At 66.5% G+C, this 207,823-nt stretch carries 182 protein-coding genes and 4 pseudogenes (1 of these 186 running past the window's edge); 88 read left to right on the top strand and 98 right to left on the bottom strand.

Annotation, left to right across the window (positions count from 1 at the left end):
- Window positions 1-733 precede the first annotated feature (733 nt).
- Window positions 734-1,705, bottom strand: a complete 972-nt coding sequence (locus tag DIE04_RS08670) for a LysR substrate-binding domain-containing protein (protein WP_124485204.1) — start codon at window positions 1,703-1,705, stop codon at window positions 734-736.
- 136 nt (window positions 1,706-1,841) lie between these two features.
- Between DIE04_RS08670 and DIE04_RS08665 the strand changes: the two genes are divergently transcribed.
- The 3 genes from DIE04_RS08665 to DIE04_RS08655 all read left to right on the top strand — a co-directional run bounded on the left by DIE04_RS08665 (window position 1,842) and on the right by DIE04_RS08655 (window position 5,831).
- A complete protein-coding gene (locus DIE04_RS08665) occupies window positions 1,842-4,142 on the top strand; it encodes an NADP-dependent malic enzyme (RefSeq protein WP_124521810.1) in 2,301 nt (766 codons plus the stop codon).
- 124 nt (window positions 4,143-4,266) lie between these two features.
- Entirely contained in the window at window positions 4,267-4,995 is a 729-nt protein-coding gene (locus DIE04_RS08660; protein ID WP_124521556.1) for a transporter substrate-binding domain-containing protein, read from the top strand.
- Between the two features lie 278 nt (window positions 4,996-5,273).
- Window positions 5,274-5,831 carry a DUF6891 domain-containing protein gene (locus DIE04_RS08655; protein WP_124521554.1) on the top strand — a complete coding sequence of 186 codons (558 nt, stop codon included), beginning with the start codon at window positions 5,274-5,276 and terminating at the stop codon, window positions 5,829-5,831.
- Between the two features lie 1,423 nt (window positions 5,832-7,254).
- Here the strand turns inward: DIE04_RS08655 and DIE04_RS08650 are convergent.
- Window positions 7,255-7,488, bottom strand: coding sequence for a hypothetical protein (locus DIE04_RS08650; RefSeq protein WP_124521552.1), 234 nt, complete (start codon window positions 7,486-7,488; stop codon window positions 7,255-7,257).
- 634 nt (window positions 7,489-8,122) lie between these two features.
- The gene (locus DIE04_RS08645; protein ID WP_124521550.1) at window positions 8,123-8,431 is read right to left on the bottom strand and encodes a hypothetical protein; all 309 of its coding nucleotides are present in this window, start codon (window positions 8,429-8,431) and stop codon (window positions 8,123-8,125) included.
- Window positions 8,432-8,664: 233 nt separating this feature from the next.
- On the opposite strand from DIE04_RS08645, the gene DIE04_RS08640 reads away from it, so the two are divergent.
- Entirely contained in the window at window positions 8,665-9,330 is a 666-nt protein-coding gene (locus tag DIE04_RS08640; protein WP_124521548.1) for a HEAT repeat domain-containing protein, read from the top strand.
- A gap of 145 nt (window positions 9,331-9,475) precedes the next feature.
- The gene (locus tag DIE04_RS08635) at window positions 9,476-10,483 is read left to right on the top strand and encodes a HEAT repeat domain-containing protein (RefSeq protein ID WP_124521546.1); all 1,008 of its coding nucleotides are present in this window, start codon (window positions 9,476-9,478) and stop codon (window positions 10,481-10,483) included.
- 326 nt (window positions 10,484-10,809) lie between these two features.
- On the opposite strand, the gene DIE04_RS08630 is transcribed toward DIE04_RS08635, so the two are convergent.
- Genes DIE04_RS08630 through DIE04_RS08600 form a run of 7 tightly spaced genes read right to left on the bottom strand, consistent with a single transcriptional unit; the run spans window position 10,810 to window position 18,613 of the window.
- Window positions 10,810-11,688 (bottom strand): alpha/beta fold hydrolase, encoded by an 879-nt coding sequence (locus DIE04_RS08630; RefSeq protein ID WP_124521544.1) that lies wholly within the window; start codon window positions 11,686-11,688, stop codon window positions 10,810-10,812.
- A 14-nt stretch (window positions 11,689-11,702) separates the two neighbouring features.
- Window positions 11,703-12,956 (bottom strand): 3-(3-hydroxy-phenyl)propionate transporter MhpT, encoded by a 1,254-nt coding sequence (gene mhpT / locus DIE04_RS08625; protein WP_124521542.1) that lies wholly within the window; start codon window positions 12,954-12,956, stop codon window positions 11,703-11,705.
- Window positions 12,957-13,014: 58 nt separating this feature from the next.
- On the bottom strand, window positions 13,015-14,037 hold the full coding sequence (dmpG, locus tag DIE04_RS08620; protein ID WP_311766323.1) for a 4-hydroxy-2-oxovalerate aldolase: 1,023 nt from the start codon (window positions 14,035-14,037) through the stop codon (window positions 13,015-13,017).
- Window positions 14,038-14,052: 15 nt separating this feature from the next.
- Window positions 14,053-15,000 (bottom strand): acetaldehyde dehydrogenase (acetylating), encoded by a 948-nt coding sequence (locus DIE04_RS08615; RefSeq protein ID WP_124485186.1) that lies wholly within the window; start codon window positions 14,998-15,000, stop codon window positions 14,053-14,055.
- A 17-nt stretch (window positions 15,001-15,017) separates the two neighbouring features.
- The gene (gene mhpD / locus DIE04_RS08610; protein WP_124521538.1) at window positions 15,018-15,806 is read right to left on the bottom strand and encodes a 2-keto-4-pentenoate hydratase; all 789 of its coding nucleotides are present in this window, start codon (window positions 15,804-15,806) and stop codon (window positions 15,018-15,020) included.
- A gap of 4 nt (window positions 15,807-15,810) precedes the next feature.
- Window positions 15,811-16,764: a 3-carboxyethylcatechol 2,3-dioxygenase gene (locus DIE04_RS08605; RefSeq protein WP_124521537.1), complete on the bottom strand. Its 954-nt coding sequence runs from the start codon at window positions 16,762-16,764 to the stop codon at window positions 15,811-15,813.
- A 1-nt stretch (window position 16,765) separates the two neighbouring features.
- On the bottom strand, window positions 16,766-18,613 hold the full coding sequence (locus DIE04_RS08600; protein WP_124521535.1) for a bifunctional 3-(3-hydroxy-phenyl)propionate/3-hydroxycinnamic acid hydroxylase: 1,848 nt from the start codon (window positions 18,611-18,613) through the stop codon (window positions 16,766-16,768).
- A 163-nt stretch (window positions 18,614-18,776) separates the two neighbouring features.
- Here DIE04_RS08600 and DIE04_RS08595 point away from each other — a divergent pair, with 163 nt between their 5' ends.
- Window positions 18,777-19,589, top strand: a complete 813-nt coding sequence (locus tag DIE04_RS08595) for a DNA-binding transcriptional regulator (protein WP_124521533.1) — start codon at window positions 18,777-18,779, stop codon at window positions 19,587-19,589.
- A gap of 186 nt (window positions 19,590-19,775) precedes the next feature.
- Here DIE04_RS08595 and DIE04_RS08590 read toward each other — a convergent pair whose 3' ends face one another.
- The 5 genes from DIE04_RS08590 to DIE04_RS08570 form a co-directional block, all read right to left on the bottom strand.
- A complete protein-coding gene (locus DIE04_RS08590; protein WP_124521531.1) occupies window positions 19,776-20,903 on the bottom strand; it encodes an aminotransferase class V-fold PLP-dependent enzyme in 1,128 nt (375 codons plus the stop codon).
- Window positions 20,904-21,091: 188 nt separating this feature from the next.
- The gene (locus tag DIE04_RS08585; protein ID WP_124521529.1) at window positions 21,092-21,724 is read right to left on the bottom strand and encodes a LysE family translocator; all 633 of its coding nucleotides are present in this window, start codon (window positions 21,722-21,724) and stop codon (window positions 21,092-21,094) included.
- Window positions 21,725-21,900: 176 nt separating this feature from the next.
- Window positions 21,901-23,280 (bottom strand): epoxide hydrolase family protein, encoded by a 1,380-nt coding sequence (locus tag DIE04_RS08580; RefSeq protein ID WP_124521562.1) that lies wholly within the window; start codon window positions 23,278-23,280, stop codon window positions 21,901-21,903.
- 180 nt (window positions 23,281-23,460) lie between these two features.
- A complete protein-coding gene (locus DIE04_RS08575) occupies window positions 23,461-24,453 on the bottom strand; it encodes a carbon-nitrogen hydrolase family protein (protein WP_044847772.1) in 993 nt (330 codons plus the stop codon).
- Between the two features lie 201 nt (window positions 24,454-24,654).
- On the bottom strand, window positions 24,655-25,692 hold the full coding sequence (locus DIE04_RS08570) for a GlxA family transcriptional regulator (RefSeq protein WP_044847771.1): 1,038 nt from the start codon (window positions 25,690-25,692) through the stop codon (window positions 24,655-24,657).
- 104 nt (window positions 25,693-25,796) lie between these two features.
- Between DIE04_RS08570 and DIE04_RS08565 the strand changes: the two genes are divergently transcribed.
- The 6 genes from DIE04_RS08565 to DIE04_RS08540 all read left to right on the top strand — a co-directional run bounded on the left by DIE04_RS08565 (window position 25,797) and on the right by DIE04_RS08540 (window position 31,840).
- Window positions 25,797-26,342 carry a tautomerase family protein gene (locus DIE04_RS08565; RefSeq protein ID WP_124521806.1) on the top strand — a complete coding sequence of 182 codons (546 nt, stop codon included), beginning with the start codon at window positions 25,797-25,799 and terminating at the stop codon, window positions 26,340-26,342.
- A 5-nt stretch (window positions 26,343-26,347) separates the two neighbouring features.
- Window positions 26,348-26,824 (top strand): hypothetical protein, encoded by a 477-nt coding sequence (locus DIE04_RS08560; RefSeq protein WP_124521525.1) that lies wholly within the window; start codon window positions 26,348-26,350, stop codon window positions 26,822-26,824.
- A 43-nt stretch (window positions 26,825-26,867) separates the two neighbouring features.
- A complete protein-coding gene (locus DIE04_RS08555) occupies window positions 26,868-27,206 on the top strand; it encodes a muconolactone Delta-isomerase family protein (RefSeq protein ID WP_124521523.1) in 339 nt (112 codons plus the stop codon).
- 82 nt (window positions 27,207-27,288) lie between these two features.
- A complete protein-coding gene (locus tag DIE04_RS08550) occupies window positions 27,289-28,263 on the top strand; it encodes an alpha/beta fold hydrolase (protein WP_124521521.1) in 975 nt (324 codons plus the stop codon).
- A gap of 237 nt (window positions 28,264-28,500) precedes the next feature.
- A complete protein-coding gene (locus DIE04_RS08545; RefSeq protein ID WP_124521519.1) occupies window positions 28,501-30,288 on the top strand; it encodes a SulP family inorganic anion transporter in 1,788 nt (595 codons plus the stop codon).
- 25 nt (window positions 30,289-30,313) lie between these two features.
- Entirely contained in the window at window positions 30,314-31,840 is a 1,527-nt protein-coding gene (locus DIE04_RS08540) for a CYTH and CHAD domain-containing protein (RefSeq protein WP_124521517.1), read from the top strand.
- 37 nt (window positions 31,841-31,877) lie between these two features.
- Here DIE04_RS08540 and DIE04_RS08535 read toward each other — a convergent pair whose 3' ends face one another.
- From DIE04_RS08535 to DIE04_RS08505, 7 genes are all read right to left on the bottom strand, one after another.
- Window positions 31,878-32,255: a RidA family protein gene (locus DIE04_RS08535; RefSeq protein WP_044847766.1), complete on the bottom strand. Its 378-nt coding sequence runs from the start codon at window positions 32,253-32,255 to the stop codon at window positions 31,878-31,880.
- 133 nt (window positions 32,256-32,388) lie between these two features.
- Window positions 32,389-32,871, bottom strand: coding sequence for a cytochrome c (locus tag DIE04_RS08530; protein ID WP_185500327.1), 483 nt, complete (start codon window positions 32,869-32,871; stop codon window positions 32,389-32,391).
- 41 nt (window positions 32,872-32,912) lie between these two features.
- Window positions 32,913-33,416 (bottom strand): cytochrome c, encoded by a 504-nt coding sequence (locus DIE04_RS08525; protein WP_124521514.1) that lies wholly within the window; start codon window positions 33,414-33,416, stop codon window positions 32,913-32,915.
- Window positions 33,413-33,958, bottom strand: a complete 546-nt coding sequence (locus tag DIE04_RS08520) for a methylamine dehydrogenase light chain (protein ID WP_044847763.1) — start codon at window positions 33,956-33,958, stop codon at window positions 33,413-33,415. Before DIE04_RS08520 ends, DIE04_RS08525 begins: the two co-directional genes overlap by 4 nt.
- A gap of 39 nt (window positions 33,959-33,997) precedes the next feature.
- Window positions 33,998-34,633 carry a methylamine dehydrogenase accessory protein MauD gene (gene mauD / locus DIE04_RS08515; protein ID WP_124521512.1) on the bottom strand — a complete coding sequence of 212 codons (636 nt, stop codon included), beginning with the start codon at window positions 34,631-34,633 and terminating at the stop codon, window positions 33,998-34,000.
- Window positions 34,630-35,187, bottom strand: a complete 558-nt coding sequence (locus tag DIE04_RS08510; RefSeq protein WP_124521510.1) for a MauE/DoxX family redox-associated membrane protein — start codon at window positions 35,185-35,187, stop codon at window positions 34,630-34,632. The genes mauD and DIE04_RS08510 overlap by 4 nt, the downstream gene beginning before the upstream one ends.
- A 7-nt stretch (window positions 35,188-35,194) precedes the next feature.
- Window positions 35,195-36,352, bottom strand: coding sequence for an amine dehydrogenase large subunit (locus tag DIE04_RS08505; protein WP_124521508.1), 1,158 nt, complete (start codon window positions 36,350-36,352; stop codon window positions 35,195-35,197).
- Window positions 36,353-36,593: 241 nt separating this feature from the next.
- Here DIE04_RS08505 and DIE04_RS08500 point away from each other — a divergent pair, with 241 nt between their 5' ends.
- From DIE04_RS08500 to DIE04_RS08480, 5 genes are all read left to right on the top strand, one after another.
- Window positions 36,594-37,556 carry a helix-turn-helix domain-containing protein gene (locus tag DIE04_RS08500; RefSeq protein WP_124521506.1) on the top strand — a complete coding sequence of 321 codons (963 nt, stop codon included), beginning with the start codon at window positions 36,594-36,596 and terminating at the stop codon, window positions 37,554-37,556.
- A gap of 137 nt (window positions 37,557-37,693) precedes the next feature.
- Window positions 37,694-38,638, top strand: coding sequence for a GlxA family transcriptional regulator (locus tag DIE04_RS08495; protein ID WP_044847758.1), 945 nt, complete (start codon window positions 37,694-37,696; stop codon window positions 38,636-38,638).
- Window positions 38,639-39,112: 474 nt separating this feature from the next.
- Window positions 39,113-40,825, top strand: a complete 1,713-nt coding sequence (locus DIE04_RS08490) for a M36 family metallopeptidase (RefSeq protein WP_124521504.1) — start codon at window positions 39,113-39,115, stop codon at window positions 40,823-40,825.
- A 76-nt stretch (window positions 40,826-40,901) separates the two neighbouring features.
- Window positions 40,902-42,155 carry a M20/M25/M40 family metallo-hydrolase gene (locus DIE04_RS08485; protein ID WP_124521502.1) on the top strand — a complete coding sequence of 418 codons (1,254 nt, stop codon included), beginning with the start codon at window positions 40,902-40,904 and terminating at the stop codon, window positions 42,153-42,155.
- 119 nt (window positions 42,156-42,274) lie between these two features.
- Window positions 42,275-42,643, top strand: coding sequence for a YbjQ family protein (locus tag DIE04_RS08480; protein WP_124485163.1), 369 nt, complete (start codon window positions 42,275-42,277; stop codon window positions 42,641-42,643).
- 18 nt (window positions 42,644-42,661) lie between these two features.
- Here the strand turns inward: DIE04_RS08480 and DIE04_RS08475 are convergent, their stop codons facing one another.
- From DIE04_RS08475 to betC, 7 genes are all read right to left on the bottom strand, one after another.
- Complete coding sequence (locus DIE04_RS08475) at window positions 42,662-43,312, bottom strand: PepSY-associated TM helix domain-containing protein (RefSeq protein ID WP_409333441.1); 651 nt, start codon at window positions 43,310-43,312, stop codon at window positions 42,662-42,664.
- A 56-nt stretch (window positions 43,313-43,368) separates the two neighbouring features.
- Entirely contained in the window at window positions 43,369-44,052 is a 684-nt protein-coding gene (locus tag DIE04_RS08470; protein ID WP_124521498.1) for a Fe2+-dependent dioxygenase, read from the bottom strand.
- Between the two features lie 46 nt (window positions 44,053-44,098).
- Window positions 44,099-46,294, bottom strand: coding sequence for a TonB-dependent siderophore receptor (locus DIE04_RS08465; protein WP_124521496.1), 2,196 nt, complete (start codon window positions 46,292-46,294; stop codon window positions 44,099-44,101).
- Window positions 46,295-46,883: 589 nt separating this feature from the next.
- Entirely contained in the window at window positions 46,884-48,134 is a 1,251-nt protein-coding gene (locus tag DIE04_RS08460; RefSeq protein ID WP_124485159.1) for an MFS transporter, read from the bottom strand.
- Between the two features lie 225 nt (window positions 48,135-48,359).
- Window positions 48,360-49,499 carry a porin gene (locus DIE04_RS08455; protein ID WP_124485158.1) on the bottom strand — a complete coding sequence of 380 codons (1,140 nt, stop codon included), beginning with the start codon at window positions 49,497-49,499 and terminating at the stop codon, window positions 48,360-48,362.
- A gap of 256 nt (window positions 49,500-49,755) precedes the next feature.
- Entirely contained in the window at window positions 49,756-50,727 is a 972-nt protein-coding gene (choX, locus tag DIE04_RS08450) for a choline ABC transporter substrate-binding protein (RefSeq protein ID WP_124485157.1), read from the bottom strand.
- Window positions 50,728-50,770: 43 nt separating this feature from the next.
- Window positions 50,771-52,306 carry a choline-sulfatase gene (betC, locus tag DIE04_RS08445; protein ID WP_124485156.1) on the bottom strand — a complete coding sequence of 512 codons (1,536 nt, stop codon included), beginning with the start codon at window positions 52,304-52,306 and terminating at the stop codon, window positions 50,771-50,773.
- A 202-nt stretch (window positions 52,307-52,508) separates the two neighbouring features.
- Between betC and DIE04_RS08435 the strand changes: the two genes are divergently transcribed.
- Entirely contained in the window at window positions 52,509-53,435 is a 927-nt protein-coding gene (locus DIE04_RS08435) for a choline sulfate utilization transcriptional regulator (protein WP_124521494.1), read from the top strand.
- Window positions 53,436-53,895: 460 nt separating this feature from the next.
- Window positions 53,896-54,783, top strand: coding sequence for a formyltetrahydrofolate deformylase (gene purU / locus DIE04_RS08430; protein ID WP_124485154.1), 888 nt, complete (start codon window positions 53,896-53,898; stop codon window positions 54,781-54,783).
- A 150-nt stretch (window positions 54,784-54,933) separates the two neighbouring features.
- Here the strand turns inward: purU and DIE04_RS08425 are convergent, their stop codons facing one another.
- The 11 genes from DIE04_RS08425 to DIE04_RS08375 form a co-directional block, all read right to left on the bottom strand.
- On the bottom strand, window positions 54,934-56,589 hold the full coding sequence (locus DIE04_RS08425; RefSeq protein ID WP_124521492.1) for an APC family permease: 1,656 nt from the start codon (window positions 56,587-56,589) through the stop codon (window positions 54,934-54,936).
- A 176-nt stretch (window positions 56,590-56,765) separates the two neighbouring features.
- Window positions 56,766-57,629 carry a glycine betaine ABC transporter substrate-binding protein gene (locus DIE04_RS08420; protein ID WP_044844355.1) on the bottom strand — a complete coding sequence of 288 codons (864 nt, stop codon included), beginning with the start codon at window positions 57,627-57,629 and terminating at the stop codon, window positions 56,766-56,768.
- A gap of 149 nt (window positions 57,630-57,778) precedes the next feature.
- On the bottom strand, window positions 57,779-58,927 hold the full coding sequence (locus tag DIE04_RS08415; protein ID WP_124521490.1) for a hybrid-cluster NAD(P)-dependent oxidoreductase: 1,149 nt from the start codon (window positions 58,925-58,927) through the stop codon (window positions 57,779-57,781).
- 27 nt (window positions 58,928-58,954) lie between these two features.
- The gene (locus tag DIE04_RS08410) at window positions 58,955-60,196 is read right to left on the bottom strand and encodes an SRPBCC family protein (RefSeq protein WP_124521488.1); all 1,242 of its coding nucleotides are present in this window, start codon (window positions 60,194-60,196) and stop codon (window positions 58,955-58,957) included.
- Between the two features lie 52 nt (window positions 60,197-60,248).
- Complete coding sequence (locus DIE04_RS08405; RefSeq protein ID WP_044844358.1) at window positions 60,249-61,034, bottom strand: electron transfer flavoprotein subunit beta/FixA family protein; 786 nt, start codon at window positions 61,032-61,034, stop codon at window positions 60,249-60,251.
- A complete protein-coding gene (locus DIE04_RS08400; protein WP_124521487.1) occupies window positions 61,031-62,200 on the bottom strand; it encodes an electron transfer flavoprotein subunit alpha/FixB family protein in 1,170 nt (389 codons plus the stop codon). The genes DIE04_RS08405 and DIE04_RS08400 overlap by 4 nt, the downstream gene beginning before the upstream one ends.
- A 4-nt stretch (window positions 62,201-62,204) precedes the next feature.
- Window positions 62,205-64,130: a (Fe-S)-binding protein gene (locus DIE04_RS08395; protein ID WP_124521485.1), complete on the bottom strand. Its 1,926-nt coding sequence runs from the start codon at window positions 64,128-64,130 to the stop codon at window positions 62,205-62,207.
- Window positions 64,131-64,133: 3 nt separating this feature from the next.
- Complete coding sequence (locus DIE04_RS08390) at window positions 64,134-66,197, bottom strand: NADH:flavin oxidoreductase (protein ID WP_044844361.1); 2,064 nt, start codon at window positions 66,195-66,197, stop codon at window positions 64,134-64,136.
- 73 nt (window positions 66,198-66,270) lie between these two features.
- Window positions 66,271-66,804: a DUF5943 domain-containing protein gene (locus DIE04_RS08385; RefSeq protein ID WP_006488993.1), complete on the bottom strand. Its 534-nt coding sequence runs from the start codon at window positions 66,802-66,804 to the stop codon at window positions 66,271-66,273.
- 139 nt (window positions 66,805-66,943) lie between these two features.
- On the bottom strand, window positions 66,944-67,915 hold the full coding sequence (locus tag DIE04_RS08380) for a dipeptidase (RefSeq protein WP_124521483.1): 972 nt from the start codon (window positions 67,913-67,915) through the stop codon (window positions 66,944-66,946).
- A 43-nt stretch (window positions 67,916-67,958) separates the two neighbouring features.
- On the bottom strand, window positions 67,959-69,233 hold the full coding sequence (locus DIE04_RS08375) for a serine hydroxymethyltransferase (protein ID WP_044844363.1): 1,275 nt from the start codon (window positions 69,231-69,233) through the stop codon (window positions 67,959-67,961).
- Between the two features lie 9 nt (window positions 69,234-69,242).
- Between DIE04_RS08375 and DIE04_RS08370 the strand changes: the two genes are divergently transcribed.
- Window positions 69,243-69,467, top strand: a complete 225-nt coding sequence (locus DIE04_RS08370) for a hypothetical protein (protein WP_124485147.1) — start codon at window positions 69,243-69,245, stop codon at window positions 69,465-69,467.
- A 224-nt stretch (window positions 69,468-69,691) separates the two neighbouring features.
- The gene (locus DIE04_RS08365) at window positions 69,692-70,717 is read left to right on the top strand and encodes a GlxA family transcriptional regulator (protein WP_124521481.1); all 1,026 of its coding nucleotides are present in this window, start codon (window positions 69,692-69,694) and stop codon (window positions 70,715-70,717) included.
- A gap of 56 nt (window positions 70,718-70,773) precedes the next feature.
- Here DIE04_RS08365 and DIE04_RS08360 read toward each other — a convergent pair whose 3' ends face one another.
- A complete protein-coding gene (locus tag DIE04_RS08360; protein WP_044844365.1) occupies window positions 70,774-72,186 on the bottom strand; it encodes a discoidin domain-containing protein in 1,413 nt (470 codons plus the stop codon).
- A 283-nt stretch (window positions 72,187-72,469) separates the two neighbouring features.
- On the opposite strand from DIE04_RS08360, the gene DIE04_RS08355 reads away from it, so the two are divergent.
- From DIE04_RS08355 to DIE04_RS30070, 3 genes are read left to right on the top strand one after another with little or no spacing between them, the layout of a single operon-like run.
- Window positions 72,470-73,891 (top strand): PLP-dependent aminotransferase family protein, encoded by a 1,422-nt coding sequence (locus DIE04_RS08355; protein ID WP_124521479.1) that lies wholly within the window; start codon window positions 72,470-72,472, stop codon window positions 73,889-73,891.
- 8 nt (window positions 73,892-73,899) lie between these two features.
- The gene (locus DIE04_RS08350; protein WP_124521800.1) at window positions 73,900-74,754 is read left to right on the top strand and encodes an ATP-dependent serine protease; all 855 of its coding nucleotides are present in this window, start codon (window positions 73,900-73,902) and stop codon (window positions 74,752-74,754) included.
- Window positions 74,755-74,793: 39 nt separating this feature from the next.
- Entirely contained in the window at window positions 74,794-75,102 is a 309-nt protein-coding gene (locus DIE04_RS30070; protein ID WP_260426197.1) for a hypothetical protein, read from the top strand.
- Here the strand turns inward: DIE04_RS30070 and fdhA are convergent.
- The 8 genes from fdhA to DIE04_RS08305 all read right to left on the bottom strand — a co-directional run bounded on the left by fdhA (window position 75,033) and on the right by DIE04_RS08305 (window position 85,099).
- Window positions 75,033-76,229, bottom strand: a complete 1,197-nt coding sequence (fdhA, locus tag DIE04_RS08340) for a formaldehyde dehydrogenase, glutathione-independent (protein WP_044844368.1) — start codon at window positions 76,227-76,229, stop codon at window positions 75,033-75,035. The genes DIE04_RS30070 and fdhA overlap by 70 nt on opposite strands.
- A gap of 421 nt (window positions 76,230-76,650) precedes the next feature.
- Window positions 76,651-77,841: an efflux RND transporter periplasmic adaptor subunit gene (locus DIE04_RS08335; RefSeq protein WP_124521473.1), complete on the bottom strand. Its 1,191-nt coding sequence runs from the start codon at window positions 77,839-77,841 to the stop codon at window positions 76,651-76,653.
- Entirely contained in the window at window positions 77,841-79,718 is a 1,878-nt protein-coding gene (locus tag DIE04_RS08330; RefSeq protein WP_124521471.1) for an efflux transporter outer membrane subunit, read from the bottom strand. The genes DIE04_RS08335 and DIE04_RS08330 overlap by 1 nt, the downstream gene beginning before the upstream one ends.
- An 8-nt stretch (window positions 79,719-79,726) precedes the next feature.
- On the bottom strand, window positions 79,727-80,665 hold the full coding sequence (locus DIE04_RS08325) for a glycosyltransferase family 2 protein (RefSeq protein WP_124521469.1): 939 nt from the start codon (window positions 80,663-80,665) through the stop codon (window positions 79,727-79,729).
- A gap of 10 nt (window positions 80,666-80,675) precedes the next feature.
- Window positions 80,676-82,262 (bottom strand): DHA2 family efflux MFS transporter permease subunit, encoded by a 1,587-nt coding sequence (locus DIE04_RS08320; protein WP_124521467.1) that lies wholly within the window; start codon window positions 82,260-82,262, stop codon window positions 80,676-80,678.
- Complete coding sequence (locus DIE04_RS08315) at window positions 82,259-83,542, bottom strand: glycosyltransferase (RefSeq protein WP_124521465.1); 1,284 nt, start codon at window positions 83,540-83,542, stop codon at window positions 82,259-82,261. Before DIE04_RS08315 ends, DIE04_RS08320 begins: the two co-directional genes overlap by 4 nt.
- Window positions 83,543-83,559: 17 nt before the next feature.
- The gene (locus DIE04_RS08310; protein WP_124485138.1) at window positions 83,560-84,129 is read right to left on the bottom strand and encodes an isoprenylcysteine carboxylmethyltransferase family protein; all 570 of its coding nucleotides are present in this window, start codon (window positions 84,127-84,129) and stop codon (window positions 83,560-83,562) included.
- A gap of 67 nt (window positions 84,130-84,196) precedes the next feature.
- On the bottom strand, window positions 84,197-85,099 hold the full coding sequence (locus DIE04_RS08305) for an alpha/beta fold hydrolase (protein WP_124485137.1): 903 nt from the start codon (window positions 85,097-85,099) through the stop codon (window positions 84,197-84,199).
- 719 nt (window positions 85,100-85,818) lie between these two features.
- Here DIE04_RS08305 and betI point away from each other — a divergent pair.
- Genes betI through betA form a run of 3 tightly spaced genes read left to right on the top strand, consistent with a single transcriptional unit; the run spans window position 85,819 to window position 89,628 of the window.
- Entirely contained in the window at window positions 85,819-86,403 is a 585-nt protein-coding gene (gene betI / locus DIE04_RS08300) for a transcriptional regulator BetI (protein ID WP_044844376.1), read from the top strand.
- Between the two features lie 32 nt (window positions 86,404-86,435).
- On the top strand, window positions 86,436-87,905 hold the full coding sequence (gene betB / locus DIE04_RS08295) for a betaine-aldehyde dehydrogenase (RefSeq protein WP_044844377.1): 1,470 nt from the start codon (window positions 86,436-86,438) through the stop codon (window positions 87,903-87,905).
- A 22-nt stretch (window positions 87,906-87,927) separates the two neighbouring features.
- Window positions 87,928-89,628, top strand: coding sequence for a choline dehydrogenase (gene betA, locus DIE04_RS08290; RefSeq protein WP_044844378.1), 1,701 nt, complete (start codon window positions 87,928-87,930; stop codon window positions 89,626-89,628).
- 77 nt (window positions 89,629-89,705) lie between these two features.
- Here betA and DIE04_RS08285 read toward each other — a convergent pair whose 3' ends face one another.
- The 6 genes from DIE04_RS08285 to DIE04_RS08260 form a co-directional block, all read right to left on the bottom strand.
- Complete coding sequence (locus DIE04_RS08285; RefSeq protein WP_124521463.1) at window positions 89,706-90,836, bottom strand: hypothetical protein; 1,131 nt, start codon at window positions 90,834-90,836, stop codon at window positions 89,706-89,708.
- 223 nt (window positions 90,837-91,059) lie between these two features.
- Window positions 91,060-91,563 (bottom strand): hypothetical protein, encoded by a 504-nt coding sequence (locus DIE04_RS08280; protein WP_044844380.1) that lies wholly within the window; start codon window positions 91,561-91,563, stop codon window positions 91,060-91,062.
- A gap of 123 nt (window positions 91,564-91,686) precedes the next feature.
- Window positions 91,687-92,511 (bottom strand): OmpW family protein, encoded by an 825-nt coding sequence (locus DIE04_RS08275; protein WP_124485133.1) that lies wholly within the window; start codon window positions 92,509-92,511, stop codon window positions 91,687-91,689.
- Between the two features lie 72 nt (window positions 92,512-92,583).
- Complete coding sequence (locus DIE04_RS08270; RefSeq protein ID WP_124521461.1) at window positions 92,584-93,837, bottom strand: DUF2957 domain-containing protein; 1,254 nt, start codon at window positions 93,835-93,837, stop codon at window positions 92,584-92,586.
- 71 nt (window positions 93,838-93,908) lie between these two features.
- Entirely contained in the window at window positions 93,909-95,522 is a 1,614-nt protein-coding gene (locus tag DIE04_RS08265; RefSeq protein WP_124521459.1) for a DUF2957 domain-containing protein, read from the bottom strand.
- A gap of 622 nt (window positions 95,523-96,144) precedes the next feature.
- Window positions 96,145-96,441, bottom strand: coding sequence for a cupin domain-containing protein (locus DIE04_RS08260; RefSeq protein ID WP_044844384.1), 297 nt, complete (start codon window positions 96,439-96,441; stop codon window positions 96,145-96,147).
- A gap of 417 nt (window positions 96,442-96,858) precedes the next feature.
- Between DIE04_RS08260 and DIE04_RS08250 the strand changes: the two genes are divergently transcribed.
- The 3 genes from DIE04_RS08250 to DIE04_RS08240 all read left to right on the top strand — a co-directional run bounded on the left by DIE04_RS08250 (window position 96,859) and on the right by DIE04_RS08240 (window position 99,426).
- Window positions 96,859-97,803 (top strand): ABC transporter ATP-binding protein, encoded by a 945-nt coding sequence (locus DIE04_RS08250; protein WP_124521457.1) that lies wholly within the window; start codon window positions 96,859-96,861, stop codon window positions 97,801-97,803.
- A 5-nt stretch (window positions 97,804-97,808) separates the two neighbouring features.
- Complete coding sequence (locus DIE04_RS08245; RefSeq protein ID WP_124485129.1) at window positions 97,809-98,579, top strand: ABC transporter permease; 771 nt, start codon at window positions 97,809-97,811, stop codon at window positions 98,577-98,579.
- Between the two features lie 145 nt (window positions 98,580-98,724).
- The gene (locus DIE04_RS08240; RefSeq protein WP_124521455.1) at window positions 98,725-99,426 is read left to right on the top strand and encodes an MBL fold metallo-hydrolase; all 702 of its coding nucleotides are present in this window, start codon (window positions 98,725-98,727) and stop codon (window positions 99,424-99,426) included.
- A 42-nt stretch (window positions 99,427-99,468) separates the two neighbouring features.
- Here DIE04_RS08240 and DIE04_RS08235 read toward each other — a convergent pair whose 3' ends face one another.
- Window positions 99,469-99,699: a hypothetical protein gene (locus DIE04_RS08235; protein WP_044844388.1), complete on the bottom strand. Its 231-nt coding sequence runs from the start codon at window positions 99,697-99,699 to the stop codon at window positions 99,469-99,471.
- A gap of 256 nt (window positions 99,700-99,955) precedes the next feature.
- Between DIE04_RS08235 and DIE04_RS08230 the strand changes: the two genes are divergently transcribed.
- The gene (locus tag DIE04_RS08230; RefSeq protein WP_124485127.1) at window positions 99,956-100,402 is read left to right on the top strand and encodes a YciI family protein; all 447 of its coding nucleotides are present in this window, start codon (window positions 99,956-99,958) and stop codon (window positions 100,400-100,402) included.
- A 240-nt stretch (window positions 100,403-100,642) separates the two neighbouring features.
- Window positions 100,643-101,074 (top strand): YciI family protein, encoded by a 432-nt coding sequence (locus DIE04_RS08225; RefSeq protein WP_044844390.1) that lies wholly within the window; start codon window positions 100,643-100,645, stop codon window positions 101,072-101,074.
- A gap of 68 nt (window positions 101,075-101,142) precedes the next feature.
- Here the strand turns inward: DIE04_RS08225 and DIE04_RS08220 are convergent, their stop codons facing one another.
- Window positions 101,143-101,739: a TetR/AcrR family transcriptional regulator gene (locus DIE04_RS08220; protein ID WP_124521453.1), complete on the bottom strand. Its 597-nt coding sequence runs from the start codon at window positions 101,737-101,739 to the stop codon at window positions 101,143-101,145.
- 180 nt (window positions 101,740-101,919) lie between these two features.
- On the opposite strand from DIE04_RS08220, the gene DIE04_RS08215 reads away from it, so the two are divergent.
- The 7 genes from DIE04_RS08215 (at window position 101,920) to DIE04_RS08185 (ending at window position 107,860) form a co-directional block, all read left to right on the top strand.
- A complete protein-coding gene (locus DIE04_RS08215) occupies window positions 101,920-102,690 on the top strand; it encodes an alpha/beta hydrolase (RefSeq protein ID WP_124521451.1) in 771 nt (256 codons plus the stop codon).
- Window positions 102,691-102,782: 92 nt separating this feature from the next.
- Window positions 102,783-103,589, top strand: a complete 807-nt coding sequence (locus DIE04_RS08210) for a DinB family protein (protein ID WP_124521449.1) — start codon at window positions 102,783-102,785, stop codon at window positions 103,587-103,589.
- Window positions 103,586-104,317 carry an alpha/beta fold hydrolase gene (locus DIE04_RS08205; RefSeq protein WP_124521447.1) on the top strand — a complete coding sequence of 244 codons (732 nt, stop codon included), beginning with the start codon at window positions 103,586-103,588 and terminating at the stop codon, window positions 104,315-104,317. The genes DIE04_RS08210 and DIE04_RS08205 overlap by 4 nt, the downstream gene beginning before the upstream one ends.
- Before the next feature lie 146 nt (window positions 104,318-104,463).
- Window positions 104,464-105,312 (top strand): alpha/beta hydrolase family protein, encoded by an 849-nt coding sequence (locus tag DIE04_RS08200; RefSeq protein WP_185500329.1) that lies wholly within the window; start codon window positions 104,464-104,466, stop codon window positions 105,310-105,312.
- Window positions 105,313-105,456: 144 nt separating this feature from the next.
- Window positions 105,457-106,356, top strand: a complete 900-nt coding sequence (locus DIE04_RS08195; protein WP_124521445.1) for a LysR family transcriptional regulator — start codon at window positions 105,457-105,459, stop codon at window positions 106,354-106,356.
- 95 nt (window positions 106,357-106,451) lie between these two features.
- The gene (locus DIE04_RS08190; protein WP_059466882.1) at window positions 106,452-106,778 is read left to right on the top strand and encodes a carboxymuconolactone decarboxylase family protein; all 327 of its coding nucleotides are present in this window, start codon (window positions 106,452-106,454) and stop codon (window positions 106,776-106,778) included.
- A 74-nt stretch (window positions 106,779-106,852) separates the two neighbouring features.
- On the top strand, window positions 106,853-107,860 hold the full coding sequence (locus tag DIE04_RS08185; RefSeq protein WP_124521443.1) for an aldo/keto reductase: 1,008 nt from the start codon (window positions 106,853-106,855) through the stop codon (window positions 107,858-107,860).
- Between the two features lie 227 nt (window positions 107,861-108,087).
- Here DIE04_RS08185 and DIE04_RS08180 read toward each other — a convergent pair whose 3' ends face one another.
- Together DIE04_RS08180 and DIE04_RS08170 are read right to left on the bottom strand one after the other, a co-directional pair.
- Window positions 108,088-108,318, bottom strand: a complete 231-nt coding sequence (locus tag DIE04_RS08180) for a hypothetical protein (RefSeq protein ID WP_124485119.1) — start codon at window positions 108,316-108,318, stop codon at window positions 108,088-108,090.
- A 279-nt stretch (window positions 108,319-108,597) separates the two neighbouring features.
- Complete coding sequence (locus DIE04_RS08170; RefSeq protein ID WP_124521439.1) at window positions 108,598-109,503, bottom strand: hypothetical protein; 906 nt, start codon at window positions 109,501-109,503, stop codon at window positions 108,598-108,600.
- A 78-nt stretch (window positions 109,504-109,581) separates the two neighbouring features.
- Between DIE04_RS08170 and DIE04_RS08165 the strand changes: the two genes are divergently transcribed.
- Window positions 109,582-109,920, top strand: a complete 339-nt coding sequence (locus DIE04_RS08165; RefSeq protein ID WP_044844401.1) for a helix-turn-helix transcriptional regulator — start codon at window positions 109,582-109,584, stop codon at window positions 109,918-109,920.
- A 621-nt stretch (window positions 109,921-110,541) separates the two neighbouring features.
- Window positions 110,542-112,494 (top strand): Xaa-Pro dipeptidyl-peptidase, encoded by a 1,953-nt coding sequence (locus DIE04_RS08160; protein ID WP_124521437.1) that lies wholly within the window; start codon window positions 110,542-110,544, stop codon window positions 112,492-112,494.
- Window positions 112,495-112,645: 151 nt separating this feature from the next.
- Here the strand turns inward: DIE04_RS08160 and DIE04_RS29700 are convergent.
- A pseudogene (locus tag DIE04_RS29700) lies at window positions 112,646-112,777 on the bottom strand (Zn-dependent hydrolase); the annotation flags it as partial.
- Window positions 112,778-112,955: 178 nt separating this feature from the next.
- Window positions 112,956-113,885, bottom strand: coding sequence for a 2-hydroxyacid dehydrogenase (locus tag DIE04_RS08155; RefSeq protein WP_124521435.1), 930 nt, complete (start codon window positions 113,883-113,885; stop codon window positions 112,956-112,958).
- Window positions 113,886-114,051: 166 nt separating this feature from the next.
- Between DIE04_RS08155 and DIE04_RS08150 the strand changes: the two genes are divergently transcribed.
- The 5 genes from DIE04_RS08150 to DIE04_RS08130 all read left to right on the top strand — a co-directional run bounded on the left by DIE04_RS08150 (window position 114,052) and on the right by DIE04_RS08130 (window position 118,764).
- Entirely contained in the window at window positions 114,052-114,975 is a 924-nt protein-coding gene (locus DIE04_RS08150) for an ABC transporter substrate-binding protein (RefSeq protein ID WP_124521793.1), read from the top strand.
- A complete protein-coding gene (locus DIE04_RS08145; RefSeq protein ID WP_124521433.1) occupies window positions 114,972-116,150 on the top strand; it encodes an ABC transporter permease in 1,179 nt (392 codons plus the stop codon). Before DIE04_RS08150 ends, DIE04_RS08145 begins: the two co-directional genes overlap by 4 nt.
- A complete protein-coding gene (locus DIE04_RS08140; RefSeq protein WP_124521431.1) occupies window positions 116,147-117,085 on the top strand; it encodes an ABC transporter ATP-binding protein in 939 nt (312 codons plus the stop codon). Before DIE04_RS08145 ends, DIE04_RS08140 begins: the two co-directional genes overlap by 4 nt.
- Complete coding sequence (locus DIE04_RS08135) at window positions 117,082-117,855, top strand: ABC transporter permease (protein WP_124521429.1); 774 nt, start codon at window positions 117,082-117,084, stop codon at window positions 117,853-117,855. Before DIE04_RS08140 ends, DIE04_RS08135 begins: the two co-directional genes overlap by 4 nt.
- Before the next feature lie 240 nt (window positions 117,856-118,095).
- Window positions 118,096-118,764 (top strand): lytic transglycosylase domain-containing protein, encoded by a 669-nt coding sequence (locus DIE04_RS08130; protein ID WP_124521427.1) that lies wholly within the window; start codon window positions 118,096-118,098, stop codon window positions 118,762-118,764.
- Window positions 118,765-118,829: 65 nt separating this feature from the next.
- Here DIE04_RS08130 and DIE04_RS08125 read toward each other — a convergent pair whose 3' ends face one another.
- Window positions 118,830-119,705, bottom strand: a complete 876-nt coding sequence (locus DIE04_RS08125) for a LysR family transcriptional regulator (RefSeq protein ID WP_124521425.1) — start codon at window positions 119,703-119,705, stop codon at window positions 118,830-118,832.
- Window positions 119,706-119,874: 169 nt separating this feature from the next.
- On the opposite strand from DIE04_RS08125, the gene DIE04_RS08120 reads away from it, so the two are divergent.
- On the top strand, window positions 119,875-120,987 hold the full coding sequence (locus DIE04_RS08120) for an alkene reductase (protein ID WP_124521424.1): 1,113 nt from the start codon (window positions 119,875-119,877) through the stop codon (window positions 120,985-120,987).
- A 243-nt stretch (window positions 120,988-121,230) separates the two neighbouring features.
- On the opposite strand, the gene DIE04_RS08115 is transcribed toward DIE04_RS08120, so the two are convergent.
- The 6 genes from DIE04_RS08115 to DIE04_RS08090 are packed head-to-tail and all read right to left on the bottom strand — an operon-like array spanning window position 121,231 to window position 128,266.
- Window positions 121,231-121,671, bottom strand: coding sequence for a dihydroneopterin aldolase (locus DIE04_RS08115; protein WP_006749884.1), 441 nt, complete (start codon window positions 121,669-121,671; stop codon window positions 121,231-121,233).
- A complete protein-coding gene (locus tag DIE04_RS08110; RefSeq protein WP_044844412.1) occupies window positions 121,668-122,297 on the bottom strand; it encodes a sarcosine oxidase subunit gamma in 630 nt (209 codons plus the stop codon). Before DIE04_RS08110 ends, DIE04_RS08115 begins: the two co-directional genes overlap by 4 nt.
- Entirely contained in the window at window positions 122,287-125,298 is a 3,012-nt protein-coding gene (locus tag DIE04_RS08105; RefSeq protein WP_044844413.1) for a sarcosine oxidase subunit alpha family protein, read from the bottom strand. Before DIE04_RS08105 ends, DIE04_RS08110 begins: the two co-directional genes overlap by 11 nt.
- Window positions 125,295-125,594: a sarcosine oxidase subunit delta gene (locus DIE04_RS08100; RefSeq protein ID WP_124485108.1), complete on the bottom strand. Its 300-nt coding sequence runs from the start codon at window positions 125,592-125,594 to the stop codon at window positions 125,295-125,297. The genes DIE04_RS08105 and DIE04_RS08100 overlap by 4 nt, the downstream gene beginning before the upstream one ends.
- Before the next feature lie 26 nt (window positions 125,595-125,620).
- The gene (locus DIE04_RS08095; RefSeq protein WP_034180813.1) at window positions 125,621-126,865 is read right to left on the bottom strand and encodes a sarcosine oxidase subunit beta family protein; all 1,245 of its coding nucleotides are present in this window, start codon (window positions 126,863-126,865) and stop codon (window positions 125,621-125,623) included.
- Between the two features lie 15 nt (window positions 126,866-126,880).
- Entirely contained in the window at window positions 126,881-128,266 is a 1,386-nt protein-coding gene (locus DIE04_RS08090) for an L-serine ammonia-lyase (protein ID WP_124521422.1), read from the bottom strand.
- A 241-nt stretch (window positions 128,267-128,507) separates the two neighbouring features.
- Between DIE04_RS08090 and DIE04_RS08085 the strand changes: the two genes are divergently transcribed.
- From DIE04_RS08085 to denD, 8 genes are all read left to right on the top strand, one after another.
- Entirely contained in the window at window positions 128,508-129,581 is a 1,074-nt protein-coding gene (locus DIE04_RS08085; protein ID WP_124521420.1) for a GlxA family transcriptional regulator, read from the top strand.
- A gap of 303 nt (window positions 129,582-129,884) precedes the next feature.
- Window positions 129,885-130,589 carry a FadR/GntR family transcriptional regulator gene (locus DIE04_RS08080; protein ID WP_044844417.1) on the top strand — a complete coding sequence of 235 codons (705 nt, stop codon included), beginning with the start codon at window positions 129,885-129,887 and terminating at the stop codon, window positions 130,587-130,589.
- A gap of 76 nt (window positions 130,590-130,665) precedes the next feature.
- Complete coding sequence (gene ltnD, locus DIE04_RS08075; protein WP_124521418.1) at window positions 130,666-131,556, top strand: L-threonate dehydrogenase; 891 nt, start codon at window positions 130,666-130,668, stop codon at window positions 131,554-131,556.
- A gap of 19 nt (window positions 131,557-131,575) precedes the next feature.
- On the top strand, window positions 131,576-132,862 hold the full coding sequence (gene otnK, locus DIE04_RS08070) for a 3-oxo-tetronate kinase (protein WP_124521416.1): 1,287 nt from the start codon (window positions 131,576-131,578) through the stop codon (window positions 132,860-132,862).
- Window positions 132,862-133,500 carry an aldolase gene (locus tag DIE04_RS08065; protein WP_124485393.1) on the top strand — a complete coding sequence of 213 codons (639 nt, stop codon included), beginning with the start codon at window positions 132,862-132,864 and terminating at the stop codon, window positions 133,498-133,500. Before otnK ends, DIE04_RS08065 begins: the two co-directional genes overlap by 1 nt.
- A gap of 140 nt (window positions 133,501-133,640) precedes the next feature.
- Window positions 133,641-134,966 (top strand): MFS transporter, encoded by a 1,326-nt coding sequence (locus DIE04_RS08060; RefSeq protein ID WP_044844420.1) that lies wholly within the window; start codon window positions 133,641-133,643, stop codon window positions 134,964-134,966.
- Between the two features lie 59 nt (window positions 134,967-135,025).
- Window positions 135,026-135,802 carry a 2-oxo-tetronate isomerase gene (gene otnI / locus DIE04_RS08055; protein ID WP_124521414.1) on the top strand — a complete coding sequence of 259 codons (777 nt, stop codon included), beginning with the start codon at window positions 135,026-135,028 and terminating at the stop codon, window positions 135,800-135,802.
- Window positions 135,803-135,830: 28 nt separating this feature from the next.
- A complete protein-coding gene (gene denD / locus DIE04_RS08050; RefSeq protein WP_124521412.1) occupies window positions 135,831-136,802 on the top strand; it encodes a D-erythronate dehydrogenase in 972 nt (323 codons plus the stop codon).
- 79 nt (window positions 136,803-136,881) lie between these two features.
- Here denD and DIE04_RS08045 read toward each other — a convergent pair whose 3' ends face one another.
- Window positions 136,882-137,970 carry a lysylphosphatidylglycerol synthase domain-containing protein gene (locus tag DIE04_RS08045; protein ID WP_124521410.1) on the bottom strand — a complete coding sequence of 363 codons (1,089 nt, stop codon included), beginning with the start codon at window positions 137,968-137,970 and terminating at the stop codon, window positions 136,882-136,884.
- On the bottom strand, window positions 137,967-139,136 hold the full coding sequence (gene hpnI / locus DIE04_RS08040) for a bacteriohopanetetrol glucosamine biosynthesis glycosyltransferase HpnI (protein WP_124521408.1): 1,170 nt from the start codon (window positions 139,134-139,136) through the stop codon (window positions 137,967-137,969). The genes DIE04_RS08045 and hpnI overlap by 4 nt, the downstream gene beginning before the upstream one ends.
- 251 nt (window positions 139,137-139,387) lie before the next feature.
- Between hpnI and DIE04_RS08035 the strand changes: the two genes are divergently transcribed.
- Together DIE04_RS08035 and DIE04_RS08030 are read left to right on the top strand one after the other, a co-directional pair.
- Complete coding sequence (locus DIE04_RS08035; protein ID WP_124521406.1) at window positions 139,388-139,702, top strand: hypothetical protein; 315 nt, start codon at window positions 139,388-139,390, stop codon at window positions 139,700-139,702.
- 70 nt (window positions 139,703-139,772) lie between these two features.
- Complete coding sequence (locus tag DIE04_RS08030) at window positions 139,773-140,300, top strand: cytochrome b (protein ID WP_124521404.1); 528 nt, start codon at window positions 139,773-139,775, stop codon at window positions 140,298-140,300.
- A gap of 266 nt (window positions 140,301-140,566) precedes the next feature.
- Here DIE04_RS08030 and DIE04_RS08025 read toward each other — a convergent pair whose 3' ends face one another.
- Window positions 140,567-140,857, bottom strand: coding sequence for a DUF4148 domain-containing protein (locus DIE04_RS08025; RefSeq protein WP_124521560.1), 291 nt, complete (start codon window positions 140,855-140,857; stop codon window positions 140,567-140,569).
- A 71-nt stretch (window positions 140,858-140,928) separates the two neighbouring features.
- On the bottom strand, window positions 140,929-141,273 hold the full coding sequence (locus DIE04_RS08020) for a DUF4148 domain-containing protein (RefSeq protein WP_044844429.1): 345 nt from the start codon (window positions 141,271-141,273) through the stop codon (window positions 140,929-140,931).
- Window positions 141,274-141,477: 204 nt separating this feature from the next.
- On the opposite strand from DIE04_RS08020, the gene DIE04_RS08015 reads away from it, so the two are divergent.
- Complete coding sequence (locus DIE04_RS08015; protein ID WP_044844430.1) at window positions 141,478-142,167, top strand: aspartyl/asparaginyl beta-hydroxylase domain-containing protein; 690 nt, start codon at window positions 141,478-141,480, stop codon at window positions 142,165-142,167.
- Between the two features lie 28 nt (window positions 142,168-142,195).
- On the opposite strand, the gene DIE04_RS08010 is transcribed toward DIE04_RS08015, so the two are convergent.
- Window positions 142,196-143,137, bottom strand: coding sequence for a LysR substrate-binding domain-containing protein (locus tag DIE04_RS08010; RefSeq protein WP_124521402.1), 942 nt, complete (start codon window positions 143,135-143,137; stop codon window positions 142,196-142,198).
- A gap of 78 nt (window positions 143,138-143,215) precedes the next feature.
- On the opposite strand from DIE04_RS08010, the gene DIE04_RS08005 reads away from it, so the two are divergent.
- From DIE04_RS08005 to DIE04_RS07995, 3 genes are all read left to right on the top strand, one after another.
- Window positions 143,216-143,614, top strand: a complete 399-nt coding sequence (locus DIE04_RS08005) for a nuclear transport factor 2 family protein (RefSeq protein WP_124521558.1) — start codon at window positions 143,216-143,218, stop codon at window positions 143,612-143,614.
- A gap of 145 nt (window positions 143,615-143,759) precedes the next feature.
- Window positions 143,760-144,029, top strand: a complete 270-nt coding sequence (locus DIE04_RS08000; protein WP_044844433.1) for a MoaD/ThiS family protein — start codon at window positions 143,760-143,762, stop codon at window positions 144,027-144,029.
- A 56-nt stretch (window positions 144,030-144,085) separates the two neighbouring features.
- Window positions 144,086-145,234 carry an exo-alpha-sialidase gene (locus tag DIE04_RS07995; protein ID WP_124521400.1) on the top strand — a complete coding sequence of 383 codons (1,149 nt, stop codon included), beginning with the start codon at window positions 144,086-144,088 and terminating at the stop codon, window positions 145,232-145,234.
- A 50-nt stretch (window positions 145,235-145,284) separates the two neighbouring features.
- Here DIE04_RS07995 and DIE04_RS07990 read toward each other — a convergent pair whose 3' ends face one another.
- The gene (locus tag DIE04_RS07990) at window positions 145,285-146,208 is read right to left on the bottom strand and encodes a LysR substrate-binding domain-containing protein (protein WP_124521398.1); all 924 of its coding nucleotides are present in this window, start codon (window positions 146,206-146,208) and stop codon (window positions 145,285-145,287) included.
- Window positions 146,209-146,397: 189 nt separating this feature from the next.
- Here DIE04_RS07990 and DIE04_RS07985 point away from each other — a divergent pair, with 189 nt between their 5' ends.
- Complete coding sequence (locus tag DIE04_RS07985; RefSeq protein ID WP_124485095.1) at window positions 146,398-146,823, top strand: PACE efflux transporter; 426 nt, start codon at window positions 146,398-146,400, stop codon at window positions 146,821-146,823.
- A 137-nt stretch (window positions 146,824-146,960) separates the two neighbouring features.
- On the opposite strand, the gene DIE04_RS07980 is transcribed toward DIE04_RS07985, so the two are convergent.
- From DIE04_RS07980 to DIE04_RS07965, 4 genes and pseudogenes are all read right to left on the bottom strand, one after another.
- Window positions 146,961-147,908 carry a choline ABC transporter substrate-binding protein gene (locus DIE04_RS07980; RefSeq protein ID WP_124521396.1) on the bottom strand — a complete coding sequence of 316 codons (948 nt, stop codon included), beginning with the start codon at window positions 147,906-147,908 and terminating at the stop codon, window positions 146,961-146,963.
- A gap of 110 nt (window positions 147,909-148,018) precedes the next feature.
- Window positions 148,019-149,020: a GlxA family transcriptional regulator gene (locus DIE04_RS07975; protein ID WP_044844438.1), complete on the bottom strand. Its 1,002-nt coding sequence runs from the start codon at window positions 149,018-149,020 to the stop codon at window positions 148,019-148,021.
- Window positions 149,021-149,137: 117 nt separating this feature from the next.
- Window positions 149,138-150,034: a choline ABC transporter permease subunit gene (gene choW / locus DIE04_RS07970; protein ID WP_044844439.1), complete on the bottom strand. Its 897-nt coding sequence runs from the start codon at window positions 150,032-150,034 to the stop codon at window positions 149,138-149,140.
- Window positions 150,027-151,438 (bottom strand): annotated as a pseudogene (locus DIE04_RS07965) (glycine betaine/L-proline ABC transporter ATP-binding protein); the annotation flags it as partial. The gene choW and the pseudogene DIE04_RS07965, both read right to left, overlap by 8 nt.
- A 356-nt stretch (window positions 151,439-151,794) precedes the next feature.
- On the opposite strand from DIE04_RS07965, the gene DIE04_RS07955 reads away from it, so the two are divergent.
- Together DIE04_RS07955 and DIE04_RS07950 are read left to right on the top strand one after the other, a co-directional pair.
- On the top strand, window positions 151,795-155,202 hold the full coding sequence (locus DIE04_RS07955) for a DUF2339 domain-containing protein (RefSeq protein WP_124521394.1): 3,408 nt from the start codon (window positions 151,795-151,797) through the stop codon (window positions 155,200-155,202).
- A complete protein-coding gene (locus tag DIE04_RS07950; protein WP_124521392.1) occupies window positions 155,199-156,551 on the top strand; it encodes a DUF3999 domain-containing protein in 1,353 nt (450 codons plus the stop codon). The genes DIE04_RS07955 and DIE04_RS07950 overlap by 4 nt, the downstream gene beginning before the upstream one ends.
- 78 nt (window positions 156,552-156,629) lie before the next feature.
- Here DIE04_RS07950 and DIE04_RS07945 read toward each other — a convergent pair whose 3' ends face one another.
- Window positions 156,630-157,415, bottom strand: a complete 786-nt coding sequence (locus DIE04_RS07945) for a GNAT family N-acetyltransferase (protein WP_124521390.1) — start codon at window positions 157,413-157,415, stop codon at window positions 156,630-156,632.
- A 322-nt stretch (window positions 157,416-157,737) separates the two neighbouring features.
- On the opposite strand from DIE04_RS07945, the gene DIE04_RS07940 reads away from it, so the two are divergent.
- From DIE04_RS07940 to DIE04_RS07895, 10 genes are all read left to right on the top strand, one after another.
- A complete protein-coding gene (locus DIE04_RS07940) occupies window positions 157,738-158,043 on the top strand; it encodes an NIPSNAP family protein (protein ID WP_124485090.1) in 306 nt (101 codons plus the stop codon).
- Between the two features lie 301 nt (window positions 158,044-158,344).
- Entirely contained in the window at window positions 158,345-158,995 is a 651-nt protein-coding gene (locus tag DIE04_RS07935; protein ID WP_044844444.1) for an NADPH-dependent FMN reductase, read from the top strand.
- A 224-nt stretch (window positions 158,996-159,219) separates the two neighbouring features.
- The gene (locus DIE04_RS07930; protein WP_006749916.1) at window positions 159,220-159,438 is read left to right on the top strand and encodes a hypothetical protein; all 219 of its coding nucleotides are present in this window, start codon (window positions 159,220-159,222) and stop codon (window positions 159,436-159,438) included.
- Window positions 159,439-159,531: 93 nt separating this feature from the next.
- Window positions 159,532-160,434, top strand: a complete 903-nt coding sequence (locus tag DIE04_RS07925; RefSeq protein WP_124485089.1) for a ferritin-like domain-containing protein — start codon at window positions 159,532-159,534, stop codon at window positions 160,432-160,434.
- A gap of 1,139 nt (window positions 160,435-161,573) precedes the next feature.
- Window positions 161,574-167,120, top strand: a complete 5,547-nt coding sequence (locus tag DIE04_RS07920; RefSeq protein WP_124572978.1) for a YadA-like family protein — start codon at window positions 161,574-161,576, stop codon at window positions 167,118-167,120.
- Between the two features lie 122 nt (window positions 167,121-167,242).
- Window positions 167,243-167,911 carry an OmpA family protein gene (locus tag DIE04_RS07915; protein ID WP_124488636.1) on the top strand — a complete coding sequence of 223 codons (669 nt, stop codon included), beginning with the start codon at window positions 167,243-167,245 and terminating at the stop codon, window positions 167,909-167,911.
- Between the two features lie 398 nt (window positions 167,912-168,309).
- On the top strand, window positions 168,310-169,455 hold the full coding sequence (locus DIE04_RS07910) for a DUF2827 domain-containing protein (RefSeq protein WP_124488637.1): 1,146 nt from the start codon (window positions 168,310-168,312) through the stop codon (window positions 169,453-169,455).
- Between the two features lie 14 nt (window positions 169,456-169,469).
- Entirely contained in the window at window positions 169,470-170,624 is a 1,155-nt protein-coding gene (locus DIE04_RS07905) for a DUF2827 domain-containing protein (protein ID WP_124523286.1), read from the top strand.
- Between the two features lie 26 nt (window positions 170,625-170,650).
- A complete protein-coding gene (locus tag DIE04_RS07900) occupies window positions 170,651-171,787 on the top strand; it encodes a DUF2827 family protein (protein WP_044847402.1) in 1,137 nt (378 codons plus the stop codon).
- 23 nt (window positions 171,788-171,810) lie between these two features.
- Complete coding sequence (locus DIE04_RS07895) at window positions 171,811-173,784, top strand: FkbM family methyltransferase (RefSeq protein ID WP_124572976.1); 1,974 nt, start codon at window positions 171,811-171,813, stop codon at window positions 173,782-173,784.
- 87 nt (window positions 173,785-173,871) lie between these two features.
- Here DIE04_RS07895 and DIE04_RS07890 read toward each other — a convergent pair whose 3' ends face one another.
- The 3 genes from DIE04_RS07890 to DIE04_RS07880 form a co-directional block, all read right to left on the bottom strand.
- Complete coding sequence (locus DIE04_RS07890; protein WP_124523341.1) at window positions 173,872-174,300, bottom strand: hypothetical protein; 429 nt, start codon at window positions 174,298-174,300, stop codon at window positions 173,872-173,874.
- A 62-nt stretch (window positions 174,301-174,362) separates the two neighbouring features.
- On the bottom strand, window positions 174,363-175,166 hold the full coding sequence (locus tag DIE04_RS07885) for an EAL domain-containing protein (RefSeq protein ID WP_044847404.1): 804 nt from the start codon (window positions 175,164-175,166) through the stop codon (window positions 174,363-174,365).
- Between the two features lie 833 nt (window positions 175,167-175,999).
- Window positions 176,000-177,142, bottom strand: a complete 1,143-nt coding sequence (locus DIE04_RS07880; protein WP_124488642.1) for a DUF2827 domain-containing protein — start codon at window positions 177,140-177,142, stop codon at window positions 176,000-176,002.
- A gap of 199 nt (window positions 177,143-177,341) precedes the next feature.
- On the opposite strand from DIE04_RS07880, the gene DIE04_RS07875 reads away from it, so the two are divergent.
- Entirely contained in the window at window positions 177,342-177,653 is a 312-nt protein-coding gene (locus DIE04_RS07875) for a hypothetical protein (protein ID WP_124488643.1), read from the top strand.
- Window positions 177,654-177,794: 141 nt separating this feature from the next.
- Here the strand turns inward: DIE04_RS07875 and DIE04_RS07870 are convergent, their stop codons facing one another.
- The 6 genes from DIE04_RS07870 to DIE04_RS07845 form a co-directional block, all read right to left on the bottom strand.
- Window positions 177,795-178,133: a DUF1493 family protein gene (locus DIE04_RS07870; protein WP_124488644.1), complete on the bottom strand. Its 339-nt coding sequence runs from the start codon at window positions 178,131-178,133 to the stop codon at window positions 177,795-177,797.
- Window positions 178,133-178,564, bottom strand: coding sequence for an STM2901 family protein (locus DIE04_RS07865; protein WP_124488645.1), 432 nt, complete (start codon window positions 178,562-178,564; stop codon window positions 178,133-178,135). The genes DIE04_RS07870 and DIE04_RS07865 overlap by 1 nt, the downstream gene beginning before the upstream one ends.
- Window positions 178,565-179,144: 580 nt before the next feature.
- Window positions 179,145-181,145, bottom strand: coding sequence for an acetyl/propionyl/methylcrotonyl-CoA carboxylase subunit alpha (locus DIE04_RS07860; protein ID WP_124488646.1), 2,001 nt, complete (start codon window positions 181,143-181,145; stop codon window positions 179,145-179,147).
- Window positions 181,146-181,181: 36 nt separating this feature from the next.
- Window positions 181,182-181,967 (bottom strand): enoyl-CoA hydratase/isomerase family protein, encoded by a 786-nt coding sequence (locus tag DIE04_RS07855; RefSeq protein ID WP_124488647.1) that lies wholly within the window; start codon window positions 181,965-181,967, stop codon window positions 181,182-181,184.
- Window positions 181,968-181,986: 19 nt separating this feature from the next.
- The gene (locus tag DIE04_RS07850; protein WP_124488648.1) at window positions 181,987-183,594 is read right to left on the bottom strand and encodes a carboxyl transferase domain-containing protein; all 1,608 of its coding nucleotides are present in this window, start codon (window positions 183,592-183,594) and stop codon (window positions 181,987-181,989) included.
- Between the two features lie 31 nt (window positions 183,595-183,625).
- Window positions 183,626-184,807 (bottom strand): isovaleryl-CoA dehydrogenase, encoded by a 1,182-nt coding sequence (locus DIE04_RS07845; protein WP_044847409.1) that lies wholly within the window; start codon window positions 184,805-184,807, stop codon window positions 183,626-183,628.
- Window positions 184,808-184,978: 171 nt separating this feature from the next.
- On the opposite strand from DIE04_RS07845, the gene DIE04_RS07840 reads away from it, so the two are divergent.
- Window positions 184,979-185,725: a TetR/AcrR family transcriptional regulator gene (locus DIE04_RS07840; RefSeq protein WP_124488649.1), complete on the top strand. Its 747-nt coding sequence runs from the start codon at window positions 184,979-184,981 to the stop codon at window positions 185,723-185,725.
- A gap of 69 nt (window positions 185,726-185,794) precedes the next feature.
- Here DIE04_RS07840 and DIE04_RS07835 read toward each other — a convergent pair whose 3' ends face one another.
- The gene (locus tag DIE04_RS07835; protein ID WP_044847436.1) at window positions 185,795-186,283 is read right to left on the bottom strand and encodes a MarR family winged helix-turn-helix transcriptional regulator; all 489 of its coding nucleotides are present in this window, start codon (window positions 186,281-186,283) and stop codon (window positions 185,795-185,797) included.
- 198 nt (window positions 186,284-186,481) lie between these two features.
- On the opposite strand from DIE04_RS07835, the gene DIE04_RS07830 reads away from it, so the two are divergent.
- The 5 genes from DIE04_RS07830 to DIE04_RS07810 all read left to right on the top strand — a co-directional run bounded on the left by DIE04_RS07830 (window position 186,482) and on the right by DIE04_RS07810 (window position 192,328).
- Window positions 186,482-187,561 (top strand): aromatic ring-hydroxylating dioxygenase subunit alpha, encoded by a 1,080-nt coding sequence (locus tag DIE04_RS07830; RefSeq protein ID WP_124488650.1) that lies wholly within the window; start codon window positions 186,482-186,484, stop codon window positions 187,559-187,561.
- Window positions 187,558-188,523, top strand: coding sequence for a PDR/VanB family oxidoreductase (locus DIE04_RS07825; RefSeq protein ID WP_124488651.1), 966 nt, complete (start codon window positions 187,558-187,560; stop codon window positions 188,521-188,523). Before DIE04_RS07830 ends, DIE04_RS07825 begins: the two co-directional genes overlap by 4 nt.
- Window positions 188,524-188,571: 48 nt before the next feature.
- Window positions 188,572-189,633, top strand: coding sequence for an aromatic ring-hydroxylating dioxygenase subunit alpha (locus tag DIE04_RS07820; protein ID WP_124488652.1), 1,062 nt, complete (start codon window positions 188,572-188,574; stop codon window positions 189,631-189,633).
- Between the two features lie 157 nt (window positions 189,634-189,790).
- Window positions 189,791-191,134 carry an MFS transporter gene (locus DIE04_RS07815; RefSeq protein ID WP_124488653.1) on the top strand — a complete coding sequence of 448 codons (1,344 nt, stop codon included), beginning with the start codon at window positions 189,791-189,793 and terminating at the stop codon, window positions 191,132-191,134.
- 102 nt (window positions 191,135-191,236) lie between these two features.
- Window positions 191,237-192,328 (top strand): porin, encoded by a 1,092-nt coding sequence (locus DIE04_RS07810; RefSeq protein WP_059834828.1) that lies wholly within the window; start codon window positions 191,237-191,239, stop codon window positions 192,326-192,328.
- A 21-nt stretch (window positions 192,329-192,349) separates the two neighbouring features.
- On the opposite strand, the gene DIE04_RS07805 is transcribed toward DIE04_RS07810, so the two are convergent.
- Window positions 192,350-192,796 carry a hypothetical protein gene (locus tag DIE04_RS07805; RefSeq protein ID WP_124488654.1) on the bottom strand — a complete coding sequence of 149 codons (447 nt, stop codon included), beginning with the start codon at window positions 192,794-192,796 and terminating at the stop codon, window positions 192,350-192,352.
- A gap of 423 nt (window positions 192,797-193,219) precedes the next feature.
- On the opposite strand from DIE04_RS07805, the gene DIE04_RS07800 reads away from it, so the two are divergent.
- Entirely contained in the window at window positions 193,220-195,406 is a 2,187-nt protein-coding gene (locus DIE04_RS07800) for a TonB-dependent siderophore receptor (protein ID WP_124488655.1), read from the top strand.
- Between the two features lie 69 nt (window positions 195,407-195,475).
- Here DIE04_RS07800 and DIE04_RS07795 read toward each other — a convergent pair whose 3' ends face one another.
- From DIE04_RS07795 to DIE04_RS07785, 3 genes are read right to left on the bottom strand one after another with little or no spacing between them, the layout of a single operon-like run.
- The gene (locus tag DIE04_RS07795) at window positions 195,476-196,507 is read right to left on the bottom strand and encodes a Zn-dependent oxidoreductase (protein ID WP_124488656.1); all 1,032 of its coding nucleotides are present in this window, start codon (window positions 196,505-196,507) and stop codon (window positions 195,476-195,478) included.
- 29 nt (window positions 196,508-196,536) lie between these two features.
- A complete protein-coding gene (gene manD / locus DIE04_RS07790; protein WP_124488657.1) occupies window positions 196,537-197,745 on the bottom strand; it encodes a D-mannonate dehydratase ManD in 1,209 nt (402 codons plus the stop codon).
- A gap of 21 nt (window positions 197,746-197,766) precedes the next feature.
- On the bottom strand, window positions 197,767-198,498 hold the full coding sequence (locus DIE04_RS07785) for a GntR family transcriptional regulator (RefSeq protein WP_124488658.1): 732 nt from the start codon (window positions 198,496-198,498) through the stop codon (window positions 197,767-197,769).
- Between the two features lie 157 nt (window positions 198,499-198,655).
- Between DIE04_RS07785 and DIE04_RS07780 the strand changes: the two genes are divergently transcribed.
- From DIE04_RS07780 to DIE04_RS07760, 5 genes and pseudogenes are all read left to right on the top strand, one after another.
- Window positions 198,656-200,119, top strand: coding sequence for a mannitol dehydrogenase family protein (locus DIE04_RS07780; protein WP_124488659.1), 1,464 nt, complete (start codon window positions 198,656-198,658; stop codon window positions 200,117-200,119).
- A 134-nt stretch (window positions 200,120-200,253) separates the two neighbouring features.
- Window positions 200,254-201,549 (top strand): MFS transporter, encoded by a 1,296-nt coding sequence (locus DIE04_RS07775; protein WP_124488660.1) that lies wholly within the window; start codon window positions 200,254-200,256, stop codon window positions 201,547-201,549.
- A 201-nt stretch (window positions 201,550-201,750) separates the two neighbouring features.
- A pseudogene (locus DIE04_RS30360) lies at window positions 201,751-202,541 on the top strand (transcriptional initiation protein Tat).
- 8 nt (window positions 202,542-202,549) lie between these two features.
- Window positions 202,550-202,831 (top strand): annotated as a pseudogene (locus tag DIE04_RS07765) (ABC transporter substrate-binding protein); the annotation flags it as partial.
- Between the two features lie 733 nt (window positions 202,832-203,564).
- A complete protein-coding gene (locus tag DIE04_RS07760; RefSeq protein ID WP_124488661.1) occupies window positions 203,565-203,930 on the top strand; it encodes an HAD domain-containing protein in 366 nt (121 codons plus the stop codon).
- Between the two features lie 15 nt (window positions 203,931-203,945).
- Here DIE04_RS07760 and DIE04_RS30055 read toward each other — a convergent pair whose 3' ends face one another.
- Window positions 203,946-204,080 (bottom strand): hypothetical protein, encoded by a 135-nt coding sequence (locus DIE04_RS30055; RefSeq protein ID WP_259645653.1) that lies wholly within the window; start codon window positions 204,078-204,080, stop codon window positions 203,946-203,948.
- Window positions 204,081-204,108: 28 nt separating this feature from the next.
- On the opposite strand from DIE04_RS30055, the gene DIE04_RS07755 reads away from it, so the two are divergent.
- Window positions 204,109-204,615, top strand: a complete 507-nt coding sequence (locus tag DIE04_RS07755) for a hypothetical protein (protein WP_124488662.1) — start codon at window positions 204,109-204,111, stop codon at window positions 204,613-204,615.
- A gap of 50 nt (window positions 204,616-204,665) precedes the next feature.
- Here DIE04_RS07755 and DIE04_RS07750 read toward each other — a convergent pair whose 3' ends face one another.
- From DIE04_RS07750 to DIE04_RS07730, 4 genes are all read right to left on the bottom strand, one after another.
- Window positions 204,666-204,950, bottom strand: a complete 285-nt coding sequence (locus tag DIE04_RS07750; RefSeq protein ID WP_124488663.1) for a PAAR domain-containing protein — start codon at window positions 204,948-204,950, stop codon at window positions 204,666-204,668.
- Window positions 204,947-205,915: a DUF6708 domain-containing protein gene (locus DIE04_RS07745; RefSeq protein ID WP_124488664.1), complete on the bottom strand. Its 969-nt coding sequence runs from the start codon at window positions 205,913-205,915 to the stop codon at window positions 204,947-204,949. Before DIE04_RS07745 ends, DIE04_RS07750 begins: the two co-directional genes overlap by 4 nt.
- A gap of 271 nt (window positions 205,916-206,186) precedes the next feature.
- Window positions 206,187-206,900, bottom strand: coding sequence for a DUF6708 domain-containing protein (locus DIE04_RS07735; protein ID WP_260426201.1), 714 nt, complete (start codon window positions 206,898-206,900; stop codon window positions 206,187-206,189).
- 266 nt (window positions 206,901-207,166) lie between these two features.
- Window positions 207,167-207,823 carry the 3' portion of a T6SS effector BTH_I2691 family protein gene (locus DIE04_RS07730; RefSeq protein ID WP_124488666.1) on the bottom strand. 1,905 nt of this gene lie beyond the right edge of the window, so only the last 657 of its 2,562 coding nucleotides appear in the window; the start codon falls outside the window, past its right edge; its stop codon occupies window positions 207,167-207,169.

The following is a 207,823-nucleotide window of genomic DNA, read 5'->3' as shown; positions in this document are numbered from 1 at the left end:
GCCGTACAGCGTCACGCTCGTCTGCGCGAACGCGGCCGCCGGTGCGGCGGCCACGATCAGCGATGCGAAATGTTTGAATGTGAGTCGCAAAATCAAGCTCGCCCCTCCACGTCTCGATCGCCCGCTGCATGCCTCGCGAGCGCGCACGTTGTGTCCGCAATCGATCGAAAAAACATCCGGGCCCTCGCCGCGCCAGGCGCGAGCAGGTTGCCCGACATCCCGATACCCTTCCTGCAAACGGCTGCTTGCCGATCGCACCGCACACGCCGGCGCATTATCGTTGGCCGGCAACCCATGCCGTCACGGCAGCGATGATGCAACGCACACCATACGAATCGACAAGCACGCGTCTGACGTTGATAATCCGCCGAACTGCGACGGAACAAGCGACAAAGACGATGGAATCGATACGGTACGCGGCCGCCGCGAGCCTTCCTTGTGGACCGGTTATGAGGGTAGGACAAGCGCCGCGCAATGAACAACCACTATTTGGAAATTCACCCATGCCGCTCGTTTCTTGATGACGAAATCGAGTCGTGCCAGCATCGGACTTGTCGCCTCTGTTGCCGGCCATGCGCCGTGACGCTCCAGTAATGGTTGACGACGCAGTTGACGATGACGATCCATGCAATTGCAACACGCCCGCCACAGCACGCCATGTGAATCGGCGGACGATGAAAAGCGGGAATGACGCGGTTGCCGGCCGCGCACGTACCGGCCGGCAACCGAAGGCTTATCGCGGCGCTTCGACGTAGGTTTCCCTGCAGATCTCGCGCAGCGCCTGCACGAGCACATCCCGCGTCGGCGCATGCGATTCGGCAGCGCGGGTAAACAGCGCGATGGGCGGCAACGTCCAGACCAGCGAGTAAGGCACGATCGCCACGCCGGCGATGCGCACCATTTCTTCCGCGATATCGGCCGGCACGATCGACACCGCGTCGTCGCTCGACGCGATCATTTCGCCGATCAGCTTCGACGAGTAGCTTTCGACGATCGGCACGGGCGGCGCGATGCCCGCCGACAGAAACAGGTCGGTCACCTGCTCCCGCATCGGCGTGTGGGGCGCGCCGAGAATCCAGTCCAGCGCGTGCAGCTTCTCCCAGTCGAGTTTCGTGCGGGCCAGTTTCGCGGCGAGCCGCCGGCTCGCGATCATGCGGGGCTGCTGCTGGTACAGGACTTCGAAGGAGACCTGCCCCAGATCGATCGCCGACGATGCCCGCCCGATCACGAGATCGACGCTGTGGTCCTTGAGCTGCAACAGCAGCTGATCGCTGGTGCCCTCGTGGATCGTCACGGTCAGGCGCCGTTCCATCCGGGACTGCAGGCGCTTGAGCGCCGCCGACAGCATCTGGCCCGAAATAAACGGAATCACGCCGATATGCAGGTGCGCCGCATGGCCGGCGGCAACCGCCTCCATCTCGCGGGCGAGATGGTCGAGATCCTTCAGCATCGCCTTGGCGCGCTCGAGCACGACCGAACCGAGCGCGGTCGGCCGCATCCCGCGCGACGAGCGCTCGAACAGCGGCGTGCCGAACATGCTTTCCAGCTCGGACAGCGCATTCGTCACGGCGGGCTGGCTGCTGGCCATGTGCTCCGCGACGCGCGTCAGCGATCCGTGCTGCTGGATCTGCAGCAACAGCATCAGGTGCCGCATCTTCAGGCGCGCGCCAAGCCGCCTGACCACGTCGTTCGCGTCGAATGTCATTGCCGTACCGCCACGCCATCATGAAAAAGTGATGGACCGATATTAAAACAGAATCATCTCCTTATGGCTGATCCCTAGAATCACCTCCATGGATCGCGTCGGGACTGGCCTGACGCGCACGCCCGGACCCGACAACATGAAACAGACAGAGACCCAGCAGCAGGCCGCGTACGACTATCACGAGTTTCCGACCCCGGGGAAGATCTCCGTCGTCGCCAGCAAGCCGCTCGTGACGCAGCGCGATCTCGCGCTCGCCTACACGCCCGGCGTCGCCAGCGTGTGCGAGTCGATCGCCGCCGAGCCGCTGAACGCGCACCGCTTCACGAGCCGCGGGAATCTGGTGGGCGTGATCACCAACGGCACCGCCGTGCTGGGTCTGGGCAACATCGGCGCGCTCGCGTCCAAGCCGGTCATGGAAGGCAAGGCCGTGCTGTTCAAGAAGTTCGCGGGGATCGACGTGTTCGACATCGAGATCAACGAAACCGACCCGGACAAGCTCGTCGACATCATCGCCGGGCTCGAGCCCACCTTCGGCGGGATCAACCTCGAGGACATCAAGGCGCCGGAGTGCTTCACCGTCGAGCGCAAGCTGCGCGAGCGCATGAAGATTCCCGTCTTTCACGACGACCAGCACGGCACCGCCATCACCGTCGCCGCCGCGTTCATCAACGGGCTGAAGGTGGTCGGGAAGTCGATCAAGGAAGTGAAGGTCGTGACGTCGGGTGCCGGCGCGGCGGCGCTGGCCTGCCTGGACCTGCTCGTCGACCTCGGGCTGCCGGTCGCGAACATCTGGGCGACGGATATCGAAGGCGTCGTCTATCGCGGCCGCACCACGCTGATGGATCCGGCCAAGGAACGCTTCGCGCAGGAAACCGATGCGCGCACGCTGTCCGAAGTAATCGGCGACGCGGACGTGTTCCTCGGGTTGTCGGTCGGCGGCATCCTGAAGCCGGAGATGCTGAAGGCGATGGCCGCGCGGCCGCTGATTCTCGCGCTCGCCAACCCGACGCCGGAGATCTTCCCCGAACTCGCGCACGCGACGCGCGACGACGTCGTGATCGCGACCGGCCGCTCGGATTTCCCGAACCAGGTCAATAACGTTCTCTGCTTCCCGTACATCTTCCGCGGCGCGCTGGATGTGGGCGCGACGACGATCACCCGCGAAATGGAAATCGCCGCGGTTCACGCGATCGCCGGCCTCGCGCAGGAAGAGCAGAACGACATCGTCGCCGCGGCCTACGGCGGCGATGAAGTGTCGTTCGGTCCGCAATACCTGATTCCGAAGCCGTTCGATCCGCGCCTGATCGTGCGTATCGCGCCGGCCGTCGCCAAGGCGGCGATCGAAGGCGGCGTGGCGACGCGCCCGCTCGCGGATCTCGACGCGTATGTCGAGCAGCTGCAGCAGTTCGTCTACCACTCGGGCGCGTTCATGAAGCCGCTGTTCGCGACCGCACGCCAGCTCGTGCGCGACGGCGGCAAGGCACGCATCGTGTTCACCGAAGGCGAGGACGAGCGCGTGCTCCGCGCGGTGCAGGTGATCGTCGACGAGAAGCTCGCGCGCCCGATCCTGGTCGGCCGGCCGGAGGTGCTGCTCGCGCGGATCGAGCGGTTCGGCCTGCGCCTGCGTCTCGGTCAGGACGTCGAGGTGACCAATCCGGAATACGACGAGCGCTTCCCGCAATACTGGACCACGTATTGGGAACTGCGCTGCCGCGACGGCATCTCGAAGGAAATGGCGCGCGTCGAAATGCGCCGGCGCCTGACGCTGATCGGCGCGATGATGGTGCGGCTCGGCGATGCGGACGGGATGATCTGCGGGACGGTCGGCGAGTATCACAACCACCTGCGCTTCGTCGATGAAGTGATCGGCAAGAAGCCCGATGCATCGACCTACGCGGCGATGAATATTCTGCTGCTCAATCAGCGGACGGTCGCGCTCGTGGATACGCACGTGAACGACAACCCGGATGCCGAGCAGATCGCGGAATTCACGATCGCGGCCGCGCGGCAGATGGAGTGGCTGAACCTCACGCCGAAGGCTGCGCTGCTGTCGCGGTCGAACTTCGGGTCGGGCAGCGCGGCGTCGGGCGTGAAGATGCGCAAGGCGCTCGAGATCATCCGCGCGCACGCGCCGGATATCGAAGCCGATGGCGAGATGCATGGCGACTGCGCGCTCGATGAGGCGCTGCGTGCGCGGCTGCTGCCGATGTCGCCGCTGAAGGGCGCGGCGAACCTGCTCGTGTGCCCGAACGTCGATGCGGGGAACATCGCTTACAACCTGCTCAAGACGGAAGCCGGCAGCAACGTCGCGGTCGGGCCGTTCCTGCTGGGGGTCAATGCGCCGGTGAACATCCTCACGTCGAGCGCGACCGTGCGACGGATCGTGAACATGACGGCGTTGACCGTGATCGAAGCGAATCGGAACGTGGCGGGTTGAGTTTGGCCCAGGTAGTCGCATGATCGGGGCCGGCTGCGGCCGGCCCTGTCCTGCGAGCGAAGTATTAGAATCGTCGGCAATCGGCTGCCGATTCGGCGGCCGTCCCTGCTCGCGAGAAGACGCGATGAAGGTAACGATTGCATACCTCGACGAACCGCCATTTGGATGGACGGAACCGGATGGCACGGCAACCGGTGCCGACCTCGATCTCGCCGGCGAGATCCTTCGGGCGATCGGTGTCACGCGGATCGAACCTCACCTGACGACGTTCAGTGAACTGCTGCCCGGTGTCGCCGCAGGCCGCTGGGACATGAACGTTCCGCTCTTCGTTACGCCGGAACGCGCCGCCATGGTCGCGTTCAGCGTACCCGTGTGGGGAATCGCGGACGGCTTTCTCGTTCGTGCCGGAAACCCGAAGCAACTGACCGGCTATGCGTCGCTTGCCGCGCGTCCCGATGCACGTCTTGGCATCATAACCGGACAGGTACAGCACGACTCGGCGAAAGCCGCGGGCGTGAGCGAGCATCAGATCACCCTGTTCGACCGGCAAGCCGATGCAATCGACGCGGTGCGCGCCGGCGCGGTCGACGCGTACGCCAGTACTGCGCTCGGACTTCGGATCGTGGCGAAGCGGATGGGCGGCGCATTGCTCGAGGCCGTCGCGCACGAACCGGTAGCGGACCGGATACACCGCCTGCCGCCGTTGGGTGCCTTCTCGTTCAATCGACAAAACAGCGCGTTGCTCGATGCAGTCAACCGGCAGCTGCGCTCGTATCTGGGCTCGCCGGAGCATCGCGCGCGCATGGCGGGATTCGGATTGAGCAGTGCCGAAATCGATCCTGCCCTCCGCTGAAACGGTGCCGCGACGATGAGCACCGGCAACTGGAGAAAGCGCATTCGACATGGTGATGCTGGAAGCTGCGCATCGCGCACGCTTGTGCTGGTGCTAGTGCTCGCGAAAACGGGCGGCGCCGCTGGCGCGCGTCGAGACGCCGAACCGTTTTCCGGAGGGATGTTCGCCGCTCGACACGGTTTCAATACGCCGGTGCGAACTGTCGAGCAGGACTGTCGCTGACGGGTAACGGCCGGCAGCGGCGTTGAACGTCGAAGACGACACCTGGAGGCCATGACGTGACGGACACCGAAAAATACGTGATGGAGTGCATCACCAAATGGGTGTGGTCGGGCTTTAACGACCCCGATGATGTGCGGGAAATGATGGAGGACATCCTGGAGCCGGACTGCGACGCGGATCGGCTGGAAGGTTTCATCGAGTCGGAATTCGAACGCAAGGCTGCGGCAGAACGGTCCTGGCCTCGGGAGACGGATTGCGATCGGCTGGACCGCGTGTTCGATGAACTGGACGACGACGGCATCTGCGCGCTGTCGAACGCCGGATACACGATGTCGGATGGCCACTCGGACGTTTCGGAAGCCGTGCAGGACGCGCCGCAAGGGCGCTATCACGGGTACTGCTTTTATCACGGACAGGATGTCGAAAGAGCGCTGGATGGACACGGCCTCACGCTCGCCTTCGGCGACCTCGCCGGCGACGACGCGCGCGGTTCGGTAGTGGGCCGCCAGGTCGCGGAAGCGCTTGCGCGGGCCGGGTTCGAAACGTCCTGGAACGGGTCTGTCGCCAGTCGTATCGAGCTTCCATCGTTCGACTGGAAAAGACGTCATCGGTAGCATCGGGTGTATAGGCCGGGATCTGACTGGTCGGTCAACGTCAGATTGGGTCTCGGATAATACGATCGTTCGTCGCCAATGGTGGTGATCGACCCACAGCTGACTGTCATGGCAATCCATAGCGGACATAGACAGTGGCGCACCGGGGCTGCCTGCAATCCCGGCTCGGAAAACTAACGAGGTGGCGGCCAGTGCCATCATAGAACTCGCCGATCGTCTCATGCATAATTGGCAAGGTGCTGCGCGCGCCGCTCGCATCGGTCGGTCGTCGAGACGAAAGGGTGATTTTATGAAATTCTGGAGACAGTGCGAGGCAATTGTTCTTGCAATTTCGGTAATATCATTTTGTTCGGCAATCTACTTGTCTTATGACTTTGTCAATTCGCGCTCGAAGGTGCCTGATCCTTCCCAAGGCAGAGTCTATATGCATGACGTCCATGGCCAGATCGCCTACCTTAATAAGAATGAATTCCGCTCCTTGAATGGCTTGTTCTGGATAGCCGGCATTAGTTTAATAATTGGCATTGCTATTGATAGATCCAAGCGCCCCTTTCAGTAACGAGCTTTGGGTCATTTCGCATGTTTGAGTCTAGACAGATCCAGCGAGAATCCCGGCTCATGAAGTGCGCTGACTGCCGACGATGACGTGAGGGGGCGACCGTCCCTTCATGGCTGAACCCGGGCCGACGACCATCGCCTCAGGCCGACCCGCAAGGGACGTTCCGAGTTCTCCGAAGCGGACGTCTGCCGAGATTTATTGGGACTCTAGGGACGATGACCACTTAATTGGTGCCAGGGTTATCCTTTCTACTCCGAGGATTCCGCAGCGCAATAAATAGACCAACTCCGACGACGATACCGAACATCCAACTTAGCATGTGTAACGCATTGGCGGCCCGTAAGATATATGAGACACGGGCCACGCCAAGCATTCCACCACCCGACAATACTATTATCAGTATCCGTATTGCCCACCATAGCGGGGACCGATTTAACCAACTCTCATCCCGGTGCGCCCCCACAAAAGAGATTGTGGTCAGGCTCACAAAAACGGTGGAGAACCATACCCAACACCAGAAAAATGCTAGCAATATAGAATCACCAGGAGCGTACATAGGGACTCTCGGTTGTCTGCGGCTCAGCGCCTATTAGAAAATCCGCCTAGCGTTGTGGCATTCACTTCGTAGTCGGTTGCGATTGTAATGCCACAGTTTATAACGCACAGATTGTTGACGATCTACCAGGTGCCGTTGAACGGCCCTTCTTGGCCGACACCTGCCCGACGCGATCGGCCGCCCCCGACCCGAAGCAGCCGCTATCACTTGCCGAAAGCCGACATTCGTCGTGTCAGTCGGTCTCGCATTGTTGACGATTGCGGATTTTGCGTTGCTGCTCGATGGCGGCAACACCGCCGCGGGTACCATTATTTTCCGTATTCCGCGACAAGTGTGTAGATCAGATCTTCAAATCCTTCGACACTTTCATCGCCGCAGAAGCAGCAAACATCCATTCGCCCATCGTCAAAAACATCGACCTCAACGCGCATTCCTACGAGCGTTACCGAAACCAATATGGCGTCACTGCGATGTCGCGAAAGTGCGTAATAAAGTCGTTTGGCATCCAGTGTTTCGAGCAGTTTGTATACAGGATGACCCATGACTCCTCAAAACTTTTCTTCCAATAACTTTGATGCAGCTTTCAAACATCTATTTTAGACGAAGCTCGGAACTGGCCCGTAGACTGAGGGGCATCACGGACAGTTACTCTTGCTGCAAATGTGTCTCGCTTCGGGCGCATCGACGCAGCCTCCGGATATGTCGCACTTTGGTTTCTAAAATTTATCGCTATTAATCTGGCCCCTCCTTTTCATATTTCTCGTACGGCACAAATAACCGCTCAACCATATCCACACCCGGACTAAATGCCGCACCGACGAGAATCAAGATGATCTGCAGCATAAGATTTAGGTGCCCCCATATCAAATACAAACCCACGCCAAAAGAAACCCATGTCAACAGAAACACAAGACACCGGAGGCGATGTCTCCGATACTGAGATCTTGACAATTTCGGCGGCGTCGGCCACGAGTCACGGAAGATCTTCAACATCATTCTTCCCCTCTATCATTAATTCCCAAGCGACGGATAAATCACCCACGGGCTAACCATAGAGCCAACCCATACCCCGGTTGCAAACGATCAACTTATCAGAGCACCGACTGTGAGGCTGGTCATGGCCGATTCGGGAAGCTGATCGGGACCGCCATCGAACTGAGACTTCCGTCGAATGGATCAAGTTTGTCGATGCCGAACCCCATAAATCTCGGTCTTCCAGTCGAGCAGCAATTCCGCGACGCGTCTGGAATGTCCTGGATTCGTGCCCAGACCCATGCTCTCAGTCGCAACATTGTCGAGGTATGCTGCAATGGACGACGCGTCCAATCCCTCCTGCAACATGGCGAAAACCTTGGGCAGATACCCTTGATATTCGTCGCGTGCCGCGGGGCTGGATGCGACGCCGATTGGGTCCCATACGTAGTACAGAACCTCATCCAATCTCCTGTAAAGCGCTAACTCGGTATCGGCCAATTTTTGCCCCATCGCACCTTTCCTCCTGCCCGCGCCAAGCCATCGATGGACCGGCACAGCAATTGTCAATGATCTAGCCGTCGACGTCGACCGACTGCTCATGGCCACCCGCCGCCCCCTCACCCGCGGAGGAAGCGATGATCGGCCCCACGAACGGCAGTCTGGGCGTGCAATTCGCCCCTCGTCCGAAAACACTTGACCTTGTCACAGTGACAAGGCGTCCACTGTCGGGCGAGGAGGCGTTCATGACCCATCACTATCCCCCGACTTCCCGTCACGCACTGACCACGGCACTCGAGCATCCGGACGCTTCGCTCCGCCTTGCGGCTGCGCTGGGTGCCGGCACGGCTCCCGATCCAGGCCAGATCACGCTACTGGTGAAGCGTTGCGGTGTCGAACCGGATTTCTTCGTTCGCGACATGCTCACCTGGGCGCTCACCCGGCATGCGCAGGACCTGACATTGCCATTGCTGCTTGACGAGCTGCGCTCGCCGTTGGCGCAAGCGCGTAGCCAGGCGCTGCATACGCTCTCGAAGATCGGCGACCCCGCAACCTGGTCAGCGATCACGAGCGGGCACCTACATGACCCCGATCCGGAGGTGGCACGAACTGCGTGGCGCACCGCGGCGGGGCTGGTGCCGACCTGGCGACGAGCCGCCCTGGCACGCGAACTGGTTCGCGAGCTGGGCCGCGGCGACAAGGACCTCAAGCGCAGTCTGAGCCGGGCCTTACTCATGCTTGGAGACGACGCCATGGCCCCGCTCGATGCGGCGGCCCGACACACGAACCCGGCGGTTCGCGTTCATGCCTGCGCGAGCCTCAGGCTCATTGCGGACCCGGAGAGTGCGTTTGTGCTCGATCCAGCCGATGCGTGGCGCGCAAGTGCACCGTTGCCCTACGCCGATGAATAGGCGGGTTGACGGCGATCGATGTGATGAGCCACGTTTTGGCCGAGGTGATGGAAGCCGTTGGCGGTTTGTTAGAATTTTCGAGGCTCGATGGGAGCCAAGGCCGAGACACGACGCGGCGTGAACCAGATGACACCGGAGACAAGTGATGCGCATCAGCGAGTTGGCCAATCGTTCCGGCGTCAGCGCGCGCATGCTGCGGCACTACGACGCGATCGGACTGGTCAGCCCATCGGGACGTACGGAAGCGGGATACCGCGAGTATTCGCAAGCCGATGCCTTGCGCCTGTTCCAGGTGGAGAGCCTGCGTTCGCTGGGCCTTGGGCTGGCCGAGGTGCGTCAGGCGCTCAGCCAACAGGCGCCTCACCCCGATGTGCTCATTGACGCGCTGATGGTTCGCAGCCGCGAGCGGCTGGCCGCAGAGCAAGCGTTGCTTTGCCGGCTGACTTCTGTGTCCGCCACCTCTCCCGAGGATTGGTCAGCAGTGCTTGAGGTCGTGCATCTGTTGAAAGGACTGGAGTCGACGCATGCGCCTGAGAGACAGCGTGCTGCGTTTGACGCGGCGTCCAGCGATGCCCCGCTTGCAGCACTCATCGCCCACGCACTGCTCCAGGAACAGGAGCCGAATGTCGCAGGTGCGCTGCACTGGGCGCTGGGAAGAACCGTAGGCAGCGGCGCCAGCGTACTTGGCGCGGCGCTTCAACAGCCCGATCCGGCAGTACGCGAACGGGCCGTGCTCGCGCTGGCGAAACTCGGCGGTTCCGATGCGGTGGAGACCTTGCGTGGCTCGCTCCTCGACCCCGCGGAGCGCGTGCGGTATCGCGCCGCGCGGGTGCTGGGCGGATGGGGGATACGCGACGCCATTCCCCTGCTGATCGAGCAGGTCCTTGGCGGGACTCACGATGTCGAGGCGGCCGATGCGTTAGCCGATTTGGCGGAAGACCCCGCGATCGCAAGGCAAATTGTGGAGCGCTTTGAAGCAGCGATCTCGGACGGTCGAGCCGATGTCCAGACCCGTGTACGTGTTTGTCAGGCGCTCGCCGAATTCAATGGCACGGCGTCGGCCCTGCTTGCCCGGCTGGCCACCGATCCCGACCCGTCCGTGGCGCGCAATGCGCGTTACGTGATCGGTATTCGCAACGACGCGCCAACGTAGTCGAGTTTGAGTTTGATAGTCGGCCTCTTCCTTGGAGGCGAATGCCCTCGTTTCCTGTCTCTCCCGGATCTGTCGGCGGGGAAATAGTCTGCTCGCTTGCTCGGCAGCAGACGTGCGCTTGTCCGGGAGGGTCTCATATCAGGAGCGGCCGGAGATAGCCGAGAAGCCAGCATTTCGACTTCAGACGCCAAATGTCAGCTGGTGGCCGGCTAACGCCGCACGCGGTCGACCGTCACCGACCCATCTCGGTCGTACGACGCCGGTGCCCGTCGACGGCCGCTTTCGAAGCACAGAAGCCGCCCGACGGAGGGATCGCGGAAAGCAGACTAAACGGCTTGTTGTTGGCGCAGGAACTCCAGCACCATCCGGTTGAATCGCTCCGCGTGCTCCCATTGCGCCCAGTGCCCGCAGCGCCCGAACACATGCAGATCGGCGTTCGGCATACCCCAAACGAGCCGCAGGCCGACATCCATCGGCACGAAACGGTCATCGCGCCCCCAAATCACGAGCGCGGGCGCCTTGATTTCGTTCAGCCGGTGACCGTAGTCTGGAAATTGCTTCGGATTGGCCGCCAGACTCTTCACGAAGTTCTCGAGATGATCGCGCCGCGCCAGCATATTATCGAGCCGCGTCTGCATCAGCTCTTCCGTCATCGTGCTCGCATCGTAGACGAACACATTGAGCATCTTCTTCAGGTTCTCGAGCGTAGGGTTGCGATACAGCCCTTGCAGCAGCTTGATGCCTTCGGTCGGCATCGGCACAAACTGGCTCGGACCGCCCGTGCCGCCGCCCATCAGCACCAGCTTGCCGACGCGCTCCGGATACGACAACGCGAAGGCCACCGCGCTATGCCCGCCCATCGAGTTGCCGACGAGATGCGCGCGTTCGATGCCGAGCGTATCCAGCACGCCTTTCAGCACGCGCGCGTTGAGGTCGGAGCGCGAGCCGGTGCAGACGATCGAATCGCTCTTGCCCCAGCCGGGACAGTCGACGAGGATCACGCGATAACCCGCGTTCGCGAACGCGTCCACATTGCGATGGAAGTTCGCCCAGCCGCTCGCGCCCGGGCCGGAGCCGTGCAGCAGAACGAGCGTTTCCTTGCCCGCGCCGGTGTCGTTGTAGTGCACGCGCAGTTCCGTGCCGCCTTCCACCACGTTCACGTACTTGCTGGTCGCGGCTTCGCTATGAGTCACAGTGTCAGTCATGTCGAGATCCTTCGTCAGATTGATTCGGTTCCAAACGTGCGCGAGCCGTCGGCCGACTCGCGCGGAAATTTCCCGACCACCGCGAGCGCGCCGAGCGCCGCGATCACGATGAGCGGAATGCTGGAGATCACGAGCATCGACGCGCTCTGGCCGAGCGCAAACAGTTGCCCGGCGATCAGCGGGCCTACCATCGAGCCGACGCGGCCGACGGCCACCGCCGCGCCGACGCCCGTGCCTCGAACCCGCGTCGGATACGTTGCACCGGCGAGCGCGTACAGCACTGACTGCGTGCCGACGAGAAACAGGCCCGCCAGCAGGCCGCCCAATGCCATCGACGTGCTGCCGTTCGCGCTGGCGAGCGCAAGCAACGCAGTCGCGATGCCGGTATACATGCCGACCACGACCACCCGCTTGCCGATGCGATCCATCAGGCCGGCGATCACGATCGCACCGACGCCGCCGCCGATGTTGAACATCATCTGCACGATGCTTGCCTGTACCGGCGTGAGGCCGCGCGAGAGCACCATCGACGGCAACCAGTTCATCAAGAAGTACAGCACGATCAGCGTCCCCAGATAGCTGATCCACAGCGCGATGGTCGTCACCGCACGCCCGTCACTGAAGAGCGCGCGCACGATGCCGTCCTTCGACTCATGGGTCGCACCCTGGCCAGCCGCGACGAAGTGCGTCGACTCCTTAATGAAAAGCGCCAGCAGCGGCAAGGTCAGCAGCGGGCCGATCCCGCCGACATAGAAGATATGCCGCCAGGCCTCGACGCTCGGGCTGACGATGCCGATTACCGCCGCGAGCGCCGCTCCGAAGGGCATGCCGCAGTACATCGCGCCGACCGCCGTGCTGCGTTGTCCGGGCGCCGCCGCCTCCGCACACAGCGCGATCAGGTTCGGCATCGCAGCGCCGAGACCGAGGCCCGTGAGAAAGCGCGCGACGAGCAGGCTCTGCAGATCCCACACCTGGGTCGTTGCGATCGAGAATATCCCGAACAGTGCGACCGACATCATCAGCACGCGCTTGCGGCCGATGCGATCCGCGAGCCTGCCGCCAATCGCCGCGCCCGGCAACAGACCGAGCGCGCCGATGCCGAATGCCCAGCCGAGCTGCGCGGCAGCGAGATGAAACTCGCGTGCCATGCGCGGTGCGGCGATGCCGGTGGATTGCAGATCGAGCCCTTCGAGGAGCGCGACTGCGAAGCACAGGCCGATGGTGATGGCGCCGCCGGCGCGCGGGGGGGAAGCCGTTGACGTTTTCATTGATGTCTCCAGGTTGAACGATGCAGCGCTCTTCATGGCGCGTGGCATACCGAATGGTTCAGGCGCGTGCTTCGCGCTTCTTCAGATCGAGCGCGACGTCGACGATCATGTCTTCCTGACCGCCCACCATGCGTCGCTTGCCGAGCTCGACGAGAATGTCGACGGCTTTCAGGCCGTACTTCTTCGCCGCGATTTCAGAATGCCGCAGGAAGCTCGAATACACGCCCGCATAGCCGAGCGCGAGCGTTTCGCGGTCCACCCGCACCGGTCGGTCCTGCAACGGGCGGACGATATCGTCGGCCGCATCGAGCAGGCGATAGAGATCGGTGCCGTGATGCCAGCCAAGGCGCTCGGCCGCCGCGATGAACACTTCGAGCGGGGCATTGCCCGCTCCCGCACCCATGCCCGCCAGGCTCGCATCGATGCGGTCGCACCCCTCCTCGACCGCAACGATCGAGTTGGCCACGCCGAGGCTCAGGTTGTGATGGGCATGCATGCCCGTGTGGGTCTCGGGGCGAAGGACGGCCTTGAGCGCCCTGAAGCGCGCACGGATGTCGTTCATGTTCATCGCGCCGCCGGAATCGACCACGTACACGCAGGTCGCGCCGTAGCTTTCCATCTTCTTCGCCTCGATAGCGAGGTGGTCGGGCGCGGTCATGTGGCTCATCATCAGAAAGCCGACGGTATCCATGCCGAGGCTGCGCGCATATTCGATGTGCTGCTTGGAAATGTCCGCTTCCGTGCAATGGGTCGCGACACGTACGACACGCGCGCCCGCGTCGTACGCGGCCTTCAGGTCGTGAATCGTGCCGATGCCGGGCAGCAGCAGCGTCGCGATTTTCGCGTGCTTCACCACATCGGCTACCGCCTCGATCCATTCCAGATCACTGTGGGCGCCGAAGCCGTAGTTGAAGCTCGAACCCTGCAGGCCGTCGCCATGTGCGACCTCGATGCTGTCGACCTTCGCTTCATCCAGCGCGCGGGCAATGTCCTGCACGTTCTGAATCGAATACTGATGACGGATCGCGTGCATGCCGTCGCGCAGCGTCACATCGGAGATATAGAGTTTTTTGTCCATGATCGAGTGCTCCTTGCTTCAGGCGTTCACGAGCGACGCAGCCATGCGTTCGGCCGTTGCCAGCGCGGCGGAAGTCATGATGTCGAGATTGCCCGCGTAGGCCGGCAGATAATGGGCCGCGCCTTCCACTTCGATGAAGATCGAGGTCTTCAGTCCGCTGAAACGGCCGAGTCCGGGAATATGCAACGGCGCAGCGGAGGGGATGTCGTCGAACTGCACGGATTGCTTCAGGCGATAGCCGGGCACATAGGCCTGGACCGCCGCGGCCATCTGATCGACGGACGTTTCGATCAGCGTCCGGTCTGCCGCTTCGGACAGCACATAGACCGTGTCGCGCATCATGAGCGGAGGCTCGGCCGGGTTGAGCACGATGATCGCCTTGCCCTTGCCGGCACCGCCGACCGCTTCGATCGCCTTCGACGTCGTCTCGGTGAACTCGTCGATGTTGGCGCGCGTGCCAGGTCCCGCCGACTTGCTGCTGATCGACGCGACGATCTCCGCGTAATGCACCTTCGCGACCCGCGACACTGCCGCGACCATCGGGATCGTCGCCTGTCCGCCGCACGTGACCATGTTCACGTTCGGCGCATCGAGTTGCGCGTCGAGGTTCACCACCGGCACGCAGTACGGGCCGATGGCAGCGGGCGTCAGATCGATCATGCGGATGCCTGGCTTGAGCGTGCGCAGGAACGCGTCGTTCGCCACATGTGCGCCGGCAGACGTCGCATCGAAAACGAAGTCGATCTGGTCGAACACGGGCAGGCGCGCAAGCCCTTCCACGCCGTCATGCGTCGTCGCCACGCCGAGCTTCGCCGCGCGCGCGAGACCGTCCGAGGCCGGATCGATGCCGACCATCGCCGCGACCTCGAGATGCCGGCTGCGACGCATGATCTTTATCATCAGGTCGGTGCCGATGTTGCCCGATCCGATGATCGCGGCTTTGCACTTGGTGTTGTCTGCTGCCATGGAAATGTCTCCGTCCGTCATTCGCTGAAACTGGCGCGCACACCGCCGAGCCCTTCGATGTGTGCCGTATAAGTGCCGGCCGCGTTCACCGCGACCATCGGGCCGAGCGCACCCGTCAGCACGATGTCGCCGGCGCGCAGCGGCGTGCCGAGTCGAACCATCCGATCCGCGAGCCACGCAGCCGCATTCAGTGGATTGCCGAGGCACGCACTTCCATTGCCGCGTGAAAGCACTTCGCCGTCCTGCGTGAGCGTCATGGCACACGCGCTCAGCTCGATATCGCGCAGCAGCACCGGCCGGCTACCGAGCACGAACAGCGCGCTCGACGCGTTGTCCGCGACGGTGTCGAAAAACCGGATATCCCAGTCGCGAATGCGACTGTCGACGACCTCGATCGCGGCCACCGCATACGCGGTCGCCGAGATCAGATCCGCGAAGGTGTGTTTCTCGGCGGTCAGGTCGCGTTCGAGCACGAGTGCGATCTCCGCTTCGACCTTCGGCTGAATCAACGATGCGAGCGGCATCGGCTGGCTGTCGCCGTAAGCCATCGACGCGAACAACGCGCCGAAGTCGGGCTGATCGACGCCGAGTTGCTTCTGCACCGCGGGCGAAGTCAGGCCGATCTTCCTGCCGACGATGCGCTCGCCGTTCGCCGCGCGCAAGTCGTTGTTGATTTGCTGGATCGCGTACGCGAGTGCCGGATCGCCTTCGGGACACGTATCGCGCAGTGGCGCGATCGTCCGACGCAAGGACTGCGCCTCACGCAGGCGCGCGGCCATCGAAAGAATGTTGCTGTCATCCGACATGGTTCTATCTCCTGGAAAGAGTCCGTTCTCGCGCGTGCATCGCGCCGAAGCCCGCGATCCATTCCGGAATCGCACGGTAGTAATCGATCGATGCCTCGTAACGACCGCTCGCCGCAAGCGCACCGAATGCCGCAACCCACGTGCGGATCTCATGTGCGGACTTGCCTGCCTCACGCGTGATCGCTTCGTTCATGAAGCCATCGGCGGCGGTGAGTTCACCGCGTTCGAGCAGTTCGAGAAATTTCTGGTCCCATGCGGGATTGAGCGGATGCAGCCGGCTGTCACCCGCCGCGAATGCCTTGGCCGCCGCGACGGTGCGCGACTGCCGCGCATTGCGCGACTCCGGCGACGGGTTGCGCCCCGCGATCAACCGTTCCGCGACGACATCGTCCGCGCCCGAGATTTCCGGCACCGGCGGCTCATGCGAAATACCGCCCGAGCCGATCAGCAACACGCGCCGCGGCATGCGCGCGACGGCACGGCCGATCGCATCGCCGAGCAGCCGGGCGCGGCGGCACGACGCCATCGGCGGCGCAACCGAGTTGATGAAAACGGGCACCACTGGATAACGGTCGATGCCACCGGTGAGTACCTCGAGCGCCTGCGCGCAGCCGTGATCGACCTGCATGCGATACGAAACGGCTACGTCGATATCGCTCGCGAGTGCGGCATCGGCGAGCGCGAGCGCCACATCGCGCGCGACGGGCAACGGGCCGGCCGCGCTGCCGAAATCGCCGATGGCCGTCGCACTCACGCCGATGCAGAACTGCGGCATCACGTCGTAGAAAAATCCGTTGTAGTGGTCCGGCGCGAACACGATCACCAGCTCCGGATCGAACGCATCGACCCGCTCGCGCGCCGCGCGCTGCACCAGTTCGACTTCCGCGACGACTTCCGGACTGGGGTCGAAATACCCGTGCAAGGGCGTGTGCGACATGCATTCGAGATGAATCGGCATCTCAGGCCCCTACCAGGTCGGCGGCGTGCGCGAACGTCGCGCCATTGGCCGTCGCGCCCGTTGCCATCACAAGCGACAGCCGTTGCGCAAGCTGCGACACGCAACCCGATACACATTGCGGCGAGCACATGCCGGCCACGAAGCGGTCGGGCCGCAACAGCACGACCGATTCGGGCACGCGCGCGAACCAGTCGCGCAGGCGTGAGTCGACATCGCCAACGGCGATCACGTCGTCGGGCACGTCGTCGTGGAAAGCGAGCTGCGGGTCGGGCTTCGCGATCACGAAACACCCCCCAAGCGCGTTCCAGATGCGGCGTGCCTCGGGAGTCAGGCCGAAGGTCGGGTCCGTGCCCCACCCCACGATCGCGAAGCGGTTGCCGATCGCATCGTCGAGCCGGACGATGCTGCCATCCACCAGACGCACGCGTGGCTGGATGAACATGCGACCCACAGGAGTGCCAGCCTGCGCATCGCGGCCGTGCACCATCCGCCCGATCAGCGATTCACGTTTCTCGCTCATCAAACCGACCAGCCTGCCGAACGCGCCGTGTCCGCGCTTCGCGATCATGCGCGAGAGCAGCCCTTCGGACCGCGTGCGTCGCGCCAGAAGCACGACGCCCTCTTCATAGCGCGGCATCGGCTTGAAGCGCATCTCGACGAAATAGCGCTTCATGGAGGGCAGCACATCGAAGCAGCGCACGAACGCGTCACGCACTTTCGATCCGAAGAAGCTCGTCGGCGCGAAGATATCGCCCGCGACTTCCGACAGGTGGATCATCGAGCGCGCATGGGCACGCCGCTCCGTCGTGTAGGTACCGAGCAGCGCGTCGTGCGCGGTGCCTTTCACGACCATCGCAAGCTTCCAGCCGAGATTGCTCGCGTCGCGAATGCCGCTGTTGTAGCCCTGCCCCTGCCACACCGGCATGATGTGCGCTGCGTCCCCCGCGAGCAGGATGCGCTTGACGCGGAACGTGCTCGCGAGCCGCGCGTTGTGCGTATAGACCCGCCGGCGAATGTAGTCGACCTTGTCAGGATCGTCGACGACCCCGCGCACCAACGCCGCCATGTTCTCCGGCTTCGACAGTTCCTCCTCCGTCTCGCCCGGCATCACCATGAATTCGAAGCGCCGGATGCCGTGCGGCAGCGCCGCCGAAACGTAGGGACGCCGCGCGTCGCAATGCAGATAGACATGCGGAGAGCCGATCGGGTCGTTGCGCACGTCGATCACGATCCATTGATTCGGCTTCGTGCGGCCTTCGAACGGCACGTCGAGCGCGCGGCGCACAAAACTGTTGCCGCCGTCCGCGCCGACCATGTACGCGGCGCGAATCGTTGTCTTCGCACCGTTCGCGTCTGTCACGTCGAGGGTCACCCCGCTCTCGTCCTGCGCGAAGCTGTCGACGCTGTGGCCAAGCAGCGTCGATACATTCCCGAAACGCCCGAGACCGCGGTACAGAATCTGATCGGCGAGCGGCTGGATGAAGGCATTGCGGCGTGGCCAGCCGAACTCGTCGGTGCGCGGCTCGATCGACGCGAAGCACTTCCCTTTCAGCGTGAAGCGCATCCAGTGATTCGGCGTGGTGTGCGGCAGCAGCTCGTCGACAAGGCCGACCGACTGGAATACGCGCAGTGCTTCGTCGTCGAGGCCGATGGCGCGCGGATAGTCGATGATCTGCGCGAGCTTCTCGATAACGACGACGCGCACGCCCTGCAGGCCGAGAATGTTCGCGATCATCAGGCCGACCGGGCCCGCGCCGATGATGGCGACATCTGCGTCGATCGAACGATGTGTCGTTTCGTGAGGATGAGCGCGGCCGTTGCCGGCCGCCGGTTCAAAGGCGGGGCGCATGCTTGTCTCCTGACTGGGCTTGTCCGATGTGCTGAACCGACGAAGCGCCTGGCTCTCGATCGTTCAGCTTATGAGCGCAGTTTATGGACGGCGGAAAACACCCTCAACAAAATCTCCGGAATGTGCATAGAATGCACATTATTGATTTCAATGGGATTTTTCCGTGACGACCTACACGAACGTGCGCGGACTGGCGCGCGGCCTCCAGGTACTGCGGGCTCTGAATGCGATGGAAAACGGACGCGCGACGAGTCAGCAGATCGCCGATCTGACCGGCCTGCATCGCACTACGGTGCGCCGCCTGCTCGAAACGTTGATGGAGGAAGGATTCGTGCGCCGCAGCACATCGGACGACAGCTTCCGCCTGACGCTCGCCGTGCGTTCCTTGAGCGAAGGCTTCACCGATACCGAGCGCATCGCCACCGTGGCGCCGCCGATCATGGGGCAGCTGCTGCAGCGCGTCGCGTGGCCATCCGATCTGACCACGCCCGATGGCGACGCGATGATCATCCGCGAGACGACGCACCGCTTCAGCCGGCTGTCGTTTCATCGCGCGATGGTAGGGCGGCGTTTGCCGATGTTGCTGACGGCTGCGGGCCGCGCCTACTTCGCCATGTGCCCCGATGAGGAGCGCGAGGATATTCTGGACCTGTTGCGCTCCGGCGCGGGCGGTGAAGAACAACAGGCGCTCGCGAGAAACGATACGCTCGTGCGCAAGCTGATCCGGCGTGTGCGCGAGGATGGTTTCGGATCGAATCACGGCGACTGGACCGCGCAGGCGAAAATCGGCGCGGTGGCAGTCGCGATCAGCGCGGACGAACGCGTGATCGCCAGTCTCAATGTCGTCTTCCTGTCGCGCGCGGTAAGTCTCGAAGATGCCACTCGCCGCTATGTGCCCGAGCTGCAAAAAGCAGCATTGGATATCGCCGAAGCATTGAGGCAGGAACCAGCAACGCGTCCCCGTGCATCAACGTAGGCACCTGGACCGGCTGAATGTCGTGAACGGAGCCGAACGGTCACGCAAATGACTATGTGCCGACCGCGCCGGACAATCGCGGCGGCATTCGGAAAACGCGGCGCATCGGTGACCCGTGATCGGATCGATCTCGTCACGTCATGCGCCGCAATTCATGCCTGGATCGGCGACGCGCTACAGAACGCGCTACAGCACCCGCTCCAGCGCACTCGCGAACCGCGCAACCGCCGCATCGACATCATTCAGCTTGTCCAGCCCGAACAAGCCGATCCGGAAAGTCTTGAAATCCGCCGGCTCATCGCATTGCAACGGCACGCCGGCCGCGATCTGCATGCCGACATCGGCGAATTTCTTGCCGGACCGGATATCGTCGTCATCGGTATAACAGACGACGACGCCCGGTGCCTCGAAGCCTTCGGCCGCGACACTCCGGAACCCCTTCTCGGCGAGCAACGCACGAATCCGCGTGCCGAGCTCCAGTTGTTCCGCCCTCACCTTGTCGAAGCCGTACGCGTCCGTTTCCTTGATCACGTCGCGCAGCGTCGCGAGGCTGTCCGTGGGCATCGTCGCGTGATACGCGAACCCGCCGTTTTCGTACGCTTCCATGATCTGCAGCCACTTGCGCAGATCGCACGCGAAACTGGTGCTCGTCGTCGCATCGATGCGCTCGCGGGCGAGCGCACCGAGCATCACCAGCGCACAGCCGGGCGACGCGCTCCAGCCCTTTTGCGGTGCGCTGATCAGCACGTCGACACCGCTCGCCTCCATGTCGACCCAGATCGTGCCGGACGCGATGCAATCGAGCACGAACATGCCGCCGACCGCATGCACGGCGTCGGCGACCGCACGCAGATACGCATCGGGCAGCATCATCCCCGACGCGGTTTCGACGTGCGGCGCGAACACCAGATCCGGCTTGTGCTCGCGAATCGCCGCAACGACTTCATCGATCGGCGCCGGCGCAAAGGCGGCCTGTCTGCCCGCTTCGACCGGACGCGCCTTCAGCACGATCGACTCGGACGGAATGCTGCCCATGTCGAAAATCTGCGACCAGCGGAAACTGAACCAGCCGTTGCGGATGACGAGGCACTTCCTGTTCGTCGCGAACTGCCGGGCCACGGCTTCCATGCCGAACGTCCCGCTGCCCGGGACGATTGCGACCGCCTTCGCGTTGTAGACCTTCTTCAGCGCAGCGGAAATGTCGCGCATCACGCCCTGGAAGCGCTGCGACATGTGATTGATCGACCGGTCGGTGTACACGACCGAGTATTCGAGAAGCCCGTCGCGGTCGACATCGGGAAGTAATCCTGGCACGTTCGCCTCCGGTAAAGGACATGGGATGAGCGCGAGCGGTGTTCATGAGCGGATGCCGCTGCGCCGATGCAACGCTGCTTTTCTCTGATAGACGAACGATTCTAACGAAAGCTGTCCGCTCGTTGGAAATTTCGGCGCTTGTCTCATGCACGGCACATCCGGTGTCGTGCGCGCGACGGGTAGCCGCGCTATGGACGCGATGCCAGCAACCTGATCCCAGCGACCCCGAATACGACGGCCAGACACCCGTCCAGTGCCTTGTGGGTTCGCATGTAGATCCTTCGAACCGGCTCCATGGAAAACAGCCATGCATAACCGGCGAACACGCCGCACCCAATGGCCGCACAACCCACGACCAGTGCACCTTGTGACTGCCGGGTGCCGCCGGACGACAGCGCAACGATCGAAACCCACACGAGGATCGCCTTCGGATTGATGAGATGAAGCATCGCACCGCGGCAATAGATGCTGGTCAACGTCGGCGTTCGCGCCGTTTCGGATACGGCGGGCGGCACCCGTCCGAGCGCATTGCGCGCCGACTTGAATGCAAGCCACAAGAGATACAGTCCGCCGAAAATCCTGATCGCGACGATGAACGGGGCATACGCGATCAGCGCAGCCGATACGCCCAGCACGGCCACACTCGCCCACAACATCGAACTCGACAGGACGCCAAGCGAGAACGTCAATGCCGCCTTTCGGCCGTGATTCGCCGCGATGGACATGATGGCGAGATTGCTCGGTCCGGGGCTCGCGGTACCGACGAAATAGATTGCATAGGCAAACAGCAGGTCGGTCGCGAGGTGGGCATTGGCCGTCATGTTCTGGATTCCGCAACGAAAAGTGGCCGGATGATCGGACACAGGCGCAGCCGGCGAAAGAGGCAATATCGCCATCTTCCGTTGAATTTCGGACAAGCCGGCGAGACCGCATCGATGCACGCTACCGCGCCGTTGTCGACGCGCTCCGCCGCAAACGAGGCGGAGCGCGTCGCCCGTCACGCGCGCAACGGTCTCAACCCGGCACGCACTTCATTCGCGAAGATCATCGGTTCTTCCCATGCCGCGAAGTGCCCGCCTGTTGCCGGTTTGTTGAAGTAAATCAGATTGTGATAAGCCCTCTCGGTCCAGCTCCGCGGCGCCTGGTAGTTTTCCCCCGGAAACGCGCTCACCGCCGCCGGCACGCCGACGTCGGCCGCTAGGAAGAAGTTCGCATGCGATTCCCAGTAGAAACGCGCCGCCGAGACGCCCGTGTTCGTGAGCCAGTAAAGCGTGATGTCGTCGAGCACGTCGTCCCGTGTCAGCGCGCCGGCCGAGTGGCCGTTGACCGGGCGACCCTGCACGGCCGCGCTCAGCGCTGCCGCCGGCTGGCCGTAACCGTCTCCGTGGTCGAGCAGCCACGAAGCCAGCGCGACGGGCGAATCGGCGAGTCCGTACAACGTCTGCGGGCGCGTACCCATTTCAATCGCGTAACCGCGCTTCCTCTTGAAATTGGCGCTCAGCTGTTCATATGCGTGCCGCTCTTCGTCCGACAAGCCGGCAGGTGCGGGATCGCCGGCCGTCAGCGACTTCAGAATTTCCGCCGGCACGGACGCCGGGAAATTCACATGAATGCCCATCAACTCAGGCGGCGCCTGTTTCGCCATGATGTTCGTGACGATGCCGCCGAGGTCCCCGCCCTGCGAAGCAAAGCGCGCGTAGCCGAGCCGTTTCATCAGCGTCACCCATGCGCGCGCCGTGCGCTCCGGCCCCCATCCCGTCGTCGTGGGTCGCGCCGAAAAACCATAGCCGGGCAGCGACGGAATCACGAGATGGAACGCATCCGACGCCGGCGCGCCGTACGCAGTCGGATCGACGAGCGGCGCGATGATCTTGAACTGCTCGATGATCGAGCCGGGCCAGCCGTGGGTCACGATCAACGGCATCGCATTCTCGTGCTTCGAACGCACATGGATGAAGTGGATGTCGAGGCCATCGATTTCGGTCACGAATTGCGGGTACGCATTCAGCGTCGCTTCGCACTTGCGCCAGTCGTAGTCGCTCGCCCAATACCGCGCGAGCGCCTGAATGGTCGCAAGCTGAATGCCCTGCGACTCGTCGGCCACGGTCTCGCGGTCCGGCCAACGCGTCGCGTTGATGCGCTGCCGCATGTCGGCGAGCTGCGCGTCGGGCACATGCACCCGGAATGGCCGGATCGCCGATCTGTCGCCGCGTGCGGGTTCCGCGGTGCCGATTGCCGGGCTGGTCTGCGCGAGCGCCAGGCGGCTCAGCGAGCCGGCCGCCAGTGCGGCGGCCGCGATACCGACAAAGCGCCGGCGCGACAACGACGTCGTCACGTTGCGACCGGCACCGGCAGGCGCGCTTTCGGCGCCCGACATCAGGAGCGGCCGATCATCGGCAGCGTTCGTTTTCATATCACACACCTTTCAAGGAAAGATTTCATCGCACCCTTACATGCATATGCACATGTTGCGATCAAGAAAATGCGCGTTCATGCGACGACTGCCGGCCCCGATCGGCAAGCCGAATGTTCGGCAACGGCCGGGCAAGCCCGCGCATCACGCAGCCGCGGCACGCCAATCGTCCGCGCCCGCGTCATATCCGGCCACCGGCTGCGCGACGCGTTCGTGAACATGCGCGGTCGGCGTACGGTCGATCATCAGGCTCAGCAATTCCGAGCGGTTATAGTGACCGGCCGCGTCCATCAGCATCTTGCGACGGTCGATCAGCGAGAAGTCCAGATCGACGATGACCTCGCCCTCGCCCGATCGAAGCGGCTCGGCCATCAACATGCCGTCGGGCGACACGATCGTCGTGAAGCAGCCGCCCGAGATCGGGCCGATCGCGCAGCCGGTGTCCTTCATGATTTGCGCCTGCTGGTCGGCATCCAGCCACGCCGTTGCATTGACGACGAACGCGCCGGACTCGAGCGCATGCTGCCGGATGTTGATCTCCATGCGCTGCGCGAAGCCTTCCCCGAAGGCCGAACCCGGATACATCGCCGAATGAATCTGCTCGCCGTCGGCGATCATCGCGTAGCGCGCGAGCGGATTGTTGTGCTCGAAACACGCGAGCTGCCCGATACGGCCGACGGCGCTGTCGACCGCCCGCAGCCCCGATCCGTCGCCCTGCCCCCAAACCATGCGCTCGAAGTGCGTCGGCGTGATCTTGCGACGGCGCTGGATCAGTTGCCCGTCCGCGTCGAACAGCAATTGCGCGTTGTACAGCGTGCCGCCGTCGCGCTCGTTGACGCCGATGGACACGACCATGCCGGCCTTGCGTGCTGCTTCGCCGATCGCATCGGTCGCGGCGGACGGCACGGTGACGGCCTGTTCCAGCAGCCGAAGATGCTCGGTACCGGACAGCAGTTCGATGCCCGTCTGAACGGCCGCGAAATACGGGTAATAGGGGACGACCGTTTCGGGAAAAGTGGCGAATTGCACACCTTGCCGGCCAAGGTCGTGGATCTTCTCCACGACCTTGGCGACGGTGGCTTCACGACTGTAGAGCACCGGGCTGAACTGGACAGCGGCGGCCTTGACGACTTTCATGACACACTCCTTGGACAATGCGCGGTGCGGCACTCCGCTCGCGACTGGCGCATTGGAGCAGGCGAACGTATCCCGTTCTTGTCGGAAAGTCGGCGATGTGTATGCGTACGTATCCGCGTCTGTTGCAGATACTTCGGGATACAAATGGAGCACCAGGAGCGGCGCGATTCCATTGCGATCGGCAACGCGACGTCGCGACGCTCAATCGCGCCGATCGCGTGGTTCGGCTTGCACGCTCTTTGCCGCAGCACGCGAGAACTGCACTTGATATTCGCTCGGCGACAACCCCGTCTTGCGCTTGAACAGTTGCCGGAACGTACTGACATCGCTGTAACCGACGCGCTGACTCACGTCCTCGAGCCCGATCGGCCGTGTTTCCAGCAGACGTTTCGCAACCTCGACCCGCAGATTCTGCAGATACGTCAACGGCGCGAGGCCGACCGCTTCCTTGAAGCGACGATTGAGCGTACGTTCGCTGACGGCAAGCGATGCCGCCAGATCGCCGAGCCGGAATCCTTGCTGCAATGTCGCTTCCATCCGCTGCTGAGCGCGCGCCACGAGCGTGTCGGTATGCCCGTGTTCGTCGAGAAGCGTGGCAAAGGAGGCCTGCGACGTCCGGTTCATGTCGATCAACAGCGCCTTCGCGGTCATCGTCGCGAGTTCTCCGCCGGCGCAGGCTTCGACGAGATGCACGGCGAGGTTCAGATAGGACGTGACGGAGCCGCCCGAGATGATCCCGTCTTGCGCGAGCAGCAGCTCGTTCGCGCGGACTTCGACACGCGGATAGCGGCGCGCGAAATCCGCTGCTCTCGCCCAGTGCGTCGTCGCGACGCGGCCATCCAGCAGGCCCGCCTCGGCAAGCAGGTAATTCGCCGTGCAATACGCGGCGAGCATCGCGCCTGCCTTGTGTTGACGCCGCAGTGCGGAAGTCAGTTCGCTCAACTGCTCGCGATGCCCGAGGAACTCGTCGATCCGCGAAAAGAAAGGCGCCGTCAGCAGCACGGCGTCGGCTCGTTTGCGCGGGTCGATCTTGCCGTCGACCGGAATGATCTGACCTGACGCCGCCTTCACCGGTTGCCCGTCGAGCGACTCCACGCGCCATGCGAACAACGGCGCGGACGACGCGCCCGGTTCCGCCCGGCGCGCATGAAACTGATTTGCAGCGCTGAAGACATCGACCGGGCCCGCGACGCCGGACGCCAGGATTCCGTCATAGACCCAGATGCGGATGATCGCCATTGCGTGTCCGAATTTCCTTGAATAGTGGCGATGCTGCCACTTTCCTGCGCCCGCGTAAACCGCGACGATGGCGCCATCCGATCAACCGAAAACAGGAGCATCCCATGCCGATGATCGATGCGATGTGGCCCGACCACGCACTGACGCCCGATGCTGAAGCCCGCCTCATCAGGGAACTGACCGATATCCTCATCGAAGCAGAAGGGTACGATCCCGCGAGCCCGGTCGTTCAGCGCGTGACCGTATTCCATCTGCACCGGCCGGCCGCGATCTACATCGGCGGCGAACGTACCGATACGGTGCGCTACCGGATCATTCCTTCGGTTCCCGAAGGGCAATACACCGACGAATCGCGCCGCTCGCTCGTCCGACGCGTCACGGAAGCCGTGGCACGCGCGGAAGGCCGGCCGTTCGACGATGTCGCACCGCGCGTCTGGATCTTTCCGACCGAGATACCGGACGGTGCGTGGGGAACGCGCGGCGCGATCTGGACGCTGCCCGATATCCACGCGCTGCTCGCGGGCGAACCGGAGCGCGACGCGGGCGCCGAGCGCCTTGCGCGACGGCGCCGAGAAAAGGCACGCGTTGCGCTCGCGGCAGCGCTCGATGCCGCAAACGCAGGTGTCACGCGCAACGCGTGCAAGGAGTAACCGCCATGAAATTCAACGACACGGCCCCGATGATGGCACCAGCCGACGGTCCACCGCGGTGGCTGGCGCGCCTGGCCGAAAACGCGACGCTGGAAGCCACCGTGCTGAAGCGCCCGATCGACGGGCGAGCCGACATTCTCTCGGTGATCAAGCACGCGGTCTCGCTCTACGAGTTCCAGCAGCATGCTTACAAAGGCATGATCGGCAACGAACTTTATCTGGAATCCTATCGTTCACGTATCAATGGCGTGCCGATCGAGACGGTGGTCGTCGCCCATATGAACGAGCAAGGCGATACGGATTCCGTCGTCATCAATCATCGACCGCTCGATGCCGCACTACTCTTCTCGCAATTGATGCGCGAGCGCGTGGACGAGCGCTTTCGCGCGTGTTATCTATCGGAACGGGAAGCCGCCGCGCTCAATGCGGCAGCCGTCCCGCCACCGGGCCCGGGGCCGCAGGATGAAACGCCTTCTTCTTGATTTGACGGCAGCTTGCTTGCTGCTCGCTTTCGCAGGAGTCTCCATGGCACATTCCGCTGCGTTGCCGACCACGCCCATCACGAAGATACTGGCGATCGGTACGTTTCCTCCCGGCACGGACATGCAGCACGTCCAGACCATTCTTCCGACCGAAGTCCGCGAGACGACACAGCTGTATCTCGCGGGCAAGATCGATCAGTGGTATTCCCTGCAGGACCGGCCCGCGGTCGCGTTCGTCCTGAACGTGACGGACACGGGTGAAGCGCATGAAATGCTGGAACGACTCCCGTTGGGGAAGGCTCACCTCATGACGTTCACGCTGCTCCCGATCGGCCCGCTCAAGCCATTGAGCAAGCTCTTGAATCCTCCGGCGGCTCAGTAGAAACCCCTGCACCCCGCCATCTTTCGAAACAGCGAAGCGCACCGTGTGCCGCGCGATGTCGCACCGAACGAGATCCTCGATCATGACTCGACCCGTAACGAAAACACCCGCCTCTCCCGCCGCCGCTGCGGGTTCTTCAACGTGCCCGACCGTGCCGGCGCCATCGTCGCCGGAACCCACGGTCGATGTCGGCGACGTGCAGGTCGATGCCGACATCACGCTGCGCCGCATGGTCTACCGCCCCGCACGATCGAAGGGCATCGTGCTGTTCCTGCACGGCTTCCCCGAGACGATGTATGCGTGGAAGCCGATTGCCGAATCACTGTCCTCCGACTACGAGGTGCATGCGTTCGACTGGCCAGGCTACGGGCAATCGTCGCGTCCGCGCGCCGATCGCTTTTCGTACGCGCCGAGCGACTATGCCCGTGTGCTGCGAGACTACATCCGTACGTCGGGCATCGATGGTTCGAGACTGTTGATTTATGCGACGGATATCGGTGCGCTTCCGGCGCTGCTGGCAGCGTTGGAACAACCGGATATCGCGCGGGAAATCATCGTTGGCGACTTTGCCCCGTTCAACCGGCCGCAATATATGTACGAAAGCCTGCAAGGCCTGAAGTCGAAGCCTTCATCGGATATCGTGCGCGCCGCCATGAACAGGAATCGCGACGAAATCCTCGCAAACACGTTCTTCCGGGGCATGGAGGATGACGAGCGCTACACGTTGCCCGAGGAATTCATGGACGACGTGGCGAAGGGATGGGACGGTGACTTGACCGCGGCCGACGCCTTTTTCCACTACTACGCATGCTTCACCCGGGATCAGGACTACTTCGAAGCCAATATGGCAAAGCTGAAAGTCCCCGTTAAGGTTGTGTGGGGCGGGAAGGACATCTATATCAAGAAGGAAATGGGCATCGAGTACGCGGACCGAAACGGGGTGAACATTTCGATTCTTCCGGAACTGGGCCACTTTCCGCATCTGCAGGCGCCCGCCCGGACGGCGAACGAAGTTCGGGCTTCGTTCGGCGAGGCGAGCGATCGCGCGACCAAGTAGCGGACAACGGGGGACGACTCCGCTCCCGCCGGGCGATTCAATCGCACCGCCGATCACTTCGGCCATCGCCAGCCGGGATCGGACCGGCATTCGGCGAAGTAGCCGGACCGTCAGGCCGACGCGTCGAAACGCAACATCGTGAAACCGGGCTTGCGCTCCGAGGGCACGGGAACATAATCTTTAACGATACCGGCGGACGTAACGAACGATTCCGCCCGGGTTCCCTGACGTCCTGCGATGAACATCAAAAGCCGTGCCCACCAGCACACGGCCCGCCCGCCCCGCAAGCCCGATGCCGGCCTGCTGCGGTGGATCAACGGACTCGCCGCGGCGCGCACGTATCGATTGCATTGGCTGCCGCACGATCTGCTTGCCGGCGTCACGCTCAGTGCCGTGCTCGTGCCCGCCGGCATGGCGTACGCGAACGCAGCGGGCCTGCCCGCCGTCAACGGGCTCTATGCGTCGCTTGCCGCGATGCTCGCGTACGCGCTCTTCGGCCCCAGCCGCATCCTCGTGCTCGGCCCCGACTCCGCGCTGGTTGCGCTGATTGCCGCAAGCATCACGCCGCTTGCTCACGGCGATGCCGCGCATGCGCTGGCCCTTGCCGGCGCGCTCGCGATACTCGCGGGCGCGATCTGCATCGCGGTCGGGGTGCTCAGGCTCGGATTCGTCACCGAGCTGCTGTCGCTACCCATCCGGTACGGTTTTCTGAACGGCATCATGCTGACGATCAGCATCGGACAATTGCCCAAGCTCCTCGGCTACAAGGGCAACGGCGAATCGTTCATCGAGCAGGTGCGCGACGTGGTCGCCGGCATCGCGGCATCGAAGGTGAACGCAACGTCGTTCGCACTCGGTGTCGCCGCGCTCGCGCTGATACTCGCGTGCAAACGGCTCTGGCCCAGGATGCCGGGTGTGCTGCTCGCCGTGGCGGGCGCGACGGCGGTGGTGATGTGGTTCGATCTGTCGACGCGCGCCGGCGTTGCAACCGTCGGTGCGGTCCCGCAAGGCCTGCCGGTGCCGCGCATCCCCGACGTGAGCTTCGACGACTGGCTGCATCTCGCGGGCAGCGCAGCGGCGATCGCGCTCGTTTCGTTCACGGATATCAGCGTGCTGTCCCGCACCTACGAACTGCGCAACGACACCAGCGTGGACCGGAATCACGAATGCATCGCGCTCGGGCTGTCGAACCTCGCCGCCGGCCTGATGCAAGGGTTCGCGGTGAGCGCGAGCGGCTCACGCACGCCCGTCGCGGAAGCGGCGGGCGCGAAGACGCAGGCGACGGGCGTGGTGGCTGCCGCGGTCGTTGCCGCACTGCTGCTGTTCGCGCCGCGCGCGCTTGCGCACACGCCACAATCCGCGCTGGCCGCCGTCGTGATCGCGGCATGCGTGAACATGATCGAGGTGCGCGGCGTCGTGCGGCTTTATCGGCTCCGCAAAAGCGAGTTCGTGCAGGCGGTGGCGTGCTTCGTCGGCGTTGCAGCCGTCGGGGTCGTGAACGGCATTGCGCTGGCACTGCTGCTCACCGTGCTGTCGTTTCTATGGCGCGCGTGGCGGCCTTACGATGCCGTGCTCGGGCGGGTCGACGGCACGAAGGGCTATCACGACGTGTCGCGCCATCCGGACGCGCGGCGCGTGCCCGGGCTCGTGCTGCTGCGCTGGGATGCGCCGCTCTTTTTCGCGAATGGCGAAATCTTTCGGGAACGGGTGTTGCGCGCGGTCGATGAATCGCCGGAGCCGGCACGCTGGATCGTCATCGCGGCGGAGCCCGTGACCGACATCGACCTCACGGCTGCCGATGTCCTCGAACGGCTGCATCTTGAACTTGCCGCGCGGCAGGTCAAGCTGGTCTTCGCGGAGCTGAAAGGCCCCGTCAAGGACAGCCTCAAACATTACGGCATGTACAGCATGTTCGGCGACGACAACTTCTTTCCGACGATCGGCGCAGCGGTAAGCCGTTATGTGGACATGCATCGAATCGAGTGGCACGACTGGGAAGACTCCCGGGGATCGGCGGGGAACTGATGGTCGGCAACATATCGGAGGCGGTATGGAACGAGAGCTGAAGCTGCGGGTTTCCGCAAAGAACCTCGACAAGTTGCGCCACGCGCCGTTGCTTGCGCCGTCCAACGGCGCCGGTGCGACTCAACAGCTGACGAGCACGTACTTCGACACTGCCACGCTCGCATTTCACCGGTGCGCGGCTTCCCTGCGGGTGCGTGCGGCCGGCAACCACAGAGTCCAGACGTTGAAACTGGAAGGATCGGCCCGGGCCGGCCTGTTCGAGCGGGACGAATTCGAGACGCCCGTCGACGGCGACGTCCCCGATCTGACACGGCTGCGGGACACGCTCCCCGATGACACCGAGTGTGGCCGCCTGGTTCGCGACCAGGCCACGGCACCGGATCTTCAGCCCGTGTTCGTCACGCGGATCAAGCGGCGGGTTCTACCGCTGCGCCTGCCTTCCGGCGACGAAGTCGAGGTCGCGCTCGACAAGGGGACGGTCGACGCGGATTCGAAGTCGGTCCCGATCGCCGCGATCGAACTGGAACTGAAACGCGGCCGCCCCGAAAACCTGTACGGCATCGCACTGGAATTGCTCGACATCGCGCCATTGCGCATCGATCACGAGAGCAAGGCCGATCTCGGGTACGGGCTGCTCGTCGCCGAGCACCAGCCGGCCGTCAAGGCGCGACCGGTGCAGTTGAAGAAGCGCGATTCGATCGAAGACGCGTTCTGCCGGATCGTGCGCAACTGCCTGGACCAGATCCGCGCCAACGAACGCGGTGTCGAGTCCGGCCATGATCCGTCGAGCGTGCATCAGATGCGGGTGGGGCTGCGTCGCCTGCGTTCGGCGCTCGACCTGTTCGCGAAAGTGATTCCCGCGTATCCCGGCCTTGACGACGAACTGCGCTGGATCGCCGGCGAGCTCGGCGCCGCGCGCGACTGGGAAGTACTTGCCGGAGCGACGCTCGACCATGCCGGCACGAACGGCAATCCGGACGAGATCCGTCCAGTGCGGAACGCCTGCAAGCGCATTGCCGCCCTCAATCGCCAGCGCGCGGCTTCCGCAGTCGGATCGGTTCGCTACACGCGGCTCGCGTTACAGCTCGCGTCATGGGTGAACCGAAAGGGCTGGCGGGACGGGATGCCTGACGAACGGCGCGATGCCATCATGCAGCCGGCGAGTCCGTTTGCTCACGAAGTTCTGCGTCGCCGGCACCGGAAACTGATCAAACGCGGCAAGAGGCTGGCCGATCTCGACGATCACCGGCGTCACCGTGCGCGCATCGCGGCGAAGAAAGTCCGGTACGCCACCGAATTTTTCGCGTCGCTGTGCCGCAAGCAAGCCGTCCGCTCGTACGTCGACGCGCTGTCCGAACTTCAGGATGATCTGGGCTGGCGTAACGATGCCGTGGTCGCCGAGCAGTTTCTGAAAGCGCTGCCTCGCACGTCACCCGACGCCGCGCCGGGTGCGGGCTTTGCTCGCGGCTTTCTGGCCGCGCGCGCCGCGGCCGATCATCAGACGTTGAAGCAGCTGTGGAGCCGCTTCAAACGGCTGTCGCCGCCGCACTGAAGCGGCACGCGGCCGCATCGACGTGGCGCGATGGCACTCAGGGCTTGCACGCGATCGCCTCGATCTCGATCCTGGTGCCGACCATGTTCGTCGCCTGCAACGTCGAGCGTGACGGCTTGTTCTCGGGGAAGAACTCCGCATAGACGCGATTGAATTCGGCGAAGTCGCGCGCGTCTTCGAGCCAGACGGTGGTTTTCACGACGTCGCCGAGCGTGCATCCTGCCAGCGCGAGTACGTGTGCGACGTTCTTCAACGTCTGACGTGTCTGCGCTTCGATCCCGCCGGCAACGATGCTGCCGTCTTCGTTTCTCGCCACCTGACCGGATACGAATACCAGATCGCCGGCTTTGGTCGCCAACGATCGAGGCAGGTTTCGCGTGACGGGGTTGCTTTCTGCGAAGTATTCGATTGCCATTTGAACCTCCGTTCGATCCGCCTGGCGCCTGCGCCGGCCAATGACGACGAGCGTAGCGCGGAACCCGCGCGCTGCCAATCCGGTGTTCGCGACCGAAGCGCCGCGACATGCTGCGTCGCCCCGTCGTCGCCAATCAATAGCGCTCGGACACACCGTCGATCCCGCGCTCGTGCAATTCGCGCACGAGCCTCGCACGCACCGTCGCGACATCGGAAAACGCGGGCCGTCGACGCGCGGCGATTTCGTCAGCCGTATAAGGCTTGAAATCGCGCGGCAGCGCATCGCGATTCATCGTCGTGAGCACCCAGTTCAGTACGTCGGCGAGATCCTGGTCCGACAGCGCCGAGTTCGACGCGCCGGGCACGCGCATCACATATTCGCGCCCGGCCGGCAGATGCGTGAAATAGCCGAGCGAGTTCGCGAGCGGCGGCACCTTGCCCGGAATGCCGCCGCCCGTCGCCGTGTGGCAGCCCATGCAGTTGAGGACCCAGTGCTGCCGCGCGAGCGTGGCGTCGGCCGCGCCGTCGGCATGCGCGGGAGCTGCAATCGCACATGTCGCGACAGCAATCACCAGCGCCGAAGACAGACGGCGTGTCACGAACGAGCCGATCCGCAACGCCGCCGTACGCCCGCCGCGACGCCGAATGCCGGCCGCATTCACAGCCCCAGCCCCTTCGTCACGATCGCACGCTGCGCGTGAACGGCCGTGCCGTCCATCTCCTTCGCCCGCGCCGCGCGAATGTCGGCTGCCGTGAACGGCTTCGCGTCGCCGTGCCGGTCGTTGAGATCGAACACGACGTAGTTGAGCACGTTCGCGATGTCGTCATCGCTCGCGCTCGCGAACGACGGCATCTTGAAGTTGTAACGCTTTTCGTGCACCTCGATCTCGCCGAACATCCCGTGCAACAGCGTCGCGACGAGTTGCGCGCGGCCCGCGTCGGCCGTCGCGTACTTGCCCGGATACTCGGTCAGCGGCGGCGCGAGGCCGTCCTGCCCCTTGCCGCCCGCCTGGTGGCACACCGCGCACTGCGCGTCGAACAGGCTCTTGCCCGCCGGGTAATGAACGGCCTGCTGCGCACCGGCCTCGTCCGGCAGCATCAGAAACCCGGCGGCAGCCGCCACGCACGCGGCCACGATCTTTCCAGCTTGCTTCACTTTCATTGCTTTGCCGCTCCCAGCAGGACCGAAACCGAACAGTGGTAATTCGAATTACCGTTCGCCATGCACCAGTTGATGTCGTTGTTCAGCGACAGCTTGTACAGCGGCTTCTCGCGCTCGTTGCGGTTGCAGAAGCACTTGCCGCAAGACGTCTTGCCGCAGCAGTCGTTGTACGACACGATGTAGTCCGAACCGTCGTGCGGATTGCGGCAGGTGCCGATCCACGTGATCGGCGACGGTGTGGTGCCCGGCGGGCAGCTGCTCGACGTACCACCGCAGCAGCTGCACAGCCAGCCGTCGATCGCGCAGTATTTCCAGTAGTCGCAGCTCATCGGATCGTCGCTCGCGCCCGATGCGGCGGCACCGGACGCCGCCGATGCACCCGAGGCCGCGTCGGCCGCATACGCGGTTCGATCGACGGGCAACAGCGGCAGCATCGCCGATCCCACCAGCACCTTGCCGAGCTTCGCCATCGCGCTGCGCCGCGAACTATGCTGCGCGACGCCACGCGCCGACCGTTCGAACCATGAATCAAACAGGCCCATTCCGTTGTTCTCCGTTGACGTTGAAGGAAGGTCGGCCGATCACGCGTGCTGCGCGTGCTCTTGATGGCCGTCGTGGTCGTGATCGCCGTGCACGAACTGCTGCAGCGATGCGACGCCACGCTCTTTCGCTTCGAACAGGCTCTCGAGATGCTCGCGCGTATTGACGAGCCCCTTCGCGCGCACGGTGCCGGCGTCGTCGAGCAGCACCGCGTACGGCAGCTTGCCGATCTGGTACGCAAGGCCGAGCTCCTGCGACAGCACGTACGGGAAGCGCGCGAGGTCGTGCTTCTGCGCGAAGCGCGCGTGTTCGTCGGGATCGCCGTCGCTCGCGAGCACGATGTTCACCGGCGTCGACTCGCTCGCCTGCAGCGACGGCAACAGCGGCAGCAGCTTCTTGCAGACCGGGCACGTCGGCGACAGGAAGAACAGCAGCGTCGCCTTGCCCGCTGCGTCGATGCCGCCGACCTTCACCTGCGAGCCGCGAATGTCGGTCAGCTCGAAGGCGGGCGCGATCGCGCCGACCGCCGGCCCCTTGTCGATCATCAGTGCGCCGGCCGGCATGATGCGTTCGTACAGGATGCCGATCTGGCGCACGAGCGCGAGGCAGATCGCGCCGAGCGCGAGCACGGCGACCCACAGCAAGGCGGTGGAAACGGTGAGAGCGGTTTGCATCATGAATTCCTCAGGTGGGAAAGGCGCGGTACGTTGGCGAGCAGCACGTCGACGGTGAGCAGCGCGCAGACGATCAGCAGCACGGAAGAGAACAGCGTCAGGTAGTCGAACCACACGACCGCGCGGCTGCCCGGCTCGACGAGCGCGGTTGCGGCCAGCACGACGAGCAGCAGCACGCGCGCGACATGCAGCCAGCCGATGCCGCGCGGCGCATCCGTGCGCGCGGCCGCGGCAATACCGGAACAGCCGCAGTCGATGTCGGTGTGGCCGCGCAGGATGTTGATCGTCATGCCGGCCGCGAACACGAGCAGCAATGCGATCAGGCCGAGCGCGCCGGTCATGCGTGTATCGGGAAACAGCAACGCCGAGGCGCAGACGGCTTCGGCGAGCGGAATCGCGAACGCGGCGGGCGCGGTGAGCGCATCGGGCAGCAGGCGATAGCCGGCGAGCGCCTGGCGGAACGCGGCCGGCCGGCGCATCTTCGCGAAGGCGCCGAGCAACACGACGACGGCCGCGCCGGCCTGCGCGCTGGTGGCGAGTACGGGATCGAGCGTCATCGCGACCTCACGGGTTCACGAGCAGCGTCGGCGTACTGCCGATCTGCTTCTCGACGTGCTGCAGCTTGCCGCTGTGCGCGTCCATCACGACGAGATCGGACGTGCCCGTCAGCCCGTAGAACAGCGGCTTGTCGTCCTCGCTGACCTGGATCGACACGAGCGGATCGACCTTCTGCTGCGCGAGATCCCAGCGCGCGACGCGCTGTTTCGTCTTCAGGTCGTAGATCCACACCTGCGTGCCGGGATCCTTGTGCGTGCCGTCACCACCCTTGTGCATCAGCACGTAGTAGCGGTTCTGCGTGACCTGCACGGCCGTCTGCTGCATGCCGCCCGGGCGCCAGCCTTCGGCGCGCTCGGCGTCGGTCAGCAGCGACCACGACTTGCCGAACGCGGGCCTGGCGCCGCCGAAATCGGCGCTGCGCACGTTGCCGTGATACGTCGTGAACAGGTAGCCGCCCTGGTAGCGCGACGCGTTGATGAAAGCCGGATCGTTGTCGACGTCGATGAATGCATCGGACATCGTGCGCTTCACCTCCTTGCCGTTCGCGTCGAGCGTGACCGTGAGCGCCTTGCCGCTTTCGCACAGCGCGGTGAAGCGGTCGTTCCCCGACGGATACGCAAGCACGCATGCCGCGGTGTCGATCTCGGACAGCACCTGCTTCGACACCGCGTCGATCACCGTCACCGACGCGGCCGGCGTGATGTTCGCGACGTACAGCCGCTTGCCGTCCGCGCTGAACGCGGTGTTGTACGGCGACGGCACGTGCTGCCCGTGCTTCGCCGGAATCACGATCTCTCCGGTGTGATCGAGCGTCGTGTTGTCGGTCATCTCGACGACGTCGGTGCGCGTGCCGTGCGAGCCGCGCGAGAAATAGGTCGTCGCAATGAAGCTCGTCTTGTGGTCGGGCGAAATCGCGAGGCCGGGCGCGAAGCCGCCGTCGATCTGGCCGAGCAGCTTCTTCGCGTCGGCGTCGTACACGAAGATGCGCCCGTCGGTCATCGTCGGCATCGCGATGTCCACGACGTACACCGCGTGCGGATGCCACGGCGGCATCTTCTGCACGACCAGTTCCTCGGGCTTTTCCGTCGCGTCCGCGCTGCCGGCCCACGCCGCCGCGAACGCCAGCGTCGCCGCGAAAGCCGCGGTGCGTCGCCTTGTTCTCATGTCGCCTCCAGTTGGGATTCAGGTAATGTGGGGCGACTGTAGTTCGACAATAAATCGGTTCAGCACCCGGACCGGCAACGCGTGCGTGCCGATTCGGGATATTGGAAAACCGCCTGAAAGCCACCTGCGGCGCACCCCATCCGACCCCGCCAGAACCCCTGCCGGAATAGCGCTCATCCGTATTGCACCGACCGCCCGGTCGGTTTAATCTTGCGCGGTCCGAACGACCGCCGGAGGCGCCGTGCTCGTGTTTCACCAGATGTTCGACGACGCAGACCGGCATGCCGAGGCGCTGCGCGGCTGGGATCAGCGTTACGACCAGATCGGCTGCGGCTCGTATCGCAGCACGGTCAAGCACGTGGAGCTCGACGGCGTGCAGTTGTTCCAGGAAGCGGCGAACGTGCGCGTCATCCAGCGCGGGCGCCTGCCGGCTGGCCATACGGTATTCGGAATGCCGCTCACCGGCTCGGGTACCTTCGCCTTCGGCGATGCGCGCATCGAGCGCGGCACGATCGTGATGGCGCGCGGCGGCTCGCCGTTCGAACTGCATTCACCCGACGACATGTCGCTGATCGGCGTGGTCGTCGACGCCGAGCTGATGCAGCAGATCGAGGATGCCGCCGACGTCCGGGTCGACGAGCGCGCGCTGCGGCGCGGCGTCGTCGACGTGCCGGTCGCCGCACGCGAACGCGCGAGCCTGCAGTTCGCGACACTGCTCGAACGCGTGCTGTCGGCACCCGCCACGTTCGATGCGGCGCGTGCGCAGTCCGAGTTGCGCGGCGAGGTCGCCAACGTGCTCGTCGATCTCCTGACCTACCGGATGCCCGAGCCGTCGAACCGCCTCACGCATGCGTGCCACGCCGACATCGTGCGGCGCGTGCACGACTACGTGATCGGGCACCCGGAAGCGCCCGTCGACATCCTGAGCCTGTGCACGCAGCTGCGCGTGAGCCGGCGCACGATGCAGAACAGCTTCCAGTCGGTCGTGCAGACCGGTCCGCTGAACTACACGCGCTCGCTGCGCCTCGCGCAGGTGCGACGCCTGCTGCTCGACACGCGGCAGTCGGACCTGCCGATCAGCGAAGCGGCCGCGCGCTGGGGCTTCATCCACCTCGGGCATTTCGCGAACGCGTACAGGGCCCAGTTCGGCGAACTGCCTTCGACGACGGCGCGCCGGACGGTGCGCGGCGCAAAAACGCGCTGAGCGCCGGCAAAAACCGCGATAATCGTGCGTTGAACGTCCGGCTTCCGCGGGCCGGGCGCGGCGTGCGCGGGCCTGCCCGCTCGCCGTGCCGCGCCCACGCAGTACGTGACGACCACCCGCTTCCACCCCACGCCCCGATGCCAGAGGATTTCCACTTCCTGTTGCTGCCCGGCTTCTCCGCGCTCGGCTTCATGTCGGCGGTCGAACCGCTGCGCGTCGCGAACCGCTTTCGCACCGAGCTGTACCGCTGGCACGTGATCAGCGCGGACGGCACGCCCGTCGCCGCGAGCAACGGCATTCCTGTCGCGGCCGAAGCCGCGTACGCGGACGTCGCGCAGGTCGAGACGGTGTTCGTCGTCGCCGGCTTCGATCCGCTCGTATGCTACGACCGCGCGCTCGCGGACTGGCTGCGCCGCCAGAACCGGCACGGCGCGACGCTCGGCGGCATCGACACCGGCAGCTTCGTGCTCGCGGAAGCCGGGCTGTTCGACGCATCGCAAACGCTGACGCTGCACTGGGAAGCGCTCGCCGCGTTCCGCGAGCGCTACCCGGGCCTGAACGCGACGCAGGAACTGTTCGAGATCGACGACCGGCGCATCACCTGCGCGGGCGGCACCGCGTCGATCGACATGATGCTCGACCTGATCGGCCGGCGGCATGGCGCCGATCTCGCGGCGGCCATCTCCGAACAGTTCGTCGTGAGCCGCATCCGGCAGCGCTCGGACAGCCAGCGGCTCGAGATCGCCGCGCGCTATGGCGTGCACAACCGCAAGCTGATCCAGGTGATCGACACGATGCAGCGGCACATGGAAACTCCGCTCGGCTCCGATGCGCTCGCGCAGGACGTGGCGATCACGCGGCGCCAGCTCGAACGGCTGTTCAGCGCGACGCTGAACGACACGCCGACGCGCTTCTACCTGAACCTGCGCCTCGATCGCGCACGCGAGCTGCTGCAGCAGACCGACATGAGCATTACGTCGGTGTGCGTTGCGTGCGGCTTCGAATCGCCGTCTCATTTCTCGCGCACGTATCGCTCGCGTTTCGGCGTGAGCCCGCGCAGCGACCGCCGCGCGACGCGCTGAACGGCGCCGCTTTTGCGTACAATCCGGCGCGCCATTGCACGCGCCGGCAGCGTTTCCCGCCATTCGCTCAACAATGCCGCCGATTGATCGACGGACCGAAGCGGCCTTCGAAAATAAATTGCAAAGTTGCCGAAAATATTCTGTAACATACCTCGCAATTAGATAGGCAGCCCTAAGGAGATGAGAGCCCGGGCCCGACGCATGTCGCGCCACGCAGGCTGCCAAACCGATATCAATTCCGAGGGGTATGACATGACGATGCTCGCCTCACCGTCGCCGCACCTGCCTGCCGTTCGCTTCCCCGCCGCCATTCCGTTCCGATGCGTTTCGACCTGACGCTTAGTTATCCTCAGTCAGTCGAATCTCCCAGCACCGCTTCGCCGCACCGGTTCCATCGAGCCGGCGCGCGAGCCGTGTCGTGCCTGCTCGCCACGAGCGCGCGGGCGTGTCCAACCGTTGAGATGAGGATCACCCATGCAGACATCACGCAAAGCATTGCCGCTCGCCCTGGGTCTCGCGCTCGGTTTCGGCATCGTCGGCGGCAGCGCGGCCGATACCAAGGTCGCGAACCCGCAGGCGTCGAGCCTGCGCGAAAGCCTGACGCGCGGCGTGGCACCGGCCGCGGCCAAGGCCGATACCGCCGCGGGGCAATTCCGCGCAGACGGCGTCGCCGTCACGCTGTACAACCCCGCCTATCGCGCGAACAAGGCGGCCGCCACGCCCGCGGCCGCCGCGCGCGATTTCGTCGCGTCGCAGGCGACGCAGCTCGGGCTCGACCCGGCCGCGCTCGCGAGCCTCGCGGTGACGTCGGAGCGCAGCGATGTCGACTTCACCGTCGTGCACTTCCAGCAGCAGGCGGCCGGACTGCCCGTGTACGGCAGCGACATCGCGGTGACGGTCGCGAAGGACGGCCGCATCCTGTACGTCGCGAGCAACACGATCAACGGCGTGGCCGTCACCGCGCGCAAGACACAGGCGGTCGACCAGCAGCAGGCGCTCGACCGCGCCCGCGCGTATCTCGGCGTCAGCGGCTTCACGAACCTCGACGCACAGCGCGTCGCGTTCGTCGACAAGGCCGGCACGCATACCGCATGGAAGGTACGCGGCCGCCCGCAGGACGGCCCGAAGGGCGACTGGGAACTGTTGATCGACGCGGACAGCGGCGAAGTGCTGCGCGCCGAGGACAAGGCGTTCTATGCGACCGACGGCACCGGCTTCGTATTCCGGCCCGATCCGCTTTCGTCGACGAAGAGCAGCTACGGCAGCACGGGCTACAAGGACGGCAACGACGCCGATTCCACCCAGCTCACGGCGGCGCGCGTGCGCGTGACGCTGAAGGATCTCGCGCAGTCGAACTCGCGCTACGTGCTGTCGGGCCCGTATGCGTCGTGCGTCGACTTCGATGCGCCGCGCGACAACGCGTGTCCGGCGCAGGCGACGCCGACGTTCGAGTTCACGCGCGGCAACCTGTATTTCGAGGCGGTGAACACGTACTACCACATCGACACGTTCCTCCGTTACGTGAACCAGACGCTCGGCATCAAGGCGCTGCCTTACCAGTACACGGGCGGCGTGCAGTACGACCCGCACGGCGAATCGGGCGACGACAACTCGTCGTACTCGTCGAGCAGCGGCCGGCTGACCTTCGGCCAGGGCGGTGTCGACGACGCGGAAGATGCGGACGTCGTGATCCACGAGCTCGGCCACGGCATCCACGACTGGGTGACCAACGGCGGCCTGTCGCAGCAGGAAGGCCTGTCGGAAGGCACGGGCGACTATCTCGCCGCCGCGTACAGCCGCGACTTCAATCAATGGAGCCCGTCCGACGCGCAGTATCACTGGGTCTACAACTGGGACGGCCACAACGAATACTGGGGCGGCCGCGTGACGAACTGGAACGTCGGACGCACCTACGCGCAGGCACGCGGCGCCGAGATCCACACGGCCGGCCAGTACTGGGCGTCGTGCAACCTCGTCGCGCGCGACGCGATCGGCGCGCAGGCGATGGACAAGGCCTTCCTGAAAGGGCTGTCGATGACCAACAGCTCGACGAACCAGAAGGCCGCCGCCCAGGCGGTGCTGACGGCCGCCGCCGCGCTCGGCTACAGCAGCGCGCAACTCACGGCGATCGGCAATGCATACAACAAGAGCTGCACGTACGGCGTGACCGTGCCGCAGAAGTCGTAATTCCGCAGCAGGCGGGGGCGTCGCATGACCTGCGACGCCCCTCTTCCTCGACATCGCCATCCTCACGAGATCGAACATGCCTACTCTGACATTGACCCGCCTGAGCGCCGCGCTTGGCGTCATGCTGCTGACCGCCGCCGCGCACGCGACGCCGGTGTGGATCACGCTCGGCGACACCGCGTTCCGCCAGCTTCAACGCATCGATGCGAGCGCAACCGCGCAGTACAGCACGGTGGTCGACGCCGGCAAGACGGCCGACGGCGCCGTGCGCCGCGAAACCGTGCATATCGTCGAGATCGACGATTCACGACTCGGCGAACTCGCCCATGCTGTCCACCATGCGCGCGGCCACGGGCCCGGCTACATCGTGCACGACTCGTTCGACGACGCACGGCAGGCTTTGCAGCCGGTACCCGCAGCACTCGCGAAACAGGCGGCCGTGCCCGCCTACCAGCTATCGAACGCGCCGCAGATCAAGGCCTGGATCCAGCAGCTGCAGGCCAGCAACATCGTCGGCACGATCACGTCGCCGTCCGGCTTCACGAACCGCTACTACACGACGTCGCACGGCGTCGCCGCGTCGGACTGGCTCGCGCTGCAGTGGCGGCAACTGGCCGGTTCGCGCACCGACATCGCCGTCGAGCAGTTCACGCATGCGGGCTTTCCGCAAAAATCCGTGATCCTGACGATCCGCGGCAGCAATCCGGCCTCGGGCACGATCGTGCTGGGCGGCCACCTCGATTCGACGGTCGGCCGCACGACGGAAAACACGCGCTCGCCCGGCGCCGACGACGATGCGTCCGGCATCGCCAGCCTGACCGAAGCGCTGCGCGTGCTGCTCGCGAACGGCTACCGGCCGAAACGGACGATCAAGTTCGTCGGCTACGCGGCCGAGGAAGCCGGCCTGCTCGGGTCGAAGGCGATCGCGAAGCAGTTCCGCACGCAGAACGCGAACGTGGTCGGCGTGCTGCAGCTCGACATGACGAACTACCAGGGCGATCCGAAAGACATCTACCTGATCACCGACTACACGAACGCCGCGCAGAACACCTACCTGACGAACCTCGCGAAGACCTACCTGCCCGAGCTCGCGATCGGCACGTCGCAATGCGGCTATGCGTGCTCGGATCACGCGTCGTGGCATGCGCAAGGCTATCCGGCGTCGTTCCCGTTCGAGGCCGACCAGAACGACAGTCCCTATATCCATACCGTGAACGACACGCTGGAGAATTCGGACCGGCAGGCGAACCACGCGCTGAAGTTCGGCAAGCTGGCGCTTGCGTATGCGGTCGATCTCGGCGGCGACGGCAGTACGACCGTCAAGCGCTGACCGGCCTCGGCCGGCGCGAGTCGCACCGGGCGCGCATGCGTCATGCGCGCCCGGTCGAGCACGTTTCCCGTTCCGGATAGAATCGTCGTTCGACCACTTCCGCACCACGGTGCTCCGCCATGACCGATTTCTCCCGCTCCGTCGACGCCCTCTCGCCCGAGCACGTCACGAGCGCATTCGATTTGCCCGGCCACACGATCGTCCGCTCGCTCGGCGTCGCACAGGGCATCATCGTGCGTTCGCGCTCGATCGTCGGCTCGTTCGGCGCGGCGCTGCAAACCATCTTCGGCGGCAACATCACGCTCTATACGTCGCTGTGCGAGAAGGCGCGCCAGCAGGCGTTCGACAAGATGCTCGCCGACGCGCGCAAGCTCGGCGCGAACGCGATCGTCGCGATGCGCTACGACTCGACCGAGATCGGGTCCGGCGTCACGGAAGTCATCTGCTACGGCACGGCCGTACAGGTCGCGCGCGACGCCGGCGTCTGACCGTCAGCCGTTATGCGCTTATGCGCCGGCCGCACACACGATCGCGACGATCGAGCCGATCACGAGCACCACGCCGATCGTCTTGCGCTTGTTCAGCTCCGTCCACAACAGCACGCCGGTGAGCGACAGCAGGACCAGCGCGCCCGCGAGCGTATCGACGAGCAGCACCCAGCCGATGCTCGTCCCGACGCCCTTGTGCAGGTTCGTCAGCCACGCGAGCGTGCCGTTACCGATACGCTTGAGCGTCATCGTGTCGCTGCCGACCCAGTAGTCGACCGCGACGTTTTCATGCGGCGACGCGAACACGAGTTGCCAGTGCTCGGGCTGCACGGTTTCGCGGTCGCCCCATGCGACCGGATGCGCGGGCTCCTTCTGCACGCGGCCCATGCGTTCGGGCAGATGCAGATCCGGTTGCGCACGCAGCCATTGCTCGAGCTCGCGCGGTGACGCGGGCCGCGGATCGGGCACGCCGAGCCGCAACGTCTCGACGCGCGGCGCGCCGGTCTGGATGCGCAGCGGCGGCGCACGATGATTCAGCAGGAAGCCCGTCGTGCCGAACAGCAGGCCGAGCGCCGCGCCCCACAGGCCGATCCAGCCGTGCACCTTGCGCAGCCATTTGATGAAGGTGCCGCGGCGCGAACGCGCGCCGCCGGAGCCGGCCGGGCGCATGCCCGGCGCGATGCGGGACGCGGATGCCGCGTCGATGTCGATGGGATCGGCAACGCTCACGTCTCGCTCCAGATTCTCAGAAGATTGTGGTAGCAGCCGACCAGGCTGCGGCAAGCCTGCGTATCGGCGCCGCCGGCGTTGAGCCGCTGGATCGCCGTGTCCATGTCGAACAGCAGCGCCCGCTGTGCATCGCTGCGCACGAGGCTCTGCACCCAGAAGAAACTCGCGACGCGCACGCCGCGCGTGACCGGCGTGACCTGGTGCAGGCTCGTCGCCGGATAGACGATCATGTCGCCCGCGGGCAGCTTGACCTGCTGCACGCCATACGCGTCCTCGATCACGAGTTCGCCGCCGTCGTATTCGTCCGGCGCGGACAGGAACAGCGTGACCGACACGTCGGTGCGCAGCTTCACGCCGTTCGGCAGCACGCGCACCGCGCCGTCCACGTGACTGCCGAACGTCATCCCGCCTTCGTAGCGGTTGAAGAGCGGCGGATAGACCTGGTTCGGCAGCGCCGCGCTGATGAACAGCGGATTGCGCTCGACCGCGGCGAGGATCGCGTCGCCCAGTTCGCGCGCAATCGGCGCATGCTCGGCGATCTGCTGGTTGCGCTTGACCGGCACGCCCGTGTAGCCGGCCGTCGCGCGGCCGTCGACCCACGCGTCGCCCGCCTGGTCGAGCCGGTCACGCACCGTGCGCACCTGCTCGGGTGTCAGCACGTTCGGGATGTGTACAAGCATCGTTCCACCTTTTTCATCGAATGACGCGGCGATCGCACGCGTGCGGTCAGAACCGGTAGTCGAGCGTCGCGAGGAACGTGCGTCCGACGCCCGGCACCGCGCGGCCGCCGTCCGACTGGATCAGCGCATCGTAATAGAACTTGTTGGTCAGGTTCAGCAGGTTCAGGCGCAGGTCCCACTGCTTCGCGTGATACGCGGCCGTTGCATCCCAGCGCGTATAGCCGCCCACCTGCACGTAGTTCGTGTTCGCCGCGTAGCGACCCGACATGTAGGTCGGACCGCCGCCGATTTCCCAGTGCGGCGTGAACGCATACGTGGTCCACAGCGTGAACGTGTTGCGTGGCGTGTTCGCCAGCGTCTTGCCCTGGGTGCCGTCGAGCGCGCTCAGGATCACGCCGTTCATGTACGTATAGCTGCCGAACACCTGCCACTTCGGCGTGATGTGGCCCGTCACGCTCGCCTGGAAGCCACGCACGCGAATGTCGCCCTCGAGCAGGTATTCGCCCGTCGACGTCAGCGTGCGCGCGTTGCTCTTCTCCTGCTGGAACAGCGCCGACGTGACCGACAGGTTGTCGTTCAGCAGATCCCACTTGGCGCCGACCTCGTACGACTTCGTGTGTTCCGGCGACAGGTTCTGCGTGTTGTTCGTGACCGTCAGCGTCTCGAGCGACGGGTTGAACGACGTGCCGTACGAGAAGTAGTACGACTGCGATTCGGTCGGCTGGTAGATCACGCCGGCCCGCACGCTCGTGAAGTAGTTGGTCTGCGACGCGTAGCGCGGCGCGCTCACCGTGTTCGCGAGATGCGCCTGGAAGCGATCCCAGCGCAGCCCGCCGACGAACTTCCAGTCGCGGCCGATCGATACCGTGTCGTTCATGTACGCGGCGAGCGTCGTCGCGCCCGATTCAGCGTGATTGGCCGGCGTCTGCGTCGCGTTGGACGCGCTCGACGACAGATAGGCCGGATCGATCAGCGACAGGATCGGCAGGCCGCTGCGCGTGTACGCCTGGTTCGTGTAGCTGTCGTGCCCGACCTCGACGCCCGCGATCAGGTCGTGCTTCACGAAGCCCGTGTCGAACTTGAAATGCGCCATCGTGTCGTTGTCGACCGAATGGTTTTCGATCACGCGATCGTGACTCGCGAGCTTCACGTACAGCGCGGACATCGGCAACGACGTGTAGTTGCCGTTCGCGAGCGCGGTGCTCGACGCGAGCGGCCCGGTCAGCACCGCGTTCGCGGCCGTCTCGCGCGCATCGGTCATCGAGTGCGAGAACGACGTGCGGTTGCTGATCGTCAGCGCGTCGTTGACTCGATGATCGATGCGCGCGGACACCGTCTGCACGTCCTCGATCGTGCGGTCGTCGGTGAGACCGTAGAACGTGTGCTTCGATACCGGCGCCGGATGGCCGTTGAGCGCGAGCACGCCGTAGTCCGGCATGTCGTAGTTGTGCTGGACCAGCGCGGACAGCGTGATCTCCGTCGGCGTGCCGATGCCGAAGCGCAGCTCCGGCGCGATTCCGTAGTCCTTGTTCTTCATCACGTCGCGCGTCGAGCCGAGCGACTGGCCGAACGCGTTGATGCGGAACGCGGAGGTCGCGCCGAGCGGCCGGTTCAGGTCGACGCTCGCGCGGTAGTGGTCGTCGGTGCCGATCGTCGTCGACACTTCGGCGGACGGCTTCAGGTTCGCCTTCTTCGACACCTGGTTGATCACGCCGCCCGTCGAGCCGCGCCCGAACAGCATCGACGACGGGCCGTACAGCACCTCGACCGAATCGAGATCGAACGTGTCGCGGTAGTACTGGTTACGGTCGCGGAAGCCGTCGAGATAGATGTCGTTCTGCGCGGTGAAGCCGCGCAGGTTGATGTTGTTGCCGATCTGCCCGCCTTCCGCGCCGCCGATCGTGATGCCCGGCGCATTGCGCAGCGCGTCCTGGAACGACGTGAGCCCCTGCGATTCCAGCAGCGCCTTGTTGATCACCGTGACCGACTGCGGAATGTCGCGCAGCGCGGTGGGGGTTTTCGCGCCGACGCTCGAACGCTCGGCCTGGAAATCCTGATGCACGGCCTGCCCCGACACGTTGACCGTCGGCAGCGTGTCGCTCGCGGCCGGCGTCGCACTGCCCGGTTTCGCGGTGACGGCCGGCGCCGATTCGGCGCTCGTGCCCTGCGCGAATGCAGGCGAAGCGATAGGCAAAGCAAAGGCCAGCGCGAGCGCACTCGCGAACGGGGTCTTGTTCGGCATGAAAATCCAGTCGGAATTTGAAACCGCCCCGCGTGGACGCGCGGCGACGCGCGCACGAGGCACGGATATACGCTGGCTCGCTGGCCGCCGACGATCAGACCGACGGCGACACTAGCTGGCTACGGTTGACGAGTGACCGGCAGCGCAGTCGTGGCCGCGGTCATGAAAATGAGAATCGGTATCATTCCAGATATTTCTTTTCGTTTCAATCGATACCCGCTTCGTCATACGAAAGCACGATGTTTCGAAAAATTACTGAAATTTTTATGTAATTATATGAATGGCTTTTGTAATTGATCGGGATATTCAGTCTGACAAATTCAGGGCTGGGAGCCTTGTGCAGCAAGGCACTGAAGTATCAGCCTCTTTTCGGATTCCCACCGCGGTGGGCTCGATTATGCCAGCACCGCTTTCAGCTCCGGTACCCCGCATCGCGAGAAACGACAGCACCGGATTGATTGTTCAGACGATTATCCGACCCGAATGCCGTTTGGAATTCGATTGAAACAAGAAAGCAATTTGAAATGAGTTACGGCGAATGAGGCCGGTTTCCCGTGAACGGCAAACGCATCGCCCCGCTGACGTCGATTCAATGATCGCGCTCCAGCGACGTCATGTTCCGCAAGGTCGGGAACAACCGCATCCATGTCAGCGCGACGGCGATCGTCGCCGCGCCGCCGACGACGATCGCCACCGGCGCACCCCACCACGCAGCCGTCACGCCGGATTCGAATTCGCCGAGCTGGTTCGACGTACCGATGAACAGCGAGTTGACCGCGCTCACGCGGCCGAGCATGTCGTCGGGCGTGCGCAGCTGCACGAGCGACAGGCGCACGACGACGCTCACCACGTCCGATGCGCCGAGCGCCGCCAGCGCGACGAGCGACACCACGAAATTGCGTGACAGCCCGAACACGATCGTCGCGATGCCGAACGCGATCACGCCGCCGAACATCGCGCGGCCCGGCCGCCCTTTCAGCGGAAAGCGCGTGAGCCACAGCGTGCCCGCGAGCGCGCCGACCGCCGGCGCCGCGCGCAACGCGCCGAGCCCCCACGGGCCGACCTGCAGGATGTCGCGCGCGTAGATCGGCAGCAGCGCGGTCGCGCCGCCGAACAGCACCGCGAACAGGTCGAGCGACAGCGCGCCGAGGATCGCCGGTTCGCGCCGGATGAACGCGATGCCGGAAAACACCGACCGCAGCGTGACCGGTTCGCGCGCCGGCGGCGCACTGCGCAGCGGAATCGTGCCGCTCAGGATGGCCGCGATCGCGAACGCCACGACGCTCGTGCCGAACGCCGCGGGCGCGCCGACGCCATACAGCACCCCGCCGAACGCGGGCCCGAGAATCTGCGCGGCCTGGTTCGCGGACGTCGACAGCGCGGTCGCGCGCGGCAGGTCGCCGCGCGGCACGACGGCCGGCAGCAGCGACGACACCGACGGCGATTCGAACGCACGCGCGGTGCCGACGATCGCGGCCAGCGCATACACGCCCGGGGCGGTGAGCCCGCCTTGCGCCGCGCCGAACAGGAATACGCCGGCGGCCAGCGCCTCGACGCCCTGGCAGATCGTCGCGATGCGCCGGCGGTCGTAGCGGTCGGCCACCTGCCCGACGACGAGCGTCAGCGCGAACATCGGCACGAACTGCGCAAGCCCGACGAGCCCGAGCGCGAATGCGCTGTGCGTGAGCGCATAGACGTACCAGCCGATCGCGACCGACAGGATCTGGAAAGCGAGCGACGACATCACGCGCGTGCCCCAGAAGCGCTGGAACGGTGTGTGGCGGAACAGGTTGGCGGGTAACGGCGACGGCGAAGTGGATTCGGGTAACGGGGTGGTCATCGGCGAGACGTCATCGGAGGGAAGGCCGGCGATCGCCGATACGCGATGCGGCCAAAGCGCGATGATAGCTTCAACCAACGAAACCTTGCCGGATGCCCGCCGGCCGCGGGCAAGGACGGCGCACACCGCACGACGTTGCATCGCGCCGCAAAAAAAAAGCGCGAACCGCGGTTCGCGCCAAAGAGAGACCTCGCTGAAGACGTCGAAACAACTACCTCACCCCGCTCAGAACGAATGCCGCATCCCGATCCGCACGTCGGCCTGCGTCTGCGTCGTCGACGGCGTGAAGCTGTAGCCGACCACCGCATCGACGCCCTGCGACGCGCGCAGGTAATCGCCGGAGATGTACACATCGGTGCGCTTGGACAGCAGGTAGTGCAGGCCGGCCGTGCCCTGGTTCCAGTGGTGGCCTTCGAAGCGCGTGTGCTGGTAGCCCGCGATGAAGCTCAGCGCCGGCGTGAACTGGTACAAGCCGCCGCCTTCATACACCTGCATGTGCGACGACTGGCCGAAACCCTTGATCGTCGTGTACGAGAAGTTCGCGTCGAGCGTCAGCTTGCCGATCGTGTAGCTGGTGCCGACGCCGAACGTGCCCTGGCTGTCGACGTCCATCGCGGTGTTCGCGAACAGGTCGGTGCGCGCGCCGGTCGCCGGATCGACGGTCACGGTCTGCTGGCCGAGGAACGTATGCGTGCCGATCATCGCGTACGGGTCGAACGCGTAGATGCCGTTCGGGTTGTTCAGGCGCGTGTACGCGGCGCCGATCGAGAAGTCGCCCTTCGTGTAGCTCGCGCCCGCGCTCCATGCGCTGTTGCGGTGGAAGTTGCCGGCGACGTTGCCGAACGAATACATCGCGCCGAACTTGACGCCGTTCAGGTCGTTCGACAGGAACTTGACCGAGTTCGGCAGGCGGTCGCCGTTGAAGCGGTCGAAGTCGCCCTGGTGGATCGCGTAGCCGCTGCCCCATGCCGAGATGTTGTAGATCGACACGAGCTCGTTGGTGATGTCGAGCTGGTTGCCGAACGACAGCGTGCCCCAATCGTTCTGGAGACCGACATAAGCCTGCCGCCCGAACTCCGCCCCGCCGAAGCCGAGCTGGCCGTTGCCGAGGTGGAAACCGCTCTCGAGCGCAAACACGGCCTTCAGGCCGCCGCCGAGATCTTCCGTGCCTTTCAGGCCGAAGCGGTTCCCGTACGAGACGCCGTCATCGAACTTGACCACGTGCGAACCGCCCGTGTTGTTCACGTATGTGATGCCCGCGTCGAGAATCCCGTACAGCGTCACGCTGCTCTGCGCGTGGCCGATGGCGGGAATACAGGCCGCGCATGCCAGCGCGGCGGCTACGGCAACTTTCTTTTGCTTCATTGTCGACCACCCTCCCTGAACCCTTCGATGGAAAGAACCGTGGCCTGGCGCGCACAGCAATACGCCGGCTGATTCGAATTCGGTACGTCCGCTGGCTTCGGCATTTCGTTTTCCGCAATAACGCAGCCATTGGCGAAAAATACAAACCCATATTTCAGGTCACCCGTCTGAAGGCGACACCAAATGGTCTCGATGCGACCGTTCGGGAAAACACGGAGGCGGGCGGCGCGGCGAGAAACCGGCCGCGCGGAGGCTGTCAGCGGGCGTCGAGGGCCGCGCGCACGGCCGGCAACGCGGGGGCGCCGGCCGCCGTGGTAACGCCGTCGAGCCACGCTTCGACGAGCGCTGGATCGGCCTTCAGCGCATGCTGCGCGGCGAGCGCGGGCGACGTCTTGTGGTCGAGCATGTCGGCGATCATCCGGTTCTCGACGTCGACGGAGAACGTCATCTGCCTGAACAGCCGCGCGAGGTTCGCGCACTGGCCGGCAAAGCCCGCGCGCGTGACCGTGTTGACCGTCGCGCCGCCGTAGTTCGGACCGAAATACGCGTCGCCGCCCGACAGGTAGGTCAGTTTGAACTTCGTGTTCATCAGGTGCGGCTCCCACGCGAGAAAGACGATCCAGCGCTTGTCGCGCACCGCGCGCTCGACCTGCGTGAGCATCCCCGTCTCGCTCGATTCGACGAGCGACCAGTTCGCCGCGCCGAGCGCATGGTCGGACAGCATCCGCTTGATGTTCTGGTTCGCGGGCGCGCCGGGCTCGATCCCGTAGATCTTGTCGCCGAAGCGGTCCGCGTAGCGCGCGAGATCGGCGAACGTGTGCACGCCGGCCGCCGCGACGTAGTCGGGCACCGCCAGCGTGAACTTCGCGCCGTTCAGGTTCGCGTGCAGCACGTCGATCGACTTCTCGTCGACGAACGGCTTCACGAGCGGCGCCTGCGCGGGCATCCAGTTGCCGAGGAACACGTCGACCTGCCCTTTCTTCAAGCCCTGGTACGTGATCGGCACCGACAGGTTCGCGACGTCCTGTCGATAGCCGAGCGCCTTCAGCACGACACCGGCCATCGCGTTCGTCGCGTCGATGTCGGTCCAGCCGGGCGCCGCCATCTTCACGTCGCGGCACGTCTGCGGGTCGGCGGCGCGCGCGGGCTGCTGCATCGCCACCACGCACGCAGCCGCGGCGAGCGCGGTGCCCATACTCCGGATTGCTGCATTGCATTGCCGTTTCATGATTCGCTTCCTCCGTCGTTCGTCAATGTCCGCTGCGGCCCGTTCAGCGCCCGACGCGCGGAAAGCGCGCCATCGCTTCGAGCGTGTCGAGTTCGATGTGATTGCGCATGTAGCGCTGGCTCGCGTCGGTGAACGGCTGCCAGTCCCACGCCTGGATGCGGCCCTGCGTCGTCGCCGCGTAATGGAAGCGGCGCCGCCGCTGGCTCGCGCGCACCTGCGCGTCGAGTTCCGGCAGGTTCCAGCGGCGCGCGGCCTCCTCGCGGAATGCGGCGAGCACGCCGGCGGCTTCCGGCAGGCCGGCCAGGTTCGTGCGCTCGCGCGGATCGTCGGCGAGGTTGTAGAGCTGGTCGGGATCGGCCGGGCAATGTACGTATTTCCAGTCGCCGCGGCGGATCATCACGACCGGCGCAACCGCCCCTTCCGCAAGGTATTCGCCCAGCGCGACGTCGTGCGCGGGCGCGCCTTGCAGATGCGGCACGAGGCTCGCGCCGTCGACCGGGTCCGGCCAGCCGCCGGCCGGCGCCGCGCCGGCGAGGTCGACGAGCGTCGGCAGCAAATCGACGTGCGACACCGGCCCGCGCACGCGGGCGGCACCGAAGCGGCCCGGCGCGTGGACGATCAGCGGCACGCGGCAGCCGCCTTCGAAGAACGTCATCTTGTACCAGAGTCCGCGCTCGCCGAGCATGTCGCCATGGTCGGACGTGACGATCACGATCGTGTCGTCGGCGAAGCCGCATTGCTCGAGCGCGGCCAGCACGCTGCCGAACTGCGCGTCGACATAGGACGTCGCGCCGTAGTACGCGCGGCGCGCGGCGCGGATCTGCGCGTCGGTCGGCGGCGTGCGGTCGTTTTCGCAGACGAAGCGCAGCCGCTGCGAATGCGGATCGCTCTGCTGCGCATCGAGCCGCACGGCCGGCATGTCGATCTCGTCGTCGCGGTACAGATCCCAGTATTCGCGCGTGATCGCGTACGGATCGTGCGGATGCGTGAGCGACACGACCATGCAGAACGGCCGCGCGTCATGACCGGCCGCGCGCTCGCGCGCGACGTCGTACAGCTTCTGCTTCGCCGCGAACGTGACTTCGTCGTCGAAATCGAGCTGGTTCGTGCGCACGCACGGGCCGGCCTCGAGCACCGAACTCATGTTGTGATACCAGCTCGGCCGCTCGGTCGGGCGGTCCCAGTCTGGCACCCAGCCGAAGTCGGCCGGATAGATGTCGGTCGTGAGCCGTTCCTCGAAGCCGTGCAGCTGGTCGGGTCCGCAGAAATGCATCTTGCCGGACAGCATCGTCCGGTAGCCGCCCGCGCGCAGGTAGTGCGCGAAAGTCAGCGTTTGCGCCGGCAATTCGGCGGCGTTATCGTAGGCGCCGATACCCGACGGCAGCTTGCCGGTCAGCAGCGAGAAGCGCGACGGCGCGCACAGCGGGCTCGCGCAATACGCGGCGTCGAACACCACGCCTTGCGCCGCGAGCCGGTCGAGCGTCGGCGTGCGCGCGACGCGGTTGCCGTAGGCCGGCAACGCGAACGGCGTCAGCTGGTCGGCCATCAGGATCAGGATGTTGGGAGTCGGGTTCGTCATCGGCGGTCTTGGGGAAATCGGTGTTCGAATGGAGCGGCGCGACGCTCGGGCGGCGACACGGCCGGCATGACGGACGCAGCCTGAAGAAAGTGCCGCGCGCACCGGCCGCGACTGGCTAGAATCGCGGAAGGCCTGGCGCGGCGCCGTGCCGTCCGAAGCACTATCCCCCGCCCGAATTCGCGCGGGAAGGCGTCCGGCCCTTATGAGGCCATTAGAGAGACTTATGTCGAAATCCGAACCGTTACCGTCGATGCAGGCGCTGCGCGCGTTCGAATCGGCCGCCCGTCTCCAGAGCTTCACGGCCGCCGCGCGCGAGCTCGGCTCGACGCAACCGGCCGTGAGCCAGCAGGTGTTCCAGCTCGAAGCGGAACTCGGCGTGCCGCTGTTCGAGCGCAGCCCGCGCGGCGTCACGCTGACGAGCGACGGCCAGTGCCTGTACGAAGCCGTGCGGCTGAGCCTCGACACGCTGCGCGGCGCCACCGCGACGCTGCGCGCGCGCCGCGAGCACGGCGCGCTCACGATCGTCACGGATTTCGGTTTCGCGACCTACTGGCTGATGCCGCGCCTCTCCGGCCTGAAGCGCGTGATGCCGGACGTCGACGTGCGGGTCGTCACCTCGCAGGATTACGACGCGCAGCGCGACCACGCCGACATCGCGGTTCTGTTCGGCGACGGCCACTGGCCGTCGTGCACGGCCGCGCGGCTCTTTCCCGAATCGGTCACGCCCGTCTGCTCGCCGGCGTTCCGCGCCGCGCACGCGCACGTCGCGCGGCCCGAGCACCTGCAGGCGCTGCCGCTGCTGCACGTGCAGGCGACGCGCCCCGAACGCTGGCTGTCGTGGGCCGGCTGGTTCGACGCGCACGGCCTCGAGGCGCCGGCCGCCGCGCGCGGCGTGACCTTCAACAGCTATGCGCTGGTGATCCACGCGGCGCTGCTCGGCGACGGCGTCGCGCTCGGCTGGTCGCCGCTCGTCGACGAGCTCGTCGCGACCGGGCAGCTCGTGAAGCTCGTCGACGCGCCCGTCGTCACGTCGCGCGGCTACTTCCTCGTGCGGCCGCCGCAGCGGCCCGAGCCGGACGCGACACATGTGTTCCGGCGCTGGCTGCTGGACGCGTGCGCGCCGGCTTGAGCGGGCGGCTGGCCGGCGGAGCGCTGCCTGACGCTTGCTGGAGCGGCTGCGGCTGTCCCATCCGACGCGCGCTGGACTGGCTGCGCCTGCCCCACCTGACGTCCGATGGAGCGGCTGTGCCTGCACCGCCTGACGCCCGCTGGAGCCGGTACGACTGCGCCGCCCGACGCTCGCCGGACCGGCTGCGGCTGCACCGCCTGACGCTCGCTGGACCGGCTACGGCTGCACCGCCTGACGCTCGCTGGACCAGCCGCGCCCGCCCCGCCCAGCGTCCCCAAAACCCCCGCCTCAAGCCTCGCCACCGCCCCGCGGCGCTGGCGCGCCGATACCAGCCACACGGCGGGTTGGTTCTATCCGCGCCCGAATCGTCCTGATTTACTTGAGCCTCCCGCTACCCGCGTAGCGTGGCGCCCCGTCGCGCCGCCGCGCGCGTTGCGTTCCCTGACATCCGAGGAATCTCATGACCGCCGACTCACGCCCCGATCAATTCGTCCTGACGCTGTCGTGCCCGAGCGCGGCCGGCCAGGTCGCCGCCGTCGTCGGCTTTCTCGAGCGCCATCGCTGCTACGTCGATGCGCTGAACGTGTTCGACGACGATCTCAGCAACCACTTCTTCGTGCGCTGCGTGTTTCATCCGACGGATGAAACGCTGCAGATCGACGCGCTGCGCCAGGAGTTCGGTCCGATCGCGACCGCGCTCGGCGGCGGCGGTGACGGCGACACGCAATGGGCGATCCACGACGTGAACGCGCGCCCGAAGGTGCTGATCATGGTGTCGAAACTCGAGCACTGCCTCGCGGACCTGTTGTTCCGCTGGCGGATGGGCGAACTGAAGATGGACATCGTCGGCATCGTGTCGAACCATCCGGACTTCGAACCGCTCGCCACGCAGCACGGGCTGCCGTTCCGCCACTTCCCGATCACGGCCGACACCAAGGCGCAGCAGGAAGCGCAGTGGCTCGACTTCTTCGAGTCGAGCGGCGCCGAACTCGTGATCCTCGCGCGCTACATGCAGGTGCTGTCGCAGGAAACCAGCGCGAAGCTCGCGAACCGCGCAATCAACATCCATCACTCGTTCCTGCCCGGCTTCAAGGGCGCGAAGCCGTATCACCAGGCGCATGCCCGCGGCGTGAAGCTGATCGGCGCGACCGCGCACTTCGTGACCGACGATCTCGACGAAGGCCCGATCATCGAGCAGGTGGTCGAACGCGTCGATCATGCGCTGCGTCCGGAGCAATTGCTCGCGGTGGGCCGCGACGTCGAGTGCATCACGCTCGCGCGCGCGGTGAAGGCGTTCATCGAGCGGCGAGTGTTCCTGAACGGCGACCGGACGGTGGTGTTTCCGTAAGCGCATCCGTTCGGCGCGCAGCCAACAAAAAACCCGACCGGCAGCATCTGCCGGTCGGGTTTTTTATCGCGTTGCGTTCGACGCGTCGCGCAACGGCCCCGGGTGCGGTGTCCGGGTTCGTCGCGCGACGCGCGTGCCGCGTTCAGATGCTTACTTCACCCACGCGAAGTAGTACGACAGCCAGATCGTCAGCGCAGCACCGACCAGCGCCGCATACGGCATCAGATTCAGCCACATCGCGCGCTTCGGCACTTCGAGTTCCATGTCGCGCTGCATCTGCGCGGGGAAACGGCCGCGATCCTGCCAGTAGTGACGATAGAGAAACACCGGCACGATCAGCAGCATCGCGATCAGCCCGTTGCGCAGCGTGCCTTCGCCCTGCAGGTTCGCGCCCGCGCCGACATAGACGAGATTCGCGTAGCCGCAGACCGAGCCGGCGACGAGCAGCCAGGTCGGGCAGCGGAACGGCCGATCCCAGTTGCCGCGGTCCATCCGGTGGATCCAGCCCGACTGAAGATTCAGGAATACGAACAGCATGTAGCAGACGTTCGAGATCGCCAGCACCGTCATGTAGTCCGACATCATCAGCAACACGAGGTTGAAGCCGAGGTCGGTCCACATCGCGCGCGTGGGCGAGCCGTGCTCGTTCACGTGCGACAGGTACTTCGGCAGCCAGCCGTCGACCGATGCCTGGTACAGCGTGCGCGACGAGCCCATCATCGACGTCATCACGATCAGCAGGATCGACAGCATCAGCATCACGACGACCGCGTTCGCGACCCACGCACCGCCACCGACGATCTTCGCCATCGCGGCCGCGACGCCGGTGCCGTCGCCGATCGCCGGGTCGAGCATCGCCTGCGTGCCGAGCGCGCCCTGGAACGCCATCGGCACGAGCGTCATCACGACGAGGCACAGCGCGCCCGACCAGAAGATCGCCTTCGCGGTGTCGCGACGCGGATCGCGGAATTCGCGCGTGTAGCAGACCGCCGTTTCGAAGCCGTACGACGCCCAGCCGGCCATGAACATCGCGCCGAGCGCCATCGTCACGCCCTGCCCGTTCCACGAACCGAAGGTCGCGGTCGTGAGGTTGCCTTGAGCGTCATGACCGAGCGGCAGCAGCGGAAGCAGGTTCGACATCGGCACGTCGCCGGTGACGAACGGAACGATGCCGACGATCAGCAGCGGCGTGAGCGACGCGATGCCGAGAATGCGCTGCGTGCGCGCAGCTTTCGATGCGCCGCTGTGCTGAAGCTTGAACGTGATGAGAAGCAGAATCGTCGCGATGATGAACGTCGCGTTGATTCGCAGGGAAAGACCCGGCTTGATGAACCCGAGATCCGCAACCTTGAACTGCCAGTGCAGCACCGCCGCGTCGGCGGGAAAGAGACTCGTGAGCGCATAGCTCGCCGCGAGGCCGCAGCCGAGCGCGAGCATCGGCGACCACGCGAGCCAGTTGCACCACACGGAAACCGGGGCAATCAGCTTGCTGTAACGGACCCAGCCGATCGCGCCGTATACCGACGCGCCGCCCGATTTATGGGGAAATAGTCCCGATATTTCCGCATAAGTCGCGCTTTGAATCAGCCCCATCGTGATCGCGGCGATCCAGATCGCCCACGCGGGCTGGCCGATCGTCGCGCATACGCCGCCGATCGTGAACAGCACGCCTGCCGGCACGCCGCTCGTCACCCAGAATGCGTCTTTCCAAGTCAGGCCACGATGCAGCGTGTGGCCCGTCGAATCATGTGAGATGGTTGCCTCAACGTCACTGGTGCGATTAGCACGCAGTCCTGCCTGACTCATCCAATTCCTCCTGTGATGACTCCGCACAAGGGCGCTAGTGTAACAAGTTACGCGCTTTTTTGCAGAATCAGTAAAAGAAAGCCGGGATATGCTTGCATGAAATTCCTATTACTTCGGATTCCTGCAAACATTCCCGGTCTATTTTTTTATGATTCGCGCGACGAATCGCCGCGGTCTTACTGCGCGCCTTCAGTCCACGAATTCACGCGGTCCGCATGCGCGGCAATCCATGCATCGGCGGCCGCTTCCGGCTTCGAACCGTTCTGGATCGCGAGCATCACGCTGTCGATCTCGCCCGGCTTCCACTGGAACTTCTTCAGGAACGCGACGACCGGCTTGGCCTTCGTTTCGAGCTGCGGGTTCGCGACGCTGTCGACGTGCTCCGCGCCGCCGAACACCTTCTTCGGATCCTCGAGGAAGCGCAGCTTCCACTTCGCGAACATCCAGTGCGGCGCCCAGCCGGTCACGATCACCGGCTTGTTCGCGCCGACGGAGCGCGACAGCTCGGCCGTCATCGCGCTGCCCGAACTCGGCATCAGCGTGTAGCTGAGGCCGTAGCTCTTGATCGCTTCGTCGGTCTTGCGCATCACGCCCGCACCCGCATCGATGCCGACGATCCGGCCGCCGAAGCTGCTTTTCTCGGCATTCAGATCTTCGATGCTCTTCGCCTTCACGTAGTCGGGGACGATCAGGCCGATCTTGGCGTCAGGGAAGTTCGCGCCGAGATCGACGACCTTCGACTTGTACTCGCCCCAGTAGGAGCCGTGCGTGACGGGCAGCCATGCGGACAGCGTCGCGTCGAGGTCGCCGCGCGCCACGCCCTGCCACATGATCCCGGCAGCCACCGGCACGAGCTGGACCTGGTAACCGAGCTTCTTCTCGATCACGCGTGCCGCGACGTTCGACGTCGCCACGCTGTCGTCCCAGCCTTCGACGTAACCGATCTTCAGCGTAGGCTTCGTATCCGCGAGCGCCGACGCGCTCAATGCCACCATCGCCGACAGTGCGCCGGTCCACAGCAGTTTTCCGAACAACTTCATGGTCGATCTCCTTGAAATGCGCACCGTGCGCGTTGTCTCTCTAGGTTCTTCAACCACAAATCCGCGGTATCGTTGTTTTCCGACGGATGCTTGTCCGGAGGCGACGCAACGCGACACGACGCGCCCGGACCGGCGATGGCTCGATACGACTACTTGTCGATCACGAGATCCGACAGCGGCTTGCTGCAGCACAGCAGCACCATCCCCTGATCGATCTCGCGCTGGCGGATGCCGCCGTTGTGCTTCATCTCGACCTGCCCCGACACGAGCTTCACCTTGCAGGTGCCGCACATGCCCTGCGTACACGACGCCGGCAGCCGCACGCCGGACTGGCGCGCCGCGTCGAGCACGTGCTGCTCGGAGCCGCACGAAATCTCGCGATTGCTCTTCGCGAAGCTGACCGTGTACTGCTTCGTCGCGACGTCGCCGTCGTTGGCCGCCGGCGCGAGTTCGGCGATCACCTCGTCGCTCGCGGTCTGCGCGAGCGTCTCGAACGAGAAGCTTTCCTCGTGATACTGCTTGCGGTCGAAGCCGGCTTCGTCGAGCAGGTCGCGCACGGCCTTCATGTACGGCGCGGGGCCGCACGTGAAGATCTCGCGCTCCATGAAGTCCGGTGCGATCAGCTTCAGCAGCGGCAGCGTCAGGAAGCCCGTGACGCCCGGCCAGTTGGTGCGTGCACCGACGCGCTCGACGACGAACGACGTGCGGAAATTCGTATGGTTCGACGCGATCAGGTCGAGCTCGCGCGCGAAGATGATGTCGTCCGGCGTACGTGCGCTGTGCACGAACAGGATGTCGCGATCCTCGGCGAGATCATGGTGCGCGCGGCTCATCGACATCAGCGGCGTGACGCCCGAACCGGCCGACAGGAACAGGTACTTGCGCGCCGGATGCCGCGCGCACGTGAATTCGCCGGCCGGGCCGAGCACGCGAACCGACGCGCCCGGCTGCAGGTTGTCGTGCAGCCAGTTCGACACCTTGCCGCCCGGCACGCGCTTCACCGTGATCGAGATCGTGTGCGGCCGCGCGGGCGACGACGAGATCGTGTAGCACCGGTTGATCGTCTCGCCGTCGATGTCGAGTTCGAGCGTGATGAACTGCCCCGGCTCGAAGGAAAACGCACGGCCTTGCGGCGAACGGAAGAAGAAACTCTTCACGTCGTGGGTTTCCTGACGCACGTGGCAGCACACCAGCGTTTCCTCGACGTCGCTCGTCCAGCGCTCGGGCAGCGCGCTCCAGAACGCCGGGTGCGTCACCCGGCTGTCCACCGGCTCGAAATTGGCCGAATCTCGCATCATGTGTAGCTCCACTTGCTGTCTGCTGTACTACGCGCCGATTTTTTCGGCGAGCCGGCCGATGTACCAGGCCGAGAATTTTTCGACGAGACCTTCCGTGTACGGCGAATACGGGCCCGGCTCGTATGCGCTGCTGGTCGCGCCGCGCTGCGAGAATTCGACGAGCGCGCGATCCTGGTCGTTGGTCGCGTTCCACACGGCCGTCAGGTTCTTCACGTCGTAGTCGATGCCTTCCTCCGCATCCTTGTGGACGAGCCACTTGGTGCGCACGAGCGTCTTGCCGGCCGACAGCGGAATCACCGAGAACGTCACGATGTGATCGCTCATGAAGTGATGCCACGAGTTCGGCTGCGTCCAGAACGACAGGCCGCCGAGGTCGGCCTGGTCGAACTGGCCGAGCAGCTTCTTCGATGCGACCTTCGCGTCGAGCGTCTGCGATTCGCCGTGGCGGTCGAGCGGCAGGCGCTGCGTGCGGAAGCCCGTCACGTCGAGCAGCTTTTCGATTTCGGCGGACGGCAGGCCCATCTCGGCCCACTCCTTGCCGCGGCGCACGCAGGTTTCAGCGAACGCGTCCATGCCTTCGGCGTTCGCGTCGGAGCGCTGGTAGCCGAAGCCGTATTCGTACAGCGAGATCGTCAGCTCGGGATGGTTCGCGACGCAGTGATAGCACTCGCGGTTGTTCTCCATCGTGAGCTTCCAGTTGCCTTCCTCGATGATGTCGATCTGCGCGGCGATCTTCGTGTTCGGCAGATCGTGCGGCAGCAGATACGGCTCCATCTGGGCGCGCAGCTGCGCGAAATCGACCGGCGGCTCCTCGGCGAGGCAGATGAAGATCAGGCCCGCGAGGTTCTGCACGTGCACCGACTTCAGGCTGTGCTTGCAGCGGTCGAACTTCTCGCCCATGTGCTCGGCGAACATCAGCTGGCCGGTCAGGTTGTAGGTCCAGCTGTGGTACGGGCACACGATGTTGCCGACCGAGCCCTTATCCTCGTTGCACAGGCGCGCGCCGCGGTGGCGGCACACGTTGTGGAACGCGCGGATTTCCATGTCGTCGTCGCGCACGATCAGGATCGAGTCGCTGCCCAGTTCCACGGTCACGTAGTCGCCCGGCTCGGGAATGTCCGGTTCGACCGCGACCTGGATCCAGTGCTGGCGGAAAATCGCCTCCATGTCGAGGGCGAAGATGTCCTCGCTCGTGTAGAACGGCGCCTCGAGGCTGTAACCTTCCTTGCGTCGCTCGATCAGTGCACGAATGTCTGCCGATACTTTCATCGTTTGCTCCGGATTCCTTGCGTCCCAGTGTGGTTGCCGACAGGCATCAAAATCAGTAGTCGATGAGCTGATGCTCGCGCAAATACGCGAGGATCACTTGTGCTTTTTCGACTGAACTCCCTTCATTTACGACGTTGCCGCCGCGGCTTTCGGTCGTGGTCGCGGACAGCATCCGGGCATGCCCCGAGCGCTTCTCGGCGGCGACCAGCTTTACGGGTTTACGCTCGATCGGGCCGACCTTCCAGGCCGCCGCATCGGCGTCCGCGCCGGTCGACGTGAGGGCCGGGCGGATCGCGCCGGCGCGCAGCCGCGCATACGCGTAGCGCGGCGCCACGTTGGCGAGCGGATGGACCGCGACGACGGCCGGCAGCGCCGCGTCGACGCGCCGCCGCAGCCCTTTCGGCAAGAATTGCCGGACCGCCGCGCGGCCGCCGTCGACCGTCACGTCGACGGCCGAGCCGACGAGCGGATAGCCGAGCGCCGCGGCGACGCGATACGGCAGCATCCCGGTGTCGTACGCGCCCTCGGCGCGCGTGCCGGTCAGCACGAGGTCGTAGCCTTCGACGCGCGCGGCGAGCGCATGCGCGGCATCGTCGCCGTCGTGGCAGGCCAGCACCTCGACCTGCCGCGCGCCGAGCGCGAGATATTCAGCAAGCGCTTCATTCGCGGGATCGCCCGCATGGATCACGTCGAGCTGCGCGCGATGCCGCTCCGCGAGCTGGCGGCCGACCTCGAGCGCGGCCGCGTCGTTGCGGCTGTAGCGCGCGGTGCCGCTGACGGGGTGCCGGCCGACGGACACGAGCACCGCGATGCGTTGCAACTGGCGGGGGGCGTTCATGCTGCGACTCCTTCGGTTTCACGCGAGCCGACCGCGGCCGGCGATTGTCCGCGCGACGCGCGCGCGGCCTGCACCTGTTCGATCAGCGCGGCGATCGTCGCCTGCGCGTCGCCCACCACCGTCAGGTTCGCGCGCTTCGCGATCGGCGCGCTGCCGTCGAGGTTCACCGCGATCACGTGACGGCAGTCCTTGATCCCCTGCAAGTGCTGCACCGCGCCCGAGATGCCGAACGCGATGTACACGCTCGCCTCGACCGTCTTGCCGGTCGCGCCCACCTGCTTGTCGCGCGTGAAGTGACCGTTGTCGACCGCGACGCGGCTCGCGCCGATCGCCGCGCCGAACGCGCCGGCCAGTTGTTCGAACGCGCCGATGTCGGACACGCCGTTGCCGGCCGACACGATGAAGTCGGCCTCCTCCAGCGCGACCTGCGCCGCGTCGATTTCCTCGAGGCCGAGATCGCGGTATGGCTGCGCCGCGTCTCCGGCCGGGCGGATGAAGTCGGCGGCCAGGCGCTCGCCGGCGCCGACGAACGGCAGTTTCGCCTCGACCGCGTTCTGCGCGAGCAGGATCACGTCGGGCAGCCCGCGCGTCGCAAACGCGCGGCCGGCCTGCGCATACGCGCCGACATGCTTCGCGTCGATCTCGACCACGTGGGTCGCGACGCTCGCGCCGGCGGCCGCCGCGTACCGCCGGCCGAGATCGCCGTCGCCGGTCGCGTTGTCGGGCACGAACACGTGCTTCGGCGCGAGCGCCGCGGCGCATGCCTGCAAGGCTTGCAATTCGCTTTCGGGCGCAAACGCGCGACGGTCGAAGTCGGCCAGCTCGATCAGCTTGTCGACGCCGAGTTCGGCGGCGTCATCCTTCAGTTCGCCGAATGCCAGCAGCGCGACTTCGGTCTGCGCGTCGGCGAGCACCGCGGCGGCGGCGATCGCCTGCCGCGCATGGTCGTCGAGCGCGCCGCGCTCGGCGTGCGCCACCACCAGCATCACGTGCTTCGGGTCCTGCACCGCGCGGCGCGGCTTCGCGGCCGCGGCGCCGTGGCCGTGCGCGGACCACTGCGCGGCGCTCGCATCGGCGCTGCCTTCCTCGCCGAGCGTGATGCGCTTCAGGCCCGCGGCCGTGATGATGAACGGCCGGCGCGGATCGATTCGTTTGATCGTGTTCATCGATTCACTCCAGCGAGGCGGCAACGAGTTCGGCCACGTCGAGCACGTCGGGGCGCGGGCCCACGACGCCTTCGAGCATCGCCGTGCAGTTCGGGCAACCGACCGCGACCACGTCCGCGCAGATCGCGCGCGCGTCGGCGATGCGGATGTCGGGAATACGCTGCTTGCCCGGGATGTCGGTCAGCGGCGCACCGCCGCCACCGCCGCAGCAGCGGCCGCGCATGCCGTTGCGCTCCATCTCGACGACCTGGATGCCGATCGTCTTCAGCAGCTTGCGCGGCGATTCCGTCTCGCCGTTGTAGCGGCCGAGGTAGCACGGGTCGTGATACGTGGTGCGCTTCTCGCGCAGCGACTCGACCGCCTTCGGCGCGATCTTGCCGCTGTCGGCCAGCTCCGCGAGGTAGGTCGTGTGATGCTTGACCGTCACGCGCAGCCCGAGCGCGCGGTATTCGTTGCGCAGGCTGTGCATCACGTGCGGGTCGGCCGTCACGATCTGCTTGTACGACAGCGAGCCGAGCGTGCCGATCAGGCGCTTCGCCATCTGCTGGAACGTCGCTTCGTCGCCGAGGCGGCGTGCGACGTCGCCGGTGTCGGTCTCGGTCCCGCCGAGCACCGCGTAGTCGACGCCCGCCTTGTTCAGCACCTTGACGAACGCGCGCAGCGTGCGCTGGTAACGCATGTCGAATGCGCCTTCACCCGCGACGAACAGCACGTCGACCGGCTTGCCCGGTTGCGCGACCGGCGCGTTCAGGTCGACCGACCAGTCGTAGCGCGCAGCCGTGTCGTAGCCACCCATCGTGCCCGTCTCGCGCAGGTTCGCGAGCACTTCCTGGCCCTTGCCCGGCACCGTGCCGTGCACCAGCGTGCGGTTGCGGCGCATGTCGACGATCGCGTCGACGTGCTCGATCAGCATCGGGCACTCCTGCACGCATGCGCGGCAGGTGGTGCACGACCACAGCGTCTGCTCCTCGATCAGGCCCGACACGATCGGGCCGTTCGGCTCGCCGCGATGCTGGCCGACCGCGAGGCCCGGCGTCGGGCTGCCGGCGTACGCGGCATCGGTGCCGCCCGCCATCCCGACGACGAGATCCTGGATCAGTTTCTTCGGGTTCAGCGGCTGGCCCGATGCGAACGCGGGGCACGCGGCTTCGCACTTGCCGCACTGCACGCACGCGTCGAAGCTCAGCAGCTGGTTCCAGCGGAATTCGACCGGCTTCGCGACGCCATACTCCTCGTGCTCGATGTCCGGCAGCTTCAGCGCGGTCGGCGGCGTGGCCGTGCCATTGCCCGTGAACGATTCACGGGTGGCCGCGAAACGCTCCTGGCGCGGGTGGAACGCAAGGTGCAGCAGACCGGCGATCGCGTGCTTCATCGGGCCGCCCTTCGCGGCGCCGACGGTCATCGTGAAGGCGCCGGCGCCGATCAGCAGCGCGCAGAGCACCGCGAACGCACCCGACATCGCGCCGGTCGGCACGACCATGAACAGCACGAGGCCGAGCGCGAACGAGCCGAGCAGCCAGGGCAGCGCGTTCCACGGGCCGCGCGACAGGCGCGCCGGCACGTCCTTCGCCGCGCGGCGGCGCCAGACGAACACCACGCCGACGAGCATCGCGAGCGCCGCGAGGAAGATCAGCTTGTCGAGCCACGGCGAGTAGATCGCGAGGCCGTAGTTGACGAACACCAGCGCGAGCGCGGCGATCGCGCCGCCGGCGGTCGCGACGTGGGTCTTCGCGATGTACGGATCGCGGGCGACCACATGGTGCAGGTCGACGAAGTAGCGCTTCGGGATCGCGAACAGGTTCGCGATGCCGAACGAGCCGGGCGCCGTCGCGCGCCCGAGACGCCAGTAGGACGAGCGCTTCGCGACCGCGAACGCGAGCCCCGCCACCGACAGCCACAGCAGTGCGGTAATGAGGAAAGCCGGATTCATTTTTTAGAAATCCTTGACGAGACGCAGCGAGTCGTAGATCGCACCGTGGACGTTGTGCATCGAGATGCAGTCGCCGACACGGAACAGCAGGAAGCGGCCGTTGCCCAGTTCCTCCGACAGGCACGGCTGCGGCTCGGCCGCGAACAGCGTGTGCGGATCGATCTGGCCGCGGTTCACCGACTCCGGCTTGAGCTTCCAGTACAGCTCGTCGTTCGGCGACGAACCGTTCTCGATCACGACCTGGTCGACCGCGCGCTCTTCCAGCTCCTCGGTGTATTCGTTGCGCAGCACGGCGATGATCTTGCCGTCTTCCTCGTACACGCGATCGAGCATCGTGTTCGGCGTCGGGATCACGCCGAGCGCGTACAGGCGGCGATAGAAGATCGGGAACGTCGTGCCGCCGCAATCGTCGGCCACCTTCACGTCGGGCGTCACCACCTCGACCTTCGAGCCGCGGCTCGCCATGAAGTCGGCCACGCCCGCGCCCGCATGCGTGCTCACGCCGTCGAACAGCAGCACGTTCTGCTTCGGCTCGACCTTGCCGGTCAGGATGTCCCACGAGCTGACGGCGAGACCTTCGGCCACGCCCCACGCCGGCACCTGCCACGTGAAGCTCGAACCGCCGGTCGCGAGCACGACGATGTCCGGCTTCTCGGCCATGATCATCTTCTCGTCGGCGGCGACGCCGAGGCGCCGGTCGACGCCGAGACGCTTGGTTTCCATGTCGAACCAGCGGATGATCCCCGACATCTGTTCGCGCTGCGGCGCCTTCGCGGCGATCATCACCTGGCCGCCGACTTCGGCGTTCTTCTCGAACAGCACGACGTCGTGGCCGCGCAGCTTCGCGACGCGTGCGGCCTCGAGCCCCGCGGGGCCCGCGCCGACCACCACCACCTTGCGCTTCGGGCCGCGCGACTTCTCGATGATGTGCGGCATCGTCGCTTCGCGCGACGTCGCGGCGTTCTGGATGCACAGCACGTCGAGGCCGTTGTACTGGCGGTCGATGCAGTAGTTCGCGCCGACGCATTGCTTGATTTCGTCTTCGCGGCCGTCGCGGATCTTGATCACCATGTGCGGATCGGCGATCTGCGCGCGCGTCATGCCGACCAGGTCGATCATGCCGTTCGCGAGCAGGCGCTCGGCCTGGCCCGCGTCGCGGATGCTCTGTGCGTGCATCACGGGAATCTTCACCACCGACTTGATGCCGGCCGCGAGGTGCACGAACGGCTCCGGCGGCAGCGCCATCGGCGGCATGCAGTTCGCGATCGTGTTGTGCGTGTCGCCGCCCGAGCCGACCACGCTCAGGTAGTCGATCAGGCCCGTCTCCGACATCGCCTGCGCGATTTCCTTCAGCGCTTCGTGATCGAGACCGTCCTCGTGGAATTCGTCGCCGCACATGCGCAGGCCGACGCAGAAATCCTTCCCGACCGCTTCACGCACGGCCGTCAGCACTTCGATGCCGAAGCGCAGACGGTTCTCGAGGCTGCCGCCCCATTCGTCGGTGCGGTGGTTCGAACGCTTGCTCCAGAACTGGTCGATCAGGTGCTGGTGCGCGGCGGAGATTTCGATGCCGTCCATGCCGGCGGCCTTCACGCGCTTCGCGGCGGCCGCGAAGTCGCCGATGATGCGGCGGATTTCCTCGATCTCGATGATCTTCGCGTTACCGCGGTGCACCGGCTCGCGCACGCCCGACGGCGACATCAGGTGCGGCCAGTGCTCGCCGTGGAACGACGAGCGGCGGCCCATGTGCGTCGCCTGGATCATGATCTTCGCGCCGTGCTTGTGCATCGTGTCGGCGAGACGCGTGAGCGGGTCGATGATCTTGTCGTTCGACAGGTTCACCGACTTCCACCAGCCCTGCGGGCTGTCGATCGACACGGGGCTCGAGCCGCCGCAGATCGCGAGGCCGACGCCACCCTTCGCCTTCTCTTCGTAGTAGCGGATGTAGCGGTCGCCCGGCAGGCCGCCCGGCTCGGCATACACCTCCGCGTGCGCGGTGCTGACGATCCGGTTGCGCAGCGTCAGCTGGTTCAGCTGCATGGGTTTGAACAGGTGGGGATAACGCATCGCAGGCGACCTCTGGCGTTCGAATGTCTCGTGTTGCGGGTGTTGTTTGTTGCTGTGTCGTCGGGTCGGCGCGTCAGTGCGCGATCGGCGACACTTCGAAGACGCAGTGATCGTGGTGCTCGGCCGCACACTGCACTTCCTTCGACTGCGCGCGCGGCGCGCCCTTGCCTTCCGGCGTCGTGTCGTTGACCCAGTCCATCGCGCCGGCGAACCAGCCCGCGAACATGTAGCAGAGCTTGCCTTCCTTGCCCGGCTGCTGGAGCACGAACGACGAGTGGCGCAGCTCGATCTTCGCGCGTGCGCTGGCCGGATCGGCCTCGATGATCGAGAACAGGCCCCAGCCGCGTTGCGACAGGCGCTTCAGGTAGTGCTCGAACACCGCCATGCCGGTGAGGCCGTGCAGCTTCGCTTCCTTGTCGCACCAGTGGTACGCGGACTTGTAGCCGGCCTTGTAGAGGATCTCGGCATACGCCTCGACGCCGAGCGCTTCCTCGACGGCGACGTGGTTGTTCGTGAAGAAGTGGCGCGGCACGTACAGCATCGGCAGCGCGTCGGTGGTCCAGACGCCGGTATCGGGATCGACGTTGATCGGCAGTTGCGGTTGCATCGTGGTGACTCCGTGAGGAAAATTGGCCGCGCGGCTCAGGCGCAGGCACGACATCGTCCGCGTGCCCGCGCGACAGGCGCCGGCACGTCCCGATTGTTCTAGTGTTGAATCGCGGGTGGCGGTTCGGCTCGGCGGGTGCTTACGCGCCCCACACGTCCTTGAACACGCGCACCCAGTTCTCGCCCATGATCTTGCGGATGCGCGACTCCTTCCAGCCGTGGCGTTCCATCGCCGCGGTCAGGTTCGGGAATTCGCCGATCGTGCGGATGCCGTCCGGGTTGATCACCTTGCCGAAGTTCGTCAGCTGGCGATAGCGGCCCTTGTCATGCGTCAGCATGTCGAAGAATTCCTTCGCGAAATCCTGCGTGAAGTCCGTGCCGATGCCGACCGCGTCTTCGCCGATCAGGTTCACGACGTAGTCGATCGCCTCGATGTAGTCGTCGATGTTCGCCTCGATGCCGCGCTTCAGGAACGGCGCGAACATCGTCACGCCGACGAAGCCGCCGGCGTCGGCGATTTCCTTCAGCTGCGCGTCGCTCTTGTTGCGCGGATGTTCCTTCAGGCCCGACGGCAGGCAGTGCGAGTAGCACACCGGCTTCTTCGAGAACGCGATCGCTTCCGACGACGTGTTGCCGCCCACATGCGACAGGTCGACCATGATGCCGACGCGGTTCATCTCGGTGATCACTTCGCGGCCGAAGTCCGACAGGCCGCCGTCGCGCTCGTAGCAGCCGGTGCCGACCAGGTTCTGCGTGTTGTAGCAGAGCTGCACGACGCGCACGCCCATGTCGGCGAACGCCTCGATGTAGCCGAGGTTGTCCTCGAACGCGTGCGCGTTCTGGAAGCCGAGGATGATCCCCGTCTTGCCTTCCTTCTTCGCGCGGAAGATGTCGTCGGTCGTGCGCACCAGCGTCAGCAACTCGCTGTTCTCGCGGATCTTCTGCTTCATCACGCCGATGTTGTCGACGGTCTTGGTGAAGTTCTCCCACACCGATACCGTGCAGTTCGCGGCCGTGATGCCGCCCTTGCGCATGTCCTCGAACACCGGCTTCTCGAACTTCGAGATGTTCAGTCCGTCGATGATGATGCTGTCCTGATGCAGCGTGCTCATATCTGCCTCTCGCTCCAGTCTCTGCTGTATGTGGGGTCGTCGATCAGTAAATCGGGAAGCGCTCGCAAAGCGCGAAAATCTCGCGGCGCACGCGCTGTTCGGTCGCGTGGTCGCCTTCGGGGTTCGCGCGCAGCGCGTCGAACACTTCGAGAATCAGGCGGCCGACTTCGCGGAACTCCGCGACGCCGAAGCCGCGCGTCGTGCCGGCCGGCGTGCCGAGGCGGATGCCCGACGTGACGGTCGGCTTCTCGGTGTCGAACGGAATGCCGTTCTTGTTGCAGGTGATGCCCGCGCGTTCGAGCGCCTGCTCGACCGGCGCGCCCTTCAGGCCCTTGGGGCGCAGGTCGACCAGCAGCAGGTGGTTGTCGGTGCCGCCGGTGACGAGGTCGACGCCACCCGCCTTCAGCACTTCGCCGAGGGCCTGCGCGTTCGCGAGCACGTTGTCGATGTAGGTCTTGAAGTCCGCATGCAGCACTTCGCCGAACGCGACGGCCTTGCCGGCGATCACGTGCATCAGCGGACCGCCCTGCAGGCCGGGGAACACGGCCGAGTTGATCTTCTTCGCGATCTCTTCGTCGTTGGTCAGCACGAAGCCGCCGCGCGGGCCGCGCAGCGTCTTGTGCGTGGTCGACGTGACGACGTGCGCGTGCTCGACCGGATTTGCATGGCGGCCGGCGGCGATCACGCCCGCGATGTGCGCCATGTCGACCATCAGCTTCGCGCCGACGCTGTCGGCGATCGCACGGAAGCGGGCGAAGTCCAGCGCGCGCGGGTACGCCGAGAAGCCGGCGATGATCAGGCTAGGCTTGTGCTCGTGCGCGAGTGCCTCGACCTGGTCGTAGTCGATCCGCATCGTGTCGCGGTTCACGCCGTACTGCACGGCGTTGAACCACTTGCCCGACAGCGCCGGCTTCGCGCCGTGCGTCAGGTGGCCGCCGGCGTCCAGCGACATGCCGAGCACCGTGTCGCCCGGCTTCGCGAGCGCGAGCATCACCGAACCGTTCGCCTGCGCGCCCGAGTGCGGCTGCACGTTCGCATAGCCGGCGTTGAAGATCTGCTTCACGCGCTCGATCGCCAGCGCCTCCACCTCGTCCGCGAATTCGCAGCCGCCGTAGTAACGCTTGCCCGGATAGCCTTCCGCATACTTGTTGGTGAGCACCGAACCCTGGGCCTCCAGCACCGCGCGCGACACGATGTTTTCCGACGCGATCAGCTCGACCTGCGACTGCTGGCGCTCGAGTTCCTTCAGGATGGCGCTGCGCACCGGCGCGTCGCGCTCGGCGAGGGGCTGCGAGAAGAAAGGCTGGGTGTTCGACATAGTGCGTCCGTGACGAAGAATAAAGGGCGTGAAACCGAAGCTCGAGGCCCGCCATACCTGGGTTTCCAGCGCATCCAGTGCAAGGCTGCCGACGGCTCTATTCTTGTCGTTCGGATTTTCGACGGATTGATGAATTTAGACGCGTTCTTTACCTTTTCCGCCATGCGCGTCCGTTTTGTACAAGTGACCGGTCGTGCTTTTTGGGATGACGAGGCAAGCCGGCGTGTGCGGTGAATTCGCGGTTCACCGATGGACAGGCACTTCGCCGGTGCCTGTGCTGTGCGTCCCGGGTGCAGCGCGGCCCGCTTACGGTGCAGTGCAGCATCCGCCCCGCGCCCATACAACGTATGGAGCTAGGGTTTAGCCGTATGGCACGGTTGTTGCGCTCGCTCCCACAATACGGCAGCCCGATCCGTGCCTCGGGCTAAAAGCTATTAGAGATTCAAGGAACGCTCCCCATGTCGCCCGACCGCACAGCGTCGCTGTCCCACTTCGCGTTCATGCCTTTACCGAACTTCACGATGATCGCGTTCACCAATGCGATCGAGGTGCTTCGGATGGCGAACTACCTGAGCGGCCAGCCGCTCTACCGCTGGTCGATCATCAGCCCGGACGGCGGCCCGGTCACGGCGAGCAATGGCCTCACGGTCGACACGGGCCCGGCCGAGTGCGTCGGGCAGCCGGATATCGTATTCGTGTGCGGCGGCGTCGACGTGCAGCGCGCGACCACGCCCGCCCATCTGTCGACGCTGCGCCGCTTCGCGCGTTCGGGAATTCCGCTCGGCAGCCTGTGCACGGGCACCTATGCGCTCGCGAAGTCGGGGCTGCTCGCGGGCTACGCGTGCGCGATCCACTGGGAAAACATGTCGGCGCTGAAGGAAGAGTTTCCGGACACGCGCTTCCTGAAGGAACTGTTCGTGGTCGACCGCGATCGCATCACATGCACGGGCGGCGTCGCGCCGCTCGACATGATGCTGAACCTGATCGCCGCGCGGATAGGCACGCCGCGCGTCACGCAGATCGCCGAGCAGTTCATCGTCGAACACGTGCGCGACACGAGCGCGCAACAGCGGATGCCGCTCGTCGCGCGGCTCGGCTCGGCGAACAAGTCGCTGTTCGAAGTGATTTCGCTGATGGAGAACAACATCGAGGAACCGCTGTCGCGCGAGGAACTCGCGCGGCTCGCGAACATGTCGCAGCGGCAGTTGCAGCGCCTGTTCCGCGAACACCTCGGGATGACGCCCACGCACTATTACCTGACGCTGCGGCTGCGCCGCGCGCGCGAGCTGCTGCTGCAGACCGACATGTCGATCATGCACATCACGATGGCGTGCGGCTTCCAGTCGGCATGCCACTTCAGCAAGAGCTATCGCGACGCGTTCGGCGTCGCGCCGACGCGCGAACGCCGCAAGCAGGTCGCGCCGCTCGCGCAGGGCGCGGCGACATCCGCGCCGGCGTTTCCGGCGCATGTGATTCATGCGTGACGCACGAGTTGCGCGATAAAAAAAAAGCGGCCTCGAAGGCCGCTTTTTGCTGGTGCTTACGATCCCCACACCTGCATTTCGTCGAGCGAATACCCCCACTGCGTCGCCCGCTTCGTACCGAGCATCCGCACGTAGCGCCCCTGCGCATTCAGGTTCGGCAACGTGACGTGACCGTACGACACGCCGTTGTTCGTCGAGTAGACCGTCGTCCAGTTCGCGTTGTCGTTCGACGTCTGGATCTGGTACACGAGCGCGCCCGCGTCCCAGTAGAGATCGACGCTGCTGATCTTCTTCACCGCGCCGAGATCGACGGAGATCCATTGCGGATCGACGCCCGCCCCTTCCGGCGAATCCCAGCGCGTGCTGGTCGTGTTGCCGTCGAACGCCTTGTCCGCCGTCAGCGATGTGTTGTAGCTCGCCGACGCGGCAGCCGGCCGCCCTTGCGACAGCAGCGTCGGCTGCGCGGCGGCCGGGCCGCCGTAGTAGCTCGAGCCGAGCTTCGCCTTGGTCGTGTCCGCGTTCACGCCGAACTGCGACAGGCTCCAGCGCTGGCCGGTCGTCACGTCGCCGACGTAGAGCTGGTAGCCGCCCGCCGTCGTCGACGAGAAGAACACGTAGTTCGTGCCGGTCACCGGCGCCGGGTCCGAGTTGTTGCTCACGCAGTCGTTGATCGGCAGCGCGTTCGGCGTCGATGCCGGGTCCGCGGTCTTCGTGTAGATCTGGTCCGCGCCGCCGCTATCCTTCCAGCGTGCATAGAACACCATGCCGTCGCCGCGTACGATCGGATAGTAGGTCTGCAGACCGGCCGGATGATCGAACGTGGCGGTCGCGCCGGTCGCGATCGTGCGCTTCATCAGCCCCATGTTCGAGCCGGTGCCCGTCGCGTAGTAGACGGCGCTCGCGTCCGGCGCGAGGAACGGCATCGAGTATTCGGCGCCGGCCGGTGCGTTCGTCAGGCTCACGACCGACGTGAACACCGGGCCCGCGCTCGTGTACGACAGCGTGCCCTGCTTCACGTCGCCGTTCTGCTTGAACACGAGCGTCTTGCCGTCGGCGCTGAATTTCGGATCTTCGTTGCGCGTCGCGCCGGTGCTGTTCGTCAGGTTCACGGGCGGCGTGCCGGCGCCGAGCTGCAGCATGAACACGTTCCATGCGCCGTTGCTGATGCCCATGAACGCGAGCCACTTGCCGTCGGGGCTGAACACGCCGTTCATCGGATCGGTGATGCCCCAGCTGCTCTTGCTCAACTGCGTGAGCGTATGGGCCGAAAAATCGTACAGGAACAGCTGGCTCGTGCCGTCGCCGTAGTTGACGTAGCTGTGATAGACGAGCTTGCCGGTCAGCGCCGCGGGAAACGACGCGTTGGATTGAGTCGGAGGATTGCTGATGCAGGCCGCTTCGGCGGCACCACTGGACAGGTTGAGAGCGATGCCGGCCACGAGGCCCGCAGCGAGGAACTTCGATTTCACGCTGATTGCTTCCGGGAAAGGTAGGGACGGAGCGGCCCGGGTCCCGCACACGGTGCACGGGGATCACGGGTCCGCCATCGGAGGGCGCGAACTCGGTATCGATCACGCATCGGGAATGAAACTTGCGCAGGATGCCTGCTCGCTCGTCTGAAGAAAAGGCTCAAAGTGAGTCGAAAACAACCGGATCAGCGACAGGCGCATCAGCGTTTGAGGGCGGGATTGAACGCGGCGGAGGCCGTGCTACTCTTTTTTCACGACGGCCGCGATCGGCCGGAGGGCAGGCATGAAGCGTTATGCGGCGCTGGCTCAGACGATTGGCGACGCGATCCGGCGTGGCGACCTCGGGCCCGGCGCGCGTATCCCGACCGTGCGCGCAGCGTGCCGCGCTTACCGTGTAAGTCCATCCACCGTGTTTCGCGCGTACTACAAGCTCGAAAGCGAGGGCCTGATCACCGCGCGTGCGCGCTCCGGATATTTCGTTGCGAACCTGGATGACAAGCGCGTGCGCGCGGGTCACGACACCCCGCGCAAACCGGCTGCGCCGCAGGCCGGCGACAACGATGTGCTGTTCCGCTTGCTCGACTCGCTCAAATTCGACGACATCGTGCCGCTGGGTTCCGCATTCGCGAGCTATTCGCTGTTTCCGATGAGCAGCCTGTGGCGGTATGCGGCGGCGGCGGCCCGCAACATGGACCGCGCGAAACTGCTGGCCGGACTGCCGCCCGGCCATGAAGCGCTGCGCCGCCAGATCGCACTGCGCTACCTGAACGCGGGCGCGTCATTGCCGATGGAAGAGATCGTCATCACGACCGGCGCGGCCGAAGCGCTGACGCTGAGCCTGCAGGCGCTCACGCGCCCCGGCGACATCGTCGCGATCGAACGTCCGGCCTACCACGCGGTACTGCAGGCCGTGCGGCGGCTGCATCTGAAGGCCATCGAAATCCCGGTGGATCCGCGCACCGGCCTCGATCTCGATGCGCTCACCGACGCGCTCGACACGCATCCGGTGCGCGCCTGCTGGTTCATGACCTCGTTCCACAACCCGACCGGCGCGACGCTGCCCGACGAGCGCAAGCGCGCGCTGATCGAGCTGCTCGCGTCGCACCGCGTGCCGCTGATCGAGGACGACGTGTTCGGCGAACTGCACTTCGGCCCGACGCCCACGCGGCCCGCGAAGCTGTACGACGAAAGCGGGCTGGTGCTGCATTGCGGTTCGTTCTCGAAGTGCCTCGCCCCCGGTTTCCGGGTCGGCTGGGTCGCGGCCGGACGCTACGTGAAGCAGATCAGGCAGGTGAAGAACGCGAGCGCGCCGGCGGCCGACGTGCCCGCGCAGATGGCTGTATCCCGCTACCTGCTCAACGGCGCGTACGACCGCTTCCTGCGCAGGCTCCGCCGCAACCTGGCGGCGCACCAGGCACAGATGCTGGCGGCCGTCCGCGCGTACTTCCCGCCCGACACGGCGGTGCATGCCCCGCGCGGCGGGTATTTACTGTGGATCGAATTGCCGCCGCACGTGGATGCGATGCGGTTGTTCGGCGACGCGATGAAAAACGGCGTCAGCCTCGCGCCCGGGCCGATTTTTTCCATGACGGGCGCCTTTCACCGCTACGTCCGGCTGAACTACGGCCGGCCGTGGACCCCTGCCGTCGAGGACGCGATGCAAACCCTCGGGACGCTCGCGGGGCGGCAACGACAGACGAGGTAGCAACGACCATGCAAGTCCTGCCCATCCGGAAAGTCCGCACGCGCGACACGTTGCGCGGCGCACTGAACCTGCGCGCCGAGCCGCGCGATGCCGTCAGCCAGCGCTGCCGGCAATGCGGCTTCATGGCATTCCGCGCCACCGAGCAATGCCCCGTCTGCGGACTCGGGGACTGGCCGTTCGCGCCGCTGCGCGAATCGAGCGAATCGATCGAATCGATCGAATCGAGCGAATCGAGCGAATCGAGCGACCAGGGCAACCGGAGCGACGAAGCGCAGGCCGCTCCTCCGCACGACGCGCTCCCCGTCCCGACATGGTCGTCGCGGATCGGCGCCGCGGTGCGCAGCGCGGCGATCCGGCGGCCGAGCGCGTCGAGCGCGCCGCTGCTGAGCATCCTGACCCTCGTGCTGCTGGTCGGCGGCTATGTGACGTTCGACCGGACGTGCAAGGCCGACCCGGTCTGCCGCGGCCAGGGCGCGCCGGCGCCAGCGGCAAACGACGCCAGTCTGCATGCGGCCGACGCGCAGACGTTGCCGGTCGTGCCCGCGCCCGTCTATGCATTTCATCCGGCCGACCACCCGGCGCTCGACACCGACCGGCTTGCCGCCGCCGACCGGCTGGACGCAACCGATCGAGCAGGCTATGCCGGCACGAGCCGACACATGACCGGACGCACGGCAACCACGGTCGCGCGGCACGCACCGGCGGTGCGCGCGCGCAGCGGTACTCGCGTCGTCAACTGGAAAGGCGGCGCTACCGCGACGCGACACGCGCACGCGATCCGCCGCGTGAGCCTGCATACGCGCCACGGTCGGCGCGCGACGGCAAGCGCGACCCAAGTGGCCATGGTCTATCGCGCGCACTGAGCGCCGGGCGCGCCGGAATTCGGCGCGATCGCGGCCGCGATGCTGTCGTACGGGATCGCCGCATACGACTCGAAGCGCAAGCCGGCGAGCGTCCGGCCGTTCGTGTCGGCGTTCGGCAGCCGGTTGGCCGCGGCGATCGGTCTCGTGCCGCACGCCATATCGCAGCAATCGCGGGCCGCAGCGATCAGGGTTCGCCTGCGCCGGCAGCACCCGGCCACAGCAAAAACGGGCGGCACCGTTTCCGGTACCGCCCGTTTCATGTTCCGCCCGTTCGTGCGTCAGGCCGCCAGCAAGCCGTGCGGATCGATCACGAATTTGCGCGGCGCGCCGCCGTCGAACTTCTTGTAGCCTTCCGGCGCCTGATCGAGCGAGATCACCTCGACGTTGACGATCTTCGCGATCGGCAGACGGTCGAACAGGATGGCCTGCATCAGGTTGCGGTTGTACTTCAGCACCGGCGTCTGGCCCGTGAAGAACGAATGCGACTTCGCCCAGCCGAGGCCGAAGCGGATGCTCAGGCTGCCGTGCTGCGCGGCCTTGTCCTTCGCGCCCGGATCGTCCGTCACGTACAGGCCCGGAATGCCGATCGCGCCGGCCGGACGCGTGATTTCCATCAGCGAGTTCAGCACCGTCGCGGGCGCTTCCTCGGAATGGCCCGACGAACCGTGGCCGTGCGCCTCGAAGCCGACGCAGTCGACCGCGCAGTCGATCTCCGGCACGCCGAGGATCTGCTCGATCTGCTCGCCGAGCGACGCGTCCTTCGACAGGTCGACCGTCTCGAAGCCCATCGCCCGCGCGTGCGCGAGGCGTTCCGCGTTCATGTCGCCGACGATCGTGACCGCCGCGCCGAGCAGGCGCGCCGATGCGGCCGCCGCCATCCCGACCGGGCCCGCGCCCGCGATGTAGACCGTCGAGCCCGGCTTCACGCCCGCGCTCACCGCACCGTGATAACCGGTCGGCAGAATGTCGGACAGGCAGGTCAGGTCGCGGATCTTCGCCATTGCCTGGTCGCGGTCCGGGAATTTCAGCAGGTTGAAGTCGGCGTACGGCACGAGCACGTACTCGGCCTGGCCGCCGATCCAGCCGCCCATGTCGACGTAGCCGTATGCGCCGCCGGCTCGCGACGGGTTCACGTTCAGGCACACGCCCGTATGCGTGTCCTTGCACATCGCGCAGCGGCCGCACGCGACGTTGAAGGGCACCGACACGAGATCGCCGATCTTCAGCGTCTCGACGTCGCGGCCCACCTCGACCACTTCGCCCGTGATCTCGTGACCGAGCACGAGGCCGATCGGCGCGGTCGTGCGGCCGCGCACCATGTGCTGGTCGGAACCGCAGATGTTCGTGCTGACCACTTTCAGGATCACGCCGTGGCCGATCGCGCGGCCGGTCGGATCGACCATCTTCGGATAATCGATCTTCTGAACTTCGACCTTGCCCGGCCCAAGATAGACGACACCTCGATTGCTGCTCATCGTATTGTCTCCATGTCTCGTTGGATGGCGCTGCTGTGCGCCGGCAGATGCGGTGCTACGCAACGTGCTGTTCGAGAGTAGTCCCGGAGGTGGGGGCGTCGATGTCTCAAACGCGACACGCGTTTGATCGGTGCCGACATCGGTGGCGGAAATGCGAAAGTCGGGCCGGAAAAGGGGTGCGTGGTGGGGGCTGCAGGAGATGCAGGCCGCGAGGCCGCCGGAGCCGCCGATCGGCGCGAACGACCCGCCAATCCGTGCGTTGGTCGGGTGCGTTGATTGGTACCTTGATCGGGGCCTTGATCCGGGGGCGCCGATCGGGTGCCCTATTCGGGCGCGTTGGTCGGATGCACCGGTCACCCGCCCCCGCCATCTGTCACCCGGATTGGTTCGTGTGTTTTCTGCGTGCGCCGGCGTAGGAAACTCACCCGCCCTGATTCTCGCGGACGATCGCGGCAGCAGCCGCTTCCGCGTCGCTCGCGACACCGTCGTGCACGCGCGTGCTGACGGCCGGCGTCGGCGGTTCGCTGTCGAGCGCATGGCCGTCGCGGTTGCGCGTATCGACCGTCGCGCGCATCGAAAGCCCGACCCGCAGCGGATGCGCGGCCAGATCGCGGGGATCGAGCGCGATCACGACCGGCACGCGCTGCACGACCTTGATCCAGTTGCCGGCCGCGTTCTGCGACGGCAGCATCGAGAACGCGCTGCCGGTGCCGGCCGAGAAGCCCTGCACGCGGCCGCGATAGACGACGCGCGACCCGTACAGGTCCGACACCACGTCGACCGGCTGGCCGACGCGCATGTGGCGGATCTGCCCTTCCTTGAAATTCGCCTCGATCCACAGCCGGTTCAACTGCACGATCGACATCAGCGGCACGCCGGGCCCGACTTGCTGGCCCGCCTGCACCGAACGCTGGCCGACCGTGCCGTCGACCGGCGCGATGATCGTCGTGCGCTTCAGGTTCCGGTACGCGAGCTTGAACTGCGCCGCGGCCTGCACGACTGCCGGGCTCTCGTCCACCGGCAGCTTGCTGCCGAGCGCCCGCGCGGCGTCGAGCTGCGCCTGCGCGGCCGCGAGGTTCGCCTGGGCGCCGGCGACGGCCGCGCGGGCGCGCGCCAGCTCCTCCGGCGCGACGATCTCGACCGACGCGCCCGAACGCGCGGCAAGCGCGCGCTGCGCGAGCGACAGGTCGGCCTGGCGCGCGCTCACGGCTGCCACGTACATCGTGTTCGAGATCTTCGCGTTCGCGACCTGCCGCACGGCCTGCGCGAGCTGCGCCTTCGCCTGCGCGAACGCGACGGACGCTTCCGTGTCGTCGAGCCGCACGAGCGTCTGCCCGGCGCGCACGGGCTGCGTATCGGCGACCAGCACGTCGGTCACGGCGCCCGGAATCTGTGCAGCGACCTGCACGATGCTGCCGGCGACGTACGCGTCGTCGGTATCCTCGTAATAGCGGTCGCGTAGCAGCCAGAACGCGATCCAGACGAGCGCGGCGAGCATCACGATCGCGAAGAACAGCATGAAGCGCTTGCGACGCGTCGCGCGGCGCGCGTCGAGTGCGGGGTCGTTCAGAGTGGCCGGCTGCGCCGCGGTGTGAAGGTTGTCGTGGTGCATCAGTCGCTTTGCGTAACGATCAGGCGGTCATGCTGGAACACGGGGAGCGCGGACGCGCGCGTGTCGGCGGCAACGGTGGGGGGCGCGCGGCGCGAGCCGACGCCGACGCTCGTGCTGGTATTTGCGCTGGCGCTCGTACTCGCGCCGGTACTCACACTCACATTCGCGGCATCGACAGCCGGACTACGCGGCGCGACCGACACCGCCGGCGGATCGATCCGCGCGGCACGCGGCGCGGCGCCGCTACCTGACACCGCCGCGCGCCGCACTTGCGCGCTGGTGTCCGCCGAGCTACCGCGGGCAGCGGCGTTCACCGTCGCGCCGCGTTTCGTCCGCGCGCCTTGCGCGGTACGCGCCGCGGGCATCGCCGCACCCGCAGTCGTTGCGCTCGCATCGAACCCGCCGCCGAGCGCGCCGACCAGCCCGACGCGCAGCGTCCGCTGCCGCCCGAGCAGCGCGATCAGCTGCGCGCGTTCGTCGATCAGCGTGAGGTCCGCGACATCGACATCCTTCTGCATCAACACGCCGCGCCGATGGCGATCAGCCGCGATCTGCACGATCTTCTGCGCGGCGGCGACGGCATCCTGCTGCTGCATGACGAGCGTCTGCGCGGTCTGCAGCGACGTGACGATTTGCGCGACCTGCCCGAGCGCGTCGTCGACGGTCTTGTTGTACAGCCCGATCGCGACGTCGGCCTGCGCGACGTCCGCGCCGAGCTTCGCCTTCAGCCGGCCGCGATCGAACACCGGCAGCGAGATCGCCGGGCCGACGGAGCCGGCGAGCGAATCGCGCGAGAACAGCGACGCGGGCGTCAGCGCGAACACGCCGCCGAGCGCGACGAGGTTCACGTCCGGATAGAACTGCGCGCGCGTCGAATCGGCATTCGCGAACGCGGCTTCGACGCGCAGCCGCGCGGCGACGATGTCGGGCCGGCGGCCGAGCAGATCGGCCGGCAGCCGCGCGGGCAGCGCGCCGCCGGGGAATGCGCCGACGCGCGGCCGCTGCAACGCGAGCCCGCGCTCCGGCCCGCGGCCGGACAGCACGCCCAGCTGCAATTGCGCGAGCTTGATCTGTTCGTCGTTCAGCGCGATCTGTGCGAGCAGGCGGCTGCGCTTGATCGACGCGTCGCTCGCGTCGTACGCATTGTCGAGGCCGCGCGCGGTGCGCTCGCGCAGCACGGCCGTCACGCGCTGGCTGATCTTCAGCTTCTGCTGCAGCAGGTCGCGCACCGCGTACGCCTCATCGAGCTGGCAATACACGGTGACGATCGCGACCGCGAGCGTGAGCCGCACCTGCTCGGCCTCGACACCGGCCGCGTCGCGCAGCGACATCAGGCTCTTCGTCGCCGCGCGGTTCTTGCCCCACAGGTCGAGCTGGTAGTTCAGCCCGACGAACACCGACGACGGCGACACGACCGGATCGCCGAAGATCTCGACCGGCACGCGATAACCGCCCGCCGTCACGTCGGCGATGTCGCCCGGCTTCGGCATCCGCGCGCGGCTGACCGTCGCGCCGGCCGTGCCGGTCAAGCCCGTCAGCGAATCGAACTGCTGAAGCTGCGACTGCGCGATCCGCAGCCGCGCCTGCGCGACCTGCAGATCCGGATTGTTCTGCGATGCCTCCACGACCAGTTCGTCGAGCTGCGGATCCTGCAGCTGCTTCACCCAGTCGGGCGCGGGCCATGCGCCATCCGCGCCGGGCCCCGCGGTGCGAGCGAGCGCGTCGCCGGCCGGTGAGCGCAGCGACAGCGACGGCAGGAACCCCGACGGCACGCAGCCGCCCAGCGCCAGCAGCGCGGCGGCCGCGACGATCGCCCAGCCGCCCTCCCCGCGCCGCGCCGGCCGAGCGGCTCGCGCCGCTTTCATGATGCGTTCCATCGCCGCCCTCACCCCTGCTGGACGCGCCGCGCGCGCGCGGCGAGACGCGGCCGCGTGCGCTCGAGCGGACCGAGCCGCCCGAACAGGCCGTCGGCGATGCCGAACGCGATGCCCGCGAGCTTGGCGCGCTTGTCGCGCTCGACGAGCGCGATCTGCACGACCTGCCACACGGTCAGCAGGTTCGGCACGATCGCCACCGGAAAGCGCAACCCGTACTGCATCCCGAGCTGCACCGCATTGCGTGCGCTGTAGTAGCGCCGTTGCCACGAGTGATTCATCGACGTCATTTCGAAAGGGCCGAACGCGTGCCGCTGCTTCGCGCCGATCCGGTGCGGCAGCACCAGCGACGGCACGACGTAGAGCGGCACGTTGCGCGCAAGCGCGCGGAAGCTGTACTCGGTATCGACGTGATCGATGAACAGCGTCTCGTCGAAGCGGCCGAGCACCTCGAACGCGGCGCGCGACACGACGCAGCCCGACGAGATCAGGAACGCGCAGCGTTGCGGCGGCGCGTCGGGCGCGAGATGCAGCCGGCGCAACGCGATCCCGTCGGTCGCGAGTTCGGGCAGGAAGCTGCGCGCGTTCTCGTCGAAGATGCGCGGGCCGGCCAGGAACGCGCGCCCCGCGAGCCCCGTGCAGGCGTCGCGCATCGTCGCGAAGTAACGGGCCGGCACCGACGAATCCTGGTCGAACAGCGCGACCGCGTCGACGTCGTCGCGAAACAGCGCCGCGAGCCCCGCGTTGTAGGCGCCCGCGATTCCGCCGCGATTGCCGTGATGCAGCAGCGCGATGCCGTCGCGCGCGCACACGTCGCGAGCGCGCGCATCGGGCTGCGGCGTGTTGTCGACGACCAGCAGCGCGTCGCACGCGTGCCGCCACGCGCCGAGCGCCGCGAGCTGCGCGTCGCTCGGGTGATACAGGATCACGAGTGCGCCGAGTGTCGTCATGCCGCTCTCCTCAATGTCCGAACGAAGCGGCCGCGCCGCGCTTCGGCCGCGTGAGCCACATCATCGCGGCGAGCATGAGGCACGTCATGCTCGCCATCCAGAACATGTCGCCCGTCGCCATCATGTACGCCTGCTGCATCACGACCTGGTGCAGCGTGGACAGCTCGCGCACGCCGTCCACGCCCATCGCGTTCAGCGTGTGCACGAAGCGCTGCGTGTTCGCCGACGCGTGCGTGACCGATTGCGACACGACGTCGTAGTGATAGGTCGCGCGGTTGTCCCACAGCGTCACGCTCATCGCGGTGCCGAATGCGGCGGACAGCGTGCGCAGGAAGTTCGACAGGCTCGACGCGGCCGCGAGCCGGTCGTCCGGGATGCGCGACAGCGTCGCGGCCGTCAGCGGAATGAAGAAACACGGCAGCCCGATACCCTGGATCAACCCGGGCGCGGCGATCTGCACGAACGTCATCTTCAGCGTGAAATGCGCATCCCATGCGAGTACGGCCTCAAATATCAGGAATCCGAACGTCGCAAGCACACGCGCGTCGAAGCGATGCGCGTGCAGGCCGACGAGAATCGAGAACACCAGCGCGAGCACGCCGAGCGACGCGGTGGCGAGCCCCGCGTGGAACGCGTTGTAGCCCATCACCGCCTGCATCCACAGCGGGAACACGACGCCCACCACCGAGAAGCTCATCATCCCGAGCGAGATGATCAGCACGCAGAACGAGAACGTGCGGTCGCGAAACAGGCTGAGGTCGACGACCGGATGCGCGTCGCCCGCCTCCCAGATCAGCAGCGACACGATCGCGAGCCCCGCGACCACCGCGAGCGTGACGATCAGCGGCGAATCGAACCAGCCCTTGTCGTGACCGAGATCGAGCATCGCCTGCAGCGAACCGACGCCGATCACGAGCAGCACGATGCCCGGCACGTCGATCGGGCCGGCCGCGCCGCGCTGCGCGTCGGGGCGCAGCATCGCGGTGCAGACGGCGAACGAGAACAGCCCGATCGGCAAATTGATCAGGAAGATCCACGGCCACGAGAAGCTGTCGACGATCCAGCCACCGACCACCGGCCCGAAGATCGGCGCGAGCAGCACCGTCATCGCCCACAGCGCGAGCGCGACCGTGCGCTTGTCCGGCGGGAACGTGCGCAGCAGGATCGTCTGCGACAGCGGCACCATCGGCCCCGAGCACAGCCCCTGCAGCGCGCGGCAGACCACCAGCACGTGCAGGTCGCGTGCGAGCCCGCACAGCAGCGACGTCAGCGTGAACAGCAGCACCGCGCCGACGAACAGCCGCAGCTCGCCGACGCGCCGCGCGAGCCAGCCGGTCAGCGGCACCGCGATCGCGGCCGCGACCGAATACGAGCTGATCACCCACGTACCCTGGCTATTCGAGACGCCGAGACTGCCGGAGATCGCCGGCACCGCGACGTTCGTCACGGTCGAGTCGAGCACTTCGATGAAGGTGGCGAGCGACAGCGCGAACGTCAGCAGCGCGAGCCGCGCGCCGCGCACCGGCGGCGCGGCGGGTGCGGGTTCGCGTGCATCGACGGCGGCGGGCGCGTCCTGAAGCGGCGCTGCGGTGCTCATGCGCCCGCCGTCGCGAGGTAGGCCTGCACCCGCGCGCGTCCGTGGTTAGGCGCGAAGCGCTCGATGAAATCGGCGGCGCGCTCGCAGCCGTCCGGCGCCCGATCGATCAGCGCACGCGTGCGTTCCGCATGCACCGCGAATTCCGGCTCGTCCAGCACGCGCGCGAGCGCCGCACCGAGACGCGCGCCGTCGACGGGGCCGTCGATACGCACGCCGGCGCCGCTCGCCGCGACGCGCTGCGCATTGTCGAACTGGTCGTGCGCGAACGGCGTCACGACCTGCGGGATCCCGGCTTCGAACGCGAGCGCTGCAGTGCCGATCCCGCCGTGATGCACGAGCGCGCGGCAACGCGGCAGCAGCGCGCGCATCGGCACGAAGCGGCGCACCAGCAGCCGGTCGCCGGCCGGTGCCGCATCGTGCGGGCTCAGCAGGATGCCGCGCGCGCCGGTGGCATGCAGCGCGTCCGCGACCGCGCGCGCATACGCGGCGTGATCGACCCGTGTCGACCCGGCCGTGAACACGACGGGCGGCTCACCGGCCGCGAGGAACGCGTCGAGCGCGCGATCGTCGCCGGGCGTCGCGATGTCGTTGAACAGCGGAAAACCGCTTTGCAGATGACCGGCCGGCCAGTCGCGCTGCGCCGGTGCGAACCAGTCGGGAAACAGGCACAGCACGCCGTCGGTCGAATGCAGCCAGCGGCCGAGCACGCGCCGCGCGGGCGCGAGCCCGAGATCGCGGCGCACCGCGTTGAGCGCCGGCCCGCACACGCGGTCGAGCACCTGCCGCTCGATCAGCGTCATCAGCGCCGCCTTCACCGGCAGCGGCCAGCGCGCGGGAATCGTCAGGCGCGGATGCGTCGGCGGCACGTGCGCGGACAGCAGCGTCGACGGCGACACCTGCACCGACACGTACGGCGTGCCGTGCAGCTCCTGCATGAAGCGCGCGGAAAACGCCCACAGCGTGCCGACCAGCACGGTATCGCGATCGGTCAGCGCGCGCAGCGCGTCGTAGTGCGGGCGCAGCACGGGCGCGATCACCTGCCACAGCGTGCGAAACGACGTGCGCGGATCCCACAGCGCCGGGTTCGCCATCGCGGCCTCGTACTCGGCCGCGGTGCCGACCGGCACGAACGTGAAGCCGCAGCGGCGCGCGGCCGCCTCGAACGGCGGATGCGTGCAGAACACGACGTCGTGGCCGCGCGTCGCGAGTGCGCGCGCGACGCCGAGCAGCGGATGCACGTCGCCCGCCGAGCCGATCGCGGTCACGATCACCTTCGCCATCGCGCGCCTCGCGGGAGTCAGTAGAAGCCGGGGATCAGCGCCGCGACCTCGCGGCGATACTGCGTGTACGCCGGCCCGAAATGGCCGGTCAGCCAGCTCTCCTCGACACGCACCTTGTACGCGAGCGACGCGAACACGAGCGCGACGCCGAGCGCGCCGCGCCACTCGCCGCCGATCAGCGCGGCGCCGGCCAGCGCGATCAGGCAGCCGGTGTAGATCGGATGACGCACGAGGCCGTACGGGCCGGTGCGAACGAGTTCGTGGTTTTCCTTCAGCGTGACGGACACGCTCCAGTTCGTGCCGAGATGCAGCCGCGCCCACACGGAGAACAGCAGCCCCGCGACGAGCACCGCGAGCCCGCATTGCGCCTGCAGGCCGAAGCGCTGCCAGTCGGGCACGAGCGCCTGCCACGACGGATCGGGCAGGATGATCAGCGCGCCGCCGACGATCAGCGGAATCGACTGCAGCGTGCGCGAGCGCGACGCCTCCTTGCGCACGGTCGTCTTCACGGCCTGCGACGTCGCGATCCAGTAGGCGAGCCAGATGGCCCACGGAGCGACGATGGCGATGGTCTGAACGATATTCACGGCTGGCCTGCCTCGTGTGGATGAGAATTCGGATGCACCCGGCGTGCCCGGTGCGCGACGTGCTGCGTCACGACGACAGCGCCGGCATCGGTGCTGGCACGCACGCATGCGCGGCGCCGAGCGCGATGCCCGCGGCAACGGGCGGCGCGTCGCAGAAGTAGTCGAGCAGCGCCGCCCGCGTGGCTTCGCGCTGCGCGCGGCCTTCGATGTCGAGGAAATGGCCGGCGTCGGGAATCGTCGCGAAGCGTGCGCGCGGCACGTGCGCGGCCAGCTGGCGAACGTCGGCCGGCGTCGTGTATTCGTCGCGCTCGCCGTTCAGGAACAGCAGCTCGCAGCCGATGTTCGAGAACTCGCTCAGGTAGCGCTCCGGCTGCAGCGACAGGATCTGGTCGACGTGGAACGCGACCTGGTCCTGCTCGTCACGCGGCAGCCGCGTCAGATACCGGTAGTTGTACAGCTTCATGATGCGCGGCAGGTAGCGGCCGACCGTATCGTTCAGCAGCTGCGCGGCCTTCAGGTTCTCGCCGGCCGCGATGTGGTCGCGGGCGCGCGTCACGTAGTCGACCATCGCGTCGTTCAGGAACGGCGAGAACGAGCAGATCGCCGCGCGCCGCACGCTCGGGCAGCCGCGCGCGAGCGCGAACAGCGACGCGACGCCGCCCCACGATACCGACACGAGGAACGCGGGCGCGAAACGCTCGACCAGATGCTGGAGGATCGCGGCCTCGTCGTCCTTGGTCAGGATGAAGCAACCGGGGTTGTGCTGGCGCGACTGCCCCGCGTACGGCAGGTCGAAGCAGATCGTGTTCATCCGCTCGCCGAGATACTGGACGGTCTGCCCGAACGAGGCGGTCGTCGCGAGCGCGCCGTTGACGAGCATCGCCGTGTCGAACGACGGATCGAACACGTTCCGTTCGACGTAGACCTTCAGACCATTCGGTAGCGGGACCACGTATTTTTCGGTCGGCATCGTCGTTCTCCGGTGGATGCGGCGTCTCGGCGTCGCGGCATGCTGCAGGTGCGCAATGGCGGGCGCCGGCCCTGTCGCGGTCGTTGGCCGCGCCCATTGCCGACGCACCGCGGGAATAACCCGCGGCGCCGATTCATTCCTTGTGGTGCGGCGCCATACTAATACGGGCAATATTACTTACTCAAGTCATTCAAACGATCCCCTCTACTCCACCTGGAAATACGCCAGATTCGAATATTTTTGGCATTTTTTATGGTATGCGGAATCGATCAGAAGGTGGCGGCAATCGTTTGCGAGCGAGCCTTCAATCAATGGCACCACCGAATCATTTCCTTTAAATTCAAATAGATAAAATGTTTTAATCGATCGATTGAAGCGAGTTTTCAGAAATTTCCGTTAGCGGCGCACGGCATTCGAATTCCCGGATTTACGAGAATTTCACATAGCTCGACATTCTTTCGATCAGTAATAAATCGAATACGGAAACATTCGCGGCCATTGCACCGTCTTTACCGAAACCGTTTTAAACAAACTTCAAATTATTTAACCACCTTTCAATCGGTTTTTCCGCACCTGCACAATCGCGGCGGCATCATCGGCTTGGTTCCTCCACCCTTCCATCTACCGTCGGACCCCGATTTTTTATTGATTGAACGGTCAATAAAAAACCGCTAAGCTCTCGGCTTCCAGGAACGGCCCGTCCGGGCGAAGGAGTCGCGATGCCGAAAGTCGGAATGCGGGAGATTCGTCGCGCGCAGTTGATCGACGCGACGCTGCGCTCGATCGACGAAGCCGGCCTGCCCGGCACGACGCTCGCCTCGGTCGCGCAGCGCGCGAACATCTCGACGGGGATCGTCAGCCACTACTTCGGCGACAAGGACGGCCTGCTCGAAGCCACGATGCGGCACGTGCTGCGCGATCTGTGGGCGGCCACCACGCGCCGCCGCGTCGCCGCCCGCAAGGACCCGCGCTCCCGGCTGCGCGCGATCGCCGCCGCGAACTTCGACGTCACGCAGGTCAGCACGCCCGTGATGAAGACCTGGCTCGCGTTCTGGTCGCAGAGCATGCACGACGCGATGCTCAAGCGCCTGCAGCACGTGAACACGCGGCGCCTCCATTCGAACCTGTGCGCGGAATTCGCCAAGGCGCTGCCGCGCGCGAAAGCACGGGAAGCCGCCAGCGGCCTCGCCGCGCTGATCGACGGCCTGTGGCTGCGCGGCGCGCTCGCCGGCGGCCCGATCGACACCCGGGCTGCACTGAAGCTCACCCACGATTACATCGACCTGCTGCTCGCGTCCGACTGACGCGTCGCGCACTCGCCCTCAAGGAGATCCTCATGTCCGTATACGGTTTGCAGCGCCTCTACATCGGCGGCGGTTACGTCGACGCCACCAGCGGCAAGACTTTCGACACCTTCGATCCCGCCACCGGCGAACTGCTCGCGCAGGTGCAGCAGGCGAGCGCGGCCGACGTCGACCGCGCGGTCGCATCGGCGCAGGAAGGCCAGCGCGAATGGGCCGCGATGACCGCGATGCAGCGCTCGCGCATCCTCCGGCGCGCGGTCGACCTGCTGCGCGAACGCAACGACGAACTCGCGGCGATCGAGACGCGCGACACCGGCAAGCCGATCGGCGAGACGCTCGCGGTCGACATCGTCACCGGCGCGGACGTGATCGAGTACTACGCGGGCCTCGCGACCGCGATCGAAGGGCTGCAGGTGCCGCTGCGCGCCGAGTCGTTCGTGTATACGCGCCGCGAGCCGCTCGGCGTGTGCGCGGGCATCGGCGCATGGAACTACCCGATCCAGATCGCCTGCTGGAAGACCGCGCCCGCGCTCGCGGCCGGCAACGCGATGGTGTTCAAGCCGAGCGAAGTCACGCCGCTCACCGCGCTGAAGCTCGCGGAAATCTATACGGAAGCCGGCGTGCCGGCCGGCGTGTTCAACGTCGTGCAGGGCGACGGTTCGGTCGGCGCGCTGCTGACCGGCCATCCGGACATCGCGAAGGTGTCGTTTACCGGCGGCGTCGAGACCGGCAAGAAGGTGATGTCGCTGGCCGGCGCATCGTCGCTGAAGGAAGTGACGATGGAGCTCGGCGGCAAGTCGCCGCTGATCGTGTTCGAGGATGCCGACCTCGACCGCGCCGCCGACATCGCGGTCACCGCCAACTTCTTCAGCTCGGGCCAGGTCTGCACCAACGGCACGCGCGTGTTCGTGCACGGCTCGGTGAAGGACGCGTTCACGCAGAAGGTGCTCGAACGCGTGAAGCGCATCCGCGTCGGCAAGCCGACCGATGCCGACACCAACTTCGGCCCGCTCGTGTCGGCCGCGCAGCTCGACAAGGTGCTCGGCTTCATCGAGAGCGGCAAGGCCGAAGGCGCGAAGCTGCTTGCGGGCGGCACGCGCCTGACCGACGGCCACTTCGGCAACGGCCAGTACGTCGCGCCGACCGTGTTCGGCGACTGCCGCGACGACATGAAGATCGTGCGCGAGGAGATTTTCGGGCCGGTGATGAGCATCCTCGAATTCGCATCGGAAGACGAAGTGATCGCCCGCGCGAACGACACGCACTACGGCCTCGCGGCCGGCGTCGTGACCGAGAACCTGTCGCGCGCGCACCGCACGATCCACCGCCTCGAAGCCGGCATCTGCTGGATCAACACGTGGGGCGAATCGCCGGCCGAGATGCCGGTTGGCGGATACAAGCAATCCGGTGTCGGACGCGAGAACGGCATCACGACGCTCGAACACTACACTCGAATCAAGTCGGTACAGGTCGAGCTCGGCCGTTACAACCCGGTGTTTTGAGAACGAGAGGAGATTCCCCGTCATGACGACACGCGAATACGACTACATCATCTGCGGCGCGGGCTCCGCGGGCAACGTGCTCGCGACGCGCCTGACGGAAGATCCGAATGTCACGGTGCTGCTGCTCGAAGCGGGCGGCCCCGACTACCGCTTCGACTTCCGTACGCAGATGCCGGCGGCGCTCGCCTATCCGCTGCAGGGCCGTCGCTACAACTGGGCCTACGAGACCGACCCCGAGCCGCACATGGACAACCGCCGGATGGAATGCGGCCGCGGCAAGGGGCTCGGCGGCTCGTCGCTGATCAACGGGATGTGCTACATCCGCGGCAACGCGCTCGACTACGACAACTGGTCGACGCACAAGGGGCTCGAGAACTGGACGTATCTCGACTGCCTGCCGTACTTCAAGAAGGCCGAGACGCGTGACGTCGGCCCGAACGATTACCACGGCGGCGACGGCCCCGTGTCGGTCACGACCAGCAAGCCGGGCGTGAATCCGCTGTTCGAGGCGATGGTCGATGCGGGCGTGCAGGCCGGTTATCCGCGCACCGACGACCTGAACGGTTATCAGCAGGAAGGGTTCGGCCCGATGGACCGCACCGTCACGCCGAAGGGCCGTCGCGCGAGCACCGCGCGCGGCTACCTCGACCAGGCGCGCGCGCGGCCGAACCTCGAGATCGTCACGCACGCGCTCGCCGACCGCATCCTGTTCGACGGCAAGCGCGCATCGGGCGTCACGTACCTGCGCGGCAGCGAGCGCGCGACCGCGCATGCGCGCCGCGAAGTGCTCGTGTGCAGCGGCGCGATCGCATCGCCGCAACTGCTGCAGCGCTCGGGCGTCGGCCCCGGCGCGTGGCTGAAGGAACTCGACATCCCCGTCGTGCTCGACCTGCCTGGCGTCGGCCAGAACCTGCAGGATCACCTGGAGATGTACATCCAGTACGAGTGCAAGGAGCCGGTGTCGCTGTATCCGGCGCTCAAGTGGTGGAACCAGCCGAAGATCGGCCTCGAATGGATGCTGAACGGCACCGGCCTCGGCGCGACCAATCACTTCGAGGCGGGCGGCTTCATCCGCACGCGCGACGACGACCTGTGGCCGAACATCCAGTATCACTTCCTGCCCGTCGCGATCAACTACAACGGCTCGAACGCGATCGAGATGCACGGTTTCCAGGCGCACGTCGGTTCGATGCGTTCGCCGAGCCGCGGCCGCGTGAAGCTGCGCTCGCGCGACCCGAACGATCATCCGAGCATCCTGTTCAACTACATGGCCGAAGCGCTCGACTGGCGCGAGTTCCGCGATGCGATCCGCGCGACGCGCGAGATCATGCGGCAGCCCGCGCTCGACCGCTATCGCGGCCGCGAGCTGAACCCGGGCGCCGATTGCAAGACCGACAAGGAACTCGACGCGTTCGTGCGGGCCCGCGCTGAAACCGCGTTCCATCCGTCGTGCTCGTGCAAGATGGGTTACGACGACATGGCCGTGGTCGACGAGGAAGGCCGCGTGCACGGGCTCGACGGGCTGCGCGTGGTCGACGCGTCGATCATGCCGATCATCACGACCGGCAACCTGAACGCGCCGACGATCATGATCGCGGAGAAGATCGCCGACAAGATCCGCGGACGCAAGCCGCTCGCGCGTGTCGACGTGCCTTACTTCGTCGCGAACGGCGCGATGGCGCGCAATGTCGCGAAGGCGGTGCGGCAGCCGGAAACGGCGTAACCGCGCAAGCACCCTCCCCGGGGCGCAGCAGCAACCTGCACGGCTCGCGGTGTTTTCACCGCGAGCCGTTTTTCATTTCATCGGGCGCGCTCGCCGCCCGTATTGAATCGCGTGGTCGCAGCCGCCCTCAGCCGCACGCGTTTCGCGCGCACGATCGGATTCGTTCGCGACGTCAGGCTCATCGCGCCGCGCAAGCGATCGAACGCGACATTCTCCGTCGGTCCGAAGCGGCCGACCGCCGGCCACGCGAGCGCTTCATCGAGCCACGTCCGCCACGCGTCGCCGTGAAAGCGGCGCGCGAATTTGCGCACGATACCCGGCGCCGCGATCACGATGCCCGCCAGCAGGTAATACGCCCAGAAGCTGCCCGCGCCGACGAGCCGGTCGAGCCGGCATACGGACACCGCCGCGAGCAGACCGTCCATCGACGCGAGATCGGTGCGCCGTTCGCGAATCGCGCGCGCAACGAGGTTGTGCCGACCGCCGTACGCAGCGAAGGACACCCCGTTGCCGGCGGCAAGCTCCGCGCAGAACATCGCGAGCGCGGCCATCTCGTCGACGCGCGCGGCATCGTCGCGCGGCCCGCAGACGCGCAGCACGATCGCGTCGATGATCGCCCCGGGCTGCGCCGACGGCGCCACGCAAGCTGCCGCGACGGCCGCGCGTCGTTCTCTCAGGTTCTTCACGGGCGGTGCTTCGCCGTTCGCGGATGGTTCCCGTACTTCGTGCTCGCCGCCATCGTCACCGCCGGGTTCGACACCGCCGGCAATCCGCTCGAGCGCGGCCCAGCCGTCGTCGGGATCGTCGAAAGCCCATGCATCGACGAAGCCGTGCGCCGAATCGAATACCGCGCGCGATCCGCGGCAGCGTCGCTCGGCATGCGCGAGCTGTGCCGTGTCGGGAATGTGCAGGCAGGCACCGAGCGGATCGCTCGCGTCGCACGCGCAACCGCCGCCGTCCGTTGCAATCCACGGCGCGAGTTCGTGCAGGACGGCGATCGCTTCGCGCGACAGGTTCACGCCGGCTCGCCCGCGGGCCGCGCGCGCCGGCAGGACAGCCGGTGCGTCGGCGCCAGCGTCGGCGTCGGCCGTCGCCACGCAAACCGCTTCGTTCAGGTGTTCGATCAGATACTGCAGCCACGCGGCCGTGCGCAGCCGGTCGAGCGTCGCACCGCGGGCATCGCCATACTTCGCTGGGTCAGTAAGCATGGGGGGTCCGGAATGGTTGTCTTGTATCGGCCGAAGCAGGCGGCACGATGCGCCGCACCGGCCCCCTGCACGGCCGCCCGCCTCGGATCGCGAGGCAGGCGGCCCGCCGGCCGTCGCGCCGCTACGCGCGACGACGCGGATGCATCGCGAAACCGGAACGCCCGCCGCGCATCCCTGCACGGCCCTCATTCATCGCGGGCGTCCGGCCTCGATCAGGTGCCGCTTACTGCACGTGGAACTTCGGCGACGTGGCAACCGTGCCGCTGACCGTGCAGTCCGGCGTCAGCACTGCGTTGTTGAACGTCAGCGACGAGTTCGGATCGCTCCACGTCGTCACGATCTTGCTCGGCCCGCAAGTACCGAGCAGCGTCACGGTCACCTTCGCGTTGTTGATCGTCAGTTGCGTCGTGCTGTCGGCCTGCCCCGTCCACGGCGCCGCGCTGGTCGCGCTGCCGCTGATCAGGCCGCACGTCGCGCCGCCCGCGAACGTCGTCGACGTGATGTTGACGATGCCCGTCGAGCTGATCGTGCCGTTGAACGTCGCGTTGCAGCTCGCGTTGATCGCCCCCTTGGCCAGGACCGTGAGGCCCGTCGCGGAGAACGGTTCCCCGTTCGGGTTCATCGCGTGCCCGTCGACGCGCGAAACGGTCACGGCGAAAGCAGGCGCGGCCGAAACCACGGTGAATGCCACTGCAGCAACAAGCGATACGAGTTTGCGAATGCTCATTTGAACTGCCCCCTCTCTCTTCACAATTGGCGGCACGCCGCCAGGAACGCGACACGCCGGCCGGATTCGCCCGGCCGCGCGGTCGCAGGAAGCCGCCGGCGTGCGCGATGCACGCCGGACGGCTCAGAACCTGTAGGAAACACCGACGAACGTGATCAGCGGGTCCGCCTTCAGCCGCGTGCGCGTGGTCGCGAGCGTCGAACCGTCGGCGGCCTTGATCACGAGCGACGAGTAGGTCTTCAGCGGCATGTAGGTCAGCGTCGCCGTGAGCCCCCAGTGCTTGTCGATCGCATAGCTCGCGCCGACGTTGTAGACCGGCGTGAACGACGACGACGCCTTGCCCTCCACCGACGTCGGCCCCGGCTTGCCGGCGCCGGCCGCGAGCACGCTGCCGAGGTTCTCGTTGATGTCCTTCGCGAAGTTGCCGTTCAGTTCGATGTTGCTGAACCAGCTGTAGGCCACGCCGATCCCGACGAACGGACGGAACTTCGCGGTCGGTGCATTGAAGTAGTACTGCAGAATGATCGTCGGGCTCCATTGCCGTGCGTTCTTCACGGCCGGCTGGTTCGCCGGCTTGTCCATGTCGACGTTGCCGAGCGAACCGGCCGGACCGGGCGGCCTGATCACGCCGTGCCCGGTCAGCGTGAACTCGGGCGGCACGCCGAGCACCGACGTCACCGCGATGTGGTCGGTGAAGAAGTGCGTGAGCGTGAGGCCGACCGTATCGGCGTTGTTGACCGTCAGGCTCGTGCCCGGCGACGTGAACGAACCGGGCAGCCGCAGCGGCCCGTTGATCGGCATGCTCGCGAGATTCGTCGTCAGCCCGTTGGTCGAATCCTGCGGCATGATGTGCAACCAGCCCAGCGTCGCGACGTTGTCGCCCGCCTGCTGGGCCGATGCGAGCGTCGACACGCCTGCGACGACACCCGCGACAATCAGCTTCTTCATCAAGTCTCCCCTCGTTTCGTCCGGGCACCGCGCCGTTGCGCGCGGCACCGCCGTGTCTCCATCCATGCGCGGTTACTGCACGAACGCACCGACCGTGAAGTACGGATTGCGCGTATCGGCCATGTCGAGGAACCCGAACACGCCGCCGGTGAACACGAACTTGCCGGTCGCCGGCCCCGACGCCGCGTCCGCGTGCACGGTCGTCACGACGCCCGGCACCTTCTGCGTGTAATCGAGGTTCAGCGCGCGCGTGAGCGCGGCCTGCGATGCGTTGAACGGATCGAGCAGCGTCGCCTGCGCACCGACGAGCGCGGTCGCGCGATAGTTGAACGCGCTGTCGACGCCCGTGTACTCGCCGTTCTGCGATCCCTGCGCGATCGCCGCCTGCGGGCTCAGGAACGAGATGCCCGATTCGTCGTCGGCGCTCGGCGGGCCCTGCGTGAGGTCCGCGTTCGCGGCGCCCGTGCGGATGAAAACCGGCACGAGCTGGTTGCGCAGCTTGCCGACGATCAGGATCCCCTTGCCGGCCCTCGCCGGATCGAGCGCGGCGAGCGTCGGCGCAATCTGCGGCTGGTAGTTCAGCGACTGGAACGCCGGGGCGTCCGCGCGCAGCGTGAATGGCTGGTTCACGGTCGCGCTCGACGCGAGCGGCTGACCGCCGTTCTTCTTGCCGAAGTTGTCGGTCTCGACATAGCTGCCGTCCGCGTGGATCGTCACCTGCTGGTCGAGCGCCACCGGCTGGAAGTTCTGCGACGGCACCTGGTGGTAGCCGAGCTGGTTGTACGTGCCGGCGATCTTCGACAGATCGGTTTCGAGCGACGAGAAGCTGATGAACGGGTAGTACGGGAACGTCGTCTTCGGAATCCTGCCGACACCGATCACGCCGTCGAACTGGATCGTCGCCCCGGGAATCGCGCCGCCGAGCACACCTTCGCCGAGGAACAGGCGCGCCGGACGGCTCGGGTCGAGGCTCGCGTTCTGCATCCGGAACGTGCACTGGTTCAGCTTCACGGTCGGCAGGCCCGTTTCGTCGGCCAGCGTGCCGTCGACGACGTTGGCCGGCGCGGTGTCGCGCGTCGGTTGCACGGTGCCGGTGGTGGTCGGCACCGGCGAGGCGAGGTAGGTCATCCGGTACGTCATCTTCGTCGTGTCGAGCTGCACCTTCACGAGTTCGCCCGAGCCGGAGCCGCCGACGAACACCGTGCCGTAGTCGATGGCCTGCGGGCACAGCCGGACCACCGGTGCGGGCGGCGGGTCGCCATCACCGCCGCAGGCGGCCAGCGCGGGCGCGAGCGACGCCGCGGCCATCCAATGCTTCACATTCATAGGAATCCTCTTGAATTTCGATTCGCCGGCGGCGACGCATGCGCCGCCGGTGTTCCGGGTTCAGTCCGCGGTTACTGGACGAACGCGCCGACCGTGAAGAACGGATTGACCTTGCTGTTGTTGACGACCATCGCGTACACGTTGCCGGCCGTCACGAGCCAGCCCGTGTCACCCTTGCCGAAGATCGCCACGTTGCCGTTCGCCCCCTTCGCGTCGAAGTCCTGCGAGGCCGTGACCTTGATCTTGCCGGGCGTCGCCTGCGTGTAGTCGAGCGCGAACTGCGACGTGACCGACGACGTCTGCGGATCGATGAACGCCGCGGTGGCGCCCTGGAACAGCGTCGACGTATAGTTCGCGGCCATCGTCGACACGGCGGTGCCGTCGTTGCAGTTGCCGGCCTGCGCCAGGAAGAAAGTGCCGTCGAAGGTGCCGGGCAGATCCGGATGCGGAACGTTGTTGTTGAAGCTCGGCCCCGACGTCGCGATCGCGAACGTCGCGGTGCTGGGTGCCACGACGCCGCACGCGGACGCGCTCGTTGCGCCGATGAACCCGCCTTTCAGCGAATTCGCGCCGACGGCCGTGGTCCGCGACAGCATCGAGATCCCCACCTCGGCATCGGCGACCGACGCCAGCAGGTTGCTCGCGTCGATATGCGTGTAGCCCACGCGAATCACGATCGGCACCAGCACGCCGTTCAGCTTGCCGACGATCATGATGCCCTTCGCCTGACTCGGCGCGACGATGACGATTGCCGAGCCCTGCCCCGCGAACGGATAGATGAGGTTTCCGCCCGCCTTCGCCACCGGGTGGCTCACGAACACGTTGTCGGGCGAACCGTCCGTATTCTTGCGCAACGCCCACGGCGTCCCGGTGGTCTGGCACGAGTAGTCGCTGCCCGCCGTGATGGTGCACGAGCCGTCGGCATTGAACGTCTGGTTCCAGTTGACGACATCGGGTTGCCAGCCGACGGCGCCCGTGCTGCTCTGCGCGCTGCCGCCGACCGGCGACAGGTGGATGCCGAGTTCGTTGTAGTTGCCGGCGACCTTCGAGAAGTCGGTTTCGGTGTCGGTGAAGCCGATGAACGGATAGAAATCGAAGGTGCGCGACGGCACGGTGCCGAGCACGACGCCCGGGAACGGCTCGAGACCGGCGAACGCGATCGTCGCGCCCGGAATCCCGCCGCCGACCACCCCGTTGCCGACGAACAGCATCGGCGGGTCCGCGCGATTGATCGTCACCGCATACGCGCCGTCGCTCGTCGCGCCGCTGTCGAGCACGAACGCGCAGCGGTTCTGCTCGGCGGTCGGCAGATTGGCCGGATGGTGAAACGCGCCGCTGATCGTCAGGCCCGCACGCGTGTCGTTGACCTGCCCCGCCGACGTCGGCACCGACGACTCGATGAACTGCATCTGGTAGGTCAGCTTCGTCGTGTCGAACTTCACCTTCACGTATTCGCCGCTGCCGGCGCCGCCCGTGTAGGTCGTCGTGTAGTCGAGCGAATCCGGACACAGCTTCTTCACGACGGGCGGCGTCGTCTCGGCGCCGCTCGGCCCGCATGCGCTGCCCGAGCACTGCGGCACGTTGATCGGGCCCGGATCGTCGCCGCCGCCGCAACCGGCGACGAACGGGAGCGCCAGCACGGCGCACGACAGGATCGCCTTCCGCCATTCAGGAATGCAAAGCATCAACCCCTCCTTTTGAGGTACGACAAGTCTCGTCCGGACGGGCTGCGTGGCCCGCCGGTTGGTATCGCGCCGCCGCGACGGCGCGCGGCGCATGACGATGCGCGCAATGCGCGCCGCGTTGCCGGTCGGGCAAACGTGATCAGGACCGCCGCGGCAGGCAAGCGCTCTCCGGCGGCGCCGTCATGCGGCACGGCACCGTCGGAGCAATCGAAACGGAAGATGGAGCGTCGCTACTGCGGCAACGCGATGTGATGACGCAGGCACGCGACTCGCGTCGCGCCCGCATCCGGCGAAATGCAGCAAAACGGCCGTCCGGCCGGCCCCTCGGAAAGGCGTCTCATGGTGTGGTCTCCATACGTACGCTTGATTCGTTATCGTGATGCGTCGTTGGTCGAGACTATGATCGGACGATACGCACAAGTAAATGGATGCAGAGTTCCAAACGCGCCGAACCGCGCACGCCTAGTGCGAGCAGGGCGTTTGACAATTTTTCAAACGGCCTTCATTTTATTTGCTCAGACAAATACCGGGGCTGTACAACGCGCGTTCGAACGAGGGCGCCCGACCCACGCGAGGCCCGGCGTGCGGGCCTCAGGCGGGCCGCACGCACGAGGGCGCACGCTCACACGTCGATGATCGCAAGCGTGCCGTGGCTGCCCGGCAGCACCGCGTGACGCGTGCCGGCGACCGCGAGATACATCTGTCCGGCCTCGACCACGACCGTCTGCGCGTCGACCTCGAGCATCAGCCTGCCGTCGAGCACCAGCAGCCCCTCGTTGTAATCGTGCACTTCGGCTTCGTACGGCTGCGCGTCCATGCGCAGCACCTTGATCCGGGCCGGGCCGACTTCGCCGACGATCGTGGATTGCCATGCGACGGCCTGGGCCGCCGCGACGGACTTGAAATCGATCAAAGACATGCGCACCGCTCCTGGAACGTGAGAGGAACGCATTATCGCGAGCGCGGCGCACGCCGTCCCGGTACGGCGCGGCGTCGACCGGGCAGCACAGTCGTGCCGGCCGCCAAGCGCTCACGCGAGCGTCATCCGATTGCCCGAAAACCGCGCGCATTGTTCACTCGATTCCAATAAAGCGTCGCTTTATTGAGTGAGGCGCGCGCATTTCACGCAAATCGCGCACCGGCATCGCATGTCCTTGCCGTCGAAATGCATTTCCATCTTCCGATTGCTAATATGGCGGTCCTGCGATCCCGCACCACAACGCCGTTCGACATGACGCCCGTTCGCCATGCCGCCCCCGCCCCGCCGCTTCGCTGCGGCGGCTCCGGGCACGCGCGGCGCGCAGCGTCGGACCGACCGGCCGTGCCATCCGTGAGCATGCAACCGATCCTTTCCGTCTCCGACCTCTCCAAGACATACGCGTCCGGCTTCCAGGCGCTGAAGCACGTGACCCTCGACATCCGCCCCGGCGAGATCTTCGCGCTGCTGGGCCCGAACGGCGCGGGCAAGACCACGCTGATCGGCTCGATCTGCGGCATCGTCACGCCGACCGAAGGCCGCGTGACGGTCGGCGGTCACGACATCCGCGACCAGTACCGCGCCGCCCGCGAAATGATCGGCCTCGTGCCGCAGGAGCTGACCACCGACGCGTTCGAAACCGTCTGGGCGACGGTATCGTTCAGCCGCGGCCTGTTCGGCAAGGCGCCCGATCCCGCGTACATCGAGAAGACGCTGAAGGCGCTGTCGCTGTGGGACAAGCGAGACAACAAGCTGATGACGCTGTCGGGCGGCATGAAGCGCCGCGTGATGATCGCGAAGGCGTTGTCGCACGAGCCGCGCATCCTGTTCCTCGACGAGCCGACGGCCGGCGTCGACGTCGAGCTGCGCCGCGACATGTGGAAGCTGGTCGACTCGCTGCGCGAAAGCGGCGTGACGATCCTGCTGACCACGCACTACATCGAGGAGGCCGAGGAAATGGCCGACCGGATCGGCATCATCCTCGGCGGCGAGCTCGTGCTCGTCGAAGAGAAGCGCGAGCTGATGCGCAAGCTCGGCAAGAAGCAGCTGACCGTGCAGCTCGAGCATCCGCTCGCGACCGTGCCGGCCGATCTCGCCGCGTTCGGGCTCGAACGCGCGGACGACGGCAACGCGCTCGTCTACACCTACGACTCGCAGCGCGACGACGCGAGCATCGCGACGCTGATCAACGCGCTCGGCTCGGCCGGCATCGGCTTTCGCGACCTGCATACGACACAGAGCTCGCTCGAGGACATTTTCGTCAGCCTGATCGACAACCGCCGCAACGGCGCACAAGGGACCTAACGCACATGGCGAACTGGAATTTCCACGGCATCCGCGCGATCTACCGCGCCGAAATGGCCCGCACGCGCCGCACGCTGATGCAGAGCATCATCGCGCCGGTGATCTCGACGTCGCTGTACTTCGTCGTGTTCGGCTCGGCGATCGGCTCGCGCATCAGCGACGTGAACGGCATCGGCTACGGGTCGTTCATCGTGCCGGGCCTCGTGATGCTGTCGCTGCTGTCGCAGAGCATCTCGAACGCGTCGTTCGGCATCTACTTCCCGCGCTTCACGGGCACGATCTACGAGATCCTGTCCGCGCCCGTGTCGTACTGGGAGATCGTGATCGCCTATGTGGGTGCGGCCGCATCGAAGTCGCTGCTGCTCGGGCTGATCATCCTCGCGACGGCCGGCCTGTTCGTGCCGCTGCACATCCTGCATCCGTTCTGGATGGTGCTGTTCCTCGTGCTGACGTCGATCACCTTCAGCCTGTTCGGCTTCGTGATCGGGATCTGGGCCGACAGCTTCGAGAAGCTGCAGCTCGTGCCGCTCCTGATCATCACGCCGCTCACGTTCCTCGGCGGCAGCTTCTATTCGGTCGACATGCTGCCGCCCGCGTGGCGCATCGTCACGCTGTTCAACCCGATCGTCTATCTGATCAGCGGCTTCCGCTGGTCGTTCTACGGGCTGGCCGACGTGCACGTGGGGATCAGCCTCGCGGCGACCTCGCTGTTCCTCGCGATCCTGCTTGCAGTCGTCGCGTGGATGTTCCGCACCGGCTACAAGCTGAAGAACTGACGCGGCTCGGCCAAGGGGGCGCCGCGGTTCGCGGATTCGGGGCCGCGCTGCTAGACTGGATCGGAAGATCGACTGCTGCCGTCTGCCGCGCCGCAACCCGCGACGCGCGGACGGCCCGGCTCCCTTCCCTGCGCGAGGATCCCCGATGAGCGCCTCCCGAATCGACGTCGTCCGCGACGGCCTGTTTCGCGCCACGTCCTACGTCGAAACGCTGAACCTGAGCTTCAGCCAGTTCTTCGTACGATCGACGCACGGCGACGTGCTGTGCGTCGAAACGGGCACCCGTTCCAATTTCACCCAACTGAGCGCGGCACTCAACACCATCGGCATCGCGCCATCGATGGTCAGCAGCGTGATCGTCCCGCACTTCGAGGCCGACGAAATGGGCGCGCTGCCCGACTTCCTCGCGGCCAACCCGGCGCTCGTCGCGTACGGGCATCCGATGTGTACCTGGGGGCTTGCCGACGTATTCGGCGTACATGCGGTTCCGCTGACGGACGGTGAACCGAGGACGCTGTCGGGCATCGACGTCGTGCCGGTCTTCACGAAACACGTGCATCAGTGGGATTCGCTCGTCGTGTACCTGCCGGCGTACAAGGCGCTGCTGTCGTCGGACATCCTGATGCGCTTCGGCAGGGAGGAAACCGACGACCCGCTGCCGGCGATCCTCGACGCGATCACGCGCTCGGACTACCTGCCGTCGCTCGCGCACCTGGCGAGCGCACTGCGCCGCATCCAGGCGCTCGATCTCGACATCATCCTGCCGATGCACGGCCCGGCGATCACGCACGACATTGCGCGCGTGATCGCCGGTGTGATCGCGCATTGCGACGCGGCCGCGGCATAGCGCACGCGCTGTCGCGTGCGGCAGCCGGCAGCCCGTCGCCGGTCAGGCGCCGGTCACGACGAATTCGGCGGACGCCTTGCTCTGGACCGCGGCCATCACCGCGAGTTCGCGCTTGCTGCGCGGCTCGCCGGCCACGACGCCCGTCGCATGCTTGGCCTTCGCGCCGAGCGGAAAGAACACGAACGACGCGCCGGCCGGCGCATCCGGCTCTGCCCGCAGGCGTTTGTTCAGAATCTTCAGGTACTTTTTCTTCGAGACTTCCTTCGTTGCCATGGCGCCCTCCGCATGAACGTAATGCAGACCAGCATACCAGTTTTGACCGGCGGCTCCAGCGCGCCGCGGCACGATCGACCCGTACCGGAATCAACCGGCTTGCGCGACTCGCCGCGTCATCGGGCATCGAGATTTTTTTTCGCGCGATGTCGATTCGCGCGATCGTCGCGCGTCGTAGTGTCGTAACCGATCGATTTGCCGTCCGCACGGCCGGCCGGTCGCGGATCTTCCCTTTCCCGTTCAAGGAGTCACAACGATGCGCGTCATGGTAATCGTCAAGGCAACGGCCATTTCCGAATCGGGCGCGATGCCCGATACCGAACTGCTGGCCGCGATGGGCCAGTACAACGAGGAACTCGTGAAGGCCGGCGTGATGCTGGCCGGCGAAGGGCTGCACCCGAGTTCGCGCGGCAAGCGCGTGCACTTCTCCGGCAAGGACCGGACCGTCATCGACGGCCCGTTCGCCGAAACCAAGGAACTGATCGCCGGCTACTGGCTGTGGCAGGTCGACTCGATGGAAGAAGCCGTCGAATGGGTCAAGCGCTGTCCGAACCCGATGCCGATCGAATCGGACATCGAGATCCGCCAGGTGTTCTCGCCCGAGGATTTCGGCGCGGAATTCACGCCCGAGCTGCAGGAGCAGGAAGCGCGGCTGCGCGCGCAACTCGGCGACGGCCCGAAGGCGCCGCCGGCCGGGAACTGACGGATCGCACTGACCTGCCCGCCGGGCGGGCCGCCTCGCAGCCGTGCGCGGCGGCCCGCCCGGAAAGTCTCGGGTCGATCGCGCCCCGGCACCGCGCCACCCGCCGTTCCAGCCTGCCCTTCGGCGCTTTTTTTTCACCTCCGTTGTCGATTTCCCTGCTTGCCGGCCGTCCTGATGTCGTAAGCCCGTTCGCCTTGCGGCGGACGATCATTCGACCACCCACCCCAAGGAGATACGACCATGCGCGTCCTGGTAATCGTCAAGGCCACCGCCGATTCCGAATCCGGCCGGATGCCCGACCCTGAAATGTTCGCTGCGATGGGCCGCTTCAACGAGGAGCTGGCGAAGGCCGGCATCCTGCTGATCGCCGACGGCTTGCAGCCGAGCATGCGCGGCAAGCGCGTCCACTTTGCCGGCAAGAACCGCACCGTCATCGACGGCCCGTTCGCCGAAACGAAGGAGCTCGTCGCCGGCTTCTGGCTGTGGCAGGTGAAATCGATGGAAGAAGCGGTCGAATGGGTGAAGCGCTGCCCGAATCCGATGCGCGGCGACTCCGACATCGAAATCCGCCCGCTGTTCGAAGCCGAGGACTTCAGCCCGGCATTCACGGCCGAACTGCAGGCGCTGAAAGCGACACTGAGCGCGCAAGCCGAGGCCGGGAAGCGCACGTAAGCCGTGCGGCGTCTGGCGACTCCACATGACCGCCGGGCGCCTTCGCTACCCGCCGACGCGTGCATGGCTCACGCGCGATTGCGCGGCACCGCGAGCCGCTCGACCGCCCCAGCGGTCACGTCCCTGAACATCCCGGCATTGCCGTACGCCCGCGCGGCAAGCATTGCGCCATAGACCAGCGACACGAACGTCGCGGCCTCGGTCTGCACCGACACGCCCGGCTGCACGACGCCGTCTTTCACGCCGGTGTCGAGCACGCGCACCAGCCACGCCGCAAGGTCGTCGAAATGCGCCTTCACCGCCCGCGCGACTTCGTCGGGCAGCGCCGGCAACTCCGCGCCGAGCATGCCGGCGACGCAGAACGGCGCGCTGTCGTCCGCGATGCAGCGTTCCCAGTAGCCGATGTATGCGCGCATCTGCACCAGCGCGTCGGCACCGCTCGCGTCGAGCAACGCCATGTCGGCATCGAATTTCGCCTGCGACTGCTGCAGCACGGCGACCGCCAGATCCGCCTTCGTCGGAAAGTGGTGGTGAATGCTCGCCTTCCTGATGTCGATCGCCTCGGCGATGTCGGCATAACTGAACCCGCTGTAGCCGCGCCGCATGATCAGTTGCCGCCCGGCTTCGAGTATGCGCCCCGCCGTACTGTCCCCTGATACCGTCATCTTGCCTACCATCTAGTCGGATGAAAAACACGGATAGTTTACCTCCCTGAGATACTCTTTTCCAGCCGTGATTTCTTCTTGCACGTCATCCTACCTACTAGTAGGATGACTTCATCGACGGAACAAGACGCCTGTCGATATCCGACGGTTCCTACCCTGTCTTCCTTCTGGAGAATGAAAATGAAGCGCTTTTCCCAAGTCCGCCAGATCGCCGCGGCACTCGCCCTGACCGCCGCCGCACTCGGCTCGCATGCGGCCGTCGCCGCCCCCGTCAAGAACGTCGTGCTGGTTCATGGCTACTTCGCCGACGGCTCTGGCTGGCAAGCCGTCTCGAACATCCTGACACGTGACGGCTACAAGGTTTCCGTCGTGCAGCAGCCGGAAACGTCGTTCGACGACGACGTGAAGGCAACCCGGCGCGTCGTCGACGCGCAGGACGGCCCGAGCATCCTCGTCGGCCATAGCTACGGCGGCGCGGTGATCACCGAAGCCGGCAACGACGACAAGGTCGCGGGCCTCGTCTACGTCGCAGCATTCCAGCCCGACACCGGCGAAAGCCCGCTCGAACTGACCAGGAAGACGCCGCCCGCGACAAAGGCGATCAAGGCCACCGAAGACGGCCATCTGTATTTCGACGAAGCGTCGTTCCATGCCGACTTCGCGGCCGACGTGCCGGCCGCCCAAGCGAAATTCATGGCGATCTCGCAAGTCACGCCGGCCGCGCAGTCGTTCGGCGTGCCGATCACGCACGCCGCATGGCGGACGAAGCCGAGCTGGGCGGTGGTCGCCACCGCGGACCGCGCGATCAACCCCGAGCTCGAACGCTTCATGACGCAACGCGCCGGCAGCAAGACGATCGAACTCAAGTCGAGCCATGTCGCCTACATCTCGCATCCCGCTGAAGTCGCGAAGCTGATCGAACAGGCAGCCCGGGGCACCGGCAAGGAGTAATGCAGCGCGTTGCCCGAAGCGCTCCGGTTGACGCCGTCGGTCCAGTAACGTATCGTTTTGACACGTTACTGGACCGACAAACGCTTTCCACCATGCATTCCCGTTTCGACCGCTTTCGCGCGACGCCGCTCGGCACGCAACTCGAAGCGCTGATCGCGCGGCCTGAGCGCTATGTCGAATTCGCGGCGCTGTCGCGTGTCGGCGTCGCCGCGATCGGCGCGATCCAGCACGAAATCGCGCACAAATTTCCCGAAATCGAAGCCGATACGACGGCCCGGCAGTTCTGCGGCGCGATGGTCGCCGACGTGATGCGCCGCCACGGGCATGACGTCGTGCAGGCGCGCGGCCGGATCGGCGGCGCGTTGTTCAGCTACGGCGCGGTATTCAGCGCATTTCCGCGGGTGCTGCCGTTCGCCGACGTCGTCGTCGAGCTGGCCGCGATGCCCGCGCGGATCGCCGCGTATGCCGCGCACTTTCCCGCCGTGCTCGTCACACGCCGCCCGGCCGGCACGGGCTTCTCGCTCGTCGAGCACGCATGCCACCTGCGCGACCTCGACGCGGTGTTCGCCGAACGCATCGAAGTCGTGCGCGCGCACGAATTGCCGGTGATCGCCTCCGTCGACGGGACGGCACTCGCCGCGCAGCGCGACTATCTGGCGCAGCCGCTCGACGACGCGCTTGCCACGTTCCGCGCCGGTCGCGCCGCGCTGTGCGCGACGGCCGCCGCGCTGCAACCGTCGGAACTGGCGCGCTGCGGGCTGCGCGACGGCATCCGCCGGATGTCGCTCGACGAACTCGTGCGCGAGCTGCTCGACCACGATCGCACCCACGTGCTCGAACTCGACGAACTGCTCGCCGAACTCGAATTGCCGCCCCTTCCGTCGTCGACCGTCCAATGAGCCTGCCCGCCCCGCCCGTCGTCTTCGTCCACGGTTTCATCGGCACGTTCGACGTGCCCGCATGGCCCGGCCCGCATCTCGCCCCCGACCTGCTCGGCTACGGCATCCATCGCGACACGCCGTTCGACGCGATCACGCTCGCCGCGCAGGTCGAGCATCTGCGGCAGGCTGTCGACACGCACTACGGCGCGCAGCCGGTCGATCTCGTCGGTCACTCGGTCGGCGGCGCGATCGCGATGCTGTTCGCCCATGCCCATCCGGCGCGCGTGCGCCGGATCGTCAACGTCGAAGGCAACTTCACGCTCGACGACGCATTCTGGTCGGCGTCGGTCGGCCGCATGTCGCCCGCGCAAGCCGACGCGATGCTCGACGGCCTGCGCAGCGATCCATCCGGCTGGCTGCGCGGCGCGATCGACGAACCGTCGCCGCGCCAGCTCGACGACGCGCGCCGCTGGCTCGCGCATCAGCCGGCGTCGACGCTGCGCGCGATGGGACGCTCGGTGGTCGCGACGACGGGCGAACCCGGCTATCTGCAGCTGCTGGCCGAAGTATTCGAGCGCCATCCGGTGTGGCTCGTCGCCGGCGATCGCTCGCGCGCGGGCTGGCACGTGCCGGACTGGGCGCTCGCGCGCTGCGCCGGCTTCGAGACGATCGCCGGCTGCGGGCACCTGATACCGGCCGAGCGGCCCGCCGCGTTCCGGGAGGCGCTGGCGCGCTGCCTCGGCTGACGCGCGCGGCCGCCGGACTGGGCGCCGGCCACCTGACAACTCGTAGGATTCGCCGAAATTTGGCTGAAAGGCACGGTTGCTAGAGTCGCCAAACAGGGTTTTCCCGATGCCCGACTGCCGAACGGAAACGACACATGCGAGGCTCCATGAACCTGATCCGCACGTTCTGGCTACTGCTGCTGCTCGCCGTCGCGGGCCCGGCCCTCGCCTTTCAGACGCGGGTCGTCGCGATCCCGAGCGCGGCGATGAACGAGACGCTGAAGGCGACCGTCGTGCTGCCGGACGACTATGCGCGCCTGCGCCACGGGCCTGAACGCGCCGTCGAGCGCTTTCCGGTCGTCTACCTGCTGCACGGCTCCGGCGGCGACCACACCGACTGGACCGCGAACACGCGGATCGCCGCGCTGGCCGATCGCCATCACGTGATCCTGGTGATGCCCGACGGCGGACACGAAAGCTGGTACATCGACAGCCCGTTCGACTCGGGCAGCCGCTACGAAACCTTCGTCGGCGACGAAGTCGTGTCGTATGTCGACATGCACTTCAGAACCATCGCGACCAAGGGCGCACGTGCGATCACCGGGCTCAGCATGGGCGGCTTCGGCGCGCTGCGCATCGCGCTCGACCGGCCCGACACGTTCGGCGCGGTCGGCAGCATCAGCGGCGCGGTCGATCCGCGCTGCTGCGAGGACGAGCCCGGCATCGACCACGTGTTCGGCGATCCCGTCCGCCATCCGTCGTTCTGGAACCGCAACGCGATCGTCGAAAGCGCGCGCGCGTTCGTCCGTGCGCATCTCGACCTGACGATCGACTGCGGCCGCGACGACTCGTTCGTCAGCTCGAACCGCACGCTGCATCAACGACTCGTCGCACTCGGCGTGCCGCACGACTATGCGGAGCGTCCGGGCGGTCACACGTGGGACTACTGGGCGCACGCGATCCGCTACCAGATGCAGTTCTTCGCGACGTCGTTCCAGCACGGCGGCTACGCGTAGGATCCGCCCACCCGTGTCGCGCGCCGTCCGGCCGGCGTGACGCGGACAGCCCGACGCGCATCGCGCTGCCGCGCCCGTGGGTCGTCGCAGCGCGCGACGGACCCGATGGTAGGATGCGCAGGCATCGACCACCCGACTTCCTCCATGCCGCGCGACAACTTTGCGGACCTGCTCGCCTTCATCGCCGTCGCGCGCGAGCGCAGCTTCACGCGCGCGGCCGCCCGGCTCGGCGTGTCGCAATCCGCACTCAGCCACACGATCCGCTCGCTCGAGACGCGTCTCGGTGTGCGGCTGCTCACGCGCACGACGCGCAGCGTGGCGCCGACCGAAGCCGGCGAGCGCCTGCTGCTCAACCTCGCGCCGCGCTTCGACGAAATCGAGGCCGAACTGTCGGCGCTCGCGGAACTGCGCGACAAACCGGCCGGCACCGTGCGCATCAACGCGACCGACTACGTGATCCGCACGCTGCTGTGGCCAAAGCTGTCGCCGATCCTGCTCGACTACCGCGACCTCAAGGTCGAGTTCGTAACCGACTACGGGCTCTCCGACATCGTCGCGGAACGCTTCGACATCGGCGTGCGGCTGGGAGACCAGGTCGCGAAGGACATGATCGCGGTGCGCATCTCGCCCGACCTGAAAATGGCGATCGTCGGCGCGCCCGCGTATTTCGCGCAACGCGAGCACCCCGCGACGCCGCAGGATCTCGTCGCGCACGACTGCATCAACCTGCGGCTGCCGACTCACGGCGCGCTGTACGCGTGGGAACTCGCGCGCGGCGACGACACGCTGCAGGTGCGCGTCGACGGCCAGGTCACGTTCAACGGCACCTATGAAATGCTCGACGCGGCGCTCGCAGGCTACGGCCTTGCGTACGTGCCGGCCGAACTCGCCGCGCCGCACGTCGGTACCGGCAGGCTCGTCAGCGTGCTCGACGACTGGTGTCCCACCTTTCCCGGCCACCACCTGTACTACGCGAGCCGGCGGCAATCGTCGCGGGCTTTCGCGCTGATCGTCGACGCGCTGCGCCATCCCGGCCATTCATGAACCGGTTCGATAAGTGCATGCGCATTCCTGGGGATTATCGATAGCGCGTCGGTGGCTACCATCGTCGATGTCTTCCACGTCCTCCGGAGCCCTCGATGTCCGAACCGACTTCCGCCGCGCGCCAGGCCTTCGGCGCAATCGCGCCGGCTCTCGCCGACTACACCGACAACGTGCTGTTCGGCGACGTGTGGCAGCGCCCCGGCCTGTCGCCGCGCGATCGCAGCCTGATCACGGTCGCGAGCCTCGTCGCGCTGTATCGCGTGAACGAACTGCCGTTCCATCTGAAGAAGGCGCTCGACAACGGCATCACGCGCGACGAGCTGATCGAGGCGATCACGCATCTCGCGTTCTATTCGGGCTGGCCGACCGCCAGCTCGGCGCTACCGATCGCGAAGCGCGTGTTCGACGAAGCAGGCGTGTGAGCGCCACATCCGGACCGCACGCTCATTCAACCGACTTCAATCGACGCGGGCGCTCGCCCGCATGGAGCTTCACCATGGATTACCGCTATCTCGGGCGCAGCGCGCTGAAAGTGTCGCCGCTGTGTCTCGGCGCGATGATGTTCGGCGGCGAGACCGACGAAGCGACGTCGACGCGCATCATCGACAAGGCGTTCGACCAGGGCATCAACTTCATCGACACGGCCGACGTCTATCACGCCGGACGCTCGGAACAAATCGTCGGCCGTGCGATCGCGCGGCATCGCGACAGGTGGGTCGTCGCGACGAAGTTCGGCTTTCCGGCCGGTCCGGACGCGGGGCCGAACCGTCAAGGCCAGTCGCGCAAATGGATCTGCGAATCGGTCGACGCGAGCCTGAAGCGGCTCGGCACCGATTACATCGACATCCTCTATTTCCACCGCGCGCTGACCGATGCGCCGCTCGAAGAAGGGATGCGCGCGGTGGCAGACCTGATCCGGCAAGGCAAGGTGCGCTACGTCGGGCTGTCGAACTTCAAGGGCTGGCGCATCGCCGAGATCGTGCGCCTCGCCGACCAGCTCGGCATCGATCGCCCAGTGGCGAGCGAACCGTTGTACAACCTCGTCGATCGCACGGCCGAGGTCGAACAGTTGCCGGCGGCCGCGCATTACGGCATCGGCGTCGTGCCGTACAGCCCGCTCGCGCGTGGCGTGCTGACCGGCAAATACACGCCCGGCGCGCAGCCGCCCGCCGATTCGCGCGCGGGCCGTGGCGACCGGCGCATCCAGCAGACGGAATGGCGGCCCGAGTCGCTGCACATCGCGCGGCAGGTGGCCGAGCACGCGGCCGCGCGCGGCACGACGTCGGTCGCGTTCGCGCTCGCCTGGGTGATGAAGAACCGGATCGTCAGCTCGACGATCGCCGGGCCGCGCACCGAAGCGCACTGGGACAGCTACATCGATGCGTTGACGCTCGAACTCGGCCCCGACGACGAACGCTTCGTCGATTCGCTGGTGCCGCCCGGACATGCGTCGACACACGGGTACACGGATCCCGGTTATCCGGTCGAAGGGCGGAAGGTTTGATGTTCGTCTGCTGAAACCGGGTGCGCGCCGCCCGACTGCACGATGCGACGGGTGTAATGGCCGGTTGGCGGAGGATGAGCGACTGACATGCCGGACGTTGTCGTCCGGCATGCTGGTACGTCGGCACGCCAACGAACGTCGCATGACGCGGCGAAACGATCAGAACGAAAAACGGCAGACAACCGCGGCCGAAGCAAAAGCAGAGGCCGCGAATTCAGTTCAGTTGTTCAGTTGCCGCGCGCGGCGTCGGCGCCCACCACGCGATCGAAGAATTCCTGCGCGCGCGCCAGTTCGTCGAGCGCGCGATCGAGGCGCGACATCGCAAGTGCATAGTCGGCCGACGAGATGTCGTCGTCGCTTTCGCCGCGCACGGCGCGAAACGCCTGGTCGACGTTGCGCGTCGCCTCGACGAAGCGTTGCGCGGCCCGGGCTTCCCGCGAACAGGTGTGGGTCGACATCGACACTTCTCCCTCAGGGTTGCTGTGTGAAGCAAGCCGACGCCCAGTGTGCGTGGTGCGCATGTCGGCGGCGTGAACGACGGCAAGCCGCCTGTCGATGCACGGCCACCGCGCGGCACGCTTCGTGGCGATTGTCGCTCCGCACCCGCCGATCCGCTACGGCGAGATTGCAACAAATTCTTGCGCGCGCCGAGATGGCGGCCACACGCATGCGCGTCGTTGCACGCGCATTCATCTGCCCTGCCTCGCGTCACGCGCCGCGCACCGGCGGCGCGAACGTCATGCGCGCCCGATGCGCGGATGCGCGAGACCGCCGAACGCGGCCGCTTCGCCGGGCGACAGATCGAACAGATCGCCGGTGAGCTCGCCCGGATGCTCGGCCGCGGGCCGGCTGCGCAGCCGCGCGACATGCGTGGGCGCGACGTAGGCAGCCGCCGTTTCGATCGGCGGCACGTCGAACAGGTCGCGCGTGACGCCGCGCACGGCATCCGTCGGCGAACGGCCGCGCAAGCGCGCGACCAGTTCGACGAAGCGGTCGAAATCGCCGGCGCGCGTCGCCTTGTTCACTTCGGCGAGATCGCGCGCCTTCAGCACGCACGGCTGTGCGAGCCGCACGAAATACGGTGCCTCGAGTTCGACCGACAGCGCGAGCGGATAGCTCTTGCCGGTTTGTTCCTTCGCGCGCCCGATGCAGTCGACCACGGCCGCGCCCTGCGCGACGCCGAGCGGCTTGCCCGTGCTCACGCTGCGCAGGTGATCGGGGCACACGCGCAGTTGCGTGCCGACCGTCAGCGCGGTGGACGATGCGCAGACGAGCGCGTAGTGCTGTTCGCGACGCCGGCCCGACGGCAGCGTCGCGCGGCTTGCAATGAACGTGTGCGGCGGCAGCGGCCGCACCTGGCCGCTGGCGTCGACCCAGGCATTCCACAGCAGCGCGTCCTCGCGCTTGCGCTCGCCCGGCCGCGTGCGCGACGCAACCGGCGAGAACAGCGCGAGCAGCGAGCCCGTGCGATGCGCGGCGACTTGCGCGCTGCTGCCGAGCGGCTGGTTGATGCCCCACAGAAAACGCCCGCCTCCGAGCCGGCGCTCCCATTCCTTGCGGAGCACGACGGTCGGCAGTTCCTCGCCGGACTCGGTACCGATCTTCGTCCAGCAGAACGTGGGAGGGAGGTGTTTCAGTGTCATCAACTTTCTCGGGATACAGCCTCGCTGGTGACAGCAAGCCCATTCAACAACCGTAACTGTATAGGTATAATGCATCGTATGGAAGCCCCGGATCACGATTTTCCTGTACAAGACCTGTTACGCCGTCTGATGGCGGACACGCGCTCGTCCAGCGAAATTGCGCGACTTTCCGGGGTCAGCCAGCCGACCGTGTCGCGGCTGCGGCTGTCGAACGGGCATCGGCTGCGGCGCAGCGCGCCATTCAACAAGCTATGCAGTTTCTACGGCGTCGATACCGGCCCGGCGCGCCGCCGCTACAACGACCTGCTGCGCGACGCGATCGTCGACGCGTGGGACGGCTCCGACGAGCACGGGCGCGCACTGCTGGTCGTGATTCAAGGGTTGAAGGATCTGCAGGCGAAGGCGGATGACGGGTGACGGCGCGCGCGGGCGTTGATCAATGGAAGGAAGACCGGGAGCATCCGGCGATGCGGGCGGTGGCGAATGCGATTCGTCACCGCCCGTTTTGCTTGGGGCGACAGGACGCGAAGCAACGGCAAGCGCGTCGCCGCACATGCGCGAGGTCATCGCACTATGCGCGCCGCATCGGCATGCGCATCGAAACTTTTTTACCTACAGTTAAAAAAGTTTGACACGCCGTTTTCGCTGAGATAACTTTTGCGCAAGCTTCCGGAAAGCAAACGCGAACCGGCAAGCCATCACGATGCGCGGCGCGGCCGAAACCGCCGATCCGTTTCATTCCGTCGCCGCACGCGCGTCGCGTCGTGTTTTTTCGCAGCGCAGCACCGCAGCTCGCAACATCCCCGTCTCATCGAATGATGTCGTTCCGTTTCATCTGGAAGGACGCGTGGCATGCGCGCATTTGATTCGTAGTCCTGCATGACTGCAATGCACTGCCGCCGCTTTCCGGCCGGGATCGCGCCCGGCGTTGTCCCGATGGTGCAGTTTCCCCTTCGTCGCATGCAGTAATCGGCCCGGCCCGCAGGGGGCGTATCGCGGAACGGTCGTATCCACACAATCAAAAGAACGAGGTCGGCAATGCAATTTCATATCAGAGGATCGCGCAGCGCATGGCTACCCGCGCTCGTTGCGGCCGCGACGCTCGCCGCGTGCGGCGGTGACGACGGCGGCAGCGTGGCAGGCGTCTCCGCGCTCGCGCAAAATCAACAGGACGAGGCCGCTGCATCGGCGGCCGGCGCTCAATCGCTCGCAGCGCGCGTGTCGCCGTCCGGCGTCCCGTACGCGAACCCGGCGAGCGGCGGACGCTACAAACCGGTGATCAGCAACGGCCAGGTACAGCCGTCGCTGTCGGGCGGCACGATCGAGGAAAACGCGTGGATCGACACGCCGGTCGACTCCGACGGCGACGGCACGCGCGACCGCATTCACGTGCGCATCGTGCGTCCGTCCGAAACCGCCAACGGCGCGCGCACGCCGGTCATCGTGCTCGCGAGCCCGTACTACGCGGGGCTTGCCGACAGCCCGAACCACGATGTCGACGTCGAGCTCGACGGCTCGCCGCATCCCGTTGCGACGGCCGCCGCCCCCGGCAGCACGTCCACGCGGATCATGGCCGCCGCGCCGCAAGTGCGGATGCTGCAGCAGCTCGAGGCGGCCGCGGCCGGCCGTTCGTGGATCGAGGGCTACTTCATTCCGCGCGGCTTCACCATCGTCTATGCGGACTCGCTCGGCACCGCCGGCTCCGACGGCTGCCCGACGATCCTCACGCGCGACGAATCCGTCGCGATGGCGTCGGTGATCCGCTGGCTCGGCCGCGATGCGACCGCGAAGGATGCGAGCGGCAAGGCAGTCGTCGCGAGCTGGTCGACGGGCCACGTCGGCATGTACGGCGTGTCGTACGACGGCACGCTGCCGAAGATGGTCGCGAGCCTGCGCACCCGCGGGCTCGATGCGATCGTGCCGATTGCCGGGTTGTCCAACATGTACGGCTACTATCGCTCGGGCGGCCTCGTGCGCGCGCCGCAGGGCTATCAGGGCGAGGACGTCGACGTCTACATCAAGGCGCTGCTGACGAATGCGCATCCGGAGCGCTGCACGCACCTGGTCGACGAAGCGCTGCAGCAGGAAGACCGCAAGACGGGCGACTATTCGCCGTTCTGGGCCGCGCGCGACATCCCGACCGAGCGCGCCGTCGCGCCGGCACTCGTCGCGCAAGGGTTGACCGACGACAACGTGCGCGTCGACCAGTCGACGTCGTGGTATCTCGCGATGCGGCGTCAGGGCGTGCCGACGCAGCTGTGGCTGCATCGCCTGAAGCACACCGACCCGACCCGCGTGCCGGCGATGGCCGATGCGTGGACCGCCGAGGTGAACCGCTGGTTCACGCGCTACCTGATCGGCGTCGACAACGGCGTCGAACGCGATCCGCGCGCGGTGGTCGCGCAGGCCGACGGCACGCTGCTGAAGGAAACCGACTGGGCCGCGCGGCGCGCCACGCCGGTCGCGTATTTCGCGGGCGGCGACGGCACGGGCACCGGCACGCTGTCGCGGCTGCCGAGCGGCGGCCCGCTCGCGCGCTTCACCGACGATGCGTCGATTCCCGCGCTCACGCTGGCGAACGCGCCGACCGGCGAGCATCGCAGCCGCTTCGAGACGACTCCGTTCACGACCGCGACGCGCCTGTCCGGCTCCGCGACCGCCCGCGTGCGGCTGACCTTCACCGGCGTCGCGAACGTGACGGCGCTGCTGGTCGACCGCGCACCGGACGGCACGGCGACGATCGTCTCGCGGGCATGGACCGATCCGCGCAACCGCGTGTCGGACTGGATCTCGGCGCCGGTGCTGCCGGGCATGCCGTATGACCTGAAGCTGACGTTCATGCCGCGCGACTACACGCTCGAAGCGGGTCACAGGCTCGGCCTCGTCGTGCTGTCGAGCGACAACGAGGCGACGCTGCGGCCGGCACCGGGCACGGGGCTCGCGCTCGACCCGGCAGGAACGTCGGTGACGGTGCCGCTGGTGTCGTCCTGACCCGGCGCACGCAAAACGGGCGCGGTGGCCCAAAGGATGCGCGTGCGATCGTGAACGATCGCACGCGCCCGAATCCACACGAAACGCACCCTGGGCGCCACGCGGCGATGCTGCACCGTTGCGTGGCGCCGTTCTTCATCGGCAACGCGGCTCAGCCCGCCGCAAGACGCCTGGGCACGACATCCGGCCACACGTTCGCGCGCTCGACGAGTTGATCGTCGCCGGTATGTTCGCGGGGTTGGCGGCCGACCCCGCCGCGCCTCGGCACGAAGGGTACGGCAGCGATAGTCATCGATCGTCTCCATGAACGGCACACGTCCGGCAGCAGCCGGACGGCATGGAGTGCGATGTCATTGCAGCGGGATCGACGTTCCGGCGCCGAATGGCCGGCCATGATGCGAATTTTTCCGATTTTCGCGTGCGGGTTGCGGATACATGCCCGCGCGCCGCACGGACCACACTCACAGCGGCGTCAGCACCGCCTCCCCGGCGAAATGCCGCGCCGCATTGTCGAGAAACTGCTGGACCGAGCGATCGAGCGCCTCCGGCGACCAGCCGCCCATGTGCGGCGTCAACACGATATTGTCGAGCGCCGTCAGCGCGCGCGGCGGCTCCGGCTCGCCTTCGTACACGTCGAGCCCCGCGCCCGCGATGCGCCGTTCGCTCAGCGCATCCGCCAAAGCGGCGGTATCGACAACGCTGCCGCGCGACACGTTGACGAGAAACCCGCCGGGGCCGAGCGCATCGAGCACCGCGCGGTCGATCAGGTGACGCGTGCCCGCGCCGCCCGGCGTCGCGACGATCAGGAAATCGGCCCATTGCGCGAGCGCCTCGACGCGCTCGAAATAGCGATACGGAACATCTTTCCCGGAACGGTTGTGATAACCGATCTCGATGTCGAAGCCGGCCGCGCGCCGCGCGCATTTCTCGCCGATCTTGCCGAGCCCGACGATACCGAGCTTCTTGCCCGACACGTTCGGCGGCATCGGCAGCGCGTCGCGCCATACGCCCGCGCGGGTCTTCGCATCGAGTTGCACGACGTTGCGCACCGCCGCCAGCAGCAGCGCGAACGCATGATCGGCAACGCAATCGTCGTTGGTGCCCGCGCCCGTCACCACGGTGATGCCGCGCGCCTTCGCATGCGCGACGTCGATGTGCTCGTAGCCGGCGCCGAGCGCGCTGACGAACGTGAGCTGCGGCAGACGATCGATTTCGGCGGCTGTCAGGCCCGTGCTGCCGTTGGTCAACACCGCGCGAATCGTGCGGCCGTGTTCGGCGATCGCGCGCTCGCGTTCCTCGGCGGTCGGTGCATGGTGGACGTCGTACGACGCGGCGATCTGGCGGTGCGCGTCGTCGCGCAGCGCGATAAGGACCAGTAGCTCGGGTTTCATGTCAGCAAGTGTCCGCAGGCGGGAATGCGCTCCAGTGTAACAACGGCGTGCGACGCATGCGGGTTACCCCCACGCGTGCTGTGGACGTGCCGCCGCACGCGGTTTGCCAAAGCCGACTCAGTCAAGTAACTTTCGGCGTACGTCCCCGTTCTGGAGAAAGGCCCCGATGAAGCTCGCCCTGCCCGCCCGCATCCTGGGCCTCGCGTTCGCCGCCGCAGTCGTCGCACCCGGCGCGCACGCCGACACGCCCGTCGTGGTGTCATCGAAAATCGACACCGAAGGCAACCTGCTCGGCAACGTCATCGCACAGGTGCTGAAGGCCCACGGCATCCCCGTCACCGAAAAGATCGCGCTCGGCACGACCCCGATCGTGCGCAAGGCGCTCACGAGCGGCGAGATCGACATCTACCCCGAATACACGGGCAACGCGGCGTTCTTCTTCAACAAGGCCGACGATCCCCTGTGGAAGAACGCGAGCCAGGGCTACGACACCGCGAAGAAGCTCGACTACGCGGCGAACCATCTCGTCTGGCTGACGCCGGCGCCCGCGAACAACACGTGGGGCGTCGCCGTGCTCGCGCCGGTCGCGCAAGCGCAGCACCTGAAGACCTTCTCCGACTTCGGCAAGTGGATCGCGGGCGGCGGCAAGCTGAAGCTCGCGGCATCGGCCGAGTTCGTGAACAGCGCGTCCGCGCTGCCGTCGTTCGAAAAGGCATACGGCTTCAAGCTGAAACCCGATCAGCTCGTCGTGCTGTCGGGCGGCGACACGGTCGCGACGATCAAGGCCGCCGCGAACCAGACCGACGGCGTAAACGCGGCGATGGTGTACGGCACCGATGGCGGCATCTCGTCGAGCGGCCTCGTCGTGCTCGACGACGACAAGCACGTGCAGCCCGTCTATGCGCCGACGCCAGTGATTCGCGAAGCCGTGCTGAACGCGCATCCGCAAATCGCCGACTTCCTGAAACCCGTGTTCGCGAGCCTCGACCTGAAGACGCTGCAGACGCTGAACGCGCGCATCCAGATCAACGGCGAACCGGCGGCCGGCGTGGCCAAAAGTTACCTGAAGTCGAAAGGCTTCGTTAAGTGACGGGTCGCGCGGTGGCGTCCGCGCGACGCATCACGCTCGACAAGGTCGGTATCCTGATCGGTGTCCTGACGATCGTGGCGGTGTTCGGCATGCCGTTCATGGTGCTGCGGCCGAACCGCATCGCGGCCGGCACGGGGCTGTCGGTATTCGCCGCGCTGCCCGCCGTGCAGGGTGCCGCGCTCGCCGCGCTGTGGCTCGTCGGCGCGTTGTGGGCGATGACGGCGAGCCGTCCCGCCTGGCGGCTCGCGGCCGGCTGCACGTGGCTCGCGACGCTGGCCTACGCGGTCGGTGCGGCCGCGACGCACGCCGTCGCCGCCGACGACGCGCTCGCACGCGTGTCGCCCGCGGCGGGCGTGTGGCTGCTGCTGTTCGCGTGGGCCGTGCTCGTCGCCGACGCGCTCGCGCGGCTCGCCTTCGGCCCGTGGCGACGCCTCGTCGCGCTCGCCGTCGCCATGGCAGCGATATCGCTGCCGCTCGCGAGCGGCTGGTGGGACGGCCTGTCCGTGATGCGCGAATACGCGGTGCGCAGCGACGACTTCTGGCGCGAGGCGATCCGGCACGTCGCGCTCGCGGGCGGCTCGGTCGCGGCCGCGCTCGTCGCGGGCCTGCCGCTCGGCATCGCGTGCGCGCGGGTCGCGCCGGTGCGCACCGTCGTGATGCCGGTGCTCAATATCGTGCAGACGATCCCGAGCATCGCGATGTACGGGCTGATGATGGCGCCGCTCGGCCTGCTCGCCGCGCACGTGCCGCTCGCGGCCGCGCTCGGCATCCGCGGGATCGGCGTCGCGCCGGCCGTGCTCGCGCTGTTTCTCTACTCGCTGCTGCCGATCGCGTCGAGCGTCGTGGTCGGGCTCGAGCAGGTGCCGCCGCACGTGACCGAAGCAGCACGCGCGATGGGCATGACGCGCGCGCAGCGGCTGCTGCGCGTCGATCTCGTGCTCGCGTTGCCGGTGATCCTGAGCGGCGTGCGCATCGTGCTGGTGCAGAACATCGGCCTGACCGCGGTCGCCGCGCTGATCGGCGGCGGCGGGTTCGGCATCTTCATCTTCCAGGGAATCGGGCAATCGGCCGCCGATCTCGTGCTGCTCGGCGCGATCCCGACGATCGCGCTCGCGCTGGCGGCCGCCGTCGTGTTCGAAGCCGCGACCACGCTCGCGAAGGGACGTACCGCATGATCGAGATCGAACGCATCGGCAAACGCTTCGGCGACGTCGTCGCCGTCGACGACGTATCGATGACGATGAAGCAAGGCACGATCACCGCGCTCGTCGGCGCATCGGGCAGCGGCAAGTCGACGCTGCTGCGGATGATCAACCGGCTGATCGCGCCGACCGGCGGCACGATCCGCATCGACGGCGTCGACACCGCGAGCGTGCCGCCCGAGCAGCTGCGGCGTCGCATCGGCTACGTGATCCAGGGGCACGGCCTGTTCCCGCACTGGAGCGTCGCGCGCAATATCGCGACCGTGCCGCGCCTGCTCGGCTGGCCGGCCGAGCGCATCGACGCACGCGTGCGCGAACTGCTCGACCTGTTTCATCTCGCGCCGTCCGAATTCGCGGACAAGCTGCCGCACGAACTGTCGGGCGGCCAGCAGCAGCGCGTCGGCGTCGCGCGCGCGCTCGCGGCCGAGCCCGCGATGCTGCTGATGGACGAGCCGTTCGGCGCCCTCGATCCGATCATCCGCAACAAGGCTCAAGACGATCTGTACGCACTGCAGCGCCGCCTCGGCATCACGGTCGTGATCGTCACGCACGATATCGAGGAAGCGCTGAAGCTCGGCGACACGATCGCGGTGATGGACGGCGGCCGGCTGCTGCAGGTCGCGTCGCCGGCCGAGATTCTCGGCAAGCCGGCGGCGGGTGTCGTCGAACAGCTCGTCGCCGGCGTCGACCGGCCGCTGCGCCTGCTCGCGCTGACGCCGATCGACGCGGTGGCCGAGCCCGGTCACGCCGACGGCGAACCGATCGCCGCGACACGCACGCTGCGCGACGCGGTGTCCGAACTGCTGTGGCGCGGAGCGGACGCATTGCCGGTCGAAGGCGGCAACGGGCACGCCGTGCGCCGCATCACGCTCGACGCGATCCGCGCGCACGCGAGGAAGCCCGCATGACGACGCGGCCCGCGCGTTCGCACTCGTCCCGGCCGCGGCGGCTGCCCGCGCATGTCGCGCGCGCGGTCGCGCTCGCGCTGCTGCTCGTGCTGCTGTTGCGCCCCGCGTGGCTGCAGGGCGTGTTCGCGCCGTTCGCGGACAACGGCGCGCCGGTCATCTACGATCGCGCGAGCCTGCTCGATCTCACGCTCGCGCATCTCGGCACCGTCGCGCTGTCGAGCCTGCTCGGCACGCTGATCGCGGTCGCGGCCGGGATCGCGGTCACGCGGCCGTCCGGCGCGGATTTCCTGCCGGTCGCGCGCAGCGTCGTCGACATCGGCCAGACCTTTCCGCCCGTCGCGGTGCTCGCGCTCGCGGTACCGGCCGTCGGCTTCGGGTTGAAACCCGTGCTGATCGCGCTCGTGCTGTACGGGCTCCTGCCGGTTTTCGAGAGCACGATCGCGGGGCTCGAGGACGTGCCGCGCGACGTCGTCGACGCCGCGCGCGGGATGGGGATGAGCGGCTGGCAGCAGCTGGTGTCGGTCGAGCTGCCGCTCGCGTTTCCGGTGATCGTGAACGGCATCCGGCTCGCGGTCGTGATCAATCTCGGCACCGCGACGATCGGCTCGACGGTTGCCGCGCGCGGGCTCGGCGACGTGATCATCGCGGGCCTGCAGACGTCGAACACCGCGTTCGTGCTGCAGGGCGGCGTGATCGTCGGGCTGCTCGCGGTGCTGGTCAGCGATGCGATCGGGGCGATCGCGCGGGTGGCGGGCGCGCGGCGGGCGTAGCACGCGGCAGGCGGCAGGCGGATTACGCACCCGCAGTCGCTGCGTCGCGGGAGAAAAAGGGGGCGCGAAAAATGCCGGACGGGCTTCCTCCGGACTCCGATGCGTGTTCGTGCAACGATCCCGTCTGCGCGCCGCGCGCATCGATACAAGCCTACATCGTGCTTTCATTCGAGCCTGCGCTCGAACGCGTACCACGATTGGCCGATATACTATGCGCCTCTCATTTCCCCGCACTCCACCATGCGACGACGGTTTCTCTGGCTGATCGTGCTTTCGCTCGGCATTGCGCAACAGGCCTCGGCGCAGCAGGTGCCAACGCTGCCTGCCTCCGCGCCCGAAGCGGCCGCATCCGCGCCGGCCGAGGCCTCCGCCCCGCTCGCGAACGATCAGCCGAACGAAGCAAACCGCCGCATCACCTCCTACCTGACGAAGAAATTCGGCGTCGCGAAAGAGCGCGCCGCGAAGCTCGCCGACATCGTGAGCGTCACTGCGACGAAATATTCGCTGCCTCCGGCACTCGTTTACGCGATTATCTCGATCGAATCGCGCTTTCAGGAAAAAGCGCGCGGCCAGCATGGCGCGACCGGGCTGATGCAGGTCGTGCCGGCAGCACACCGCGGCATGCTGCGCGACGTGAAGGACCTCACCGAGCCGAATGCGAACGTCGAAGCGGGCTCCAAGATCCTGTCGGGCTATGTGCGGGCGGCCGGTGGCAACGTGCAAGCCGGGCTGAGGAGTTATGGCGGCTCCAACGCGTATGCGGCGAAGGTGATGCAGCGCGTCGACGCGTTCCGCTTCGTGCTCGATCCCGACGACGGTACGAATACCGCGAGCGACGGGAAGGCACGCATGGTGCCGGTCAGCGATCCGTCCGCCGCGGCGCCGGCAGCGAAGCGTAACGGGAAGTAAGCGCACGGCACACCGTACGAGCGTCTCCTGAAGCAGCTCGACACACCGCCGCACACGCTCCCGCATCACTCCCGCGCGAAATGCGCGCGCAAGAATTCGATGAAAACCTGCGTCTTCGCGGGCAGCAACCGCGTTTCCGTCATCGCGTAGACGGGCACCGGCGTGCCCTCCCAGTCGGGCAGCACGCGGCGCAGCCGGCCGGCCGCCACATCATCGGCCACCACTTCCTCCGGCAACTGGATGATTCCCGCGCCGTGCACGGCCAGCTGCCGGTTCATGCCGACGCTGTTCACGACAAACCGACTGCCCACCGGCACCTCGACCGTGCGCTCGCCGCAGAGCAGCGTCCATGCGGCAACGCGTTGTACGCTCATGCACTGGTGCCGCGTCAGGTCGGCCGGTTCGAGCGGCTCGCCCGCGCGGTCGAGATAACGCGGCGACGCATACAGGCAGTTGCGGAACGTCGCGAGCCGCCGTGCGACGAGTTGCGAGTCCGCGGATTCGCCGATGCGGATCGCGACGTCGAACGGCTCGCTGACGAGATCGACGCGCCGCGACGTCAGTTCAAAATCGAACGTCAGCTTCGGATACCGTGCCGCGAATTCGACGATCAGCGGCGTCAGGTAGATCACCGCGAAATCGACCGGAAACGACGCGCGCAGCACGCCCGACGGTTCGGCCAGCAGCTCGCCGAGCTGCTCGTGCGCGAGCCGCGCCTCGTCGACGATCCGCTTGCAGCGCGCGAAATACAGCTGTCCGGCCTCCGTGAGTTCGATCCGGCGCGTCGTGCGATGCAGCAAGCGCAGGCCGATGGCCTTTTCCAGCGCGGCGATCCGCCGCGACAGCGTCGAGTTCGGCATGCCCAGCGTGTCGGCGGCGCTGCGGAAGCCGCGCGCCTTCACGACCTCCACGAACAGCGCCATGTCGTTCAGCAGTTCCATGCGGAATGCTCCACCAATGGATCAATGTTCTCCACGATACCCGGTTTATCTCGAAAAGGAAGCAATGGATGATGCAGACGTGGGCGCGAGGCCGGCGCAACGTGCGCGGTGAGCGCCCGATGCGGCATCGCCCCGATGACGCATTCCGAACTTCGATGAGGAAAACGAGATGAAACCCCTGTTCGTTTCGGCACGTGCCGATGAAGAAGATACGCAGCAACTGTTCGCCCCGGTCCGCGTCGGCCGGTACACGCTCGACAACCGACTCGTGATGGCGCCGATGACGCGCAGCCGCGCCGCATTCGACGGCACGCCCGGCATATTGGCCGCCGAGTATTACGCGCAGCGCGCCGGCCTCGGGCTGATCGTTACCGAGGGCACGCAGCCGTCGGACGACGGCCAGGGCTACCTGACGACGCCGGGCATTTATACCGACGCGCACGTCGCCGGCTGGAAGACGATCAGCGACGACGTGCACGCACGCGGCGGCCGGCTGTTCATCCAGTTGATGCACGTGGGCCGCATGTCGCACCCCGACAACACACCGCATCACCGGCCGGGCGTCGCGCCGTCGGCGATTGCACCGGGCGTGCCGATGTTCACCGCGACGGGCATGCAGGAGATTCCGGTGCCGCGCGCGCTGACGACTGCCGAGGTGCGCGACACCGTGAACGACTTCCGCTTCGCCGCGCGGCGCGCGATCGAAGCCGGCGCCGACGGCGTCGAGATCCACGGTGCGAACGGGTATCTGGTCCAGCAGTTCTTCGCGCCGAACGCCAATACGCGGACCGACGCATACGGCGGATCGATCGAGCATCGCGCCCGGTTCGCGATCGAAGTCGCCGCGGCGATCGCCGACGAGATCGGCGCGGACCGCACCGCGATCCGCCTGTCGCCCGGCACCACGCTGTGGGGCATCGACGAAGGTCCGGACAGCGCCGACCTGTACCGCTACCTCGCGACGCAGCTCGACGCGCTCGGCCTCGCGTATCTGCACGTGATGCACCAGGGTGACGAGTCGCTGCTCGCGGATCTGCGCGCGCGCTGGCGCGGCACGCTGATTCTCAATCGCCCGGGCCGCGCGCGCGATTCGATCGGCGCCGACGTAGCAGCGGGTCTCGCCGATCTCGAAGCGTACGGGCAGATGGTGCTCGCGAATCCGGATTTCGTGACGCGCGTGAAGACGGGCGCGCCATTGAACGACGCGCAGCGCGCCACGTTCTTCGGCGGCGATGCGCGCGGGTATGTCGACTATCCGGCGTTGAGCGGCGCGGCGGCGTGACGGAGTCGCGTGAGGCCGTCGCCGCGACATGCCGGAATGGTGTCGCGGCGATGGCCGGGGAGCCCCGTGCCATCAGCCGAACGGAACGACCGGATCGCGCATTGTTCCGACATTTCAGGAATAAAGGCGGCGATGGCCCGCAACCGGCCATTGTTCTGCTATTTCAGGAATTAAAAACAAAACGGCGACGCCTCCGCGCCGCCGTCTCGCACTGACCGGATCCCGCCGACCAGCCCTACCCGCTCAAAGCTGCCCCGCCGCCCCCGTCCACCGCAGGTAATCCCCGCGCGTCCAGTCGAGCGACACGCCCACGCGCTTCGTCCCCGGCCGGATCTTCGGCTTGTACATCGACAGCGTCAGCGACTCCAGCGCGGGCCATTCGCGGAACGACAGCACCGCGAGATCGGCGACGAGCGTCTCCAGCAGCCGCGTATGCGGCTTGTGCGACAGGAACGACGCGACGCGCGCGCAGTAGCCGTCGTAGTCGATCCACTCGCCCTGCTCGCTCGGCTCGCAGCGATACCCGAGCCGCGCATCGATCACGATCGGCTGCGGCGCCTCGTGCTCGTGCGCGTGGATGCCGATCCGCGCGGGCACCTTCAGTTCGTCGACGAACACGCTCCAGCCACGCCCGCGCAGGCGCGGCGCGTCGATCGCCACGAACGGTTCGTCGAACGGCTTCATGATGCGAGCGGCGCCGCGGCGTCGAGCATGATGCGCACGAAATAGTCGGCGAAGCTGCGGCGCAGGACGATCTCGAACGTATCGTCGCCGGTCGGGATCAGCGTGATCGGCGACTTGAAGTAGTGCGACTGCGCGCACTGGCCCGGCTTCAGCACGCGCGGATGCAGGTCGAGCGGGCAGCCGCGCGCGATCACGTCGCGCACGCGTTCGCCGCTGACCTCGACGACCGTGTAGCCGCTGCCGACGTCGACGGCCGCCGCATACGAACCCTGCACGGCCTCCGCGAGTTGCGCCTCGAGCACGCCCGCCTGCACGGGCCCGTTCGAGCGCACGAGCCACTCGTCGGGACCGAGCCACAGCACGTCGTACTCGGCGCCGCGCGCGACCGTGTTCGGCACCGCCGGCGGCCGGCAGCCGACCACGCGCTCGAACGCGCTGACGAATGCCGGGTCGCTCAGCTCGCCGCGCACGTTCACGAGATCGAGGAACGGCCGCTCGCGCAGCGTGAACTTCTTCGATGCGCGTGCCTGGTGCAGCTTCAGCACATCGGCCGCGCCGACGAACGGCGATTCAAGCGTCACGCCCGCGCCCGCCACCGGCGTCTGGTTTCTCGTTTCATTCCACATGCTGGCGCACCCCTTCGGTATCGTAGAAAACCGGGCTCGAGATCTTCGCGGTGATGCGCTTGCCGTTGGCCAGCGGAATCACGACGCTCTCGCCCATCTTGTTCAGGCCGCCCTTCACCACCGCCAGCGCAATCGAGCGCTTCAGGATCGGGCTGTAATAACTCGACGTCACGTGGCCGATCATCGGCGTCGGATCGACCGCCGACACCTGCGTGTCCTTCGCGATGATCTGCGCGCCTTCCGGCAGCACGAACTGTTCGTCCTCGGTCAGCAGGCCGACGAACTGCTTGCGGCCTTCCTTCGACGTATCGGAGCGCGACAGCGAACGCTTGCCGAGGAAGTCCTTCGACTTCGCGACGAGCCCGCCCATCCCGAGGTCGTACGGCGTGATCGAGCCGTCGGTGTCCTGGCCGACGATGATGTAGCCCTTCTCCGCGCGCAGCACGTGCATCGTTTCCGTGCCGTACGGCGTGATGTCGAACTCGGCACCCGCTGCCATCAGCGCTTCCCACACCGCGCGGCCCGCGTTGGCCGGCACGTTCACTTCATAGGCGAGCTCGCCCGAGAAGCTGATCCGCATCACGCGCGCCTTCGCGCCCGCGACGGTACCGTTCCGGTAGCTCATGAACGGGAACGCGTCGTTGCCGAAGTCGATGTCCTGGCAGACCTTCTGCACGACCTTGCGGCTCTTCGGGCCGACCACCGCGAACGTCGCCCAGTGATCGGTGACGGACGCGAGCCGCACCTTCATGTCGGGCCATTCGGTCTGCAGCCAGCGCTCGAGCCACGTGAGGACGCGCGCCGCGCCGCCGGTGGTCGTCGTCATCATGAAATGCTGGTCGGCGAGGCGCACCGTCACGCCGTCGTCGAACACCATCCCGTTTTCGTCGAGCATCAGCCCGTAGCGGCACTTGCCGATCTCGAGCTTGTTCCACGGGTTCGTGTACATCCAGTTCAGCAGCTTCACCGCGTCCGGACCCTGGATGTCGATCTTGCCGAGCGTCGACGCGTCGAGGATGCCGACGCCGTTGCGCACCGCGAGGCATTCGCGCTTCACGGCCGCATGCAGGTCCTCGCCCTTCTTCGGGAAGTACCACGGCCGCTTCCAGTTGCCGACGTCCTCGAACATCGCACCGTGCTCGACGTGCCATTCGTGCACGGCCGTCTTGCGGATCGGGTCGAGGAAGTCGCCCGTCTCGCGGCCCGCGAACGTACCGAACGACACGGGCGTGTAGTTCGGGCGGAACGTCGTCGTGCCCGTTTCCGGAATCGTCTTGCCGAGCGCCTGCGCGAGGATCGCCATCCCGTTGATGTTGCCGAGCTTGCCCTGGTCGGTACCGAAGCCCATCGCGGTGTAGCGCTTCACGTGCTCGACCGACTCGAAGCCTTCACGCGCGGCCAGCAGGATGTCGGCGGCCGCCACGTCGTTCTGGAAGTCGACGAACTGCTTCGGCCCGCGTGCGGCGGCCTCGCGGCTGCCGACGAGCCACAACGGCTGCAGCGCACCTTCGACGGTTTCCGCGACCTGCGGCGCGACGGGGCGCTGCGCGGCCGTGAAGCCCGCGGCCTTCGCCGCTTCGGCGCCCGCGTCGACCGCGAGCCGCAGCGCACGGGCGAGACCGAACTCGCCCGCGGCCGCACCGACGCTCGCTTCGGCCTGCACGGGCTTGCCCGGCAGGAAACACGCCTTCTCGTCGCTCCAGCACGCCTTGCCGCCCGACTGCGCAAACAGGTGCAGCACCGGGCTGAAGCCGCCCGACATCGCGACGAGGTCGCACGGCAGCGACTGCAGCTTGCCGCCGGTCTGGCCGTTCGAGTAGGACGCGACGTCGACCGACGATACGCGCCACTTGCCCGAAGCGGCCGTCACGACCGCACCGCTCATCACCGTCACGCCCTGCCGCTTCGCGGCCGCGGGCAGCGCGCCGTTCGACGACGCACGCGAATCGACGACGGTCACCTTCGCACCGCATGCCTTCAGGTCGAGCGCGGTCTGGTACGCACGGTCGTTGTTCGTGAACACGACCACGTTGCGGCCCGGCAGCACGCCGTAGCGATGCACGTAGGTGGACACCGCGCCGGCGAGCATCACGCCCGGCAGGTCGTTGTTGCCGAACACGATCGGACGCTCGTGCGCGCCGGTCGCGAGGATCACGCGCTTCGCGCGGACCTTCCACAGCAGCTCGCGCGTGCCCTTGCGCATCGACACCGGCTGGTGATCGGTCAGGCGCTGCGTGACCGTCACGAGGTTGTGGTCCTGGTAGCCGAACGCCGTGCTGCGCGACAGGATCGTCACGTCGGGCAGCTTGCGCAGCTCGGCCTCGATCTTCTCGACCCATTGCAGCGCGGGCTTCGCGTCGATTTCCGCGCGGCACGACAGCAGGCTGCCGCCGAGTTCGCGCTGGTCGTCGACGAGGATCACGCGTGCGCCGGCGATCGCTGCCGCATGCGCGGCGGCGAGGCCCGACGGGCCACCGCCGACCACGAGCACGTCGCAGTGCGCGTAGCATTTGTCGTAGCGATCGGCGTCGAGCACTTCGGGCGCCTTGCCGAGGCCGGCGGCCTCGCGGATCTTCTCTTCGTACTTCGGCCACATGTTGCGCGGCCACATGAAGGTCTTGTAGTAGAAGCCGGCCGGCATGAAGCGCGAGAACTTCTGGTTGATCGCGTACTTGTCGTTCTCGAGCGACGGCTCGGCGTTCACGCTCGTCGCGACGAGGCCCTGGTACAGCTCGATCTCGGTCGCACGCGCGTTCGGCACCGTGTACGGGCCGGTTTCGAGCTGCACGACGGCATTCGGTTCCGCGACGTCGGCCGTCACGATCCCGCGCGGACGGTGGTACTTGAAGCTGCGCGCGACGAAGTGCACGCCGTTCGCGAGCAGCGCGGACGCGAGCGTGTCGCCCTGGAAGCCCTGGTACGTGCGGCCGTTGAACGTGAACGTCAACGGAATCGCGCGATTGATGCGGCCACCGGTGCCGAGGCGGTCTTTCTGGCTCATTTGCTCGTGCCCTCTTCGTGTGCGTTGCCGGCAGCTGCGCCACCGAACTTTTCGTAGCCCTTGATATCGTAGGTCACCGTGTCGCGCGTCACCTTGAACCAGCGGCGGCAGCCCTGCGTGTGCAGCCATTGCTCCTTGTGCAGGCCGCGCTTGTTCTCGCGCATGAACACGTATTCGCCCCATTCGCGGTCGGTCATGGTCTCGTTCGCGACCGGGCGCACGATGTCGGCTTCACCGCCGCACGTGAACTCGGATTCGGCGCGCGGCCCGCACCACGGACATTCGATCAGCAACATGTTTCTTTCTCCAATGGTCGTCGGGTTTAGTGCGCAACGGCGGCAGCGCCGTGTTCGTCGATCAGGTGGCCCGTGTAGAAGCGGTCGAGCGCGAACGGGGCGTTCAGCGGGTGCGGTTCGTCGCGGGCGATCGTGTGCGCGAACACCCAGCCCGAGCCCGGCGTCGCCTTGAAGCCGCCGGTACCCCAGCCGCAGTTGAAATAGAGGCCCTTCACGTCGGTCTTGGTGATGATCGGGCAGGCGTCCGGCGACACGTCGACGATGCCGCCCCACTGGCGGTTCATCCGCACGCGCGAGAACACCGGGAACATCTCGATGATCGCCTGCAGCGTGCTCTCGATGATGTGGAAGCTGCCGCGCTGGCCGAAGCCCGTGTACTGGTCGATACCCGCGCCGATCACGAGGTCGCCCTTGTCGGACTGGCTGATGTACGCGTGCACCGCGTTCGACATGATCACCGAGTTCACCACCGGCTTGATCGGCTCGGACACGAGCGCCTGCAGCGGGTGGCTTTCGATCGGCAGGCGCACGCCGGCCATGTCGGCGAGCGTCGTCGTGTTGCCGGCTGCGACCACCGCGACCTTCTTCGCCTTGATGAAGCCCTTCACCGTGTCGACGCCGACCACCGCGCCGCCTTCGCGGCGAATGCCCGTCACCTGGCAGTTCTGGATGATGTCGACGCCGGCGCGGTCGGCGCCGCGCGCGAAGCCCCAGGCCACCGCGTCGTGACGCGCGACGCCCGCACGGCGCTGGATCGAGGCGCCGAGCACCGGGTAGCGGCTGTTCAGGTTGATCGTCGGCTCGATTTCCTTGATCTGCGCGGGCGTCAGGAATTCGGCGTCGACGCCGTTCAGGCGGTTCGCGTTCACGCGACGCTCGGTGTCACGCACGTCCTGCAGCGTGTGCGCGAGGTTCATCACGCCGCGCTGGCTGAACATCACGTTGTAGTTGAGGTCCTGCGACAGCCCTTCCCACAGCTTCATCGCCTTCTCGTACAGCGCGGCCGATTCGTCCCACAGGTAGTTCGAGCGCACGATCGTCGTGTTGCGCGCGGTGTTGCCGCCGCCGATCCAGCCCTTCTCGAGGATCGCGACGTTCGTGATGCCATGCTCCTTCGCGAGGTAGTACGCGGTCGCGAGGCCGTGGCCGCCGCCGCCGACGATCACGACGTCGTATTCCTTCTTCGGTTCCGGGCTCTTCCACTGCTTTTCCCAGTTCTCGTGATACGAGAGGCCGTTGCGGAACAGGCTGAATATCGAGTAGCGGCTCATGTTAGTGATCCTTCGTTAGCATTCGATGACGTTCACGGCAAGACCGCCGCGCGACGTTTCCTTGTATTTCGTCTTCATGTCGGCCCCCGTCTCGCGCATCGTCTTGATCACCGAATCAAGCGAGACGTAGTGCTGGCCGTTACCCTTGAGCGCCATGCGCGACGCGTTCAGCGCCTTGATCGCGCCCATCGCGTTGCGTTCGATGCACGGAATCTGCACGAGCCCGCCGACCGGATCGCAGGTCATGCCGAGGTTGTGCTCCATGCCGATCTCGGCCGCGTTCTCGACCTGGTCAGGCGTGCCGCCCATCACCGCGGCCAGCGCGGCGGCGGCCATCGAGCACGCGACGCCCACTTCGCCCTGGCAGCCGACTTCCGCGCCGGAGATCGACGCCGTTTCCTTGTAGATGATCCCGATCGCCGCGGCCGTCAGCAGGAATTCGACGATGCCGGCTTCGTTCGAGCCCGGCACGAACTTCACGTAGTAGTGCAGCACCGCGGGAATCACGCCGGCCGCGCCGTTGGTCGGCGCGGTGACGACCCGGCCGCCCGCCGCGTTCTCCTCGTTGACGGCCATCGCGTACAGGTTGACCCAGTCGAGCATCGACAGCGGATCGCGCAGCGACTCCTCCGAACGCGCGCGCAGGCGCCCGTTCAGTTCGGCCGCGCGGCGCTTCACGCGCATCGGGCCCGGCAGTTCGCCCTCGACCTTGCAGCCGCGCTCGACGCACGCGGCCATCGTGCGCCAGATCGCGAGCAGCCCGGCGCGCACTTCGTCGGCCGGCCGCAGCGCGCATTCGTTGCGCAGCATCAGTTCGGCGATCGACAGCCCGTGTTCGCGGCACTGGCGCATCAGGTCGTCGCCGGTGCGGAACGGATACGGCACCTCGACCGCCGCGCGCACGCCGTTCACGCGATCGCCGTCGCGATTCACGACGAAGCCGCCGCCGACCGAGTAATACTCTTTCTCGACGAGCAGCTGGCCGTGCTCGTCGAACGCCTGGAAGCGCATCCCGTTCGGATGCACGATGCTCGTGCCGCTCATCAGCTTGCGGTAGAAGCCGATGTTCTCCTTCTCGTCGAAGCGGATCGTCTGCTTGCCGAGCAGCGCCAGCGACTTCTCCGCGCGGATCGCCGCGAGCCGCGGCTCGATCAGGTCCGGATCGATCGTGTCCGGCAGGTGGCCCTCGAGGCCGAGCAGCACCGCCTTGTCGGTGCCGTGGCCCTTGCCCGTTGCACCGAGCGAGCCGTATAGTTCGACCCGCACGCGGCGCACGAAGCCGAGCAGGTTCGCGTCCTCGATGTGCGACGCGAAGCGGCACGCGGCGATCATCGGGCCGACCGTATGCGAACTGGACGGGCCGATGCCGATCTTGAACAGGTCGAACGCGCTGACGTTCATCTGGCTTCCTCTGGGTGGGCGTACGTGAAATGTCGTTGGCATCAGTACATCAAAGCGTAAAATTGGCCGATAGAACAAAAACGGCATCGGCGTGGGATACCGCCGCCAAGCCCCGCGCAGGACGGCCGGAAAGTGCGTTTTGACGATGATCGGCGACGCAAAACCACAAGTCGGCCGGCGCGCCCGCAAGCAGAGTGCAACAAGTGAGACCCGCCTTCCCGGCGTGACGAGATTGACCGCGATGACACCCGACGTACCCGCTTTCCCCCTCGCCGAACCTGCGCCGCGGCGCATCCGCTTCGGCATCGTGCTGCTGCCGAACTTCACGCTCACGGCCTTCTCGGGTTTCGTCGACATGCTGCGGCTGTCGGCCGACGACGGCGACTACAGCAAGCCGGTGCGCTGCGCGTGGAGCGTGATCGGCGAAACGCTGGCGCCGGTGCGCGCGAGCTGCGGGATCCAGATCACGCCGTGGGAAACCTTCGAGAGCGCCGAGCCGTTCGACTACGTGGTCGTGGTCGGCGGGCTGCTGCATTCGGGGCCGCAAGCCGGCCCCGAAACGCTCGAGTTCGTGCGCCGCGCGGCGGCGGACGGCGCGACGGTCGTCGGCATCTGCACGGGCGTGTTCACGCTGATGCGCGCGAACGTGCTCGACGGCTACCGCACCTGCGTGAGCTGGTTCCACTACTGGGATTTCATCGAGCGCTTCCCGAACGCCGATCCGGACCTGCTGATCGCCGATCGCCTGTTCGTGATCGACCGGCGCCGGATCACCTGCTCGGGCGGCCGTGCGTCGATCGACGTCGCCGCCGCGATCCTGCTGCGCCATTTCGACCATGCGACCGTGCAGAAGGCGCTGCGCATCCTGCTGGTCGGCGAGATGCAGAAAGGCAATGCGCCGCAGCCGCATCCGCCGGGCCTCGAGCCGGCCACGCATCCGAAGGTCAAGCGCGCGATTCTCCTGATGGAACAGCATGTCGGGCGCGCGCTGCCGCTCGAGGAACTCGCGTGCAAGCTGGACATGTCGACCCGCCAGCTCGAGCGGCTGTTCAAGGCCGAGACGGGCAAAAGCCCGCAGGCGTTCGCGAAGCAGGTGCGGCTGCGCACGGCCGCTTGGCTGCTGACCAGTTCCGACCGCACCGTCGCCGATATCGCGTCGAGCTGCGGGTTCGCCGACGCGTCGCACCTCGGCCGCGAGTTCCGCAAGCAGTTCGGCGTGCCGCCGGCGACCTATCGCGAGCGCGGCGGGGAAGTCGCGGAAGGCGGTATGTCGGCGGCGACCGATCCCGATCCCGTGGAAGACGTCGCCGACTGATTGACGATCACGCGCGCCGCCGGCGCGCGGCTTCGTTCTTCGTTCTTCGTTCTTCGTTCTTCGTTCTTCGTTCTTCGCTCTTCACCCTTCGCCTCGGCCCCCGCCGTTCGCCCTTCACCTCCGCCCTCCCTTCGCCCGCCAACCGCACATCGAACCCGGCACGATCGCCACATTTCCCCGCCATTTGGAACCGGTTCCAATCAATTTGACCGACGTTGCAACTCATTGATCGAGGGTTATTCCGGATGCTGACGCACCTTCAAATTTGTATGATGACCACATCACCTTACAAACCAGAGCGCCATGTTCGAGAAAATTCCCGCCCGTGCGATGAGCGACCACGTCGCGCAGCAGCTGCTGAAGCAGATCGAAGCCGGCAGTTTCTCGGCCACCGGCAAGCTGCCGACGGAAGCCGTGCTCGCGCAGGAATTCGGCGTGAGCCGCACCGTGATCCGCGAGGCGATCTCGCGCCTGAAGAACGAAGGCGTGGTCGAGCCGCGCCAGGGCAGCGGCGTGTACGTGAACCAGCACGGCGCGATCCGGCCGCTGCGGATCGACTACGCGGAAGCCGTCGAGGCGAGCTCGCTGCCGCACCTGCTTGCGGTGCGCCGCGCGATCGAGGCTGAAGTCGCGGCCGAAGCCGCGCTGCATCACACCGCCGACGACATGGCCGACATCGACGACGCGCTGCGCAAGATCGACGATGCGGTGGCCGAAGGGCGCGACGGCGTCGCGGAAGACGTCGCGTTCCACCGCACGATCGCGGCCGTTACCGGCAACCCGTATTTCCTGAAGACGCTGCAGTTCCTGAACCAGTACCTCGAGGCCGGCGTGAAGGTCACGCGGCGCAACGAAGCGACGCGCGAGGATTTCTCGCGGCAGGTGCGCGACGAACACGCGGCGATCGCGGACGCGATCCGCGCACGCGACCCGATGGCGGCGCGCAACGCGGCACGCACGCACATGTACAACGCCGCGCGCCGCCTCGCGGAAGCCGGCATCTGTTGATGAACGAATGCGGCGGCCCGGGCCGAACCGGCGCCGTCGTTGTCCCGAACCTTTTCCGAATCGATCAAGGTTGACCATGTCACGAAATGTTGGAGTCATCGGCCTCGGCGCGATGGGCCTCGGCGTCGCCCGCTCGCTGCTGCGCGCGGGGTTCCGCGTGCACGCGTGCGACGTGCGCGACACCGTGCTGCAGGCATTCGCGGCCGAAGGCGGCGTGGCCTGCGCGAACCCGGCCGAACTCGGCGCGCAGTGCGACGTCGTCGTCACGCTCGTCGTCAATGCCGCGCAGACCGAAACGGTGCTGTTCGGCGAGCACGGCGCGGTCGCGGCGATGAAGCCGGGCGGCGTCGTGATCGCGAGCGCGACCGTCGCGCCCGACTTCGCGGTTGCGCTCGGCGCGCGCATCGAGGCCGCAGGCCTGCAGATGCTCGATGCGCCGGTGTCCGGCGGCGCCGCACGCGCGGCCTCCGGCGAGATGACGATGATGACGTCGGGCCCCGCCGCCGCGTATGCGGCCTGCGATGACGTGCTCGCCGCGATCGCCGGCAAGGTCTATCGCCTCGGCGACGCGCACGGCATCGGCTCGAAGGTGAAGATCATCAACCAGCTGCTGGCCGGCGTGCATATCGCGGCGGCCGCCGAGGCGATGGCGCTGGGCCTGCGCGAAGGCGTCGATGCCGACGCGCTGTACGACGTGATCACGCACAGCGCCGGCAACTCGTGGATGTTCGAGAACCGCGTGCCGCACATCCTGAACGGCGACTACACGCCGCTGTCGGCCGTCGACATCTTCGTGAAGGATCTCGGCCTCGTGCTCGATACCGCGCGCCGCAGCAAGTTCCCGCTGCCGCTGTCGGCCACCGCGCACCAGATGTTCATGAGCGCATCGAGCGCCGGCCACGGCGGCGAGGACGATTCCGCCGTGATCAAGACTTTCCCCGGCATCACGCTGCCGCCCGCCCGCTGATTCGAACGACGTTCCCGCCATGACCGCTTCCGCTTCCCGCCCCCTGCTCGGCTGCATCGCCGACGATTTCACCGGCGCGACCGATCTCGCGAACATGCTCGTCAAGAGCGGCATGCGTACCGTGCAGACGATCGGCGTGCCCGCCGGCGGCACCGCAATCGATGCCGACGCGATCGTCGTCGCGCTGAAGTCGCGCACGATTCCCGCCGCCGACGCCGTCGCGCAATCGCTTGCCGCCTACGAATGGTTGCGCGCGCAAGGGTGCCGCCAGTTCTTCTTCAAGTACTGTTCGACGTTCGATTCGACCGACGCGGGCAACATCGGGCCGGTGGCCGACGCGCTGCTCGATGCGGCCGGCGGCGACTTCACGATTGCGTGCCCGGCGTTCCCGGAGAACGGCCGCACGATCTATCGCGGCCACCTGTTCGTCGGCGACGTGCTGCTGAACGAATCGGGAATGGAGAACCACCCGCTCACGCCGATGAAGGACGCGAACCTCGTGCGCGTGCTGCAGCGGCAGACGAAGTCGCAAGTCGGCCTGATCCGCTACGACACGATCGCGCTGGGTGCGGCCGCCGTGCGCGAGCGGATCGAGCAGCTGCGCGCGGAAGGCGCGCGCTTCGCGATCGCGGACGCGCTGTCGGATCACGACCTCTACGTGCTCGGCGAAGCGTGCGCGGGCCTGCCGCTCGTCACCGGCGGCTCGGGCGTCGCGCTCGGCCTGCCCGCGAATTTCCGCCGCGTGGACCAACTGCCCGAGCGCGACAACGCAGCCTCGCTGCCGCAGATCGACGGATCGTCGGCGGTGCTCGCCGGCAGCGCGTCGAAGGCGACCAACGCACAGGTCGCCGCGTGGCGCGAAAGCCGGCCGAGCTTCCGGATCGATCCGCTCGCGGCCTCGCGCGGCGAACCCGTCGTCGACGCGGCACTCGCGTTCGCACGCTCGCACCTGCCGCAGCCCGTGCTGATCTACGCGACCGCGACGCCCGACGAAGTGAAGGCCGTCCAGCACGCGCTCGGCGTCGAAGCGGCCGGCCATCTCGTCGAAAGCACGCTCGCGGCGATCGCCCGCGGCCTGCGCGACCTCGGCGTGCGCAAGTTCGTCGTGGCCGGCGGCGAGACGTCCGGCGCGGTCGTGCAGGCGCTCGACGTGAAATCGCTGCAGATCGGCGCGCAGATCGATCCGGGCGTGCCGGCGACGGCCACCATCGACGCGCAGCCGCTCGGCCTCGCGCTGAAGTCCGGCAACTTCGGCACGGTGGACTTTTTCGACAAGGCGCTGCGCGCACTCGACGGAGCCGCATGATGAGTCACGAAGCGACACTGCGCGAAGAGATCTGCGTCGTCGGCGCGAGCCTGTATGCGCGCGGCCACGCGGTCGGCAGCGCCGGCAACATCAGCGCGCGCCTGGACGACGGCTGGTTGATCACGCCGACCGACGCGTGCCTCGGCCGCCTCGACCCGAACGACATCGCGAAGGTCGGCCTCGACGGCCAGCCGGTATCGGGCGGCAGGCCGTCGAAGACGCTTGCGCTTCATCGCGGGATCTACGCGCGCAACGCGCAAGCGCACGGCATCGTCCATACGCATTCGACGCACCTCGTCGCGCTGACGCTCGCGGGCGTGTGGCGCGACACCGACGTGCTGCCGCCGCTCACGCCGTACTACGTGATGAAGGTCGGCCACATTCCGCTGATCCGCTATCGCCGCCCCGGCGACCCGGCCGTCGCGGCCGAAGTCGCGGCGCTCGCCGACCAGGTGCGCGGCGTGCTGCTCGACCGCCTCGGCCCGGTGATGTGGGGTTCGTCGGTGTCGCACGCATCGTATGCGCTCGAGGAACTCGAGGAAACCGCGCGGCTGTGGCTGATGACGGACCCGAAGCCCGAGCCGCTGTCCGACGCCGCGCTCGACGAACTGCGCCAGGCCTTCGGCGCGCGCTGGTAACGCAACGCGTCGCGTATACGAATCACACAGGACTCCGTAGCGATTCCCATGCCCGCCGTGTGCGCGGGCCCTTCCGTCAGCACACACACACGATCCGGCGGCCTACGCGCCGCCGGCACACGACATATCTGGAGACGACGATGACTGCTCTCGACGCGGCCGCAAGCCGCTCGCCCGCCGCGCCCGCCCAATCGGCCGAGCTCGACCGCACCTACAGGAAAGTGTTCTGGCGCATCGTGCCATTCCTGATGCTCTGCTACGTGGTCGCGTATCTCGACCGCGTGAACGTCGGCTTCGCGAAGCTGCAGATGTCGCAGGACCTCGCGTTCAGCGAAACCGTGTTCGGCCTCGGCGCCGGCATCTTCTTCCTCGGCTACTTCCTGTTCGAGCTGCCGAGCAACCTGCTGATGCACCGCATCGGCGCACGCATCTGGATCGCGCGGATCATGATCACGTGGGGCCTGCTGTCGGCGGTGTTCGCGTTCGTGAAGACGCCGACGCAGTTCTACGTGCTGCGCTTCCTGCTCGGCCTCGCGGAAGCCGGCTTCTATCCGGGCGTGATCCTCTACCTCACGTACTGGTTCCCGTCGCATCGGCGCGCGAAGATCATCGCGGTGTTCATGTCCGCGATTCCGGTGTCGGGCATCTTCGGCAACCCGCTGTCCGGCTGGATCATGGAGCGCTTCCACGGCGGCTCGGGCTTTCACGGCTGGCAATGGATGTTCGTGATCGAAGCCGTGCCGGCGCTGCTCGTCGGTATCGCGACGATCCTGTATCTCGACAACGGCATCCGCAGCGCGAAGTGGCTCGACGCGCGCGAGAAGCAGCTGCTCGAGGACGAAATCGCCGCGCAGCCGCAGGAACAGCAGCAGCACGGCCATTCGCTGAAGGCCGTGTTCGCCGACCCGCGCATGTGGTGGATGTCGCTGATCTACTTCGCGTTCGTCACCGGCCAGTACGGCCTCACGTTCTGGATGCCGACCCTCGTGAAATCGACCGGCATCACCGATACGCTCCAGATCGGCCTGCTGTCGGCGATCCCGTTCGTCGTCGCGATCGTCGTGATGAACCTGTTCGGCCACAGCGCGGACAAGCGCCGCGAACGCCGCTGGCACCTGATCGTGCCGGCGCTGATGGGCGCGGTCGGGTTTGCGGTCGCCGCGTCGTACTCGCACAATACGGCGGTGTCGATCGTGTTCCTGTCGCTCGCGGCGGGCGGCGTACTGACCTGCGCACCGCTGTTCTGGTCGCTGCCGACCGCGTTCCTCGCCGGCTCCGCCGCGGCCGCCGGGATCGCGATCATCAACTCGGTCGGCAACCTCGCCGGGTTCGCGAGCCCGTACGTGATCGGCTACCTGAAGGACGTCACGCACAGCACGTCGTCCGGCATGTACGTGCTGGCCGGCATGCTCGTGATCGGCGCGATCGCCGTGTGGCTCACGCCCGCGAAACTCGTGAACCGCTGACCCTTCATTCGACGCGGGGCGCCGGGCGCCCCGCCCCATTCATTCACCGGACCGCTGCCATGCCCCGCTTCGCCGCCAACCTCTCGATGATGTACACCGAGCACGCGTTCCTCGAACGCTTCGCCGCTGCCTCGCACGACGGCTTCAAGGCCGTCGAGTACCTGTTCCCGTACGACTTCGCCGCCGAGGACATCCGCGCGCGCCTCGACGCGCACGACCTCGAGCAGGCGCTGTTCAACGCGCCGCCCGGCGACTGGGCCGCCGGCGAACGCGGGATCGCATCGCTGCCGGGCCGCGAGGACGAGTTCCGGCGCGGCATCGACCAGGCGCTCGATTATGCGCGCGTGCTCGGCAACAAGAAGCTGCACGTGATGGCCGGGATGGTCGCGCCGGGCGCCGATCGCGCGCGCCATCGCGACACCTACGTGGCGAACCTGCGGCATGCGGCGCAGGCGGCTGCCGCGCACGGCATCACGATCCTGATCGAGCCGATCAACCAGCGCGACATGCCCGGCTATTTCCTGAGCCGCCAGGACGATGCGCACGACATCCGCGCGGAAGTCGGCGCGCCGAACCTGAAGGTGCAGTTCGACTGCTATCACTGCCAGATCGTCGAGGGCGACCTCGCGATGAAGCTCAAGCGCGATTTCGCGGGCATCGGCCACATCCAGATCGCCGGCGTGCCCGAGCGTCACGAGCCGGACATCGGCGAACTCAATTACCCGTATCTGTTCGCGCTGATCGACGCGCTGGGCTACGACGGCTGGATCGGCTGCGAGTATCGCCCGAAGGCCGGCACGTCCGAGGGCCTCGGCTGGCTCAGGCCGTACCTGTAATTTCCGTATTCCTCAGAGGGCAAAGAACATGAAAGTACTGATCACCGGCGGCGCCGGCTTTCTCGGCCAGCGTCTCGCGCGCAAGCTGCTCGAACGCGGCGAGCTGACCGGCCCCGACGGCCGGAGCAGCAGGATCGACGAGCTGGTGCTGCTCGACGTCGTCGAGGGCAGCGATTTCGGCGACGCGCGCGTGACGTCGATCGTCGGCGACATCGCCGATCGCGCGGTGCTCGAAAGCGCGATCGACACGCAGACGGGCGCGATCTTCCACCTCGCGGCGATCGTCAGCGGGCAGGCCGAAGCCGATTTCGATCTCGGCATGCGGATCAACCTCGACGCGTCGCGCACGCTGCTCGAAGTGTGCCGCGCGCGCGGCCATCGTCCGCGCGTCGTGTTCACGAGCTCGGTGGCCGTCTACGGCGGCGTGCTGCCCGACGTCGTGCGGGACGATACCGCGCTGAATCCGCAATCGTCGTATGGTGCGGAAAAGGCGATCGCCGAGCTGCTGCTCTGCGACTACGCGCGCCGCGGCTTCGTCGACGGCCGCGTGCTGCGGCTGCCGACCATCAGCGTGCGGCCGGGGCGCCCGAACGCGGCTGCATCGTCGTTCGCGAGCGGCATCATCCGCGAGCCGCTGAACGGCGAGGAAAGCGTGTGCCCGGTGCCGGGGTCGACGCGGCTGTGGCTGCTGTCGCCGCGCGGCGCGATCGACGCGCTCGTCGCCGGTTGCGAGCTCGACAGCGAGAAACTCGGCAACAAGCGCGTGATCAACCTGCCCGGCCTGTCGGTGTCGGTCGACGAAATGATCGCGGCGCTGCGCGAAGTCGCGGGCGACGAGGTCGTGAAGCTGATCCGCCATGCACCGGACGAACGCGTCGAGAAGATCGTCGGCAGCTGGCCGGGCCGCTGGGACACGACGCGCGCGGAAGCGCTCGGGCTGAAAGGCGACACGTCGTTCGCGGACGTCATCCGCAGCCATCTCGCCGACGAACGGCGTTGACGGCCGCGCCGCCCGGCAGGCAAGCAGCCGCCCCGGCGTCGCCGCTGCCCGCCCGGCAGGCCGGCAACGCCCGGCCGCATCAGCGCGGCCCGGCGGACTCCCCGACGTGTATCGATGCGCGCTTCGCGCCGGATGGCGAGCGCGCCGCGCCGGCCGCATGCTGCCACGCCAGCAATCCGGGCAGATAGAACAGCAGATCGCGCACTCGTCGCGCGCCGGCGAGCGCCAGACAGGTCGGCGCGTCGAACCCGAGCAGCCCGCCGATCAGCACGAACCCGCCCTCCTGCACGCCCAGCCCGCCCGGCATCAGGAACGCGATGCTGCTCAGCAGCTGGATCAGCGCTTCGATCGCGAGCGCCTGCGCGAACGTCGGATCGGCGCCGAGAAAACGCAGCGCGAGCCAGATTTCCAGCGCATAGCCGGCGAACTGCAGCGTCTGCCAGATCACCAGATAGCGGACGACGATACCCGTCTTGCGCCAGATCACAAGGATCGACTGATCGGTGCGTGCCGATTCGCCGACCAGCGCCACCACCTTGCCGCTCGTGACGCGGTTGACCACGCGCATCGCGCGCTCGAACGGCCGCGCGTGCTGAACCAGTGCGAACAGCAGCAGCACCGGCACCAGCGCCGCCATGCCGATGGCGAGGCGCGCGGCAACCTGCGCGGCATCGGACGATACGTGTTCGAGCACGTAGCCGATCGCGACCAGCGCGAACACGAGCTGGCTGATCAACGTCAGCTGCATGTCGGCGACGAGGCTCGCCACGGCGGTCGCCGGGCGTACGCCCGCCTGCCGCAGCAGGCCGAACGACACGATCTCGCCGCCGATTCGCGCGACCGGCAACAATCCGTTGATCGATTCGCGGATCCACACGAGCTTGAGCATCGTCGCGAACGACGGCCGGCGCGGGCCGCGGATCAGCATCCGCCAGTCCCACGCATTCGCAAGCATCGGCAGGATGTGGGCCAGCGCGGCGACCAGCAACCCGGCGCCGGCGATCCTCAGCCGGTGCAGGATCTCCAGCGGATGCTCGCGCCAGACCAGCCACACCGCGAGCACCAGCCCGGCCAGCGCCGCCGCGCGCCCCGCTTGCCGCAGGCGCGCGTCGCAACGCTCGGACCGCCGGTCCGCGCCTTCGAGGTCGGCATGCGTGTCGTGCGTCATGATTTCCCCGCGGGCGACAGCAAGCCCTCGCGGTCGACGCGAAAGCGCGTGCCGCGCCAGACGACGTGCGACGAGAAGAAACTCGACACGAACACCACGAACTGCAGGAAATCGACGAACGGCAACCAGAGCGCGCCGCGCAGACCCGCGCCGGTGGCGCGGCTCGTCTTCAACATCAGCAGCGCCCGCGCGACGAGCGCCGCGAACGCCAGCCCCCAGGCGGCGAGCGTGCCGCCGGAAAACAGCACGGCCAGCATCGCCAGCGGCAACGGGTGCATCAGCACCGACCCGGCGTGACCGAGCCGGTCCGCCGCGCGGATCGTGCAACTCCAGCGCAATTCGTGCGCGTACAGCGTGGCGAACGTCTCTTCGACACAGGCGTGCCCGACGACCAACGGCGGGACGACGACCTGCGCGCCGACCTGCCGCACTGCTTCGCCGAGCGCGTGATCCTCGGCCAGGTGATGCGCGAAACGCGCGAGCCCGCCGATGCGTTCGAGCGTCGCGCGCGTGATCGCAATCGTCTGGCCAAAGCACGGACGGGCGCGCCCGATGAAAAGCCCCGTGATGACGCCCGGCAGGAAATGGTAGTTCGTCATCGCGACGGCGACACCAGGCCAGAAGCCCGGCGACGCGATGCCGCGATACACGCTCGTCACGATGCCGACTTCCGGCTGCTGCAGCGCGCCGACGACGGCACGCAGATAATCGCGCTCGACCAGCACGTCGCTGTCGGCAAGACACAGCACTGAATGTTCCGCGTGTTCGAGCATGTTGACGAGGTTCGCGATCTTGCGGTTCGGCCCGTACAGTCGCGCGTCGGCGACGACCTTGATGTTCGCGTCCGGATGGCGCCTGCGCAACGTTTCGACGGCCGCGAGCGCCGCGTCGCCCGCATCGTGCACGCCGAACAGATGCTGTACCGGCCCCGGATAATCCTGCACGAAGAAGCTTTCGAGATGCTGTACGAGATTCCATTCGTCGCCGTGCAGCGGCTTCGCGACGGTCACGCCCGGATAATCGCACGGCACCGCCCGCGCGCGGGAAAAGAACCGGCCGACCAGCACGCTGGCCGTGACCGTGTAGGCAATGCCGAGCAACACGCCCAGTCCGCAGGCGATCGACATCGCGCCGGCCAGCGCGTGCAGCAGATGCAACAGGATCATGCTTCTCCCCAGTGGTGACCCAATGACCGCGACGCCCCGGCCGGCACGCGCGAACGCGCGCTCGCCCGGACACGCCGCCGTGTCGATTCCCGTTGAGCCGGATATCAAGGACGACCAACCGACGGTACGCGCAATCAGATGACACGACTACCGTGCGGCGATCGATTCCGGTCACGCGCGCACAGCCGCGAACGTCCGCGGCCCTGAACGCCGCGTGGGCCACCTTACGGGCCGACAGGATCGCGGTCGCGATGACGGTCCGGATGCGGAATGTCATCGCCGTGAAAGACGCTTCGGGTACGCTCGGCGCAAACAGTCCGGCTGGCACGACACACTCCCTGGTGGCGCTCGTAACCGACGATCCGGCGCACAAGCAGCCCGGCAGCGGGTCCGTGCTGTCGATCATCCGGCGCATCGCGCGATGGTTCGGCGGCCGCGTGCGGTTCGGGCCCGGCATCGGCGGATACGGCACCGGCGTCGCGATCGTGTTGCCGTCGGCCGACGCCGCCCGGGTCGAGAGCGCGCATGCGTCACGGGGCGAATCCGATGCGCGGCCGCACGCTTAACGTTTTGTTAAGGATTCGGCCGTAGAATCCTCCGGAAGATACGGTCCCCACCCGCTTGCCAGGAGCTTTCATGTCTACCTCCGCCCGATACGATGCAGTCGCACGCCTTCTCCACTGGCTGATCGTGGCGCTCGTCGTCGCGCAGTATGCAATCGGCTGGACGATGCCCGACGTGCATCGCGATACGCAACCGGTCGGCTTGATCGCCGCGCACCTGATCGTGGGCACCGCGCTGCTCGCCGCGATGGCTTGCCGCGTACTCTGGCGCGTGACGCATCGTCCGCCCGCCGACCAGCTGTCGCCCGCGATGCGCGCCGTGTCCGGCGCGACGCACTTCGGGCTCTATGCGCTGCTGATCGCGGTGCCGTTGCTCGGCTGGATCAATGCGTCGTCGCGTGCCTGGGCCGTGACGCTGCTCGGCATCGTGCCGCTGCCTGCGCTGTCGGCGGCCGGATCGGGATTCGGGCATGCGATGGGCGACGTGCACGGCATCCTCGCGTGGGTGCTGTTCGGCGGCATCTGCCTTCACGTCGCGGCCGCGGTCGCGCATCGTTTCATCCTGCGCGACCAGGTCATGCAGCGGATGATGCCCTGGTAATCCCGCCGCCGGCATCCTTGCGCGCCATCGCGGACAGCAGTCCGCCGATCGCGGATCGCATCTCGCCCGCATCGCCGCTCATCCCGCGATCCACCTGCGCGCCCAACGGAATCGGGCAACGAGACGGTCTCGGCGCCGCGCGAAGCGGCGCGCGATCGACGGCCTGGCCGTCCGTGCCGTTCGACCGGGCCGCGTGCCGCGAACGGCATGCGTATCGCCGCACCGCGAACACGACGGCCTGAAGACACACACGTACATGTCGGCTCCTAGTTGCCGGCCTGCGCCGGCATGACGGAGGCCGGCGCAGGCGCGGCAGCCGAAGCCGAAGCCGAAGCCGCCATCCTCGCGCGATCCTGCTCGGCGAGCTTCGCCTGCGCGGCCTGAATGTCCGCCGGATATTCGCCGTCGTCCCCCTTCGACGGATCGTACCCGGCCGCTTCCAGACGAATCAGCTCCTCGCGAACCTGGGCACGCGTGAGCGGCGCATTCGATTGCGCGAATGCGGACTGACCGGAGATTGCGCCGATCATCATCAGTAGTGCGATATAAGTTTTCATCATCAACTCCTTCAATGTTGCGTGCCGATCAACCTTCGTGAATGTCGAACCCGCCGCGGCGGTCCGCTGCGTCAGCTTCCGAAATACGGCGTGCAAAAGCTCTCGGGGCCGACGCATGCGGCCGGGCGCGGACGGGTCGGTTGCGCCGCCGGCCTGCCCGCATCGGACGTCCCCGCCGGATCGCCGCCGACCGCGGTTTCGGCCTGATGCCGAGGAAGTTGCCCGGCCTGCTGCTGGAACAGCGGACTTACGTCCGGATACGACGTATCGGTCACGAAGCGCAGCCCGTTGGTTTCGGCGTCGATCAGTTGCTGCCTGACCTGCGCGCGCGTCAGTGCCTGTGCCGACGCAGGCGTCGCGACACTCGCGACGGACATCGCCGCCACCGTGGCGGCCACCAGCCAATGCGTATTCATGCTCCACTCCTTCGGAAGTCAACGAAACGAGGTGCTACACCCGTATGACGACGCGGGGCATACGTTTATTCCCGGAATGCCGGAGCGCTCGCACCGGACCTTCACCGATCTGTCATTCTTTCGTCAGCCGGCGTAACCTGACGTAACGCAGGCCCCACCGCACGTGGGGCAGACTGACGACACCTTGTGGATCGCCCCTCGATCATGTCCGTCGCTTACGACTATGCAGCCGGCCTGCTTCGCACGCTGTACGATCGCCATCTCGACGGCGGCGCCGTGCTCGATACGGCCGCGTTTCCCGACGCCGAGCGATTCGTTCGTGCGTGGCCGGCCATTCGCGCGGAAGCGCTGGCCGTCGCGCGCGACCTGCCGCGCATCCCGCGCTTCCACGAGATCATGCGCGAGCAGCACGACATCTCGGCCAACGATGCGCGCGACTGGCGGATGTTCATCATGCAGGCTTACGGCCAGCCGTTCCCGCGCAACCTGTCGCGCTGCCCGACCGTCGAATCGATCGTCGCGGCGTCGCCGGACGTGCTGTCCGCGTCGCTGTCGTTCCTCGCGCCCGGCAAGCACATCCCGCCGCATCGCGGGCCGTTCCGCGGCATCCTGCGCGGTTATCTGGTGCTGTCGATGCCGAAGCGCGCGGATGGTACGCCGGCCGCCGTGCTGAAGGTCGACGGCCGCGACTACCGGCTCGACGAAGGCTGCTTCCTGCTGTGGGACGACACCTTCGTGCACGAAGTGTGGAACGACAGCGACGAAGTGCGGATCGTGCTGCTGCTCGATATCCGCCGGCGCGGCATGCCGCGCTTGCTGATGTGGCTGTCGAATGCGGTGATCGGCGTCGTGCGGCTCGGGATCAGGGTGCGGGGGCGGTCGATTCCGGTTTAGCAACCCGCCCGGCGCACGCGCCTTGCGGTCAATCCTCGCGCGCAAGCCGCGTCAGCACCTCCGTGAGCGCTTGAATCGCGGGTTGAGCGGCGCGCTGCACCGGGTACACGAGGTAGTAGCCCAGACCGTTGCGCACCACCTCCGGAAACGGCGCGACCAGCGCGCCGGCTTCCAGCCGATCCGCCGCCATGCGCGGATCGCCGATCGCGACGCCGTGCCCGTCCGACGCGGCCGTCAATGTCAGCTCGAGCGTATCGAACACGAGCCCGGTGCCCGGGTCGACCTGCGTTGCGCCGACGGCGTCCAGCCAGCATCGCCATTCGTCGCGATTGCTGGCGGGATGCAGCAGTGTCGCGTGCGCGAGATCGGCGATCGACTTCAGCACCGCGCCCGCCTCGCGCGTACACATCGGCGTGAGGCACTCGTCGAACAGCGGCACGGCCACCATGCCCGCCCAGCTTCCGCTGCCGCGCACGACGATCGCATCGAAACCGGCGTCGGTGAAATCCGGCGTGTCGTCCGCCGACGTGTGAATGCGCAACTCCGTGCGCGGCAACGCATGATTGAGCGCCGACAGCCGCGGCAGCAGCCAGCGAATCGCGAACGTGGAGGGCAAGCGCAATGTGAGAGTCGACGCGGCATGCGCATGCGCGCGCGCGTGTTGCGCCAGTTGCGAGAGTACGTCGACGGCCACCGTCAGCAGCGCGCCGCCTTCCGCGGTCAACGTCAATCCCGACGCATGACGGACGAACAACGCACACCGGTAATGCGCTTCGAGTTGCTGCACCTGACGGCTCACCGCACCCTGGGTCCGGCACAGATGCTCGGCCGCGCGGTTGAAGCTGCCGAGTTCGGCGGCGGCGACGAACGCCTGGAATGCCGTCAGCGGCGGCAGCGCACGGGTGAGATCCGCGAGCGGATATGCGCGGGCGGCATACCCGGGTTGCGGATTATTCGTTTGTTCGGTCATCGCTGCATCGCTATCGTGGTTGAACCGGTTCGCGACGGCTGTCGTGGCTGGCTCGTCAACAATCAGCGGAGAAATACCATGGTCTCGTCGTCCGACGCACTATACACGCGGCAGGTCGATACCTACCTCAAAGCGCTCGAGAGCGGCAACGTCGCCGCGATCTGCGCATTGTTCACGCCGGATGCGCAGATATTTTCGCCGTTCCTCGGCTGGATGTCGCCACTGCCCTTCTTCGAAAAAGTCGCGGCGGCCTCCGGACAAAGCCGGATCACGCCGATCGACATCTGCGTCAGCGCCACGGGCGCACGTCGGGCCACCGGCTATTTCGTCTACGACTGGGGACTGAAGGACGGCACCGCGGTGCAATTCGAGTGTGTCGACGTCTTCGAATTCGACGACGACGCGCGCATCGAGCGCATGATCATCGTCTACGACACCTATCAGATCCGCAGCACGGTCGGCGACAAGTACGCATAGCGCATCGACGGGGATCAGGCACCACGGCCGTTGCGCGGCGCAGCAACGTCGCCGCGCCGCCGGCCGTACGGCAATGTCGCTGCCGGCCCGATCGATCGCCTACACTACAGACCGTCCCCCCGCACGGCTCCTGCCAGCCACCGCCATGGCACACCTCTTCTTCGCGGCGTCGATCCAGCGCCATATCGACACGCCCGAGCGCGACATCGACGCACGGACGCTCGGCGAAGCGCTTGAAACCGTCTTCGGTGAACAGCCGCGGCTGCGCGGCTATATCGTCGACGACCAGGGCGCGCTGCGAAAGCACCTGTCGGTGTTCATCGACGGCCAGCCGGTACGCGACCGGCAACATCTGTCCGATCCGCTCGGCAACGGCAGCCGCGTGTACGTCGTGCAGGCGCTGTCCGGCGGATAAAGGGACGCATCGCCATCCAAACGAGCGCGCGGCCGCGCCCACAGGAGACATCCGACATGAACGATCGACTGCTCGTCGCGACCCGCAAGGGCCTGTTCGTGCTGCACGCCGACGGCAACGGCGGCTGGGCGCTCGGCGAGCCGCACTTCGTCGGCGAACCGGTCAGCATGGCACTGGCCGACCCGCGCGACGGCACGCTGTACGCGGCGCTCAATCTCGGCCATTTCGGGGTCAAGCTGCACCGCAGGCGTGCCGGTGCCGCCGCATGGGAAGAATGTGCGGTCCCCGTCTATCCGCCGCAGCCCGCCGATGAACTGCGCGCCGACGTCAGCGCCCATGCCGGCACCGGCGACGCGCACGACGAAGCGCCCACCCCGCCCCGCCCGCCGTGGACGCTTCAGCAGATCTGGTCGCTCGAAACCGGCGGCGCGGACGAACCGGGCGTATTGTGGGCCGGCACGATACCGGGCGGCCTCTTCCGCTCCGATGACGGCGGCGATTCGTGGGCGCTCAACCGCCCGCTGTGGGATCGCCCGGAGCGCCCCGAGTGGTTCGGTGGCGGCTACGATGCGCCGGGCATCCATTCGGTGATGGTCGATCCGCGCGACAGCCGGCACGTGACGATCGGCATCTCGTGCGGCGGCGTCTGGCAGACCTTCGACGGCGGCGCGACCTGGCGCGTCAGCGCCGACGGCATGGAGGCCGACTACATGCCGCCCGAGCGGCGCGGCGAACCCAACGTGCAGGACCCGCATCGCGTCGTCCAGTGCGCGGCCAACCCCGATGTGCTGTGGACCCAGCATCACTGCGCGATCTTCCGCTCGACCGACGGTGCCGCGCACTGGCAGCGGATCGAAGCGCAGCCATCGAGCTTCGGCTTCGCGGTCGCCGTGCATCCGGCAGACCCCGACACTGCGTGGTTCGTCCCCGCCGTGAAGGATGCGTGCCGGATTCCGGTGAACGGCCGCTTCGTCGTCACGCGCACGCGCGACGGCGGCCGCAGCTTCGAGAGCCTGTCGAACGGGTTGCCGCCTGCGCCGGCCTACGATCTCGTCTATCGGCACGGGCTCGCGGTGGACGACTCCGGCACGCGTCTCGCGATGGCGTCGACGACGGGCGGGTTATGGACCTCCGCGGACGGCGGCGAAAACTGGCGGCAGGTCTCCGCGCATTTGCCACCGGTGTATTGCGTGCGCTTCGGATAACGAACGACTCACACGCAGCGCGTGCCGACGGCAAGCGCCCGCCCGTTGCTTTACGTCGGCGGCGCGATCCGCGCGACCGCGTCGCGCGTCTGCACGATTTCCGCTTCAAGCCAGTCGAGAAACCGCCGGACCCGCGGCTCGCGCTCTCGCCCGGGCCGGCACAGCGCGACGAAACGCGCGCCGGCGAGCCGCACCGATGCATCGATCGGCGTCAGCGCGTCGCGTTCGACGTGCTCGGCGGCCAGCACCGAACTGAGCAGCCCGACACCCTGCCCATGCAGCACGGCCTGCAGCGCGTAATGCTCGTCGTCGTAATGGCGGAACACCGCGCGCTCGAGCCATGCTTCGCGACCGGCCGCACGGCACCACGATGCCCAGTCGACCGACACGGGAAGCGGCGTATCCCAGGTGGTCTCGATCAGCTCGATACGCTCGTTCGCGCGCCCGACGTCGAGGCCGCGCGCCGCATACGCGCCGAAATACTCGTCGATCAGCGCGATCTCGTGCAGCGCGGGAAATGTGCGCGACGTCGCGCGGATCGCGAGATCGACCCGCGCGTCGCGTTCGAGATCGACGAGCGCGTTGCCGGTTTCCACCTTGATGTGCAACTGCGGATCGACGCGCCGGAACCGGCCGAGCCGCGGAATCAGCCACATCGCGGCGAACGCGGGCGTGGTGGTCAGCACCAGCGTGCGCGTATCGGCCGCCGCGGGCCGCAGCGCATCGAGCCCGCGGCTCATGCCGAGCAGCGCGTCGTGACACGCGCGAAACAGTTGCCCGCCCTCGTCCGTCAACCGCACGCCGCTCGCGCCACGCTCGAACAGCAGCACGCCGAGCCGGCTTTCGAGCGACTTGATCTGATGCGACACGGCCGCCGGCGTCACGGAAAGTTCGTCGGCGGCCGCCTTGAACGTGCCGAGCCGCGCGCACGACTCGAATACACGCAATGCAGTCAGGGGAATTTTCGAGAACACGAGGCCTCGCGGGCCGGATCCGGCCAGGTTGAATTCGATTCAATCCGCGTGAGATTAGGTGAATTGAGGCGCGCGCGCAACGCGGGTAGCCTTCCGGGACGTCGCGGCACGGCGGCCGCGGCACGCAGTAGCGGCCAACCCACCGCCCAACCATCGACGCACCAGCAACCGTCGAACCGGAGAACCAACGTGCAAGGCCTACCGCGCAGGATCACGCAGGCGGTGCTCTACGAAGCGATCGCCATTTCCTGCATCTCGCCCGCGATCGCGGCGCTCTTCAAGCAGGGTCTGGTCTATTCGGGCGCGCTGTCCGCGACGATGTCGGCGATCGCGCTGCTGTGGAACATGATCTTCAACGCGCTGTTCGAGCGCTGGGAAGCGTCGCGCCGGCAGCCCGCGCGCACGCTCGCGCGACGGATCCTGCATGCGACCGGCTTCGAGGGCGGGCTCATCTTCATCCTCGTGCCGGTCGTATCGTGGTGGCTCGACATCTCGTGGTTCGACGCGTTCGTCGTCGACATCGGGCTGTTCGCGTTCTTCTTCTGCTACGCGTTCGTGTTCCAGTGGGCGTTCGATCGCGTGTTCGATGTGCCGGCGGCGACGAAGGAATCGTGACGAGGTGTTCGCGGGCCGGCTTCGCGCCGATCGACGCGCAGCCCGAAAGCAACGCGGCCCGCCCGCACGATACGGGAGGGCCGCGTTTCATCACGCCGGCGCGCCGCCTTCGGCGAGCGCGTCGGTCACGTCGACGCTCAATGCACGCCGAGATACGCCTTCACCGCCGGCAGGCCCGGCTTGCCGTCGAGCGTCGTCACGCCGGCCAGCCACTTGTCGAGCGCCTGCGGATTCGCCTTCAGCCACTCGGCGGCGGCCTTGTTCGGGTCTTCCTTGTTCATGATCGGCAACATCACGTGGTTCTCGATCGACGTCGTGAACTGCAGGTTCGACACGAACTTCGCGACGTTCGGGCAACGCTGCGCGTAGTCCGGCGGCGTGGCCGTCAGCACCTTCGCCTCGCCGTAGTTCGGGCCGAACACGTCGTCGCCGCCGCTCAGGTAGTCGATCTTCATCTGCACGTTCATCGGATGCGGTTCCCAGCCGAGGAACACGATCCACTGCTTGTCGCGGATCGCGCGGTTCACCTCGACCAGCATCCCGGCCTCGCTCGACTCGACCATCTTGAACTTGCCGAGGCCGAACTGGTTGCCGTCGATCATCTTCTTGATCAGCAGGTTGCCGTCGTTGCCCGGTTCGATCCCGTAGATCTTGCCGTTGAGCTTGTCGGCGTACTTCTGGATGTCGGCGAACGACTTCAGGCCGCCCTGGTACACGTAGTCGGGCACCGCGAGCGTGTATTTCGCGCCGGTCAGGTTGGGCGTGGCGAGCACCTTGATCGTGCCGGCCTTCGTGAACGGCTGGATGATCGGGTCCATCGTCGGCGACCAGTAGCCGAGGAACACGTCGATCTGCTTGCTCTTGATGCCCGCGAACGTGATCGGCACCGACGCGATCGTCTTGGTCGGCGCGTAGCCGAGCCCCTGCAGCATCGTCGCTGCAAGACCGGTGGTGGCAGCGATGTCGGTCCAGCCGACGTCCGCGAAGCGCACGTTCTTGCATACGGGCGGGTCGGCCGCATAAACCGCCGACATCGGCGCGGCCATCCCGATCCCGCATACCGCTGCGATCAATTGGCGCTTCATCTGTCTTCTCCTCAAAGTGACGTCGTTTTTCATGGGGGCGGGATCGATGGTTGAAGCCGCGCGCCGCGATCCCGGCGGCGTCGCGGACCGAATGGTTCGCGCGGGTTGCGTCAGCGCCCCGGCAACCGTCGCTCGTAGCTCGGCGCGTGACCGAACTGCGCGCGATACGCCTTGCTGAAGTGACACGGCGAATGGAATCCGCACGTCGTCGTCACGCGCGCGATCGACGCATCCGTAGTGCGCAGCAGGTCGCGCGCGCGTTTCAGCCGAAGCGTGAGGTAATAGTGAGTGGGCGACACGTTCAGGTACACCTTGAACATCCGCTGCAGGTGACGCTGCGACAGCCGCACGAGCCGCGCGAGTTCCTCGAGCGACAGCGGCTCCTCGATGTTCGCTTCCATCAGCCGCACCACTTCGATCAGTTCCGCGCGCGAGAAGCCGACGCGCGCATCGACGGGGATCGGCTGCGTATCGGTCGAGCTGCGGATGCGTTCGAGGATGAACTGCTCGGACACCTGCGCGGCGAGCTGCTGGCCGAAACGCATGCCGACGAGATTCAGCATCAGGTCGAGCGGCGCGGTGCCGCCGGTGCAGGTGAGCCGGTCGCGATCGACGACGAACAGCTCGTCGGCGAACCCCACCTGCGGAAACTCCGCATGCAGCGCGGACAGGTTCTCCCAGTGCACGGTGCAGCGATAGCCGTCGAGCAGGCCGCCCGACATCAGCGCATACGCGCCGGTGCAGATGCCGCCCAGCGGCAGCCCGCGTTCGGCGAGCGCCGCGAGCGTGTCGCGCGCGCCGTCGTCGACCACCTCGCGGATGTGAATCCCGCCGCACACGATCATCACGTCGGGCAGGTTCGTGTAGTCGAGCGCCTGGGTCGGCCGCACCGCGATGCCGTTGCTGGCCCGCACGGGGGCACCGTCGAGCGAATAGATCGACCACTGGTAGTGATCGGCACGCCCGACGTAGTTCGCCATCCGAAGCACTTCGACCGCGCTCGAGAACGCGATCATCGAGAAGTGCGGCAGCGTCAGGAAGCCGAAATGGGCAAGGGACGAAACCGGTGAAACGCGAGCGGCGGGCACGGCGGCAGCGGCGGCGGACGTCACATCGAGCTCCTGGCGAACGGTTGAGCAGGTTGCACGCAGCCAGCCCCGTGGCAAACGCCACGGAAGCCGGTATCGAATCGGAAGAGGCGGCCGGAAGTCGAACCGGCCGCCGGTTGCTTACGCTTGCGCGGGCGCGGCCTTCGCGCGGAACAGCTGCTTCAGGCCCGAGAACAGCGGTGCTTTCGCGGTGCCCGGCGCGCGGCCGAAGCTCTCGGTGATGCGGTCGAGAATGATCGCGAGCAGCACGACCGACAGACCGCTTTCGAAGCCGAGGCCGATGTCGAGGCGCTGGATACTTGCGAGCACGTCGTTGCCGAGGCCACCCGCGCCGACCATCGACGCGATGATCACCATCGACAGCGCCATCATGATGGTCTGGTTCACGCCCTGCATGATCGACGGCAGCGCGTTCGGGAACTGCACCTTGTACAGCAGCTGCCACGGCGTGCAGCCGAATGCCTGGCCGGCTTCGACGATCTCGCGGTTCACGTGACGGATGCCGAGGCTCGTCAGGCGCACGGCCGGCGGCATCGCGAAGATCACCGTCGACAGGATCCCCGGCACGCGGCCGAGACCGAACAGCATCGCGGCAGGAATCAGGTAGACGAACGCGGGCATCGTCTGCATCAGGTCGAGGATCGGACGCACGATCGCGGCGACCCACTTGCTCTTCGCGGCCCAGATGCCGAGCGGAATGCCGAGCACGAGGCTGATGATCGTCGACGACAGCGTGAGGCCGAGCGTGATGACCGTCTGATCCCAGAAGCCCGTCGCGAAGATCAGCAGCAGCGACGCGGTGGTGAACAGCGCGAAGCGCCAGCCCACGCGCCACAAGCCGACGCCGATGAAGATCGCCATCATCAGCCACATCGGGATCGCCTGCAGGCTGTGCTCGACGAAGGCGGCGAGCCCCTCGATCGCGCGGCCGATCGCATCGAACGTCGCCGCGTCATGATCGAGCAGGTAGTGAACGGACTGGTCGACCCAGGTACCGAGCGGAATCATTTCAGACATGGGAGCCTCGCGAACGCGTGATGGCCTTCAGGATAAGAGCGCGGTCGACCGAGCCGCAGTAGCAGCCGTCGTCGTCGACGACGGGCAGTGCATTCGGGCTCGCGACGACGCGCGCGACGACATGTTCGAGCGACGCATCGCGCCGGATGCTTTCGATCGGCCGCACCGACGGCGTGTCCTGACCGATCGCCTCGCGCGTGACGAAGCCGCGGATCTTGCGTGCGGCGTCGAGCACGAACGCATATTCGGCACTGCCGTTCAGCGTCGCCGCGACGTTCGCGGCGTCGCACTTCGACATGGTCGGCACGGCCCCCGTCTGCATCAGGTCGCCCGCCGTCAGATAGCGGCTCGTGTCGATGCCGTCGAAGAACGCGCGCACGTAGTCGTCGGCCGGGTTCGCGATGATGTCCTGCGGCGTGCCGACCTGCACGAGCCGGCCGCCTTCCATGATCGCGATGCGGTTGCCGATGCGCAGCGCCTCTTCCAGATCGTGCGACACGAACATGATCGTGCGGCGCTGTTCCTTCTGCAGTTGCAGCAGCACGTCCTGCATTTCGCGGCGCTTGAGCGGATCGAGCGCGGAGAACGCCTCGTCCATGATCATCAGCGACGGGTTCACGGCCAGCGCGCGGGCCAGGCCGACGCGCTGCTGCATGCCGCCCGACAGCTCGGACGGCAGCTTGTGCGCGAACGGTGCGAGGCCGACCTGCTCGAGCACCTCCATCGCACGGCGTTCGCGTTCCTTCTTGCCGACGCCCGCGACCTCGAGGCCGAACGCGGCATTCGACACCACGGTGCGATGCGGCATCAGCGCGAACGACTGGAACACCATGCTCATGTCCTTGCGGCGCAGCGCGGTCAGCGCCGAGCGGCGTGCCGACGCGACGTCGAGCCCGTCGATCAGCACCTTGCCGGCGCTCGGATCGACCAGCCGGTTCACGAGGCGGATCAGCGTGGATTTGCCGGAGCCGGACAGGCCCATCAGCACGAATATTTCGCCTTCCTGCACGTCGAACGAAACGTTGTGCACACCGACGACCTGACCGGTACGCTTGAGCACATCGTCTTTCGTTGCGCCGGCGGCGAGCATGTCGAGCGCCTGCTGCGGGTTGCTTCCAAATACCTTGCACAGACCTTCGACTACGACCTTGGGGGCATCCATCGAAACCTTCTCCTCGTGTAGCGGGGACTCACGCGTGTGACTCAACGTGCCTACATAGTTGCCAGAAAAAACCCCGACCTGCCGACGAATTACGACAAACGCTTGCGCAAATACGACACACCCCGCAGGCCCGCCCGGCGGGGCGCGGCGCTCGGCGGCCCCCGATTGCGGCGACGCAATACGCGCACAGCCAGCACCGGCGGGCATCGCGGGCGTGACTTGTGCGCAGCAGCGCGACGCGCGAGCGGCGGCGTTTTACGACAACCCGCAAAAACCGCGCGTCGCTTTACGACAATTCCACGTCCGATCGGACCGTTCGCCTGCCCGGCGCCGGCAAAAAGAATGGTCGTACGAAAACGGGCGCCGCGAACGCGCGGCAGCCATGCTTCGCGGCCCGCCCGCAACCCAGAAAATCCCCCATGGCCATTGTGATACATTCCGGCAAACACGCCGATCGCGACGTCGCCGCGCGCCTTGCGCATGGCGCTGCGCCGGCAGTCCGCGCACGCCGGTTCGCCTGCCGGCCATACGGAAACAGCCTCGATCGCGCCGCGCGACGATCGAAGGACGATAACGAAATGAGAGAGGGAGCAAGGCGATGAATTGGGCTTTTGCCGCAATCGGTTTCATCGTGGGCGGTATCGCCGCATTGTTCGGGGATTTCTCCGCCGCCAACGGCGCGCTGCTCGGTGCGGCGGCCGGGTTCTGCATCGGCTACGCGCTGCAGCAACGCAAGCACACGCACGGCGGTACGCCCCCCGACGCGTTCGCGATTTCCGCGACGCCGCAACCCGCTCCCGTGCCGCTCGCCGATCGCGTCGCGCGCCTCGAAGCGACGGTCGACGCGCTCACGCGCGAGCTCGACGTGCTGCGCGGCCAGCTCGCCGGCGCGAAGGCCGGTGCCGCAGCGACCGGCAGCGCCGCGCAGGTGCCGTCGACGCCTCCCTCCGCCATCACGCCTGCGCCCGCCGCGATCCCGCCTCGACCATCCGTGCAGCCTGCGGTCGCGAGCGCCGGCGTGCCGTCGTCGACGTCCGCGCCCGCGCCCGCGCCGGCAGTCGCCACGCGGACGAGCGCCGCACCTGCTGCCGCCGGCGCACCGACGAGTGCGCCCGCAACGACCACGCCGCCCGCCCCACCCGCCCCGCCCGAACCCCGCGAACCCGGTATCGCCGAACGCGCGCTCCGCGCGGCGCGCGACTGGCTGCTCGGCGGCAACACGGTCGTGCGCGTCGGCATCATCGTGCTGTTCTTCGGCGTCGCATTCCTGCTCAAGTACGCGGCCGACAACGACATGCTGCCGATCGAATTCCGCCTGGCCGGCACGGCGCTCGCCGCGGCCGCGCTGCTCGCGATCGGCTGGCGCGTGCGTGCGCGCCGCGCGGCGTACGGTCTCGTGCTGCAGGGTGGCGGCATCGGCATCCTGTACCTGACGATCTTCGCCGCGACCAAGCTCTACGCGCTGCTGCCGGTCGGCGCGGCGTTCCCGCTGATGGTCGCGGTGTGCGCGCTGAGCGCGTTCCTCGCGGTGAAGCAGAACGCGCTGCCGCTCGCGTTCATGGGCAGCGCGGGCGGCTTTCTCGCGCCGGTGCTGCTGTCGACCGGCCACGGCAGCCATGTCGCGCTGTTCAGCTACTACGCACTGCTGAACGCAGGCATCTTCGCGATCGCGTGGTTCAAGGCCTGGCGTCCGCTGAACCTGCTCGGCTTCGTGTTCACGTTCACGATCGGCTCGGCGTGGGGCGTGACGGCGTACCGCCCCGCGCTGTTCGCGACCACCGAGCCGTTCCTGATCCTGTTCTTCCTGATGTATGTCGGCATCGCGCTGCTGTACGCGGTGAAACGCGAACTGGCGCTGCGTCACTATGTCGACGGCACGCTCGTGTTCGGCACGCCGATCGTCGCGACCGCGCTGCAGGCGTCGCTCGTGAAGGACATGCCGTTCGGGCTCGCATGGAGCGCGGTCGCGCTGTCGGCGTTCTATGTCGCGATCGCCGCCTGGCTCGCGCGGCGCCGCGATCGTCTCGCGCTGCTGTTCGAAGCGATGCTCGCGCTCGCGGTGATCTTCGCGACGCTCGCGGTGCCGCTCGCGTTCTCGGGCCCGACGACCAGTGCCGCGTGGGCGATCGAAGGCGCGGCGATCGTGTGGGTCGGCGTGCGCGAGAAACGCCTTGCGCCGTTCGGCTTCGGCCTGCTGATGCAGATCGCCGCGGCCGGCGCATTCTTCACGAGCCTGCTCGGCCCGGCCGACACGAACGCGCTGCCGGTGCTCAACAGCGCATACATCGCGATGCTGCTGATCGCGCTCGCCGGGCTGTTCACGGGCTGGTGGCTGCACGGACGCGACGAAGCGCGCGCGTGGCACGCGTGGATGCCGGACGTCGGCGCGGCCGCCGCGGCGTGGGGGCTGTTGTGGTGGCTGAGCGGCGGACTGCACGAGATCCTCGTCTACGCGGGCCGTCACGTCGACCTGCATGCGGACCGGTTCGTCGTCGACGCGACCGCGCTGTTCGCCGCCGGCACCGCGTGGCTCGCGCACGTCGCGCGCCGCAAGCTCGCGTGGCCGATCGCCGAATGGCCGGCACTCGCGCTGACGCCGGTGCTCGCGCTCCTCGCGTTGCGCGCGTTCGATTCGCACGAGGCGCCGCTGTCGGGCATGGGCGCCTTCGCGTGGCCGATCGCCGTCATCGCATGCTATGCGCTGCTGCTGCGGCAGTCGCGCGGCACGGCGGCAGCCGGTCCGGCGGCGAGCGCGGCGGGCGCGGCGGGCGCGGCGGGCACGTTGGCCGTGGCGGCCATCCCCGTTCCCGTGATCGCGCCGTTGCACACGCTGATGTTCTGGACGTTGTGCGGGCTGTTCTCGCTCGAGGGCTTCTGGCGCCTGCGCGCGTTCGTCCCCGAAGGCGCGTGGAGCTGGAGCGCGTGGGCCTACGGCTTCGGCGCGCTGCTTCTGCTGGTGTCGGGCCCCGGCTCGCGCCTGCGCTGGCCGGTCGCCGCGTTCCCGCGCGCGTATCAGGTATGGGGGGCTGCGCCGCTCGCCGCGCTGCTGTGGCTGTGGAGCATCGCCAGCGTGACGAGCGACGGCGATGCGTCGCCGCTGTTCTGGCTGCCGCTGCTCAATCCGCTCGACGTCGCGCAACTGCTGATCTTCGTCGCGTTCGCCACCTGGCTGCGCCGCCTGAAGACGCTCGGGGTCACCTGGCATCCGCTGGCGGCCGACCTCGCCGCGCTCGCGACCGTGTTCCTGTGGTTCAACGCGCTGCTGCTGCGCACGCTGCATCAGCGTTTCCACCTGGCCTACGACATCGACGCCGTGCTGTCCTCGTTCGGCATCCAGCAGGTGTTCATGGTCGGCTGGAGCCTGTTCGCGTTCGCCGGCATGTGGCTGACGCGCCGCAACGGCATCGCGCGCGTGTGCGCGCTGGCGTCGCTGCCGCTGATCGTCGTGATGTGGGCCTGGACCTTCTACGCGAACTTCACGCAGGACGGCGGCAGCTGGGCGCGCATTCCTCTGCTCAATCCGCTCGACCTCGTGCTGGTGGTGGTCTATGCGCTCGCCGCGTCGTGGTTCGTGCGTGCGCGCACGCTCGGCTGGCCGTTCGGCAACTATCGCGTCGAACTGCTCGGCGCGGCCGGCGCAACGGCCTTCCTGTGGCTGAACGCGATCCTGCTGCGCACGCTGCATCACTGGACCGGCGTGCCGTACGCATTCGACGCGATGGCGGAATCGACGCTCGTGCAGGCGTCGGTCTCCGTGTACTGGACGCTCTGCGCGCTCGCGACGATGATCGGGGCCACGCGCCGCGGCTTGCGTCCGCTGTGGTTCGTCGGCGCCGCACTCCTCGCGCTCACGGTGATCAAGCTGTTCCTGTTCGACCTGTCGCACGTCACCGGCATCGAACGCATCGTGTCGTTCATCGGCATCGGCATCCTGCTGCTGTTGATCGGCTATTTCTCGCCGCTGCCGCCGAAGGCCGCGGCCCAACCGGGCGACACCCAACCATGAAACGACTCGCAGCCCTGCTCGGCCTGAGCCTGCTGACGTCGTTCGCGACGGCCGACGGCGCCCCCGGCGCGGAACGCGTCGCGCGGCGCTTCTCGCTCGATCTCGACGGCAGCGCCGCGTATTACCAGCTCACCGTGCCGCAGGCCGTCTATGCGGCCAGCCGGCGCGACGATCTCGGCGACGTGCGCGTGTTCAACGGCGCCGGCGAGCCCGTGCCGTATTCGCTCGATGCGCCTGCGGCGGCCGCCGTGCCGCCGGCGCGCACGCCGGTGCACTGGTTCCCGCTGCCACCCGCGCGCGCCGACGACGGTCAGGCGCCGCTCGGCGTGTCGGTCGCGCCGGACGGCTCGCTGCGCGCGGCCGTCACCGCACCGGCTCGCGCGAAACATGCGGCAGATCTCGTCGACCTGTCGCATGCGGACGGCGAGGTCGACGCGCTGCTCGTGCATGTGAGCGACGACAGCTACCAGGGCCGTGTCGCCGTCGAAGCCAGCGACGACCTGCGCAGCTGGCGCTCGCTCGGCAGCACGCAACTGCTGAAGGTCGGCCGCGGCGGCGACCTGCTGGTGCAGGAACGCATCGCGCTCGAGGGCGCGGGGCCGCGCTACCTGCGGCTCGACTGGCTCGACGGCGCGCCCGCGATCGGATCGATCGAGATCGAAACGCAACCGCACGATGCGCGCACGGCGGACTCCGCTGCCGTGCCGCGTCAATGGCGCGAAGCCGTACACGTGCGGGCCGGCGGCGCGCCCGGCGAGTATCTGTTCGATACCGATGGCGCCTATCCGGTCGACCGCGTGCGCATCGACCTGCCGCAACCGAATACGGTTGCGCGCGCAACGCTGCAGAGTCGCCCCGACGCGCAGGCGCCGTGGCGCGAGGTCGCCAATGCCGTGCTGTTCCGGCTGCAGGGCAAGGGCGGCGAACAGCGCAACCCGCCGCTGGCGTTTGCATCGAATCCCGATCGCGCGTGGCGAATCATCGTCGACATGCGCAACGGCGGGCTCGGCGGCGGCCAGCCGGCCGTCGCGGTCGGCTGGCATCCGGCCGCCCTGACCTTCGTCGCGCGCGGCATGCCGCCGTTCACGCTCGGTGTCGGCAATGCGTCGCTGCCGTCGTCGGCCGTGAGCCGCGATGCGCTGCTGGTCGGAATGGCGCCGGAGGTACGGCCCGCGCGCGTCGGTGCGGCGCTGCCGGCCTCGGCGGTCCCGCCCGGGCCGGCAGCCGATACGGATGCGGCCCGCCGTTACGTGCTGTGGGGTGCGCTGGTCGTCGCGGTCGGCGTGCTCGGCACGATCGCATGGCGCCTCGCACGCGGCGGCGGCGACACGCCTGCTCGCGACGAGTAGGACCACGCCACCACGCCGGCACACCGGCACGCCGAATCAGGCCGGTGCCGCTCGCACCGTTCGCGCAGTTCCCACCGTTCACACCGTTCGCGCCGCGACGCGGCCGTGCGGACGCGGACGCCACGGTGACGAGCGGCAGCTGGCCGCGCCGGCCGCCCCCATCGCCGGCGAGCGCGTACCGCGACGCGCACGCCAGTCGGCCCGGATCGCCGCGATCGCGCGAAGCGCCCATGATTGCGCCATCACGACAGGCCGCACGCCCCGCCGCGATGCCGGCGGCATGCGACGCGCGACGCATGCGACGGGACGCCTGCACAGGATCGCGCTGTCATAGCGCTTGCCGGCGAAGCGCACGATATCGACGACGTCGAAACCCTGGGCCCGGTAGAACGCCAGCAGATGCGACGCGGGATGCGGCGTATCGAGCGCGAGCAGCGAATAACCGCGCAACGCGGCCCACTGCCCGGCAAACGCGAGCAGCGTCGCACCGATCCCGCCGCCTTGCCAGCCGGGATCGACGGCCACCTGGCGCACGCTCGCGACGCCGTCGCGACGGTACAGCGAACACGGCGACGCCGGATCGGTGGCGTAGAGCGTCATCGTGCCGACGACGCGACCACCAGACACCGCGACATGACATTCACCCGCTTCCGCGCGGCGACGCGTGACCTCCTCGGCCTGGTCGACACACGTACAGTTGAGCCCCATCGCGCCGAGTCGCGCGAACGCACGATGCAGCAGCGCGGTGAGCTGCGTGTAGCTGTCGACTGCCGGATCGAAGCGCCGCACGATGACCCGGTCGGCGCGCACGGCAGGCGGCGCGGCGGGTGAACGTTCGGCGATCGTGTTCCGGGATATCGACATGGCAGCGCTCCGTGGTCAGGATGACCGAAGTCTAGGAGCGCGCCGCGAGGCGTCGCAAGAAAAAATGTCGTAAAAAAGACGAGAATTCGAAGCGAGGCGATGGCGCGACGGTGTGCATTTTCATGCGTCCGACGCCTTCGGTCACGTGGTCGAACACACCGATCGTTGTGCCTGCAAGCAATGCGTGACGCACACTGCGTCGCCGACCCCATGCCGCGCGATTCCGGACTTGCGATGCCCCGCGCGAGCGCCCCGCATCGTCGTTGACACACCCGGCGACGCGCTCCAGACTCGCTGATCCTCCACCGCACCGCGAGCGCACATGGTCACCTGCTTCCTTCGCTACGTCATCGATCCGTACAAACTCGAGCAGTTCGAAACCTACGGCAAGATGTGGATTCCGCTCGTCGAGCAATTCGGCGGCACGCACCACGGCTACTTCCTGCCTTCCGAGGGCGCGAGCAACATCGCGCTCGCGATGTTCTCGTTCCCGAGTCTCGCCGAGTACGAGCGCTATCGCGAACGCTCGAAGGCCGATCCCGCGTGCCAGGCCGCGTTCCGGTATGCAGAGGAAACACGCTGCATCGTCAGCTACGAGCGCAGCTTCTTCCGGCCGGTGTTCGAGTAACCCCGCGCATCGCGCCCCCTTTCCGGCGCCGGACGAAAAAACGCCCCGCCTGCATCCGCGCGGCGGGGCCAACCCATGTCAGTAGAGACATTCATGGAGGAGACGGGCCCATCTTATCGAGCGCGGCTCGCCGTCCCAACCAAGCATTTCTGCTATCCATCTGCGTCGCCGCGCGCACGCGCGCCCCGCGTGCCTGGCATATCGATAGAACGAAAAGTCGTTTTCAGAGTGGCGGCGGGGTCGTTACCATCTGGTTTTAAGCCTGTGCTTAGCCGGGCAAGCCATCCCCAAGGAGCGCCCTTTGACTGCATTCGATCAACACCGCCGCCCGTTCGTGGTCGGCATCGGCGGCACCACCCGGGCCGCGTCGTCGACCGAGCGCGCGCTGTCGTTCGCGCTGCGCGGCGCGCAAGCCGCCGGCGCACGCACGCGCCTGTTCGACGGCCCGTTCCTGCATACGCTGCCGCACTACGCCCCCGAACACAAGACGCTGACCGACGCGCAGCGAGAACTGATCGACACCGTGCGCGAAGCCGACGCGATCATCATCGCGACGCCCGGCTATCACGGCGGCGTGTCCGGCCTCGTGAAGAACGCGCTCGACACGCTCGAGGAACTGCGCGCCGACGAGCGCCCGTACCTCGACGGTCGCGCGGTCGGCCTGATCGTCACGGCCTACGGATGGCAGGCCGCCGGCACCGTGCTGACGTCGCTGCGCTCGATCGTCCACGCGCTGCGCGGCTGGCCGACCCCGTTCGGCGCCACCGTGAACACGCTCGAAACGCGCTTCGAGAGCGCCGACAGCTGCTCGGATCCGAAGGTCGTCGCACAGCTCGAGACCGTCGGCTCGCAGGCAGCCGAATTCGCGCTCGCGTTCGCATCGCATCGCGCGGCCACGCATGCCGCGTCGGTCGACGCGCTCGCGCCCGTGCTGAAGATCGCCAACCAGTAATCCCCGCCTCCCCGCAGCCCGCGCCCGGCCGACGACGTTCGCCGCGCGCGGGCTGCGCGCGTCTGGCAGTCCGGCGCGCATCGCAGCGCTGCCGCCTGCTTCATGCCGGCTCCCCACCCCGATAACGATCCGGCCCACCACGTGATTTGCATTGGCCGAAAGATTGGTTCACGCGGGCCGCGGGTTTTCGTACGCTGAAAGCCCGAACCTTCCATGCGCACGCCATGAACCGCACGATCCGTTACAAGGGCTACGAAGTCGCCCCCGCCGCCGCCCGGCTGCCGAACGGGCTGTTCGCCGCGAACCTGACGATCGAGAAGGCAAGCGGCGGCCCGTCGCCGCGCGCCGTATCGTTCGACGCAATCGATTTCTTCTTCGAAGAGGAACACGCGCTCGCGTATGCGTCCCGCTGGGGACGCCTCTGGGTCGATACACAGGCCTGAGCGCGGCACCCGGCAGCAGCAGGGCTGCTCGAAAATGCGCGATTACGGAAGCTATGCAAGAATCTTTCGTCTCGTAATCGCATAACAACAGCCATGTCCGACACGCTGCAGGAAGACCATGCAGCGGCAGATCACGCCATGCGCAACTGGACCTTCGAACGTCAAGGTCCGGTCAGGATCGGTTCCGATGCGCACAGGCAAATGTTCTGCCGCATGCTGCTCGATACGCACAACCCGTACAAACCGGCCGTCATCGACTGGCCGCCGCTCAAGCCCGACGAACTCAAGCGGCTCACGTCGCTGCCGATCTGGGACATCGCCGTGCAGACCGAAGGCCGCGCGTCGATCCGCGTCGCCACCTTCGCCGCAACCGTCGGCGATCCGCTGCTGCGCCGGGCGCTCGAGATGGACGGCGCCGAGGAAGCTCGGCACAAGGTCGTGCTGTCGAAGCTGGTCCAGGCATACGGCATCAAGCTCGCCCCCGAACCGGCCTATCCGGCACCGAAGGACCCCGAGTGGTCGTGGATGGTGACCGGCTTCAGCGAATGCATCGACAGCTTCTTCGCGTTCGGCCTGTTCCGCTCCGCGCAACGCTCCGGCTATTTCCCGCCCGAACTCGTCGACACCTTCGAGCCCGTGATCCAGGAGGAAGGCCGGCACATCCTGTTCTTCGTGAACTGGTATGCATGGTACTGGCGGAGTTTGCCGTGGTGGCGCCGGCCGTGGTTCTTCGCGCGGGTGGCGGCCGTGTGGGCATTCCTGATCCGGGAACGCATCGGCATCGCGCGCGGGATCGATGCGGACGGCGTCGCGCACGACGCGAACTTTCCGGCGACGAGCACTGCCGACATCGGCGATGCGCTAAATCCGCGCGAACTGATCGAACTGTGCGTCAGCGAGAACGACCGGCGCATGGCCGGGTACGACAAACGGCTGCTGCGCCCGATGTTCGTGCCGCGCATGGCGCGCCTCGCGCTGCGATTCATGCGGAAATAAGGCTGCTGCGGCGGATTGCCGGCGACGCACGCAGGCCGGCCGTCGGCGCCTTGTCCGGGACGATGTACTGCGCCGCCCCGACCGGGTGGCAGAACCGGGTCGCGTTGCCGCGGCCGCCATCCTCATCGCGGTTCACCCTTCCGGACGAGAACGAACCACACCCCGGCTCGCATCCGGCGATTTGGGTGCGGCATCACGCCAGCCAACGAACGCTCGTCAGCCTGACGATGCTCATCCGACGCGCTTGCGTATCGTCTTTCTCTCCAGCGGAATGCCCCCCTTGCCAGCACGGTAGAGTCACCGCGAAGCAGATGCGGGTTTCTGCTCGCGGCTCCCCGTTGCCCCCATCGTTCGCGTCTTCGGCCGTCATCGTGGGCGCCCCGCCACATCATCGCAACGACTCCGGTTGCAAGACTGCCCGGCGCGGGCGATCTGGCACCTCGTCTCCCCCTGCCCCAACCCGTCATATGAAGTACGTCAATTGAACAGATTCCGAACTGGAATCCCAATCGCCGTACCAATGCACCTGTAGCACTTTTTTACAACTTTGAGAAACCGGCGCCGGGGAAGGCCCGCCCCACGGGCGCGCGCGGCCGATGAGATGCGCAAACCAGCATAATCAGACAATCCGTGGCTCATGTTTTTTTTGATTTACCGGCAAACCAATAAATACAATTAAAAATCCACATCAAATCTCGTATTAATAAATTAACAAGAGCCTCGAATGCATACGAGCCAGCGTCCCGCCTGACATTACAACTCAGAAAGGCAAACGTTTGCCGCAAACGTTTGTCGTTTCATTTGTCTTACTTTTTTGGTTACCCAATGTGCGGCAACACACACAAAACTACGTCACAACGTTGATTTTTATGGTTTTTTTTCATCCATCACCGCATCCGCACGAGACCTTCACTCCACCTTCCAGTCATTTTCAACTTTCTTACACACCAACAGATCAAAACACGATCTATTAACCATCTTTTAACTTCCAAAACCTTCGATTTATCACTGTTTGTCAATCTCAAAATATCGCCTCAAATAAACTCCGCCCATCAATTTTAAGATTCGCGCGAGCGCACGGCAGATTCCTCTAACGAAAGAGACCGGTGTGTGGCGTGCATATTTGGAGGTAGTAGGACATGAACCGCACATACCGCTCGATCTGGAACGAAGCCCTTGGCGCCTGGGTCGCGGCATCCGAACACGATTCGGCACGGGGCAAGCCGAACAAGTCCGCCGTTGTGGTCGCGGCCCTCGCGGCGCTGACGATCGGTCTGCCATCGTTCGCCAGCGCGGCGACTTACATCCCCGGGACAGTCAACGGATTCGGACAGTTTTCGCCATCGAGCTGTACGTCCTCCAGCGGCAGCACGGCAGCCGGGCGCATAACCATGGGCGACACCAACTCGTATCCGACCGACGGCTCGGGTACGTGGTCGACCGTGACCGGCTGTAACGCATCCGGCAACAACAATCTCGCCGCGACGGTCTACGGCACCTACTCTCAGGTCACCGGCAAGGGCGGCACCGCCATGGGCTTCCTCAGCTCGGCTGCGTTGTGGGGCACGGCCGCCGGCCTCGAAACCACCGCCAGCGGCGCCGGGTCCACCGCGCTCGGCTTCGGCTCGACCGCGAACGCGCTGAACTCGGTCGCGATCGGCGGCGCGGGCGGTAACGGCACGACGCCGCTGTCCCAGGCAAACTCGACCATCGCATCGGGTGCGGGTGCAATCGCGATCGGCAGTAACGCAACCAAGGGCGCGCAAGCAGCCGCTTCGGACTCGATCGCGATCGGCGGTCAGTCTTCCGTTGCATCGGGCGCCACGTCCGGCGTCGCGGTCGGCCGCAACGCGACTGTCAATGGCGCGTACGGTATTGCACAAGGCGATAGCGTCGTCTCGGGCGCGACAGGCCAGAACGTCGCGATCGGTTCGAGCGGCACGACGGCCAACAGCGCCACGTCAGCGGGCGGTGCCGTCGCAATCGGCCGAGGCCAGGTGGCGACGGGCGACGGCGCGGTCGCGATCGGCGATCCGAACAGCGCAACCGGCACGGGTGCACTGGCGATCGGTGCAAACAACACGTCGAGCGGTTCCGGCGCCGTCGCGCTCGGCAACAGCACCTCCGCAAGCGGTACGGGCGCCGTCGCACTGGGTAACAGCACCACTGCGACCAACAGCTCCGTCGCGCTTGGCAGCTCGGCGACGGCCACGGGCACCAATGGAGCGGTGGCCATCGGCAATGCCGCGACCGCAACCGGCACCGGCGCGATCTCGCTCGGCACCATCGGCAGCTTCGGGGCCAAGTCGCTGGCCACTGGCTCGGACGCATTGGCGCTCGGGAACGGCTCGACAGCCAGCGGCACCGCCGGCTCGGTCGCCGTCGGCGCGGCAGCCGTCGCATCGGGCACCTATGCGACGGCCTTGGGAGCGAACGCGACCGCATCGGGTTCAAACTCGATCGCACTCTCCCAAAACGCTAATGCATCGGCCACAAATGCCATCGCAATCGGCACCGCGTCGAGCGTGACCATCGCGAACTCGGTCGCGCTCGGTAGCAACTCGACGACGATCGCGACGGCAGGCACCACGACCGGCGGCACCGGCCTGGTCAGCAGCTCGACGATCGGCGGCCAGAGCTTCGGTCCGTACGCAGGCGCCGGATCGGCGGGCGGCGTGGTCAGCGTCGGCGCCATCAACGCCGAACGCCGCATTCAGAACGTCGGCGCCGGCCTGGTCAGCGCAGGGAGCACGGACGCGATCAACGGCAGCCAACTGTACGCGGTCGCAACCACGACTATGTCGAACATCACCAGTCTGTCGACGTCGACTTCGACTGGCATCAGTTCGCTGTCCACGGGCCTGAGCTCGACCAATAGCTCGGTTGCATCGCTGTCGTCGTCCACGTCGACCGGCCTCTCGTCGGCGAACAGCTCGATCGGCTCGCTGTCCACCTCGACCTCGACCGGTATCAGCTCGCTGTCCACGGGCCTGAGTTCGACCAATAGCTCGGTGGCTTCGCTGTCGTCGTCCACGTCGACCGGCCTGTCGTCGGCGAACAGCTCGATCGGCTCGCTGTCCACCTCGACCTCGACCGGTATCAGCTCGCTGTCCACGGGCCTCAGCTCGACCAACAGCTCGGTCGCTTCGCTGTCGACTTCCACGTCGACCGGCCTCTCGTCGGCGAATAGCTCGATCAGTTCGCTCTCCACGTCGACCTCGACCGGCATCAACTCACTGTCCACCGGCCTCAGCACGGTCACGACCAAGACCGACAATCTCGGCACCAGCACGGCCTCCGCCCTCGGCGGCGGTGCGAAGTATGATCCGACGACCGGAACGGTTTCCGCTCCGGCGTACACGACGTACAACGCGAATGGCACGACGTCGACCGCCAGCAGCGTCGGCTCGGCGATCGACAGCATCAACAGCCAGGGCATCAAGTACTTCCACGCGAAGTCGACGGCAGCCGACAGCCAGGCGCTCGGCACCGACTCGGTCGCGATCGGCCCGAATGCCATCGCCAACAACACCGGCGACGTCGCACTCGGCAGCGGCTCCGTCACCGACACGCCCCACGCAACGCCAACGGGTACCGTCGGCGGCGTAACCACCACGTTCGCGGGCGGCAACCCGAGCAGCGTGGTGAGCGTCGGCAACGCGAGTACGGGCACCACGCGTCAGATCACCAACGTCGCAGCAGGTCAAATCACGCCGACCAGCACGGACGCGATCAACGGCTCCCAACTCTTCGCGACCAATTCCATCGTGGATTCGCTGTCGACGACGGTGTCGTCGTCCAGCAGCGCAATCTCGTCGCTGTCGACCGGCATCACTTCGTTGTCGACGGGGCTGAGCTCGACCGATAGTTCGGTCGCTTCGCTGTCGACTTCCACGTCGACGGGCCTCTCGTCGGCTAACAGCTCGATTTCGTCGCTGTCCACCTCGACTTCGACGGGGATCAGCTCGTTGTCGACGGGCCTCAGCTCGACCGATAGCTCGGTGGCCTCGCTGTCGACGTCGACGTCGACTGGCCTCTCGTCGGCTAACAGCTCGATTTCGTCGCTGTCCACCTCGACCTCGACCGGCCTGTCGTCGGCTAACAGTTCGATCAGCTCGTTGTCCACGTCGACCTCGACGGGTATCAGCTCGCTGTCGACGGGCCTGAGCTCGACCGATAGCTCGGTCGCTTCGCTGTCGACTTCCACGTCGACTGGCCTCTCGTCGGCAAACAGCTCGATCGGCTCGCTGTCCACTTCGACTTCGACGGGCATCAGCTCGCTGTCGACCGGCCTCAGCTCGACCGATAGCTCGGTCGCTTCGCTGTCGACGTCCACGTCGACGGGCCTCTCGTCGGCGACCAGCTCGATCAGCTCGCTGTCCACCTCGACCTCGACCGGCATCAGCTCGCTGTCGACCGGCCTCAGCTCGACCGATAGCTCGGTCGCTTCGCTGTCGACCTCCACGTCGACCGGCCTCTCGTCGGCGACCAGCTCGATCAGCTCGTTGTCCACGTCGACCTCGACGGGCATCAGCTCGTTGTCGACGGGCCTGAGCTCGACCGATAGCACCGTCGCATCGCTCTCGACCTCCACGTCGACCGGCCTGTCCTCGGCAACCAGCTCGATCAGCTCGCTGTCGACCTCGACCTCGACGGGCCTGTCGTCCGCGACCAGCTCGATCGGCTCGCTGTCCACCAGCCTCAGCTCGACCAACAGCTCGCTGACGTCGTTGTCCACGTCGACCGCAAGCAGCGTCACGTCGCTGTCCACGGGCCTGAGCTCGACCGACAGCTCGGTGGCGTCGCTGTCCACCTCGACGTCGACCGGCCTCTCGTCGGCGACCAGCTCGATCAGCTCGCTGTCCACGTCGACCTCGACCGGCCTGTCGTCGGCAACCAGCTCGATCAACTCGTTGTCCACGTCGACCTCGACCGGTCTCTCGACGGCCACCAGCACGATCCTGTCGCTGTCCACGTCGACCTCGACGGGTCTCTCGACGGCCACCAGCTCGATCACGTCGCTGTCCACCTCGACCTCGACCGCGATCGAAGCCGCGAAGACGCACTACTACAGCGTCAACGACAACGGCACGCAGCAAGGCAACTACGCCAACGACGGCGCGACGGGCGTCAACTCGCTGGCAGCCGGCGTGAACGCCAGCGCGGCAGGCGCCAGCAGCGTGGCAGTCGGCGACGGCTCGAACGCGCAGACGGCGGGCGCAGTCGCCATCGGCCAGAACGCATCGGCCACCGGCGGCAAGGCGGTGTCGATCGGCTCCGGCAACACCGCGAGCGGCGACGGCGCGGTCGCGATCGGCGACCCGAGCATCGCGACGGGCACCGGCGCAGTGGCGCTGGGCGCGAACGACACGGCGACCGGCACCGGCGCAGTGGCACTCGGCAACGCGAACACGGCAACCGGCAACAGCGCGCTCGCCCTCGGCAGCGCAAACCAGGCCACCGCGGACAACACGATCGCGCTCGGCAATCAGGCGACGGCCAGCGCGATCGGCGCCCAGGCCTACGGCTCGAATGCGAAGGCCACGGCAACCGACGCCCTCGCCTTCGGCACGAACGCGCAGGCCAATGTCGCCAACTCGATCGCGATGGGCGCGAACTCGACCACGGGCAACGCCGTCGGCGTATCGAGCGTCACGGTGGGCGGCATCACGTACCCGGTCTACGGCACCTCGCCAGTGGGCGTCTTCAGCGTCGGCGCACCGGGTGCGGAACGCCAGATCACGAACGTCGCGGCAGGCCGGGTATCGGCCACCAGCACGGACGCGATCAACGGCAGCCAGCTCAACGCGACGAACCAGGCGGTCAACAGCCTGTCCACGTCGACCGCGTCGAATATCGCGTCGCTGTCGACCGGTATCGGTTCGCTGTCCACGGGCCTCAGCTCGACCAACAGCAACCTCACGTCGTTGTCCACGTCGACCTCGACGGCGATCAACTCGCTGTCGACGGGCCTCAGCTCGACGAACAGCAACCTCACGTCGTTGTCGACGTCGACCTCGACCGGCATCGGCTCGCTGTCGACCGGCCTGAGCACGACGAACAGCACGGTGGCTTCGCTGTCGACCGGCGTGACGAATCTTGGCGATCAGGTGAACCAGTTGTCGACCACGATCAACAACAACACGACACGTGCGGCGAACAACACCGGCATCGCGGCCGACATGAACGGCACCGGCAACGACCGGCCGACCGTCACCGCCGGCTCGAACTCGGTGGCGATCGGCGCGAATTCGAACGACGGCGGTCGCTCGAACGTGGTGTCGGTCGGCAGCGACACGCAGCAGCGCCAGATCACGAACGTCGCGCCGGGTACGCAAGGCACCGACGCGGTGAACGTGAACCAGCTGACGCAGGTGCAGACGACGCTGTCGACCGCCTTGTCCGGCCAGCAAGGGCAGATCAACGCGCTGGGTTCGCAACTGCAGCAGACCGACCAGATGGCGAAGCAGGGTATCGCGGCCGTCGGCGCGATGGCGTCGATCCCGCAGCTCGATCGCGACGCCAACTTCGGGATGGGTATCGGCACGTCGACCTTCCTCGGCCAGAAGGCGATGGCGGTCAACATGCAGGCGCGCATCACGGAGAACCTGAAGGCGTCGATCAACGGCGGCTTCAGCGGCGGTCAGAAGGTGATCGGCGCCGGCATGCTGTACCAGTGGAAGTAACCCGTCGCGCCGCCACGCCGCCGGCTCGCGAGCCGGCGGCGCCAGGGGGCCCCGACGGCAGGACGAGCCCGCCGCGCAACGCGCGGCGGGCTTCAGTCAACCCAAGTATTGAGGACGTAACCGTGAACAAACTCGCTCTTGCGCTCGCGCTTTCCGCGCTGGCCCTCGCCGCGTGCTCGACCGCATCCGGCCCGACCTTCAGTGCCTCCGAACTGCAGCCGCGCGACGGCGTGCGCACCTTCCAGGTGGACTGCCACGGCCTGCTGTCGGGCCCGCAGACCTGCATGAAGGCCGCCCGCAAGATCTGCGGCGACCAGCCGGTGCGCACCGTCGATTCCGCCCGCGCGCTGCGCGACAATTCCGATCCCGCGACGCTGGTGTTCCAGTGCGGCGCCGCACCGGCCCAAGCTGCGTCGACGGCCGAGCCGGCCCCCGCGCCGGCCGCGGTCGAACACGTCAACCTCGCGGGCGACGCGCTGTTCGCGACGGGCATGGCCACGCTCACGCCGGCCGCGCGTGCGTCGCTCGACAAGTTGCTGAACGAACGCGAAGACCGCACGTACACGCATGTGACGGTCACCGGCCATACGGATTCGGTCGGCAACGACGCCGCCAATCTCGCGCTGTCGAAGCGCCGCGCGGAAACCGTCGCAAGCTACCTGAAGGCACACGGACTGAAAGCGCAGGCCGTGTCGGTCACGGGCCGCGGCAGTGCCGATCCGGTCGCGTCCAACGCGACGGCCGAAGGCCGCGCGAGCAACCGCCGCGTCGAGATCTCGCTGCAGCGCTGAGCAGCCGGCCGTCGCGGCCCCGGCGCACCCCGCGCCCGCACGCGACGGCCTCGACCGGCAACGCGCAGCCGCCCCGCCGCCACCCCGCCCGACCGCACCGACCCCGCTTCGCCGGGGCCCCGGCTCCCGCGCGGGCGGCTATGTCAAAGTTCGTCAGGCCCCCTCCACAAGACGGCGCCTTCCGTGCCACAATCGCCGCAGACAGCTGCCGAGGCGTTCCGCCCGCGTCGCGCGCCGTGACCCGCCCGACGACACACCGGAATCCGGCGGCCGCCCCGCGATCCGCGCCGCTCGACGCATATTCCGGCGCGTGCCGGCGCGAACACAACCACGACAATCCACGGCGCGCCGTTTCGCGGCCACGGCCGAACGCACGACGCCGCAGAGGAAACCAACCGGTGACGGACATCAATCAAGCCGCCTCGGGCGGCACCCGCAAGCAACGGCCGGCCGTCGGCATCTCGCTGTTTGCGCGGGACGGCCAGGCGATCTGGGAAAACGGCATTCACCAGAACATCGCGTTCCTCGCGATGATGCTCAAGCGCTCCGATCGCGTCGGCCCCGTCTATTTCCTGAACGGCGGCGACGCCAACGCGTTTCCGGCCGGGCTCGATCTCGACGGCCTCGACGTGCCGCTCGTGAAGCCTTCCGACGTCACGCACGACCTCGACGTCGTGATCGAGATGGGCGCGCAATTGCCGCTCGAATGGCGCAGGCACATGAAGGCGCTCGGCAAGAAACTGGTCGCCTTCTTCTGCGGACACGTCTACGCCGGCCTGGGTGAAACACCGATCTTCGGCAAGCCGTCGGGACACATCTTCAACGACACGCCGTTCGACGAAGTATGGCTGCTGCCGCAGTACGAGAAGACCGGCGCACCGATGCTGCAAACCCTGTTGCGCGCGCCGGTGCACCTGATGCCGCATATCTGGTCGCCGTATTTCCTCGATCGCCGCATCGCCGCGCTGGCGAGCGAAGGCCTGACGTTCGGCTATCGGCCCGGCCGTCGCCCGTGGAATCTCGCCACGCTCGAGCCGAACATCTCGGTCGTGAAGTCCTGCCACTACCCGATGCTCGCGTGCGACGAACTCTACCGCGCGCATCCGGACGCCGTGCAGCATCTGTTCGTCGTCAACTCGATGCACATGAAGGCCCATCCGACCTTCGTGCACTTCGCGAACAGCCTCGACCTCGTGCGCCATCACAAGGCGACGTTCGAGCCGCGCATCGACCTGCCGGGCTTCATGGCGCGCCACGCGGACGCCGTCGTGTCCCATCACTGGGAAAACGCGCAGAACTATCTGTACTACGACGTGCTGTATGGCGGTTATCCGCTGATCCACAACTCGACGCTGATCGGCGACGCCGGCTACTACTACCCGGACTTCGATTCCGCCGCGGGCGGCCGCGTGCTGCTCGATGCCTGGCTGCATCACGACGACCAGCTCGACGACTACCGCGCGAAAGCCGACCGGCTGCTGCGGTCGGTCTCGATCGACAACCCCGCGAACCTCGACGCGTTCGTCTCGCGTCTGGTCGCCTGAACCGGAGAATACGCATGTCGGACTCCAATGCCCGTCAAGCGCCCGGCGAGGGCAAGCGTCTCGTCGTCGGCGTGTCGCTGTTCGTGCGCGGCGCCGGCCAGTCGCTGTGGGAAAACGGCATCTTCCAGAACTGCCTGCTGCTGATCCTGTTGCTGCGCCAGTCGCCGCTCGTCGCTGAAGCCGTGATGGTGAACGGCGGCGAACAGCTCGCCGATCCGCAGATGATGCTCGGCGAATGGGACGTGCCGCTGCTGTCGATGGACGAAGCGCTCGAGCGCTGCGACGTGCTGATCGAAATGAGCGCGCAGTTCGGCGCCGATTACCTGCGCGCGTTCCGCGACCGCGGCGGCAAGGTCGTCACGATGCGGGTCGGCAACGACTACGTGATCGACATCGAGCGGGCGATGTTCGACAAGCCGTCGGGCTTCCTGTTCTCGGGCGCGCCGTACGACGCGGTATGGACGATTCCGGAATTCGAGCGCTCGTGCCTGCACTATTACCAGACGGGCCTGCGCGCGCCGGTGACGATCGTCCCGCACATCTGGCATCCGATGCTGTTCGACAAGGCACGCGCAACGCTCGGCGCCGGTTTGTCGTTCGGCTATCAGCCCGGCAAGCCGCGCTGGCGCGTGACGATGTTCGAGCCGAACATCTGCATGGTGAAGACGAGCATCATCCCGATGCTGGTGACCGAGGAAGCATATCGCGCGAAGCCCGATTTCGTCGAATTCGTGCGCGTGTGCAATACGCTGCACCTGAAGGAACATACGACGTTCGTCCATTTCGCGAAGAGTCTCGACATCGTGAACCACGGGATCACGACGTTCGAAAGCCGCTACGCGGTGTACGAGTTCATGGCCGCCTACGGCGACGCGGTGGTGTCGCACACGTGGGAAAACGCGCAGAACTACCTGTACTACGAACTGCTGTACGGCGACTATCCGCTGATCCACAACTCGCCGTTCCTCGGCAATGCCGGGTATTTCTATCCGGACTTCGACTGCCAGGCCGGCGGCCGCGCGCTGCTGCGGGCATTTGCCGAACACGACGCGAATCTGGATGCATACCGCGAGCAATCGAAGCACGTGCTCGACTCGGTCAGCATCTACAACCCCGACAACGTCGCCGCGTATTCCGACGCGATCGCGTCGCTCTATCGCGACGCTTGACGCGCACCGTCCGCCCGGAGCCGCCGATGAAAATCAATGTCGCGATTACGATGAACGTGCAGCGCGACGCGACGCAGTCGATCTGGTACAACGGCGCGAACCAGCATTGCGTGTACCTGTACATGCTGCTGAAGCGTTCGCCGCTGATCGGCGAAGTGTGGCTCGCGCACGACGACGGCATCACCGACTACCCGCAGGCGCTGATGATGGACGCGTTCGGCGACGCGCTGCGGCCGTTGTCGGCGATCGTCCACCAGACCGACCTGCTGATCGAGATGAACGCGTTCGTCGACCCGTCGCACACGGACGCGGTGCGCCGGCGCGGCGGCAAGTGCGTGTCGTACCGCTTCGGCAACGACTACGTGATCGCGGTCGAGACGATCAATTTCGAGAAGAACAACTGGCGGCCGAACCCGAACCGCGTGCAGTTCGACGAGATCTGGACCAACCCGCAGCACATGCACACGTGCGCGGCCTACTTCCAGGCCGTATATCGCGCGCCGGTGATCGAGCTGCCGCACATCTGGTCGCCGTACTTCATCGAACGCAGCCTCGACGCCGACCCCGAGCTGAAGGCGCGCTTCGGCTACCGCAACCACGGTCCGGCCAAGCGCATCGCGTTCTTCGAGCCGAACCTGAACGTCGTGAAGAGTTCGATCGTGCCGATGCTGGCCGCGAACGCGTGCTACGTCGAGCATCCGGAGCTCGTCGAACACGTGTACATGACCAACACGTTCGACAAGAAGGAAAACGTCGCCTTCAAGCATCTCGCGCTCGGGCTCGAGATGGTGCGCGACGGCAAAGCGACGGCCGACGTGCGCGCGCCGTTCGTCGCGTGGGCCGCGCATCACACCGACATCGTCGTGTCGCACCATTGGGAAAACGGCCTGAACTACCTGCTGTACGACGCGCTGTACGGCAACTATCCGCTCGTGCACAACTCGCCGTTCCTGCGCGACGTCGGCTATTACTACCCGGACTTCGAGATCTTCGACGCGGCACGCGCGATCGCGACCGCCGCGCAGACGCACGACGCGCGGCTCGACGACTACGCGGCAGCGGCCCGCCGCTGCCTGCAGCAGGTCGACACGCTCGCCGACCACAACGTCCGCGCGTATTCCGGGCAGATCCAGCGCCTGTTCGCCGGGCGCGCGCTCGGCTGACCGCGCCCGTTCGCCATCCGTTCATGAAGCACACCGTCCGCCACTTCGTCGTGATCGATTCGATCCACGGCCCGTTCGTCATCGACCGGCACAGCACGCGGCAGGCCGACGCGCTGCTGGAGACCGGCCGGCCGCACAACCAGGGCGAGCTCGACACGATCATGCAGGTGATCGACCAGTTGCCCGACGGCGCGCTCGCGGTGGACGGCGGGGCCAATGCGGGACTCGTCTGCGTGCCGATCGCGCAGCGCTTGCGCGATCGCGGCGGCCACGTCCACGCGTTCGAGCCGCGGCGCACGCTGTTCCATGCGCTCGGCGGCACCGTTGCGCTCAACCAGCTCGACAACCTTCATCTGCTGAACATGGGGCTCGCGAGCCGCAACGGCACGATGACGGTGCCCGACGTAGACGGCGGGCACCCCGCCGGCGCCGAACCGGCCGCACGCGTCGACGCGCACGCGGCCGACGGCACGCCCGCCCCGACCGTCAGGCTCGATTCGCTCGGCCTGCCGCGCCTCGATTTCCTGAAGCTCGACATCGACGGGATGGAGGTCGACGCGCTGCACGGCGCGCGCCTGCTGATCGAAACGCATCTGCCGTGGTGCCGGATCGCCTGCCGGAACGCGGATGACGCACGCGTCATCGATACGTTCGCCGGCCTCGATTACACGTTCTACCGGTTCGACGGGCCGAATCTGTTGTGCGTGCCGAACCCGCGCTGGGACCGGCAACGCCTGTTCATCTCGGGCGAGCCCGTCGGCCGCGTATCCGCCCGGGCAGACGATGACGCGAATGCCGCCGTGTCAGCCGAGGCCGACGACGCGCCCGAAACGCACTGGAACCGCGCGCTCGACCACGAATCCCGCTGCGAATGGGGCCACGCGATCGCCCGCTGGCTGTGCGCGCGCGGCCGGGGCCTCGACGACGATGCGATCGCGTTCCAGCTCGCGTCGTGCTACGGCTTCGCCGGCGCGCCCGACGCCGGGCTCGCGGCACTCGAACGCATCGGCGAACCGGCCGCGCTGCCCGACGCGCTGCGCGGGCGCGTCGAACTCGCGCGCTCGGCGCTGCTGCTGCGTGCCGGCCGACGCGACGAAGCCGCGCGCGCGACCATCGCCAGCGAGAACGTGCTGACGGCCGCACGGTTCGGGCTGCCGACGGAACGGCTCTACGACGGCCAGCCGCTGCACGGCAAGCGGCTGCTCGTGATCAGCTACGGCGGGGTCGGCGACCAGCTCCAGTACGCGCGCTACCTGCATGCGCTCGACGCGCTCGACGGCGTGGCGGTGACGGTCATCGTCCCCGCCGCGCTGGCCGACCTGATGCGCCATACGTTCCCGCGCATCGAAGTCGTCGCCGCACACGGCGCGTGGGTCGACACGTCGCAGATCGCTCACGACTACTGGTGTTCGTTCCTGGTGCTGGCCGCGCAGTTCGGCTACGCGCCGGCACCGGCCGGCGCGCCGGCCGCCTACCTGTCGTGCCCGCCCGAACGGGCGGCGGCATGGCGCGAACGCGTCGCGCGCGACGGCAACGCGCCGGGCACGCGCCGCATCGGCCTCAACTGGCGCGGCCGCGACGAAAGCGATGCGCGCTTCCTGCGCGCGGCCAGCCTGCGCGACCTCGCGCCGCTCGCGCGGCTGCGCGGCCATGCCGCATACTGCATCAACCGCGATATTGCCGCGCAGTCCGAGCCGTCGGATCTGCCGGTCACGTTCCCGCATCACGCGATCGGCGATTTCAGCGATCTGGCCGCACTGATGCTCGCGATGGACGCCGTGGTCACCACCTGCACCGCGCACATCCACCTGGCCGGCGCGCTGGGCGTGCCGGCCGTCCTGCTGCTGAGCCCGAAAGCCGATGCGCGCTGGGAAACCGGCTCGCGTACCGCGCTGTACCCGGGCATCCGGATCGTGCGCGCCGCGCATCCGGGCCGCTGGGACGATACGGCCGACCGTGCGCTGGCGCTCGTGCTGGGTGGCTTCGGGAAGGATTGACGAGTGACCTTGCCGCGCGACGCCGGGCGGTAGTGCTCCTGATTAGCGTGATAAGAGCCCGACGAGGACTTGATGCGCGAACCGGCGTCAAGCCGGAACACGCTGGCCCCGTCGCTCGGCGAACGCACGGCCATGTCGCCGGCCGATGCGCGCAAGCCTCGCGAAACAACGTGCCGCCGCGGGACCGACAGCGCCGGCCTGTTGCGCCAGGCTGCCCGATACACCGCACGCGATCGCCGAATCGTCGCCGCAAGCGCCCGCGAACACACCGGCGAAATAGTGTCGCGCCGCGCGCTCGCGACCGTCGGCATCGAGCGGCTTCATCCGGTGAATGTGTTGCGAGACGTCCTTCAGGCCGTGGAGAAACGGCATGACGTCGACCGGTGCAACGGTCGCGTCAATCGCGTCGGCGCCGAGTTGCTCCAGCATCTCGGCCAGTTCGGCGATCGCGACGAGCTCGCGCGCATCGGCCGCCTGCGTGCCCGTTCCGTGCCCGGCCTTCTTCGTCGCCGCCATGCCCACGCCCCTATTCAATTCTTCGTTGTCCGATGCCGGCGCGCCGCGCCCGCGCCGCAGCGTCATGCGGCGGCCGGTGACCGCCATGTAAAGCGGATGCCCTGCGCCCATGAGACGCCGGAATCCAGGATGATCTGCCGGTCGATCTCGTTCTCCACGCCTTCGACGACGACGTGCCGCGCGCTTTCGTGCGCGAACGCGATCAGCCGGCGAAACTGGTAGCGCCCGATCGCGTTGCGCTTGATCAGCGACAGGACCGACCTGTCGAGCTTCACGATGTCGGGATTGCCGACCACCAGGTTGTTCAGCGCGCTGAAGCCGACGCCGAAATCGTCGATCGCGACGCGGCACCCGGCCTGGCGGAACCGGTTCACGAACGACCGGCCCGCGACGGGGTTCAGCGGCCCCGTCTCGGTGATTTCGACGACCAGCCGCGCCGCGACCGACGGCTCGCGCTCGAGCCGCCTGAACAGCGCGAGCCACGCGTCGTCCACGACCGCGCTCGTCGCCGTGACGTTGCAGCCGTACACGGCCTTCGGATCGGCGCGCAGCGCGTCGATCGTCCGGCCCACCACGAGCCGGTCGAACCAGCGCATCAGCCCGAGCGATTCGAGGCGCGGCAGGAACGCGAGCGGCGGCAAGACATCGCGCGCGCCCCAGCGCAGCCGCGCGAGGCATTCGTGATACAGCACGCCGCCCGACAAATCGGCGCGGCAAACCGGCTCTCGCGCGAATCCGAGCCGGCTTTCGACGAAACTGCGTACCGACGCAAGGTCGGGGTGATCGTCAGGCGCGCCGAATACGAGATCGATCTCGTCCCGATTCGCTACGCTGTTCGCCTCCAGGCGAGGTTCGACCGCATTCATCCGGCGCTCCGGCAATTGTCGGACCGCCGATGACGGCCCGCGCTCTCGATACATGTGGCGCGAGCCGACCACGACGCGCACCACCGCCTACCCGGCCCAACCTCTTTTTCGATCTTTTTCGGGAGCGTACTTTTTATTCCGGCGTGCCGTCAAATCAGATATTGTCAATGATATTCAAACACCGAAAATACACCACACGCGCACGTCGACAACAGTGCGACAGGTTACACAAAAACGTCGACGATACTCCGATCGATACTGGTTATTTGCCCCATCCGAACATCTTCGGGTGAATCGATTTATCGCAAGACCCGTTTCAAAAATCGGATGTTTGAAATATCATATGACAAATGCGCGCCAGCGAAACGCGACCCGGACCCGACGGCCGGATTCCTCGCAACTGCTGGCAAACCGTGCAGCCATTGCATTGCGACGACGCATTCGGTCTCCACAGAATTCAATTTTGCCGTTTCAAACGATATTGAAAATATTTGAATGATAATCCGGCTGATTTGAACGACAATAATTAAGTCGAATTATACGACAACCATCCATCGAAAGATATTTAACAATCTTTCCGACTAGTTAACCTATAAAATTATTTTTGACGGACTTCCCTCGGAGCCGTCAAATTCGTGCCTTCAAAAACCGTCGAATCTCCCCGGTTCGGCGGTTTCTTTTTTAACGGCTCATTTCTTCAGACATTAACCCGGGTCAATCCGGTTGACGGCAGGCGGCGAAATCGAGCCGACCGCCTCGATCGCGCAAATCGCGATCGAATGCACCCGCTGGCCGCTGGCCGCAGGCGGCGGCGCGTGCCGCGTCGTGCAGCCTTATGCCGCCGTCGCGCCGATCAGGTTCGCGAGCAGCGCGTCGTAGTCGGCGACGAGCGCGGGGTTCGCCGACGTATAGCGGCGCAGGATCTCGCGCTGCCGCCGCGCATACCCTTGCCAGTCGTCGTCGTGCGTATGCAGCACGTGCAGCAGCGCCTCGGTGCCCTTCTGCACATCGTTGCCAGGATAGTAGTAGCCGAGGTCCGGCACGAGGCTCGCGTTGTGCACGAGCGGATAACCCTGCCAGCACACGTCGAAATAGAAATAGTTGAGCGGGTTCGCCCATTGATGCGACACGACGATGTCGGTCATGTCGGCCAGGAACAACGGCGTGTCGAAACGCCCGACGAAGCTCGCCTTACCCGCGCGCACGATGTCCAGGTAGTTCATCAGCGTCACGAACTCGGGGCTGTTGTGCGCGAGGCGATCGGCGTTCGTCACGTGCGTGAAGCAGATCGCGTCGGGGTCGCGGCGATACGCCTCGTCGATGATCAGCATCGGATACATGCAGAACTTCACGACGTTGTGGTTCGGCTCCATCACCGTCAGCCGCTTGCCCGGTTCGCTGCGCGGCCGGTATTCGCCACGCTCCGGCAGCGATTGCGCACGCGCCTCCAGACACATCGGGTCCCACACGAACGGCACGACGCGCCCCGGGCAACGGCGCAGCGACTGCAGGAACGGCAGCGACGACTCCGCGATCTGCGGAATGGCCCACAATTCGTCGTAGCCGCGGTTGATGAACAGCGAATCCCACATGCGGCGGCCGAACAGTATCGATTCCATCGAGGTGATGTACTCGAAGCCGCAGCAGTAGCTGACGATCTTCGCGCCGCGCGCCTTCAGGTAGGCCGTCTGCTCGCCGTCGATCTGACCGCCCAGCTCGATCACCACGTCGAGCGCATCCTTCATGTCGGCGAACGCGCGCGTGTCGTATACGCGGCGATCCCAAGGCAGCGCGTCGGTAAGCGCCACGTCGGTCGTGTTGACCAGCGTCACGCGATACCCATGCGGCGACGCCATCAACAACTTCGCGAGAAACAACGCGTTCTGCTTGATGCCGTTGATCCACAGGCTTTCGTCGGGGGCGCGCAGGCCGATCGTGATACCGATGCGCAGGCCGTTCAGGGCAGGAGACTTCATCTCGTCGGCGGGGTGGTGATTGAATGGATGCAGTGTAGCTCACGGCAATGGCCACGTGAGCAATCCGCCAGTCTAGCGGAGCGCCGGCCGCCAGACTGTCAGGCATGGTCATACGCGATGCGGCAGCGTTTACAATGGAACAGGAGCCGGTTGTTGGCCCGACACGCGCGAATTGACCGACACTGGAGCACCAGGGCGGATGATCATCAATTTGAACGAATCGCAAATCCGCGCCCTGGACCAAGTGCGCGCCGTCCTCGACGGCACACGGACGCTCGACTTTGCACCCGCCGCGTGCCCTCACGAACGTCGCGAATGGGTCGCGTCCGTGCTGCGGCGCTTTCGCTACGATCAGCTCAAGCGGCCTCACCGCGGGCTCGTGCTGCGCTATCTGCGACGCTTTAGCGGTTTCAGCCGAGCTCACATGACACTGCTGGTACAGCGCTGGGTTCAAGGGCCAAGGCTCGCGTGGCTGAAGGGCACGCCGGCGAATGCCTTCGCCCGTCGCTAAACCGATGAGGACATCATCGCCGTGCACCGGGCTCCCGCGCCAGAGCTCCCTTTAACGATCGTCCCCCAGGAACTTCTCTTCTTCCAGGCTCCTTTTCGCTTTTGGAAAGTACCGACGCAACACGCGATGCTTTCGCACCGGTTATATCCTCCATCGTCCGGTCTCGATTGCAGACTCCATCATTTTAATGGTCAGCGGACGCTCCAGTATTTTATCCCTGGCGCCGGCACTGAACGGAGATCTCAGCACCTCCATCAAAAACTGACCGAATCGCATTTTTCTCGACGGATAGTAATAATCTATATCGAAGTCCGACATATCAACACCGAATTCATCCGAAAGCCTTCTCATTAGCCGCAACATAGCCCGATCGGAAATTTCGAGATCGACACAGAGATCTGTTTCCGGAGAAATTTCGAGCTCGCCCCACAATGGTGAGTCAGCTTCATCCCGCACCATCTCGATTAGACGAGCATCCATTAGATGCGATCCTCCGGCTTGACCAAGTCATTGTACTTGACTGCAGAACGATACATTATGATCGATATGTCGGCAGCGGTAATAACCCATCCAACCACCGGCACGGCCCGCCCGACAAATACACCGAGTTCCCTGGTAAATTTGACCTTCAGAAGCACAAGACTCTTGAATGACGTCACCGTCGGCAAAATTTTGTGCTTGACCTCATAAGGCAGCAATCTCCGCGAAACCCGCGATGCGATCGAGGTTCCCTTGACCGCTCCGCCAAACTTTCCCCTTGTCGGCACGAATCGTTGCCCCAGCAAAATCATTGCGATCCCGACCGCGTCGTCGATACCCAATTCATCGCAGGCTACGTCGATAACAATCAGGAAAAAAAGTTCTGGTGGCGTAAGGTTTCCATGCACCCCGTAATTATATTTCTTCGTCATCTCGATTCGTCTCTCGGCAACGCTCATTTGATGAGTGTGCAGCGCACATGCTGCACCCCGGCTGTTACCGTAGCCTAATCACTCGAACGCGGGCAGGAAGATGCGACCACTTCTCGAGCCGGCCTGACCTTTTTGACGCTTGCAAACGATGGTTACTGTGGCTCGCCCCCCTTCATTTACAAGAGGAAGAAGCCGGCTTGGCTTGACGAAGCAGCCCGGACAAGCCGGCTGTCAATTCTTCAACAACCGTTGCAGCAAACGACCAGTGCGAAACGGTGCCGCTGTGCCGCCGGTCAACAGTTGGAAACAGTTGAATTGTCAAAAGCCTCGACAGCGTTGCGTGCGTATCATTGTTTTTTTCTGCAGGCAACGAAAGCGACCGTCAACGCGAAATGCGGATATCGTCCTGATGCATTTGCGTCGGACATCCCGCTACAGGATGCTGCCGTAACGATTCAGCAGCACGAGCCACGATGGCCGGCGTCGGTCACCGCTGCGACGCCGGGCCTTTTTCTGCATCGAAGCGCGGAGCTTGCGCCATCCGTGAGAGTCGGCAGCGGCTCTCACGCACACACGTCACTCAATCTTCCGCCATCATCAGCAACTGCGCGCCATCCGCGACCTGGTCGCCGACGCCGTACAGCACTTCCGCGACGACACCCGCGCCGGGCGCGCCGATCGTGTGCTCCATCTTCATCGCCTCCATCACGATCAGCGGCGTGCCGGCCTCGACCTTCTGGCCCGGCTCGACCAGCACCGCGATCACCTTGCCGGGCATCGGCGCAGTGAGGCGGCCGCCGCCATGCTCGGCATCGCCCGCGTGCGCGAGCACGTTGCGCCATTCGAAGGTCTCGGCGACACCCTGCGTGAACACGTGGAAACTGTCGCCGTCCGCATACACGCGGCCGCTGCTGCGCACGCCGTCGAGCGTCACGTCGAAGTCGAGCGGCGTCGCGCCGCGCGTCCACGCGAACGGCTGCGCGGCCGCGTCGCCGGTGGCGAGGCGCGTGCTGCCGCCGTCGTCCTCGTAGGTGACCGTCACGTCCGCTTCGCGATCGGGCGCATGCCATTCGAGCGTGCGGCGATAGCCGCCGTTCAGCCGCCAGTCCGGCAGCGCGCCCCACGGCGACGCGCCTTCCCGTGCGGCCGCGCCGCGTTCGCGCGCGAGCAGTGCCGCGCAGGCCAGCGCGAGCGTCGCGCGCGGCGGCTGTTGCGGTGCGAACAGCGCATCGTGGTTGCGCTCGATCAGGCCCGTGTCGAGATCGGCGCTCGCAAACGGCCCGCAGGTGACGATCCGCTGCAGGAACGCGGCATTCGTGTGCAGGCCCACCACCTCGCAGGCCCGCAGCGCGCGCAGCATCCGGCCGAGCGCTTCCGCGCGGTCCGCGCCGTGCACGATCAGCTTCGCGATCATCGGATCGTAGAACGGCGTGATCGCGTCGCCCTCGCGCACGCCGCTGTCGACTCGCACCGGCGCGCCGATCGCGAACTCGACGCCTTCCGGCAGCCGCAGGTGCTTCAGCGTGCCGGTGGACGGCAGGAAGCCGCGCGCCGGATTCTCCGCGTAAAGACGCGCCTCGATCGCATGACCCTGCACGCGCAGTTCGTCCTGCTTCAGCGGCAGCGGCTCGCCCGCTGCGACGCGCAGCTGCCATTCGACGAGATCGAGCCCCGTGACCATCTCGGTGACCGGATGCTCGACCTGCAGGCGCGTGTTCATTTCCATGAAGTAGAACGCTTCGCCCGTCATGATGAACTCGACGGTGCCCGCACCGACGTAATTCACCGCGCGCGCGGCCGCGACGGCCGCCTCGCCCATCGCCTGGCGCACGTCTTCATGCAGCCCCGGCGCCGGCGCTTCCTCGAGCACCTTCTGGTGACGGCGCTGCACCGAGCAGTCGCGATCGAACAGGTAGACGGTGTTGCCGTGCGTGTCGCCGAACACCTGCACTTCGACGTGACGCGGGCGCGTCAGGTATTTCTCGATCAGCACGCGGTCGTTGCCGAAGCTGCTCGCGGCCTCGCGCTGGCACGACGCGAGCGCCGCCGGGAAGTCCTCGGAGCGCTCGACCACGCGCATGCCCTTGCCGCCGCCGCCCGCGCTCGCCTTCAGCAGCACCGGGTAGCCGATCTCGTCGGCTTCGAGATGCAGGTTCGCCGCGTCCTGGTCGTCGCCGTGATAGCCGGGCACGAGCGGTACCGCGGCCGCGTGCATCAGCGCCTTGGCGGCAGCCTTCGAGCCCATCGCCGCGATCGCGTCGACCGGCGGCCCGATGAACGCGATGCCGGCCGCCTCGCAGGCATGCGCGAAATCCTCGTTCTCCGACAGGAAGCCGTAGCCCGGGTGGATGGCCTGCGCACCGGTCGCGCGCGCGGCCTCGATGATGCGCTCGATGCGCAGGTAGCTGTCCGCGGCCGCCGCGCCGCCGATGTGCACGGCTTCGTCGCATGCGGCGACGTGCTTCGCGTTCGCGTCCGCGTCGGAATAGACGGCGACGCTCGCGATCCCGAGACGTTTGCACGTCGCGGCGACGCGGCAGGCGATTTCACCGCGGTTGGCGATCAGAATCTTGTCGAACATGGCTTCGATGTCGTCCGGAAAGTTAGGGGCACGCCGTCATTCACGCCACGAAGGCGTGCGTTTCTCGAGGAAGGACGCGATCCCTTCGCGCGCTTCCGCGCCGGCGCGGGTGCGCGCGATCCAGTCGGCCGTCTGCTCGATCAGCGTCGCGTCGAGCGGCCGGCCGGCCACGTCGGCGACGAGCCGCTTGCACGCCTGCACGGCGTCGGGGCCGTTCGCGACGAGCGTCGCGGCCAGCTTCGCGACCGTTTCGTCGAGCGCATCGGCCGGCACCGCGTCGTGAATGAAGCCGAGCGACGCGGCGCGCGCGCTGTCGAACACCTCGGCCGTCGTGAAGTAGCGGCGCGCCGCGCGCTCGCCCATCGCCCGCACGACGTACGGCGCGATCGTCGCGGGAATCAGCCCGAGCCGCGCTTCGGACAGGCAAAACTTCACGCCGTCGGCGGCGATCGCGATGTCGGCCGCCGCGACGAGACCCACGCCGCCCGCATACGCATCGCCGTGCACGCGCGCGATCACCGGCTTGCCGCAGCGATGGATCGCCTCGAGCATGCGCGCGAGCTTGCGCGCGTCGGCGCGGTTCTCGTCGTCCGAGTAACCGGCCATCTTCTTCATCCAGTTCAGGTCCGCGCCCGCGCAGAACGCCACGCCTTCCGCGGCGAGCACGATCGCACGCACGCCGGCGTGCGCGTCGAGCCATTCGAACGCGGTGGTCAGCTCGGCGATCGTCGTCTCGTTGAACGCGTTGCGCACGTCGGGCCGCGCGAGCGTGACGGTCGCCACGCGGCCGGCTTCGCTTACCTTGATCGTTTCGTATCGCATCGGTCAGCCCTCCCGGCCGTTACATGCGGAACACGCCGAAGCGCGTGTCGTCGATCGGCGCGTTCATCGACGCGGCGAGGCCGAGGCCCAGCACGTCGCGCGTCTGCGCGGGGTCGATCACGCCGTCGTCCCACAAGCGCGCACTCGCGTAGTACGGATGCCCCTGGCGCTCGTACTGGTCGCGGATCGGCTGCTTGAATGCCTCTTCGTCCTCGGCCGACCACGCGCCGCCCTTTGCCTCGATGCCGTCGCGGCGCACGGTCGCGAGCACCGACGCCGCCTGCTCGCCGCCCATCACCGAGATCCGCGCGTTCGGCCACATCCACAGGAAACGCGGGCCGAATGCGCGGCCGCACATCCCGTAGTTGCCGGCGCCGAACGAACCGCCGATGATCACGGTGAACTTCGGCACCTTCGCGTTCGACACGGCCGTCACCATCTTCGCGCCATGCCGCGCGATGCCTTCGTTCTCGTACTTGCGGCCGACCATGAAGCCCGTGATGTTCTGCAGGAACACGAGCGGAATCTTGCGCTGGCAGCACAGCTCGATGAAATGCGCGCCCTTCACGGCCGATTCGGAGAACAGGATGCCGTTGTTCGCGACGATCCCGACCGGATGGCCCCAGATGTGCGCGAAGCCCGTGACGAGCGTCGTGCCGAAGCGCGCCTTGAATTCGTCGAACTCCGAATCATCGACGATGCGCGCGATCACCTCGCGCACGTCGAACGGCTTGCGCGTGTCGACCGGAATCACGCCGTACAGGCTCTTCGCGTCGTAGCGCGGCGGCTTCGGTTCGCGCAGCGCCACCGGCGACGCGATCTTCGGCGCGAGGTGACCGACGATGTTGCGCGCGATCGACAGCGCATGCGCGTCGTTCTGCGCGAGGTGGTCGGCCACGCCCGACAGGCGCGTGTGCACGTCGCCGCCGCCGAGGTCCTCGGCGCTCACTTCCTCGCCGGTCGCGGCCTTCACGAGCGGCGGGCCGCCGAGGAAAATCGTGCCCTGGTTCTTCACGATGATCGACTCGTCGCTCATCGCCGGCACATACGCGCCGCCCGCCGTGCACGAGCCCATCACGACCGCGATCTGCGCGATCCCCGCGGCGGACATCGTCGCCTGGTTGAAGAAGATGCGGCCGAAGTGATCGCGATCGGGAAACACGTCGTCCTGGTTCGGCAGGTTCGCGCCGCCCGAATCGACGAGATACACGCACGGCAGCCGGTTTTCCGCGGCGATTTCCTGCGCGCGCACGTGCTTCTTCACGGTCATCGGGTAGTAGGTGCCGCCCTTGACCGTCGCGTCGTTGCACACGATCACGCACTCGCGGCCCGCGATCCGGCCGATGCCGGTGATCACGCCCGCGCCCGGCGCGTCGTCGTTGTACATGCCGTTCGCCGCGAGCTGCGACAGCTCGAGGAACGGCGCACCCGGATCGAGCAGTTGCGCGATGCGGTCGCGCGGCAGCAGCTTGCCGCGCGACAGGTGCTTGTCGCGCGCGGCCGGGCCGCCGCCTTGCGCGAGCTGTTCGATCTTCGCGCGCAGGTCGGCGACGACCGCCTCCAGCGCCGCGGCGTTCGCGCGGAATTCTTCCGAACGCGGGTTCAGTTTCGATTCGATGATCGGCATCGACGGGGCTCCGTTCGCGTGACGTGGGGCGTTACATCGTTTCCGCGAACAGCTCGCGGCCGATCAGCATCCGGCGGATCTCGCTCGTGCCGGCGCCGATCTCGTAGAGCTTCGCGTCGCGCCACAGGCGCCCGACCGGATATTCGTTGATGTAGCCGTTGCCGCCGAGGATCTGGATCGCCTCGCCGGCCATCCACGTCGCCTTCTCGGCCGTGTAGAGGATCACGCCCGCGCAGTCCTTGCGCACCTGGCGAATATGGTCGCTGCCCGCCGAGTCGAGATGGCGGCCGACCGCGTACAGGTACGCGCGGCACGCCTGGAACGTGGTGTACATGTCGGCGACCTTGCCCTGGATCAGCTGGAATTCGCCGATCGACTGGCCGAACTGCTTGCGGTCGTGGATATACGGCACCACCGCGTCGAGACACGCGGCCATGATGCCCGTCGGGCCGCCCGACAGCACCGCGCGTTCGTAGTCGAGGCCGCTCATCAGCACCTTCACGCCGCCGTTGAGCTGCCCGAGGATGTTCTCCTCCGGCACCTCGACGTCCTGGAACACGAGTTCGCCCGTGTGCGACCCGCGCATGCCGAGCTTGTCGAGCTTCTGCGCGACCGAGAAGCCCTTCATCCCCTTCTCGACGATGAATGCGGTGATGCCGCGCGGGCCGGCGTCGAGGTCCGTCTTCGCGTAGACGACGAGCGTGTCGCAATCGGGGCCGTTGGTGATCCACATCTTCGTGCCGTTGAGCACGTAACGGTCGCCGCGCTTGTCCGCGCGCAGCTTCATGCTGACGACGTCGGAGCCCGCGTTCGGCTCGCTCATCGCGAGCGCGCCGATGTGTTCGCCCGACACGAGCTTCGGCAGGTACTTCTGCTTTTGCGCGTCGGTGCCGTTGCGGTGGATCTGGTTCACGCACAGGTTCGAGTGCGCGCCGTACGACAGGCCGATCGATGCCGATGCGCGCGAGATCTCCTCCATCGCGACCATGTGCGCGGTATAGCCCATGTTCGCGCCGCCGTATTCCTCGGCGACCGTCATGCCGAGCACGCCGAGATCGCCGAACTTCTTCCACAGATCCATCGGAAACTGGTCGGTGCGGTCGACCTCCGCCGCGCGCGGCGTGATTTCCTTCGCCGCGAACGTCGCGACGGCGTCGCGCAGCATCTCGATGTCCTCACCGAGCATGAATTGCACACCGGGCAGGTTGATCATGTCTCCTCCGTCTCCAGAAAGTGGGTCGCACGCGCCGATTTCTGAGTTTCGCTCAAATCGGATCAATGCGTCGATTCATTAAGCCAATACAGCGGAAATTTTGCACAGTTTCGCGCCTCGTCCGGCTTGCCGTCAATAGTTTTTTGAGTGACACTCAGATATCATTGCGAGATGACAGCCGCTACCGCCGACACCATGACCGCCACCGCCAAAGCCGACCGCGCCGAGCCGTCGCGCGCACCCGCCGGGCGCAAGTCCCAGCAGCGCGTGCAGGACATCCTGCGCGCCGGCCGTGAAGTGTTCGCCGAAAAGGGCTACGAGCATGCGACGGCCGCCGAGATCGCGCAGCGCGTCGGCGTGTCGGAGGCGACGGTGTTCAGCTACTTCCGCGGCAAGCGCGAGCTGTGCGCGCGTGTGATCGCCGACTGGTATGACGAAATCATTGCCGCGTTCGAACTCGGGATGCCGCAGGACGCGCCGGTGCAACAGCAGTTCGCGTTCATCGTGCGCACGCACCTGCGGCTGATGCTGGTGAACGGCACGGGACTGTGCGCACTGGTGCTGTCGGAGGGGCGTGCGAAGCAGCATGCGCTGAGCGACGAGCTCACCGCGCTGCAGCGCCGCTACACGGCGCCGCTGATGGACGTGCTCGCGCGCGGCCAGGCGGCCGGGCAGGTGCGCCGCGACATGCCGCTGAGCCTGCTGCGCTCGATGGTGTTCGGGCCGATCGAGCACGTGCTGTGGGATGCGATCCTCGGGCACCGCAAGCTCGATACGGAAACGACGGCCACGCAGCTGATCGACATGCTGTGGGCGGCCGTGCAGCCGCCCGCGCCGGAGCAGGCGGCGCTGGTGCGCTTCAGGAACGAAGTCGCGGAAGCGGTGCGGCGGCTGGAAGGCGAAGCGTCACGCGCGTGACGCCGGCAGGCGGTGCGGCGCGCCTGGCGCCTTGCCGCATCACCTGCTCCATCGAGCCGAGTCCAACCGCTACGATTCCTCGCTCACCCGCAGCGGCGCGCGGCTCTGCTCGTTGTTCAGATGGACGAACTTGCGCAACAGGCGCATCAGTTCCTGCGAATCGTCCTCGCCCATGCCGTCGAACAGGCCGGCGCGCAATTCCTTCACCGACGGAATCAGGTGCGTGAGCAGCTCGACGCCCGCCGGCGTCAGCAGCAGGCGCCGCTGACGCCGCGGCAGCACTTCGCGGACGATCAATCCTTTCGCCTCGAGCCGGACCGCGAGATCGGCAGTCGTCGACGTGTCGAGCGCCACCCGCTGCGCGAGCGTCACCTGATCGAGCCCCGGGCACTCGTAGAGCATCCGCAGGACCGCGTACTGCACCGGCGTCACGTCCCGGCCCAGCTTCTCGTAGAACATCGCGACCGCGATCTGGTGCGCGCGCCGGATCAGATGCCCGGGCTCGTCGTACAGGTCGAGCGGGAAAACCGGCGTGTCGGCGGGATTCGTTTTTTCCATGAATGAGTCGATGACATAGGCGGCGCACGCCGTTGCGTGCGCCGACGGCATGGCGCTGCCTCGCGCCATTTCCCGGGAAAACCAGTATACCGCTCGCCTTGCTCCAGCCAATCTCAATGAGTACACTGAATCACATTCAGTACACGGAATGACGAGTTGCCGCGTACCGGCGGCACCGCCCTGAAGGAGACGAACAACGTGTTTCTCAAGAACGCTTGGTATGTGGCCTGCACGCCCGACGAGATCGACGGCAAGCCGCTGGGACGCAAGATTTGCAACGAATCGATGGTGTTCTACCGCGCGGCGGACGGCCAGGTCGCCGCGCTCGAGGATTTCTGCCCGCACCGCGGTGCGCCGCTGTCGCTGGGCTTCGTGCGTGACGGCGTGCTCGTGTGCGGCTATCACGGGCTCGAAATGGGCTGCAACGGCAAGACGGCCGGCATGCCGGGCCAGCGCGTCGGCGGCTTCCCGCCGATCCGCAGCTTTCCGGTGGTCGAACGGTACGGATTCGTGTGGGTCTGGCCGGGCGACGCGTCCGAAGCCGATCCCGCCAGGCTGCCCGCGCTGCAATGGGCCGAAGATCCGGCCTGGGCGCACGGCGGCGGCCTGTATCACATCCGTTGCGACTACCGGCTGATGATCGACAACCTGATGGACCTCACGCACGAGACCTACGTGCATGCGACGAGCATCGGCCAGAAGGAAATCGACGAAGCCGCGCCGAAGACCACCAGCAATGGCGACGAAGTCGTCACCAGCCGCTTCATGGAGAACGTGATGCCGCCGCCGTTCTGGCGGATGGCGCTGCGCGGCAACGGCCTTGCCGACGACGTGCCGGTCGACCGCTGGCAGATCTGCCGCTTCACGCCGCCGAGCCACGTGATGATCGAAGTGGGCGTCGCGCATGCGGGCCACGGCGGCTACGACGCGCCGGCGGAGCTGAAGGCGTCGTCGATCGTGGTCGACTTCATCACACCGGAGACGGACACCTCGATCTGGTACTTCTGGGGGATGGCGCGCAACTTCCGGCCCGACGATCACGCGCTGACCGCCGAGATCCGCGAAGGCCAGGGCAAGATCTTCGCCGAGGACCTCGAGATGCTCGAGCGCCAGCAGCGCAACCTCGAGCAGTGGCCGGAGCGCAACCTGCTCAAGCTCAACATCGACGCCGGCGGCGTGCTGTCGCGCAAGGTGATCGAGCGGCTGCTCGCCGAGGAAAATGCGGCGAGCCCGCAGCGGCCCGTGATTCCGGTCGCGCAGATCAAGGAGGCGTCATGAGCGCCGCGACGCTGACGGTCCGCGTGGCCCGCAAGTGGCAGGAAGCGCGCGACATCTGCGGCTTCGAATTCATCAGCGACGACGGTTCGCCCCTGCCGCGCTTCGACGCCGGCGCCCATATCGACGTGCATCTGCCGGGCGGGCTCGTGCGCCAGTACTCGCTGTGCAACCACCCGGAGCACGGCGATCGCTACCAGATCGCGGTGCTGCGCGATGCCGAGGGCCGCGGCGGGTCGCGCGCGATTCACGACGAAGTCCGGCAAGGCGATACCGTGCGGATCGGCATGCCGCGCAATCAATTCCCGCTCGCGCCCGACGCCCCGCACCACCTGTTGCTCGCCGGCGGAATCGGCGTCACGCCGATCCTCAGCATGGCCGAACGGCTGTTCTCGTCCGGCCTGCCGTTCGACATGCACTACTGCGCGCGTTCGACCGATCGCATGGCCTTCGTCGAGCGGATCAACGCCGCCGGGTTCCATGACCGCGTCCGCTTCCACGTCGACGACGGCGACCCCGCGCAACGCTTCGACCTCGCCGCGGTGCTCGCCGCCGCGCCGGAAGGCACGCACCTGTACGTATGCGGCCCGCGCGGCTTCATGGATGCGGTGCTGAACGCCGCGCGCGAGCGCAACTGGGCCGAAGCGCGGCTGCACTACGAGTTCTTCGGCGGCGCGGTCGAGTCGTCCGGCGCGGATCGCGCGTTCCAGGTCCGGATCGCGAGCAGCGGCAAGGTGATCGACGTGCCGGCCGAATGCACGGTCATCGCGGCGCTGGCGGCCAACGGCATCGACGTTCTGACGTCGTGCGAACAAGGCGTATGCGGCACCTGCATGACGCGCGTGCTCGAAGGCGAGCCCGATCATCGCGATTCGTATCTGACGGAAGCGGAACAAGCGGCCGGCGACCAGTTCATGCCGTGCTGCTCCCGATCGCGAAGCGACCTGCTGGTCCTCGATCTGTAGACGGACCGCCCGATACGCGGCGGCCAACCACAATACTGGAGACGATCAATGGAACGACCTGCCCAGGCACCCATCAGTACTGCTCAATTCCCGGTCGACCGATGGTGGGTCGCCGCGCTGTCATCCGAACTGACGGACCGCCCCGTCGCCCGCACGCTGCTCGGCCGTCCGGTCGTGCTGTTCCGTTTGCCGTCCGGGGAAGTCGGCGCGCTGGAGGATCGCTGCTGCCACAAGTCGCTACCGCTGTCGTGCGGCTCGCTCGAGGCGCGCGGCCTGCGCTGCGGCTATCACGGGCTGCTGTTCGACCGCGGCGGCACCTGCGTGGAGATTCCCGGCCAGGAACGCATTCCGGCGAAGGCGTGCGTGGCGTCGTATCCGGTGCAGGAGCAGGACGCGATCGTATGGATCTGGATCGGCGCCGACGCGCACGCCCAACCGACCTGCGCGCCGCCGCGCTATGCGTTCCACACGGATCCGCAATACCGGTTCGGCGGCGGCCACTACCATTACGACGCGCCGTATCAGCTGATTCACGACAACCTGATGGACCTGAGCCACCTCGGCTACGTTCATCTGAAAACGATCGGCGGTAACGCGCCGCTGCATATGGGCGCGGAAACCCGCGTCAGCAGCGAAGGCGACACGGTGACGCTGGTCCGCCGGATGCCGGCGTCCGACCCGCCGCCGACCTACACGGCAGCGTGGCCGTTCGCGGGCCGCGTCGACCGCTGGCAGGAAATCGAATTCCACGTGTCGCATATCCGGATCTGGACCGGCGCGATGGACGCAGGCACCGGCGACCTTCACGACCCGGCGCGCGGCGGTTTTCACATGCGCGGCTTCCACGGCATCACGCCCGAGACGGAAACGACGACGCACTACTTCTGGACCGTCGCGACCAATCCGCAACACGACGTCGAACGCATCGCGCAAACCGTCATCGAGCAATCCGCGGCGACGTTCGACGAAGACAAGACAGTGATCGAAGCGCAATACCGGAATCAGTTGCGGTTTCCGGACTGCCGCCAGATCGACATTCATGTCGACGCGGGCCCCAATCGCGCGCGGCGCGTGATCGAGCGGCTGCTGCTGCAGCCCGACCCCGCGTAACCCTCGCCCCGGCGCGCGAACGACGCGAGCCGGCCGCGACGGACGTTCCCCGGATTGCCCGTCAATCCACGCATTCGCTTTCGTCCCATTTCGCTGCTGCCGCCTTCGATTTCATCCCATTCGATTAGTCATACTATTTTTATCAAGGATCTCTGACGTGAGCGAAAACATCCGCAATACGATCGACGCGTCCCCGATGAGCGCGTTCCAGACGATGGCGGTCACGGCCTGCGTCGTGCTGAACATGCTCGACGGCTTCGACGTGCTGGCCATCGCGTTTGCCGCGCCGCACCTGGCGGCCGAGTGGAAACTGAGCGGAAAGGAAATCGGCCTGCTGCTGAGCGCCGGGCTGGCCGGCATGGGGATCGGCTCGGTGCTGATCGCCCCGCTGGCCGACCGCGTCGGCCGCCGCCGCATCATCCTGCTCTGCCTCGCCGTGATCTCGACCGGCATGCTGGCCTGTGCGGCCACGCACAGCACGTTGCAACTCGCCGTCGCGCGTGCCTATACGGGGCTCGGCATCGGCGGGATGCTCGCAAGCCTGACCGTCATCAGCGGCGAATACGCATCGAACAAATGGCGCAGCGCCGCGATCGGCATGCAGTCGACCGGCTACGCGATCGGCGCCACCGCGGGCGGCGTTCTCGCCGGTTACCTGCTGTCGGTATGGGGATGGCGCAGCGTGTTCGCGTTCGGCGGCATCCTGACCTTGATGGCGATCCCGATGGTGCTCGCACTGCTGCCGGAATCGCTCGACTTCCTGCTGGCGCGACGTCCGGACGACGCGCTGCAGAAGATCAACCGCATCCTCGCGAGAATGAAGCGCGCGCCGATCGATGCGCTGCCGGCCGCGAGCGCATCCATCGACACGGCGAGCCCCGCCTCAAGTTGGACAGCCGTGCTGCGCGCGCCGCTCACGCGTCGCACGATCGCGCTTTGGATCGCATTCTTCCTCGTGATGGGCAGTTTCTATTTCGTCGTCAGCTGGACGCCGAAGCTGCTGGTCCAGGCCGGCCTGTCGGCCTCGCAGGGTGTGACCGGCGGCGTGCTGCTCAACCTCGGCGGCATCGCGGGCGCGTCGCTGTTCAGCCTGCTGTCGACCCGGTTCGGCCTGCGCAGCCTGCTGGGCGCGACGCTGTTGCTGGGCGGCGCACTGATGGTCGCGTTCGGCGCGAACACCGGCTCGCTCGGCACCGGGATGATCGTCGCGGTGTTCCTCGGCGCCGTGATCAACGCGTGCGTGGCCGGCATGTACGCGCTGTCGCCAACGCCCTATCCCGCCGAGATCCGCACGACCGGCATCGGTCTCGCGGTCGGCATCGGCCGCCTCGGCGCGATCCTGTCGCCAATGACGGTCGGCGCGCTGCTGGACGACGGCTGGTCCGTGCCCCATCTCTATTTCGCGTTCCTCGTGCCGATGGCCGGCGCGGCGATCGCCGTCGCCGTGGCGGGCGCGCGTGTCGCGGCGCCGCACCGGCAACGCGATCCGGCGATCTCGTAACACGCGACACCCGCAGTCCTGCCGATACCCGTCGGCATCCCGGGCAGGTCCGGGGCAATAAAAAAATCGATAAGTACATCTGCATACTGTTTGGAGACAGCCATGAAAACGAAACTGGGCGTTGCACTCGCGACGGCGATGGCGCTGGCCGGGCCGGCCTGTGCGCAAAGCAGCGTCACGCTGTACGGGATCATCGATACCGGCGTGTCCTACTACAACAACGCCGCGCGCGGCGGGTCTTTCACCGGGATGCCGACGCTGACCGGCGAAGTGCCGTCACGCTGGGGCCTGAGAGGCACGGAGGATCTCGGCGGCGGCTACCAGGCCTTCTTCGTGCTCGAAAACGGCTTCCAGCCGGGCACCGGCGCGCTGAACTACGGCGGGCGCCTGTTCGGGCGGCAGGCCAACGTGGGCGTAAACAGCCCGTTCGGCGCGCTGACCCTCGGCCGTCAGATGAACATGTCGATGATCGTGCTGACCAATGCCGACGTGATCGGCCCGTCGATTCATTCGATGGCGGATTTCGACTCGTATCTGCCGAACGCGCGCAGCGACAATGCGATCGGCTACAAGGGCACGTTCCACGGCGTGACGCTCGGCGCGACCTACAGCTTCGGCCGCGACGCGGCCGGGCCGGCGGGGCCGTCGGCGACGGGCTGCGCCGGACAGGTGCCCGGCGACATCGTCGCGTGCCGCCAATACACGGCGATGCTCGCGTATGACGCGAGCAATTTCGGGCTGGCCGCGTCGCACGACGTGATGCGCGGCGGCGGCGGCGCGCTCGCGCCGCTGAACAATCCGGCCTACACCGACACGCGCGACATCGTCGCGGGCTACGTGAAGATCGGCCCCGCGAAACTCGGCGCCGGGTGGATCCGCCGCAACCTCGCGGCGGCCGAACATCTGCAAGCCGACATCGTGTTCGCGGGCGGCACGTACTACGCGACGCCCTACCTCGCGCTCGACCTGCAGGGCGTGCGCTACCTGCAACGCCGCGAAAACAAGGAAGGCACGAACGCGACGCTGGTCGTCGGGCGCGCAAACTATTTCCTGTCGAAGCGGACGACCGTGTATACGTCGGTGGGCTACATGTTCAACAGCGCGCTGGCCGCGAACGCGGTCGCGGCCGGCGGGACGGTCGGCACCGGGATGAATCAGCTCGGCGTGATGGCCGGCATCCAGCAGAAGTTCTGAACGCCGGACACCGCACCTCGATCAATCGGCGAGCCGGCAATGCGACAGCTTCAGCCCGGGCAGCACCGGCGCGTCGATATAACCTTCGTTCACGCAGCTGAAGCGGAAATTCGCGGACGCCGTGAACGGCTTGATCTCGCCGCCCGGGAATTTCGGTTTCAACGCGGCCTGGTCGGCCGCGTCGAAATGCGTGTCGAACTGCTCGCCGTCGGCCGTCAACGCACCGAAGTACGTGCCGCCCGGGTCGCTGCCCATCCGCATCACCGCGCCGACGAACGCGAGGCGCCTGCCGTCGTATTTCGTCTTCGCGGCGGCCATGTCCTGCGTGTAGGCCTCGATCACGGTGGCGTAGTGCGCGTCGATCGCGGGCTCGGCGGCCGGCGCAGCGTAGCCGCTCTGGGGAACGCCCGCCAGCATCGCGCAGGCAGCCAGCGCGGCCGTCATGAACGGCGCGGAACTCTTTTTCATTGGGTGGTCTCCCGTCAAGCGTGGTGGTTGAAGTAATCGATCGCGGCGCTTCGCCGGCTGCCCGGCGAAACACCAGGGAATGACGTGCGGCCGTTGCGTCAATCGTTCGAATCGTGGAACACGGCTGCAATCACTTCAGCACCCGCGTGGTCGGCTGCGGTGCGCGACGTCGCGCGGCACGCGACGTGACAGGAAGATGACATGGTGCGGCCCCCGGCTCTCATTGAATTTCACTGCGTCTGTTTTTGGGCGCTACGGTAGCAGACGGCCGGCGGCCCGGCAATCACGATGCCCGGTCCGAATCGGCCTCTTTACAATTGCAAACGATTCTCATTACGTATATCATGCACATCCTCCGCGCGACGCAGTAAAGGCGCTGCGGCCCGCGTCATCGTCCTTAGCACTCCGTCCATTCATCGATTCATGCCATCCCGCCGAACGCCCCACCGCGCCCGGACGCTTCGTCCGTGGCGCGCGAGCCTGCCTGCCCTGATCACGCTTTGCGTCGCAAGCGGCGCGCATGCGGATGCCGAACCTGCCGCCACGGCTTCGGCGGCCACGCCCTCGCCCTCGTCGACGCCCGCGCGCCCCGAACGCGAACTGCCGACGATCAGCGTCAGCGCATCGTCAGCAGTCGATCCGACCGTCGGCTACCAGCCGCGCACGAGCAGCGTCGCCGGCGGCGACGATCGCCCGCTCAGGGAGATTCCGCAATCGGTCGCCGTGGTCAGCAGCAGCGTGATGCAGGACCAGCAGGCGCGCTCGCTCGACGACGTGCTCGGCAACATCAGCGGCGTCACGCAGACCAACACGCTCGGCGGCACGCGCGATGCGTTCATCAAGCGCGGCTTCGGCTCGAACAACGACGGCTCCGTGCTCGTCGACGGCGTGCGCACGCCGGTGCTGCACAGCTACCTCGCGACGATCGACCGCGTCGAAGTGCTGAAGGGCCCGGCTTCGCTGCTGTACGGGATGCAGGACCCGGGCGGCGTGATCAACCTCGTCACGCGCAAGCCGGAGGACACGTTCGGCGGCTCGATCTCGGCCTCGCGCACGAGCCACGGCGGCAGCAGCGCGCAGTTCGACCTGACCGGCCCGCTCGGCAAGCCGGGCCAGGTCGCGGGCGGCACGCTCGCATTCCGGCTCACCGGCGAATACGACACGAGCCGCTACTGGCGCAGCTTCGGCCGCGAGCGCAATGCGCTGATCGCGCCCGCGCTGTCGTGGCACGACGCGAACACGTCGATCGACGTCAGCTACCAGTACGTCGACTACACGATGCCGTTCGATCGCGGCACGGTGCTCGTGAACGGCCGCCCCGACGATGCGCTGCGCTATCGCCGCTACGAGGAAGCGTGGGCGCAAAGCAGCGGCATCCAGGAAACGCTGCGCGCGCGCGTCGAGCACCGCTTCTCCGACGCATGGCGCATGCGCGCGACCTACGGCTGGGGCCGCGACCGCTACGATCAATACATCGCCCGCGCGACCGCCTTCAACAGCACGACCGGCGCGCTATCGCGCTCGTCCGACGCGAACCTCGGACGCAACGACTCCGACCAGATCGCGACGCTCGGCCTGCTCGGCAACCTGACGCTCGCGGGGATGAGCCACGCGCTCTATGTCGGCGGCGAATACGAGCGGCAGCGCAGCTTCCGCGGCGACACGATCCGCGGCACCGCGACGAAGGGCTTCGATCTCTACGATCCCGTCTACGGCCTGCTCGCGCCCGGCGGCACGGTGAGCGCGAAGCAGAGCGATTCGCTCTCGAAGGTCCACACGTACTCGATGATCGTGCAGGACTCGGTGAAGATCACCGACCGGCTCACCGCGGTCGGCGGGCTGCGCTGGGAGGACTGGCAGCAGGAATCGGGAATGGGGCGGCCGTTCGTGTTCGCCGACCGCTCGCACGGCAACGTGTGGCTGCCGCAGTTCGGGCTCGCGTATGCGCTCACGCCGTCGCTGACCGCGTATGCGAACGTGAGCCGTTCGTTCAAGCCGAACGTCGCGTCCAACGTGGCCGCGCCGCTCGCGCCGGAATTCGGCCGCGTGCTGGAAGCCGGCTTGAAGTTCAGCCTGAAGCCGGGCATCACCGGCACGCTCGCGGCCTATCAGATCGACAAGCGCAACGTCGCGGTCACGGTCAACGACATCACGTCGACGATCGGCACCGCGCGCTCGCGCGGCATCGAACTCGACGTCGCGGGGCAGCTCACGCGGCACCTGAGCCTGATCGGCAGCTATGCGTACACGAACGCGAACGACCGCGACAGCAACACGTCGCTCGTCAACGTCGCGCGCCACACCGGCAGCGTGTTCGCGGTGTACGACACGGCGATCGCGAACCTCCCGGGGCGCTGGCGCTTCGGCGGCGGCGCGCGGCTCGTCGGCGCACGGCCCGGCGACACCGCGAACAGCTTCACGCTGCCCGGCTACGTGACCGTCGATGCGTTCGCGGCCTACGAAACGACGATCGGCAAGTTCCCGACGCGCATCCAGCTCAACGTGAAGAACCTGCTCGACAAGACCTACTACCCGTCGAGCAACAGCAACCTGATCGTCGCGGTCGGCGAGCCGCGGCTCGTCACGCTGACGACGACGGTGTCGTTCTGACGCATCTTTGCGCCGGGTGGCCGGGGCTGGGGCCGTGCCACGCGCCCCCGCCGGCGACACGAGCCGATCTCACCCGCCCGCGAAATCGAGCAGGATCTTGCAGCTTTTCTCGGGATTGCGCTCGGCCATCTCGAACGCCTGCGCGATGTCGCGAAAGCCCACCTTGTGCGTAACGATGTGCTCCGGCTGGATCAGCCCGCGAGCAATCCAGTCGATCACCTGCGGGAACATCGCGCAGTTCAGCCGCGATGCCGCGAGCGTCAACTCCTTCTTCGTCAGCTCCGCCTGCACGATCGCCGACGGTTCCGACGAAAACCCGAGCACGCCGATCCGGCCGGCCGGCGCGGCGATCCGCACGGCCTCCTCGAGAATCGACGGATGGCAGACCGCATCGAAGATCAGCGTCGGGCCGCCGTCGACGCCGCGCTTTTCCAGCGCGTCGGGCAACGACTCGACGCTCGTGTCGATGATTTCGTCCTCGGCCGCGCCGCACTTGCGCGCGAGCTGAAGCCGTGCATCGAGCCGGTCGGTAATGAATGCGCGAATGCCGTACACGCGCTTGAGCACCTGCAGGATCGTCAGCCCGACCGTGCCGGCGCCATAGATCAACGCGACGTCGCCCGGCAGCACGCCGGTGCGCGACGTCGCGTTCGCGGCCACCGCGAACGGTTCAACGATCGCCGCGCAGGGTTCGGCGATCGCGTCCGGAATCCGGTACGCATTGCCGGCCGGCACACACGTGTACTGGCTGAAGCCGCCGTCGCGATGCACGCCGAGCACGGTCAGGTGCCGGCAGACGTTGCGCCGGCCGATCGTGCACGCGTGGCAATGCCCGCAGCTGATCACCGGATCGACCGCGACGGTCTCGCCGAGCCGCGCGGCGTCGACGCCCGCGCCGACCGACTCGATCGTGCCGACGAACTCGTGGCCGATGATGCGCGGATACGACACGAACGGATTCTTGCCGTGAAAGATGTGCAGGTCCGACCCGCAGATGCCCGCATAGCGCACCTTCACGCGCACTTCGCCGGCTGCGGGTACGGGCAGCGGCACTTCGCGCACGCCCATGCTGTTCGGACGATCGACAACGACGCTCAACATTTCGGTTCTCTCCTTCCGGTCTTCGGCGCTTACCAGTTCCACATCGATCCGTCGCGCAACCGGGCGACCGGCAGGTACGCGCGCTCGTACGGGTATTTCGCGGCCAGTGTCTCGTCGATGTCGACGCCGAGGCCCGGCACGTCGTCCATCACGAGATAGCCGTCCTCGAAGCGGTAGCTGTGCGGAAACACTTCGTCGGTCAGCGCGCTGTGCGGCATCAGTTCCTGGATGCCGAAGTTCGGCGCCCACAGCCCGAAGTTCACGGCCGCCGCCATGCAGACGGGCGACAGGTCGGTCGCGCCGTGGAAACCGGTGCGCACCTGGTACATCGCCGCGTAGTCGGCGATGCGCCGTACGTGCGTGATGCCGCCAGCGTGCACGATGGTCGCGCGGATGTAGTCGATCAGCTGGTCGCGGATCAGGTCCTTGCAATCCCAGATCGAGTTGAATACCTCGCCGACCGCGAGCGGCGTCGTCGTGTGCTGGCGAATCAGGCGGAACGCGTCCTGGTTCTCCGCGGGTGTCGCGTCCTCGAGCCAGAGCAGGCGATACGGCTCGAGATCGCGGCCGAGCCGCGCGGCTTCGATCGGCGTGAGCCGGTGATGTGCGTCGTGGAGCAGGTGCGGCGCATCGCCGACCGCGTCGCGCACCTTGCGGAACAGTTCCGGCGTGTGGCGCAGGTAGAGCGCGGTGTCCCACGGCTCCTCGGGCGGCAGCCCCTTCTCGGCGGGCTCGTACGCGCCGGCCGTCTTGCCGACGCCGTACACCTTGTCGAGCCCCGGCACACCGGACTGCACGCGGATCGCGCGGTAGCCGGCGTCGATGTGCGCGCGCACCGCGTCGACCGCTTCCTCGTGATCGCGCCCGTTCGCGTGGCCGTATACCATCAGGCCGTCGCGGCTCTTGCCGCCGAGCAACTGATAGACGGGCATGCCCGCGAGCTTGCCCAGGATGTCCCACAGCGCCATGTCGATCGCGGCGATCGCCGCCATCGTCACGGGCCCGCGCCGCCAGTACGCGCCGCGATATAGGTATTGCCAGATGTCCTCGATGTTGCGCGGGTCGCGTCCGACGAGGCACGGAAACACGTGGTCTTCCAGGTACGCGCGCACCGCGAGCTCACGCCCGTTGAGCGTCGCGTCGCCCAGGCCGTAGACGCCTTCGTCGGTCACGATCTTCACCGTCACGAAATTCCGGCCCGGACACGTGACGATGGTCTGCAAGCGTTCGATTTTCACTGCGCTCCTCCAGCGGGCGTTTCAGTCGACAAAGTAATGGGGCGCGCGGCTGCGCACTTCCGGCAGATGCGAGCCGATCCGGTCGACGTGCGACGCGACCGATGCGCCGAGCAGCGCCATGTTGCGCGACGCGATGTGCGCAAGGATCTGTTCGTGTTCCTGCAGCGCGCGGCGCGCGTGATCCTCGACGCGGTCGAGCAGCAGCCAGCGCACACGGTCGAACTGGCGCTTCATCGGCTGCAGCATTTCCCACACGTGCGGCCGACCCGCGAACGCGAACATCCGGCCGTGCATTGCCTCGTCGAGATCGAAGAACGCTTCGACGTCGCCCGCGGCCACCGCCTCGCGCTGCGCGTCGATGATCCGCGACAGCTCCGCGAGCTGCGCCGGCGTGATCTTCTGCGCGAGCTCGACATGGTTCGCGCATTCGAGCGTGCTGCGCGCGAAGCGCCCTTCCTCGAGGATCGACACCGGAATCGGCGCGACCAGCGTGCCGACCTTCCGGATGATCTGCACGAGCCGCTCGTCGGCGAGCTGCGCGAACGCTTCGCGCACCGGCGTGCGGCTGACCTTGATCGTCGTGGAGATCACCGCCTCCGACAGCGCGGTGCGCGGCGGCAGCGCACCGCGCACGATCGCGTGGCGCAGCAGCGCATGCACCTGCTCCGTATACGACCGGCTCTCGTCCAGCGAGAACCCCTGCAACGCCGTGACCACGACGTCCGCTTCTTCCAGTGCTGCCGTTTCGCTCATGGTTGCGATGGATCCGACTTGATATCGATGCCTACCATGGTACATAAGCAGTCGATTTCAGGCGATCTAGCGTTTACACCGATAACTTCGCGCTAAAACTCGAAATAACCTGCACGCATTCCATCATCTACCATGGTACAAACCGTTACCGACCGTCATGCTATCTGCCCCCGATTTTCTGCGCACTGCGCCGCCCGGCACGGGCCGTCCCGGTTATGACCGGCAGGCGGTTCGCACGGGTATCGTCCATCTCGGCCTCGGCGCGTTCCATCGCGCGCACCAGGCGCTGCATACGGAGACGGTGCTCGAACAGGGCGACCTGCGCTGGGGCATCGTCGGCGTCGAACTGCGGCGGCGGCATACCGTCGACCTGCTCGCCGCGCAGGATCACCTGTATACGGTGATCGAACGCGATGGCCAAGGCGCGCGCGCGCGCATCGTCGGTGCGGTGCACGACGCGCTGTTCGCGCCCGAATCGCTGCCCGCGCTACTGGCGCTGATCGCCGATCCGGCCGTGTCGATCGTCAGCCTGACCGTCACCGAGAAAGGCTATTGCCGCCGCCCCGGCGGCGGTCTCGATACCGACGATCCTGCGATCCGGCAAGATCTCGCGACGCCCGGCACGCCGCGCACCGCGCTCGGCGTGATCGCGGCCGGCCTGCGCCTGCGGCCGGCCCATGCGCCGCTGACCGTCGTCTGCTGCGACAACATGACATCGAACGGCGACACGCTGCGCGCGCTGCTGATCGACTACGCGGAACGCATCGACGGCGCGCTCGCGCGGCGCATCCGCGACGACGTCGCGTTCCCGAACAGCATGGTCGACCGGATCGTGCCGGCCGCGACGCCCGAATCTCTCGACTGGGCGCACGCCCATCTCGGCGCGCGCGATGCGGCTGCGATCGTCTGCGAGCCGTTCTCGCAATGGGTGATCGAGGATCGCTTCGCCGGCCCGCGCCCGCGCTGGGAAGACGCCGGCGCGCACCTCGTCGGCGACGTGCGGCCCTACGAAACGATGAAGCTGCGGCTGCTGAACGGCTCGCATTCGGCGATCGCGTATGCGGGACAGTTGCGCGGCCGCGCGACGGTGTCCGACGCGATGGCCGATCCGGCGATCGCGGCGCTCGTCGACGGCGTGATGACGCGCGACCTGCTCGCGACCGTCGACGTGCCGTCCGGCTATGACGCGCACGGCTATTGCGCGACGCTCGTGCAGCGCTTCCGCAATCCGACTCTCGCGCATCGCACCGAACAGATCGCGATGGACGGCACGCAGAAGGTGCCGCTGCGCTGGCTTCCCGCGCTCGCCGAAAGCGCGCGGGCCGGCGTCGAGCGGCCCTATCTGGAACGCGCGCTCGCGCTCTGGCTGCACTACCTCGCCAACGCGCGCGACGAATCGGGCCGCGCGCTCGCGGTCAGCGATCCGGGCGCGGCCGCACTCGGCGCGGCGCTGTCGGCAGCCGGCGATGCCACCCGCGCGGTTCGGGCTGCCCTCGGCAGCCTCGCGCTCGCCGGTTCGGCGGCATGGCCCGATGCAGTGATCACGCGCATCGGTGCCCATCTCGCGACGCTTCGCGCGAGCGGCACCGATGGGCTGCTCGCACCGTTGTACGCGCGCTGAACGACCGCTTACCCCGGTTCGCTGGACTCCTGATCGAACCGCGCAGTGCCCTGCCCGCCGACGCACATGCCGACGCGGCAAACGATCGACAAGACAACCATGACAGCCGGCCCACCGGCACGAAGGAGACGGACATGAAGCAGAAGTCGCAGGCGTGGTTCACGGTATTCCTGCTGTTCCTCGTGTATGGCATCAACTATCTCGACCGCGTCGCGCTGTCGATCGTCGCGCCGATCGTGCAGACCGATCTCGGCATCGACGCCGCGCAGATGGGCCTCGTCTTCAGCACGTTCTTCATCGGCTACGCGCTGTTCAATTTCATCGGCGGGCTCGCGTCCGACCGGCTCGGGCCGAAGCTCGTATACGTGCTGTCGGTCGGGCTGTGGTCAGTGTTCTGCGGAATGACCGCGCTCACCGTCGGCTTCGTGAGCCTGCTGATCGTGCGGCTGCTGTTCGGCATGGCCGAAGGGCCGCTGTGCTCGGCCGCGAACAAGATGGTCAACAACTGGCTGCCGCGCGACGCCGCCGCGACCGCGATGGGCCTGCTCAGCGCCGGCTCGCCGCTCGGCGGCGCGATCGCCGGGCCGATCGTCGGCCTGCTGGCCGCGCAGTTCGGCTGGCGACCGGCGTTCTGGATCGTATGTGCGATCGGGCTCGTGTGGGTCGTCGTGTGGATGATGTCGACCTCGGACCGTCCGGCCACGCCGGTCGGCGGCGCAGCGGGTGCGCCCGCAGCGACACCCGCCGCTGCGCCCCCCCACGCAGGTGCCGCCGCCGGCCCCGCAACGCCCGCACACACGCTGTCGCACTACGTGCGCCAGCCGCGCATCCTCGCGACGGCCGCCGCGTTCTTCAGCTACAACTACGTGCTGTTCTTCTTCTTGAGCTGGTTCCCGAGCTACCTCGTGCGTGCGCACCATCTGAACATCAAGGAGATGAGCGTCGCCACCGTCGTGCCCTGGCTCGTCGGCACGGTCGGCCTCGCGTGCGGCGGCGCGATCTCGGATGCGCTGTACCGGCTCACCGGCAACCTGCTGCTGTCGCGCCGGATCGTGCTCGTCACCTGCCTGCTCGGCGCCGGCGCGTGCGTGGCCGTCGCGGGCGCCGTGCAGTCGACGCAAGGCGCGGTCGCGCTGATGTCCGTGTCGCTGTTCTTCCTGTACGTGACGGGTGCGATCTATTGGGCGATCGTGCAGGACGTCGTGCACCCGGCGCGCGTCGGCGGCGTCAGCGGCTTCCTGCATTGCATGGGCAGCCTGTCGGGCGTGATCGGGCCGGCGGTGACCGGCTTCATCGTCGAGCGCAGCGGCTCGTTCGCGTCCGCGTTCGTGCTGGCCGGCGCGATCGCACTCGCGGGCGCGGTGCTGGCCGGCGTGTTCGTGCGCAACGCACGGCCGTCGGAAGTGCTGCGCGAACGCACCGCACACTGACCTTTCAAGGCTGACGAAGGCCGCGCGGCGCCGCATGAGTCAGCACCGCGCGGCCTTGTCGTTTCATCCAATCATCGCACCCTCGAATATCTCCCATCCGATATCGCGATTTCCGCTGTCGATCGCGCGCCTCTAGACTGGCTACGCGATGGCGACGCTGCGCAGCGGCACGCCCCCACGAAAACGATATGGGAGAGTTCGATGTCCGACCGGGATGCGCGCCGCGGCGCGCTCAAGACACTCGGCCTCGCGGCCGCCACGGCGCTGCTCGGCGCCGCGCGCACCGCTCAGGCTGCGACGCCCGAATCCGGCGCGCTGCTGGCCGGCGGCGCGACGCGCCTCGCCGACCTCACCCGCCGCCTCGCGGCCACGCCGAGACGACGCGACTTCAAGACGGTGCCGATGATCGTCGAGCGCCCCGATCAATGGGATCACGCGGCGCTCATGGAAGTGATCGGCTATCGCGGCGGCCCGAAGCAGGTGTGGGACAACACCGAGCTCGCGGCCCGTGGCTGAACCTGATGCGCAATGCGCTGAACGCGCAGGTCTGGGGATTCGGTCATCCGGACTTCCTCGTCGTGTCGGCCACGCACGGCGCCGCGCATCTCGCGCTGTTCGACCCGGCCGCGTGGGACAAATACGGCCTCGCGACATTCGCCGGCGCCGCGTTCGCGACCAACACGCTGCTCGCCGCGGAACCCGCGCAGTCGAAAGACGCGCAGGATCACGAACTACCTGATGGCGCGTTCTCGTCGCACGACAACAGCATCGCCGCGCTGCAGCAGCGCGGCGTCGTGTTCCTGGCATGCCACAACGCGATCTGGGAGCTCGCGGAACGGCTCGACCGCGCGAATGCAAATCCGGACAAGCTCCCGCTCGACGCGCTCGCCGCCGACCTGACCAACCACGTGATTCCGTCGGCGATCGTCACGCCGGGCGTGGTCGGTACGCTGCCCGAGCTGCAGCACGCCGGTTTCACTTACGCGAAGTGAGGCGCCCGATGACATCGATCCGCACGCGTTCTCCGTGGCGACGCCGGTGGCTCACGGCGCTGTCCGCCACGCTGGCCGCGCTCTGCTGCACGTCGGCGCTGTCGCTCGCTGCCCCGGCCGATGCTTCAAACAGCGTCTTTCCGCCGTGGCAGGACGGCCGCAACAACGACGCGACGAACCGCGGCCTCGAATTCACGGTGCCGCAGGTCGACGTGCTCGCCGATTTCCACGGCGACCTCACCGCGCCGAAGCTCGTGCTGTACGTCGGCGGCAACTACTTCTTCGTTATACAGACAGGTTAAAGACCATAGATTGAAGTCTGTAGCTCACCCGCACATAAGCAGGTATGGACGTTCACCCCGGAATCGGAAGCGTATGGACGTCGGCCGCGAGCGTATGTCTTTGTGACAGACGAGTAACGGCGGTCCCGGCCCAGCCTACGAGCGTTAGGCAACAGATCCGAATCGACCGACAGCAACCCTCTCGGGTTTTCCATTCCTCTTTTTACAGATAGGGGCGAGTTGCCAAAGCCGGCGCGTCAGACGTTCGAGTGTGTGCAACTGTGGTACCGCCCGCAGGGCGGCTGTCCACACCCTTGTGGTGTGGGCAGCAGAGTTGTGCATACGGGGACCTTGCAGTGCACCGTCATCATGACAACGGCCATTGTTACAGATGATGCTGCTCGTTCTCGAGGAGCGCACTCAATCGGTCAAAACTTCTGCTCAAGTTCAGCGACGAACTGGCTGGCTGTAATGTCCAAAACCTCACACCAGCTACATAGCTCAATAACATCCAGCCGGCGCTCGCCGCACGGATATCTGGGCGCGCATTCGCGCGTAAACTCGCTTGCTAAACCAGCATGTGCGGTATGTTGTACATCTGCGCCGTCCAAGTGCTGGACCGTCGACCGTACCCGCATGTTGCTGTCGACCGCCACAGCCGGCGACAAATCCCTCGAACCAGACTCGAATCTTCCTAGCCATAGCGGGAACGACAATTATGGTGAGTGATAGTAGGTACACCGTGCTCGTGCTCGACCAGCCGACACCTACCCTCTTCGTCGACTATGACGGCACGCTCCACCGGGGACACGCCGCTCTCGACCAGAACGGCGATGTGTTACTGGATTCGGGACATCCGCTGTTCGAATTTGCTCCTTTGCTGGCGGAAATGCTCGAGCCGTACCCGGACGTACAGATTGTCCTGACAACGTCTTGGCTCGACACACTACCGCTCGACCAGGTCGTCTCGTACCTGCCGGCTGCGCTTGCCAGACGGGTCGTGGGCACAACTTGCGGCATCAAAGCGCGCTTTGGGTATCTGATGGACGGGTCGGCACGGACCTATATCATCAGGTTTTACGTGTTCGCGAAACGCCTGAAAAATTGACTGGCGATTGACGACTCAGTCTACGGTGCATATCACCTGAGCACCGATTTCCTCGACCTGAGTCCGCACCTGGTCTTGCTCGACGCCCAGCGCGGAATTGGCGACGCGCAAGTCCAGCAGCGCATCCGGGAGTGGCTGGTCGAAGTGCATCCACCCTTGAGTTCCTAGCATCCAGCCGATGGTCCAGCGACTGCAGGAGGTGGTGGGCAAGCTGTACAAGCCACCGGCGGACGGTGCACGCCAGGTGTTTGCGCTGTCGCGCCGCGACGCCGAGAAACTGCCGCGGCTACCGTCGGTTGCCATCATCTCGGTCACCGCACCGGAGCGCCCGCCCGCCAGCCTCGATGGCTTCGCCCATCTGCTTCGCCTGAGCTTCGCGGACGTCGATTTCCTGAGTCCGAGTCTCTCGGAGAAGGCGCGGGAAAAGCTGGGGGAGGCGTTCACCGCAGAGCAGGCTCAGACGATTCGCGCGTTCGTCGAGGCCCTGCCTGACGAAGTCGTGTCGGTGGTCGTCCACTGCGAAGGAGGTTGCTCGCGTTCATGTACCATCGCCTTGGCGCTCCACCAGCTATATGGCTATCGCGCGGAAATCGAACATCTTTCTCAAGCCAACCCCTCAGTCGTTCGCACGCTGATAGGAAATGACCGTAAAGCTCATCGCGAGCGGCAACGGGCCCGTCGTTGAGACGTTTCAACGACCACGCCCGTTGTCCTGCAACAGGCAGCGACGCCCCGTCATGCCTTTATTGAGCCAAGAGTCTGTGACGCCACCAGCTTCGGCAGTGGCTCACATTTGCATTGGCACAAATCGTTCTCCAATGCGACCTGCTTACCCATCATCGTCATCGTGCGCGGTGAGCCGCCGCTTATGATGACGCCCGTCGTACCACAGGCGGGGCACTGAACAGGGGCGCCCAGATAAGCGAAAGGTTGGCCTTGCAACGAGGTCCCAGCGATACCGTCAACCACGACACCGTTGCGGTCAGTCTTATCGCCCTGACGAATGAACCGTCGGCTCATACCGGAAGCCCCGTGGACGAAGCCTCGGCATTGCACGCACGTTCGATATTTGCGGGCCACACCGGTTCGCGGCAAGTCAGTTGGGCGAACCACTGCATCAGGGAGAAAATGAATGCTGGAAGTGCGCCAATACCCATTACCAGCCACACCATCGGATTGCGCGAGTTAGTCAGGGCAGACCAGCCTTCAAAATTCAACCTAAGCGAATTGCGCAGGGAGGCTCCCCTCGGCAGAAACTCTGTCACGGGCGGCACGGAAGCGGGACCTTCCTCCATAAACCGCCGATAAAACTCGAAGTCTTGGTAAAGGATTTTCATGACCTCCCGGCCTCCCACACTGCTCTCATCGAATGCCATGACGACTCGTGTTCCTATCGAAAAAGTGTCCCTAACCAGTCCCTTGTCGTCAAGAACAAGGCAGCGAACCATACGCGGCGTGGTACGCGCGAGGCCCTGTCTGGGTTTGCGTTCAACGTACAGGAAAGCACTATCCCAAGGTACTGACACAACCCCGCCAGGGCCATTGTGCCTGAACGCATAAATCATCCGGTTGCGCCGGTCAAAACGGACGGGTTTGCTGATGTAGTTGAAACAGTCGCGCGTCAATGCCCAAATGCCAATCCCCGAGAAGCAAAGCCCGACAAACAGGAAAAAGCCCAGCGCACCGTACATGAAGCCCTGTTGTCCTCGCTGCTCGTAGATTGGAGGTACATGAGTCAGCATCCAAAGTAGGGCCGCCGTGAATGCCAACGAACCGAGCCCTGGCAGCATAAAGGCAAAAACCCCCCAGCCCTTCTCCGAGTAGGTTCCATCGCGGACCTCAAGACAGGTATCGCTCATCGAGAATACGGAACGGTCGTCCTTGGGCGTGTCAGATGCAGGCTGTCCGATTGCGAGACGAGCACCCTGTTCTTCCTCGCTGACCGGCCGATTCAGGCGGTACCACGAGAGTCCATCAAATGCCATCTCTTTTCTCCATCACGAAAGCATTGCCGCAAATGCCTTTTGGTCTTCGGCCAGAGTCGGAAACCGGTCTTTCGCCTCTTTCAACTTATAAAACATCGTTCGAGCTACTCATCCACTTTCTTTCCTTTGAAGTAGTTGTGCCGCAGGCCGGACACTGAACGTGTGGCGCCCAGATATGAGAAAGGTTGACCTTGAAACGAGGTCCCTGCGATACCGTCAATCACAGCCCCACTCCGGTCGGTCTTATCGCTCTGACGAATGAACCGTCGGCTCATGCTGTAAGCCCGTTGGATGGCGTCACAGCGTTGCACGCCCGCTCGACTTCCTCGGGCCACACCGGTTCGCGACAGGTCAGTTGCGCGATGTAGTAGGCAACAGCCAGGGCGAGTGTCGGTACCGCTGCAATAACCGTCATCAGAGACATAACCAGACTCCCCGACTTCAACAGGTCCGATGCGCCGTCGAACTGCAACTTTAGCGAATTTCGAAACGAGACTTCCGTACTGAGAAACTCGGCTACCGGAGGTACGGCAGATGGCCCCTCTTCCATGAAACGCCGATAGTATTCAAAGTCTTGATAGAGTTCTTCCATCGCCTGCTGTCCAGCCGGGCTGTTCTCGTCAAATGCCAGCTCTACGTATTTTCCGACGGAGAACGTCCCGACAACCACCCCCTTGTCGTTAAGCACAAGGCAACGGACCACACGAGGCGCGGTTGCCGCGAGCCCAGCTTTTGGCTTGCGTTCAATATACAAAAATGCGCTATCCCACGGAACTGAGAAGACGCCGCCTGGCCCATTGTGACGGAAGGCGTATATCGTGCGGTCCAGGCGGTTAAACCGTATCGGCTTGCGAGTGTAATTAAAGCAATCGACGAGAAGCGCTCGCACTGTTATTGCGAGCCCTCCAATGCCAGCCAATGTGAAAATGGTCAGCAGGAAGTAAACAATACCCTCCTGCCCTTTTTCCCGGACAGCGATTGGCATGTGTGTCGCTATCCACATAAACATCGCGACTAGGCACAAGAAGAGGAGACCAGCGGTAGAGAATGCCAGTAACCCCCAGCCTTTTTCACGATAAAGGCCATCACACACCTCAAGGTAGGAATCGGTTGCTTTGAAGGCCGTCCCAACACTCTTTGCACTATCAGTGCACCGTTCGTTGACATACAGTCGTGCTGATGACTCCGTATCCGTTACCGGTCGATTTAGTTTGTACCGGGAGTGTCCGTCGAAAGCCATACTGGTTCCATTCAAGAAAAAATTGCTGTAAACGCCTTCCGATCTTCTTCAAGGCGCTCAAATCTTTCACTAGTCGCCTTGATACCGAAATAGCATTGCTCTAGCCAATCGTCCACTTCGCGACTTTTGAAATAATTAATCAATACACCGATAAGAGCAGCGAGAAGGAGCAACGGCAACGTCAGAACACTTCCCAAAAACGCGGCAACGACCAAGGCTCCTCCGATAAGTGCCGACGTGGTGTAGAGCGCAAACATAAGAATATTTCCGTGCTCCAGTTCGTCGTAGGCATGGTATGCATCGATAGCCGCCGATACTAACCCGACTATAGCCCCACCGAACCTGCCCACGATGGCTAGGAACCGCCCAACCTTGGCCAAGCTCTCGGAAAGCTTGACGCCCACCTTCTCCATCTGCTCAAGCGCGGATGAACCATATTGTGCGACGCCCGCTACGAGCCCACCGACTGCATTGTCGAACTTGATGCCAGCTTCCGTCTGATTGAACCGATTCGCTTTCTTCAACTCCTCACGAGCGAAACGAAGATTGATTGCACCGAATATCGCACCAATACCCGCAAACCCGGGTTCTCCCTTCGTCATAAGCCGGAACTTCGGCATGTAAATCGTCTCGACCACTTCAGACGTCAGCGTCGCACCGGCCAACTT

The sequence above is a fragment of the Burkholderia sp. Bp8994 genome, from assembly GCF_003853805.1.
GTDB lineage: Bacteria > Pseudomonadota > Gammaproteobacteria > Burkholderiales > Burkholderiaceae > Burkholderia.
This window is presented reverse-complemented; position numbering and strand designations above follow the sequence as displayed.

Bases quoted from the DNA above. Each gene is read 5' to 3' on its own strand.
- DIE04_RS08030 (WP_124521404.1), top strand. From the start codon at position 139,773: ATGTCTACCTCCGCCCGATACGATGCAGTCGCACGCCTTCTCCACTGG.
- DIE04_RS08115 (WP_006749884.1), bottom strand. From the start codon at position 121,671: ATGAAGCCGTTCGACGAACCGTTCGTGGCGATCGACGCGCCGCGCCTG.
- DIE04_RS08670 (WP_124485204.1), bottom strand. From the start codon at position 1,705: ATGACATTCGACGCGAACGACGTGGTCAGGCGGCTTGGCGCGCGCCTG.
- DIE04_RS08035 (WP_124521406.1), top strand. From the start codon at position 139,388: ATGACGGTCCGGATGCGGAATGTCATCGCCGTGAAAGACGCTTCGGGT.
- DIE04_RS08080 (WP_044844417.1), top strand. From the start codon at position 129,885: ATGTTCGAGAAAATTCCCGCCCGTGCGATGAGCGACCACGTCGCGCAG.
- DIE04_RS07735 (WP_260426201.1), bottom strand. From the start codon at position 206,900: ATGCCAATCGCTGTCCGGGAAAAAGGGCAGGAGGGTATTGTTTACTTC.
- choX (WP_124485157.1), bottom strand. From the start codon at position 50,727: ATGAAACGGCAATGCAATGCAGCAATCCGGAGTATGGGCACCGCGCTC.
- DIE04_RS07745 (WP_124488664.1), bottom strand. From the start codon at position 205,915: ATGGCATTTGATGGACTCTCGTGGTACCGCCTGAATCGGCCGGTCAGC.
- DIE04_RS08425 (WP_124521492.1), bottom strand. From the start codon at position 56,589: ATGAGTCAGGCAGGACTGCGTGCTAATCGCACCAGTGACGTTGAGGCA.
- betI (WP_044844376.1), top strand. From the start codon at position 85,819: ATGCCGAAAGTCGGAATGCGGGAGATTCGTCGCGCGCAGTTGATCGAC.
- DIE04_RS08555 (WP_124521523.1), top strand. From the start codon at position 26,868: ATGGCACATTCCGCTGCGTTGCCGACCACGCCCATCACGAAGATACTG.
- DIE04_RS08650 (WP_124521552.1), bottom strand. From the start codon at position 7,488: ATGGGTCATCCTGTATACAAACTGCTCGAAACACTGGATGCCAAACGA.
- DIE04_RS08180 (WP_124485119.1), bottom strand. From the start codon at position 108,318: ATGTCGACCCACACCTGTTCGCGGGAAGCCCGGGCCGCGCAACGCTTC.
- DIE04_RS07870 (WP_124488644.1), bottom strand. From the start codon at position 178,133: ATGGATGCTCGTCTAATCGAGATGGTGCGGGATGAAGCTGACTCACCA.
- choW (WP_044844439.1), bottom strand. From the start codon at position 150,034: ATGTCTGAAATGATTCCGCTCGGTACCTGGGTCGACCAGTCCGTTCAC.
- DIE04_RS08335 (WP_124521473.1), bottom strand. From the start codon at position 77,841: ATGCACCACGACAACCTTCACACCGCGGCGCAGCCGGCCACTCTGAAC.
- DIE04_RS08025 (WP_124521560.1), bottom strand. From the start codon at position 140,857: ATGAAAACTTATATCGCACTACTGATGATGATCGGCGCAATCTCCGGT.
- DIE04_RS08605 (WP_124521537.1), bottom strand. From the start codon at position 16,764: ATGCCGATTCATCTCGAATGCATGTCGCACACGCCCTTGCACGGGTAT.
- DIE04_RS08090 (WP_124521422.1), bottom strand. From the start codon at position 128,266: ATGAACGTCAGCGCGTTCGACCTGTTCAAGATCGGCATCGGCCCGTCC.
- denD (WP_124521412.1), top strand. From the start codon at position 135,831: ATGAAAGTACTGATCACCGGCGGCGCCGGCTTTCTCGGCCAGCGTCTC.
- DIE04_RS08320 (WP_124521467.1), bottom strand. From the start codon at position 82,262: ATGAGCACCGCAGCGCCGCTTCAGGACGCGCCCGCCGCCGTCGATGCA.
- DIE04_RS08395 (WP_124521485.1), bottom strand. From the start codon at position 64,130: ATGAATCCGGCTTTCCTCATTACCGCACTGCTGTGGCTGTCGGTGGCG.
- DIE04_RS08560 (WP_124521525.1), top strand. From the start codon at position 26,348: ATGAAATTCAACGACACGGCCCCGATGATGGCACCAGCCGACGGTCCA.
- DIE04_RS08520 (WP_044847763.1), bottom strand. From the start codon at position 33,958: ATGGGCCTGTTTGATTCATGGTTCGAACGGTCGGCGCGTGGCGTCGCG.
- DIE04_RS08470 (WP_124521498.1), bottom strand. From the start codon at position 44,052: ATGCTTGTACACATCCCGAACGTGCTGACACCCGAGCAGGTGCGCACG.
- otnI (WP_124521414.1), top strand. From the start codon at position 135,026: ATGCCCCGCTTCGCCGCCAACCTCTCGATGATGTACACCGAGCACGCG.
- DIE04_RS08060 (WP_044844420.1), top strand. From the start codon at position 133,641: ATGACTGCTCTCGACGCGGCCGCAAGCCGCTCGCCCGCCGCGCCCGCC.
- DIE04_RS08415 (WP_124521490.1), bottom strand. From the start codon at position 58,927: ATGATGCGAGATTCGGCCAATTTCGAGCCGGTGGACAGCCGGGTGACG.
- DIE04_RS08545 (WP_124521519.1), top strand. From the start codon at position 28,501: ATGAACATCAAAAGCCGTGCCCACCAGCACACGGCCCGCCCGCCCCGC.
- DIE04_RS08385 (WP_006488993.1), bottom strand. From the start codon at position 66,804: ATGCAACCGCAACTGCCGATCAACGTCGATCCCGATACCGGCGTCTGG.
- betB (WP_044844377.1), top strand. From the start codon at position 86,436: ATGTCCGTATACGGTTTGCAGCGCCTCTACATCGGCGGCGGTTACGTC.
- DIE04_RS08635 (WP_124521546.1), top strand. From the start codon at position 9,476: ATGCGCATCAGCGAGTTGGCCAATCGTTCCGGCGTCAGCGCGCGCATG.
- DIE04_RS08195 (WP_124521445.1), top strand. From the start codon at position 105,457: ATGCCGCGCGACAACTTTGCGGACCTGCTCGCCTTCATCGCCGTCGCG.
- DIE04_RS08200 (WP_185500329.1), top strand. From the start codon at position 104,464: ATGAACCTGATCCGCACGTTCTGGCTACTGCTGCTGCTCGCCGTCGCG.
- DIE04_RS08120 (WP_124521424.1), top strand. From the start codon at position 119,875: ATGAAACCCCTGTTCGTTTCGGCACGTGCCGATGAAGAAGATACGCAG.
- DIE04_RS08110 (WP_044844412.1), bottom strand. From the start codon at position 122,297: ATGTGGAATGAAACGAGAAACCAGACGCCGGTGGCGGGCGCGGGCGTG.
- DIE04_RS08100 (WP_124485108.1), bottom strand. From the start codon at position 125,594: ATGTTGCTGATCGAATGTCCGTGGTGCGGGCCGCGCGCCGAATCCGAG.
- DIE04_RS07785 (WP_124488658.1), bottom strand. From the start codon at position 198,498: ATGAGCGAAACGGCAGCACTGGAAGAAGCGGACGTCGTGGTCACGGCG.
- DIE04_RS07805 (WP_124488654.1), bottom strand. From the start codon at position 192,796: ATGAAAAAGAGTTCCGCGCCGTTCATGACGGCCGCGCTGGCTGCCTGC.
- DIE04_RS07780 (WP_124488659.1), top strand. From the start codon at position 198,656: ATGCTATCTGCCCCCGATTTTCTGCGCACTGCGCCGCCCGGCACGGGC.
- DIE04_RS08465 (WP_124521496.1), bottom strand. From the start codon at position 46,294: ATGCCGAACAAGACCCCGTTCGCGAGTGCGCTCGCGCTGGCCTTTGCT.
- otnK (WP_124521416.1), top strand. From the start codon at position 131,576: ATGACCGCTTCCGCTTCCCGCCCCCTGCTCGGCTGCATCGCCGACGAT.
- DIE04_RS08205 (WP_124521447.1), top strand. From the start codon at position 103,586: ATGAGCCTGCCCGCCCCGCCCGTCGTCTTCGTCCACGGTTTCATCGGC.
- DIE04_RS08540 (WP_124521517.1), top strand. From the start codon at position 30,314: ATGGAACGAGAGCTGAAGCTGCGGGTTTCCGCAAAGAACCTCGACAAG.
- betC (WP_124485156.1), bottom strand. From the start codon at position 52,306: ATGACGAACCCGACTCCCAACATCCTGATCCTGATGGCCGACCAGCTG.
- DIE04_RS08020 (WP_044844429.1), bottom strand. From the start codon at position 141,273: ATGAATACGCATTGGCTGGTGGCCGCCACGGTGGCGGCGATGTCCGTC.
- DIE04_RS30070 (WP_260426197.1), top strand. From the start codon at position 74,794: ATGCTGTCGTACGGGATCGCCGCATACGACTCGAAGCGCAAGCCGGCG.
- DIE04_RS07955 (WP_124521394.1), top strand. From the start codon at position 151,795: ATGAATTGGGCTTTTGCCGCAATCGGTTTCATCGTGGGCGGTATCGCC.
- DIE04_RS07840 (WP_124488649.1), top strand. From the start codon at position 184,979: ATGACAGCCGCTACCGCCGACACCATGACCGCCACCGCCAAAGCCGAC.
- DIE04_RS08330 (WP_124521471.1), bottom strand. From the start codon at position 79,718: ATGGAACGCATCATGAAAGCGGCGCGAGCCGCTCGGCCGGCGCGGCGC.
- DIE04_RS07880 (WP_124488642.1), bottom strand. From the start codon at position 177,142: ATGAAGTCTCCTGCCCTGAACGGCCTGCGCATCGGTATCACGATCGGC.
- DIE04_RS07750 (WP_124488663.1), bottom strand. From the start codon at position 204,950: ATGAGCCGACGGTTCATTCGTCAGGGCGATAAGACTGACCGCAACGGT.
- DIE04_RS08660 (WP_124521556.1), top strand. From the start codon at position 4,267: ATGAAGGTAACGATTGCATACCTCGACGAACCGCCATTTGGATGGACG.
- DIE04_RS07800 (WP_124488655.1), top strand. From the start codon at position 193,220: ATGCCATCCCGCCGAACGCCCCACCGCGCCCGGACGCTTCGTCCGTGG.
- DIE04_RS07775 (WP_124488660.1), top strand. From the start codon at position 200,254: ATGAAGCAGAAGTCGCAGGCGTGGTTCACGGTATTCCTGCTGTTCCTC.
- DIE04_RS08505 (WP_124521508.1), bottom strand. From the start codon at position 36,352: ATGAGAACAAGGCGACGCACCGCGGCTTTCGCGGCGACGCTGGCGTTC.
- DIE04_RS08480 (WP_124485163.1), top strand. From the start codon at position 42,275: ATGACCGATTTCTCCCGCTCCGTCGACGCCCTCTCGCCCGAGCACGTC.
- DIE04_RS08315 (WP_124521465.1), bottom strand. From the start codon at position 83,542: ATGGCGAAGGTGATCGTGACCGCGATCGGCTCGGCGGGCGACGTGCAT.
- DIE04_RS07860 (WP_124488646.1), bottom strand. From the start codon at position 181,145: ATGTTCGACAAGATTCTGATCGCCAACCGCGGTGAAATCGCCTGCCGC.
- DIE04_RS08645 (WP_124521550.1), bottom strand. From the start codon at position 8,431: ATGGGGCAAAAATTGGCCGATACCGAGTTAGCGCTTTACAGGAGATTG.
- DIE04_RS08265 (WP_124521459.1), bottom strand. From the start codon at position 95,522: ATGCTTTGCATTCCTGAATGGCGGAAGGCGATCCTGTCGTGCGCCGTG.
- DIE04_RS08355 (WP_124521479.1), top strand. From the start codon at position 72,470: ATGAAGCGTTATGCGGCGCTGGCTCAGACGATTGGCGACGCGATCCGG.
- DIE04_RS08375 (WP_044844363.1), bottom strand. From the start codon at position 69,233: ATGTCGAACACCCAGCCTTTCTTCTCGCAGCCCCTCGCCGAGCGCGAC.
- DIE04_RS08260 (WP_044844384.1), bottom strand. From the start codon at position 96,441: ATGTCTTTGATCGATTTCAAGTCCGTCGCGGCGGCCCAGGCCGTCGCA.
- DIE04_RS08010 (WP_124521402.1), bottom strand. From the start codon at position 143,137: ATGACCGAACAAACGAATAATCCGCAACCCGGGTATGCCGCCCGCGCA.
- DIE04_RS08270 (WP_124521461.1), bottom strand. From the start codon at position 93,837: ATGAATGTGAAGCATTGGATGGCCGCGGCGTCGCTCGCGCCCGCGCTG.
- DIE04_RS08230 (WP_124485127.1), top strand. From the start codon at position 99,956: ATGCGCGTCATGGTAATCGTCAAGGCAACGGCCATTTCCGAATCGGGC.
- DIE04_RS07845 (WP_044847409.1), bottom strand. From the start codon at position 184,807: ATGATCAACCTGCCCGGTGTGCAATTCATGCTCGGTGAGGACATCGAG.
- DIE04_RS08220 (WP_124521453.1), bottom strand. From the start codon at position 101,739: ATGACGGTATCAGGGGACAGTACGGCGGGGCGCATACTCGAAGCCGGG.
- DIE04_RS08240 (WP_124521455.1), top strand. From the start codon at position 98,725: ATGAGCGCCTCCCGAATCGACGTCGTCCGCGACGGCCTGTTTCGCGCC.
- DIE04_RS08000 (WP_044844433.1), top strand. From the start codon at position 143,760: ATGGCACACCTCTTCTTCGCGGCGTCGATCCAGCGCCATATCGACACG.
- betA (WP_044844378.1), top strand. From the start codon at position 87,928: ATGACGACACGCGAATACGACTACATCATCTGCGGCGCGGGCTCCGCG.
- DIE04_RS08130 (WP_124521427.1), top strand. From the start codon at position 118,096: ATGCGACGACGGTTTCTCTGGCTGATCGTGCTTTCGCTCGGCATTGCG.
- DIE04_RS08135 (WP_124521429.1), top strand. From the start codon at position 117,082: ATGACGACGCGGCCCGCGCGTTCGCACTCGTCCCGGCCGCGGCGGCTG.
- DIE04_RS08125 (WP_124521425.1), bottom strand. From the start codon at position 119,705: ATGGAACTGCTGAACGACATGGCGCTGTTCGTGGAGGTCGTGAAGGCG.
- DIE04_RS08325 (WP_124521469.1), bottom strand. From the start codon at position 80,665: ATGACGACACTCGGCGCACTCGTGATCCTGTATCACCCGAGCGACGCG.
- DIE04_RS07875 (WP_124488643.1), top strand. From the start codon at position 177,342: ATGATCATCAATTTGAACGAATCGCAAATCCGCGCCCTGGACCAAGTG.
- DIE04_RS07795 (WP_124488656.1), bottom strand. From the start codon at position 196,507: ATGTTGAGCGTCGTTGTCGATCGTCCGAACAGCATGGGCGTGCGCGAA.
- DIE04_RS08615 (WP_124485186.1), bottom strand. From the start codon at position 15,000: ATGGCAGCAGACAACACCAAGTGCAAAGCCGCGATCATCGGATCGGGC.
- DIE04_RS08495 (WP_044847758.1), top strand. From the start codon at position 37,694: ATGCCAGAGGATTTCCACTTCCTGTTGCTGCCCGGCTTCTCCGCGCTC.
- DIE04_RS08095 (WP_034180813.1), bottom strand. From the start codon at position 126,865: ATGAGCCGCTACTCGATATTCAGCCTGTTCCGCAACGGCCTCTCGTAT.
- DIE04_RS08170 (WP_124521439.1), bottom strand. From the start codon at position 109,503: ATGACACTGAAACACCTCCCTCCCACGTTCTGCTGGACGAAGATCGGT.
- fdhA (WP_044844368.1), bottom strand. From the start codon at position 76,229: ATGAGCAGCAATCGAGGTGTCGTCTATCTTGGGCCGGGCAAGGTCGAA.
- DIE04_RS07885 (WP_044847404.1), bottom strand. From the start codon at position 175,166: ATGAATGCGGTCGAACCTCGCCTGGAGGCGAACAGCGTAGCGAATCGG.
- DIE04_RS08535 (WP_044847766.1), bottom strand. From the start codon at position 32,255: ATGGCAATCGAATACTTCGCAGAAAGCAACCCCGTCACGCGAAACCTG.
- DIE04_RS08085 (WP_124521420.1), top strand. From the start codon at position 128,508: ATGACACCCGACGTACCCGCTTTCCCCCTCGCCGAACCTGCGCCGCGG.
- DIE04_RS08640 (WP_124521548.1), top strand. From the start codon at position 8,665: ATGACCCATCACTATCCCCCGACTTCCCGTCACGCACTGACCACGGCA.
- DIE04_RS08155 (WP_124521435.1), bottom strand. From the start codon at position 113,885: ATGAAACCCGAGCTACTGGTCCTTATCGCGCTGCGCGACGACGCGCAC.
- DIE04_RS08245 (WP_124485129.1), top strand. From the start codon at position 97,809: ATGGCGAACTGGAATTTCCACGGCATCCGCGCGATCTACCGCGCCGAA.
- DIE04_RS08665 (WP_124521810.1), top strand. From the start codon at position 1,842: ATGAAACAGACAGAGACCCAGCAGCAGGCCGCGTACGACTATCACGAG.
- DIE04_RS08570 (WP_044847771.1), bottom strand. From the start codon at position 25,692: ATGGCGATCATCCGCATCTGGGTCTATGACGGAATCCTGGCGTCCGGC.
- DIE04_RS07850 (WP_124488648.1), bottom strand. From the start codon at position 183,594: ATGCCGATCATCGAATCGAAACTGAACCCGCGTTCGGAAGAATTCCGC.
- DIE04_RS07825 (WP_124488651.1), top strand. From the start codon at position 187,558: ATGAGCGCCGCGACGCTGACGGTCCGCGTGGCCCGCAAGTGGCAGGAA.
- DIE04_RS08390 (WP_044844361.1), bottom strand. From the start codon at position 66,197: ATGCGTTATCCCCACCTGTTCAAACCCATGCAGCTGAACCAGCTGACG.
- DIE04_RS08350 (WP_124521800.1), top strand. From the start codon at position 73,900: ATGCAAGTCCTGCCCATCCGGAAAGTCCGCACGCGCGACACGTTGCGC.
- DIE04_RS07810 (WP_059834828.1), top strand. From the start codon at position 191,237: ATGAAAACGAAACTGGGCGTTGCACTCGCGACGGCGATGGCGCTGGCC.
- DIE04_RS07905 (WP_124523286.1), top strand. From the start codon at position 169,470: ATGTCGGACTCCAATGCCCGTCAAGCGCCCGGCGAGGGCAAGCGTCTC.
- DIE04_RS07865 (WP_124488645.1), bottom strand. From the start codon at position 178,564: ATGACGAAGAAATATAATTACGGGGTGCATGGAAACCTTACGCCACCA.
- DIE04_RS07980 (WP_124521396.1), bottom strand. From the start codon at position 147,908: ATGAAGCGCCAATTGATCGCAGCGGTATGCGGGATCGGGATGGCCGCG.
- DIE04_RS08225 (WP_044844390.1), top strand. From the start codon at position 100,643: ATGCGCGTCCTGGTAATCGTCAAGGCCACCGCCGATTCCGAATCCGGC.
- DIE04_RS08485 (WP_124521502.1), top strand. From the start codon at position 40,902: ATGCCTACTCTGACATTGACCCGCCTGAGCGCCGCGCTTGGCGTCATG.
- purU (WP_124485154.1), top strand. From the start codon at position 53,896: ATGACCGCCGACTCACGCCCCGATCAATTCGTCCTGACGCTGTCGTGC.
- DIE04_RS08285 (WP_124521463.1), bottom strand. From the start codon at position 90,836: ATGCTTACTGACCCAGCGAAGTATGGCGATGCCCGCGGTGCGACGCTC.
- DIE04_RS08435 (WP_124521494.1), top strand. From the start codon at position 52,509: ATGAGGCCATTAGAGAGACTTATGTCGAAATCCGAACCGTTACCGTCG.
- DIE04_RS08455 (WP_124485158.1), bottom strand. From the start codon at position 49,499: ATGAAGCAAAAGAAAGTTGCCGTAGCCGCCGCGCTGGCATGCGCGGCC.
- mhpT (WP_124521542.1), bottom strand. From the start codon at position 12,956: ATGAAAACGTCAACGGCTTCCCCCCCGCGCGCCGGCGGCGCCATCACC.
- DIE04_RS08045 (WP_124521410.1), bottom strand. From the start codon at position 137,970: ATGACGCACGACACGCATGCCGACCTCGAAGGCGCGGACCGGCGGTCC.
- hpnI (WP_124521408.1), bottom strand. From the start codon at position 139,136: ATGATCCTGTTGCATCTGCTGCACGCGCTGGCCGGCGCGATGTCGATC.
- DIE04_RS08490 (WP_124521504.1), top strand. From the start codon at position 39,113: ATGCAGACATCACGCAAAGCATTGCCGCTCGCCCTGGGTCTCGCGCTC.
- DIE04_RS08005 (WP_124521558.1), top strand. From the start codon at position 143,216: ATGGTCTCGTCGTCCGACGCACTATACACGCGGCAGGTCGATACCTAC.
- DIE04_RS30055 (WP_259645653.1), bottom strand. From the start codon at position 204,080: ATGCACTTCGACCAGCCACTCCCGGATGCGCTGCTGGACTTGCGCGTC.
- DIE04_RS08250 (WP_124521457.1), top strand. From the start codon at position 96,859: ATGCAACCGATCCTTTCCGTCTCCGACCTCTCCAAGACATACGCGTCC.
- DIE04_RS07945 (WP_124521390.1), bottom strand. From the start codon at position 157,415: ATGTCGATATCCCGGAACACGATCGCCGAACGTTCACCCGCCGCGCCG.
- DIE04_RS08630 (WP_124521544.1), bottom strand. From the start codon at position 11,688: ATGACTGACACTGTGACTCATAGCGAAGCCGCGACCAGCAAGTACGTG.
- DIE04_RS07835 (WP_044847436.1), bottom strand. From the start codon at position 186,283: ATGGAAAAAACGAATCCCGCCGACACGCCGGTTTTCCCGCTCGACCTG.
- DIE04_RS08380 (WP_124521483.1), bottom strand. From the start codon at position 67,915: ATGAGCACGCTGCATCAGGACAGCATCATCATCGACGGACTGAACATC.
- DIE04_RS08475 (WP_409333441.1), bottom strand. From the start codon at position 43,312: ATGCGCCCGGCCGGCTCCGGCGGCGCGCGTTCGCGCCGCGGCACCTTC.
- DIE04_RS08410 (WP_124521488.1), bottom strand. From the start codon at position 60,196: ATGAAAGTATCGGCAGACATTCGTGCACTGATCGAGCGACGCAAGGAA.
- DIE04_RS08015 (WP_044844430.1), top strand. From the start codon at position 141,478: ATGTCCGTCGCTTACGACTATGCAGCCGGCCTGCTTCGCACGCTGTAC.
- DIE04_RS07950 (WP_124521392.1), top strand. From the start codon at position 155,199: ATGAAACGACTCGCAGCCCTGCTCGGCCTGAGCCTGCTGACGTCGTTC.
- DIE04_RS08140 (WP_124521431.1), top strand. From the start codon at position 116,147: ATGATCGAGATCGAACGCATCGGCAAACGCTTCGGCGACGTCGTCGCC.
- DIE04_RS08105 (WP_044844413.1), bottom strand. From the start codon at position 125,298: ATGAGCCAGAAAGACCGCCTCGGCACCGGTGGCCGCATCAATCGCGCG.
- ltnD (WP_124521418.1), top strand. From the start codon at position 130,666: ATGTCACGAAATGTTGGAGTCATCGGCCTCGGCGCGATGGGCCTCGGC.
- DIE04_RS08365 (WP_124521481.1), top strand. From the start codon at position 69,692: ATGTCGCCCGACCGCACAGCGTCGCTGTCCCACTTCGCGTTCATGCCT.
- DIE04_RS08160 (WP_124521437.1), top strand. From the start codon at position 110,542: ATGCAATTTCATATCAGAGGATCGCGCAGCGCATGGCTACCCGCGCTC.
- DIE04_RS07855 (WP_124488647.1), bottom strand. From the start codon at position 181,967: ATGCGATACGAAACGATCAAGGTAAGCGAAGCCGGCCGCGTGGCGACC.
- DIE04_RS07895 (WP_124572976.1), top strand. From the start codon at position 171,811: ATGAAGCACACCGTCCGCCACTTCGTCGTGATCGATTCGATCCACGGC.
- DIE04_RS07995 (WP_124521400.1), top strand. From the start codon at position 144,086: ATGAACGATCGACTGCTCGTCGCGACCCGCAAGGGCCTGTTCGTGCTG.
- DIE04_RS07930 (WP_006749916.1), top strand. From the start codon at position 159,220: ATGAACCGCACGATCCGTTACAAGGGCTACGAAGTCGCCCCCGCCGCC.
- DIE04_RS08210 (WP_124521449.1), top strand. From the start codon at position 102,783: ATGCATTCCCGTTTCGACCGCTTTCGCGCGACGCCGCTCGGCACGCAA.
- DIE04_RS07925 (WP_124485089.1), top strand. From the start codon at position 159,532: ATGTCCGACACGCTGCAGGAAGACCATGCAGCGGCAGATCACGCCATG.
- DIE04_RS08235 (WP_044844388.1), bottom strand. From the start codon at position 99,699: ATGGCAACGAAGGAAGTCTCGAAGAAAAAGTACCTGAAGATTCTGAAC.
- DIE04_RS08600 (WP_124521535.1), bottom strand. From the start codon at position 18,613: ATGCGCCCCGCCTTTGAACCGGCGGCCGGCAACGGCCGCGCTCATCCT.
- DIE04_RS08400 (WP_124521487.1), bottom strand. From the start codon at position 62,200: ATGAACACGATCAAACGAATCGATCCGCGCCGGCCGTTCATCATCACG.
- DIE04_RS08405 (WP_044844358.1), bottom strand. From the start codon at position 61,034: ATGAACGCCCCCCGCCAGTTGCAACGCATCGCGGTGCTCGTGTCCGTC.
- DIE04_RS07920 (WP_124572978.1), top strand. From the start codon at position 161,574: ATGAACCGCACATACCGCTCGATCTGGAACGAAGCCCTTGGCGCCTGG.
- DIE04_RS08525 (WP_124521514.1), bottom strand. From the start codon at position 33,416: ATGAAAGTGAAGCAAGCTGGAAAGATCGTGGCCGCGTGCGTGGCGGCT.
- DIE04_RS08575 (WP_044847772.1), bottom strand. From the start codon at position 24,453: ATGAAAGTCGTCAAGGCCGCCGCTGTCCAGTTCAGCCCGGTGCTCTAC.
- DIE04_RS08420 (WP_044844355.1), bottom strand. From the start codon at position 57,629: ATGAAGTTGTTCGGAAAACTGCTGTGGACCGGCGCACTGTCGGCGATG.
- DIE04_RS08510 (WP_124521510.1), bottom strand. From the start codon at position 35,187: ATGACGCTCGATCCCGTACTCGCCACCAGCGCGCAGGCCGGCGCGGCC.
- DIE04_RS08565 (WP_124521806.1), top strand. From the start codon at position 25,797: ATGCCGATGATCGATGCGATGTGGCCCGACCACGCACTGACGCCCGAT.
- DIE04_RS08305 (WP_124485137.1), bottom strand. From the start codon at position 85,099: ATGCCGACCGAAAAATACGTGGTCCCGCTACCGAATGGTCTGAAGGTC.
- DIE04_RS07755 (WP_124488662.1), top strand. From the start codon at position 204,109: ATGGTCCAGCGACTGCAGGAGGTGGTGGGCAAGCTGTACAAGCCACCG.
- DIE04_RS07820 (WP_124488652.1), top strand. From the start codon at position 188,572: ATGGAACGACCTGCCCAGGCACCCATCAGTACTGCTCAATTCCCGGTC.
- DIE04_RS08580 (WP_124521562.1), bottom strand. From the start codon at position 23,280: ATGTCGGGCGCCGAAAGCGCGCCTGCCGGTGCCGGTCGCAACGTGACG.
- DIE04_RS08585 (WP_124521529.1), bottom strand. From the start codon at position 21,724: ATGACGGCCAATGCCCACCTCGCGACCGACCTGCTGTTTGCCTATGCA.
- DIE04_RS08215 (WP_124521451.1), top strand. From the start codon at position 101,920: ATGAAGCGCTTTTCCCAAGTCCGCCAGATCGCCGCGGCACTCGCCCTG.
- mhpD (WP_124521538.1), bottom strand. From the start codon at position 15,806: ATGTCGGATGACAGCAACATTCTTTCGATGGCCGCGCGCCTGCGTGAG.
- DIE04_RS08275 (WP_124485133.1), bottom strand. From the start codon at position 92,511: ATGAAGAAGCTGATTGTCGCGGGTGTCGTCGCAGGCGTGTCGACGCTC.
- DIE04_RS08185 (WP_124521443.1), top strand. From the start codon at position 106,853: ATGGATTACCGCTATCTCGGGCGCAGCGCGCTGAAAGTGTCGCCGCTG.
- DIE04_RS08460 (WP_124485159.1), bottom strand. From the start codon at position 48,134: ATGACCACCCCGTTACCCGAATCCACTTCGCCGTCGCCGTTACCCGCC.
- DIE04_RS07940 (WP_124485090.1), top strand. From the start codon at position 157,738: ATGGTCACCTGCTTCCTTCGCTACGTCATCGATCCGTACAAACTCGAG.
- DIE04_RS08065 (WP_124485393.1), top strand. From the start codon at position 132,862: ATGAGTCACGAAGCGACACTGCGCGAAGAGATCTGCGTCGTCGGCGCG.
- mauD (WP_124521512.1), bottom strand. From the start codon at position 34,633: ATGATGCAAACCGCTCTCACCGTTTCCACCGCCTTGCTGTGGGTCGCC.
- DIE04_RS08280 (WP_044844380.1), bottom strand. From the start codon at position 91,563: ATGAGCATTCGCAAACTCGTATCGCTTGTTGCTGCAGTGGCATTCACC.
- DIE04_RS08150 (WP_124521793.1), top strand. From the start codon at position 114,052: ATGAAGCTCGCCCTGCCCGCCCGCATCCTGGGCCTCGCGTTCGCCGCC.
- DIE04_RS07900 (WP_044847402.1), top strand. From the start codon at position 170,651: ATGAAAATCAATGTCGCGATTACGATGAACGTGCAGCGCGACGCGACG.
- DIE04_RS07890 (WP_124523341.1), bottom strand. From the start codon at position 174,300: ATGGCGGCGACGAAGAAGGCCGGGCACGGAACGGGCACGCAGGCGGCC.
- DIE04_RS08550 (WP_124521521.1), top strand. From the start codon at position 27,289: ATGACTCGACCCGTAACGAAAACACCCGCCTCTCCCGCCGCCGCTGCG.
- DIE04_RS08165 (WP_044844401.1), top strand. From the start codon at position 109,582: ATGGAAGCCCCGGATCACGATTTTCCTGTACAAGACCTGTTACGCCGT.
- DIE04_RS08190 (WP_059466882.1), top strand. From the start codon at position 106,452: ATGTCCGAACCGACTTCCGCCGCGCGCCAGGCCTTCGGCGCAATCGCG.